This is a genomic window from Sporofaciens sp. JLR.KK001 (assembly GCF_036941055.1).
Taxonomy (GTDB): Bacteria; Bacillota; Clostridia; order Lachnospirales; family Lachnospiraceae; genus Sporofaciens.
Window position 1 is genome coordinate 56,390 of sequence record NZ_JAYMNO010000003.1, and the last position, 230,686, is coordinate 287,075.

Below are 230,686 nucleotides of genomic sequence, written 5' to 3' on the forward strand. Positions count from 1 at the left end.
TTCAGAAAAGTTTGGATTTTATATAAGTTTGGATTTCAGGAAAAATCTAAACTTTTGGATTTGCTTTATCCATTCTAAGGCGTTTTCAGCCTTTAGCTGTTCCGTTTGCCCTGTGCTTGATTCATACCCTCTATGAGCCTTTCAAAGCGTTCCTGCGCCTGTCTGTCTATATCAGAAAGATGGGCGTTGAGTTTGCCGCTCGTATTTTCCGCCCAGTTCCTCAAAAATCGTCTTTGCCATTACCTGTTACATCCACATTCTTTTTTATTTTGAATGTCCGCAAAATCCGTCCTACATCATCCGGCGCTGAAGGGGACTCATAACACCATTGAGGTCATCTATGATCTGTTCCTTAGTGGCTTTGAGGTTATGGGCAATGATTTTCTGTTTATACAATTCGTTATATTTCGCCTCATCCATAGATGCTCCGGTGAGAAGGTATTCTAAAATATTGTGTGCGCTCTTACCATTGATATCCGACACTGTGTCGGACAGTTTGATGTTAGCGCCTTCCAGGTAGAAAAGAAGCTGCGGGATGTGAAATATGAGATTGACCATGGAATCTATGCAAAGCCGCAGCGGTTAACGGTTGACTCATGGTATAGCACTTGGTTAAAGGAATACCGGGTGAATGTTGTCCGGGAAACAACTATAATTAGCAATGAGAAAAGCTATAAGCATATAAAGCAGGAGATAGGCAATATGAAGCTGCAGGCGGTGCGTCCGGAGCACCTTGGCCATTCTACGGTTGATTTGGCCATGGACATATATACTCATGTGACAGCCGAATTGGAAAGAGAGGAGATCAAGAAGATTGAAAGCCAGTTTTGATATAAGGACATTATTGGGTCAGAAGAGGGAAGCAGGAAGAGCAGAAGCCTGCTGCCTGATTTATGCAGAATGGTGTCAAACGTGATGTAAAATACTAGAATGTGATATATGAAAGCCTTGTAAATACTGGAAATATTGGCTATCTGAGAAAAATATATATTGTTCCATGAGAATAATGTATAATATATTTTAACAGAGTTATTATGCGAATAAAGGGAGGCGTTTGATTTGCAGAAACTGTTACTTCTTGAAGACGATATCAGTCTGATTGACGGTCTGACATATTCTCTGAAGAAAAACGGATTCGATGTAGATGTTGCCAGAACGATAAAGGAGGCAGAAAAACGGATTGCGAAGAGCAGCGATTTTGATATCCTTCTTTTTGATGTGACACTGCCGGATGGGAATGGATTTACCTTGTGTGAGAAGCTCAGGGAATCCGGAAACCAGGTTCCTATCATTTTCCTGACGGCATCCGATGAGGAAACAAGCGTAATCCGCGGTCTTGACTGCGGAGGTGATGATTATATTACAAAACCGTTCAGGCTTGGAGAATTGTGTTCCCGTATCCGCGCACTACTGCGGCGCAGTAATAGGAAGAATGAGGAAGGAAATATCCTGCGTTCGGGTGATCTGACGATAAATCTTGCAGAAGGGAAAGTATTCTTAGGAGATAAATTGGCAGAGTTTACAGGGGCAGAATACAGGCTTCTCTGTCTGTTGCTGCAAAACAGCGGGCGTGTTCTTACCCGCGGGATGATCCTGGACAAACTGTGGGACGGCGCAGGGAACTTTGTGGACAATAACACGCTGTCCGTATATATACGCCGCCTGCGAGAGAAACTGGAGAAGAACCCGTCTCGGCCGGAGCATCTGAAAACGGTCCGGGGATTTGGATACCAGTGGGAGGAGTGAGAAGTGTGAAATTTCTATATGAAAAGCAGACACGAAGGTTTTATCTGTTTCTTGTAGTGATTTGTTTGCTGCAGATCTGCGTTTTGGGAATCTGCGGCATTTTTCAGGCACAGGATATCAGAAGAATTCTTATAAAACGCGAGCTTGCGGCAGCTTCTTATCTGTTGGAACAGGAAGTTTCACCTGCGCTGGTGGCTTCTGCATGGAATCATGTGGAGGTAACGGAAGAAGGGAAACAACTGTTGGAAACCATCGGACATACAGAACATACGCAGAGTTATTTACTGCTGTTTGCAGAGCAAACGTCCGTTTGGAAGATTGCAGCGCTGCTTTTTGTAGGTCTGGTGTTTGCGATTATGGTGTTGGGCGGTACGGGATTTTTTTTGCGAAGAAGAGAGCAGATGTATGAGAGTATTGAAACGGTGATTGCAGAGTATGACCAGAACCGGTTTGAAAACCATCTGCCCGCAGGAGAAACAGGGGCAATTTTCCAGTTGTTTGGCAGTATTGAACAACTTGCTATGTCGCTGCAGGCAAAGAGTGAGATGGAACATAAAGCGAAGATGTTTTTAAGAGATATGATATCGAATATTTCACATCAGCTGAAAACGCCTCTTGCAGCTCTAAATATGTATATGGAGATCATAAAGGATGAGCCCGAGAATGAAGAAACGGTGAAGATTTTTTCTCAGAAATCCATGAAATCTCTGGAACGGATGGAGCAGTTAATACAGTCTCTTTTAAAAATGGCGCGTCTGGATACTGGGAATATAGTTTTTGAAAAACGGGAGTGTTTTGCGGCAGAAGTCGCAGGGCAGGCAGTGGACGATCTGCTGGAACGCGCGAAGCAGGAGGGAAAAGAGATTTTGATGGACGGCAGGCCAGAGGAGAGACTGCTCTGCGATCAGGAGTGGACGAAGGAGGCGGTTGGGAATCTTATAAAAAATGCGCTCGATCATACGGAAACAGGAGATGTTATCCGTGTATCGTGGAAAAGAACCCCTGCAGTTTTTCGCATGACAGTAGAAGATAACGGGTCAGGCATTGCGCAGGAAGACATCCATCATATTTTTAAACAGTTTTATCGGAGCCGGTCTTCCAGTGACCGGCAGGGGACAGGGCTTGGGCTTTCCCTGGCGAAATCAATTGTGGAAGGTCAGGGGGGAAATCTGTCTGTGGAGAGCAGGCCGGGAGAGGGGAGCGTCTTCTGGCTGACCTTTCTTACTAATCTGTAAGTTTCCATTCACCGGAATGTAAGGTCAAGATGCTATTCTTTTTTTGTACATCCAAAAAAGAATAGTTGAGAAAGGCAGGGGATTGTATGGAAATATTAAAAGTAGAGAATCTGTGTAAGGTTTATGGAAGCGGAGAGGCCCGTGTAGATGCGTTAAAGAATGTTTCTTTATCCATGCAGAGAGGAGAATTCGGAGCGGTCGTCGGAGCATCCGGTTCTGGGAAGAGCACGCTTCTGAATTGTATTGGCGGGTTGGATGAGGCAAACGCCGGGAGTGTATTTTTAAATGGCAGAAACATATTTGCGATGGGGGAAAATGAACGAACAGTCTTCCGCAGACAGAATATCGGGTTTATTTTTCAGTCCTTTCATCTGATTCCAGAGCTTGATGTAGAGCAGAACATTATCTTCCCGCTTCTGTTAGATTACAAGAAACCGAATCAGGAACAGGTGGATGAGATTTTAGAGGTACTGGGGCTTACGAACAGACGGAAGCATTTGCCGGGACAGCTTTCTGGCGGACAGCAGCAGCGGGTGGCCATAGGGCGTGCTTTGATTATGAGACCGGCGCTGGTTCTTGCCGATGAGCCGACCGGGAATCTGGATTCCCAGAGCAGCCAGGATGTAATGGATCTTTTGTGCAAAGCGTCAAGGCATTATCAGCAGACTGTTTTAATGATTACCCATAATATGAACCTGACGTCCCAGGCAGACCGGGTGTTCCAGGTTACGGACGGTGAGCTTATTGAGCTGGGAGGTGTGTCGGATTGAAGCATTATCTGGATTTGATACAAATATCGGCGAAACAGCATAAGAAACAGAACCGGATGACCAGGCTCTGCATCGTGCTGGCAGTATTTCTGGTCACGGTGATTTTTGGGATGGCGGATATGGAGATTCGTTCCCAGATGATACAGGCGGTTAAGAGCGATGGAAGCTGGCATGCAGGTTTTGTGATGGATGAAGAACAGGGAGCGCTTTTGAAAGCACGGCCGGAGGTGGAACATATCGCGCGGTATGGGGTGCTGAATTATTATCTGCGAGACGGTTATCGGATTGAGGGAATCGAGACGGCAGTCTGTGGGTTTGACAAAGAGCTTTTGGAAATGTTTCCGGCAGCGGAGCTTACAGAGGGAACATTTCCGGAAAATACCGAAGAGGCAGTACTGAATGAGAGTGCAAAGACTCGGCTGGGCGTGCAGGTGGGAGATACTGTCAGCATGGCAACTCCTCAGGGGGAGATGAAGCAGTATCATATTACCGGGATTACGAAAGATACGGCATTAGAGGCAGAGCATGACGCGTTTGGCATGTATCTGAATACGGACGGATTTTCTGCATTGCGGCCGGAAGAAACAAAATCGGCACAGGAAGTGCTTTATTATGTAGAGTTTCGGAAGTTTTGTAATATCCAGAAAGCAATCCGTGAGATCAGCGCGCAGTTTGGCATGGAAGAGGGACAGGTGCGTCAGAATGTAAAGGTTCTTATGCTAATGTTTCAGAGCCAGGATACCTATATCCTGCAGCTATATTTTGTGGCGGCAGTTTTGGCGGCGTTAGTCGTGATTGCAGGAATCTTTATGATTACAGCAAGTATGAACAGTAATATCGCACGGCGGACAGAATTCTTTGGTATGATGAGATGCCTTGGGGCAACCGGAAAGCAAGTGATCCGTTTTGTGCGAAGAGAAGCGCTTGGCTGGTGCAGGACGGCCATTCCAGCGGGCATTATTGCGGGGATCTGTATGGTATGGGTTCTTTGTGGAATGCTGCGTTGTCTAAGTCCGGGGCTTTTTGAAGGATTGCCGGTGTTCGGAGTCAGTTATATAGCGGTCGCAGCCGGAATGATCGTGGGATTCGTTACTGTATTTCTGGCTGCAAGGTCTCCGGCTAAGCGTGCTGCGAAAGTGTCTCCGTTAACAGCAGTTTCCGGAAATGCAGGAACCGTGCAGGCAGTAAAAAGGACGGCAAATACACGGATTTTTAAAGTGGATATGGCGTTGGGGGTTCATCATGCTTCTGGAAGTAAGAAGAATTTCCTTTTGGTAACAAGTTCTTTTGCATTCAGTATTATCCTGTTCCTTGCATTTGGCACAGCTATTGATTTTATGCATCATGCGCTTACGCCGCTTCGTGCGTCCGCTCCTGATCTTTATATTTATAAGGAAGATTATACTAATCAGATTCCGTCAGAGCTTGATGAAGTAATCAGAAAATACCCGGGCGTGAAGCGTGCATTTGGCAGGGGTTATGCAGAGTTTACGGTTCCAGGAGAAGGGAGCACGCTTATCGTGATTTCTTATGATGACCAGCAATTTCAGTGGGCAAAGGATTCTCTGATTGAGGGAAATCTTCAGGATGCGATAGATGGAAAAGGCATGCTTTCCGTACATCGGGAAGGGAATACATTTGCAGCAGGCAGCAATGTCACGGTATCGGCAGGCGGCAGGGAGCAGGAAGCTTCCATCGTCGGTACCCTTGGAGATGTTCCGTACAGTTATGGAGTGGACGGTAATACAGACAGTATGACAGGGATGGCAGTCTGTTCGGAAGAATTGTTCCGGAAACTGACAGGAGAAGACGGGTATGCGGTTCTTGATGTACAGCTTAATCGGGATGCAACGGATTCACAGGTGCAGGAGATCCGCAAGGTAATGGAACAGGAATGTAGCAGTAGTGTTGCATTTTCTGACAAACGGATCGGAAACAAAGAAACGAAAGGGGCGAGCTATTCGATGTCCGTATTTCTCTATGGTTTTTTGGCAGTGATTGCTCTGATTGGTTTCTTTAATATCATCAATAACATTGCCATGAGCGTGTCGGCGCGGATGAGGGAGTATGGCGCGATGCGGGCGATTGGAATGACTGTGCGGCAGTTAAACAGGATGGTATTGGGTGAGACAATGACCTATACGGTCTTTGGTGTTCTTTTAGGATGTGTGATCGGGCTGCCGCTTAATAAGGTTTTGTTTCAAAACCTTGTGACTTCCAGATGGGGAGATGAATGGAGCGTTCCGGGATGGGAGCTTTTGGTGATTGTGTTCATTATGCTTGGCTCCGTATGTCTGGCGGTTATGGGGCCGGCGAAGCAGATCAAGAAAATGACGGTGGTGGATACAATAAGCAGGGAGTAAAAAGACGGTAAGGCCTTGGATATCGGAGGCACAGTTGGGGGCAAAAAACAATATCCGCTAAAAAGTATAATTCCGACATTATGCCGTGAGAACATTTTAGCGGATATTTTATATACGGAATTGCCTTGGAAAAATTGTAGGCACCAAAAACCCCGCTGCCGGAGCCGTTCCGATGAAGTCGCTTACTGCAGTTGCCAGCTCTTTTCGGCGGGGGCCGGTTACATTGTAACTGATTTCCATGGTACTGGCTTCGGAAAAGGTGGCAAAAATGATCGCCGCCGCAGTTGGAGCCGATCTGTTCAAGATTGAGCAAAAGGTTCCGTATGCCGCCGATTACAATACTTGTATTGAGCAGGCAAAAAATGACTTGAGGGCAAAGGCGAGGCCAGAGCTGGTATCCGTGCCGGAAAGTCTGGATAGCTATGATGAAATTTATTTGGGCTACCCTAAATTGTAGCCCCGTTTTGAGTGTGTATTATGTGTATCGTGTCCCCATAAGGGCAGGAAAAGGAACAGTATACACAGATAGCTGTAAAAAGTGTGTATAGCGTTAGCAGATAAATAACATAAAGTGAGGATAGCAATAGATGTATCTGGCAGGAAGTAGCTGGACCCATCTTTTTTTATTGTAAATTTATGGATAGACAAAGATAATTATGTTAAAATGCGATAATAAAATACATATAAGTGAGAATAAATCGAATTTACATGTTGAAAAAATGATAAAATGTGATACAATAGTTAGTAAAGAAAAATGTGAGGTGCAAGCATGCTTATACAATTTAATTTTAAAAATTTTAAATCATTTCGAGATGAAGCAATTTTGGATTTATCTGCGGCAAAGATGACAGAATTTTCTGACAGGGTGGTTTCGGAAGGAAATGAAAAAATTTTGCCTATGGCGGCTATATATGGTGCAAATGCCAGTGGGAAGTCTAATATATATAATGCGTTTGAATATATGGCAGATTATGTGATTGAATCTTTCAAATATGGGGATGAAGAAGAAAAATTTGAGGAATATCGGCCAACTCCATTTTTGTTTGATAGTATTTCAGGTAATGCTGAGTCTAGTTTTGAAATATATTTTACAATTTCAGGGGATAAGACAGAAAAAACATATAATTATGGCTTTTGTGTTGACAGACATGGAGTTACAGAGGAATGGCTGAATTCGAAGGCTAAGACAGCGCGTAAGTTTAAGTCTGTTTTTTATCGTTCTATTGAAGAAAATACACTGGACTTGTCAGGTCTTCCAAAGAGCAGTAGGGAGAATATTCAGGTGGCATTGGAGAAGCAGGTTTTAATTGTTTCTCTTGGAGCAAAATTGAAAGTGAATAAGTGTAAAGACATTCGGGACTGGTTTCTGGCAAATGAGTTCGCAGATTTTGGGGATCCATTTACCAATTTCTTTTTGTCACGTCGTTTGCCGAAAGGCTTTGTAGACGATGATAGTGTGCAAAAGAAAGTGATAGAGTATTTTGCCTCTTTTGATGAGCACATTAAAGATTTTGAGATAGAAAGGGTTCCGCATGACACTGAAACGAAAGAAGAAACATATAAAATCAGTGCATTGCACAAAAAAATAGATTCTGATGAATTTGCAGCTATTCCTTTGGGCATGGAATCGGCGGGGACATTGAAAATGTTTGCATTGTATCCAGAATTACAGGATGTTTTGGAAAAGGGAAGCGTATTTTTCATTGATGAATTAAATGCTCGTCTGCATCCGTTACTGGTTCGGAACTTTTTGCTTACTTTCCTGAATCCAGAAATCAATACGAATCATGCACAGTTGATTTTTACAACACATGATACATGGCAGCTGTCTAATCAGCTTCTTCGGAGGGATGAGGTGTGGTTTACGGAAAAAGATGGACAGGGGATTTCTAAATTGTATTCTCTGGCGGACTTTGTAGATGAATCTGGTGCCAGGATTCGAAAAGATGAAAGCTACGAAAAAAATTATCTGATTGGAAAGTATGGTGCGATTCCAACATTAAAGAGTATTGATATCTTTAAGGAGGGATGATCATAATATGGCAAGAAAAGACAGGACTGGTAACCGAAAGACCAGAGAACAGCGACAGCCATTAAAGATTCCGGAATTGGGTTATTATTTGGTGGTTACAGATACAGAGGCAACAGAAAGATGCTATTTTCAGGGACTGCATAAAGAGCTTCCGAAAGACATACAGAATAAATTAGTAATCAAGGTAGTGGAAACTAAGACAAGGGTAATGATTGATAAATGTCTGGAAATGACAGCATATGATGCGCAATATCGTATGCCTTGGATTGTGTTTGACAGGGATGAGGTAAAAGATTTTGATGAAATCATAAAGGAAGCGGAGGCATTGGGCATAAATTTGGGCTGGTCAAATCCATGTTTTGAAATATGGATGTACTCCTATTATGGAGCAATGCCAGCTATTATGGAATCTTGGGTATGCTGTGATGAGTTTGAAAAGATTTTTCAAAGAAAAACAGGACAAAAATATTCAAAATCAGATGCGGGATTGTAAGAAAAGATTTCCCGGACAGGAGATGAAGAAAAAGCTCTACAAATAGCAAGGCAGAAGTATGGGCAGTGTGTTCGAGAAGGAAAAACGATACCATCTAAGATGTGTCAATGTACGACGGTTTACCAGTTAGTGGAGGAAATAAAGAAAAAGGTAAATTTAGCCGATAAATATTTACTATAGGCAGAATCATGGAGGAATTTATGTGGAGAGATAGTGAAACAGAAATTGATTATTTAGATTATGGGTATATTGTTGATATTATGATTGATACCATAAATGATGAAAAGTTGCTTCCATCTTGTATAGGTTTGTATGGTGACTGGGGAAGTGGCAAATCGAGTTTGATGCATATGTGTATGAAAAAGCTTAAAGAGCAAAAAGATGATACAGTCTGTTTATTATTTAATGGCTGGTTGTATGAGAGCTATGACGATGCAAAGACGGCAATTTTATCATCAATATTAGATGGAATAAAAGAAAACCGAAAATTGGAAGGAACAGCGCTTGAGATAATACGGGCACTCTATCAAAGTGTTGATAAATTTAAACTAATTAAAGGAGGAATAAAATTTGGAATTGATTTGGCACTAACAGGTGGAATCGGTTCAATTGCTAATTTGACAATGAAGTCTGTAATAAAAAAATCAAAAAAAGTTTTAGGGGAATTAGATGAAGAAGCAGTAATTAAAGATATAAAGGAGAAGTTAGATTATAAGGAACTGCGGGAAGATATAAAAGAGTTCAGAGAGAAATTTGCAAAGTTGATAGAAGCGGCAGGAATTGAGAAACTTGTTATTTATGTGGATGAATTGGATCGATGCAGTCCAAATACTATTTTAGATACATTAGAAGCAATGAGGCTGTTTTTATTTAATGGAAAAGTAGCTTTTGTAATTGGCGCTGATGAAAGACATGTGTCCTATGCAATCAAAAATAAATTTAAAGACATAGAGGGCATTAATATGGATATTGGAAAAGAATATCAGGAAAAAATTATCCAATATCCGATTCGAATACCAAGTATGAATAAAGATGAAACAGAATTTTATATATTGTGTCTTTTAGCAGAAAATGAATTAGAAGAACAGAAGTTTAATGGTTTGTTATCATATTTGCAAGAAAAAACAGAGGATATCATAAGAGAAAAAATTGTAGACTTTAAAGAGAAAATAAAGGAATTTGTTTCAAAGGATTTTGGTGGAGCCGCACCGGAAACCTTATTAATCGGAGATCCCAAACACGCTGGAAGGGGAACAGAGGGCTGTGTAGGGGCGGATTGAATATCGGCAATGGCGATGGGACGCTTCTGGTAATCAATGAAGAAAACAAGCTGAACGGCATGGAGGGCAACCGGCGTATCGATGGGATGTGGTATGCGGCCCTTTTTTGTTGCCGGAGATACCGGGGACGAGATCTGCTCGTTAAGCGATGAGCAGCTTGCCGGATATGTCAAGCAGTTTGCACAGCTGGATGAGGACATCACCCCGGAAGAAATAGAATCCTATGCCGGGATGTCTATTGCAAAATCCGAGATTTTACGTTGGGGTTTTTTCACGCCTGAGTGAAGATGATTTAAGTACTGACTTATTGAAAGAAGATTAAGTGGCTTGAACGGACAATATTGCTCCATCGTGGATTTGAAATATTAAAGAAAAATGGAAAGAAAAGTATAGTAATTTCACCGGATCGGTGGTAGGATGTAGATAATATTTTTGATTGGAGGACGAGCAATGGCTGGAAGACGTAAAAAACAAAATAATCGTAAGTAGGAAATAATCCGTATCTGTTCATAAATCTACGCATTTGGTAAAATATTCCTTAAAGATGAATAGAGATTCATCCGTACTTTGACAAAAAAATCCACCTAACAGTTTCTGCTAAGTGGATGTCCCCTCTGGTCGTTTGGTACGACAGTTTTCCGGTATTGTTTCTGACCAGGGCAATAGTGGAAGAATGTCTTCTTTTGTCGGAAATGGAGCCAAATCTTTCATCTTTTCCAATATGTAGGTCAGATAATTATAGGGCTTGAGTCCGTTCAGGATCGCCGTTTCTGTTATGCTGTATACGGTTGCGCTGGCCTCTGCTCCTTTGATACTCTTAGAAAACAGCCAGTTGCGGCGTCCTACCGCAAAGTTCTTAATGGCTCTCTCAGCGGCCGTATTGTCGATACTCAAATGTCCGTCATCCAAGTATCTTCTTAAGTATTGTTCCTGGTTTATCGTGTACAATACCGCTTCTCCTATTTTCGATGATCTGTCTACTGCATCCTCCAGGGAATGCAGCCACTCAAAGAAGGCATCTAAAAGCGGTTTTGACTGCTTCTGACGCTCGGTATATTTTTCCTCCGGCGATTTGCCTCGGAGCATTTCTTCTATCTTATAGAGCATGCCGATCCGCTCCATTGCCTGATATGCAGTTGTTTCTTTCAGCTGCTCTTTGGTGAAATCCTTTTTCAATGTTGTAAGGGCTTCATCAAAACGCCGCCTTGCATGGGCCATACACCCTGTCACGGTGATCTTCTCCGGGAGACTATGGTACGCCTGGTATCCATCACAGGTAAGATAACCCTCAAATGTATCTCCCAGAAACTCCACCGGGTGGTAGCCGCCCCGGGTTCTCTCATACTGGAAGAGTACCATTCTCGGAGATCCACTATTCTCATCCGTAAGATACACCCACATCCAGTTCTGTGTCGTACCTTTCTGCCCCGGTTCGTCTATGACCTGGATCCGTGTCTCGTCGCTATGGACATACCTACTGCAAAGGAATTCCTCCTTCATCAGGTCATAGACCGGCTGGAGATACCGCCCGGCACACAGGATGATCCAGTTTGCCATCGTTTTGGTTGACAGATTCAGATCATACCGCGCGAATTCCCGCTCCTGGCGTGCAAGCGGCATCCCATTTACATATTTGGCATTCATGATACCTGCAACCAGGGATGGTGTGGCGACACTCCCTTTCATAAGTGCCTGGGCCTTCTCTGGCCGCTGCATTTTTCCGCATTTTGGACAGCTGTAAATATATGTGATCTCTTCTACGACTTCGAAACGGGCCGGTATAAATTTCAGATATTTTACTTTCTCTGTCGTCACTACTTTGTATTTCGTCCCGCATTCCGGGCAGAACCGTTCTTGCCCTTCCAGCTTATGTTCGATCACCTCTGTCGTCTCAAAAGAAGAAAGATCTTCTTCCTTTTTTCCAGCAGGTTTTTTGCGTTTGTAAGATTTCGGATGGATCTCTTCCATTTCCGGTTCCGCTGCATTCGGATCCGCTTCCTGCTCTGCTTCATTGAACAGATCCATCTGCGTATATCCATCCGCGTACTTTTCACTGGAGGCACCAAACTGTTTCCGCTGGGCAAGCGCCAGCCTGTCAGAAAGCAGCGCATTCATGAACTCCAGCTCCTTCATTTTTTCCGTCAGGAGCTGGATCTTAGTTTCCTGCTTTTGCTGATGCGCCTGCATGGTTGTAAGCAGTGTGATTATATTTTCTTTACTCATTTCCTGTAATTGTTTCTTAGAAAAAAGTGGTTCCATAGTCCGGTGCTCCTGATTGTTTTAAGCTAAGAAAAGAATACCATAAAACCGTGCTGTTTTCGAGGGGAAATGCGTTAGAAAAACAGAGGAAAAATTGCTGAAAATCCTAAGATTTTCAGCTTTTTGCGAATTGACAGACTCCGTTTTTGGCTAGATGACAATCTTGGGATGGTGCTCCTTGAAAGCGCCCTTGGGATCCAGGGATAATCCGTCACACAGCCAGTGTATTTCTTTTAACGTAACTTTTTTCAACTCATCTGGTGTATCCGGCCAGTGAAAGGAATGATGGTCCAGCCGCTTCATTAAGATCCAAAATCCTGACCCGTCCCATTGGAGGATTTTGATTGATGTGCGTCTGCGATTACAGAAGGCAAACATACAACGGGAATACGGATCCAGATGGAATTTTAGTTTTATAATAGCCGCCAATCCCTGGTAGCTCTTTCGTAAGTCCGTGACACCACATGCAAGATACACAGTTGTTCCGCCGGCCAGATCAAGCATAAGCACTCAGTGTATGGATCAAAGAAGCCATAAGTCCGACAGGACACCCGGCACCAATTTCAATCCGGATGCTTCCGGGAAGATAGATCGTTACAGGCACACCGCCGACTGAAAGATCAGATGAGATTTCCTGTTGGGAAGGAAGTTTTGCAAAAATAGGTTCATCTGGCTGTTCTTTTGTTTGCTTCCGGATCCAATAGCCAAAAGTTGATTGTGGAATTTGATGCTCCTGACACCATTCTTTCTGGGATAAACCACTTTCATGAAAGTCCTGGATACGTTTTGTCCAGAATTCTGTCTTTGTAAGTTCATTTTTATCCATAGGCAATACCTCCATAATTTGAAGTGATTGTATCAGAAATACACATGAATTGACAGATACGGATTATTTCCTACTTACAAATAATCTTACATTGGAAGAGCAGCTGGAAGCTGTGGAAAAGGATATCGCAGAATGTAAAGAACATATGAAAGTATTGAAAGAAAAGAAGAAGGAATTAAACAGCCAAATTGAAGAGGCTCAAAAAGAAAGATTGTACAAGGCAGTAGCTGAGTCAGGAAGAAGTATTGAGGAAATCCTTGAAATGCTTTCAAAGGAAGATTCAGAATAGATGATAAGCCATTATAGGAATAGGTATCCTATAGTGGCTTTTTTTAAATTTGACAAAATATTGGCAGACAATAGTGAACGTGGATTATAGTGAGTCTGTATTGGAAGGCAGATGAAGATGTTAATTAGGGTAGTAGTTGATTACCATGAAAGCCGCCATTATATTTTTCTGATTGATGTAAGTATGACCGATGGAGGAGTCGAATACAAGAGAATCTCCTTCTTCCAGTGTATAATCCCCTGTTTCCGTATGAAGAATCAGCGCCCCGCGAATCACATAAACATATTCTTGGGCTTTTTTGGAATGTCCAATAGAGGCATTGGAGGATTGGGCGTCTAATTCTACATAAAAAAGTTCAAAATTCCGGACGGGAGTACTTTTGAAATAGCAGTATACCCGGTAATGCTCGGATTCCCCTTTCTGTGCAGTAGTTTCTGACCTGCGTATAACAGTCGCCTCTTTTTCGATACCGTCCATTAGTCGGGTGTATGGCACATTCAATCCATTGGCAATCTTCCAGATGGTGTTGATGGTAGGATTGCTGCCGCCTTTTTCTATATCTGACAGCATCGCTTTGCTGATACCTGATATTTTTGATAGCTGTCCCAGTGTCAGGTTCCGTTCTGTTCTTAAATTTCTCAGATTAATTGCTATAACTTTTCCCAGTTCCATAAAATTTCCTTTCTGCTTGACAGATATATCGAACAGTTGTAAAATATAAAAAACAAAATCGTTCAAAATATCAGACGAATGTACAGTATGATATTCCACATTATAAAAAATATCGAAAAGGAAGTCAACAAAAGGGAGAAAAATTTGATGAAAACAAAAGCATTTAAGGCGGCATTGCCTTATACACTGCCGATTTGTGTGGGTTTTTTATTTCTTGGGATGTCCTATGGGTTTTTGATGAGGAGTAAAGGCTTCTCATTTGTTTATCCAATGCTTATGAGCATGTTTATATTTGCTGGTTCTATGGAATTTATCACAGCAGAACTCTTGCTGTCTGCTTTTCATCCGCTGCATGCTTTTTTTCTGGCATTGATGGTGAATGCCAGACATCTGTTTTATGGGATATCAATGTTGGAAAAATATAAAAATACGGGATGGAAGAAACCATATCTGATTTTTGGCATGTGTGATGAATCTTTTACTGTCAATTGTACGGTAACGCCTCCTGCGGATGTTGATAAAGGCTGGTTTATGCTTTTTGTAACACTGTTGAACCAGATTTACTGGGTCTCTGGAGCGACGCTTGGGGCTCTTTTGGGGTATGTCATTCATTTTGATACAACGGGGATTGAGTTTGTCATGACAGCTTTATTTGTAGTGATGTTTATAAATCAGTGGGAGGAGGCAAAAGACCACCGGCCGGCTTTGACAGGTCTTGGATGTTCTCTGCTTTGTCTGCTGATATTTGGGAGCGGGAATTTTATTTTGCCGGCGATGGCTTTGATTATACTGTGTTTTTCTGCTGATAAGAAGAGAAAAGATAAGGGGGCGGTATTATGACAGCCGTACAGGAGATTGTTACAATAATTGTAGTGGTGGCTGGCACTATGCTTACAAGGTTTCTTCCGTTTATTATATTTCCGGAAGGGAAGAAGCCGCCGGCATACATATCTTATTTGGGAACGGTACTTCCATATGCGGTGATTGGGCTTTTGGTGGTTTACTGCCTAAAGGATGCTTTTGCCGGAAAGTATTTTGTGATACCGGAGATGATTGCAGTTTCCTCTATTGTTGTGCTTCATAAATGGCGAAAGAACACGTTGCTCAGCATCGGGGGAGGAACGGTTTTGTACATGTTTTTGGTACAGGTTTGTTTTCGTTAGCATTTCCTTACGGGAATGTCATGCCGCCGTATGATGGGTACCGCGGCCATTTATACAATTTTTTAATTTGCCGCTGAACCAGCGGTGGGAAACATTACATTATTATACTAGGAGGTTTTACAATGGAAAGAAAGTTACCAAGGGAAGAAGCGTGGGGGCTGCTGACGGGATATACAAAGACATTGGCGCTCCAAAGGCATGCATTGGCTGTGGAAGCAGTGATGAGGCATTTTGCACGTTTAAATGGCGAAGATGAGGACGTATGGGGTGTGGCCGGGTTGCTGCATGATTTGGATTATGAGAAATATCCAGAGGAACATTGCAAAAAGGCAGAAGAAATCATGCAGGCGCGGGGAATTGATGAAGCCTATATCCGTGCTATGAAATGTCATGGCTATGGACTTTGTACGGATACGAAACCGGAAAGCCGGATGGAGAAAGTATTGTTTACAGTGGATGAACTGACGGGTCTGATTAATGCGGTATGTCTGATGCGCCCATCCAAAAGTGTATTGGATCTGGAAGTAAAGTCTGTAAAGAAGAAATTTAAGGATAAGTCTTTTGCGTTCGGCGTCAATCGAGATGTTGTCCGCAGTGGCTGTGAGATGCTGGGGATGGAACTGGATGAAGTGATTCGGGAAACTATAGAAGGCATGAAGGAGAAGGCTGCGGAAATAGGACTGAAGGGGAATCTGTAGTTTGGCTTAAGACCCCGGGTATAAAAATATAGTTATGTGTATTTAGCGTATAGTTTTTGTGGAAATCCAGCGGGCTATGCGCTATTTTGTTAGACCTAGAGTCTGTTTATCAATTACGGAGTTTTTAGAGTTCCGAAAAATGGTATATTGATTTGATATTGCTCCTTGCCAAGTAGACAGGTAAATTCGCTGCGTGTTGATTATGAAAAGATTTTAAGGAATCTGTGGTAGGGAATGCTAAAGTAGAAGATAGTGCGGAGTAATCAAATTTATAGTATCACTTGAATTTGACATATAATATATGTTATAGTATGAATATATACTTATAACATATTGTGAATCCGCTTCCGCGGATCAGTCAACAAGGGAGGGCAGGCCAAATGAACAGCATACACGCTTCCGACCAGTTTCTGCAAGTAATCTGGCCAGATTTTACCGCACATTTCCGTAATGAAGTCAGTATTGCGTCATATGAAGTAGATGTGGCCGAATTTATGCGGTTCTGCGAGAGTGATTTTTTACAGCTGGACTATGAAAAAGCAGAAGCCTATTTTGAATATCTGCAGAAGAAACTGGAGACAGGAAAGATGCAGCCAAGCACAATGGCAAAGAAAATCCGGGAATTGCATTCCCTGGCTGAATATATCTGTGATGAGCGTGGGAAATACAAGGTCCCGGCATCATTTCGGGACTACTTCCTTCCTTATTTAAAAAGGATTGCAAAGATAGATAAATACGCAAAGACGATCCCGGTAGAACATATTGATAAGATATTTACCGAAGCGCAGGATGACCTCCAGGCATATTGTATTTTTGCCCTGCTTCAGAGGGTAGGGCTTTCATCGACAGAGATTGTAGGATTGAAGCTGTGTGATATTGTTGCATATGACAATGGTGTGTATGCGGAACTGCCAAGCCGGAAGGACCCCTGTTTTATACCGGAGGATGTGTTTGTGATTTTAGGGCAGTATATTGCCCAGAGGCAAGAACATGAATATCTGTTCTATAACAGCCGCGGGAATAAGCTGAATACCATGTATATCAGCAGGCTCATGAAGAAATATACAGAACTTGCCGGCGTACCGAATTACAGTGCAGAAGCGCTGAGAAATACTTGTGCGGTCACAATGTTTGCATATGAAGCAAGCCCGGAGCAGGTAGCCAGGCAGATGGGGGTCACACAGATTCAGATCAAACGTTATAAGAATCTGTCTTACCGGGACAACCTTGTCCGTGCAGCGAATGAGTTAGTGAAAGTAAGGGTGGAGCCTCCGAAGTAGGGAAAGGCTGCGGATACATTTCACCCTAACAGTAAGGTTTTGTATTTTATGCTTGTAAAATGTCAAATAAGAGAAAAGGGCGGTTGGAATTAGTGTGGATTAACATTATAAAGTTTTTGACATTCTGCTTCGTATGCAATATAATGAACGCATAAAGATTCTTTTCATACTCTGATTCTTAGGAAGAGGAGAAGGCGTGAAATCCCTGGTAACAGGTTTTTATCTATCATCAGGGGGAAGCGTGGGAAGAATTTTGCATCTGGTACTATGCCAGATGTTTTTTTATGCAAAAATATTAATAGAAGGAGGAAGTTGTTATGCGTACAACAAAGAGAAGAAAATGGCAGATCGAGTGAAGAAGAAGGAGGATACAGATGTCCAGGAATTTCTAAGGTTTCATGGGATGTCAGCGGGAAATGATGATTATAACTATCATATGTCGCTGGGATTCTATTATGCCTATTCCGCGGACGCATTCCGTTATGCGGAATTGATCGAGGACGGTGAAATATTCGATGAATACGAGGTAAGCGCAGTGGTAAAAAATCTGCATGTTTCGTATCAGGCATTAAAATATTTCCAAAACAAACTGAATATAGGGAATTATGAATTTGACACAGCAGAGACAGTTACTTTGGAAGAGGCAAGACTGGAGAACGGCAGGATTATCGGGAATAAGGATCATGCGGTAAAAACCGCCCGGGGCTGGCTGGCCAGATTCAAAAAGAGACAGGCAGCAAATACAGGAAAAAGTTCTGATGGAATGAAGGAAAAAAGCATTTCTCAGGACTTTTTCTTATATGAAGTCGCAGTTTTTATCCTATACCTGGCAGGAGAAGAGATTGATTATGGCTTTATAGGAGAGGGCGGATAAGATGTTTATAATGGACAATGAACTGAAACTGAATGAATGGCAGTTTGCCCAGAGAAAGTATCTTCCTTTTGAAGAAAAGCTTATCCTCTCCAGGAGACGAATTGAGGACTGGTATGATTTCCACGAGGGTGACGTCTATGTATCTTTTTCAGGCGGGATGGATTCAACGGTACTTGTTGATCTTGTCAGAAAAACGGTCGGGGATGTTCCGTTGGTATTTGTGAATACTGGGCTTGAGTATCCGGAAATCGTCAGATTTGTTTCTTTATATGATAATGTGACTGTTCTGAGGCCAAAGATGTCATTCAAGGAAGTGCTGGAAGTGCATGGATACCCGCTGGTCAGTAAAGAGACGGCAGCAAAGATTAGAAAGCTGCGGCATGGCAACCTAAGCGCCCGTTATCGAAATTATCTTCTGAACGGAGACGAAAGAGGAAGTTTTGGAAAGCTGGCCGAAAAGTGGAAATTCCTTGTAAATGCGCCTTTTGATATCAGCGAACTGTGCTGTGACATTACGAAAAAGCAGCCAATTTATGCATATAACAAGGAGACAGGCAGGGTTCCCTATATTGGGATCACACAGGATGAAGGGTACAGAAGGCAGAGGGAATATAACCGTACAGGCTGCAATGTATATGATGCAAAGCACCCAAAATCCCAGCCCCTAGGTTTTTGGACCCGTCAGGATATCCTACGGTATATTGCCGTAAATAATCTCAACATTTGCAGTATCTATGGGACAATAGAGTGCCGCAATGGCGTGTTCCAAAATACAGGGGTTTACAGATCCGGCTGTGTCTACTGCTGCATGGGGGTACAGCTGGAACCTCATCCGAACCGCTTTGAGAGGATGAAGTCTGATGACTATAGACTTTACAACTATTGTATGCGCCCGCTGTATGAAAATGGGCTTGGGTTTGATTATGTGCTGAATTACTGTGGATTTGCACATTGAAAGGAAGGAATATGATAAAAGTAAATGAATTGATAGCGCTGATTGATAAACTGGAGGAAGTAGAACCGAGAGATAACGATGATTTTAAACAGGTAATGGGAATTGTTTCAGGGAATAAAGCATGTCTAAAAAAGGCTTCTCTGGAAGATATTGTTTATCCAATGTTAACAACTTAGTAGTGGCATGATATCACAATAGGATTAAGCTATTAAACCAATAATAGCAGATGATAGAAATGATTAAAATACACTGAAAAAAGGGCAGACTTTCCCCTTGGTTGCTATCAGCTGTTTTTTTAGATATGGCGTTTGTATTGTAGAATATAAAGAAACTGGCACCACCACCTTTCTTAAATGGTATTAGTGTGTAGTCTTGTTATTGTAATGATGTTTGACTTTTCTTGGAGTTGTACGTAGATTTGATTCCCCGCTGCCCTTTTTGTCACACACCCGGTGAGATACGGCAAAATCAAATATACAGCGGATGATGCCATACTTTTCTGTGTCTGTATCAGCATCCATATATTCTCCTATATGACGGCTCAGGTATCCGACAAGCTCATTCATGTTTGTCATATATTTGTTCTGATTCCCTTTCTGGTTTATGGTGCTGTCAACAATGCCGTCCGTCTCCCGCTTTATGGCAAGAGCCAGGTTTGCAAGCAATACCGATATCCAGAATTCCTGGAGAACGGAGTTCTCGGAATAGCCCCGGAAATTAGTGAGCCCGATCTTTTCTTTGACAAGCTTATAATTCTCCTCCACCGGCCATCTAAGGAAGTAACACTGGCGGAACAGTTCTTTGGCAAGGTCAAAATCATTTGTGATCAGCGTTTCCACCGTCCCACTTGGGAGGTAAAATTTAAGGATGCGTACTTTCCTGCCATCAAGGAAAAAGATATAGTCACTGATTCCATTTCGATCCGCCGGTACAGGGAGTGCATCAATATCCGTGTTAAATTTAGTCCTTAACCGGAAGAGATATCCGGCATGTAAGGTGTCTTCGATAAAAGAAAATAAATTTTTTGAAGCATATCCCCTATCGAAGACAAATATGGTGTATAATAGATTCGTCCGTGCTTTGCTTTTTATATTTTGCATATGCCTTATGGCAAGGGTACGTTCACCGACGCTCATGGGTTCGAGCTGTGCATCAAGGATGCGGTGATTCAGTACATCAAAAGCAACACTGGCAATGGCAGTGGGAGAGTTTTGGCCTCTCCCTATGCTGCCGTATTTATCAAGAAGAGTCTTACGGTTAGGAAGAGGTATTTTAGAGCCGTCAACAGCAATGATCTGCCGTCCCCATACACCCATGAAACGTGAATGGAAATCCAGGGAATCCCTGCTGCAAAGGAAGTCAAGTACACGTTCGAAGCATTCTTTGAAAATAGAGTGATCAATGCCGGAACGGGCCTTGCTGAAAGCCTGTTGGGAACATTTCACAGTATCAGAGATTGGAATTCCTGATATATGCCGCAATTCGGTAAAGAATTCATCCAGTGATGAAGAAATAGTTTTCTTGGAATTTCTTAATAACAGTTTGATCAATGTCCAATAGGGAAGTTTCCCGCAATTGCGTGTAAAAGCCCCTTTTCTGTTTCTGGCCCGTTCAAGGACATGTGGATCAAGTAATGTGTTACAGATAATATCGACTAAGATTTGAATTAAATTCATACGATGCAGCCCCCTTAAAAAAGTAATATAAACAAGGGCTGCGCCGCATTTTTTGGAGCTTATGTCAATAGTAAATATGCTGATTTTTATGGGCGAATTTTGTGCAATATTTTAATCGTATTAGTGGTTATAAATAAAGAAAGGCACAGGGAATCCCGTGCCAATTAAAAGAAACACTATATGTTGTAGTTGCTTGAGTTAGGTTGTTAACATTGATTGTTTATCTGCTAAATCATCTGGGGACTATCTTAAATAATGAACTGCAGGAAGATTATCCGGTGATTAAACTGGAATCCATGCCAGGATGCAGTACAGCAATGAGAAGGGCTATTTAATATGAGGTACTGAGTATGAAGACGGTTATAACATTGGATGATGAAAAATTTGGCGGTAATTATTATCATGCTGCACATGTAGAAGTAATCCGGGGAGACAAAACGCGCAGTGCAAAGTATGTGGATGTTGACAGACTGCTGGAAGCAATGAAAAATGCCAGGAATGTGGATGTGTTCTACAGAATTGGCAGGCTGCCTCAGAATTATTATGATGGGACGATCCGGAGGGAATCCGATATGACAATAAGCGGGCATATGCTGCTGACAGTTTCAAAGCAGAGAATCTCATTACAGTTTGAGGAGACGAAGTACATAATCCCGTTTCCTGCACTTCTGTTCTGTTTTCATATTATACACGGGCGGGTTTGTTCAACGGAGGTATATGCATTGACGGGTACACAGTGGAATGAGAAGTCTGTTTTATATAATTTTCCGTATGGAAATGTAAATGTGCAGTCACATCAAGTGTGCTGGGGGAGCAACAGTCTGCCGGAGATTACGGAATTAAGGAAATTGGATGTGGTATGCTCTCTGTTTTATGACAGTCCCTGCAACAATGATTATTTTACTGCGGAGCGCTCGGTGAAATGGAAGACAGACAATCTGCGCAATGTGCTGGAGAAATTAAAAGAAAAAGAGGAATTCCCGGAAAAGCTGCTTGTAATGAGCGACAGGGGAAATATTGGCACCCTGATTAAGGGTATTATAAAGAAGGAGGACAGGAATGGATCTATTTGATATTTTTGGAATTACAGAAGAAGAACTGAAGGATGAAAAGAAGGCATCTGCAAAGCCTAAAAAGAAAAAAAAGAAAAGAAGGAAAAGAAGCAGGGAACAAATTACAAGCTGCCGGTTTCATTTTGTGCAGGGCATCTGCGTCATGTATTTTATGATGAGGCCGCGGGCACGTGGAGTGAAGATACGCTCAAGAAAAACATCCGCAGCACATTCAGGGAACTGGCTAGTATCTTCTTCAAAATTTCTGTTATGAATGTAGAAGAAAAAGAAGAAGGAATAGAAACCTATATCCGGCCGGAGATTATGTACAAGGAATTTACGAATGAAGATAAGCTGGAATTCCCATTGGAAGTAGCAGCCGGTACGGAGTCTTTATGGCTGGACACAAAGATGTCATTGGATGAGATAAGGGCATTGTGGGTAGAAGCACATCCTGAATATGACGGCTGCAGATTCCAGTATGATGAAAAACAAAAGCTGCTGATTCCATTTATGGAGAGAAATGCTCCAGGCGGGAAAAAGTATACCTTCCCTGTTACGGTTGGATATCTTGGGATACAGGAAACATATGGGGAGGAGGATTTCGGCGTTTCAGAGGTGACAGAGGCAGAGCTTCAACAGAAGTTTGCCAGTCATTATCCGGAGTTTTCTGAGTGTGGATTTGCCTATATTGAGGAGCAGAATCATCTGTTTCCAGTTATGAAATCGGGGCAGGAAGAGAAGGATAAATCGGTTGCAATTCCAGTGGAAGTAAGGGCGAGCGGATTCTCCCTTACGATTAATCCGGAGGATATTCAGGGGAAACGTTCCGCGACCCTGGAGGAGATCCGAGAGGTACTCGAAGGTGTTTATCCCGAATATACGAAGGACAGGACGGATATGCAGTACGATCAGAGACATTTTGTTGTGCCGGTATTGATCAGTTCAAGGAAAGGGCTTGAAATCCGGCCGCTGAACCCAGGATGGAAGCATGAGATCATAGAAGATGAGTATCAGGACAAATGGCGTGTGGAAACCACGCCATTTGGCGTTTTCAGATGTAACAGCTCAAAAAAGGATCAGGCAGCCTTTCAGCTGTCTGCCCACAAAATTCCGAGACGGATATTGGAGGATGTAATCAGGATTTTTAAGAAAACACCGGCGCTTGAGCATGCGCTGCAGATTTTCTATGATAATTCCAAAGACTCCTACATTCTCTTTGAACCAGAGCAGTGTGTAACCAGAGGTTCCGTAAAATTCAAAAGAGATCTGCAGATGGAGCAGAAATATATTCTGGTTATGGATATCCATAGCCACGGAATGTATTCAGCCTTTTTTTCGAGCGTAGATAATGAAGACGAGAAAGGCATACGGTTGTATATGGTGTTTGGAAATCTGGACAGGCATACGCCTGGATATGCGCTTCGAGTAGGTGTTGCAGGCATATTCGGTGAAGTGGCATTAGAGGATATTTTTGAAGGAAGGTCAGAGGCATGAAATATAATATTATTATTGTTGGCTGCGGGGGAACCGGAGGTAATTTTATCAAAGAACTTGGCAGATTTTTATATAGAGCCTCCAATAAAAATAGCTGCAGCATACTGTTAATAGACGGCGATCTGGTGGAGGAACATAATGTCTCCAGACAGCCGTTCCTCCCGGAGGATGTCGGGCGGAAGAAGGCGGCTGTTATGGCGGAGATTTTACAGGAGGCATTTCAGGTAACCTGCAGTTATTATCCGGAATATCTGAAACATGTATATGAACTGGAGAAATTTGAAAAGGAAGACTATGTAACGATCCTGATTGGGTGTGTGGATAATCATGCGTGCAGAAAAGTACTGCATGCATATTTCCGGAAGAGCATTTCCTGTTTCTATCTGGATTCTGCGAATGAATATTCAGTTGGAGAAGTCGTTGTAGGTGTGCGCATTGCAGGAAGCGAGATATCCCCTGACCGGGTACATTATTTTCCGGAAATCCTGCAGGACGATTCCCTGCCAAGAAGCGAGGAGAGCTGTCAGCGGGTGAATATGAGGCAGCCTCAGCATTTGGTTACGAATCTGTTGGCAGCAAATCTGCTTTTGAAATGTGTGGTTGAGATTCTGTCTGAACAGGAGTGGAACGGCGGGATTTATTATTTTGATGCATTTAAAGGTTATTCGGTTTTCAGGGAGAAGCCATGATGAATATTAACGCAGTTATGACAGGTAACTTAACGCCATTTGATTTTGATGTTGAAGAAGAAATACAGAAGCTGTTAGAAGATAAGGACTGTAATATTTTAATTCCAATAAAGCTATTTTGTGTGTTTTTTGAAAAATTGGCCCATGGAGATATAGAACTGCATTTTCAATCTGTTAATCTGCTGAATATCAAAGTTGACTATGCAGCAAAGAACTCCTGCCGCAGCAGCCTGGTAAATGTTATGGAAGGAATCGGCGGGGAGTTATGGGAAGCTTTTATCAACTGGTCATCCTTTCAAAAGGAATTTATTGATTTGTCAGTTGCAGAAACGGTCATGGATGTAGATTATGAGGATTTGCTATCCTGGGATGATACGGTACGGGCTGATTACATCAGCAAATATCAGAAGCAATTATTTACCAAAATCCAGACAGGGCTGTTTGGGGAAATTCCTGGACCGGTCCTGGATTGCCTTGATTTTCCATATGGGAGGGCCGCAATATATCTGTACAGTGAAAAAATCATAAAGTATCTGGAGTTTGCGGCAGATAACAAGGATATCATACATAATCAGTTTGCCAGGGAACATGAGCGTATCAGACGGGCGCTTCGTATTGTGGAACAGCCTGTTGCACGAGAGTGGGTCAAAAGCCATGTGAAAAAGGGCAGATATTATATCATTGGGTTTTACATAGGCGAAGATATAGAACATGGAATTACATTTAGGAACCTTAATTGGAATTTCTTTGTTGCACTGTATGTACTGGAAAAACTATTGGAAATAGCTGATAGTTTTTTCCATTTTTATGAAGAAAGGTAGATAGTATTAGTATGACATTTCAGGAGATTATGAGAATTGACAGGGATTCTTTTTGGGGAGGTTGGATAGAAGCTTTGGGGTATGATATGATGGCATTTACAGAAGACGTTCATACGGCGTTATGTATTTTGCTTTTATACCGTTATTGGGAAAAATTTGATGAGAGATATCACACAAGTCTGGCCTGTTCGAGTCTGTCCAATTTGATTTTATCAAGAACAGAAAAGGAGTGGGTGTTTCAGGAAGAGTGTTTGGACCTCTATGTAGAATATGAGTATTTTTGCAGCGACCTGTTTTCAAATGCGGCGTTTATTGCTGGGTTTGATGTATTTTCAATAATGATTTCGGAAGATATTTTTCCTGTGGAGATATGGATGGAAGAGAAAAAAGCAAGGAAGAGAGCGTTGTTGGATCTTTTGCATACAAGGGGATTCCCGGATTCATGGTTACCACTTTTCTGGAAAAATTTATCCAAGATAGAAAGGTCGTATGGTTCTATGGAAGATGGAGAGATTATTATTATGCAGAACAGGTCGATTGGCGCATATAAAAAATTTCGCAGAGAACATAAAGAGATGGTTCATAATTACTTTGCAGAAGAGGAACAGGCAATAGAGGATGTGCTGGATGACTTGATGTATCCTCTGACTTATACGAATGTACATGATAACGGATACCTGGGAGATAATTACTATATTTATTTTGATACGGGATGTGATGGATATAATCACCTTTCATTTTCAATGCTGAGTATGCAGTGGGTGATATCCTGTGTAGTATTAGGAAAACTGCTTCGGGATTTTAGAGACAAGGTATACCAGCTCATGGACATTCAGCTGGAGTTTGGGCTTATATCATGAAGGCTGATAATTTAATGACTCTGCTCAAATGTCCAAAGAAATATGAATTGGAACAGACCGTGTTTCATTACGAGACTCAGAAAGAGGCATCCTTTCGGAAAGCTCTGGATATAGCCGCCATCCAGCTCGCCGGGAAGGCGGGGTGGGAGGATGCGGCCGGAAAGATAGAGTCTGTCCTTCGGGAAGAATACGCGGAGCAATGGTTTGAATTAAGCTGGCAGAAGAAACTGGCCGTCAGGGATGATCTGTTTCGGATAAGACGCTTATACTGCTGGCTGTCAGGGCGTACGGCGGGGAAAGCACAGGCGCTGAAGCCATTGGAGGTAAATTTTGAGGCTTCCTATGCCGGACATGAAATCCATAATCTGCAGATTCAGGCGGATTTAGTCATAGAGAAGCCGGATGGAAAAATTCAGGGAATTATCTTATACCGGAGATTCTCCCGCCCATATTCTTATTATGCGAAAAAGGCAGATAATCACGTTTTTTTCTCTGCCGAATTACTTTGCCTTATGGGTGGAATAAAGATTTGTTATCCTGAAAAACAGGTGGAGGTTATGATGGTTCGGGCGGAATCTGCAAGTGACAGGGCAGGGTACTTTTCAATGTTTGAGGAAAAGAAAGGCGACAATATCCTGCGCTTTACAGAGGAGGAACTCTGGAAATCCGGCGTGGAGAGCGTTGAGGAAAGGCTTGGAGAAATTATGAGCCATGTACATACGGAGAGTTGCAGGAACTGCATTTTTACAGAAATCTGCAGCCCGCCGGTACAGATACATTTCAAAAGAGAAGCCACGGATAAAATGAAAGTGAGGGAACCGCTGAGCTATACTGAGAAACAGGAAAGAGCAGTCCGGCATCGTGACGGGGCGCTGCGGGTGTGCGCCGGTCCGGGAGCCGGGAAAACAGAGGTTCTGACCGGCCGTATCTGCCGGCTGATGAAAAATGGAGTCAGTCCTAAAAGAATCCTGGCAGTTACATTTACAAAAAGGGCTGGGAGAGAGATTATGGAACGGATAGAGTCAAAGGAAAAGCCGGATGTTATGACGCTTCATGCTTTGGGATACCGAATTGTTCGCCAGCATGAGCACCTGATCGGGAAAAAGAAACTTGTAAACAAGGTTGACTGCATGCAGATGATGCTTTATATACTGAATCGAATGCCGGTCATCCAGGGAGCCAGTTATGAGAGGATATGTACCGCAGGCGGACTCCTGGAGTGCCTGCTGAAAGATTTCTCTTTTATCAACCAGTATGGGGCAGAAAAACTGCAAAAACAGTATCCTCAGAAGGATGTGGCCGGTATTCTGCAGATAAAGGAGCAGTATGAGCAGAAGTTTCGTGCAATGGGTTATATTCTGTATGAGGATCAGGTGCGCCTGGCTGTGGAAATACTGGAGGCATATCCGGGCGTGCAAAAGAAAATGCAGAAGGCATATGATTATATTATGGTGGATGAGGCCCAGGATTTGGATGAGATGCAGGCACGCCTGATTCGGCTTGTGACGGACCCGCTCTGTAATAATATTGCGTTATATGGGGACGCGGATCAGTCCATTTACGGCTTTCGGGGCGGAAGCAATCAGTTCATGTTAAGATTTTCAGAAATCTATCCGGATGCGGCGGATATCAGGCTTAATGATAATTTCCGTTCTGCAAAGGGGATTATGACGGCGGCGAATACACTCATAAGCCATAATATAGAACGGGTAGCGTTTCAAATGAATGCACACGTAAAGACGGAGTTTTTGCCTGTCTTAATCCATAATTTCAGGGCAAACCGGATAGGTGCATTTATCCAGGATGTGCTTCACATGGGATACCGGCAGGAAGATATCGCGGTGATTGCAAGGTCGAATAAAGAGCTGGAATGCATGTGCAGTATGCTAGGGCAATATAATGAAGCGCATCCGGATGAAACAATGCTTGGGTTCAATAAACCGAAATATTATCTTTGTAATGATTCTACATTTCAAGCAATTTTAGATCTGCTGACAATCTATCTTGGTGACTTTTCCGATGATATGGTTTGGTTCCGGCTATTGAATATGCTGGGTGAAATACCTGAAAAAGGAGAATCGAAACGGACACTTTACGAGGATTACCTGGCGAGGGGGATGATTTATCCCCTTGCCGGAGAGGAGGAGACGAGATATCTGAGTGTCACAGCTTCTGACAGCCGTATTTTACAGGCTTTTTCAAAAATATACCGGGCCGCGAAATGCTTTGTCCTGCCAGCCCGGCAGGCAATACTGCGTGCCATGGAATTATTTTGTGATGAGCAGATCGATTATAAGGAGGTGCTGGAGATACTGGATGAAAAGTTTCGGGAACGGAATATAAGAAATGCAGGTCAGATGTGGACATACCTTTCTTCGGTCAAACGTTTTCGGGATGATACCAGGCTGTTTTACGAGACCGGGCAGGAAGGGAGGATTCAATTACTGACAGCCCATGACTCTAAAGGAAAGGAATTCCCGGTGGTGCTGGTCTATGGAGTAGATGATTTTGAAAAAAACGAGCCCCAGGAAGAACGTAGACTGCTTTATGTGGCTATGACGAGGGCAAAGGAACGGCTGTATTTAACGGAGATATGTAAAGGAAAGAGTATGTTTATCAAGGAATTTGAAGAAAAGCTGAAGATTATGGGAGGAACGCAATATGCCTAAATGGTTGGTGTATGGGGAAGAACCATACTTGATTGATAAGTTTCGCAAAAAAATTATAGATGAAGTGGAAACACCGGAGTTTAACCTTATGGAAACGAGTGAATTTACGGAAGCAGAGCAGAACTTCTTATGTCAGCATGCGTTATTCGGGGATAAGAAGGTGCTGATTTACCGCGCGAATAGTTTGAAAGAGAGCGGGGAATTCGTAAAATATGTATCTGAAAAAGGGAAAACTACGGACACCTATATTTTTGTCCAGGAAGTTGACAGGCGGAGCAAAGTGTACAAGATGTTCAAAAAAGAAGAAGTCCAGGTTTTCAAAAAGCTGTCCCGGGATGTTCTGGAGAAGACGGTCATGCAGTTTGTGAAAAAGGCCGGATGTGAGATTACTACAGAGGCATATCAGCGGTATCTGCAGTTGATTAATTATGATTCAGAGGAAACAAATCTGTATGATGTGCTTCATTCATTGAAACGGCTGTGTGCTGTGAAGGAGATTACGAAGGAAACCGTGGAGTATACGGTGCTGGACCGGGAACAGGAGAATATTTTCCTGCTGATACAGCTTATTATGCAAGGAAAATACAGTGATGTGTTCCGGCAGGCGGAATTAATCCTGCAGAATCAGCCCAATAATGTGATTGGTGTGCTGTCGCTGCTTTTGCGAAGCTACCGGCTGGCATATAAAATGGAGGTGTGCCATTGTTCGTTGAGTGCATTAGGGGTTAACGGGCGCACGTTCGTTCCAAGGATGTCTGCTGACAGGTGCAGTGAGGCGATGGATGTTCTGGATGATATGGTGAACCTGATAAAACGGGGCACCTATCGGCCGGATATCGCATTGAAGGTTGCACTGGCGAAGCTGTGCTGTCTGCAGAACGAACATGAAGGAAATAACCAGGGTGAGCTGCTTAAGAAAGGAAAAATATAATACATAGAGAATTCGCAGGAATTTTATTGTAAACATGAGTGTTTTTTTGTATAATTGAGATGTAGCAGGAGTAAATAATATTGTATTATTGCTACAGATTTTAAGGAACTGAGGTGATAGGATGCAGGACGAGACAAAGCAGGTACAGGAAATTATGGCAAAGCGCACCGCAAAAAACAGCGTGTTCCTGAACCTCTTTCAAGATAAAAGTTATCTGTTAAAGTTGTATAAAACACTCCATCCAGAGGATACCGCAGCTACGGAAGATTCATTAACTGACGTAACCATAGAAAATGTGCTGACAGACAATTTATACAATGACTTAGGCTTTATTGTGGGCAATAAGCTGATGATACTGGTAGAGGCTCAGTCCACATGGACAATGAATATTTTAGTAAGAGTTTTGCTATATCTGGCGCAAAGCTATCACGAATATTTCCAACGTACCAGCCAAAACTACTATAAAAGCAAAAAAGTAAAAATGCCGAAGCCGGAGCTTTATGTGATATTTACGGGCAATAAAGGACGAAAGCCTGATAGAATATCTTTATCAAAAGAATTTTTTGAAGGCGCAGATATTGACATTGAAGTAAAAGCAAAGGTTATCTATGAAAGCAATGAGGACGATATCATTAATCAGTATATTATTTTCTGTAAAGTCTTTAATGAGCAGACAAAAATGCACGGTATGACAAGGAAGGCAGTTACGGAAACAATCTGTATATGCAAGGACAGGAATGTTTTAAGGGATTATCTGCTTAAAAAGGAAAAGGAGGTTGTGACGATTATGATGAGTTTGTTTGATGAAGAACAGATTATGAGATCATTTATTAAAAGCGAAAAGTATGACTTAGCCAAAGAGAAGGCTATACTGATGTTGAGAGATGGTAAAATTACAATAGATGAGGTGAGTTTATACTTTCCAGAATTGCTTGAAAGTGATATAAAAGAACTTGAAGAAGAGATTGTTCAGTTGGTATAAAAAGTTTCTTAAAATATCAACATAAAGACGCATGGAGCAGAGACTGTAAACCATGCGTCTTTTTGATATTCACCATGTAGGAATAAGATATCAGGAGAAAAGGGATGCAGTATGTTGTATGTTATAGCGGCGGGCATAGTTCGGCTCTTGCAGCGGTAGAAACAGTAAGACGGTTTGGAAATGAAAACGTTATTCTTCTAAATCATGATATTAGCTCGAAGGTCGAGTCAATAAAAATCAAAAAGTTTAAGAACCAGGTAGCGGAGTATCTTCAATTGCCGATAACCTACGCAAATTGCGAAGGGTTTGAGCAGAAGACTCCGCTTTCTTTATGTCTGGAGCATGGGAGAGTAAAGTTCCGTTCAGGCCATGAAATTTGTACATATTTTTTAAAAACACAGCCATTTTACCAGTGGCTGGAAGAAAATTATCCGGTTTATGACGGCCAGATGTCCGAAGAGATTGTGCTTATCTATGGTTTTGATGAAAATGAGATACACCGTGTTGCAAGAAGGCGCAGGCATTTGGAAAGCATGGGATATGATACCCTCTATCCTTTAGTGGAGTGGCCGAGAACGATCAATAATATAGAAGAAATAGGTATTTCCAGGCCAAGGGTGTACTTTGAATCAAAGCATGCAAACTGTATTGGATGTCTGAAAGCCGGGAAACAGCATTGGTACAAGGTATACTGCTACCATCGGGATATTTTTGAAGAAGCAAAGATGGTGGAAGAACAGATTTGTTTCAGCGTGCTTAAATGTGGATATTTAAAGGATTTGGAAGCAGAATTTGAAAAAATGAGACAGGCAAGGGTTCCGGCTACGGAAAATATGGATTCTTACTGGTTCTGGAAATATGCCAGGCAGTAAACCATACAGGAGATGAATGTCGGCAATCCTTGTCGGAAAGTGAGAAGAAGGTTTATGGATGATATAGGAAGATGTGTATGCGGCATGGATGGTCAGAAGTATATCCTTGGACCATGTATATTAAGCGGAAGGCTGTTAATCCATGCGGATAAAAAGACCCGCTTATTTGTAGAAGGGAGCAGCTTTAGTGACGGGGTAATAAGCTGGAGATTTGGAAGAGAATATCCCGAAAAATGCCAGCATTTTCTTACAGGTTCGGCGTTACTGACAGTATTAACTTAACATAACCACAAAGGTTGTACCGCCTCCCGGTGTATCTTCCACCCGGATTTTCCCTTTGTGCATATGGACGATTTCTTGTGCGATACAAAGCCCAAGACCGAAATGCTTCTTGTCTTTGTGCGCCTTGTCACAGCGATAAAAACGCTCAAATATTGACTCTTTCTCTGAATCAGGAATACCGATCCCATTATCTGCGACACGAATGGTAATCCTGCCGGAAGTTTCTGAAAGGGAAAGGCAGACCCGGCCATTTTCCGGAGTATAGCTTAAGGCGTTATCCAGCAGGATAGACAGCACCTGTTCGATACGCTCCCTGTCACAGGAATAAGGGGTGGACAATGTATCCGGCAGGATGAAATCAAGAGAAATATTTTTTTTCAGTGCCAGAGGCTCAAACTTTTCATAGGCCGACAGTACCAGGGTATCCAGTTCTACGTTTGTTTTATTTATGGGGAAATGTGTACTGTCTGAACTGGATAATGTCAGCATGTCATCGATCAGCCGTCCCATTCGTTTCCCTTCCTGCATAATCATTTCAGAGAAATGTTCTGCCTCATCAGCAGAGGCTTTACTCATGGAGGAAAGGCAGGAGAGCATAAGTGCCAGAGGTGAACGCAGCTCATGTGAGGCTGCTGCTATAAATTCTGTCTGCTTCTGGCGGTTTATGATTAAGGGGCGGATCATGTGCCATGTGTAGAACCAGAAAAATATCCCAAGTAAGATAATCCCCAAAACATCCGCACCGGCAAATAAAACCCGGCTTACGTTTATGGAATGGGATAATTCCGTTAAAGGCTGCAGAACAGCGGTATTCAGTATATGGCTGTTTTTCGGGATCAGTGCGATACAGGCATAGTATTTCTTTCCGCCTGTATGCAGTTCAAAAGAAGCATTGGAAGAAAGTTTTGTGTCTGAGGTGATGGACTCTTCCGTAAGTCCGTATTCGTCCCGGGCTGCCTTTCTTGCCAAAGCAAATATTCTGGGATCCAGCCGTTGAGGTGACAGGTCTTCGAATATCAGTTTTGTCCCGTTATCCTGAATGTCCATCTCGAACTTTGTATCTGCTTTTAGCTGTGAGAACCATTCAAGAGAAAGCACAGACTGGCTCTCGATCTGGTGGATCAGCATAGCAGCTTTCAATTCAAAATTAGAAAAATAGCTTTCCCTGGCCTCTGCTTCAGAAAAAGAGATGCAGATTAAGGACGTCAGAAGCAGGATCAGGCCGCTTATAAAGGTGCAGAAGAGGGTCAGCCGGATATGAAGCCGTTTAAACATAAGGCACCTCCAGACGATATCCGATACCCCGCACCGTTTTAAGCTGCAGGGTGCTTCTCACTCCTTTCAGCCGGCGACGCAGGAGATAAATATAGTTATCCAGATTCCCATCCTCCACGGAAGCGTCCGGTCCCCATACTCTGGAAAGAAGGGAGGCGCGGGGAATCGTCATGCCGGGGTTGCGAAGAAATATTTCCAGTAAATTTCCCTCTCTTGCCGAAAGAGAGCAGGAATTTTTATTACAGTATAAAACCTTCTGCTTCACATCAAAAGAAATATCCCCCAATTTTAAAGGTTTGTCACCCTCCCACCTGGCAGGGCGCCGTAAAATGCTGTGTATTCTGGCAAGGAGCTCCTCGAAATCAAAGGGTTTTACAAGGTAATCGTCCGCTCCGCATTCAAGGCCGGTGACTTTGTCTTGCAATGCTCCCATGGCAGTTATAAAAATAATGGGTGTATAGATGTCCTTTTCCCGTGTGATTTTTAAGACGGAGATTCCGTCCAATACGGGAATCATCCGGTCCAGCAGGATCAGGTCATGCGCCTGCTGCTCAATAAAGTGTAGGCCATCCACACCGTCATGGCAGATATCTGTCTCAAAATGTTCCCGTTCCAACTGGAAGCGCAGGGTCTCTGCCAGTGATTTGTCGTCTTCTATAATTAAAATTCGCATGAAGTAGCCCTGCCTTTCGTTTTGTATTCTGTCAATGCAGCCTGGATATTACTGATTATATCACAGAAACCTCTAAGAAACCTCTAAAAAAGCTTTTTCAGTTTAGAGATAGGTTAGAGATTAGTAAGGTATAATATTGTCCGGATATTGTGACAGTACCAAGGAGGAAAATATGGGAACAGATTTACACAGCAGAAGGCAGAGAAATCATGGACGTAAATTAAAGAAAGTGTTGTTTATTGGTTTTTTAGCAGGACTGGTATGCGGATTACTGCTTGGAGCTTTGACTTTTATCATCGGAAATGCATGGAAGGAAAAAAGAAATGAAGCCGGAAATGCTGCGAAAAAAAATAAAGAAGTTTCCAGACAGGCTTCATTTCATGGAAATGCGGCGACAGTCGGCTTAAATACGGATACTTATCCGTCTAAAAAGGATGACTGGAGACTGGCGCTGGTCAATGAATCCCATCCTTTGGATGAAGGATGGAAACCGGAACTTGCGGAAGTCGTGAAAGACCGTTATGTGGATGCCCGGATTCTGGATGCGGCGGCAAAAATGCTGGAAGATGCGGCTGGTGCGGGAATGAGCCTGTATGTCTGTTCTGCATATCGGGATTATGAGAAGCAAAGGGAGATTTTCGACAGCAGCATGGCAGACCGGCTTTCTCAGGGGTATGGACCGCTGGACGCATATGAAGAAACAAAAAAATCCGTGGCGTTTCCGGGAACGAGTGAGCATGCCACCGGGCTTGCGCTGGACATTACATCCGCACAGTATGTGGAACTGAATGAGAAGCAGGCAGATACAGAGGAAGCGAAGTGGCTTGCCGCTAACAGCTGGAAATATGGGTTTGTACTGCGGTATCCTCCTGAAAAGGCAGATGTAACAGGGATAATCTATGAACCCTGGCATTATCGTTATGTGGGGCAGGAGGCAGCAAAAGAAATGACAGAAAAAAATATCACACTGGAAGAATATAATGGCAGACTTAAGGGAGATAAAAACGAATTGGAGTAAAGAGAAAGGAAAAGACAAGGTGCGAATCGGAGCCTTGTATTTTCCTTTCAGGAAAGCAGCTTTTGAAATGCCAAAATTGTTTTATATCCATTCTGCGGCGTACTTTCCATTTTCATTGTTCCGCCGTGCGCCTCCACAAGCTGCCTTACCAGCAATAGCCCAAGCCCATGCCGCAGGTCCAGTCGTTCGTCGGTACTCTTCATATAGTGCGGTTTTTCTTCCAGTTCCCGCAGCTTTTCGGCGGACAGGCCTACGCCATTGTCGGCAACGGTGAGAAAAATAGCCGTGTCAGAGCAGGCAAGCCGCAAGCTGATGGTACAACCCTGCGGGTTGTGACGGATACTGTTCTGTACCAGATTGCCAACTGCCCGTGAGATCAGCCGCGCGTCACATTCTATGACCGCAGTTTCAGCATCTTTGGAAATTTCCGTTTCTAACGAATATTTTTCAGGGATACCGGCATTGAGCAATTCCACCGCATATGAGCGCAGCAGTCTGGAGGGGCGTACCGGAGCCTTTGTGAGCGGCTGCATATCGTATTCCAACTGTGATACCAGATTCAAGTCCTGTACCAGGTCTTTGATTTTTGCGCTCTGTGCCCGGATAATCTCTGCCTCCTGCTGAATATTTCCGCTGGCTGCATGGTCGCGGGCAATCCGCTCAGCATAACCCATAATCATAGAAAGCGGGGTGCGTATATCATGGGAGACACCGCTGATCCAGTTGGCGCGGGCCTGGTTCTGCCTGCTTAATACCTGGGATGCCTGATTCACACTGTCAGCAATTTCCGACAACTCGCCGTGAATAGACAGGCTGACGGGCCTGCCGGCAGACAGTGTTTTAATCGAGGTCATGATCGGTTCCGTGTTTTTGGAAATCTTACGTTTGGAAAAATAGTAGACCAGGAACAAAAGCAATATGTCTGCCGCCAGGATGCCCGTTACGAAAAGTGGAAAAATCCTGACTGCCCGCATGGGAAGATAGTTTCCCGTCAGTTTCATAAAGCTGTCTTTCGGGTAGCCCAGTACCAGCAGGCCCTCTTCCATACTCCGCACAAAAACGGGATACTCCTTAAGATAGCCTTTTGAGAATACGGCGATATCCTGGGCTCTGTACTGTGTTGGTACTTCCTCCGGCAAAGACACCGACCAGTCACAGCTCCCGCCCTCATCCAGATACATGGCCCAGATTTGGTTACGGTTCAGTTCCTGCACCGTTTCTTCTGATATGCCGGAAACAGACAGATCAGCGGCCACTCTCTCCAGCATATTTGCAGGGGACGCCGCGCCGTATTCCTGGAATACGATCCCCCCAAATGTCAGAGAAAACGCCAGGATGTTGACAAGTAAAAGGATCAGAACAAAGGCAAAAAAGGAAAGGAGATACTTTGATATATATTTTCCAAATGCTTTCATCGGTTATTTCCTCGCCAGCAGCTTATAGCCCAGCCCCTTAACCGTCAGCAGGGAAACCGGCTTTGACGGGTCTGCCTCGATCTTCCCCCGGATGCGGCGCACATGGGCGTTCAGGCTGTTTTCATAGCCAAAAGGATTGTCGCCCCACAGGGCTTCGCAGAGCGTGTCCACAGTCACAATGCGTCCCTCATTCTTCGCAAGGGTTTCCAGCAGCTTATGCTCCATCGCCGTCAAAGGAAGTACCTCACTGCCATTGTCTACTTCGGCCCGGCTGAAATCCACCGTACAGCTATGAAGCTTCAAAATTGGCTCGTCCTCCTTGTAACAACGGCGCAAAACCGCGTAGATCCGCAGTAAAAATTCCTGGGGAAGAAAGGGCTTCGCGATATAATCATCGGCTCCAAGGCCAAGGCCTGCCAGCTTGTCTGCTGCCTCGTCACGGGCTGTCAGAAAAATGATGGGAATGTCCGTCCATGTGCGTATCTGTCTCATCAGGGAAAACCCGTCACCGTCCGGGAGCATCACATCCAGAATCGCAAGATCAGGCTTTTCCGCTTTGGCGGCGGCAATTCCCTCTTTCATATTGGGGGCAGTAACAAGATACTGAAAGCCCTCATCTGTTAGTATAGCTGTTATCATTTTCAAAAGCTCCGGTTCGTCATCAACCAGCAGGAGCTTCTTACTGTGTAAAAATGTATTGTCCATCGCGGCACCTCCCCGACAAGCTGTACAACCTACATAAATTGTGTTTTTGTCAGCTTGATTATAGCATAGCCTGTCTGCCTTGTGAACGGCTCTTTGAAAAAGTAAGGTAAAAGTAAGGACGTGGGAGCGTAGATGTCAGATTGATGTTGTACCATAGAAATATCGAAAGGAGATGTTTGTATGGACTACATTATTACAACAGAACAGTTGACGAAAAAATACAAAAACTTTACTTCCGTCAACAATGTTTCGCTTCACATTCAAAAAGGCAGTATTTATGGTTTCTTAGGTCCCAACGGCGCTGGCAAATCTACGACTATGAAAATGCTGTTGGGACTGACCGCTCCCACAAAGGGCAGCTTTACCATTGACGGAAAGCACTTTCCCGATGACCGGATTGCCATTCTCAAAGAGATTGGCTCATTCATTGAATCACCTTCTTTTTATGCAAATCTGACCGGCCGGGAAAATCTTGATATCATCCGCAGAATTTTGGGGCTGCCGAAAGATGCCGTTGAGGATGCATTGGATTTGGTTGGCCTGACCGAATTTGGCGGACGGCTGGCAAAGAAATATTCGCTGGGTATGAAACAGCGTCTGGGGCTTGCCGGAGCACTGTTGGGGAGGCCACCGATCCTGATTCTGGACGAACCGACGAACGGCCTCGACCCCTCCGGCATCCATGAAATCCGAAATCTGGTAAAGTCTCTGCCTGACCTGTATGACTGTACGGTTCTGATTTCGTCTCACATGCTGTCAGAAATTGAGCTGATGGCAGATGACATCGGTATCCTCAATCATGGACGGCTGCTGTTTGAGGGCAGTTTAGACGATCTGCGTCAGAGAGCTTTGCATTCTGGATTTGCAGCGGATAATCTGGAAGATATGTTTCTCTCTATGGTGGAAAAGGATAACTCCGTCAGAAAGCAGAGGGCAGACTTATGAATGCACTTGGGATCGAACTTCGGAAAGAGAAAAGAACCGGCGTCATCTCCGTATTGCTGGCCGCAGGCATTTTAGGAGCTGCATACGCATTTGTCAACTTTATTGTGCGGAAAGATACGCTTTTGAACCTGCCGCTGGCTCCTATGGATGTTCTGCTGACACAGCTTTATGGCATGATTGTGGTTCTGAATATGTTTGGGATCGTAGTCGCTTCCTGCATGGCTTACAACATGGAGTTTAAGGGAAACGCGGTCAAAAAAATGTATATGCTGCCTATGAGCGTTCCGGGGATGTACCTTTGCAAATTTCTGATCCTGACCTTTATGCTTTTGGCAGCGATAATTCTGCAAAATCTTGCGCTTGCCCAAATCGGGATGACAGACCTGCCGCAGGGTTCATTTGAAATGATGACGGTGATTCGTTTTGCGGCATATTCGTTTATTACCGCTATGCCGGTACTGGCCTTTATGCTGCTGATTTCCTCACGGTTTGAAAACATGTGGGTTCCCCTCGGCGTTGGTGTTGCGGGATTTTTAAGTGGTATGGCGCTGGCAAATTCGGATATGGATATTCTGATGGCACACCCTTTTGTTGTGATGCTGAAACCGGCGGTTGCAATGAGCGCACAGCCGGATGGGACCGTTATCATTGCTTCTCTGATTGAAACACTTTTGTTTCTTGCCATCGGCCTATGGATGGCAAAAAATCTTCGTTATGAATAGGAGGGATGACTGAAATGAGTTTTTTGGAATTACTCAAAATCGAGTTTATGAAAGTGAAACGATCCAAAATCGTGCCCCTGATCTTTATTGCCCCGCTGTTGGTGGTCGCTTCCGGGATCGCGAATCTGAGCAGTTATTTCACGCCGGAATATACAAATGCGTGGCCTGCGATGTTTATTCAAAGCGCTTTGGTTTACGCTTACTATCTGCTTCCGTTCAGCATGATCGTGGTCTGTGTGATGATTGCGGGACGGGAAACGGGAAACAATGGCATCCTGAAAATGCTGGCCTTACCGGTCAGCCGGCATATGCTTTCTATCGCCAAATTCTGTGTGCTGGTGTTTTACCTGTTCATGGAAATGGTTGTATTCCTTGTAGTATTCGTAACAGCAGGGCTGTACGCCACGCACACGATGGGGATTACGGAAACATTGCCCGTTCTTTATTTACTGAAATGGTGTGTTGGTTTATTCCTTACCATGCTGCCCTGTGTAGCGATGATGTGGGCGATTACCGTATTGTTTGAAAAACCGCTTCTTTCCGTGGGAATGAACCTGCTCCTTGTAATTCCCGGCGTTCTGGCAGCGAATACGCCGCTTTGGATTGCATACCCGTATTGTTACAGCGGTTATCTGGTGTCCTGCTCACTTCATGACTTTACAGCAGAATCCTCCGGTACTGCGTTTTCGTATTTTCCGTTCCTGCCCTGTGCGATATTGATGTTTAGCCTGGTATTCGCCCTGGCAGTCACACGATTTGGTAAAAAAGAAATGAGGTAAAAACTATGAAAAATAAGACTTCTGTCGGTGGTCTGTGTACGAAACAAAGAAAGCCGCAGTACCGTAAATATCATTTCTATGGTGGTTAGTGTCCTGTGGATTCTGATGATGGCGGGGATTGTTGTTCTTGCCCTGTTTATCAATTTTGTTCAGTAAGAGAGGTATCAGAAATTATTTTTGCATAAGTACGAAAGGCGGCAGAGGAATCTTGCCGCCTAAAAATTTCCCAAAAATATCTTGCTTGTTACGTCGCGTAATGATTTATAATACGTTTCAGGAGGTAAAGGACTATGTCAAAATACAGGGCAATTCCAGACGGATATATGACAGTTGGTGAAGTTGCGAAGAAAGTATGAACAACTGTCCGAACTTTGCAATATTACGACAAAGAGGGATTACTCTCTCCATCAGCAGAAAGTGAGGGCGGGCGCAGGCTTTATACGGATAAAGATTTAGTTATACTTCATCAGATTTTGTCCTTGAAATCATTAGGATTTTCTTTGAATGATATAAAGCAACGCTTAATTCCTTTAGAAACACCGACTGATGTAGCAACTGCCCTTACCGAACAGGCAGATAGCATACGAGAGAAAATAGAACAGCTAACAGCTTCTTTGACAGCAATCGAACAGTTAAAGACAGAAGTGTTACAAATGCGGACAGTCAATTTTAAGAAATATGCAGATATTATTGTCAATCTGCAAATAAAAAATGACTCTTACTATCTTATTAAGCGTTTCGATGACGATATGCTTGACCATATACGTAATCAATTCGACAGAGAAAGTGGTTTAGATTTTATGGACAGATTTAATCGTTTGAGCGATGAAATTGTACAATTGCAAAAGGAAAATGTACTCCCCGAAAGTGAAAAGTGTCAGCAGATTGTAAAAGAATATTGGGGCCTGATTATGGAATTTACAAATGGCGATATGAGTATGCTGCCGAAATTGATGGAAATAGGAAATATTGATACTGCTGCAAATGCCTGGGAAGAAAGACAAAAAATTGTAAACGACTATTTAGAGCCAGCTTTGCAAGTTTACTTTTCAAAACTCGGAGTAAATCCGTTTGAGGAGGTGGAATGATGAACCGTGCAATACAAGTTAGTGAGTTAAGGAAAAGCTATGGCAGCCATATTGTTCTTAAGGGACTTAATTTTCAAATCGAAAAAGGAGAAGTATTTTCTCTGCTTGGCGTAAATGGAGCAGGAAAAACGACATCTCTGGAATGTATCGAGGGTTTGAAGAAATACGACAGCGGTACAATTATCGTAAATGGGAAAATGGGTATCCAGCTGCAATCATCATCTTTGCCCGTTCACATCAAACCTATGGAGGCTATAAAGCTGTTTGCAAAATGGAATAGGACAGAGATTGACTACTCTATGCTTCATACTCTTGGTATCAAAGAAATTGAGAAAAAGCAGTATGCCAGGCTGTCCACAGGGCAAAAAAGGCGTCTGCATCTTGCCCTTGCGCTTATCAGCAATCCAGATATTATTTTCCTCGATGAGCCGCGGGGCTAGATGCCCTGGGCAGACTTTCACTTCATGAGCAAATCCGAAAGCTCAAATCACAAGGAAAAACAATTGTTTTGGCAAGCCATGATATGGCGGAGGTAGAAGCCTTATGTGACCGTATTGCCATTTTAAATCACGGAAATATTGTTTTTTGCGGCACAGCTTCGGAACTTACAGACAAGGTTGGGAAAAAATATTTTATCCATATCAAAACACAGCAAGGGGAGAGGACTTTTGAAACGGACAATATAGAAGATAGTTTGATTGCTCTGCTTGGTGAGTTGAAAGAAAAGGGAACCCATGTGATAGATATTAAAGTTGACCGTGGCACACTGGAACAGCATTTTATGGAAATGACAAGGAGGGGATCAGAATGAGTGGGTTTTTATACGGCGTTGCGTTACAGTGGAAATTGGATATACGAAGCAAATCCTTGTTAGTCACCTGCTATGTCATTCCGCTTATATTTTTTCTTCTTATGGGCGGTATTTTCACTTCTGTTATGCCCGATATGAGATGTACGCTCATCCAATCTATGGTTGTAATGAGTGTTTCAATGGGGGCGTTTATTGGATTGCCACCATCGCTGATTGAAACATATGGAAGCGATATAAACAAAGTTTATAAAGCAAACGGAGTGCCTGTCTAATCACCAACCCCCACTTCAAGTGGGGGTTTGAAAAACGCCCCCAAGGGCTCTGTTACTGCTCGCCTAAAAGGCGGGTGTCGCAAGCGTATATTACTTGCTGCCGCTAAAAAGCGGCTCCTTCACTTTCTTCTTTCCGGGATTCTTCTGACTGTTCCCGGATGTATTTCTTTATGGCATCCTCTGTTACATTTCCTACTGTTGCCACATAATACCCTCTTGCCCAAAATGCCTTATTCCACTTACTTTGTTGTTCCGGATGCCTGTCATATATCATCAGCGTACTCTTCCCCTTCAGGTATCCCATAAAATTTGAAATGCTTATCTTGGGCGGAATGCTCACGCACATATGCACATGATCGGCACACACTGCGCCTTCTATAATTTCTACTCCTTTGTATTTGCATAAGGTACTTAATATCTCCCGTACATCGTATTTCAACTGACCGAATAATTTCTTTTTTCGATATTTTGGTATGAATACAATATGATACTGGCATTTCCATCTCGTGTGTGATAAACTTTTACTGTCCATTTGGACCGCCTCCTATTCTTGAGATTGGCTTGCGACACCTTTCTCATTTTAACATAGGAGGCTTTTTTATAATATCCTCTTCGTCACAACCTACTCTATTCTCCCCAGCATAGCTGGGGGATTAGCGATTTCATTTAGGTCTTGTTACAATGTTTCTTTCCGCATTTATACATTTGATGATTTCCTGTGCTGTGATAGTGCTGCTGGCTCCCGTGCTATTTGAAGCAGTTTTACCAGCACAACTTCCGATTTTCTTTTTTGCACTTGCCATATACATTATTGTGTCATTAAGCATTGGAAGTATTTTAGGATTGATTATAAAAAAAGATGCCTGCCTTTTTTGCTTCATGTCTGTATACGGGCAGGAATAAGAAACGGATGGATATTATTTGAAATTGTTGTCAGTGTGGGGCGTGGAGAGCACCCGAAGCTTTTTCTGCTTTACAATGTAATGACAATGTTGTATAATAGCTGTAGGAGGGATGATTATGGCAAACACATCATTACTGCAGGTGCGGACTTCTGCAGAGGATAAGGAAAAGGCATCCGCAATACTGGAAAAGCTGGGGACGAACCTGTCAGCAGTTGTAAATATGCTCATCAAGCAGATAATTATCACGGAAGGGATTCCGTTTGAGGTAAAGATGGGCCGTCCTGTGTATTCGGCAGAAGAGGCGGTAGACGAAGTGAGGGCGACAATGGCGTTTGAAAACATGGATCTGACAAAAGAGGATGTCCGGATGCTGTATGCTTATAAGAATGGTGATGTTTCGGGTGATGACCTGCGCCGGGAAATTCTGGGAGGTGCAAAGTAGCGTATGCCGGATGAGTTATACTGCTACCTTGATATTGCAAAGGGGAATATGTTCTGCAATGCCATGTTTCTTTTCGGGCAGGCGGAGGAGATTTTTGGGAAGCTGAAAGCGGAGAATTATCTGCATGGGCTGGAAGAGGATGGCTTTGCCATCCGGTTGGCATATTATTTTTCAGAAATCAATGCCCTGCATCCGTTCCGGGAAGGCAACGGCCGGAGCCAGAGGGAATTCATCCGTTGCCTGGCGCTGCATAATGGATATGTGATAAATTTCGTGAATGCGGACAAGGATGAAATGCTGGAGGCGAGCAGGGAGTCTTTCCTCTGTGAGTATGGAGCAATGGAGAGACTGTTCAGAAAATGCCTCAAAAAACAAGTAATAACATGAAATATCAGTGAAATGTATAGACCGCCGCTAGGTTTTGCGGTTCATGCCTAATCTTGGGCAAGAACCTTCATTGCCATATGCGGCGGTCTCGTATGTGTATATCAAGTTCCGTTATTACTGGGAAGTGGTACGGCAATCATTTTTCTTGGCAGGCTTCCCTTTGAAGCGAGGTAATACGATTTACCAGTTACAAGGAGAAAGGGATTGATCTATTTCAGAAACCGATTCTAAGATAAAATCCAATATGAAGCAGATTTTCATCACGTATGGCAAATACTTCCCCCTGCATTTTTTCTACGCGGAGTTTTACGATGGACAATCCCAGGCCGGTAGACTGGTTGCGTTCTTGGCGTTCCACATAAAACCGTTGGAATACTTTGTAAGGATCCAGCCTTGAATCTTCGGCAATTGGATTTTGGACACAGATGCAGATGAAGTCTCCTGGTGCATGGATATGTGGGAGACGCACAGGCATATCTGTATCTTTTGTGATGGAAACCACCACTTCTCCAACAGAATACTGCAGACAGTTTTTCAGGAGATTCTGCATCACCCGCTTAAGCAGTTCTTCCTCCGCCAGGCCTTTGTAGATGGCACCGGGGCTTAAGCGCATTGTGAGACCCTTTTCCTCGAACATGGGTATAAAATCTGTCATAATGTTAGCAATCAGGTTGGTTACATTTAATATTTTCAGCTGCGGCTCCTGCTCCTGATTCATCAAATAGGAGTATTCAAAAAACTGCCTGATCCGCTGCTCTAATTCGTCCGTATGCCGGAAACAGACGGACAGATATTTTTTACCCGTATCATCAGTCTCACAGCGCTCCAATAGCTGCAGATATCCTCTCAGGACGGTCAGAGGAGTCCGAAGATCGTGGGAAATATTGGTAATCAAATCTTTATATTCGTTTTCATTCCTTTTTTGAAGCTGTCGGAACTCCTCGTCCTGTCTGAATATCTGATTTAAAGCTGCAGTCATTGCCTTCAGGTCGTTATCCTGCATTTCCAGTGCAAGCGGCTTTTTGACCGGGTCGCTGATTCGAGATTCCAGCTGACGCCTGAGGCTTCGCAGCTGCAATTTCAAACCTGCAAAATAAATGATAATTTTGTTCTTTCGCTTACACATGATTAACTCCTAAAATAAAATAAGCATCCGCTTATACATCTTCAATGACCTAACGATGTGTAACGAATGCTTTCGCTTATCTACCCGGTGGCAGATTACCATTTATTTAACTTTGGAAAGTACAGCACAGCAAAACAAAGAAATCAATATTTTCATAAAGTATTGGAGTTGAAGGAGACATATGGTTTTTTAACTGAAGAATCCATCGGGCCCTTAGGGGAGAATTTATTTGAGAAAATCGCTTATTTCCTGCAAAAATTACAAATAAAACTTGACTAAAAAAGGAACAATGATACAATGGAAACAAAGCCTAAGGAGGAAACTTTATGTTATTGCAGTTTTCTGTGACAAACCACAGGTCAATAAAAGATACAGCAACTATTAGTATGAAGGCATCTAAGGACAGTTCTATGAAGAATAGTCTCATTTCGCCAGATAAAAAAAAGGAATTAGTTCCGGTTATGGCATTATATGGGGCTAATGCAGCGGGTAAGAGCAATGTTCTCCACGCACTTCTTTTGATGAAAGAGATGATCTGTGGCAATTATGCAAAATTGCTGAAAGGAGAAAACCTGCCGCAAGAGCCGTTTGCGTTTATGGACACAAGCCTGGAACCGACCAGTTTTGAGATTATCTATTTTTATAAGGGGATTAAATATGCATACGGTTATTCCTTCAACCAATCTGGTATTTTGACGGAATATCTTTATCACTGGCCAAAGGGTCGGGAGGCACTCGTATTTTCCAGAGAAAAAGATACTTTTGAATTCCGTGAGAATATTCAAGAGCAAATGACACTGGCAAGCAGGACGGCGGAAAATCGCCTGTATTTGGTCAGTTCCAATGAATGGAATTGTGCCCAGACTGAAAAAGCGTATCAATGGTTTTTTGAAAAACTAAAGGGAATTACTGGCAGCGCAGAAGCTTTGGATATTACTTTATCGGCAATTCAAAAAGGCGGAAGAAAGAAGCAGCTTATCCTAAGGGAGATGCTGTATGCAGATCTTGGGATTAAAGATGTACGGGTAATTGGTTCTAAAGAAAATTCAGAGATTGAGGCTGTACACAGATTGGTTAGCGAGGAGGGAATAGAGACAGAATATTCTCTACGCATGGGGCAGGAGTCCATAGGAACGCAGAAGTTTTTTTCGCGGATTGGGATGTGGATGGAAGCTTTACAAAATGGTTCTGTGCTGGTGGTAGATGAGATTGAGTCTAGTATGCATCCATTACTTACCCGGCATCTGATTGAAATGGTTCAGGATGCAGCAGTAAACACTAGCCATGCGCAACTGATTTTTACCACACATGATACGGGATTCCTGGATCTTACTCTTTTAAGGCGTGATCAGATTTGGTTTGTAGAAAAAGACGAAAAGTCAATGGAGACGGATGTTTACGCCCTGACAGATTTTTCCCCAAGGAAGGGTGAAAACATTTCCAAAGGGTATCTGCAGGGACGATACGGAGCGATTCCATTTATCGGAGGTGAGGTTCCATGGGAAGAATAAAGGAAATAAGCCGCAAATCTGCTTATCGGAGAAAACGCAATCCTGTAGTATACCTGATTTGTGAAGGGACAGAAACAGAGATTCGATATTTTAAGCGATTCAGAAGCCGTGGATTCCATATCGATATTATACCGATTCCATCACAATACAAAGCTGCAGACCGCCTTGTCCAAAAGGTTAGGTCAACGATAGGGACAAATCCATACTATCCGGATGAGGGAGATATGATTTGGTGCGTGTTTGACCGTGACGAGAACTCCGACGGGTCATTGCAGAAAGCAAAGCAGACAGCGATGAGAGAAGGATATCGACTTGCATATTCCAATCCGTCATTTGAGTTGTGGTTTCTTCTTCATTTTGTAAACCAAAAAGCAGAAATTGCAGATTGTCAATCGGTGATAAGAATGTTGAAGCAGACAGGACGTCTGGAGCGCTACGAAAAAAGTCAGGATGTATATGATCAGTTGAAACCTTTACAGGAAAGCGCTATTCGATATGCAAAAGAGCGTGTCCGCACTTTGAAAGAGGAAAAATTGGAGATTATTTGCAGGCAAAGTAATCCGGTGACAACAGTAGCAGATTTGGTGGAGTATTTAAATAGTAGGAGATGACAGTATAAAAGAGTACTTACCAAAAAAGCCACGGCGCAGGGGGATAATCTGATAAATCCGGTATTAATTATAAATTATATCAGCAAAATGAAGCGATGGGAAATATGGGTAATTCTCCATCGCTTCTTGTGTATAAGTAAGCATGAATTTGTAAAGATATTTCATTGATTTTGGCAGACAGTGAAAAGGTACAATTATACGCCAATATCCGGTTCATCGCTGTTTTGTATTTGCTGTATAACATTTATTTTCACAGCAAATTCCTAAACTACAGAGGAATCCTCCGTATAATTATTTTCAAGCAAGAGCCAGATGGTGTGAGAATAGCTGGTAATGGCAGTCTCGTAGTTTCTCAGTGCAGTCATGAGATTGGCGAGGGTACAGTACGAATAAATGAGCTGATGCGCATTTTCCGGAAGCATTTTCTGATATATGTCAAATGCTTCTTTTAAAGGTTCCATTGTCTTGTCTCCGTTTCCTTCCAATAAATAAGTATGAAAGCTTTGCGGCATAAGAAGATGTCAAAAGGGCATAAAATCCCCCTCCCCGCGAAAAGAGCAGGAAAGCAGTTGACAATGCGGCAGGGGCATGATAGATTATAGGTAATGAAAAGCTTCTGTGCTTTTGCGGCGATAGAGAGGAGCTACCCGTCCCGACTTTGCGGGCAATAGAAATACAAAGGTCGTCTCTGCCTATGGAATTATCATAGGACTGCTCCCAGAATTGCAATTCAAAAAAGAAATGTAATGCCTGAGTCTAACCGCTCAGGCAGTTTCTTTTTACGGAAGGATGAAAAAATGCGGACACTTTTGCAAATTTTTCGGGATACGAAAGAGGTGCTGTGTGAGTATGACTATTATATCCACACACAGAAGCGTATCCTCCACCTTACAAATTCAGAGATTAAGATACCGCATTTAATGGGAATGCAGTATCTTGGAAAGCCAAATCAGTTCACTGGAGACTTCGGCGCCTATGCGATAAAAAAGCAGCGTGTCACAATAGAATCGTTGGAAAAGCTGGTGCGGAAATACTATAAGACGGAGGAAAAACAGCGCAGGATGCTTGAAATGATCCATAGGAAATTGGATAACCTTGCGGAATTAGGGGAGATGTTTTCGTCTTATAGTTACGATCAGCCGTCCATCGGCATATGGAGAATATGAGCCATATCAATTTATTGACACAGAGAAGGAATTTGAGAAAGCAGTAAAAAAATTATAATCAAAAGATATTGTGACAGTATACCATATTATTGCGTGAAATGCAGATTTTACGCAATAATATGGGTGAAAGAGAATAGAGGATTATTTTATGAGTGAATATACGGATACTGTACGAACACAGAATATACTGGCTTTGAGGGCGTTGCTGAAGCAAATGCCTCCTTTTTGTACGGATTATTTTAGGGGAATTGCTTCGTCAACATCTCCAAGGACACAGACTGGGTATTGCCGGGATATCTATACCTTTTTACAATTTGTTGTTATGAGAAATCCCATATACAGAGATTCCGAAATTAAGGATATTCCCCTTAAAGTCCTTGAGGAAATGACGCCGGCGGATATCGACGAATATCTGGAACATCTTAACTACTATATATTTGAAGGAACTGAATATAGAAACGGTGAATCTGCAAAAGCACGGAAACTGTCTGCCCTTAGTAATATGTACAGCTTCTTTAATAAACGGCAGATTGTTTCAAATAATCCCTTAAATGCCATTGAACGGCCCAAAGTTCATGATAAAGTAATCATTACACTGGATCAGGAACAGATATTTGATTTAATGGATGCAGTCGAAAGCCCGACTAATATGACAGACCGCCAGAAAAAGTTTCATAATCTTACCATGGCTCGTGACCGTGCTATTTTAACATCATTTTTGGGGACCGGAATGCGAGTATCAGAATTGGCCGGATTGGATGTTACAGATGTAGATTTTAATAATCAGACGTTCCGTGTGATCCGGAAAGGCGGAAATGAAGCATACATATACTTTGGAGATGATGTCCGGGACGCCCTCTGCTACTATTTGGGTATTCAGGAAGAACCAGAAAATACGAACGAAGAGATAAAACAACTATCCCCCAGGGATGCCCTATTGAAAGGCAATGATGAAGAGAAAGCATTATTTCTCTCGCTTAGAGGGAATCGTATGGCGGTCCGCAGTATCGAGGTTATGGTAAAAAAATACTGTACAATGATAAATACAAATAAGAAAATTACCCCTCATAAGCTTCGGAGTACATATGGAACAGCTTTATATAAAGAAACTGGAGATATTTATCTGGTAGCGGATGTTCTTGGGCATAAAGATGTAAATACTACCAAAAAGCATTATGCCGAGATGACCAATGATAATCGGAAACGTGCGGCAAATATTGTCCCTTTGAAAAAAACACATGAGAAAAGCACATAAAAAGAGGGTGGAATTTTAAAGATTACCATGTTATGATACATATAATATAAAGTATTAACACTATAAATGCAAATCATAATTCAGAAAGGATGTGGTTTAATGACCGTACAGCAACAGGTATGTGCACGCATTATTAACATGTCAGATGAAGGCGCTGCTTTTATTGAGCAAGTAATAAATAATATGAATCCTGTTTTTTTTATAGGAAAAAATAATTTAAAATCTACTACAGAGGCGATAGATGTATCAAAAAGAATCGGCGTTGGAAAGGGAATTATTGAAGAGCCAACTGATTTTGATAAATGGGACGAGGAAATTGCTGATTTATTTGAGGATATAAAAAAATGAATTATCTAGCAGACACACATATTTTAATTTGGGCAATAACAGATAGTCCTAAATTATCCAAAAAAGCAAGAGAAATATTGTTATCGGAAAATAATAATATTTATTATAGTTTTTCCAATGTATGGGAAATAGCAATTAAACATTCTCTTCACAAATCAAATATAACCTTTTCTTCTCAACGTTTTGAAGAAATGTGTAAATTAGCGGGATATTCATTTCTTGAAACAAAATGTAATCATGCGTTGGTTAATTTTTCATCAACGGCATTTTTAAATATAATTTTTACCTTTTCTTCTGCAAAAAACAGTTTGGTAAAATCATGTTCGATATCGAAGTCTGTCTGCGCTTTTATGGATATATCTTGGGCAATAACAAACTCGTCTTCTGTTAAGCGTTCCTTCATTTCAGATAAAAAAGGCAGATTGGATGCACCCTCATTATGCAAAATAAAGTTATCTTCCTGAACCGGTGCCTTATCCTCTGCTGATTCCACTGTCTGGATTTCCGGCTTTGCAGATTCTGCTGCAAACGCCGTCATACTTGAATGAAGTATTGTTGTGCAGCAGATTAAGAATGCCAGGGTTCCTGACATAATTCTTTGTTTTCTAATCATCGTTTTCCTCCTGATATAATAATGAAAAGGCAGGGAATATCCCTGCTCGGCTAGCCCTGCGGCTAAATAAATTTTTAAGTGCGGGAAATCTGCCTTTTTGTTTCTCTCCTCCTTTCTCCTGCAAGCCCCAAAAAAGCCAAAGGCAGACTGCTTCTTGATACCTGTTTCCAGGAATTGTACAAAAAGCCTTCCGCACTTTGGCTCGCTAAAAAAATATATCCTTATTATATAGAAAGAAACATGCTCTTTCAAATCCACAAAACGCCATATACTGCCAAATACATATTACAGCTGTCCTTCGAGGAAAACATATCTGATATTAAGACAACTTATCTGTTCCCCTGCCTTTCTCTTTTATTCTGTTGCCCATTCCATGTTTTGCGACATCTTCTCCTTATTCTTTCATTGAGCATTCCGGAGGGCTCTGTTAAGCTATGGGTATACGATATTGGATTTCAAAAGGACTTCCGACAAAATAATACAATAAGGAGAGAAATACAGATGAAAAAAGGATTATATGTCCCGGCATGCCACAAATATATCAGGAAAAGAGATGGTACTCCCGACCAGCAGCGCATATTCAACGTTGCAAAGTCTGCATTTAAAGCAAAATATCCTAATTAGAAATTAGAAGATAGGGAACTGATCAGTTTCTTAAAGGCGAACCATGTGATTCCGGAAGAAACGAAAGGGGAAGACTTGAATACGGAGCATCCGGAACTTTGTTTTACGATTATCTCCCAATATAAATGTAATTCAACCTGTCAATTATGTGCCTATTCTCCGCTCTTTAAAAACCAGTGGGAAATGCAGGAATCCATATTAATTGGTTATGCCCTGAGAAGCTGGAATAATTTACAGGCTCTCTTAGAATCCGGTCTTACCTGCCGCCACTTCCGGGCAATGATTCCCGTATCGGAAAAATCATCCGTCTCAGTAATACCTTTAAATCGGCTGGCTTTTGAATATATGGAAAAGGTGCCAAAATCACAATCGGATATGTTGTCCATCTCCGAAAATATCATCCATACCTTGAAACAGAATAATAAAAATAAGCTCTCTGCAGATGATTTTAAAATTGCAAAAAAATACCTTGATAATCTCTTCCTAAGTAATTATCATGCTTTGCCGCCGGAAAAGATTGAAAACATTTTGAAAAAATGCTTTCAGCTGCATTTCCGACCGGCTCCTGAGCCTTCAACACAACAGGAAAAACAGGAAGAAATTATGGAAGAAAGCCCTCTGCGCCTGGAGGGCCTGCTAGCAGGGAAATCTCTGACAACAGCGGGAAACAGAAATCCTCTGCAAGAAACTGCCAGTAAGAAAAAAATAACAGATGATAAGCGTGAAAAGGCAGTTCACACCTGCTATACGAAAGATATTTCATCTGTACTGATAAAACCAATTTCCGCTGCAGCTATGGAACGCCCTCCCCATATATGGCAGATAACCTATAAAGAGCTTCAAGATTTTCCGGCAGTAAACCTGGATACAGCAGACAAATGGCAGATGAGATTGTTTCTTGAAAAACTGCTAATGACGCCCTTGCTCCCTATGGAAACCTTGATAGATAATAAGGGTTCGTCATGGGTGCTTCTCTATGTTCAAGGCAAATTTTTTTATTATTCCAGCAGCAATCTGACCATATTAGATACCATACTGCCCTATATTGAAAAAAGTGCTTTCCGCAAAATCATTTGTTACGAGCCTTATCAATTGTATGAATACTTTTAAAAATGTGTGGCAGTGCCTTGATTAATGTAAGGTGGCAGTGAGAAAAAATAGCGGGGAAGAGCAAATAATGTTATATGTATACTTCATACTATAACATAAATGTAATACAAAAATCAGGATAACTGACCGTTTTGAGACATCTGGACAGCTCCTGATTTTTATATTTCTCCTACTATTTTAATTCATCGTAGACAAAACCGGCAATCAGTCCTTTTCTAATCGCTGAATCCTCTCTGCTCATACATATTTTATATGCCTCTTGATTGTCCATCCTATCTCTTTTCCATTCAAAATGACCCATTTCATACACAAAATACTCATCCTGACTCGTAGTAACCAGGAGCCTGCCACCATTTTTCAGCAGCATATAGAGATTCTGCATGATGAATTCCCGGTATGGATGGTAACACTGCTCATCAAAATATCTCAGTGAATATACCACTTCTATTTTGTCAGCATTCTCATCCCTGCAAAGCTTTAGAGCTGTTCCCTTTTTGGGCAAATCCTCAATAGACTCCGACATCCTCCTGAGAATATATAAGTGTTCCTTCGTCTCCTGATCCAAAATCTTATTATAGTTCGCTACTTCCCGAACAGTCTCAACCTCTTTCATAACGCGGATAATCCAAAAATCCTTTAAATCTTCTCCAGCCCAGTTCCATACATAAGGCTCTATTGTTTTCCAAAAGTCCATAATATCAAAGTAATGCTCATTGGGTTGTGCTGCCTTTTCATCTTTAAAAAAGAACTGAAGACATTCCTCTTCCTCTGTCTCCTTCCTCAGTACGCTTGAAAAAAAAGCATCAACAGATTCAATCGCATTTCTTACGCTGTTAAAATCCGTTTCTCCACCTAATTTACCAGTAAATCTTCCCGTCAAATCCATATTAATGTCTCCTGTACCTTTCATATCTGCGCCACAAATTGGTTGAAATTATATCAGATACCAATATACGATTCCAGCAGTTCCTGCTAATTACCATTATTTACCATATAAAAAGCAAAATTTTCTTTCCATCTATTTCTTTCCGGATATTTCTTTCGGCAAGTTGCAAAAAACACCTCAGACACAGGTAAATACGGCAATCCCCGCTATTTAGCTTAATTAAACATATCTATATTTTTACATCACGATTTCCTATCATTCCGCCAACTGCAAACATATATCTGTCTTTTTATATGGTATACCTTTATATGAATACTTTCAATAAAAAATATAAAATATCTCTTATTTTCGGAACCTCATGGATAGATTTTATTGTTTTACTGCTTAAATAGCCCTTGTAAAATTATTACTGCTTATTTGCCTGTCATCTGCAAATTAAATTCCATGAATAAAATGTATTCTGTGATAGAACTATAACTCATAGAATGATTAACTTTATAATTTTATTATAATATAGTTTTACAAAGGTTACAATGTACAGAAATACTTATATCAAAGGAGTACCCCCATCCATGGAGCTTAATTTTAAAGCCATAGGTAAGAGAATCAAAATAGCAAGACTTAAAACCGATCTGACTCAGGAAATTATGGCAGAAAAGATAGGAGTTACACCTCAGCATGTCAGCAATATTGAAACCGGTAATTCCAGCGTCAGCCTGACAACGCTTATTGCTATAGCAAATCTTCTAAAAGTGTCGGTCGATGAGTTGATATGTGATACGGTATTGAAAACTAAATATGTATTTAGCAAAGAAGCAAATGAAATCTTTAGAGATTGTAATGAATATGAGATACGCGTTTTGGTAGAAATACTGAAAGCGGCGAAATATTCCATGCGTGATGTGAAAATGTTTGAGGCCAGAATAAAAAATAATGAATAAAATCGAAACAAAGCCGACAGTAGGGAACTCCCTGCCTGTCGGCTTTGCTTATACCTCATCTTCCCAAATTTATTTTTCCTTTTCAGGCAGCAACGGTTTCACCCAGATTTCCATATACGCCATATCTTCTGCATCCCGGAAATACTTTTCTACCGAAAATGGTTCTGTAGTGAGGTTGTGCCGAGGCAGCCATGTGCTGAATAGATATTTGTTTGCCTGGTCAAGCTTCACCGTTACCAAGTCTTCAAAATTCTCCGCCTCGATTCTGCTGACAATATATTTGCCCGGCAGAAGTTCCTGCTTTACGAATCCCTCCGGCAGCTGCTCCGGCATTTTCTGGATCATTCCGCCCGCAAAATAATTGAACACCCCTTGTGCGAAATTTCCCATATGGGACATCCCTATTTCCACCCTGCCGTTGAGATTCGCTGCAAGCAGTTCTTTTTTCGCATGATACTGTTTCCAAAGCTGTCCTGGCACATCTATGCCGGTGCTTTCACCGACGGGTATTTGTCTGGAAATTTCAACTTCTGCTTCAAAGCCAAGATAAATTTCCGGTTTTTCCAACGTCTTTCTTTGGATCTCCAGGACGATACCGCCCACCACCAGCGGAACCCCTTCGTCCACCAGTACATAATTCATAGAAATTTCCGGCTTTTCAAAAGTATTAAGCATCGGTAAGGTCTTCCTGTATTCCTCCGGCGTAATCCCATATGTCTCCTTGAAAGCCCTAGTAAAATTTGCATGGCTTGAAAAGCCGTAGTCCAAAGCAATATCCAGAATCCTTCGGTCCGTATCCTTTAACCCCTCAACCACTTTTGCCAAACGGCGGAGTTTCGCATACTCCTGGACCGGTTTTCTGACCAGACGTTTAAACAGACGCTGATAATAAAATTGGGACAAGCCAACCATATCGGCAAGCTCCTCTGTAGAGATTTCTCCTGATAAATGTTCCTCGATATAATTCAATGACTGGTCTATAGTTTCCCATGCGTGCATTGCGGCACCTCCTTTATTTGATGCTCAAATCATACCACACTGTTTTTTATCAGGCTTTTCACCCTATGCCCTTTTTCATCACAGCTCCCACATACAATATTGCATGATGTCAGATATCAGTCCTGTTCTGCTCAAAGTTCCCGCAAATCTATGCGGTTATTCTTTCGATACATCAGACATGTTATCCCCAGAAGCAGCACACACAGAACAGCCCGATATCCCCCGGAATATCCTTCCGGAACCAGACAGGCGCCCGCGCCGCCAAGGATTGCAAGGACAGCCCCGCCCATGCCGCCAAGTACGGCTGAAGCGCTCTGTTTGACCACGCTTACCTCATTCTCCCAATCCAGAACCGGGAAATGCAGATTAACGGTAATCCCGTATACACAGGCAAACAGCAGGATCACCGCCGGAATCACCATCATCCAGAAGCTATCCTGTAATCCCGGCTTTAATGCAAGGAGCAGGAAAACCTCCGACACAAGGTAAAAAGGCAGAATCAGGATCAGATTCATCAAAAGCTTTGCGTCCAGGACTGTCCGTGCCGGCAGCGGCAGGCTTTTGGCAAGCCACCACTCCTTCCCTTCCATGGAAACAGATGTGGCTGCAGTTGTCATCATACAAAAAGTGCCTGCCTGAATATTCTAATGCTTGAGAGCCACCAATTTAAAGCTTCGGAGCCACTTGTAATTTAATGTTTGAGGGTCATCTAAGAATACTAGATATAGTATGTGCTATTTTATACCGCTTATTATATTGTTCCAGAATTGCTTTAGAACTGCAAGGGTAAATGCACTGCATTGCAGCCCTTGCAGTTCTAAAGCAATTCTGGTGTAGGGTAATCAAGCGGTTAAGGATAACCTTACTATGCCCGTGGTGTTACTACATATTGTGGTGGCTCTCAAGCATTAAAATATACAAAATCGGTGGCTCCGAAACTTTAAAACAGTGGCTCTCAAGCATTAGAATAATCATTTACGGTAATCGGGGGCATTACTACCTTCGGACGGCTTTTTGACGCATTCACAGATCCGTTGATCGCATCGCTTTCAGACCGCTGTACCTCTGAAAATGGCCGGCGAATCCCATTTTTGAAATGGGCGGCCCTGCCTCTTTCTCTGTCTACCATACTGATATTCTGGTCCCCGGTCAACAGGAACAGTTGGGCCAATGCCATTTTCCTGTTCGTAATGGTACTGGTATATTATCTGTCAATTACAGCTTACTGTACACCGTATAATGCCCTGATTCCGGAGTTGGGGCACAACCAGCAGGAACGCTTAAATATTTCCACTGTAATTTCTTTTACTTTTATTGCAGGAACCGCAGTCGCCTATCTGGCGCCGGTCATCTGGGGAACTCTGATCCCGGTATTTGGCCGTGTAGGTGCTATCCGCACAACATTCACAATTATGGCTGTCATCGCATTTTTCTGTATGCAGATACCGGTCTGGTCCATACGCGAAAAAGAATATGTCAATACCGTCCCTTCACAGGATACTGCGTTTTCTTCTCTTGTTTCCACATTCCGCAACGGAGAATTCCGGAAATTCGTAGGTTCAGACATCCTGTACTGGATTGCCATTACCATGTTCCAGACAGGCCTTCCGTTTTTCGTCACCAGCCTGCTGAAGCTTCCGGAAACAATGACCACGCTCTATTTTGTAGGCATGACGGCATTGTCACTGATATTTTATATCCCAATCAATAAGCTGGCGCCGAAGCTTGGCAAGAAAAAACTGATAGTTGTGGCATTTGTAATCTTTTCGTTATCCTATCTTTATACCGGATTCCTTGGAAGGATCTCGTTTATTTCCGCCAATGCGCAGGGCCTGCTCCTTATGATTGCGGCTTCGTTGCCCATGGCGGTCTTTGGAATCCTTCCGCAGGCAGTAGTCGCCGACATTGCCCAGAGCGATGCGAAGCGCAGCGGCAGCAACCGGGAAGGCATGTTCTATGCCGCAAGGACTTTTGCCTTTAAGCTGGGCCAGAGCCTCTCTATGCTCCTGTTTACAGCGGTTTCTACAATTGGGAATGCATCGGGGACTGGATACCGTATTGCAGCATTTTCAGCCGCATGCTTCTGCTTTTTAGGTGGAATTGTATTCCTGTTTTATGATGAAAACAAAATCAACCAGGATATACGGTAACTGTGCAAATGGTTACAAAGGAGATTCATAAAATGGATAAAAGAACAATTCATAATCTGATCATACCGGCAGAAAAATATGCGGAAAGGATGGAGTCGATGGTTCTGCCCTATCTTGCAGAGAGGAAAACTGAAAATTACTGTGAGCGGGAAAAGGGAAAAAAGATTTTTTACCTGCGCTGCCTTGCAGACCATCCGCAGGGGATTGTCATCCTGTCCCACGGCTATACGGAGACAACCGATAAGCATCTGGAAAATATCTATTACTTTCTCCGCGGCGGGTATCATGTCTTCATGCCGGAACACTGCGGACACGGCCGCAGCTACAGATTATGCAGTAATACTGAAGATTTTTCTCTGGTACATATTGATGACTATAAAAGATATGTAGAGGACCTGCTCTTCGTAAGCCGCATTGCGGCACAGGAATTTCCCGGCCTTCCCATATGCCTGTACGGCCACTCTATGGGCGGCGGAATCGCCGCATGTGCAGCCGCGCAGGATCCCCGGCTCTATTCCAGGCTTATCCTCTCTTCACCAATGATACGCCCAAACACTGCTCCGACCCCCTGGCCATTGGCATGCCTCGTTGCAAAGGTGTTCTGTATGGCCGGCAGGGAAGAACGCTATCTGCCGGGAAACCACCCTTATGATGGAACGGAGCAATATGCCGACAGTGCGTCCGCTTCTCAATGCAGATTCCTGTATTATCAGGAAAAACGCAGCAAGGAGCCGTTATTTCAGATGAACGCAGCCTCCTATGGGTGGCTTTGGCAGGCGCACCGGTTAAACCGTAATCTTCAAAAGAAAGCATGGCATCGGATTTCCTGCCCCACAAGGATTTTTCAGGCAGAAAACGAGACCTATGTTTCTAAAAAGGAACAGGAACGGTTTGTGAAAAAATTATGCAGAAGGAAACGTATAGATGCAAAGCTTATCCGGGTAAAGGGGAGTAAGCACGAAATCTTCAATTCCGATCCTAAAACCTTAGAAGCGTATTGGGATAAAATTTTATCATATTTCAAAGCATAACAAGCCGCCCCCATTTATGCGGAAGTTTTAGAACGGACAGTAAACCACCTACTGTCCGCTCCCCCAATATGCATCCAGCGCGTTCCTGTCTTTACTGACTACATACCCGCTGCCGCCGATTTCTTTTACATTCTCCACCATACTCACGATCAGCAGTGAATCCTCCGCGTCCTTTTCTGCGGTAAATACGGCGAACCAGCCGATCTCTGTCCCTTCGGTGTCCTCCACAGATGCCTTGATCTCTGCTGTCCCGGTTTTTCCGGCCAGCACGATGTCCTCACGATGTGCCGCATAGCCGGTTCCTTCCGGGTTGTTCACCACCTTTTTCATGCCTTCCAGAACCTGCGCTGCAGTTTCCACCGAAAAAATCTGCGGAAGCCAGATTTCAGCACCGGTATTGCTGCCCGCGTCCATGTCAGCTTCATCTTCATATACCAGCCGCGGCTTCAATGCATTTCCCCCATTACAGAACGCTGTATACAAGCCGGCCATATGCAGTGGGTTGACCAGGATCTGCCCCTGGCCATAGCCGCTGTCCGCAAGCTGAATCTCCGATTCGATATGCTCCGTATTGGAATACTGTGATGGGGGCATCACGATCTCGAAGGGAATCTGCTCCCCAAACCCCATGATGTTCAGCTCTCGTTCCAATACATCTGCACCAATCCCCAGCGCCGCTTTTGCAAAGTAAATATTATCCGAATAGATCAGAGCATTTTCCATGGTCACAGGCTCATACGCATGAAGCGTCGTTATATAATAGTCTCCCCAGGTAGCGTCCTTCTGCCAGCTCAGCCCCTCATTTCCAAAGTCCTCCTGCCAATCGACCGCACCTGTTTTCAAACCGATGGACGCAATGACCGGCTTTAACGTAGACCCGGGACACCAGATCTGCCGGAAACGGTTCAGCAACGGTTTTCGTTCATCCTCATTGAGGGCATTCCACCGGGCATCAGACAGACCCAGGATAAATTCATTGCTGTCAAAGGAGGGTGTACTGACCAGTGCCAGTACCTCTCCCGAGCAGGGATCCATCGCAACGGAGCAGCCTGGATCTTCCTGGAACTGCTGATACAAAGCTTCCTGGAGCTGCGTGTCGATGGTCAGCCGGACGTCCTGCCCGTTTTTCACCGGGAGATTGGCCAGTACAGATTTTTTGCTGCCATCCTCCCTTTCTATATAAATGCTGCATCCGTCCTGCCCCTTCAATTCCTTTTCAAACAGTGCTTCCAGGCCGCTTTTGCCGATCACGCTGTTTTCGTTGTAACCCTCCCCCGCATGCTCCTCCAGATCCTCGGCGGTCACATTTCTTACATAGCCGGTCAGATGCCCGGCTGCAGCACCGAATGGATATGTCCGCACCTCCACGTCGCTGATCATGACACCCGGGATGGCAAGCAGTACATCTTGCCGTGCTTTCTCCGCAAGCACATCTTCCTTCGGATCCAGCGCCATCAGATCAAGCTCACTGACCTTCGGAACCGTTTTGAGCGGAACGAAGGAATCCTCCGTCACCCAGGCTGCGTCCAGACAGTTCCGGATTGTTTCCGGATCCATGTCCAACAGCCTGGATAACTGATGTAAGGCATTTTCCCGATCCTCCAGCCTTCCAGGTACGAGTCCCACTGATGAGGCGGTTCCAGGCCCGGCAAGCATCCGTTCATTCCGATCCAATATTTTCCCCCGCTCTGCCGGGCTTGATTCGATACGCACCTTGTCTTCGGAAGCCAGTTCCGGGAAGATCAGGCCGTCATGCCAAATGATTTTATATCCATCCTCCGTATCTGTAAATTGCATTTCGTTTTCAAACCGGAGATTACCGGCAAGGGTGTCAAAGGACATCTGGTAAGCTACGCTATCCTGTTCCCTGCTATTATTTCTGTCATTTTCCAGAACCTCGACCCGGACATTTTCAATCTCTATTCCCTCATAAATGGCAGAATTCCGTTTTATAAAAGCTTCCTTGTCCGTATATGCGGAATGGGCCGGATCCGTCATCCGGTACATTTCCTCATAATTATGCTGCCCAATCTGTTCCATATATCTGACAAGAAGCTCTTCCGGCGTCTCCCGGCCGCTGCCCCTCATGAAATAAACAATCCCGCAGACTGCTGCAAATGCTGCGGTTACAGACAGGACAGCCGCAACGATGTGGATACGCTTTTTATTCCTTTTGTAAGGCTGCCTCCTTTTCCTTTCCATATCTGCCTCCATCCTCCTGAAAATATTCCACCTGTACGGTTGGATGTTCCATTGCGTCTGTAGATACAATACCTTTTATTTCATATATCTTACACCTGTAGTATTTATGTGTCAAGAAAATCAGAACTCATTATTTGTTCAACCAACGCCAACAACGCTTTTGATGTAGTCCGGGGAATCCGGCGTGATTTTCAGTTTCTTCCGCAGATTGCTTACATGGTTATTGACTGTCTTACAAAAGTAACTTCTTTCCTTTTGAATAGAGCGAATTCCAATCCATCCCTATTTTCCTCCTTAGCTTTTATTTTTCAGCGACAGGGGCTTAACCCAAATTTCCATGTAGGCCATATCCTCCGCATCTCTGTAATACTTCTCTGCAGAGAAGGGCTCTGTGGCCAGACTGTGGTGCTGCAACCATGTACCAAAAAGGTACTTGCTGGCCTGATCCAAAGCTACCGTCACCAAATTCTCAAAATTTTCTGCTTCGACTCTGCAAACGATGTATTCTCCTGCCGAGAGTTCTCTCTTAACAAAACCATCTTGCAGCCGGTCCGGAATATTTTGGACAAGGCCGCCTGCAAAATAAGTGAAAAGGTTTTGTGCAGTACCTTCCGCATGGGACATTCCCATTTCAACAGTAGTATTTAGATTGGCTGCGATTGAAATTCTGTTTCTTCAAAACAGAAGATAGCTACTCTCGCCAGCGCTTCTGTCATAAGTCGGTTGCCTTGATAGGCAGTAGAAAGGCGAAATGCTACTTTTGCCATGCGGCCATTTTCAATGAGATACACCCACATATCCCCGATGACTTAGGCTTATTCTGCGCATAATCCTGTAATTTCATAAGCCACCTCTTAAAATTTGAATACCTGTCCCCAATCAAAATAGCCGGACTCTTCTGTACTTTTCGGCCATTCGCTGCACCATACGGGAACACCAGGCGTTTCAACTCGGTCAAAACTCGGAGTGTAGGGCTTGATGTCAAGCACGGGCGTATTGTCATTTGCGTCAATGAATGTAACACGAATCATGCCGTTACTGAAATCAATGTTAATAATTTCGGACGCTGTTAATGCAATAGGATTCGGACGCGCAGGAGATCGTGTTGCAAATACACCCATGACTTCGGGCGCACCTTTATAGGGCTGTTCTGTCTGTAATTCATTCCGGTCTGCGTCGTTGTCGCAATCGCTGAACCACCAAAGGACATTGATGTGGCTGAAGCCCTCTAAGGCTTGCAGTCCGGGAATGTACTCCGGCTCTAACTGAATAAATGTTCCATTTTCATCATTTTTTACTTTGCCAATAGCTTTTAATTGATAGGTCATATTTTTCCTCCTTGCTTTTGTTGGTAAAACCAGTATAAGACCTCACATCATGTGAGATGCAATAGGGAAAAATAAAAAACGCCCTACATTTTTAGCAGGACATTTCAAAGTCTATACAATCATGCGTGTTCCAGCGGAATCTGAAGCTCAATCAAATATTTTTCAGAGTTATTCTCATTCCACGGACCTCTATGCACGATTTGGCGCATCGGGTTAGACATTTTGTATTCGCTGTTTGTCTGCAACCATTCGGCAAAGGTAAGGTAGGCACCTTTTATATTTGCAAAATCGCCATAAACCATTGTGCAAGCCATATACGGGACTGGTTCTGTCATGTGGAAACAAAACGGCTCTTTTGTCTTTCCCATTTTCTTTACCGGGGCGCATAGCTCAATATCAACATCTGTCTCTCGAAATTCTGTATCGTAATAAATGGAAAATGTATTGCCCGTTATTTCTATTTTTTGCGCACCTGTAAAAGTAGAAAGTTCTTTCCATAAGTCGCCCTCGGAATAGTAGTTTGGTACAATTTTCCGCAAGGATAGCACCTGATACGCGGGGATCGACTTAACGAAGATGTTATAGTGCAGTTCTCCTTTACCACCCTGTATTTCACTTTTTGCAAGTTCGATCTTCCGCAGTTTTTCTCGTTCGGTCTGTATTGCATTTTCTATCTCTATGCGCTTTTTGTCAAGTTGTGCAAGAAGTGATTGCTCGTCCATCGTCAGGGCAAGCGCAATTTCCGAAACATTTAGTCCACTATCCCGCAAATACAGAATCTTATTTAGACGCGGTATTTGCTTTACTGAATACAGTCGGTGTCCCGTCCACTTGTCAACCTCTGCCGGTGTCAGAAGTCCTACCTCGTCATAGTAGCGAAGCATACGAATAGATACCTGCACCAGCTTTGAAAATTCACCTATTCTAAACATTTTATCACCACCTATCTATCATTATATCCATAGTTTTTGATACTTCAAACAGAAATTCGCATTAAGTAATATAGATTTATTTTGGCTAACTGATAGTGATGTGGCGCTTTTTCAAATACATTATCTCTTTTTCTTGTGTAGCTTTAAATCAATATTTTTCGTTGCCGCTGCATCCTGTAGTAATCCAGCAACAAAAGCGCTTTTTTCTTTGAGCGTCAGTGTTTCCATATCAGGTTGACGGTCGATTTCTTTAAGTACCGTTTGCAGTTCTTGCAACTCCAGCAGGTTGACGGCTACGCAAAAGAGTGTCTTTTTACGGCCATCATTATATTGGGATAGGAAAATCCCCAGAATGTTGGCCTTTTCCGCCTGCTCTGCATTATAAGCGTCTATTCCAAGGCGTTTGGCCTTTTCCATATCGGATTTTCGATTTCGATGTGTTATAAAGGAATCAAAATCGTCAATATGATCGTATTTTTCGCAAGGGTATTCGCTGCATTGGAAACAGTATTGGACACTGTCGTGCTCCATGCTGCACCTTGCGATTTTACAAGACTGGTTCCCCTCACCGCCACCGCAGCCAGGACAATATTGATTCAAAAACATGGGGCAAAGCCCACAATTCAAACCGCAGAGGGAAAATAATTTGTTTTGCCGGTTAAATCCTTTCATGGAGCCTCCTTAAGCAGCCTACCTGCAAACGGTTAGGATAAGCTTTAATAATACTTGACCTAACACAGTAGGAAATTTGAAAATTAAAACTCATATCTTGTACCATGCGAGAGCAACAGGCCATCTGTCAATTCCACACGCAGAATGATGGTGTTTTCATCGTTAAAATCAGTATGACCGTTATCAATCCATTCAGCAAAGACTTTTTTCAGCTTTTCAGCAATTACACAATTCTCTTTTTTCCCGAAATAACCCAGACAGACGCCGTTCCCGTGTGCTGTAAACCACTCGCCGGCGATTGCAACAACAGGGTTATCTTTTATATGCTTCATTTTATTTGAGAGTGCATGGGTAATGACATAAAATGCTCCATTTTCGTAATAGGCATTGACGTATCGCACATAAGGCGTTGCATTTTCCGTTGTTGCTAATGATATAATCGTATCTTTCCCGAAACGCTCAATCATGACCTGTTCTGCTTCTTGACTAAATTCTTTCATTGAATTATTCTCCCTTCAAATTACATTTTCCATATCTATTCAAAGTCCTGACAAACTGGAATGATAGACTTTACTTGCTCAAGAACATTATCAGTGCCTTTGATACCCAGCATAGGAATATTCAAGTTTTCCGCATTTATTCTATTGCTAAGTTCGCTCATAAAAATACCTTTACCGCTTATCTCTTTGTTAAAATCTGATGTGGTTTCAACACCGCAGTTCGGCGAGCGATTTGCACCAATAATCCCGATTATCTCATTGAACCATTAGCATTTTGTAAGATTCCGCTTTTTGCATTTCCTTACAAATACGGGTATTTTCAATAACGACAGGAACATCTGCCCCATCATTGTTTTCTCTATTAAACCCTAACCCGGATAAACCGGAAAAGTTTTTTGCATTTCCTCCAAATTTCAAGTACAATAAAGAAAACTATTGGAGGATGTGTTCATGTTACTTACGGATAAATATGCTGACAAAATGAATGGTATCATCACTTGCTATGACCGTATGATCATCCAGGGCTATATCCCCGGATGGAGTTATGCGGAAGGTATGACCAGCTATTTAAAAGCCAACAACATCCGTATTTTTGATTTTTCTAGTTTCTCCCAGCCTCTTACGGAACAGGTTCGTGCCAATGCCCAGCGTATTGCAGATGAAAACGGCATCCAGATTGAGTTCATCCGGAAACTCCGGGCGTTCCGAAAAGATGACCGCATCCAGGAGATCATTCAGAAAACCGGTAAGTCTGAGGGGCTGATTCATATCTTTTCTGCCATGGAACAATGCAATACTTATAAGCCATGGCATGATAAAACAACCGGAAAAACATTCCTTAAGTTTGACCAAAGCAAATGTCTCCATTATTATTTTTATTTTATAGATAAAGAACTCGGCTTGTGTTATCTCCGGGTCCCCACCTGGGCTCCCTTCCGACTACAGTTCTACATGAACGGTCATAATCTTCTGGCCCATAAGCTGCAAAAGAAAGGGATCACTTACCGTATGCATGATAACGCCTTCCTTGAAATCTCAGATGTCGAAACTGCCCAGAAACTATCTGACAGAATCAACCCGGAAGGTCTCCATAAAATCCTGGATGTATTTGCAAAACGCTACTGTCCCATTGCGGAATCGCTCGGTCTCGGCTACACTTGGACAGTCCAACAGATTGAGTGCGCAACCGATATCATGTTCAAACAGGCCTGTGACCTGGAGCCCCTTTATGATGAGATCATCCGGACGGCAATCTTTACGGTAAAGCCGGATAACATCGCTGCATTCCTGGGACAGCGCATTACCTATAACTGTAAGAAAGAAGTCGGTACAAACTATAACCAGCGTATTCTCGGTACGAGAATCAAACACCATATGGGTGATGTATCAATTAAAATGTATGATAAATTTGGCTGTGTCTTACGGATAGAAAGTACTTGCAATGACATCGGGACTTTTCGTGTAAAACGGAAAGTGGAACACAGGGACGGCAGTTCCACAGAACAAAAAGCGCCTTTGAAAAAAAGTATTTATAGCCTGTATCAGTTATTCACAATCATGAAAGCCGCCAACTACCGGTATCTGGAATTCGTATCATCCTTTGATGACCACAGCGGCGGAAAGAAGAATCTTACAAAAGCAACAGAGGCTGTTAAGGAGAAAGGCCGTTCCTACCGTGGGCTGAACTTCTTTTCCCCAAAAGATCTGTTGGTACTGGAAGTGATCAGCCGGGGCGAATACATGACTTTTGGAATGCAGGGAAAGGATATCCGCCGCCATCTGGAGGATATCAGTCCGTCTGCCATGTCGAGAATTTTTAAGCGGCTCCGTCTCCATGGGATTATTGAACGGGTTCAAGGAACTTATAAGTATTTTACAACAGCTTACGGCAAAGAGGTCATTGCGGCAGGATTAACCGTTAGAAACCTTGTGCTTATACCAGCATTGGCATAAGTGTTTTTCTTATGCAGAAATTTTGCCATTTTGCGTCAAAAAATATTTATAAGTGGCCTAAACAGCAAAGTTCAGGACATGGCACAATGCGCTATAAAAATAACTTTTTTGCTTCGACCGTCCTCAAACATAAATTTTCCTTTTTTTAAGCCCGAATTTGTTTTTGTTGTGTTACTCTCTGATAAACTGGAAGTTAGCAAATAATTTCCTGACGCTCGCCCTGAATCAATACAATTTGACCATCAGACAATTCTATCGAATCGCTGTTAGATATTTTCCCGCAAGGATTTCCTGTTTCAGCGTGTGGTATCAGCGGATTTATTAAATAGCCTAATCCATCAGCAAAATTTCCTGCGGCAATCATACTTCCTGCACTAATCCCCAAATATACCAAACCATTCTCTATTGCTTGTTTTAAAGGTTTTGAAAACCCTGTTCTGTTTACTTCGCCTAGAAGTACTGAGGCATTTCCACCGCAAAAAACAATCGTGTCATACTGAGAAAGTTCTTCAACATTCATTAAACGAATCTGTGTGGGTATATCATCAACATAGCTTGAATACGTCCTTTTATATCTGTCGGAGAGCAGAAGTGCTAAATCATATATAAAGATATTACTTATAGGTATCCCCATACTCATAAGTCGCTCCAAGCATACGATAATGCCCTCTCTTGCGCCATCATTTCCGATTGCAGCAGATGGAACAAAAATCACTTTTGTATTTTGGGGTTCTTTGCCGATACATTTCCAAAATAACTTAGTAGTCTTTTCATTCAAACCACTTGAACTTAAAAAAAGTGTTCTCATTGACCTTCCCTTTATCTCTTTGTAATAATTTTTAATAGTGCTACTTATTGATTATTTCTCTATTGAAACAAATGGTGGAAAACTATCAGAACTCCTCTGTGCGTCATCCACTGTAAGCTTCAGATACCGCCTGCATGTTACGTCCAGCTGATCAGCGCCAATCTCTTCAATCAGTACGCCGTCCCGTAAGATACCATACCTTGTCGCAATCTTTGACAGTTCCCCTAAAATATGGCTTGAAATCAATACCGTCACATGTTCCTCCCGATTCAGTTTTAATAACAAATCCCGGATTTCCCTGATACCAGATGGATCTAATCCGTTTATTGGCTCGTCCAAAATCAAGAAATTGGGCCTTCTTATCAGGGCAATGGCTAATCCAAGACGCTGTCTCATCCCCATGGAAAAATTCTTTACCTTTTTCTTCCCGGCCGATTCCAGCCCTACAAGCTCCAGCATACGATCTGCGACTGCCTTATCTGCAATGCCCAGATTCCTCCGGATGATTTCCAAATTATCCTTTGCGCTTATGCCGGGATAACCGCCCGGTTCTTCAATCAGGCTTCCGATATACGCTCTCTGCTGCTCTAAATCTGTTTTGCCGAAGAGCTCCATCTGTCCGCTATCCGGTGAGGCAAGCCCCAGCACCATACGCATGAAAGTAGTTTTTCCTGCGCCGTTCTTCCCAATCAGCCCGTATATGTCTCCCCGGCGCACTGTTACGCTCACCTGATTTACGGCTATGCATTTCCCATAGGTCTTTGTCAGTCTTTCTGTCTTTAGTATATCGCTCATATTGGCCTCCAGCTTTTCTTATCTTCATTCCAGGCTCTGCAAGATGTATTATCTTATCATTTATATGCACCTATTACAATGAACTGGGCCAGTTTTGCAGATTAAGGGGCGGTTTTTGTACTCAAAAAGCAGCCACCCAGGCATAGAGCAGCCGCTTCTTCCTCTAATCATCTTTCTTATTCCTACGGTCAACATAAGTAAGAATTACAAAGATACATGAAATAATTGATACAACCTCCAAAATACTCATACACAAGCCTCTCCTTTCTCTACCGTTCTGTTTCCAACAATGGTATAATGTCTGTACAGCTATAACCTTTGCTTACGCATATACTGTAATATATTTGAGAAGTTGGATTCCAGTCAGATTATGGTTGGATTTCTAAACCTGACGAAAGGAGAAAATCTCATGGCAGATATCATCACCACTTCCGCTTTCCTTCGTACCTTATTAATGAAATGCATTGGCACTGTTATGATTGAATGGGAACAATGGGATTTCCCCCAGCCCTCCTTTGACAGAGGCTATTTTAATGACCGGCTCAAGCGCCCAGTTCCGGTAAATACCCTCACACGCCAGAGGCTGAAACGCCTTTTTGAAAATGTTTTTTCTCCCGATAACCGTAAAGGAAAATTTCAGGAGCCACAGGCAGTTGAAGCGGCAAATGCCTTTATTTCCCTTGCAGAAAAATATTTTCATATCAATCTATCCGTCTGGGAAAATAATTATACAACAGACAATAGTACCAGCCGCTCCCATCTGCTTTCCTGTCTTGATGTGGTTCTGGGAACGATAGAAGGGACCGAGTTACTGCCGTCAGAAAAGATTGCTGATTCCCTAAATAACTATATGACAGAAATCCATTCTGCCGAAAATATGCCTGCTCCCACATATCCAAAACTGCTGACCCCTGCCCCCTGCCAGCAGGCTTCCAACTTTTTTGGCCGCCAAAATACAACCTCTTTCCTGATGGAGCAGTTACTTTCCGGACATTCCTGTTACTTGCATGGGATAGGCGGTATTGGTAAAACCGAAATTGCAAAATCAGTTCTGAAACAGATTCTAAGTATGACCTCTTCCAGTTATGGTTTTACCCACATTGTATGGGTGAATTACACAGATGGAGATTTCGCCCTTTCCCTCGTGCGCGCCCTGAATCTGGATGGGACAATCAATAACATGGAACAGGCATTCCAGAAGGCCGTTTCCATCATAAACCAATACCATGAAAATCTGTTGCTTATTATAGATAACGTAGAAAATGCTGATGATGAGCACCTGCTTGGACTCTGCGGATACCTTAACTGCCGTTTTCTGATTACGAGCCGCTGCGAGGGATTCCCGTCTTTTACCAAAATACCTGTCCCGGCGCTCTCTGAGAACGATTGCATGACTTTATTCTATTCCTATTACTTTGGCCAAAAAGACGATATCATGCTTAAGAAAATTATACAGCTTGCAGACCGCCATACCGTTACCATTGAGCTTCTTGCAAAAATTGCAGATTCGGAGGAAGTTCTCTTATATGAATTCTACGATTCTCTGGTTCAATGCGGCTTCCACATCAGTGCCGAAGAGGTGACTACGGCTCATGAAAAGATGCATTCCGAAGGCCGGATAATCGAACAGTTGAAAAAACTCTTTGCCGTGTATGGCTGCAGCCCTGAATGTCGCCCAGCAAACTAAAGTTCCTATCTCCCGCACAAAAACATCGAATTAAAATCTCATCTTCTTAATACTGTCTATCAGAGCGCGCTGTAGGAAACGGCGCATTTTCCTCTTGACCATTCCTGCCTGTTCCGATATAGTTTTTTTGGAACAAAAAAAAGAGAAAGAACACCAACCTCCTACAGTTTGTTCTTTCTCTCACACCAGCGTGCCTGCCATATACGGGATCATGTCCCACTCGTGAGGCTTTGGCACTACCGACATATACTATGATAAGAGAAAACTCCCTATTTTGCAAGCTGATCCATATAAAAACTTCATCAAAAGCACTATTTGAGTCTTTCATGGTTGGATTCCGTCCCCATCTGCAGACCTGTCCCTTCTGTGGGGCAGCAGGCAGCTGCAAGATCCATGCCTATTATGACCGTTCCCTGGTGGATTTCATAGATGGCGCCCCTGTCCGACACAGCCTCTGCATCCTTCGCCTCATCTGCACCTGCGGCCATACCCATGCCATCCTCCCGGATTTCATCATCCCCTATTCCGGCTACGGCCTGTTCTTCATCCTCCGTGTCCTGGCAGAGTATTTCCTGCACCTCTCTACTATAGAGGGCCTCTGCAGGCGTTTCTCCATCACCCTTTCCCAACTGCACCGTTTTCTGGAACTCTTCCTGGTGCAGAAGGAAGAATGGCTCGGGGCACTTTCCTCTATGGAAGTCTCTTCCCTCTCCTTCCTGAAGACACTGTTCTCCCAGCCCTCCTATTCTGATTTTGCTTCCGCCTTTGTCCGCCGTTTTGCAAAATCCTTCCTCCAGTCCCATAAAAATCCGGCGTCTTACTGCCAACAAGTGTTCGGTCCCTGAACTGCTTTTCCACGACCACACGACCAGGCATGGTCTCCCTGAGGAAACTCCTTTATAATGGCAGAAAACCATTTAAGGAGGATATTTTTATGGACAACAAACAAAAGAACCTTTCGGACGCTGCCGCCATGGCACAGTTCCGGCTTGCCCTCATCGCACCGGTCATCCATGGCCTTTATCCTGATGCGTCCAGAAATGCCTATTACCAACGCATCACCGAGAACCCGCTCACCCTGCCTGATGGTTCCGCCTTCCGCTACAGCCCCAAGACTATCAGCAAGTGGGTGTCTCTCTACCAGAACGGCGGCATCGATGCACTTATGCCCCGGGAACGCTCCGACAAGGGCGGCACACGGGTCCTGACGGATACAGCCATCGAGGAGATCTACCGGCTTAAGGAAGCTTTCCCAAGGCTTAACTCCACGCAGATCCACCGCCACCTTGTGGAAGAGGCGTTCATCCCTGCCTCTGTCAGCGTGTGTGCTGTCCAGCGTTTTGTAAAGAAACATGACCTGAAATCGGCACGTAACCCGAACATGCGGGACAGGAAGGCTTTTGAAGAGGACGCCTTTGGGAAAATGTGGCAGGCTGATACCTGTTACCTTCCATATATCACAGAAGACGGCCTGCGCAGGCGGGTCTACTGCATCATGATCATCGATGACCATTCCCGGTTCCTGGTGGGCGGCGGGCTCTTCTATAACGACTCAGCTTATAACTTCCAGAAAGTGCTTAAGGATGCTGTGGCTGCACATGGAATCCCTTCTAAGCTCTATGTCGATAACGGTTCCAGCTACTCGAACGGGCAGCTTTCCCTCATCTGCGGCTCCATCGGAACGGTCCTTTTACATACAAAAATCCGGGATGGCGCATCCAAGGCTAAGATAGAACGCCAGTTCCGGACACTCAAGGAAACCTGGCTCTATACCCTGGATCTGGATTCCTTAAGCTCCCTGGCACAGTTCAATGGACTCCTTAAGGATTACATGCGCTCCTATAATACTTCCCTCCATTCCGGCATCGGCACTACACCCCTTTCCCGTTACCAGCAGACCCGCGCTTCCATACGGACACCTGCGTCCAGGGAATGGCTGGAGGAATGTTTCCTGAACCGCATTACAAGGAAAGTGAATAAGGATTCTACCGTCTCCATCGACAAGGTATCCTATGACGTCCCTATGCAGTTTATCTCATCAAAAGTGGAGATCCGCTTCCTCCCGGATGACATGTCCTCCGCCTTCATCCTTTACGAAGGGGTGCATTATCCCATCCGCCCTACGGATAAGAATGAGAACTGCAGGACGAAGCGCAACAATACACCTGGCATCGACTACTCAAAGTTAGGGGGTGGCTGTTGATGTTCCGTTCTTACTATGGATTGTCTTTCAATCCTTTTGACAAACAGATGGCCCGGGAAAAAGACCGTTTCCTTTCCAGGGACATCTCTGAGATGCTCTCCCGGCTGGATTACCTCAAGGATACCAGGGGCATTGGTCTGTTCACGGCACGCCCGGGCATGGGGAAGTCTTTTGGACTCCGCTGTTTTGCAAAGGGGCTCAACCCGAACCTTTACCATATGGAGTACATCTGTCTTTCCACCGTAAGCGTCATGGAGTTCTACCGCCAGCTCTGCTCTGTACTGGGAGTAGAGCCTAGAGGCGGCAAACCCGGGATGTTCCGGGCCATACAGGAGCAGATCCTCTACCTTTACCGGGAAAAGAAGCAGCCCCTTCTTCTGGCCGTTGACGAGGCCCAGTACCTCTCCACAGGCATCCTGGAGGACATTAAGATGCTCATGAACTACGGCTATGACTCCCTGAACTGCTTTACGCTCATCCTGTGCGGGGAACCGCACCTGAACAATACCCTGCGCAAGCCTGTCCACGAAGCCCTGCGCCAGAGGATCACCGTGCATTACAACTTTACCGGGCTCACAGATTCAGAAGTGGCGCAGTATGTACTCCACAAGATCTCCTGTGCGGGAGGCTCTGCCTCCATCATAGAGCAGGCCGCCCTTTCCGCTGTCCACAGCCATTCCCAGGGGAATCCGCGTCTGGTGGATAACCTGATGACAAATGCCCTTACCCTTGGCGCACAGATGGAGAAGAAAGCAATTGACACGGAAGTCATACTTGCCTCCGTCAGCAGCCAGAATCTTGGATAGGGGGTGTTGTTTTTGGAATACAGATGTTTTTTCAGGGATGGTTCCCGCATAGAAACCTGGACAGGGGAGATTATCCTGCTGCGATGGCGGCCTGGATGGTATGAAGCTGAGATGAATGGACGGGGGACATACTTCCACATCCTGGCCGGAGTGCATAAATACGGAAACTACCTGTGCATCCCGAACCATGATGTGGGATGTGAACTATCCGATTTTTCTGATATTTTCTGGAATGAGGGGCGGATCAGCAATCTAATGCGGAAGGTAGATGCCGTAACTGTTGCTGCCGGTTTGGCTTATCTGCCGACTCTGGCTGACAAACAATAAAAAATCCAAATACATCATGTGGCTATGGATCTCATAATGGGATTCATGGCCTTTCGATTTCGAAAGAAAAGCTATACCAACAGCGTGCTGCATTTTCGGCGGTATTATGCATTTGTAGACAGCACTGCGCAGTCAATGCGAAAAAGGTTGGAAAAATAATTTGCCGTTTATGTCTCCCTCAATTCGCCGTCCAACACCCTGAAGCACAGCATTTACTGATTCAGATTTCGACCATCCCCAATATCCAGTTCGGATTTGAAAAAGCGAAAAAGTGGTTTGACTTAAAAAACCGTACCCCGCTGAATCAGTTAGCCAAAAAAGGCTGGATAAAAAAAGAACCGCTTTATGACAATGGCCGGCAGCATTATCTCTATTACATGCACTCTGTTATAGCATCCGCAATCCGCGCCCAATTTACAGAGAAGCTTTATCAGGCATGTCAGAGCTTCATTTATGAAATTACATTGGAAATGAAGGAAATCCGCTCCCAGAATGACGCGGCTAAAAAGGAATTGATTCAGTTCAGCTGGTCACTGAATGATATTTTCCAGGGGCAGTTCCATTCAGAAAACGACTGCGGCTTTCTGTGGGCTTTGGCTGAAATCTATCGGGATATTGGTTATTATAAACGTGCCGTTCCCCTGCTGGATCTGCTTTTTAAGCTTTATACAGAGTTGTACGGAGATGACTGTATCCAGCTTGGTTCCGTCTTCAACAGCAAAGGGATGATTGCATATAACCTGTCCCATTTTGATGCAGCACTGGATTTTTATCAAAAAAGCCGTGATATTATAGATGAACATATTACCCCTGAAGCAGTTTCTTCCTTGGCAAAAATAGAACTTGCAAAACTTGACCTGAATATTGGAAAAACATAATCACCAACCCCCACTTCAAGTGGGGGTTTGAAAAACGCCCCCAAGGGCTCTGTTACTGCTCGCCTAAAAGGCGGGTGTCGCAAGCGTATATTACTTGCTGCCGCTAAAAAGCGGCTCCTTCACTTTCTTCTTTCCGGGATTCTTCTGACTGTTCCCGGATGTATTTCTTTATGGCATCCTCTGTTACATTTCCTACTGTTGCCACATAATACCCTCTTGCCCAAAATGCCTTATTCCACTTACTTTGTTGTTCCGGATGCCTGTCATATATCATCAGCGTACTCTTCCCCTTCAGGTATCCCATAAAATTTGAAATGCTTATCTTGGGCGGAATGCTCACGCACATATGCACATGATCGGCACACACTGCGCCTTCTATAATTTCTACTCCTTTGTATTTGCATAAGGTACTTAATATCTCCCGTACATCGTATTTCAACTGACCGAATAATTTCTTTTTTCGATATTTTGGTATGAATACAATATGATACTGGCATTTCCATCTCGTGTGTGATAAACTTTTACTGTCCATTTGGACCGCCTCCTATTCTTGAGATTGGCTTGCGACACCTTTCTCATTTTAACATAGGAGGCTTTTTTATAATATCCTCTTCGTCACAACCTACTCTATTCTCCCCAGCATAGCTGGGGGATTAGCGATTTCATTTAAAGACCGATTATCACAAGGCAGGTACGTTCTTTGACCGTGCCTATGACGTGCTGCTTTTGGAAGAAGGCAGGGAAAGCCAGCTTACACAAAACGCCCTTGCACATAAGGCAATGTTTTTAGAGGATACCGGCCACTTGCTGGAAGCAGAAAATATATATGAAGAAATATATAATCAGAGCAAAGCAGACACGGATGATTATGATACACTGTTGCTGCGCGCCTCCGTTGCTCATCATATCGGGAATATATACTCGGACTATTCCCCTGATAAAGCAATGCCTTTCCTGATGGAAGCGAAAGATATTTTATGGAATATCCTTTCCCCTACCCACCCGGATACCCTGGATGTCCTGAATTCTATCTGTTCTCTTGAACTTACGACAAAGGACAATTACCCGGAAGTCCTGTCTGACCTTCAGCATCTGCTGGAATTATTCATAAAGGCATACGGACCAGATGACCCGCAGGTAGGAACCATCCACAACAATATCGGACTCTGCTTTTATTACATGGGACAGCCTGCGGAGGCTGTCAGGAATTACAGAAAAGCCATACAGATCAACATATCTGTTTATGGCGAAGACCATCCCTCAACAGCATATATTTATAATAACATCGGCGCGGCATATTCAGAAACAGAACATCCTGAAAAGGCTATTCCGGAACATGAGCATGCCTTAAAAATCTATGAAACGGCATATCCTGACAAACTCAATCTGGATTTTGCCCTTACTCACGCAGATCTTGCAGGCGCTTATTTATTGGAGGGAAGCGGGGACAAGACAATGGAACATCTAAATGAAGCATTTGACATATATCAGAAAATGCTTCCGGAAAATGCGCACCAGCTCATTTATCCATACTGTACCCTCGCCAATCTCATGACCACACTGGGAAACTATGAGACTGCCATTACCAGCTATTCTCACACCATCTGGCTCCTGCTTGAAAATGGTTATACGGAGGATTCCCCTGCGGTTCAGGAATTTGCTGTCAAAATAAATGATTTACAGCAAATACAAAACAGCGAGGAACCCGATAGCAGTTTATAAGTTTTTATTATTTCTTATACCAAAACGGCGGCTTTTATTTTTATAAATTCAAGCTGCCTAATACCTGTACAGCACACAAGGGCGGCATATTCATTGATAACTGATATTTTCACTCCCCACTACAAGCTTAAATCCCTAATATGTTGTGCACAACCGTAAATATTTCAGCTTCCATTTGCTCACATTTTGTATAGTCGATAATATTACTTTTTTCCCATTCTGCAAAGGCTTCCAGTTTTCCTAATATCAAATCGGGAACGATAACTTTGTTACAACTTGGACATTTATAAGCAGGAACATTCATAGCCTTTTTCGTTATACCGTTGTTTTCATAATCAAAGGTTATAAAGAAATCAGACATACGCATTTTACAAGATTTGCATTTCATATAATCAACCTCTTTTCCTGTTACGATAAGCAATAATGGAAATCTTATATGAAAGAAATTGGATAATACAGCTTACTACTATACCAACCACAATCAAAATACTTCTATGAGTTTGTATAAACTCAACAATGCCGGATAACGCTGGAACGAAAGCTGGTATCGCCACCAAAGCCATCACTGCAACAAACGGAACCATAGACCAAACCTTTGCTTTTGTATAGCCCATTTTGAAATATATAGGCATTTGTATTCCCGTAATAGTAGAGAAAACTAAAAATGACGCACTAAATCCAAGCACAATTTCAGATAACTCTATTGTTCTGTCTTGAAAAGTTGCAAAGCCAAAATGCAAAATAATCACTGCGAGGAAGGATATGAAATAGTTTAGAAAGGAAAAAACATATCGTCCCAGCACTATGTCTTTCAAACTAACGGAAACCGAACCATATAGGCGGTCAAGGTTGTTCTTTTCTTGTATGGCAAAAATGTTAGATGACATAAGAGCCACAAACCATGCACCAGTAATACACAATATTGTAACAGATGACCCCATGAGGCCAAACATCATCACGACTAGCGCCAATGATAAATACATGACAAGTTGTGATTTCATTGTAAATAAATCCAGTTTTGTAATCCTCAAAAAACCTGTCATTTTCTCGCACCCCCTTTACTAATGCTGATAACAATATCGTCAATCGTTGCGGTATCAAGGACGCAATTCTTATATCCTGCCGCTTCTTTTGCGCTGATAAGCCCCTCAAAGCCTATATCGGTTTTACGCAAACCGATGATGCTTTTTTCAAGTTCGGCTGTTAAATCTCGCGGTCTGCCCTTAATAAACCGGTAACTGCTCAATAAATCCTCCATGCTGCCAGTAAAAATCAATTTCCCACTATTCACAAGTGTAATGTAGTCGGCAACGCGTTCTAAATCTGTTGTGATGTGAGTGGAAAACAAGATGCTTCTTTCGCCATCCTTTATATATTCTTGCAGGATTTCTAAAAACTCACTTCTGGTCACAGGGTCGAGGCCACTTGTCGGCTCGTCAAGTATCAGTAATTTTGCATTATGCGAGAAAGCGCAAGCAAGCATTAGCTTCATTTGCATACCTCTTGAAAACTCTCCCAGCTTTTTACTTTGCGGCAATTCAAAACGATTTACCATTTCGTTGAAAACATCATGTTTCCAACCTTCATAAAAAATAGATACTGCTTTTTCTGTGTCCTTTACCGTCCAGCTATCCACATAAAACATGCTATCAAACACAACACCAATATCCTGCTTGATGGCGTTTTCGCTTTTTACATTATCATTTCCGAAAACCAAAATCTCTCCAGCGTCCTTTTCCAGCATATTGAGAATAAGCTGTATCGTTGTTGTCTTTCCTGCTCCATTCGGGCCGACAAGCCCCATGATATACCCTTTGGGCAAGGAAAGGCTGATATTATCAAGCTTGAATCCAGAAAAGCTCTTGCTTACACCCATTAACTCCAAATAATTATCAATCATTTTCTACCTCCAACAAAAGCCGCAACAGGCTGATAATTTCATCATTAGTCATTGCAGCTCGCCCTGCTGATTGTATCGCTCTCGTGAGGTTTAGCTCCACATCACGGATAAGCTGTTCGCGTATTAAATCTGAGCCGCTTGACATAACAAAAAAACCTTTACCCTGTCGGCTTGTTATAAATCCTTCTTGTTCCAATTCGTTATATGCCCTTGTAGTCGTCAGCACACTTATTTTCAAATCTTTTGCCAACTGCCGAAGTGAGGGTAACATTTCATCTTCGATCAACTCGCCGGACAATATCTGCTCCTTTACCTGATCTTTAATTTGCGCATAAATCGGCAAGTCAGAACTGTTTGATATCACGATGTGCAATTCATCATCCCTTTACTATACTGTACTTTATATAACAAGTACAGTATAATCAGAAATAGCAGTTTTGTCAAGGGGATGTCTGAAAGTTCATGGTTGGCGAATAAGCAATTAGAAGTTATAATAGTCCCTTTTCGCACAAAAGCAAACAGAGCGAAAAGCCCATTTGAAAATAGGTTTCCCACTCTGTCTGTAATAAACGCCTCTTCATACGAATTATTGGATCAACGAGGAAATAACAGCTACAAACTCATCTTGTGTCAAGCCTTCCACTATGAATCGGAAACCGACATTATGAAGCAGGAACTCAGCAAAATAATATTCGTTATTCGTATCCTGTCCGATTGCCACCTCGACATTGTTGATTATGGATTTTTCGATATATTCATCCAGAAAAACACAGTCACTCGTGGGCAGAGAGCCCTTTTGAATTTCAATATTTATTCCTTTTGAGAACGTTTCGTTGGAATAATTCAATATATTAAAGTCAAAATAAATCTCTCCTGTACCGCCGTTCCGTTTGTAAACACCAAATTCTTCGTCCTCCCATTCCTTAAGGTCATCGGGAACGGTCGGAAAAATATTGATTCCATAATACTTGTTTATTTCCGCCTTGCTCATAACCACAAAATCATCCTCATGAACATCAAATTTGATTTCGTCGGACGGGCTCCAGTCGATCTGATGAACAATGATTTTGTTGTTGGCGGCCATATTGCCAGGGGATTCGCCCTTGCTTTCAACAGAGGTCTCTTTTACACCCAGATTTAATGCGCCTGCTTCGGTCTGTTCAGGCAGTGCGGTCAACATTCCGCTACGCCAAACCCCGAATCCCGTCAGCGCAACCAGGCAGGCACAACAAGTAGATGCTGCCATTCGGATAATCGTCTTCAACCCCCTTCTCCTCACTATTCGCTCACCACCAGATCTGCCAAATAATCCTCCTGTACCGCAGCTTTCCTGGCATGTACCCTTTTCAATGCTTCTTTTTCCTGTTCTTCCATCAGCTTTTCCATCCTTTCATGGCGTTTCTCCCACCATGATTTTTCATTGTCTGTGTTAAGCGGCGAATCATCTTTAACAGGTATCCCTTCCCCGTAGCACTGTTCCGGCGTTGCTCCGATGACCTGGTTCCCAATCATCTTAGAACCCATAAGACCGGTACTGGAATACATGTTCCTTACCATACCCAATACTGTTTTCTCCCACTCCGGATCATTTTTCATTCTCTCAAAACATTCTTCCGTAATTGTCAGTGTTCCTCCCACGCAGGTAGAGCGATACCATCCGCTGACGGGCATTTGCGACATTTCATTCATGAACCACTGTTTGTATTCGTCCATGGTCATTTCTTCTTTGGATTTCTTAGATACGCTGTTGTCATATGTAAAACCAGAATAATTCGGCGGTTGGGAGACTACCATATCCCCCGCCCATGAAGATGAACCGTTTTTTTGAGCCGCATTCTTTTTTTCCGAAGCCCCCAGCGCCTTCTGGGCAAAATTTTTCGTACCTGCCGCTTTCTTTCTGCTGCATGCGTAGTCATATGGGTTCATCCCTATGCTGCTTAAATTAGTAATACTCATACCTGTCTCCTTTCCTGTAACGTAACAGTTCAGCCTTCGGCAGAACTGTTACCCTGCAACACCAGTGTTACACTGAACTTGATTTACTCTATATTGTTGCCTTCGTCTCCCCTGAAACCCACCTATAATCATTTAATTCTTTAGCAGACTTAATATTATGCTCCCCATCAATTTGGATTACCTCATCGCAAAAACCACGCGCCAGCTCCAGATTATGAACCGAGAACAAAACCATAGCTCCCTCGTCACGCCGCTCTGCCAATATTCCCTTTAATGTCGAGATACTCTCCGGATCAAGCCCGTTAAACGGTTCGTCCAAAATAAAATTCCCTGCCCCGGACAACAGAGCGGCGGCCATGTATATTTTCTGCTTCATCCCCAAAGAATAGTTCGCAATATATGCATCCAGCGCCCCATCGAGCTTAAAAGCCCCCATCAATCCTCTTTGCAGAATCTCCGCTTTCTCCGGTTTCTGCCGGTACAGTTGGATTATAAATCTCAAATACTCCCTTCCGGTAAGATTCAGAAACATCTCCTTGCTGTCCGGGACATAGAAGAGACGGTATTTTGATTCAAATATGCTGCTCTCAATATGATCAATCAAAACCTGCCCTGAATCCATGCATTCTGGCTGTGTAATCGCCCGAAGCAGCGTTGTTTTCCCAATCCCGTTCATCCCCACAAGGGCATAGATACGGCCGCTTTCCATCTGGCAGGATACCCTGTCAAAAATCTTCCGGCTGCCGTAGCTTTTAGACAATTCATGAATCTGTATCATAAAAATCTCCTTTGCAGAATTTCCAGTAACCGTACTCCCCCGCCGCCACTCCGGCGCCTGCCAGACAGGCGAATGGAAGAAGCGGAATAGGAACCCATTTCCCGCCGACCAGAATGATTTCCACGACTGTTAAACTTGCTGCCGTAATCAATACAATCACTTTACTTATGTTCCCATGGAGCAGTTCGTTCGTACTGTTTACGATCCTGGGCATTTTCAAATCAATACAGACTCCCAGCCACACACATACATAATTCATCGAAGTGCCATAAAACAGGAGCAGGAAGGTGTTCATAACCGGCGGCCTTTCAAAACCGATCAGGATAAACCAAAATAAAAGTACGGTAATCTCTCCCCACAGAAATCCCTGTATTGTTTTCCATAAAAACAGCCTTCGCCCGGAAATAGGAAGAAACGCATAGCAGGATTTATTGTCATCACTGGAATAGGCCGTACTGGAGATGGTGTTGACCGAACAACAGGACATCAGCAGAAACAGTTCTTCAACACAGGTTCCTTTAAGGCCAAACTGGCTGAAATTGTGTAACAGGAGTCTGGACAGGATTACCACTGTTATAATGTTCTTGATATTGGAGAAGAAAATCAGCTCCTTGTTTCTGGTAACGCGTTTCCACTCCAGCAGAAAATACGGGTGTTTAATATGAGATACTGATGGTTGTTTCTCTGTTTCTCTATGGCGGAAGCTCTGTACATTCAGATATCCCCGCACATACCAATGCTTAGCGGCAAGCTTAAGAACCGCTATTAAGACGGTCATGCCTGTCAATGCTGCGCCCCAGATCCAAAGGATACTCCGTAATTCATATCCCTGCATGGCGGCTGGACTTTGTCCGGTAATGTATCGCTTCAGAACTCCGGCACTGTCAGATAAAAATCCAGGTTTATGAAAACATGAAAAAACTGTATTTCCCGCAAGCCAGGCAAGTATTAGAAAAGAACCGTATTGAAATACAACAAAAGCATATCCCACGATATCACTGGCACAAAATCTGCTGATCAGGATCGAGAACAGGATAACTGCAATATCTAAAGCGACTGTCAGGATACAGCAGAATAGCATTGCCAAAGCCGCCTCTTTCCGGTGATGTGCTTCAAAGAGGAAAAACGGGTAAAGGAATGTGGCACAGATACCCGATTGCAGCAGGAAAACCCTCATTCCCACGACACTTAGTATCGTCCGTACCTCCACTGGATAACAAAGAATCGTTTGAATCCGGCGGTTCATGCACAACTGGTCCGGAAGCTGATAGATTCCCAAAAATGCACAGAACCAGGCCGACAGCAGCGATACCAGCACATAGCTGTTATCTGCTGCCGAAGCCGGAAGATAATGGTTCAGTATGTACCAGACTAAATATCCTATATAAGCACCTATGAAACATAGCGAAGCAACGACCACCGGATTCGCCTTATTATAAAATAAAATTTTGCATAAGATACGTTTCATAGGACAGCCTTTCCGAATACAGCCTTCACATCATATTTATATAGGAAACCATCATAGCTGCCAGAAGGATCACAAAGATGGCGCTGTTCATCTTAGACAGGCGGTTCTGCCGGATAAACAGCAGGTTTACAATCAATGCAATCACCGGGAACAGCCATACTCCCAGAACACTGGGAACCGGATAATAGGTTGTACCCGAATGCAGGATGGAAATCTGCTCCGGCAGGAAAAACAGCATAATGCCGGATAATACAAACATCAGCAGAATGATACCAAAATTTACAGCAGCCAGTTTTGCATTGTTTTCCGTAAAGTTTTCACCAAGAATGCTTTTTAATAGTCTCCGAATCATAATATACCCCTTTCTGCATTGCCACTGGATTGATTTATCTTATCAAGTGTAATCGCCCTTTACAAGGAGTAGTCCCTTTTTTGCAGACTGAGGGGCGGTTTTTGCATATGCCCTAAAACAAAATTAGGAAAATTAATCCGAGCTATAATTGTTTCTATCTTGCAGGCATCTGAAATCCGTCAAGCGCTTTGTTCAGATAATCATTAAACGGCTTCATAATACGGAACAACCTCACCGTTTCCTCTATAAAAACCTCGGAATCATTCAGTGCCTCATCTGCCACCGGATACTTCAGATACCAGCTTTTAAACTTCAGGTATTCTGCCTGCGGATGCTCCTTATCATACCCGGCAGGAACATTTTTCAGCGCCGTACCCTGTACCGCAAAATATTTTAGGAACTCAGGAGAATGAATGATTTCTCCAAACTCGTCTCCATGTTCTGCAATATAATCCCGGATCATAACAGTCGCATCCCTGAACATATTCGTAGACAATCCGCCCCTTAGAAAAGACTGTCCGCCCGGCCTGATCATGAGGTAATATCCCACTGGAACAGGCCGCTTTCCCTGAACAGAAATATGCGCACGAAAGGATGGGTTAAACGGTGACCTATCATGGCCAAACCGGGGATACCGAACCAGCTTGAAAATACAGTCTTCCGCCTGATTATGCAGAATAGCACTGTCAAATTCCCCGATACGGAAAATGGGCGTCCGCACCAGTTCCTCAAACTGTGTGCAGGCCGCTTCACTTTCCACTTTATGTGCATGATATCATTCCCGGTTATTATTTTCACTTAAATCATCAAGATATTTTAAGACCAGTCCCATATCCATTGTCCGTATCTCCCCCCCTTATTTCTTTACAGCTCTTTAATCGAAAAGAACATATATCCCTCTCCAGTCTGCGGGCAGCCATCTTTCTTATTCCTACGATTTTGTTCCCCCTATAGTTCATTAATCGTATCCGTAATCGCCATATTTCGAATCCGTTTTGTAGGAGCGTATACTGCCACGGCCGCACAGGTCACCACAAACACAGCAATAACACACAGCATTGTCACCGGCGGATGCCATACCATTCCGAAATACCGTGTGATCAGCAGAGTATGCAGGAAATAGCTGAGTGGAAGTCCGATTCCGCAGCCAGCCACGAGACCGGATACGGCATAGGTAAATGCTTCCGCCGTTATCATCCTGGTAAGCTGATCGATGTCCATGCCCACTGCCCGCATGGCGCCATATTGTTTCGTCCTCGCCGCCACACTGATAGAAATGCTGTTAATGATATAGAACAAGGTAACCATTCCTATAATTGCCAGAAATCCATAGACGCCCACCTTTACAGTAAGATAAGTGGTATTACTTCCCTTATTGCTTTCTCTTCCATCTAAAAACATCACATCGCTATCGGCAAGCTTACTGATCTGCCGTACTGTCTCGTCATCCGCATCGCCGCCAAGCTGCACGCCGACCATTGTAAGTCCCTGCTCTCCGGTCAGTCTTTCAAAAGTTTCCTGAGAACAGATGACAAGCAGTTCACTTGGAAACAGGGCTCCCGTGACAGAACAGGTGATCGTAACCTCTTTTCCTTCAATCTGAACCGTATCTCCTACCTTCAGAGGATTATCTTTATTATAAACGGTCATAACCATATCGCTGTCTCCATAAATATCAGACAAATTTCCTTCCACCACCTCATCTTTTACGCTTTCAAATAAAAACTCATCGTAGGACTCCAGATTAATATGGTCGATTCCCTGCCGCGAAGAAACAGCCGGAACATTGTCCAGATAGGCGGTTCCGAAGGCGCTCTTAACACCGGGAATCCCCAGCGCCTTCTCTTTTACATCCTGTTCAAGTACCAGCGCATTGGCATAACCGTTCAGGGTAATATCCGGCTGCCAGGATTTCAGCGTCGGCATCAGCCCCTTTGCAAAATCCATACCAATCGAGAAACATAGAATCAGAATAATCGTAAGTGCAAAAGATGCCGTCATCAGAAACCAGTTCTTTTTAGAAGCGGTTGCATGATGAATACCCAGCGTCCTTTCTACTCTTCCAACTTCCCGTTTGATCGCACGCCGCCTCGCCGGGACGGTTTCTGAATTACCGGAAACCGCTGCAACAGGGGAAACCTTAGCCGCTCTCTTTGCAGGTGACTGCGCCGCTAACAAAACAGTAACAACACCGACCAATACGCCGCTCAGCAATCCGACAGGACTTATGGCAAATACCTGCATGGCGGCAAATTCTCCTCCGATACCATAGCGCAGGTACGCGCATATCCCCCAACTGACCAGTGTGCCTGAGATGACTCCCGCAGGTACAGCCGTCTTGCACCAGTTCAGGGCTTCCAGCCGCACAAACTGAATGATCTGCCGGCGGCTTGCTCCAACACAGCGCATCATGCCAAAGAATTTTGTCCGCTGAGATATATTACTATTCAGGCTTCCGGATATCATCAATACTCCTGCCAATAATACCATGACAAACAACACTGCTGCGATTCCATATATATTTTGTATAGATTTATTCTTGCTTTGCCCTGACAGTCCCATCGTAGCAGTATTGTCAGAAATATCCTCATCTGCCAGTCCATATTGCTCCCTGATCTCTGCGGCAGTATCGGAAGACGCCTTCTGAAACTGCACATAGCAGGATGGATGTTCTCCCACTGTATTTGCCTCCATGATTGCATGATACGCCTCTCTTGTCATGTACACGGCAGCCAGATACGTCTGCCCCCTATAATATTCTTTATCATCGGAGCCAAAGCCAGATACCGTAAAAACCGTATCCCCGGCAGGCGTATGCACCGTCACCTGGTCGCCGGCCTGTACGTCCAAAGCAAGCTTTGCATTGCTGCTTAACATCACTTCATTATCGTTCTGCGGAACACTTCCCTCTTCAAGCGCATTGACAAGCTGAGTGATATAGGTGTCGTCCACGCCGTACAAGACGGCTTTCTTTTCGCCGATATAATAGGGCTGATCCGCATCCACATTAAAGAAATCACACCAACCGATGGCCGCGACATCTGAACGCTGCGCGATTTTTTCTGCAGTCTCCTGTGAAATACCGTTGACCCGGATATGCCAGTTTCCGTGTTTCTCCTGCAGGGATTCGCTGTTTGTCCGGACAAACATATCAGCCACACTGAAAATAGCCGTAACAAGAAACACTGAGATGATAATACACAGAAGTGTCATACGATTCTGCCGCCTGTGTACACGTGCAGAGATCGGAATCAGGCTGAGATAACTTTTCATTCCCTGTCTCCTTTCCATTCCGGTCCGTGCATAACAGACGTCCCCCGGACGTCTTGCACCCTCCCAAAATCTGTCATTTCTCCGTCCGATACCTGTAAAATACGATCCGCTGTCTGTGCTATGCCCTTGCTGTGGGTGATCATGATGATCGTCTGTTCATATTTTTTTGAAGCTTCTTTTAAGAGTCCGATAACCTCCCTGCTGTTCTGCGTATCCAGGTTCCCGGTTGGTTCGTCCGCCAGGATGAGAGCGGGACGGGTAATCAGCGCCCGTCCGATTGCCACTCTCTGCTGCTGACCGCCTGAGAGCTGGCTCGGCAGGTGATGCCGGCGTTCCGTAAGATTCAATACTGCCAGCAACTCCTCCAGGTATCTCTGGTTTGGCTTCTGGTAGTCGAGCAGTACCGGAAAGATGATATTCTGTTCCACCGTCAGCTCCGGAATCAGATTAAAACTCTGGAAAATAAACCCGATATTCCTGCGCCGAAAGACGGTAAGGCTTTTCTCCTTCATCGCGAAGATATCCTTACTGCCGATATATATTTTGCCAAAGGAAGGCGTATCTAACGCGCCGACCATATTAAGAAGGGTACTCTTTCCGGAACCGGACTCCCCGACGACTGCCACAAATTCTCCTTTCGGCACCGAAAAACTAACTTTCTTCAGGGCATGTACAGCGGTATCGCCCTCTCCATAGACTTTAGAAATTGATTTTACTTCCAATAAATTCACAGATACAACACCTCTTTCTTCATATAAAAATTCGTACATCGAAAATGAATCCGGAAGTTCACTTTCCATGTACGAAAATCATAGCACGCAAATCCTACTGTAGTATTGCAATAATCCTACAATTTTGCAGGATTCTGCCTTGCGGTGTTGTCTGGTTCAATCTCGGCGGCTTTGGGATTGTTTTTGCCGATTTTCTTGGTGGGAAGATAAACGCTGTTCTTATCAAATACCTTTTGAGCTGTTCTTCACATCACCCCTACTCACCGGAAATAAACCCTGATGAAATGCTTAAACCACAGTTTAAAACAGAACATACACAGCGGAATAATTCCGCATACAAGGGAGCAAATTCGTAATAAAGCAGAAGATTTATACATAGATTACAGAAATGCGAAGATAAAGTATCCTGCTATTTTCGGCATCAAAAGCTAAAATACATTGAAAAGTACGGCTATTAAAAATGTCGATTTTTAATAGCCGTAGTAATATATCTGAAAATTCTTCCGATTTTGATTCAAGCAATCCATGTGTAGTGTCTTTCATAATAAACATCTGCTTGTACGGAGCGTTTATTTCGTCAAAATATTTCTGTGCAAGGCTAAAGTTCGTCTGATAATCCCTATCTCCGTTTATATTATAAAATCAATGTTAACAACTTAATCAAAGCAACCACAATATATAGTGTTTGTCATTCTAAAATTTATATCATCTTTTCATCGGCACAGGATTTTTCTGTGTCTTCTTTGTAGCTCCTCCTAATGAACAAGTGCAAAATATTGCACAAAAATTTTTTTGAATTTTCGGCACATTTATTCTTGACAAAATAACCAAGATTTGCGGCGCAGCCCCTGATTATAGTACATTTTGAAAGGAGCTGCTTCTTATGAAACTAACACAGATTCTTGCCGATATTATCTGCGATACTTTGCTTGACCCAAATGCCCTAGACAGGGCGCGCAGACAAAAAGGTGCTTTTACCCGTAACTGCCGAAAACTTCCTTACTGGACCTTAGTCAAACTTTTACTTAGCAATGTTAAAAAGACAATCTCCGCGTCCCTGGATAGTTTTTTCCATGAACTCAAACTGAAATCGGGAGCACCTTCTGTCAGCTGCTCACAGCAGGCTTTCAGCAAAGCGCGTTCTAAAATTAATCATTCCATTTTCAAAGAAGCTTTTGAGCGTACACTGGATTTCCTCTGCAGTCAGGATTCCTTTGCTTTCCATACACGGTTCTTGGGTGTCTGGGGACGGCAGATCATAGCTATTGACGGCTCTAAAATCCCACTGCCCAACCGGAAAGCCCTCCTTGATAAATACGGCAGCATAGGGAGAGGTGCCAGCTCTCCCACTGCCATTGCCAGTGTTGCTTTTGACGTTCTCAATGACCGCGTCCTTGATGCCCAGTTCGAACCAATCCATCTGGATGAGCGTACACTTGCCATGAGACATATGGACAATATCAAAAACAAAGCACGGGCAAGCTTATTATACACCATGTTCGTCTTCGACAGGGGATATGCTTCAAAAGAATTGATCGCTTATATCGAAGACACGATCCATGCCGGGTATCTCTTCCGGCTCAGATCTAAGTTTAACAATACAATCGATGCAATTCCCGCACCGACAGACCAGTATGGGACTACCGACCACATTCTCGTTTTGGATGACAGGAAAGTCCGCGTCCTAAAGTTCTATCTTCCAAGCGGGACACTGGAAACACTGATCACAAATGACTTTGGCCTAGTTAAAGATCTGTTCCGTCAGTGCTACTTTCTTAGATGGCCGGTGGAAGAAGATTACAAGCTGATCAAGGAAAAAATAGGACTTACGAACTTTCGTGGTTATTCCGAGAACTCGGTCCTTCAGGAATTCTGGATATCCATACTGCTCGCGAACCTCACCCTTGCAATCAAGAGGGAAACGGACGGAATCATCGACCATACCATTAACCAGAAAAACAATAAGCACAGATACATGACAAATATGAATGAACTCGTTGGATGCCTGAGCCGTCACCTGCCGGAATATATGGATTCTGAGACGCTTACCGAAAAATTCACCGTGATTCAGGGCATATTTCGCTTTGCCATATCACATCGGGTACGGGATAAAAAAGGTTGTGGGGAGTCAAATCCACGAGACATTCCCAGAAAGGTAAAGCATCATTACAATAACAAGGCAACACACTAACTATCATTTCTGAAAGGTGGTGATGTCCTACATTTCTATGATACATGACGTCAGAGAAATATTTTTAAAATTTGCTTACAGCACCAAGGGGGAAGTCTGCCCTTTTTTCTTTCATCAAATATACTATTTGTTATATTCCGGTTAATTTAATGCTGTATTTTCGCTACTGATACCATACCACTACTAAGTTGTTAACATTGATTATAAAATGGCACTTTATAGTCAGTTTTGCCAAGTAATGAAAATTTTTCAAATTCCTTTGAGCCTAAAAACTCCAAATACACGCTGTAATCCGAAGTGATGTTATTGTAAATATCTCCAAGTGAGTAATATGGATTAAATACAACTGCTGCAATTATGTTATAATCCGTCGGGATATTCAAGAACAAGGTTACATCCGAAATATGTTCCCCAAGAATGACCAAGCAAGGTTATCTTATCCTTACCAAGATAGCCTAATAGATATTTTTGGGTTTTTCTACAACGATTGATGAACCTTTTGATTTATCGCCATTCAGCCACTGCCATTGTTCTGACAGTTCTATTCTACCATCACTTAAAATCTGTGGTACACTGTGACATTTCCCAATTCTTATCTGGTCGCTCAAATTAATATGCTGATAATAAAAATCTATTTCTCCATTCAAAGCAACCGTTCCAACTATATTTCCTTTTTTTATTTCTCCGCCATAGTAATCCGCCCATAAAATATTCTCATTTTGATGATATAAAAAAAGCGTTTGATTATCCACTTCACCATTTTCAGTATTCATCTCTGGTATAAAACATTTTCCATCATAAAAAATATCTGTATTAGGAACTGCTATATGTTTCTCCATTACTTCATAAGCTAACCTTACATTTCCATTGATAAATAATTCTTCATGCTTTAAAGTTTGATATCCCCTATGCTCATAAAAACAGGCTGCCGCAAGCGAAGCATCTAAGTAAATACTGGTGTTATTAAGAGATATTTCTTTTTCAAGACATTGCATAATATAACTGCCATATCCTTTTTTCTGAAAATCGGAAAAAACAAACAGTCTTGATATATGATTTTCCTTGCAGCTTCCTGTTCCTACTAAACAATCACCCGATAACAAAACTCTAACAAAGCCATTTTCTATATCTGCAGCAATGCTTTCCTTTGAATGAAGCCCACGGAAAAATTCAACTACTCCTTGAGGATAATATAAAGGGTAAATAGCGTTAATCGTGTTCTGTACCAATTGATAAATTTGTTCAATGTTCTCTTTTTTTGCTATTTCGTATTTCATTAACACACCTCCATTAGCCAATTATGTCCTCTCCGCTTTTTCCAATGGAGCCAGTGTATACCTTCTCCATAACCTACCTTTCTGTAGAAATCATCACCGCCGCCAGTCATGTATTCTGCCCCTAATACTTTTAAACGTCTATAATGCTGTGTCAGCGCTGCCGCTGCCAATCCTCTTCTCCGATATTCCGGCACCGTACACAACGGTTCCATATAGGCAAGCTTATTCTCCGGAACCCACCACATTCCTGAAAAACACACGTAATCTTCATTTTCATCGGCAATAATGACATTATACTCATGGGTTGCGTGTGGCGGCGGCGCGACCGCAGAATTCACCACACCAGTATATGCTTTATGCGGATTCCAAGGTGTTTCGGAATCCGGAATATTCCAGTTTTTAAAAGGTCCAAGTTCCTCGGCGTTGAAACCATTCCATGTACATTTGGCAAGTTTCAGCAAATCACACTTAAACGGGTCAACAAAATGAAATCCCTCCGGGAGATCATAACTTAATCCCGATTTCCTGAAATCAAAGAGAAAGTCCGCATTTTCATATGATACCTTATATCCCTCCTTCTCTGCCGCCCGTATCAGCGCTTCCTGGCCTGAAAAAATCACTAATTCTCTTTCTCCGCCCAAATCCGGGAAGCTGTTCTGTGCATACTCAACCATTTCATCAGCTAGTCCTTCGTATCCAGGGCGTAAATTAAAAAAGACACTCGTGACAACAGCTTCCGTAAATACAAACCCCACTACTATATCTCCAGCCATCCAGAGCCTGTTCAAATGGAGATATTCTTTATCCATCCATTTAGATGTAAGCGCATACTCGAAAAAAGGAGCTGCCGCTCCATTAGCGAAATAAGGATCGTATATATCTGTCATAAAATTCCATACAAGATTAATATCGGTTAATATCTGAAATTGCTTTGTTTTTATATTCATATTCATCATCTCCACTAATTATATTTCATCCCTGCATAAATCATGAGCCCCAATCCACCGATAAAACAACCTCCAAATGCAATCCCCCCATCCAGTCTGTGTAATAAAATCAATAATTCCTGTAAGAATGATTCCTATTCCAATTGTGATCGCACCTTTTCCCATGAGTGCTGTATATGCTTTTTTATCCGCTTCTGCTACATTCTTATAATGGTAGTTATGTATGAGATTTATCTTCTCCCATTTCCAAATAAGCCAGCCGATTATAAAAAAACAATACCAATTACCGATAATACTATAAACTCTAACAACATTTTATACTCCTCCACCATCCAAACACCCCATATCTCTTAGCAGATCTTATTCATTCTCTGTCTTCATAATTTCCTCTGGAATCATAATTTCATACTCGCAGGTCAAATCTCCGTTCAGCACAGATCGTACCACTCTGCCCTCAAGCTCACTGTCAAGGAACGCCTTAATCCATGCCGCACTCTGTAAAGAATTCTCCTTACAGTTTTCTCATCTGCCATCGTTTCTAACCGGCTTATAAATGAATACATGTTGCGGCACTTGCAGTCAGCCTCGGTTTCCATATCCGGCAAGGCCATCTGCCAGCTTCAGCCAAAATGGTTCGCCCAGTTCCGAGCAAATCATCCTCTGCAGCCTTAACTGCCAGGTTTATTTTCGGCTGTTTCTCCTGATTCCCCGTCATCCCTTGCCAGTTCCTCCGAAAAGCCTACTCCAATATACTCTCCCACCGTACAAAGCATCCCATAGCTGTGCCGGATAGATTCCTCTGCCGTTTTTGCCTGAATAGTATGTAAGTATTCCTCACAGATCCGGAGCGGTATGTCCTTTTCTTTCTGCAGCTTCAGTAAATCCTGAACTGCATTTTCAGGCCGCGGTGAAAGTAGTCATGGTTGTAAATTGCTACGGCATCAGCTAACTGCATAATGATATGTCCGGCCAGTTTCCGGATCTCCGCAAGCGGATTCGGCTTACATATATCCTGATACAGCTTATAAGCAGCTTCGGCTCTTTTTCGTGCAGCGGCCTGCGAGACCTGCCTGTCTGCCAGATTGTGTTTCATTTTGGCCTGCAGCCGCTGAAACCGCTTTAGTTCTTCTGCTGAAGAAGAATAAATGATCTTCACATCTCCGACAAGCGGAATCAGACATTCTTCCAGCTCCGCAATGTTCCCGGCACGTTCCCAGTCCATCAGGAAGATATCATACCCTACGCCCGCAAGGATAAAAGTCTTTGCCAGCTCATACCCCCGCTCCGTCCTGGGACTAAAATAACAGTCTATATCTGATTTAGGATTTGCAGTTCCATTTATGAATGACCCATACAGCAATACCAGACTGATATCCTCTGCATATTCACGTTTTACTTTTTCTTCAATCCAAACCACTAATTTCTCGTTTATTGCCTTACTCACGTATTAATCTCCTTTCGGCCAGGATGACTTCATATGCAGCATTGTTCGTTGTTTCCATCAATGGCGTAAAACCATTTTTCAGCCAGAAATGTTCCGACTGCGGGTTTCCCTTTATCCAGACCAGCCGAACCGACTCATATCCCAGGGAGCAAAGATGTCTGCACAGATAATCAATAATCTCCGTTCCTATTCCCTGATTCTGCACCGAAGTATCTGTCATGAAAAATCCGATATATGCGATTCTCTTTTCCGGATAACCATCAATCAGATCCATGATCGCAATCAGCTTCCCATCCTGATAGAACCCGATATAATATTTATCCTCAATCACTTTGCCAGGTGGCAATATCCTCATATCCTCCTGAATGGCCTGCCGCGTAACAAAAGGCGGGCAATATTCATAGAACAGAACATTCTGGCTTTGCAGATTATATATTTCATCTATGTTCTTGTTGGTAAGTGTATGAACTTTATATTTATCTGAAAATAATTCTATCTGCATGATTGCCACCTCAGTTTTTCATTCTATCACTTACATTTGCCCAAAACAACAGGCCTTTCCATTTTTGCAGAATGAGAGGCAATTTTTGCAAACCTTTTCATCCATTCATATACTTGGAGCATTACCAAAATTTCCTGCTTTGAAAAACCTAAGGAAGAAAGATTTGTATATAACTGATTATGAAACACAGAAATTTCCTTAATACGCTCTCTTTCAATGTAAGAACAATTATCATTTATCCAAAAACCTAACGTACCTTTACAAACTACCAAACCTTCCTGCTTCAATGTTTCAAGTGACCGCCGAACCGTAGCCGGATTACATCCCTCTTGTTCTGCCAGAGTACGGATGGCCGGCAGAAATGCTCCTGGCTTATAATAACCTCGTAATATACGGAATTTCAACTTTCTGGCAAGCTTTTGGTATGGATATCTTCCACTCATTTATTGCCCTTTCCGCCATGGCGCAAAAACTGAAAATAAACTGAGTAAGGTATCACCGTTCCCAGAAGAAGAAACCATTTATTCACGAACAAATCTGCTTCTCCCTGCGCATTGAAATGGATTGGAATACTGTCTGGAAGAAAGCAGCATACATTATCCCAATCAAATCTGGGGAAACAGCAGTTTATATAAGTTCCTTGTACCGCGGTAAATACCGAATAACATGCCGGTACAGCCAAAATATTGCCGGAACCGCAGTTGCCTATCTGACGCCGGTAATCTGGGGAGCTTTCATCCCGGTATTGAGTCGTGTAGGCGCAATACGCGCGACGTTCACGGTTATGACTGTCGTCGCATTTTTCTGTATGCAGGTGCCGGTCTGGTCAATCAGGAACGGGTTACCGCATTGCAGCGTTTTCGGCGGCCTGCTTCTGCTTTTTAGGCGGAATTCTCTTACTGCATACCAGCAGAAGGATATGCGGAAATAATGGAGTCGTCCGTTCTGCCTTATCTTGCAGAGAGGAAAACGGAAAGATACTGTGAGCGGGAACAAGGAAAAAAGATCTTCTATCTGCGCTGCCTTGCAGACCAGCCTCAGGGCATTGTCATCCTGTCCCACGGCTATACGGAAACAGCCGACAAGCATCTGGAAAATATCTATTATTTTCTTCACGGGGGATACCATGTCTTCATGCCGGAACACTGCGGACACGGCCGCAGCTACAGGCTGTGCAGTGATACTGGGGATCTCTCTCTGGTACATATTGATGATTATCAAAGATATGTAGATGACCTGCTGTTTGTAAGCCGCCTTGCGGCACAGGAATTCCCGGAGCTTCCCATATGCCTGTATGGCCATTCTATGGGCGGCGGGATTGCGGCCTGTGCAGCGGCACAAGAGCCCCGGATCTATTCGAGGCTGATCCTCTCTTCCCCAATGATACGCCCAAACAGCGCCCCCCTTCCCTGGCCGCTGGCATATCTCGTTGCAAAGACTTTCTGCATAGCAGGCGAGGAAGAACACTATCTGCCGGGAAACCATCCCTATGATGGAATGGAACAATATGCCGACAGTGCGTCTGCTTCCGAATGTCGATTCCTATATTATCAGGATAAACGCTGCAAAGAGCCCTTATTCCAGATGAACGCCGCCTCCTATGGATGGTTTTGGCAGACATATCGGTTAAACCATGCTCTCCAAAAGAAAGCGTGGCGCCAGATTTCCTGTCCTACCCAGATTTTCCAGGCAGAATACGAAACATATGTTTCCAAAAGGGAACAGGAACGATTTGTGAAGAAATTATGCAGGAGGAAAAATATAGACGCAAAGCTTATCCGGGTAAAAGGGAGTAAACACGAAATCTTCAATTCCGATAATAAAATATTAGAATCCTATTGGCAAAAAATCTTATCATAGAACAAAGCATAACAAGCCGCCCCGTTTTTGCAGAATGAGGGGCGGTTTTTGCATGGCATTTCTAATTTCTCTTTGATAAAATAACTGTAAATAGAATCTGCAGCAAAAGAGCACTCTCGGAAACTCAATAGAGAATAAGCAGGAAAGGGTTGATTTTCAGAAATGAGAGGGATAAGGGATGGATGATTATGGGGCTTGAGCAGTCCAGAGAGCATAAAGAATAAAAATGTGCATGACTTTAAAACCTGTCGGAAAACAGGCCTGAAAGAATCCAGAAGCAGGAAACTTGGTTTATGCCGCTGCCTGCACCTGCTGTTTATAGCGGGCATCCAGATGGATGCAGATTCCAATCATGGTCGTCATGAAAGAATAATGCTCCTTTGTGTGTATGAACATACGGTGCAGTCCGTAATCATTGAGGATGCGGTTGTTGATACGTTCCGTGGCGGTGCGTTGATTATAAATCTTCTTATAAGCATCTGTGCCGCGGGGGACGTCGGTGTAAAGCCGGATATCCCATTCGGGCCGGGTCTTGACGACTCTCCCATATTTGGAATCGGTGCAGGAGTTTTTACATTTGGAACAGTGATCTTTCCCATAGGGGCAGCGCCACATGAGGTAACCGCTGGATTTGTCATAACCGTTAGGCTTCATGCGCAGTTTTTCCTGACATAAGGGCGTTCCATCTTTGTCAATGGTGATGGTATCAGGAATTGTTTTTGGCCGGCCGCATTTGTCGTTCAGGTCGATGAAGGCCCGTATTCCCCTGTTTTTAAGGATCCGGTAGGTGGGGTAATTGTCCATTGCAGAATCCAGGCACATATTCGAGGTGGAAACAGCCGGCATATGTTTTTCTAGTTCATGGAAAGCGACAAGGAAATTGACCGAATCATGACGCTTTGCACTGGTAAAACGCAGAAGCAGGGGGAGATCTGTCCTGAGTTCACTGTTATAGCAGGATAATTGGAACAAAGTGTAGCCGAAGTAATATTTTTCCAGGTCGCTGTCCCAGCCCCAGGAAGCATCGGGGTCGGGGAAATGCCGCAGGTTTTCCGGTGCGCCAACCCTGTGGTGCCCGCGTGGGCAGGCATGGGTATGCACGGCGGTGCCGTCTCCGGAAACCGTAAGGTGTTCCCTTGGTATGAGACCGGATTCCATGGAAGGCAGGACAGCCACGTGATAGAAGAAGTGCTGCAGCCGCCCTTCAAAGTTAAAAGGGATATCCATCCCGCTCATGAGCCGTTTTTCGATAGATTCTGTGATTTTGGGCTTTGCCTCCTGTGCTTTCTGTTTTTTACCTTTGGGCTTATCCGGCTTTTTGGTGTTCCAGGAAGCCGGAAGCAGTTTGTCCCGCGTATATAAGTCCGTTGTCGGTGCAGTCCAGAGCCTGTCCATGAAGTCAAAATAAGAACCGAGGGGCGGCAGGGAATCCGTAGTGCAGCCGATGAGAGCGGCAAGGAGGCGGTCATGTTTGAGCCTGTCGACCCAAAGGGTAAGGGATAGCTTGGCCAAACCTTCTGAAAATAGAAGAAAGAAAAGGATAAAAGACCTTAAGATTTGCGGCTGGTTCTTAGCGGGCCTGCCAGTGTTGGAGTAAAAGGGCAGAAGGAACTCCATGGCCTTATCGGTATCGAAAAGGCGGAGTTTCTGCCATGGTTTCCAAAGCTCCGTATGGAGCCGGACTCTTTCAGAGGAATCGAAATGGACTTTGGATTCGTTGAGAAAGTACTTGTAATCTTGCATGGACTGCCAGTACTTGATCATAAAGTGCACCTCCTAGTAGTTTAGTTTAATGCTGTGCGTGTGGCACAGACGCTTCTTAACTACAAGGGGCGCGTTTGGTGACTGGCGTATATGGTCACCAAACGCGCCGCACATTTTGACTTATATGTCAATACTTTTTTGAAAATTTAACAAAAATGTTTTCCGGGATATGGAGGAAAGCAAAAAAGAAGAACATGAAAAAAGAGCGGAAATTCGGGCTTAAAGAGTTTCCGAGACCGCTCCAAAATCATATTGGAGGAATACGAATATGGCAATTATTACACCGAATTTCAATTTTGATGGGAAATGTGAAGAAGCAGTATATCTTTACCAAAAAGCATTCGACGCAGAAATCAACTGCCTGCTTCGGTACAGCGATGCAAAATGGGAAGATTTTCATAGAGAACTGTCAGAAGAACAGAAAGAATATATCTATCATGCGGAACTCCTTATCGGAAATCAACGGATCATGATGGCGGATAATCTGGATATCCCTTTTAAACCAAGCACTGCCCTTTCACTGACTATCACACTGGAAACAAAAGAGGATGTTATGCGGGTCTTTGAGATTATGCAGGACGGAAGCGAGATCATGTATCCGGTACACAGCACCACATACAGTTCCTGCAGTGTCAGTTTTATAGATAAATTCGGCTTTCGATGGGTCATTATGACAGAACAGACAGAGCGCTGATTCCGCTTCTATACGCTTATTTGCTTCCGTTTTATACATCATTCTTATAGATTTTTTAATTTATTGTCCGATTGCAAAGAAAAAGCAATTATCTCTTTTTCTTACGGAGCTTTAAGTCGATATTTTTCGTTGACGCTGTATCCTGCAATAGTCCAGCAACAAAAGCACTTTTTTCTTTGAGCGTCAGTGTTTCCATATCAGATTGACGCTCAATTTCACTGAGTAGTGTTTGCAACTCTTGCAGTTCCAAAAGGTTGACGGCTGCACAAAAGAGCGTCTTTTTTCGGCCATCATGAAAACCGGACAGAAGAATGTCCAGTATTTTAGCCTTTTCCGTCTGCTCCACATTATAAGCTTCTATCCCGAATCGTATTTGAGAGCGCGTGTGTAATGATATAAAAGGCGCCATTTTCATAATAGGCATTTACATATCGTACATAGGGCATATCATTTTCCGTTGTTGCCAATGCTATAATAGTATCTCTTCCAAAACGTTCAATCATTATCTGCTCCGCTTCTTTACATAAATTATCCATTAAATTATTTTCCTCTCTAAATCATGGTTGTAAATTATACAAAGTCAGCTATCACTATCTCGTTTCCATCAATATCGTTTAAGCGAACTTCATAAAACTGGATTTGTTATTTTCGGTTCGTTTTTCTTTTAATAGCCAGCAATTTCATATAGTCATCAAATTCAGTTGTATCAGTCGGTTCAAACATTACCCATTTTCCATCATGATAGGTTTGGGCTTCATCATATTTCCTACAAACAGCATTAGAAAGAGTATCCCTTATAGCTTCAAATTTTACTCTTTCATCTTTCCCAAAAATAATCATGAAACCAACGCAATTTCTTTTTGCGTATTATACTCGTAAGTCCATTTCTTACCGCCAGTATTCCATAACTGTTCCATATCGTATTTTTCATCAATAGCCGAACATAATGCTTGCCATATATGATACAAGGATTGTCCAAGTAATTCAGTCATAATTGATTGAGATGGTTTATTTTCAAGCATAATATCACCTCCGCAAATTCTTATTTATTTTCTGTTGCATTACTCTCTGGCCTGAAACTGTCAGTGAATCACCCCATAACGTAATCTAGATAGTTCATTTTGATGTTTCAATTTCATGAGCCCATTTTATCTCTAAACCACCAAAAGCACCCTGCAAATATATTTATTAGCGCTATCGTCAAAGTAATTGTCAAAGTCATACAAACTGTAACAGGGAACCACACATATATAACTTTATAAGGATAATGAAAAATAAAGGGAACGATAAGCATTGCAACAATAGAAGCCGTACCGACAGTAACACGCACTATACAGGCTCTCGGAGACTTTCTATCCCATAATAACATCGTAAAATAAATCAACAGCAAAGCCATCACTATACTCAAGAAGTCAACTAATCCATTTGTGTCCGTCTGAAGTCCGATTCTTATAGTATCTCCTAAGAGTAGTCTATAGATTCCGTCTCCGATATTCGTTGCAGATGAACCGGCAAGATTTGATAATACAAAAACACCCTGCCTCTTTTCCCTGCTAATGATTACCTGTGAAGAAAAATTAGGATTGTTTCCACCATGACAAATATAACCTTCATATATATTCCAACCTGCGTAGTAATTCCCTTTTTCGGAAACATCATAGTTAAGCACATCCTTTACTAATCCCAACTCATCCTGTGACTCAATCGACCAATTCTTCATCCATTTCATCAAATCTGATGTGTTTGAGACCAAATATCCCGCAGCAGTATTTCCATAATAAGTCGGGGAATCATATACAAACGGAGAAAAAAATCCCGTCTTATGGCCCCTAACCATCTTATCTGCATCCTCGTCATTTGTCCTAAAGAAGGAATCCTGCATATCTAATGGGGTAAGTATTTCGGACGAAATAAAGTCTTCGTACTTTTCGCCGCTCACCTCTTCAATGATCAGCGCAAGAATATCGTAATTTATGGTAGCATACTCATGATAAGTTCCAGGCTCAGAATCCAGTTTAATCTCCTGAATATTTTGTATCGTTCTTATCAATAAACTTTCGTCAGTATCTTCTCCTTCCGGAATGGTTGAAATCGTCCAGCTCGGCACTCCACTTGTATGGCATAAGAGATCTTCTATCGAAACGTCATAGGCAGTCTTTTTGTATGTGGGTTTGAACCATGGAAGATAATCGGAAACACTGTCCGTTATCTTTAACTTTCCTTCCTGCTCAAGTTTTAAAACTCCCAGAGCCGTAAATGCTTTTGTAGTAGACCCCAGTTCAAATCTGCTGTTCTCATCAATGGATTCACCATAATTTATATAATACTCATTATCTCCATCTATTATAGCTAGAGAAAGTCCCGGGACATTATAGATTTCGCAAATCTTACATACATATTTATCAATGTTTCCTTTTGTGTACTCACCATTATCATAATACATCGAAACGTAAACAATCGAAATAATGATTGCACACGCAAGAAATACCTTACGCATGATTTTATTAGCCATGATACATTCTTCCTTAGCCCGTTTTTTTTAATTTATTATCGTTAAGAAAATAAGAATTTGTCAAATCAGTAAACTCCGATTTCTCTTTATGTTACTTCCCGATAAATGAGAATCGTTGCATAGTTTCTGGAGCAGAAACTATTTCAAATAGTGCATTAAAATCATCAAGAGTGTATTCTCTTAAAATAAGTCTTTCTGTTTCAATTACCATTTTGTTCCTCTGCAAATTTATTAACTCACTATATATTAGCTGCTTAAAAGTTTTGTTAAATCCTGAACGGAAGCATCCATTTTCACAGAGACTTCTTCCATGGTCATGCCAGCAGCAAGGAAACGTTTTATCACCATTTTCATATCTTCGCCAACCTCTATGATATGACCGTCCAAATCGTAAAACCGGATCACCCGCTGGCCCCAGCTATGCTCGATCACTTCTCCCAGATATTCAATATACGGATATTCTTTCAGCTTGTTCAGGAACCCATCAAAATCCTCTTCCTCAAAGACGATTTCTGCATTATTGGATTTTTTTAATACCTTTTCTTTTGGCACATTCACGAGCCATTCAAAATCCTGCTGTAATGCCAGACCGCAGGTAAAAGCAATGTTTCTTCCGTAATCTTGAAATACCTCCAATCCGAACAAATCCTCATAGAATTTTCTCGCGGCGTTAATGTCAGCCACCGATATAAGCATACATATGTGCTTCATATAAATACTCCTTCCAAACTGTAGTTTCCATTTTTTTCAAATTAGGACTTTAATTAATATAAATCCAACCCGATTGAAAGCCTATTATACCATACCGCAGCCTACGGCTGCAATCAAACCAAAAAGCAAAAAGAATCATCCTATTCGTAGATGCACGTGCTATAATGCACATATACGGTATCTTGTACCAAATCCATCGGGAACTAAATTCCCCTGCAAGCATTCATACGAAAGGATGATCCTATGAACACTATATTAGAACAATTCCAGAAAAAAATCAATGGTACTTTTGCGTTTTTTGACCGCATGATTATAAAAGGTTACCTTTTCCCCTTCTTTTCCGTATCGGGTAGAATGTATTTTTTGTCACAGATGAACCTCCTTCTCAAAGACTTTTCTGCCTATGCAAACCAAATGACCAATGACCTTGTCTCTTATGTTGAGAAAATGGCCGCCAAAGAAGGCCGGCCTTTGGTCTACCTCTCTTCCTCACAAATATCAAAAGAGGAAAACGCTCGAAAAATCCTTCTCGAAAATCCTGTTGAGCAAGGACTGATCTGTATCTTATCTGTTGTGGAAGGATGCCAGACGCTCCAACCAGTAAAGAACTCCTCCGGGCTCCTGGAACTGCGCAGCGTTACCCGCAAATGTAAATACTATTACTTCTATTACCTCGATAAAGAGTTTGGATTCATGCATGTAAAACTCCAAACATGGTTCCCATTTCTGATCCAGGTGTACATCAACGGCAGGGAGATGATGAAGCATGTGTTTGATAAAAACGGGATCACCTACCGTATGTATGATAATTCTTTTTCAGAAATCAGTGACATTCCAAAAGCACAGGAACTGGCAGATCAATTTGACTCAAAAAAACTCTGCCGCCAGCTCGATTTCTTTGCGCATAAAGTAAACCCTTATCTTGATATGCTGGAAACCATCTTCCATCAGGGTTACCACTGGTCTGTTGACCAATGCGAGTTCGCAACCGATGTGATGTTTGAGAGCCGTGAAGCTCTGGAGGATCTTTATCCCTCCCTGGTTGGGCACGCATTCTATGACTTCAAATGCACAGATGTATTTTCCTTTCTGGGACGTAAACTAAATGCAAAGTTTCTGGGAGAAGCAGTCTCCGATTACCGAAAACGCCCAGTAGGCTGGAGGATTAAATTCAAGCTGAAGTCCAACAGTATCAAGATGTATGATAAATTTAACTGCCTGCGGATAGAAATGACGATCAATGACCCAAAGGAATTTAAGGTTTATAAGGAGGTCCATCATAAGGACGGAACGGCTTCCAGGCAGTGGGTTCCCATGGGGAAATCCATTGCTAACCTCTATCGGTACGCAGAGATTTCAAAAACCGCAAACAAACGGTTTTTAGAATCCATGTGCCATGTGATTCCTCAAAAAAGCGTGGAAGAGGAAATCAATCATGTCTGCCAGAAAAAGAAAGTAAAGGGAAAAACTTACAGTGGATATAATGTATGGTCCCCTGAAACCTTCCATCTTTTCGAAACGATTTGTGATGGCCGCTATCTGATCCGTGGATTTACCAACCGCGATATCCGACAAAGTCTCTATAAAAAAGGGGCTGAATCTGCAAAAAGTCGTGGGAAAATGAGCCGGGAGTTTTCAAAACTCAGGGGCCATGGATTGATCCGGAAAATCCCACACTCCAGAAGATATCTGGTCAGCGATAAAGGGAGGCGGGTTATGGGAGCCCTGATTGAAACCAAACGGAAAATCTATCCGGAACTAGCAGCACAATAAACATCCAGCCTGTTAATACTTTTTCTCAAGTCTGCCAAATCGTCAGGCTCAATGTTTATGCCCAAAATCAAAATACATCGTTCTATTTTTATGTTTTGAGAAAGCAATAACATAGAACAGCTTGTAACTCCAATTTTTCAGATCTGTATTTGTCCAAGATTTGTTTTTGTCCATGTTTAACCCTATCGGTATTTCTACAGTTTTTTCAGAATTAGTACGCAAAATCGATTCCCCCAAATTATTATTGTATGCTCGATAACATAGAAATCAAGTTTGAAATGCGTTCTGTACAGTCTGCTTCATGCGTCCCTTGTTTTCTCCAGTCATCGGAAAGCGGAAAATATACCTTATCGTTCACTGATTTCCCCATATCCCACTTACCATTTTCTTTTTTCAGCCCGTTTAACCAGTCCACAACAAAATGTAGCTTATATGCCGCATGTCTGTATTTTGCCAAAAGTTCAATAGCCGCAAGATAACGGCTAGCCTGCCTGCTTTCAAAAACCCGGGGGAAAGATGAGATTTTCTCACTATATATGTAGTAAATCCCGTCTTCTTTATTCAAAACATAGTCCATCAATGCCTCTTCGATTCTTCTGTCCAGACGATTTCCCAACAGAGATATTGGATAAAAGCACGTAAAATCTACAAATCTTCCACCCCTCGGCTTCACTCCGAAAATATCATGGTAGGCGGAAATGTACTCTTTATGGTGATACGCATTCCCCTGGAAAGCTGAGGTAATCACTGCTGCCCATTGATCGGCAACTTTATTTGCCGCCGGAAATTCATCGGAAAACCTTCTGATCCATGTTGCAAGCATAAGGGAAACGAAAATGTCCCAGTCCAAAAGCTTTTCCCGGCGATCTGGAATATCTGCTCGTCCCACAAGACAGCTATTCATATAGGAAACTGCTTTTTGGATGCATACGTCTTCTATTGTATAGCCTAAACGTTCCAGCCGCCTGAGTGCCTGTTCTGTTGTGATCGGCCTCCCGGAAGAAACTGAAAGCGTATGGAAGGATCCCCACTTTCCGTCTTCCTCCTGCATGGCAATAATCTGCTTTGCCCATTTCGTATCTTTATGCATGGAAGAAAGACTTCTTCGTTTCCATGTTAGCAGACTGTCGCTGCATAATAACCGACCAGAGTTTCCCTCCCCACAGTTTTTTATATTCATCATACGTCTGCCTCCATACTCATACTGTCTTTATCCGATATCGGTTTTCCGAAAATGTGCAGCACCTATTGCCAGAGGCAACAGTGTCCAGATAACCGACATCAAAATTCCACGAACCAAAAATCTCAATGGAAATGCTTCTGTGGGGCAATCTGCCATAAGATTCAGTATCCAATATCTGCTGATTGATATTTTTAACCGCAGCGCAGATAGCAGTAAATCCATTCCCTGTACCAGCAACGGGGAAAATATGAGCACTGCCATCGTAATCCCAATCCCGGCTGCCATATTTCGGCTCCACTCGCAGACAGCAATGACTATATTGCTGATAGCGGATCCAAACAGCAGCTGGAGGCCGAAATAGATAAGCAGATCCCGAAAAAATAATCCGCCTTTGTCCGGCATTCCGATCAGGATTAATCCGATTGTCAAAATCACAAGGAAAATGATTACAAGCCCTCCGCCTGCAAACTGCGCCGCCATGCCGGAAAATCTCCTCATACCGAGGTTTCCTTATTTTTCCGTACATGGAACGGCAGCAAATGCATTATTTAATTTTATCAGCTATATACTCTTTTCACAAGGAACTGTTCCATTTTTGCAAACTGAGGGACAGTTTTTGCATACATTCTAAAATGTGCGGCAGATAATGCTATTACTATTTCTTTTGTTACTTGGCATTTTTATGCTGCTTCCAGTACGAAAACTTTTGATATTTGTTTATAATTGTCAGAAGAAAAAAAAAATAAAATTTTTAATTTACGTATTGACTCTCTCGTGACGTAACGGTTTACGATTAAACCGAAAGGAGGAAATAATGAAAACCGTAAAAGATGTGTCAAAAATAACCGGAGTAAGTATAAGGACGTTAAGATATTATGATGAAATCGGTCTGCTAAATCCAACGGAATTAACGGAGGCCGGTTATCGGCTCTATGACAACAAAGCATTAGAAAAGTTGCAGGAAATTATGTTCTTTAGAGAATTAGATATTCCATTGATTGATATAAAAAAAATCATGGAAAACCCTAATTATGACAAGGAACAGGCTTTACTAACTCAAAAAAATTTACTGGAACAGAAACGTAATCGGTTGAATGGAATCATTGAATTAATAACAGATGTGATGAAAGGAGTTAATACTATGAGTTTTGAAGCATTTACTAACGAAGATGTACAGAAAATCGTAAACCATACTTTGGAATCTATGTCGAAAGAGCATATTGATGAACAAGTGAAAAATTGGGGGAGCATAGAAAAATACAAAGAGCATTTATCATCAGGTTTTACAAACGAACAGGCTGTTGCGGACTTGCTGAAATGGTATGGCAGCAAAGAAAAAGCAATAGAAGCCATTATGCAGTCAACCGGGAATATCGAAGAAATAAAACAGGAACAAGAAGAAAATGCCAAAATCTATAAACAATTTATGGCTGCAAAAGAGTCTAACGATATGGATATGGCACATTCTGCTGTTGAAATGCTTGCAGAAAATTATAAGAAGATGTTTGCACTTGATAATGCAAGAAATATCTTGCTTGATTTGGCCAAAGAATATTTACAGAGCACAAAACTTGCAGAAGCAACTGATAGCCAGTTTGGTGCAGGCTGTTCTGCATATGTTGCTCATGCCATTCAGCATTATTACGGGGCATAACAAATTAGCTATTACAGGCGGCGAGATAAGGAGGTTTTTCCTGCCGCCTGTTCTATTTGGCGAATAAGATGTCCGATTGCCTATTCTTTAACTATTTAGACTTTTGTTTCTTTAAAAGTACGCCGCAAACGATTACTGCCACACAAAATACAAGGATCAAATACCATATATTTTCAAGTTGAAATCCATGATCCAACATCAGTCGGTATCCCCAGGAAGCAGGGAAAAGGTGTCCTATGGTTTTAAGAAAATCCGGCAGCATATGAGTGGGGAACATAATCCCGGAAAGCATGATAGAGGGTAAAAATACAAGCTGCGCTATCATCGTCAGTTTCGCCTGATTTTTTACAATCAGCCCTAATATGCTTCCAATACTCAGCGATACAATAATATATATGGCAAGAGCAAGAAAAAACTCCGGAAAATGTACCGGTAAAGCTGCTTCAAACAGTATCGGGGCAAGCAGCAGTATAATGATACAGGTAATCATCAAATGGACAAAGGCTGAAAGAAACATTGTGATAAGGCCTAGGTATAAAGGCACCCCATTTGCTTGATAAACCTTTTTGATATTACTTCCATAAGTTTCAACCAGCGACGGCGGCAATCCGATAAACGCCCCCATTGATACGCCCATCACAATCATGGATTGTATCAATGTGCTTCTCATTTCAGGCATAACAGAGGTAAAGATACCTCCCATGAGAAGAAAGAAAATAAGCGGAACGATATAGCAGGTAACTAACAAAGATTTGCTTCTTATATCCAATTTCCACTGTAACGCCACGCCATATAAAAAACCACTCATTCTTCTGCCCTCCTTGCAATTTCAATAAAATGCTGTTCCAGCGTGCCTCTGTCAACTTTAATATCTAATACTCCGATTCCCTTGTGCTTTAACTCTCCGAGCTGCGAAAGCAAGGTATCTTCTATATTGTCCGTTTCAAACGTATTATTTCCCTGCTGTGTTTTGATATGGACAATATATTTTTTTCCGACTTTCTCGGTCAGTTCCAAAGCTGTACCGCAAAACACAATATTTCCATCATTCAGAATCGCAATACGGTCGCTTAAGGCTTCTACCTCTGCCATATCATGGCTTGCCAAAACAATGGTTTTTCCTTGTGACTTGAGTTTTCGGATCTGATCATGCAGTGACAGCCTGCCTTCCACATCAAGCCCTGCAGTCGGCTCGTCAAGAAAAATAATATCTGGATTGCCGGAAAGAGCAAGCGCGAGATGCAGCCGCCTTTTTTGCCCTGTTGACAGCTGAATATATTGCTTCCTTTCAATTTCTTTTATGCCGAGAGTATCAAGCATAGAGAAATCAATCTTTGCCTTATTCCATTTCGCAAATAGTTTTACGGCTTCCATCGGCTTGATGTAGGACGGCAGCGACGAGGATTGTAACTGGATACCCATTTTCCCGTTTACAGTAACCATACCGTTGTCATATTTTCTCAAACCTTCGATACATTCGAGAGTCGTTGTTTTTCCTGCACCATTTACGCCAAGCAAGGCAAAAATCTCCCCTGTCTCAATCTGAAGATCAAGTCCTCGAAGAACAATATGGCTGCCATAGCTTTTCTCTAATCCATAGACTTGTATCGCATTCTTCATTTCTCCACCTCCCCCAACGGATTATCCCCAAGTCTTGAAAAATAAACTTGCAAAGCCGGCTCTAAATAATCGTTTACTATCTTTTGCTTTTCTTCCCATTCATTTGCTGCATGATCTATATTTCCGATTTCCACCAGTTTCGGGATCATGCTCACATCCCCGCCTGTGAACTCCAGAATCAAATTCCAATAAGCTTCTGTAATTTGCTGACATTTTTCGCTTTCTGGAGGTACGTTATCTTTCTGCAGCCGTAGGATCTCATCACTCAAACGGTTAAATCTATCCATAAAATCCAAGCCGCTTTCTTTGTCAAATCGATTGCGTATATGGTCAAGTGTGTCATCATCAAACCGCTTAATAAGATAATAAAATTCGTTTTTCATCTGCAGATTGACAATAATATCCGCATATTTTTTGAAGTTTACCTCCTGCATTTGAAGCACTTCTTTCTTAAACTGTTCTATCGCGGTTAAAGAAGCTGTTAAACGTTCTATTTCTTTTCGTATATCATCTGCCTGTTCCGTAAGGGCATTTGCAATATCATCCGGCGTATCTAAAGAAGTCAGGCGTTTTTTTATATCGTCTAAAGAAAACCCTAAAAATTTCAGAGATATAATCTGATGGAGCGTAATCAAATCCTTATCCGTATAAAGTCTTCGCCCGCCTTTACTTTCTGCTGATGGAGAGAACAGCCCCTCTTTATCATAATATTGCAGAGTACGGACGGTAACGCCCATTTTCTTTGCCACTTCTCCAACTGTCATATAGCCTTGCGGTATCGCTTTGTGTTTTATCATGGTCTTTTTGCCTCCTGATACATATTATAAGAACCGTTTCGCGAACCCTATAATTAAATATTATAAGTCATTACGTGACGTCACAAGCAATACCTTTTTGAAAATTTTAGACGGCAAAATCTGTCTCTGCCACCTACTCTTATTTATGCGGAAAATAATTCCCCTCACCCTTCAATATACTTTTGGATCATTGCCAAAATTTCCTGCTTTGAAAAACCTAAGGAAGAAAGATTTGTATATAACTGATTATGAAACGCAGCAATTTCCTTAGTACGCTCTCTTTCAATGTAAGAATAATTATCATTTATCAATATACGGTATTTCAATTTCTTGGCAAGCTTTTGGTATGGATATTTTCCGCTCATTTATCCCCCTTTCCGCCATGGCGCAAACACTGAAAATAAGCTGAGTAAGGTATCACCGTTCCCAGAAGAAGAAACCATTTATTCACAAACAAATCTGCTTCTCCCTGCGCATTGAAATGGATTGGAATACTGTCTGGACAAAAGCAGCATACAATCGCCACTACTGCCAGCATAACCAAAAACACGATCACATCCTTCAAGATACTTTTTTTCATAGCAACATCCTCCTCGTACATTAAATAATTTTTTTACCACATGCTTTAAAATAGAGAATAACCGACAGAACTATAAGAATAGCCGCCATCCCCCACAACACTCCCACATTCGGAAGCCCTAAAAACCAATGAAGTAATACTGGTACAGTAATACATATCATTCCAATTACGCCAGATAAAATAACAGATATGCTTTGCTTTACCACTACCATCTCATTATCCCAATCAAATCTGGGAAAACAGCAGTTTATATAAGTTCCTTGTACCGCAGTAAATACCGAATAACATGCCGGTACAGCCAAAAGTGTGAATGACCAAATGGCATTAAACTGGAACCGTATCAAAAACACAGCGACAGACAACATATAGCCAATAGCATGAACCGTCAGGGTAAGGGCAATTTTGCTTTTTATAAATGTCTTGTTTGATAGTGGTATGCTTTGTAATACCCATAAATTCCTGCCCTCCAAAGAGATTGCAGAAGCTGCCGGACAACTGATTGAAAGCATCGCTGCGATTATTAAAGGGGCATACTGCCCTAAAAATAAATCCACATCTTCAATCCCTGCATACGTCCCCAGTATTTCAGGAGATACCACGCAAAGAGCCAAACTGGTCACACAAAGAAGGACAACTCCCAGACCTGTATTCAACACCCAAAGGTAGGAACTAAAATAACGTCCCATCTCTTTTAGATACACAGCCGTAAATACAGAATGTTTCTTGAGGTTGGCTTTCCTTCCTGGGGAGGCTGCATGGTATTGCAAAACATAAGAATTCAGCCTCGCATAACGGCACTCTACAATTTTTACAAATATACAGAAAACCAAAGCCGATAAGCTCCAGAACCCAACATTCCCAGCCAATGAAAAGTAATTCGTATATCGAAACCATGCCGATAAGGGATACAGCCTGCTGACTTGTTCCATGAGGATGACTCCTAAACTGCCGCCAGAAGCACCCGTCTGCATACTGTAGATCCCAATCCCCAGCAAACCTCCTAAAACTGCAAATGAAAAAACAAGAGAAACTATGTTTTTCCTTCGGAATTTAGAAGATACAACCGTAACCAGGACTCCAAGCAAAGAGGCAATGCACATCGGTACAAAAGGCACAAAAACGGCAGATGCCAAGTACATGAAAAAGAATAGCAAATGCGCCGACGCGTAAATCTGCCATATAATCCCTGCCGGGAGCATGAAGAGAATCCCTAACAAGAAATTCAGCAGATAAAGAAACCCAAATTTACTGCTGATAATTTCCTTTGCCTGAACCGGCAGGGAAGAAAGCATCTCATAATCCCTGCAGCCAAAAAGTATGCCGTTTGAACGCAGCACAGTAAATACAAGGATAATAAAGTTGGAAACGGACACCATGTAAGCCGGAATTAGCTGCGCCTGCCCCATCTTTGCAAGCGCAAGCGCTGTCATTATATTATAGCCACTCAACAAGGCCAATAATGTAAATATCCCAACTGCTGTGATAAAGGCAAAATTGCTCCTTTTCTTTTCGGAATGAAATAGCTCGTTTAATGAGAAATAATTATATATCTGTGTTTTTAACAGAAGCGTTGTTTTATTCATGACCCTGCACCTCCATAAAAACAGATTCCAGAGAATGGTTCCCCCTGACTGTTTCTATATTCCCAGATGTTATCAGCTCTCCTCGTTTAATGATGGCAATTTTATTGCAAAGTTTTTCTGCAACATCTAAAACATGCGTAGAAAAGAAAATTGCTCCTCCATTCTGTACAAGCTCTTGCATGGTCTGTTTCAGATGCCATGCCCCTTTGGGATCGAGTCCGACAAAAGGTTCATCTAAAATCAGTAGCTTGGGCTTATGAACCAAGGCAGCAATAATGGCCGTCCGTTGTTTCATCCCATGGGAATAAGATGCAATTACATTTCCCAGGCTGGAACTCATCTCAAAAAGTTCACTATACTTCTCAATCTGCTGCTTTCGTTCAGATAGTTCCACATCATAAATATCCGCAATAAAGTTAATGTACTGATATCCCGTCAAATGTTCATATAAATCCGGGTTATCTGGAATATAAGCCAGTACTTTTTTACACTGCAGCGGATCTGTGCGAATGGATTTACCATTGATGTAGATTTCCCCCTGGTCAAATTCATGGATACCGACCACAGCTTTTATCGTAGAGGTTTTCCCAGCTCCATTTGCACCGATAAATCCATAGATATCCCCCTCCTGTATCGATAGGGATAGATCATCAACAGCCTTTTTTCCGTTTGGATAAGTCTTTATAAGGTGTTCAATTTTCAACATTGATATGTCCTCCTTCACTGACATTTCGTCAGTTAGTATTTCAAAAATAACCGATAGCATAATCCATCGGATGTAAACTGACATTTTGTCAGTTGTTATGTAAAAAAATAGAATGAGATTGTCATTCTGCAAACTCTCATTCTGATTTATGAAAAAAGCGGTATTTGGGGATTTAATGCTCTTTCCAACAATTTTTTATATGTCTCTAAATAGCTCTCTAATTGCCCTTTGTCCCGGCCGGCAAGCTTAACGTCATTGGATACGAAAATATATCCTGTCATTAAAAATGAGGCTGTTTCCTTCGGAGAATCCACATGAAATATATTCTCCTTATTTCCCTGCTCAAGAATATATGCAAAATATTCTATCACACAGCTACATAATCTGTGGTAAAACCGATCCAGCATGTAGCGGTTTTCCTCCAGGTTTACTGCTTCCTGAAGGACTGAATTTTCGACCGTAATATCTTTATCTGAGATAGTAGTCATTGTAACAAAAGACCGAATTTTTTCAAGCGCACTCTTACTTTCGTCATATGTGAGATGCTCCAACTGCCGCAGCAACGGTTCGGAATATCTATTGATGATGCAGTATAAAATATCCTCCTTGTTCTTAAAGTGATAATAGAGAAGCCCACGGGATATTTTTACCTCATCAATGATGTCCTGTGTTGTTGTATTCAAATATCCCTTTGCGGTAAACAACCTGATTGCTGCATCCATGATTTCAGCCCTGCGAACCTCTGGCTCTTTCACATCACGCATAATATGGTACCTCCTTATGCATTAGAATAGCACACAACTGACAAATTGTCAATTAACAATGCATACCATTTTACTTACCGCGGCAGCCTTGTCCGCTATGATTGATTCCAGGCGGTGAAAAACGAAAAACTCTCCAAAATAGATACGCTGAAAAAACAATACTGGAATCAACAGCTAAAAAATGGCACTTGACTTTTATTATAATATCACTTATTATAAGTATACTTATAACAAGGAGGAGAAAATATGTTTACCTATGAAAAATCTGTTACAGGCAAAGCTGACATTGAAAAGGTCTGGGAACTCTATTCCGATGTAACCCAGTGGAATTTGTGGGACGAAAGCGTTAAATCTGTCCAACTCTCCGGCCCCTTTTGTGCCGGTACTTACGGTGTTATGGAAATGACTCACGGACCGAACTTGCCTATCGTGCTGACCGAGTGCTCGGATAAGAAAAGTTTCACAACAAAATCCGAACTTGGCCCTATTACAGTCACATTTGGACATCTCTTGAAAGAGGACACAAATGGAGTTACGATTACACATACCGTTACCATTGAGGGCGGAGAAGAAAACCAAATGAAAGGTATGGGGGAAGGCATCGCGGCAGGAATACCTGGTTGTCTACGCAAGCTCTTTTCCGCATAATATGTTATTATGAAGTTTGCAGAATGTAAAAACCACAAAGAAAGTATAGGACTACTCTTTTGGCAGTCATCTATGCTTTGGCAAAGGAAAATTAAGCAGATATTACAGCCATACAATCTAACACATACACAGTTTGTAATTTTAGCTGTAATAGAAGAACTTTCTGAACAGGAAGTATGTATTACACAAAAAAAGATTTCTGATTTTTCTATGATTGATGTTATGACTGTATCTTCTACCGTTAGACTGCTTGAGAAAAAAGGGCTGATCTATCGTTTACCGCATAAGACAGATACAAGGGCAAATTCCATTTCCAATACTGAGGAAGGAAAAAACTGTTTGAAACAAGCGGTTATAGATGTTGAAGGGATTGATAAAGCCTTTTTCTTTAGTACTAATAAGGAAAATGCGCAGTTTCAAAATATGTTGTCACAGTTATTGTGTAAAAATTCGGAATGAGAGACTGTAAAATAAACTGTGTATTGTCGTAAATTGGTATGTAAAATCTTGTTTTTTCGACATTTCTAAAATCAATTCCCAGTGCCGATTTTTTTACAATTACCGTTATTTTTCGACGCTATTTTCGATTTCTTTATATGAATAGTATTGCCATTTTCTGGTGATACTATTCATTTTATTTTATTTTTCTTTTATTTCCCATCCCTTAGCAATGTTTCATAGGCATCCAGCCGGACGTTATCCAGATAGACTTTTTTGATTTCATTTTCCGTATAAAAATCATACAGCATCTCCATCAGTATGCTTAAATATTCTTCAGACATTTCCTGTCCTTCGTATTCCATGATCCGGTAGGCTACACAGGCATACGCCCTGGAAGATTGATGTGTCATTGTATTATTTCCTTTACTTTACTGCTGGTTTTCAGGTTCATTCTCTATTCTGCTTATAAACTATTACCCCCAATAGGTGGGGGCTTTATGGTATTCCCTTCTTTTCCTATCATTTGATTTCAAAGGGAATAGGTTCTCCTCCATATTCATCAATATATTTCTGTGATTCTTCCCAAAAGCCTTTCTGTCCTATGAATTCCTCCAGGTGGAATAGTTCCCTTTCCAGTTCCCGTACCCTCTCTTTTAGTGCTTCAACAGTGTATTCTTTTTGCTCGTTTTCTTCCTCCGTCCATCCATAGTAATCCAATACGTATTTTCTTGCTTCTTCATTCCCCATGCCGGCTGTCGCTTTACGCAATGCTTCTTCCTCTCTGTATATGTCAAGAAAGTCAATCGGACTGTTCCCATCGCCAACAGCGCAGCATGTATTCTCATGTACACTATATCCTGCTTCTATCCATTTATGGAGCTCCCTGCGTTCTTCTTCGGTCATAGGCGTTATTTTTTCATATTCCTTTAATTCTTGTTTCAGAAATCGTTTTCGTTCCTTACTGATCCGCATTCTATACACCTCTCTGATTGCCTTATCCCTCACTTTAGTTATTGCCGCCTGTATGGTTCTTATGCATGAAATGCCTATGCATAAGAACCATACAGGCGGCATTGAGGCAGTCAAGGGATAAAGGGCAGCACTGCTGTCATTTACAGCCGGATACGTTTCTGTTTCTACGCTTTAGGCAATCCTGGCCCTGTCGCCGAATTCAATCACAAACTGTCCATAGGTCTCTCCCCAGTCACGGTACGGCATGGACCATTTCTTAATAATGTCCCTGGTAGACAAATAAATTGTTTTTCTTAATGCCTCGTCATTTGGAAAGAGTGCTTTGCTCTTTGTAACTTTGCGCAGCTGCCGGTTAAAACCTTCTACGGTGTTGGTGGTATAGATTAATTTGCGGATCTGATGGCCATAGCAGAAATAGGTGGAGAGGTGCTCCCACTTATCAAGCCAGTTATCCAGGACGACGGCATACTTTTTCCAGCTATCCATCATACTCTCCAGATTCCGCATCGCGATTTCTTCACTCTCCGCCCCATATACGCGCTTTAAATCTCTCATAAATGCTTTCTGGTCTTTATAAGCAATATATTTTAGCGTATTGCGGATCTGGTGGATGATACATAATTGGATCCTTGTTTCCGGAAATACCGTATGGATCGCATCCGGGAAACCTTTTAAACCATCCACACATGCAATCAAAATATCAGAAACGCCTCTGTTTTTCAATTCATTGCATACTTTTAACCAGAATTTGGCACCCTCATTTTCCCCAATCCATATCCCAAGGATATCTTTATAACCGTCTCCATTGATTCCCAATGCCACATAAGCTGCTTTTGTTATGATCCGCCCATCTTCACGTACCTTAAAATGTACTGCGTCCAGAAATACGACAGGATAAAAAGAATCCAGTGTCCTGCAGTACCATTCTTTTGCTTCTTCCATTACTTTATCCGTGATATTGGAAATGGAACCGGCCGAGAGTTCTATCCCATAAAGGGATTGTACATGTTCCGAGATATCCCGTACAGACATCCCTTTTGCATACATAGAAATGATTTGGGATTCCAGCCCTTCTTCAACGACTGTACGGTTCTTTATGATCTCCGGCTCAAACCCTGGTTCCCGTGTCCGCGGCACGTCAATTCCAATCTTTCCATAAGCTGTTTTGATTGTTTTAGAGCTGCTTCCATTTTTAGATACCCTGTTTCCATTCTCCTTTGCATCCGCAATATACTCATTTACTTCCTTACGGAGTATCTGCTCCACGGCATCCTTTATTACTTTCTGTATCAACCCATTCGGACCTGTAATATCTTCCATCGTGTTGCATTTTGCTATTTCTGCCTGATAGTCAATTTTCTGTGACATAGTTGTTTCCTCCTAAAATTTTTCTACCAATTTTTTCCAACTAATCACAGTATTGTCGAATTCATTATCCATTATACAAAAATGGATGTGTCGAATAATCTGTGATGATTTACACAGATTATTTTACACACCCCGGAATGAACGTGTATCAGCTACCAGAGTTGATTTTACCAAAATGCTAGAAGCCCATAAAGGAACCCTTGCCTTAACTCGCTTGAAATATACTATCTGAATTAGATCCGAATATATTTCTTCCGGGTCATCGAAAATGGCTTGGAGGACTTTCTGAATGGTCATTAGAATCAAGCTTTAGAGCATGTGGATCATGTTCATCGCACCATCCGGCTGTACGGCAAGTGTACCGACATATCCTCCGGCATAAGACCAAGTCTGCTTAGGAGGTTTTGGATATTACCTAAAACGGAAGCGTTATCTGCGTAACCTTATATGGTCTTTTATACTGGCTTATAATATCCTCCATGCGGTATACAATCTGTCTTTTCTGACATTCTTCCGAGAAATATTCCCACAGTTTTCTCGCCTGTGGGCTGGTGCATTCATAGTATTCCCCATACCTTTTTCGGTAGGCTGCCACCAGACCCTCTCCTGGAAACTGTTCGTTAAGTTTCTGAAAATACCATGCCCTCTAATTGCCCCGCAAAGTCATGCCAAATGCAGGATAGATAAATTTAACCCCTGTATCCTCTGCCTTCCGGATAATCTCACCGATATTTTCCCGGTTGTCCTCAATAAAAGGCAGAACCGGCATGAGCAAAATGCCTGTATAAAGCCCTGCTCTGGCAAGCTTTTCTATCATTTCAAAGCGCTCCGTCGGGCGTGAAACGTTCGGTTCTATCTTCTCTGCCAAATCATCCTTTGCTGTTGTGATTGTAATCTTCAAAAGCACCGGAGAATGTTCTGCGATACTCTGCAGAATATCAATATCCCGGGAAAGCAGCGAACTTTTTGTCGCAATCGCCGCGCCAAACCCAAACGCATCACACAATTCCAACGCATGCCTTGAAAGTTCAAGTTCCCGTTCAAAGGGATTATATGGGTCGCTCATGGCTCCGGTTCCTACCACCCCGCTTCTTGTTTTTCTGCGCAAATCATCCCTGATGATCCGCAGCGCATTCTCCTTAACGCGCACCTTGTCAAAATCATCTACTCCATAGCACTCCGAACGGCTGTCGCAATAAATACAGCCGTGACAGCAGCCCTTGTAAATATTCATATTGTAATCAATCCCAAACCATTTTGCAGGAGCCTTCGTTTTCGTTACGATTGTCTTTGCAGGGATATATTCCATCTGTTTCCTCCAAGTTCCAGTCCTAGTTACATTGTTTTAAAAACTGCAATATCCTTTGCTATTAAAGTGTATTTCTTTACAAAATCTGTTTTTGCATCCGTATAGCTATCACGGTTATGCTCGTATTGCTTCCATAACCCAAGTTTTAACTTTTCATATTCTTTGGCTGTATCAGGGTATTGATTCAAATAATCACGGAAATACAGTTCATCGTTATCGCCTTCCCTGCACAAATGCAGATGAAAAACCTTCTCCGCAAAGCCCTTTTCCGTATATCCTTTATTAAACGATAAGCGCCGGCTGTTTTCTGACATGCATAAATACCCTGCAGAAGTAAGATATTCTTTAAAAGACTGCAGATCGCTGTCCTTAGTAACTTCTGCCAGAATATCAATGATTGGCTTCGCCCAAATCCCTTCTATCGCCGTGCTGCCGATGTGGCTGATGCGGACGACCTGGTCTGCCGGCAGGACTTCTTTTAGTTTCGCCTCTTCTTCTATGTACCACTCTTTCCAATATGCCTTAGGCTCTGACAGAATAATCGGAAATAACCGCCATAATTCTCCAAGGCTCATCTCAGAGAATTTTTGCCCCATCTTCTTTGATTCTCCCTTATTTCTACCCATTTTCAGCATTCCTCTCTTGCTGATATCTGTTTCGATTTCCCATTTGTATATCATCATTGCAAAAAACTGTCCATTTTTACTGACTGAAAGGCAGTCTTATCATACCGGAGCAGGCGATATACCATTTCAATATGCAATTGTCAGTTCGGCTGCCTGATCTAATCTCGCCTCACGATCATATCACCCCAAGTAATCCAGGTTATAATTCTATCTTGTGGGCATCCGGAATCCATCAAGTGCTTTGTTCAGATAATCATTAAACGGTTTCATAACATGGAACATTTTTCAGCGATGTACCCTGTACCTCAAAATATTTCTGAAACTCAGGAAAATGAATAATTTCTCCAAACTCGTCTCCATGTTCTGCAATATAATCCCGAATCATAGTAGTAGCATCCTTAAACATATTCGTAGACAATCCCCCTCTTAGGAAAGACTGTCCGCCTGATTTGATCATCAGATAATATCCCACTGGGACAGGCTGCTTTCCCTTAGATGAAATATGTGCACGAAAAGATGGATTAAGCGGGGATCTGTCATTTTCCATTCTATATGCACGATACCATTCCCAATTATTATTCTCGCTTAAATCAGCCAGATACTTTAAAATCTGTCTCATATCCATTATCCGTATCTCCCAGCTCTTATCTCTTTACAGCTTTTTAATCGGAAAAAACATATACCTCTTTCCAGTCTGCGGACAAGTAAAATCATGAACTGCCCCTGTCAGTTGAAGACCATTATCTCCCAGATATTTTATCACCTCTGAAAAAGTGTCCTCATTTTCACGTTCCGCATAAATATATTCATAGCCGGGAACCACCCACTTTGTCCATCCGTTAGGAGCTTCTGCATCATCATTACATTCTACTCCGGCAAGATAAAGCCCCTTGCAAAAGTCCTCCCACGGATGAAAAGACCGGGAAAAATCAGACATTGCTCCCCATATGCCAGCGATATTGCCATTTTCGTCTTTCTTTGCCAAATGCTGAACTTCTCCAAAATGAGAATTTGCATCATCCCAAAGCTTTTGGATAAATCCTTCTCCATCTGATGTTGAACCCTCTTTTCCTATCACAACAAAAGAGGCTTTTTTGCATTTATCAATCTTCATATTTCTTATCCCTCTTGATTTCATTTATCGATTCTTTACGATACTATAATTTCATAATGTATTCTTTGCCCCGCATATTCGGAGAATGTTTCCTCACTCTTTTTTACAAACTGAAATCCCACACTTTCATAAGTGTGCTGAGCGGGAACGCAAATCTCATTTGTCCAAACAACTATCTTTTTTGCTCCCTGCGCAATCATACGCTGAACCGCTTCCTGCATTTGTCGTTTCCCATAGCCGTTTCCCTTGTATTCCGTCAAAATGCAGTTGTGCCCGACTTCTGCTGATTCAGGCAGGTTTGTCGGATTCCATGAAACAAATCCAACGGGCTTTCCTTCCAGAACTGTCATAAACCCGCTAACCTCGGCAATATGGGGATTATCATAAAAAAAATCATCAAAGTCCTGCCATTGGTTATGCCAATTAAGCTCGAATTTCGGCTCAAAAGAATAACTGTCTTTCAACAAGACGGCAAGCGTTCCCCGAGGAAATTCTGTTATTTTCTTAAATTCAATATCCACTTTCTCTCTACCTCACCAATAAATCAGGGGCATTTTTAATAAACGCAATTAACTCTTCCAAATCAGTAAAACCATCATAATCTCCATATATCCCCTCTCTATGATAGACAACTCCGTTTTTTTCATTTCTTTCAAGGCAATCAAGCAAAGTTTCCAGACCATATCTTTTAGCAAATATCGTAAATCCATATGGCTTGAGCTTTGCTAAAAGTCCCTTTTTACAATCAATTTCACATAAAAAACAATTTGATATCCCTTTTTTGATGGAACAAGTACGATTTTCACACCATTCTTTATCAGGACATTCACCAGAGTTACAGCCATTGCAGCCGACATTCTCAGAGCATAAACAGCAAGCAAGTCCACATCTTGCAATCCCAAGTTCTCTTTTCACCCAAACGCCACCTCCATATTGCAATTTCCAATCTTCATATTCTTTCATCTGATTTCACAATTCATAATTGAGCATTAAACCTTGCCAAAACAATGATATCTCCTGACGATAAATTTTAATTATATTTCATCCCTGCATAAACCATAAGTCCAAATCCACTTACAAAACAAACCCCAAATGCAGTCCAACCCCATCCAGTTTGCGTAATAAAATCAATAATTCCTGTAAGAATGATTCCTATTCCAATTATGATTGCACCTTTTCCCATAAGCGCAGTATACTCTTTTTTATCTGCCTCCGCCACATTTTTATAATGGTAGTCATGTATGAGATTTATCTTCTCCCTTTTCCAAATGGACCAGCCGACAATCAAAAATATAATACCAATTATCAACAAAACGATCAGTTCCAGCAGCATTCCATACCCCTCCATGATTTGTTATTATTCATTTTTTCTTGTGTCTATAACATTCTCCATTCCGCGCGGTGCTATGTACTGGGTCATAATATCCTCTGGAATCGTAATTTCATACTCACAGGTCAAATCTTTGTTCAGCACAGAACGTACCACTCTGCCCTCAAGTTCCCGGCCAAGGAATGCCTCCGTAAAATTCATCACATGACCAAGGCTGCAGTAACACAAAATCGGAGATACTGGCATATCGGACAAAATAGATTCCTTCGCAAACGGGCAATGACACGCATGGTAACGCCGCATCGTATCATCAGGGGCATCGAGATATTCCCGCATATTATATGGAAATGCCATGCAGTGCAGTTTATTTCCATGCCTGACCGGAGCAAGCATAGATGGGTTTTTCTGAATGAATTCCAACACCTCATCCGTGATCTCCTGCCCATAGAAATCTTTATGCTCCCGGTTTAATTCAATAAAACGTTCTGTCTCTGTTTCCAAATGCTTTTGAAGAAACTTATCTAAATCACCGATTTCAAGAAACTCTTCCCTTGCCCACGCAGACTGAGACGGATGTATTCCATGCCGCACTCTGTAAAGAATTTTCCGTACAGTTTTTTCGTCTGCCATCGCTTCCAACCGGCATATAAATGTATACATATTGCAGCACTTGCAGCCAGCCTCGGTTTCCATATCCGGCAAAACAAGACCATCTGTCAGCTCCAGCCAAAACGGTTCGCCCAGCTCCGAGCAGATTTCCTTCTTAAAAGTCCTGATGCCAAACTGCTCATCATAGCTGATTTTCGTATCACCCATCTCTCATTCCTCCATTAGTTCTATCGTTCGTTCAAAAGAAATACATTCCGCATACCGTTTATTCCACATGAATTCATTATAGTATTTATAGGTCTGATCCGCCGACATATATTGATTATCAAATGTGCTGTTGGTATTTGCCGGAACTATCATTTTGAAACCATGCTCAAAACCCGCTTTTATAGTAGCATCTATGCAATATTCTGTTTGCAGCCCAGCAATAATAACAGTATTTTCTTCTTTTTGTCTTAAATATTCCAATAATCCTGTACCTCTAAAAGCACTGTTTACGTTCTTGTCAAAGATAACTTCACTCCCGACAGGTTGGAATCCATCATATATTTCAAACTCCTCCGTACCTTTTAATAATCCATTCTCCTTGCCATCATCATGCCTGACAAAAATGACTTCAACACCACGGCTGCGAGCCTTATTTATCAGTTGTCTGACACGTGATTCAAATAGATTAAATTGATATAGTTCATTGTTTGTAATCAATTTTTGTGTATCGACAATTAACAGCACCATTCTAACACCCCATAAAATAGAATCCATTGTTCAAAAGCTTGCAAGATTAGACAGTGTATCGCCAGTAATCCGATATACCGTCCAATCATCCATAGGCTCTGCCCCCAGCGAATGATAGAAATCAATACCAGGCTTGTTCCAATCAAGACACCACCACTCCAATCGCCCGCACCCACGCTCAACCGCGATAGCCGCCAGCTTTTTCAGAATCGCCTTTCCATAACCTTTCCCACGATATTCAGGTTTTACAAACAGATCTTCAAGATAGATACCCGCCCTTCCGAGAAACGTAGAGAAGTTATGAAAGAAAAGTGCAAAACCAATCTCCTCGTCATCCACGACAACAAAAATGACCTCTGCTTTCTGTTTATCAAAAATCCATTCTTCCAGCGTTTTTTCATCTGCAACAACTTCATTTATCATTTTTTCATAGGCTGCAAGGTCTTTTATAAATTGTAGAATTAAAGAAATATCATCCCTTTTTGCATATCTAAATGTAAATTTTTCGCTCATTAACGTATTTTCCCTTCGTAAACTATATTTTTCTCCCTGCTTTTAGCCGTTTCACATTGCAAACAGATGCACTAATAATAAATTATCCTTGATAAACAATTCTTCTTGGTTCTCTGCCATAAGGATGTGCTTTGCACGTTCCACCAAACCATTGATATTCGATATCTTCCGCAGTGTTTCCATTTTCCAGGTCAATAGCCGCCAGAAGTAAATGATCGAATAACTCTGCTTTCTCAGGGCAGCGGCTGTGACCCGTTAATATCGTGTCAAATTCATTCCGAAGATGTTGAATCCGCTGCATGCTCTGGATCTGCGTCTTTATTGGAAGAGATTCTGGCAGCTGCATCCAAATCTGTTCAATTACACCGTCTCCTGTGAACAGGATTCGGTCCGCCCGGTCTAATAAAACAATTTCACCCGCGGTATGCCCTGGCAAGTAATATGCCTGCAGTTTTACTCCGCCCAAATCGAATACCTGTCCATCATCAATTGGCAAAAATTCTGGATACTTAAGACCAAACTGCTGCTTGGCCGCCTCAATCTCAGGAATAGACAGAGCTTCTTTTGCTACAGGCAAATCCGCAAAATTGATATACGCCTCATCAAAACTCCAGTTTCCGCCGATATGGTCACAATGCCCATGTGTATTCACACAAATAAGCGGTAAATTTGTCAGCTTTCGAGCCTCCGCTTCTACATTTACCAGCCCTATCATCGTATCAATCACTGCAGCATATTTATTTCCAGCCACGACGTATCCTGTTGCTTCATTATTATCATTCATAAGCCAGATATGGTCGCATATCTGCATTATAGATGGTTGCCTAAACTGTATTTCCATTTTACATGTCCCCATTTCTTTTCATTTCCTTTAACTCCTAATAGCCTCTTTTAAATCTGCAATATATTTTGCCTGTTGCTTTTTTAGGTAGCCCTTTACAAACAGGTTCATAATGGGATTTTTTACCTGGACTTCTTCTGTAAAAGTAATCTGTGTCCCACCGTCCCGTTTCTCGAACAGGCCGATCCAGTTTCCGCACATGTTCTTATTCTCCATAGCAAATCGATATATTCGATAAGGCTCTTTCTCTGTGATACGGAAACGGGTCACAAATCCTTCCTTTGTATATTCATCAAAGCACGTTTCATTAATCACTTCAATTCTAGACAAATCGCTACGCCATCTATAATTTTTATTATCCGTAACAATATCCCAGACCGTCTTGCAGTCACAAGGAAATTCCGCTACGACTATGGACCGTTTCATCAAATCCCCTCCCTCTTTCAAAATCCATCTGCACAAGTTTCTTCCCATCAGGAAGCAGATGCTTCAATGTCTTGATTTTGTTGTATCCTGTTTTGTTCATCAAAATCTCCAATGGCCGTTCCTCTATCTGAGCATATACTTTCTCCAACCCATCAAAGGTATGGAGATAAGGTGAATCAGAAACCCAGTTATTGTTCATATTAATTTGAATGATACAAGAAACATAATTTGGATTTACATGCAAAATCGCTTCCTGAAAGCATTCGTATCCAATATACTCTATCAGCAGATTTGCAATAAGCAAATCTGCTTCTGGCAGCTTGTCTGCGTCTCTCGTCAAATCAAAACATAGACATTTTAAAATCCCTGCTAAATCGGGGTATCTGCGGGCGGCCTCTCTTAAATAGGAAGAATTTATATCTATTCCATATACTCTTCTATATTTATTTTTTCGTATATGCTCAAGACCGTTTCCTCCGGCAATGCCTAATATCATCACACTGGAAACTGAATAAGCCCCAAGCTGGCCTTTCATCATTTTATTCATCGCCTGCAGCTGCATAACAGTATCTAACTGCATATGATTTTCATAATCATCTAATAAAATTTCTTCCCAAGGGTTAAGCATATTGTACACTCCTGATCCAAAGACTAAAACTTATATTTCTACCGGTAGCCATAAACAATATACATCCCATCCTCCGCTTCATATGGAATCGAATATTTCTTCATCCCTTTGATAAACTCCCCTTCCAAATCATGCCAGATTTCTTCATCCTCAATCAGCCTTCCCCGGTACTTTCTCTCGCAAAATTTCGGCTTAACTTTTACCCATTCTAATGATTTAAAGTCATGACCATTAAAACATTCACTGCAATAGCAAGTGTCAAATAAGTCATCATTTCTTCCGTCCACATCAAAAAGTGTACGATAAGCATAGGGAATTTTTAGAGGCATCTCTTCTGTCATCACCTGAAGGAACTCGATCCACTTCGTAGTATTCATGTAACTTGTCAATTGCCGTTTTTCAATAATTTCTGCAAGCTTTTCACTCGCTGTCCGCTTATGGCCAAAATCACCCTGATTGATCTCCCCTACAAAATGCTGCACTGCCTGATAAAACCGTTCGTCAAATCTGCCCACGCGATAAAGGCTGGAAACACGCTCCCCGTTTCGCTCTGCAAAATACCAGCCCCAATCTGAATGGTACGTCTGCAATACAAAATGTACATTTCCCCGCCAGCGTACATCAAGTACACGTCCCTTAGACAATGCCTCTTCTGAAACCTCCTTAACGGCCCCATCCAGAAAATCTATCCGCCTTATCATTTGATCCGCCAATTCTTTCAATTCTTCTTTATACATGCCACACCTCTTTACACAATTTTCAAAGCTGATACTCCCGCAGGAAATCACTCCAAAATCGCTGTTCCTATCTGCATCTCCAAACGCCAGTCAGGTGCAGCCCCATCGTCTCCCCAATATTCATCCACAGAACAGATTTTATCGTCTCTTATCCGCAGAAAGGAAACCACATGAAAAGAAAGGCTTTTATCTTGATTATACACATGTACGACAACTATGCTCACATCCCCCGCCTGCTCTACCCGCTGGATTTCGCCTTCCCAGTCACCGGGATATTCACAGTTCGCCTTTATGTACTCCTTAACATTGAAATGTTCGTTGGTACAGTGCCAGTTAATATAGGCGTCATCCCAAAAATATTTTTCGATTTTGCGTGTATCCTGTTTCAGCACAGCATCCCAGAATCCTTGTATATCCACCGTCAACACTCCTCCATTAGATCATTTCATAATAACAATACCTGTAATTACCATGCCCAGGCGCTCCTTTGGAATTCCTCAAAAGTACTGTATCTCTTTATAACTCCTCCGCTGCCGACTATAAACCGAACCAAATGGTCTTCTGCTGCCTTAACTGCCAGATTCATTTTCTGCAGATCATCCCACTCATAAAAACTCAAAATATCATACTTTTCAGAGCCATACTCCCTGTGCGCATCGTCTAATTCCCTTTGCAGACATACGGCAGACAAATATGCAAGTATGTAATTATTCGTTTCACAGCAGACATAGATTTTATTAAATGTGGAACTGATTTCTTCATATAATCCAGCCAAAAGTGCAGAATCCTTTACCTCCGTTGTTTCCCCGGATTCTGCATGATCCTTTGACAAATCCTCTGAAAAACTCACTCCTATATACTCTCCCACCGTACAAAGCATCCCATAGCTGTGCCGGATAGATTCCTCCGCTGTTTTGCCTGTACCGTATGTAAATATTCCTCACAGATCCGGATCGGTATGTCCTTTTCTTTCTGCAGCTTCAGCAAATCCTGGAACTGCATTTTCAGGCCGCAGTGAAAGTAGTCATTGTTGTAAATCGCCGCGGCATCTGCTAATTGCATAATGATATGTCCAGCCAGTTTCCGAATTTCCACAAGCGGATTCGGCTTACACATATCCTGATATAATTTATAAGCGGATTCGGCCCTCTTTCGTGCGGCCGTCTGCGATTTCTGCTTATCAGCCAGATTATCTTTCATTTGAACCTGCAGCCCTCGGAATCTCCCTAAATCCTCTTCCGAAGAAGAATAAAGAACTTTTACATCTCCGACAAGCGGAAGAAGACCCTCCTCCAAATTTGCAATATTTCGGACACGTTCCCAGTCCATCGGAAAGATGTCATATCCTACGCCCGCAATCATAAAAGTTCCTGCCAGCCGATACCCCCGTTCTGTCCGGGGAATAAAATAACAATCTATATCCGATCTGGAGTTTGCTGTTCCATTTACAAATGAACCATACAGCAATGCCAGACTGATATCATCTGCATATTCACTTTTTACTTTTTCTTCAATCCAAGTCACCAATTTTTCATTGACTGCTATACTCACGTAATAATCTCCTCAATACTTTTCAATCCATTTTCTCGTATATCATCCAACTCTTCCGCTGACAAACATCCCGACTCATGTAGGCGCAGGTATTCTTTTGAAACATCCGAATCAAACATCAGGACATCATCTGAATTAATCGTAACGTCAACCCCGTTCCTATAGAGCAATGAGATCGGATGCTCTTTGAGCTTTTCCACTCTGCCCAGTAATATATTGCTTGTAGGTGTAATATTAAGACGGATGTGATTATCCGTTAAAAACCTCATAATCCCTTTATCATAAGCCGCCGCAATACCATGCTGTACTTCATCCAACTCTAACAATTCCACTGCTTTTTGGATGTCTTGTGCACTTCCCCATTCTCCAACATGCGCTTTTAACCGAAGGCCTTCTTTCTTAGCCCGGCGATAAACGGGTATAAACGTTTCAATAGGCTGCGCCATCTCATCTCCATACAAATCAATCGAATAGAAAGCACTGTTCCCCCAAAAATGCGAAAGACAGTCCTCCAGATAGCCAATGGAACAATGCCTGGAAAGCCCGATTTGCAGCCGTAGTTCCATGTCAGGAGCGATCTTCGCTTTCGCTTTATAAAAAGCATTGATAAGCTCATGGATGTCATTTCTAAAAAACTCTCCAAGCCCCCAGACATCCTCTCCAATCTCTAAAACCGTCACACCATCGTTTTTTGCCTGCTGAAAAGTCGCTTCAATCAGAAACTTTCTCATATCCGAAGAATCAAATCTCGAACCGATATACTTATCACTCCATCCATTCATTTCCTGCATGGATGAAAGCGGCCTCTCAAGCGGCATAATCTCTATATTTTTATATCGTTTTATATACTCGCGGCTTCCTCCAAGCACAAAATGATTATGTAAGTCCGCCTTTGCACAGACTCTTATATCTTCTAAACTATGCCGTTTCAGCCCTTCTATAAATTGACTCATTGTTTTTTAATCTCCATTTTACAGGATTCTTTCAGCTAAGATGACTTCCTCTGCAACGTTGCTCGTCGTTTCCATCAATGGTGTAAAACCATTTTTCAGCCAAAAGTGTTCCGACTGCGGGTTCCCCTTGACCCATGCCAGCCGAACCGACTCATATCCCAGACCAGAAAGATATCTGCACAAATAATCAATAATCTCCGTTCCTATTCCACGACCCTGTACCGAAATATCCGTCATAAAAAAACCGATATATACAATCAGCTTTTCGGGATAACCATCGTTTAAGTCCATAACTGCAATCAACTTTCCATCCTGACAGAACCCGATATAATATTTATCTTCGATTACCTTGCCAGGCGGCAATATTCTCATATCCTCCTGGATCGTCTGCCGTGTAACAAAGGGAGGGCAATATTCATAATATAAGATATTCTTGCTAAGCAGATCATATATTTCATCTACGTTCTTGTTGGTAAGTATATGAGCCTTATATTTATCTGATAATAATTCTACCTGCATGATTGCCACCTTAATGTTTTATTTTATCATTTACATCTGCCCAAAACAACAGTCCTTTCCGTTTTTGCAAAATGAGGGGCAATTTTTGCATATTTCATCCTATGACACCTTAATAGCCGCTGCCGCATTTTCCGGATTAGCTTTAAAATCTTCTGCTATCGATTAGAAAAGCATCCGCCATTGCTGACAGATGCCATACATAAACTCATTATTTTGTTATCCGTTTCGCATATATCTTGTGTTCCTTGCCGCCCCATGCACTTAATCCTGCTGTCTTTAACTATTGCCCCAAGCACCACCTCAACGGTCGTCTGACTGACATCTGCAAGTCATTGGCATCAAAACACTGCCATATTTTGCATTCATAGCCTCATCCCTTTCCACATCACATTCTATTGATTCGGAAAATAATTTTCTGGATGCTTCTAACCTTGCAAATGCTGCTAATTTATCACCTTCACCTTTACTTTTCGTTTTCATACCAACTGGCTCCTTGGCTTTTTTTATTTTAGATGGACAAATGCTGTTTGGCTTTGCTGACACCTTTGATATAATAGACCAGCAGTTTCCAACACCCACGCCCAATATGATACAGAATTACTCCCATGACAATACTAATAATAAAGACGGCTACCGGATTTTCAATCCCGGAAATGCCGATATAGTTAGCACAGGGAATACCTAAATTCAGTAATGCATCAATCAATTTGACAAAGCCCATAATAGGAGTGGCTATTGCACAAATGATGAACACCGGGCTGCAAATTGCAAGAACCGGTATTACAATCAAACCGGAAAGACTTGCGAGACTATAATAGGCACAAATCGCAAGGACTCTATTCCAACTAAAAGAATCGTTTTTTGCAATCAAATCCCCCAGATACGCTTTTGCCAATTCTTTGGGATTGCCCAGCCGTCCAGTGATTTGTTCTGCGGTTTTTCCATCGCTTTGTAATTCAAGGATTTCACTCTTGATTTCCTTCACAATATCAACTCGCTCGGATATCGGCAAGGGTTTCAGATACTTTTCAACCTTATCAAGATAGTCATTCAAATTTTTTTCCATAGTCTTATTCTCCTTTAATTTCATTGATTGCATTTAACAAATTATTCCATTCTTTAGACATAGCAGAAATATATTCAAGTCCTTTGTCTGTAATGGAATAATATTTTCTCGGCGGCAAACCCTCGGCACTTTCTTGCCATGAGGACGAAACATATTCTTCTTTCATTAATCGTCTGAGTAGCGGATAAATTGTATTCTCTTTTGCAGCTAAAATAGGATATTTTTCTAATGTGCTGATAATTTCATATCCATAGGATGGTCGCTGCCTTATCATTAACAGAATACAAAAATCAAGTGTCCCACGTTTGATTTGGGATTTCCAATCATCAATATTCATATACTGTACCTCCTTGCTATATATCGTACCACACAGTATATCTAATGTCAATGGTATATCTGAAAAAAATTAAAAGATTAAGATTACTCATGTTATAAATGATGCGCGGGATTTCGCCGACGTAGGCACTGTGGTAAAATCCAAAAGTTCGGATTTGTGGGAATGTGGGTAACTGGCTGTCTTATGGGGTTGTGGGAAACGCCGTTTGCAGGACGTGGGAAAGCCGTACTTTGGCTTTTCCATGTGCTGTGAATGGCGTTTTCCATAGCTCCATAGCCTGTTATCCACATTTCCATGCCGCAAATCTTTTCCACATTGTAACAGTTCAGCCTTGCGACTGGCAAAAGAGAGAAATTGAAAAAGTTTTTTCTTCTGATTATCCACATGGAAACACGTAATTTCACGAATTTCATTGCTTTGTGATTAGTATGTGGATAACTTTTGAACAACATGTCTGTTCAGAATTCCATTTTTCATAGTTTTTGTGACCGGTATTCCACAGAACCTCTGGAATACACAAAAATAATCCACCGTCATTTTGACGAACCTATTCTAAAGAGGATTTTTCTTTTCTATCCGTTTCTGATAAACTATGGTTATCAGAAATGAACGGAAGGAGATGCCCCATGGGAAGAAAAAGCAACTATGAAAATGGAATGTACCAGCAACTCATGGAAATCATGGGGCGTCTGGATACGGTTGAAAAAGAACACAAACAGGAAGTTGGGGAATTGAAAGCGGAAATCGCAGATTTAAAAGAAGAGAACCGGCTCTTACATCAAGAAAACCGACTGCTTAAAGACGATAATGCACGTCTGAAAAGTATTATCAATCATGACAGCTCCAATACTTCCCTTCCACCATCTACCGATCAAAAAGGCGGAAAACCTGCAAATACCTATAATGGAAGAAAGAAAACAAAACGTAAAGCAGGCGGACAAAAAGGGCATAAAGGAACAACGCTTACAAAAGCAGAGATAGAAGTAAAAATTGCTTCCGGCAAATGCAGACATGAAGTAAAAATGATTGGTAATGCAGCCGGACAGAAATATGTCACAAAATATGTGGTTGATCTAGCTGTGGAACCGATGATTACAGAAATCCGTATCTATGCAGATAAAGAAGGGGTTATACACATTCCAAAAGAATACCGCAGTGATGTTACCTATGGAGCAAATGTAAAAGCACTGGCTGTATCCCTGTATAGCGAAGGGGTTATGTCAAACGACAGGATCGCTTCTTTTTTAAATGCAGCCGGTAACGGAGAACTCGAATTATCAGAAGGGAGCGTCTATGGATTTTGCAAAAAACTGGCGTCGGTTTCTCAAACAAGCATTACAAATTTGGAAAACGGACTGTTGAACCATAAGGTTGTTGCAACCGATGCCACAGTGGTAACAGTAAATGGGAAACAGAATTATATCCGGAATTTCAGCATAAAAAACAGCGTGGTATACCATGCCATGGACAGCAAATCCATAGAAGCACTGAAGGGACTGTATTTTTTGAAACACTATACAGGGATTCTTCTGCATGACCATGAAACCGCTTTGTACCACTTTGGCACGGAGCACGCAGAATGCAATGTCCACATCATGCGTTATCTCCGAAAAAATACGGAGGAAACAGGGAATGCATGGTCCGGGGAGATGAGTGGGCTCCTGTGTGAAATGAATCGGGAACGGAAAGAATTACTAGGGCAGGGGTTCCCATCATTTCCGCCTGCAATCCTAAGGGAATATGAAGAAAAATATTTTTCCCTGATACGAAAAGGAGAGGCAGAAAATAAAACGACCACACATAAATATGCGAAAAAAGAGGAAAAGACATTACTTAACCGTATGGATAAATACAGTCATAACCATCTTTTATTCTTGCATGATTTTTCCGTGCCCTTTGATGACAATATTTCGGAACGAGATTTACGGAAAGCAAAAAATCGCCAGAAAATGGCTGGAGGTTTTCGCAAGGAAAGCGGCAGTGAAATGTACTGTTCTATTATGACAGTCATAGAAACCCTTAAGAAAAGGAAAATGGGGATTATAGAAAATATAAAAATGTTATTTATGGGCACACCGGCTATATTTTAGCCGGTGTAATACCCGTTAGGTCAATCGCATGGCTGAACTGTTACTCCACATTGTCAAATGGTGAATTTAATAATTGACAAATATCGACTTTACCGCTATAATAAAACGATTTGGTACTAGAATGCCAAATGGAGGCATGGGCGGAAAGGATAAAGACCAATGATCAGAATTGTTGATGAAGCAGAGTGTAAAAGATATCGTTCCGACTGCTCAATTACACTGAAAAAAGTATGCACCGAACTCAAAAGAAAGGGAATAACCGCCCAATTTACTCTCGTTGGCAGCGGTGCAAGAAACATGGTCACAAGAAACGGAAATGGCCCGTTTGATCTTGACTATAATCTCGAAATTTTCAAAGCGCCAAACGAATATTGGAATAACCTGCGCCATATGAAAAATACTGTTCGTATTTTGCTCGATGATGCAGCGGGGCTGCAATGTTTTTCTGAATCGAAAGACTCAACTTCTTGTCTAACAGCACTATTACACTTCAAAGATGAACCAACAATTGAGTTCAGCTTCGATGTTGCAATTGTTACCAGAAATTCTGATGGAACACTATGTCGGCTGATGCATAACAAAAATGCTTGGGGATATGGGAGTAATCAATATGTTTGGAATGAAGTCCCTCATTCCCGCAATGTAACTATTAAAGCAAAACAAATTAAAGCAGCGGGATTATGGCTTGATGTGAGAAACCAATATGTCAATTTGAAAGAAATGTATCTATCTCGTTGGTGGGACATAGATCATCCGTCATTTGTTGTTTATATTGAAGCTGTAAATAATGTCTACAATCAATATTTTGTATGAGTGTAAAAAGAACAATGAAGAGCACTTCAAAACTTATGTAAAGCTTCAAGCCGATGTAAGATAAAATTTTTTAAAAGAAGATATGGATGTTCAGCTTTCCTTTTTATAGGTATTATTTCAAAAGTACTTTTATCTAACTACAATTTTATTAAAAAGACTTAGACGATTACTAAAAGTGAGGATACATTATGATTAATATTGCAAACAAAGAATGGAAACATTTGACAGTAGAAGATATTGTAAACACAATTAACACTGAAGATGAATCTTTTTATTTCGAGTTCAAAAGTGATCAAGTAAACACAAAAAAGATGTTAGAAGAAATATCTGCCTTAGCTAACACATACGGTGGCTATATTTTTTTAGGTGTATCGGATGACAAAAAAATATACGGATGTACAAAATGGACTGAACAAAGAATTCATACATTGATTCATGATGCCTTGTCTCCAGCACCAAATTTTGATGTCAAAAAATTTATAACAGATGATGAAAGAACAATTTTCGTAATAAAAGTTGAAGAAGGGCCTACTCCACCATATATAACAAATAGCGGAAAAATATATGAACGCCTGTCTTCTGGTTCCTTCCTAGTCAATGATTCAACTAGACTAAGTCAAATGTATTATAAAAGAGAACATGAACTTAGTCGAATAGAAAAAAAATTGGCAATATCACCAATAAATTCTTTTCCTAATTTATTTGGTTATCTGGATATTGGTTTTAGCTTAAGAACTACAAATAACGATAGTGTATGGGAGCAATTTATTAATGCAGATTTAAAACAGCTTTCACATAGTTTAGAAGATCCAAATAATAAACATAGTATATCACGGGTAGGTCACTCCATCGTTTTTAGTGTAGGAGAAGTAACAAATCCCAATAATATAGTTGAAGCTAATCTTCATAATTTTATGGAAATCATAGGAGATGGAAGTGTAAAACTAAGGATTCTACTTACTAATAACGCTGGAAAAAGCAAAGTAAATATTGCATGTATTATTTCAATACTCTCAATTTTCAGAAAAATTTATAGCCAAATATTTGAAACTGATTTTTCAGAAATTTTCATAGGCGCTTATAAATACGAAAATCTGACTGTATTAAATCAGTTTACACCATTTATAGAATTTGATGGAGAAAGCAGTAATTTAAATAATGAATGGGCGAATTACTATCATCAACATATAATGAACTATGGAAATAATTTGATAATTACGAGTGATCGTATTCCTAAATATGGTTTTAATTTTTTGGACAAGAAATATTTTAATAGCATCGAAAAAAATATCACAAGTGAAAACATTATTGAAGAGCTTTTTAGTAGTTCTTTTACATTTTTAGGGTATATATTTCCTTTAAATGACTAATTATCTGTATTATTCAAAAACATCTTTTCCGTTGATAAAGGGAAAGATGTTTTCAAATGCGCCAAATAAGTTATTTTCTATAAGTAATCAAATTATGTCATGTATCGGTATTTTGTGTATATTATTCATTTCTTTATGACCGGAATCTCCATTTCCTTCTGTTCTATGACATTTGACAAATAGCAGAATGTACCGTCCTCATATGACTGTATGACAACTTGATTTGTAAACGCATAATCCGAATCATAATCCGGCCATACGCCATCCACAAAGAGAGTTAATGTACCGTCTTCATTCTCTGTGTAGTCCACCACTTCACCGAACGGCGCATATGGCCTGACTGAAAACAAATCACATTCGTAAGTGTCGCTATCCGCATCATAACCGCAGCAATGGTGAAGCTGTTCTATAGTTATAGGAAAATATATTGTCATAATCTCTTCAAATATCTCTGCGTCAACTCTTCCTCCATGCACTTTCAGATATTCTCCCGTATGCATATGATAAATATCCCCAAACATAGTATCCATTATTATATCTTCCACATTGCTGCCGTTCCAGTCAACAGTCAGCAGATTATAATCTATATAGCTTAAGCCGGATATATACTTCTCTGTCAGCGCCCTGCAGTCCTCAGCTAATGGTTTTATCCTGTAGTGCTCCCGCAAATTTCCATGTGATATCTTTATTTTATTGGTATAGATAAAGTACCCTTTTTCTGTCAGCCTGATTTCTTCCAAATCCCATACGGATGTATGGGACAGTATGGGCACGCCTCCTTCCTGCCATGTAATTTCCACATAGTAAACCTGCAGCTTCCCTGCACGGTACAGAAAAGTGCGGCATCCAAACCGGCCGTCCCCATAGATATCACATATTGTAACCTGGGCCTCCTCTCCATCTGAATATCTGGAATAAAACATTTCTACCTCTTCATAATTTTCCATATTGATGCCTTTTGACACTGAAACATATCCAAGCCCGCCCATCCGGCTGACTGTCTCCCGCCTTTGTTCTTTTGTCCTCTGCCCCAGTTGATAAAAAGTCGTATCCAGCACCTTGATGTCCTTATATAAATCTGCACATCCTTCGGCGGCTGATATTGCGGCTTCCTGAAGCTGTTCCTGTTCTTCGCTTTCCAGGATGCTCACCGCCTCTTCTATTTCTTTCCCATAAGAGCTGCCATCCACATTTTCCCTGCTTTCTTCTGCCTGCTGCTCCTGCGGCTCCCCTGAAAATTCCTTTTCAGGGGAGATTGCCTTATCACAACCGAAATAAAGTAATAAGACAACAAAGCTACCTGCGGCAACAAAAAAGATACTTTCAAATAAACTCCTTTGGCATTCTATTTTTCTCTGTTTACTATACTTCATAACGTTCCTTACCTTTTCTGGTCGTATAATCTATATATAGTATTACATTTGTAAGATTTTAAGTCAAGAATAACTTATATTATCTACAATCTTACAGCCCCGTCTTATTTTCTCACCGTTTCCCCACTACCGGAATATCTAATTCCTGTTTTTGGATGGAATTGGATAAATAACGAAAGGCCCCATTCTCTAACGGTCTTACCACAATCTGATTTGTAAAGGCATAATCCGAACCATAATCCGGCCATACACCGTCCACAAACAGTGTAAGCGTTCCATCCACATTTTCTTTATAGTCCACCACTTCGGGAAACGGCGGCAAAGGCTGCGAGATACTCATTTCATATTTATATGTATCCGTGGCTGCATCGTAATTGCAGTACTCCCTTAATTGCTCTGCTGTTACCGGGAAATAAGTCATCATAATAGATTCATAAAGCTCTGCCGGGATCCCCTCACCGTCTGGTACAAATACCTCCCCTGTATGGATCCGATAAACATCCTCAAACATGCATGGCCTTAAAATTTCTTCCACATTTCCGCTGTCCCAATCCGTTATCATCACCATATAACTCACATAACTAAGTCCAGAAACATATTTTTGGGTAAGCTCCCGGCAGGTTTCCGGTAGAGGCTTAACCCTGTAGTACTCCTTCAAATTGCCATGTGCAACGATTACTGCATTTGTATAAATCAAATATCCCTTTTCCGTCAACCGGATTTCTGCAATATCGTTGGTTCTGGCAGCCTGTATAACCGGTATACCATTGTCTTGCCATCCAATCCCGATATAGTAGGTCTGCAGTATTCCCTGCCGGTAGACAAAGGTTCTGGAAGAAAATGTCCCGTCTATAAAAGGTTCGTAAATTGTAACCAGTGCCTCCTGCCCTATGCGGTATTGGGAATAAAAATTTTCTACATCTTCATAGTTACGCATATTCATATCATCCGAAACACTTACCATTCCATTGTTGCCCAACACATTGACAATATCTCTTCTCTGCTGTTCTGTCAATTCAATAACCGAAGCATAACCGCTGTCCTTGCTGCTATTTACTGACTCTTCGGCAGAATAATAACCTGCACACATTTCTGCCGCCGATACTGCTTCATTCTGTATTTTTTTCTGTTCTTCCATTGACAGGACACACTCCGGTTCCGTATACGCATACGGCTCCCCATCAGCCGCCCCCGGTTGTTCCTGGGATTCAATCCTGGCAAACGGCACTTTTACTCCCCTGCTGCCGGCCGGATACACTGCTGCTTTCATCTCCCCAACCACGTGCCCAACGGCTGCCAAGGATAGCGCTGATAAAAAACATACGCTGCATTTCTGTAAAGTACGTTTCATATACTCTATCGTTCTCCCTTCCTGATAATATGCTTTACAATTCTTCTGTCAGGTAGAACATATGAAAATAAATGCCTGGCTATAACAAATCATTCCCTTTTTGCTGAATAAAGGGCGGTTTTTGCAGATTTTATATTATTCAGTCTACCAGTCATCACTTCAAACTCAATATGTTATTGTTGGCATTTCCAAATTGCCATCGGATGTTCCTTAATTCTTTCCACAATTTCTTCTTTCGTATCATTTGGTGTGTAATCCATATCAATATCCACAGACAAACGTGATATATTGAACACCGCCAGATTGATAGCTGTTCCACCTTTTAAAAGCAGATGGTTTCTTAGATATTCTTCTTCATTCAGATAATTCAATACATCCTTCAAGTGCAAGACCTTTTCAAAGGTATCTCTCACAAATCCATGCTGCTGTGCAATACGTCCAATCTCTGTTTTATTATACATCGGCATCCATCATTACCCCATTCTTCATATTTTGCAAATCATCCGGAACAACCAGTTTCCAAGTAGCTTGAACAGCTTCGCACCCTGCTTTCTGTAAAAAAGGATAAATGAGTTTGTAACTTTCGTCAGGAACTGTTCCTAACGAAATCTTGCGCTCCGGCTTGTCCGGGTTAAGGAAACAAAAAGGAGACAATACCTATGGCTGATTTTATGATTCGTTTTCTTATATGTAACCTATTCATCTGTGCCCTGGTTGGAATCCTTCTGGCCGCCAGGCATTTATTGAGAAATATCCTGTCAGGCCGGATGCAGTATCACCTGTGGTTTCTGCTGCTCGGCCTGCTTACCGTTCCTCCTGCCGTTTCGCCTGACAGGTTTTCCAATGCTTCTTGCCCGGCTTTTGGCATTTTGTAACCCCGCCCTGCCCGATACCGGAAACATTGTAAATCAAGGAGATGTGACGACTCCTGCAGGAGATTCGGGCTGGCTGAATGATTTTACTCTCTCCATAAGCAATCAGACGCCATCCATTGCCGGAACCATTTTACTGGGAATCTGGCTTGCCGGTATCCTTGTCATGGTTGTGCGGACCGCCAGATCGTCCCTCCGCCTGCAGAACATCAGACAATCTGCCCTTCCTCTCCAAAATCCGGCAATCTGCAGACTATACCGCCATTGCCTGAAAGAACTCCATATCAGAAAGGAGATTCCCATATACAGTACCACATTTTTGCAGTCGCCGGTTATCATAGGGTTCCTAAGGCCGCGTATCTATCTTCCCATCCACATCATCTCCGATTACAGTAAGATAGATACCGACAAACTCTGCCAAGCATCCTGCGGTTCAAGTCCATCCGGAATGAACGGGCTTCACCAGATCCGCTACATGCTGCTGCACGAGCTGCAGCATTACAGGCACAAAGACGCGCTTGCAGGCTATCTGATGACCCTCACGGGAATCCTCTACTGGTTCAATCCCATGGTCTGGATTGCACTTAAGGAAATGCGAAATGACAGGGAAATCGCCTGCGACACGTCCGTACTGAATATGCTTGAACCAGATTCCTACGAGGATTACGGAATGACGCTGATCCATTTTGCCGAAAAGCTGTCCCGCCCTGCTTTTCCCTTTTCCGCTGGATTAAGCGGAAACATGTCACAGATGAAGCGGCGTATCCTCAATATCGCCGCCTACGAGACGCCCACCGCAAAGAAACGGCTTACAGGCATGACGGCATTCCTGATGGTAACAGTTCTCCTCACAAGCCTGGCTCCCCTGCTGTCTGCAAATGCAGCAAAGGATGATTATTATGGATGGGATACATCTCATAAAAATATCAACGTCATAGATCTGTCTTCCTGCTTTCAGGGATACGAAGGAAGCTTCGTCCTATACAACATGGCACAGGATACGTGGAATATCTATGATATGGACCGTGCCGCCTTGCGGGTCTCTCCTGACTCTACCTATAAAATCTATGACGCCCTGTTCGGGCTGGAGGCCGGTGCCACTACACCGGAAGCTTCCGCCATGGAATGGAACCATGAACTCTATTCGTTCCAAGAATGGAACGCTGACCAGACTTTGCAGTCCGCCATGAGCGCTTCCGTGAACTGGTACTTTCAGGAAATAGATAAACAGCTTGGACTCTCTGGCATTGACCGCTATCTCCGGGAAATCAGATACGGCAATGAGAATTCCAAAGGCGGCCTCTCCCCCTACTGGATGGAATCTTCTTTAAAGATTTCCCCCATCGAACAGGTGGAGCTTTTGCGAAAGCTTTATGAAAACAACCTCGGCTTTGGCATCCAAAATGTTAATGCAGTAAAGGACTCTATCCTCCTGTCCTCTTCCGAAGCCGGAAACCTCTATGGAAAAACCGGCACCGGTTGTATCGACGGCAAGGATGTAAACGGATGGTTTGTAGGATATGTGGAAGCCCCTGACAATACGTGGTTCTTTGCAGCAAATATCGCCGCGAACGGCGGTGCCTCCGGCAGCAGCGCGGCAGAAATAACGCGGCACATTCTTTCTAAGATAAATATATGGCAATAAGGAGCTTCTGGATAGAAAGTCAAATGTCCATACAACAAATATGCCCACTTGGCTCGTTGCCTGCAGGAACAAAGGGGCTGCCTTTCTCAGGAGCCCCTTTTCCCTTGATACTATTGTTTCACTTCATAGCAGCGGCTGACTCCTGTACGGTTTCTCTATCTTTCCGAGACACTGACAGCTTCAGCCGCAACACTTCCGCCTCTTACAATCTCAATTCTGTTCACAAACTTTCTTTTCAGCAATGCAATCAAATCATCATTCCTGTTTTCTGTCTGGGTACATTCCAAAAGGACGGTAGCGCCGTCATAGTCAATCATTGCAGCCCCGAATACTTTTGAAATCCGGAAAAGTTCCGTTATGTCCGCATCTGAACAATGCTTCACCTTAACAAATAAAATTTCTTTCATGTGGATAGGTATATCTGTATAATCTACCACTTTGATCACCTCAACACTTCTGCTAAGCTGCTTTTTTATCTGCTCAAAAGTCCGGTCATCACTTGTCAGGCTGATTGTCATCCGTGATATGCTGCCGTCCTCAGTAACTCCGGCGGTCAGACTGTCCAGATTATAAGATTTTCCAGAAAACAAACCCGAAATACGGGCGAGTACACCTATTTCATTTTCAACAAACAGACAAATCCATCTCTTTTTCATTCCCTGTTTTCCTCTCTTTCTAAAATCATGTCATTCAGGGCGTTTCCCGGCGGAACAATCGGCAGGACATTGGCTTCTCTGTCTATGATAAACTCAATCACCGTAGGCATTTTTGTATTCTGCTTTGCACTGTCTAAAGCTGTTTTTATATCTTCTGCCTTTGTGACGCGGATTCCTTTTGCACCATAGCTTTCTGCCAGTGCAATGAAATCTGGCGTATATTTCGGACAATCATGACCAGGCTGGCTGCAGCCAATCTCACAGCTTCTCCGATAACGCATACATGTACTCGAATACCGCCTTTCATAAAACATTTCCTGCCATTGCCGCACATTCCCCAAGTATCCGTTATTCAGTATGCAGATAATGATCGGCAGTTCATAAACAACCGCAGTCGCCATTTCCTGGATATTCATCTGCATACCGCCATCGCCGGATATGACAATAACATCCTTATGCGGATTGCCAAGTTTTGCCCCGATTGCCGCAGGAAAACCATAACCCATTGTCCCCAGGCCGCCCGATGTCAGCATTTGTTTATTCTCACCGATATCAAGAAATTGTGTTGCCCATAATTGATTCTGGCCTACATCCGTAACGACAACGGCATCTTTAAACCCTTCATTTATGGATTGAATGATCATCTGCGGCGTCAGACCGGACGCACCCATATCAATCGGATATTCCTTTTTACAACGGCTGATTTCATCCGTCCACTCTGAGATATGAAGGGGCTTTGCCTTCTCAAGCAAAGCACATATGGCCTTTTTCGCATCAGCTACAATCGGAACATCCACATCAATATTGCGGGAAATAGATGTCGCATCCACGTCAATGTGAATAATCTTTGCATTTCCCGCAAATTCCTCTATTTTCCCCGTAATGCGGTCATTAAACCGGGTTCCAATGGAAAAAAGAACGTCACAATTACTGATCGCTGCATTGGCGGCATAACTCCCATGGATCCCTATGTTGCCGACATAGGAACTGTTTGTTGTGGGAATTGCGCCTTTTCCCATGATTGTCGTAATAACAGGCACACCTGTCAGCTCTGCAAGCTGTGTCATCTCCTTCTCTGCATGGGCAATATGAACTCCGCCGCCAATCAGGAACACAGGCTTCTCCGCATGGTTTAAGATGTCCAGCGCCTTATTTAACTGTCCCATATGTACAGAGGTATTTGGCTTGTAGCCTCTGACCGCAATTTCCTCCGGATAGAAATCACTGCCATAAGCCCGCTGGACATCCTTTGGCAGATCAACAACCACTACCCCCGGTTTTCCGGTCTTTGCAATATAAAAAGCCTTTTTGATTGTTTCCGCCAAATCTTCCCTGTTTCGTACCGTTACGGCATATTTACAGATACTTCTTGTAATACCTACAATGTCTACCTCCTGAAAGGCGTCATTCCCAATAAGGTTTGTCGCCACCTGGCCCGTAAAACATACTAACGGAACGCTGTCATAATTTGCCGTAGCAATCCCTGTGACAAGATTCGTAGCCCCTGGCCCGCTTGTTACAAGACAGACACCAACTTTACCCGTAGAACGTGCATAACCGTCTGCCGCATGGATCAGCCCCTGCTCATGGCGAGGCAGGATCACATCTATTTCTTTTTCCCCATACAGTGCATTAAACAGATCTATCGCCTGTCCCCCCGGATAAGCAAACAATGTGTCAACTGCTTCTTCTTTTAGCGCCCTTACAAATAAATCCGCACCTGTTATCTGTTTCATAGCATCCTCCATTCTTCAATGCGTGTGCTTGCATGCATTATATTTCTTTTTTTGGCACTGCCCTCTGACAGCGCCAAATCTTACGGATCGATTCCTTTTACAAACATCTGCACGCTTTCATTAATGTACCTGTCTTTTTCAATCTCTGTAAGCTCTTTTCCGAACGATGCATTCAGAAATGTATAGCCGAATGTTGCCGAAAATACAGTCAATGCCAGAGCCTCAAAATCTTTCTCCGGTATTTTGCCCATCGCGCACATTTTATTCAGATAATCGGTAAATGTCCTCAGAAAAGCCTGGGGAACCTTCATAATAAGCTCTTTGGTTTCCTCATAGAGCTGCGGCGCCCTCAGACCGATTGACAGATTCACGAAATCCGGCGTCATCCTGTCAATATATGCCCCCATGAACATTTTTAGGTCTGCCTCCAGATCCCACTCTACATTTTCAAAAATCTCCGGTGTCACATTCGCCCGCCAGCCAGCCTGGTTTGCCCCTTGTAAAACAATATCCTTCTTGCTCTCAAATTTGCGGAACAAGGTACACTCATTTACGCCGGCTACCCTTGCAATTTCTTTCGTGGTTGTTGCGACATATCCCTTGTCACGGACTAACGCCATCGCCGCATCAATGATCTTCTGGCTTGTCTCATCCACATTCTATTCCCCCTCTCTGCAGTTTTATCATTAATAATATCCTTTCATGCAAGTACATGCTTTCATCATAGCAGAATAAATATCTAAAGTCAATATCCTATAAATATCCAAACCTTTTATCTGCCCCCAACCCGATACCAGTATTCTGGGATTTCCCTGATCCCGTCACCAAGAATCCGATTGCCCAGACCGTTCCATCTTCATTTTCTTTGATATCCGTAACCTCCGGAAGCGATGTCCCAAAGAAATTCGGATCATAATTTCCACATCCCAGCCGTTCCCACGTGTATCTCCGGCTTTCTTCATCAAATACGGCATATTCCCGTATCTGTTCTGCTGTCACTGGCAGATACTCCATGAGCAGACTCTCAAACTCATCCTGCGGTATCCCATCCTGATCATCTGCGGACAAAAAGGTCTTCTGGTATTTCATCTTATACAGATATTCATACAGTCCATTATAATCCAATTTCTCCATATGTCCTGCGTCCCAATCAGAACACAGCAGATTATTTCCCTTATACCCGATATCCCGGACGCACTTTTCAGACAGCTCTTTTTGCTCCTCAGTCATTGGTCTTATCCGGAGCAGACAGCTTCCATCCACGATCTCCGTTACTTCCGGCGGTTCGGGAACGCACATTTCATAGCAGAACCAGCCCTTGTCTGTGTAACTCCAGTCCTTTATCCTGGTATAAGAAATATACTCCACCCTTGGATAGTTGTCTTCCCGCCACGCTGCCCTTGCACTTAGGACATACATATCATTCCCGTCAAACGTATATTTTCTTCTTCCTATCCCTCCATCAGACTGTATCTCATAAACTACCGCAAATCCACTGTTTCCTTTTATGCATTCTTCCAAGAAGCCATCCATTTTCTCATAATTTTCCATATTGGAATACAACAGAGTTGAATGGACCGCTTCCCCTGTTTCCCCGGCTTTCTCCTGCATCATCTGAATGGTCTCATCAGAGAATCCGTCTGATAAAGTGTACACATCAGAAACCGCCTCCGCCATCCTGATACAATCCTCCTCTGCCTCTTCCCTTTCCTTATCATCGACCGGAAGATTGTAGCCTTTTTCCCATTGTTTTGCATCTTCTTTCCTTTTCTGTGTTTCTTTTTCTAAAGAAGATTCCTTCCTGTCCGGAGTCTTTGCGCAAGCACACAAAATAGCAGCAAGCACAAACACAATAACCAAAATACATTTCTTCTGCAACGGCATATTATCTTCCTTTCACTCTATTACCGGAATTTCCAGCTCCTTCTGCTCTATCACGTTAGAAAGATATCGAAATGTCCCGTCTTCAAACGGCTGTACAACAATCATATTAGTAAACGCATAATCCGAATTATAATCCGGCCATACACCATCGACAAACAGCGTTATCGTTCCATCACCGTTTTCCGTATAATCAACCACTTCTCCAAAAGGCGGGTATGGCCTTGCATATATCATTTCATAGGGGTAACTGCCGCTGCCTGCATCATAGCCGCATACCTTTCGTACCTGTTCTACAGATACCGGAAAACATGCGGTCATGACCTGTTCATACACTTCTGCAGGGACAGTCCTGTCCTTCGTTCTGAAAATCTCACCTGTGTAAATGCGATAAATATCTTCAAACATACGAGGCATCAGAATATCCTCCACATTGCTGCTGTCCCAGTTCGTCACAAGCATATTATAATTAACATAGCTTAGGCCGGATAAATACTTTTTGGTTAATTCCCTGCACTTATCTGATATGGGACTTGTTCTAAAGCACTGGCGCAGGCTTGAATGTGGAATCAGGATTTCATAAGAATAGATAAAATATCCTTTTTCCGTTAATTTTATTTCTGCTATGCTGTTTTCCAAAGTACTCCTTATCTCAGGTATACCTCCCTGCTGCCAGCCTATCCCTACATAATAGGTCTGCAGTTCATCCTTCCTGTACAGGAAAGTAAATGCACCGATCAGGCCGTCCGGATTCACCTGGAAGATTGTGAACATGGACTCTTTTTGATTCAGATAATCGGAATAAAATGCGTGGAGCCTTTCCGGATTTACCATATTGCAGTCCTCCGTAATGCTTACAACCCCCGCCTGTCCAAGAAGTGAGACCACTTCCTTACACTGCTCGCCTGTAAACTCTGCAATATTCGATGAAAAAGCAGGACCGTCAGCAACCTCTATATTCTGATAGATACCTTTTACCTGCTCTGCTGCCGTCAAAGCCGTCTCCTGAATCTGCTTCTTTTCTTCCTCTGTAAAAAGACAGACCATTCTCTCCAGGGTAACTGGTGTCTGGGAACCAGAAGATTCTGCAGTGATATCGCCGATATCTATTTCGTCCCCGTCTATCTCGTCAGCATTTATTCCTTCCATATGATTAACAGGAGCTTCTGCCTTTTGCGCCCTGATTTCCTCTATGTTTTCCTCTCCTGCATTATCCTGCTTTGGTCCTTTTAAAACTATGACACAGGCGATAACAATAACCAGCAATTCTATGATGAAAACGCCCTTTTTTTGAATCAGCCATTTCACATTTTCGATCATTCCATGCCTCCATACATCTCTTCCCACTGTTCCGGAGTCAGACGCGGCTTATGCCAGGTTCCCTCCTGGTTCTCCTCTGACGGTATGATTCGGTTCGATACATACTGCACCCCTCCGCCTTCCAAAGGGCGGACCACCACCTCGTGGGCATATACTTTGGAGATGCCAGCATAGGGAAATACCACATTTACTGTCAGCGTTATGGTCCCGTCGCTGTTTTCCGTATACTGAACTACTTCCGGATATGGATACTCCGGATATTCCACTTCATAAAAGCCTCTCGGCTTATATTCATACGTCCCATCCTCCGGATAAAAAACCGTTTTTGACTGCAATGTACCGCTGTCTATGTTGATATATCTTTGAATGACGTTCTCAAATTCATCCTCCGGTATCCTGTATACCGCGCCGACCCCTAAGTTATCGTCCATACCATATGGGATCTGCCCGCCGTTTACCCTGGGGTAAAACAGGTCATACAGATCATAGAAATCCAACGTCCCAAAATCATTCTCATTCCAATCCACCAGAAACAGGTTATTCCTCTCATAACCGGCAGGAAGGATATACTGCCGGTTCAGCTCCCTGCATGTTTCGTCTAAAGGCAGCACCCGAAACGCAGCATACTCGCTGGCTTCACTCATAGTGAGCACATATAACTGTTCGGAAAAATAACTGCCGGAAAACATCAGATATCCGTCCTCCGTGTATTCCCACCGGTCCGCATGAAAACCGGCTGTAGACACCTTTTCCATGTCCTGATCCTTATACTTGTAATAACTGGTGGTTGCTTCTACCTGTCCGTCTTTTGTCTTCAGGTCATATTTCACAATCCCGTCCAAGACTCCCTCCAGGTCATTGATTTTAAGAATGGTCAGCTTTCCTTCCTCTTTCGCGTCTACTTTCCCGCAGAAGCTGATGACCTGCTCCGGTTCTGCCATGTCAATCTGGTTCCTTCCGTCAACGGCCGCATAACCATGATTGCCAAATTGGTTTACAATACTGCGGAACATTTCCAAATCCTCCATACGTCCTGCTTCCTCAGCATCTCTAAAAAGCTCATATCCAATCTCGATCACTGGGTCTGCTTTCTCCTGGGCCTCCTTCCCGGACTTTGCCACCCCGTTCCCCTGTTCATCATCTCCAGATTCCGTCTGGGATGTATCAGCACATCCGGATATACTCAAAAGCACGATAAGAAGAAGAACGAACCAGTTTCTTCCCATCTTCTGCTTGTACCTGTCTTTTCCTTCAAACCTCATATCTGCCTCCATTCATCTGTTCTAAATCCCGCTTATCTATAGGCTTCAAAAGAAATACTATATATGTAGGATTTAAAGCTAAAAAATTTATTAAACTATTGTCTCAAAATCAATATTACATATGTAGGATTTTAAAGTCAAGAGAAAAATGTAAATGTTTCCTTTTCCTTCAAGATATAGAAACACCGTTAGCGACAGGTTTTGCATGGATAAATTTCAGAATATTGTCATTGAACGGCTGTATATCCTGATATAAAAAACCGATTTCACGAGGCGGAACAGGATTGGACAAGGTGATTTCCATCAAGCGTTAATCGCCCTGCGGTGTTGGTCTGAATGTTGTCGCTCATGCTCCTCCTTTTTGGCGCAAAAAAGGCGCATGGTTTACAATTTACTGTTCCATGCGCCTTTACGCTGTTTTATTGATATTAAGTTGTTGATTATGCCAGTTGCATAACCGCCCTTTCGATTTCTTCTACATCATCTGATGTCAATTCGGGGAAAAATGCAGAAACTTCTTCCACTTTAATACGTCCTCTTTCTATCATTGTTAACACGTTTCTTTTTGTTGTTTCTCTTTCCATATCTTTTGCATAAGTCCTCATAATCTGCTCATCATCAAATAAACTCATCATAATCGTCACTACCTCCAATTCTTTGCTGCTTAGATACTGTTTTAAGATGTTCCTGTCCTTGCAAATACGGATTGTTTCTGTAACTGCCTGCTTTGTCATTCCATGCTCTTTTATTTGTTCGTTAAAAACTTTACAAAAAACAATGTACTCGTTGATTATATTGTCCTTATCGCTCTCATATATGACTTTGGCTTTTATCTCAATATCAATATCCGCACCGTTAAAAAATTCTTTGGACAACGATATTGTGTCGGGTTTTCTGCCCTTGTTGCCTGTGTATATCACATATAATTCGGGCTTTGGCATTTTTACTTTCTTGCTCTTATATAGGCTCTGACTGGTTCGCTCAAAATATTCATGGTAACTCTGTGCTAAATACAGAAGTATTCTGATTAAAATATTTACCGTCCAACTGGCTTGTGCCTCTAAAAGCAAAAGCAATCTGTTGTTACCTACCATTATACCCAAATCATTATAGAGATTATCTGTCAGAACATTGTCTATCGTTACAATATCCAATGTGTCCTCTGTTGCATCTGTATCCTCTGGGTGTAATGTTTTATACAGTTTCAGCAAATTCTTTTTATCTTGAAAAAGGTCTAAAAACACACTGTTTTTTGCGGTACGCTTTGCCTTAACTTCCTGCGTCTGTTTTGTATCGTCTGACACCTTACCACCTCGATTTCTAAAAATCTGTGACACAAGATACGATATATCCTGTTCCTGCCATACTTCAATTATACAAAGAAAAGCCTGTCTTTACAATAAAATTCGCATTAAATTTCTTCCTCCCTCCGTTTCGTTTTGTTTCGTTGCCTGTTATGCTGTCGGCTCTCGTTCTGAAGCTCCCTCTCAAGGTTCTTTTTGTTGTAGCTGATTACCTCGTCATACGCTAATTCTATTACGGTCTTGGTCTGCTCCTTGCCGATACTATCATATTCAGACTGCAAAGACTGTATCTCGGCTTTCCGCTTTGATTTTAGAGATAGGGAAATACTTCACAATGATATCGCCCATGATGTACTTGTGGTGGTTCTCGGCTTTGCGTTTCTTTTCGTTCTGCTTTTTCTTTTCGTTGGCTACACGCTGTTTTGCCAGCTCCAGTCCTGCAATGCTTTTTCTAAGTTCCTGCGCTACTTTGTTTGTTAATATTTGATTGTTGAATTAGTCAAATTGAAACTGAATAATATATATCATACCGCAGCCTACGGCTGCAATCAAACCAAAAAGCAAAAAGAATCATCCTATTCGTAGATGCACGTGCTATAATGCACATATACGGTATCTTGTACCAAATCCATCGGGAACTAAATTCCCCTGCAAGCATTCATACGAAAGGATGATCCTATGAACACTATATTAGAACAATTCCAGAAAAAAATCAATGGTACTTTTGCGTTTTTTGACCGCATGATTATAAAAGGTTACCTTTTCCCCTTCTTTTCCGTATCGGGTAGAATGTATTTTTTGTCACAGATGAACCTCCTTCTCAAAGACTTTTCTGCCTATGCAAACCAAATGACCAATGACCTTGTCTCTTATGTTGAGAAAATGGCCGCCAAAGAAGGCCGGCCTTTGGTCTACCTCTCTTCCTCACAAATATCAAAAGAGGAAAACGCTCGAAAAATCCTTCTCGAAAATCCTGTTGAGCAAGGACTGATCTGTATCTTATCTGTTGTGGAAGGATGCCAGACGCTCCAACCAGTAAAGAACTCCTCCGGGCTCCTGGAACTGCGCAGCGTTACCCGCAAATGTAAATACTATTACTTCTATTACCTCGATAAAGAGTTTGGATTCATGCATGTAAAACTCCAAACATGGTTCCCATTTCTGATCCAGGTGTACATCAACGGCAGGGAGATGATGAAGCATGTGTTTGATAAAAACGGGATCACCTACCGTATGTATGATAATTCTTTTTCAGAAATCAGTGACATTCCAAAAGCACAGGAACTGGCAGATCAATTTGACTCAAAAAAACTCTGCCGCCAGCTCGATTTCTTTGCGCATAAAGTAAACCCTTATCTTGATATGCTGGAAACCATCTTCCATCAGGGTTACCACTGGTCTGTTGACCAATGCGAGTTCGCAACCGATGTGATGTTTGAGAGCCGTGAAGCTCTGGAGGATCTTTATCCCTCCCTGGTTGGGCACGCATTCTATGACTTCAAATGCACAGATGTATTTTCCTTTCTGGGACGTAAACTAAATGCAAAGTTTCTGGGAGAAGCAGTCTCCGATTACCGAAAACGCCCAGTAGGCTGGAGGATTAAATTCAAGCTGAAGTCCAACAGTATCAAGATGTATGATAAATTTAACTGCCTGCGGATAGAAATGACGATCAATGACCCAAAGGAATTTAAGGTTTATAAGGAGGTCCATCATAAGGACGGAACGGCTTCCAGGCAGTGGGTTCCCATGGGGAAATCCATTGCTAACCTCTATCGGTACGCAGAGATTTCAAAAACCGCAAACAAACGGTTTTTAGATTCCATGTGCCATGTGATTCCTCAAAAAAGCGTGGAAGAGGAAATCAATCATGTCTGCCAGAAAAAGAAAGTAAAGGGAAAAACTTACAGTGGATATAATGTATGGTCCCCTGAAACCTTCCATCTTTTCGAAACGATTTGTGATGGCCGCTATCTGATCCGTGGATTTACCAACCGCGATATCCGACAAAGTCTCTATAAAAAAGGGGCTGAATCTGCAAAAAGTCGTGGGAAAATGAGCCGGGAGTTTTCAAAACTCAGGGGCCATGGATTGATCCGGAAAATCCCACACTCCAGAAGATATCTGGTCAGCGATAAAGGGAGGCGGGTTATGGGAGCCCTGATTGAAACCAAACGGAAAATCTATCCGGAACTAGCAGCACAATAAACATCCAGCCTGTTAATACTTTTTCTCAAGTCTGCCAAATCGTCAGGCTCAATGTTTATGCCCAAAATCAAAATACATCGTTCTATTTTTATGTTTTGAGAAAGCAATAACATAGAATATTTTAAAAATAATTTAGAAACTCTTTTTCTTTCTCGATTTTTTCGGGCTCTTCTTCAAGTTCTTGAACCTGCGTCTCAGCAGCTCCTGAAAGAGCTTCAAGCATTTTGCGTATCTCATTTTGTGCTATGGGATTTGAACCCAAAGACAGACTTACTATTAGCGCAAGAAATAATTTATATAACTTTTTTTTCATTCATATTTCTCCTAATCAATCTTTGTTTCACTCTCATAATAAGTATGCGGTTTATAAACGCCGCTTATTTACATACAAAAAGGAAGCCATTATTTAATTCTAAAAATGGCTCATAATCACTATCATACTTGTAATGATTTTGAAAAGGAGTTGATTCAAATGTCCAGACGTATCTTCTGATTAATTAATGTCCAACTATTGGGCAATAATATAAATAAGGTTAAAAAGATAAAAAGAAAAACTATGAGTAAAAAAGGAAACAAGCTGAATCCTTTTGGTATAGCAGCAATAATGGATATTGGGCATATACTCTTCGTTATAATTTCAGTATGAGAATCTTTATTATTCAAAAATAAAGGCTTAAAATATGTCGTATTATCACTATCTTGATTGGCAGCAACACTTTCCGAAATTGTCCACGTTTCAATTACGGTTGTATTATCTAATGATTCATAAAGATTATAATTACCGCCCAGAAGCACATTCATAGTCAAGCACATAGTAAAAAGCAGCATAACGAAAAAAGCTATAATATGAGATAAACGATTTTTACTATTATTTATTTTCATTACAACTCCTTTCTTAGCTACCACTATGTCTAATGTGGTCAACTTAAACTTCTTTGCTTTTAATTCATAATCTTGAGGTGTCGAAAATTTTGATTTGTCACTGTCAATAATACTGGATATTATAGCACATACCCAACTATATCACAATGATTTATTTTGACTTTTCAACCACTTTTCAGCCACCCCAAATATGCAACTAATCAATTACGCCTTCACGTTCAGCCATCTGTTCTACAAGCCGAGAAAATATTTCTTGTGCTTGTTTGTTGATGCCAGCAAGATAACTGTTCAATTTACCACTCATAGGTAGTGTAGCGTAAAATGCTCTCTTATGTTCCCGAATATAGTGTTTGTGTCGCTGTCCCAATAAGCCAATAGGTCTATTTTCTTTTCGGTTGGTAATACAAGACATGGGATATAGCAATCCCTGGAACGCATATACTCATATCTCCCACACAGATTCCAGAAATAAAGATAACGCAACACCATTATTTGACTGGGGCAGATATGAAAAAAGGGATGGAAAAAATTAGCGGAGAATTTACAGCTTTATCTCAATACACTATCTTAACACTCATTAAGATTTTTCCAGTCAGGAATTGGTCTGCGAACGATTAGGTTCGTCAGACCAATTCCTGTAAGATACTTTATAGATATTTCTTTCATGAAAAACAATTAATTATCCAGAATTTTCCCATCCGTAGAAATGGTTACAACTCTCCATGGTATAAATCTGCCACTCCTTTTAAGAGCCTCTTTTACCGCATATTCAATTCCGCCGCAGCATGGAACCTCCATCCTTACAACCGTCACACTCTTGATATCATTTCCTGCAATCATATCCGTCAGTTTGTCCGTGTAATCCCCTTCATCAAGCTTGGGGCACCCAATCAGCGTAATATGGTTCCTGATAAACTCGCTATGGAAATTCCCATAGGCATATGCCGTACAGTCCGCGGCAATCAGCAGATTGGCATTCCCAAAATAAGGCGCCTTTACAGGTGCGAGTTTTATCTGTACAGGCCATTGCTTTAGCTGGCTGCTGACCGGGACAGCGGTAACAGAAACAACCGAATCCGCTGCATTTCTTGTAATCGTCCTTGCGTTTGATCCGGGACAGCCAGCCTTTTTTGCAGCGAGTACGGCCGCCTCATCATAGGCAGGCACCGCATCCGTTACATTTCTCTTTATCAATTTTAATAATTTTTCTGATCATATGAACTCCTCCTAGCTTTTCTGTAGCTATCATAATACAATAAACAAAACAATTCGGTTGTATTTACAACAGAAAGAGGATTTTATATGGAAAAATATGTGCCTGTGCTCAAAGAGACACAGCTGTTCGCTGGTGTAAGGGCAGACGAAGTCAATACAATACTCGGATGTTTCCAAGCAAAATCCCGTATTTATAAAAAAGAGGAATATATTTTCAGGCAGGGGGAACACCTGACCCATATTACGGTTTTGGTAAAAGGGAAGCTGCACATCCAGCGGGATGACTATTGGGGAAACCGGAGCATTGTCAACGTCATCCATGTCGGTGAAATGTTCGGAGAAGCCTATGTCTCCCCCGGAAGCGGACCGATTCTGAATGATGTTATTGCTGTGGACAACAGCACCGTCATATTCTTTGATGTACGGAAAATGCTGAACGTCTGCTCATCAGCCTGCCGTTTCCATTCAATCGTACTGCAGAATCTTTTTTTTGCAATATCTGATAAGAACAGGAAACTCGTACAGAAGCTTGGACATATATCAAAGCGTACCACGCGGGAAAAATTGATTTCTTATCTGTCCGAAGAGGCAAAAAAGCAGAACAGTAGTTCCATTACCATTCCCTTCAATCGACAGCAGCTTGCGGATTTTCTTTCCGTAGACCGCAGTGCTATGTCCAATGAGCTGTGCAGGATGCGGAATGAAGGGCTTCTGACCTTTGAGAAAAATCAATTTACTCTGCTGTAGATTCATATTTGTAAAACTGAAAAGAAATACAAAAAGGCAGGACACCTTCCTTTTTACGGGAACATATCCTGCCTCATGTTTCATATTTCCTTTTTTGATTTTATCATTTAACCTTTTAATCGGTTTTCAATATCTGATGCACTATATAATACATCTGTTACAATCACTTTATCTCCCTGGATTATAAAAAAGACAGAATAATTGTCTATCAACAATCTTCTCATCTCTTTGCTTCGTTCCGGTTCTGATTCCATAATACAGATTCTCTCAGCCATAGTATCCAATGTCAAAATAGCGTCTGCAATCCGGTTATACTGATCCATTGCATTTTCCGGTGCCTGAAGGACATAAGCAATGTGATTGTATAATTAATCCATATCAGCCAATGCTTCATTTGTAATCTCAACCGTATATTGTTTCATATCAATGAGTCTCCCTAAATTTTGCGAACGCTTCCGCTGCATTTTGCACTCTACCTGTTGCTATATCATTGTAACCTTTTTCCAATTTTTGATGGATTTCTTCCGTTGTCATGGCATCTGCATGAATCGGTACTGGTGCTTTTGGTAAAGAAACAGAAAAAGGAATTCCACCTGTAAGAGAAATTTGATTCAAATATATATCAATTGCTGTTGACATGGGAACACCTAACTGAGACAATACTCTTTCTGCCCGTTCTTTAACAGTTGGATTTACTCTTAAGTTCAATGTTGCTGTTTTTTCCATAATTACACCTCCTAGTTTTTTATATTGTAACGCTTTTGTCGTTACAATTCAAGCGCTAATTTCTTCCATAATATCAGACATACACTACCTGAAAGTCGAGCAATAGACACTAAAAATTTTCCACTTGTATGGTTGAACTGTTGTTCGAGAAACGGAAGTCGGGGATACCCTTCCTACGCACTGGAATAATTTTTAACCATACAGGCGGAAAATTTCCTATAACTCCACTCCAAGCCTATTTAAAAATAACTGGTCTCTTGCTATCGCTTCTGTCGTCCATATCTGTTTTGCATATGGCGTGGTTACATCTATCTTCTCCACAGCATCAAACCAATCAAATATTTCCTGGATAGAATTATTCTCTAACCATGTTTTTAACTGCTTTTCTTTATCCAGATTCACTTTCAAATCATGGTCATGTTCGCCGTTCGGTACCCCCAGAGTATTTTTCATCCGGGTAATCTCACCCGAAAAATGTTCATAGTAACATAGCGCGACAAATTGGACTAATTTCTTACCATCTACTGTCAGGTCATCCCATACACGGTGTTTCCTGCCTCCAACCCGCTGCTTATATTCTTCAAAAAAATCTTCAATCCATTCCCTCTTGCGAAACTTCCTTAACGACTCGAACGGATCTTTTTCCTTGTTTGCTACAAGTACAAATACTCCGTTGTACTTTTTTGCCTCTCTTACCGCTTTCGTTTTGAATGTAATTACGGGCTTTCCATTCCGCTTTTCTTTGATATCCAAAAACTGGTCGATCATTCTCCGAGCTGCAGGTTTAAAGTCTCTTTCTCCCTCCAGATAAGCATTCCTAAGTTTATTGAGCGTTTCATCAAATGCCCTGTTCTTCTTTATGCGGTTGACATCATTGAAATAAATATGCAGATATACCCTACGGTTGAATAATTCTGTATCTCCGGCCTCCAGCCCTTTCTTTTTGCTGGCATACTTCCTTGTCCTGGTAAATTCATGCATGATACAGGTGCTGACACCATACGTCCCGGCTTCATCCGGGCACATGTTCCCCGTATCCTCCAGCTTCCTGAGAACTTTGTCAATTTCAGGCCGTATCCATTTCACATCGTACTGTGCACGAGTGATAAAATCAAAGGATGATTGTAACAATAGTGACAGGTTATCTTCGGAATAAAACCCACAATCGGAAATCACCTCGGATTGTTCAAGCCCCAATGCTTTTAACTGCTTTGTGGCATTCTCCACTGCAATCACATCCGGTATATTTCCCGGGACTGACATGTAACACACTGGCTGCCTGGTAGATATGGAGTAAAACGTAAAGAGTTTATCCGTTTCCAACCCGTCCCTATCCTTATTATATCCTTGCCTGGCCCTGCCATGGTTCAATCCATAGGTCGAAACCGTAGAAGAATCATACGCCAGAACCCGTGCGTTTTCCAAACGGGCGGCCCTGTTAAAGAAAATGCTCTGCGAGATCGTCTCATCTGCCCCGACACGTTCAAACAAGTCATGAGCCGTGTCTTCAGAAATGGGATAACCATAGGGTTCCATAATATGTGTCAACTGCCACTTTTCAATGTGCGAAGTAGCCTCGCCGTCACTCTGCAGATAATATCTCGCCAAGGCAATAATCTTTTTGGCTACCGCCGTGTCACAGCTTTTATACACATCGTCATCTATTCCGCTGGCTGCACCGATATGGCCGATGATTGCTGATGCGCCAATCCGAATACGTGCGGCTGTGACGCCGACTTCGCTCATTGTACTTTCTGCCGCACATTTTTTCCGGGATCCATTGGATGCCTTGGCCCGCGTGGGTACGATCTCATCGGATCCATTCACTTTCTTCCCCAACAGTTTTTGTTCTTTTGAGACATAATATCCTTTTTCTTTATTGTAGATGCTAACCCGCCTATAGACATATACGGTTCCATTCCCCTGATCCTTTTCGATCAGATCCACACGTTCTTTTCCAGAAGCTATACGGCCCATATTTCCCTCCAAATACTTAGTATCTATCTTTCTCTTATATTATAACAGATACTAAGTATTTTTTCAAAGGAAAAGGGCCGTATTTTCAAGGTTTTTATCGCTTTTTTAATTCGGTAGAATCAGTATTTAGTGACTATTATTCGACTTTCAGGACACTAGCGAAAAAAAACCCAATATCCTGAAAAGTCACACTATATAATGTCAGAAAGCTTCCATAAATCATAGAAACGATAGCTTCACATGTCAAATGCAAGTTGACTTCACGTCTATTATCTAAAAAGCTGCTGCAACGCTTATAATGATGCCTATTACAATGGCATGTCTCTTCCAGGTCAGCCGAAGATATCCTGCAAATTCACGGAGCAATGCATTCAGTGTAAAATACCATTTCGTCTTTGCACCAAACCCTACGCATTTTATTCCCTGCTGCTTCGCCAGAATTAAAGCCCTAAAGACATGATAAGCAGTTGTAACAATAACAATTTTCGCATTCTCGTTGTCTATCAACTCCTTTGAAAACATCAGGTTTTCCTCCGTTGATACCGATTTTTGCTCCATTATGATCTTTTCAGCATCCACTCCCTGATCGACAGCATATGCCGCCATAGCGGCGCTTTCCGAAATGTCTTCGCCTGGCCCCTGCCCTCCGGACATAATCAGTACCGCATTCTGGTTGCAGCGCAAAAGCTCTATTCCTCTATGAATCCGGGCCGCAAGCAGCGGCGTAACCTTAGTCCCAATAATCCCGGAGCCCAGTACAATAATATAGTCCGCATTCCTCTTTTTTCTCAGATGAATAAGATTAAGAACCGCAGATAGTGAATACATCGCCATCAGTGACAATACATATACAGCAGAAAAACTAATCGTTACATAAAGTATTGTACTGAATCTGCCCTTTTCCAGACTCCCAATCACTGGCCAGACTGCAAGATATCCAAACAGCAGGATTGAAAATAGCATAGATAATAAATTAGAAGGCTTCATTCCCTCATGCCGGATAATTTTTATTCCTTCTATAAAAAACGTAACAATCAAAACTGCCGGAAATGCGATTACGCTGACTACTGCCAAAATAAACAGAAAAACAAGAAGTCCGACGACTGCATCATGTGACGCAAGCCATTCTGAGTACTGGGAAAGTATAAAAAACAAAAAAACTGCCAGACTTGTCATCATCCAGAAAAATGAAACGCCGATCCATAATGTTCTGGGATCGTGCAGCATAATTCTCGCAAATATGCAAAATGGTATTAAAAAAAGAATAAATGAAATCTGCAACATATCTGTATTGCCCCTTTAAAATACGACATTTTAGAAAGCCCTTCCGCTAAGGGATTCTCTCCATAATTTTATCATACTCAAATGGCGGTGTAAAATACATTCTAATACACAATCAGACACTTGCTATTATTCGAGTATCCATATACAATTATATTTGTCACCAATTTCCGTCAGGAAATTGATGACCTGCTTGCGCTTCAGCGCAATTCCTATTGTATACTGATACAGTTTAAAGAAAGACAGGTACAAATACTTTGCAGCGAGAACCGCATACCGGATATTTCAAGACCTGGGTATATGCGGCTGATGCAAAAAGACGCAAAAAAGCTGATTGATGGAAGGGAGTTACGCCATGAATAATGTATTGATTATAGATGATGATAAAGAACTTTGCGCTCTTATGAAAAAATGCGTAGAGCAGGAAAATTTATCAGCCATAGTTGCATATAGCGGCATTCAGGGGCTGCGTCTGGCCGATGAAAACAAAGATAGCTGTTCCCTTATTATTCTGGATGTAATGATGCCCGATTTAAACGGATTTCAAGTGTTGCAGCAAATACGGCGGACAAGCAATGTTCCCGTCCTTATGCTCACTGCCAAAAGCGACGAGGAAGATAAAGTGTCCGGCTTGCGAATGGGGGCAGACGATTATCTGACAAAACCATTTAGCATTAACGAGCTTATGGCGCGTGTCAATTCCCTGATCCGACGATACACTACCTTAAATCCCTCTACGGCAGATACAGATTATATATCGCTGAAAGATATGGTAATTGACAAATTAAACCGTACAGTTTCGGTCAAAGATATTCCTGTTTCGCTTACAGGGAAGGAATTTGATTTACTGCTCTTTCTTGCTTCCAACAAAGGACGGGTATTTACCAAAAAGCAAATTTATTCACAGGTATGGGAGGAAGAATATGCTTTTGACGATAGCAATATTATGTCTTTTATCAGCAAATTAAGGAAAAAGATTGAGCCGGACCCCGACCACCCCTTTTACATTTTAACTGTCCGGGGTGTCGGCTATCGTTTTAACAAGTAGGAGGCATAACATGGACATCACTGTTTATCTTTTCATTGTGTCAGCCCTCATGCTGCTTATCATTGTGTATCTCATTTCTGCCTTACGGCGCGTGCGAACACAGCTTGCGCTGATAAAAGACGCCTTAGAGGACATAGAGGGCGGGAACTTGAACCGACGTATTTTAGCAGGCGAAAACGACATGACAAAGAAAATCTGCTATGGTATTAACGAAATAGCCGTAAACAGTCAGGCGCAGCTTATACGGCAAAGACAATCTGAACAGGCATATAAACGGCTGATGACAAGCCTTTCGCATGATGTAAAAACCCCGCTTGCCTCCCTTGTGGGTTATCTGGAAGCGGTAGAAAACAAAATAGTCATTGGGGAGGAAAAAGACGAATATATCCATGTCACACATGAAAAGGCACAATATCTGAAATCCTTTGTGGAAAATCTGTTTGAGTGGGTAAAACTGGATTCTGGGGAGCAGATTTTTCATTTTGAAAAATTTGATTTGAATGAACTATCCCGCAACATTATAGCAGACTGGATTCCTGTCTTGGAAAACAGTTCTTTTGAATATGAATTTGTCATACCCGAAACAGAGTATTTTATCCGTATAGATGTAAATGCATATACCCGCGTCCTTAATAACCTTTTGCAAAACATGATTGTTCACAGTGAGGGTGACAAAATGGAATTGCATATTTTCGAGGATATGCGGCAAGCTAAAATTATAATATCGGATAATGGAAAAGGAATAACTCCCGACAATCTCCCACATATCTTTGAAAGAATGTACCAGTGCGACCAGTCGCGGTCCGCGAAAGGAAACGGATTAGGTCTGGCGATTACAAAGGAACTTATCAGCGTTCATAAAGGAACCATCACCGCCGAAAGCAATTCCGGCCATGGGACCAAATTTACCATATTGCTTCCGAAAGCCCTGTAAAAAGTGCAGGGCTTTTCTTAATAAAACAAGAAAAAAGCAAGGTATCGGCAAGGTTATGGCAAGGTTAGTGATTTATAATAGGGAGTGCAAAAGGAGGAAACATCTATGAATGATTTCGTAATTGAAACAAAGCAGCTGACAAAAATATATGGAGAACAAACGGCTGTCAGCAAAGTAAATCTCCATGTAAAAAAAGGACGGATTTATGGTCTGTTAGGGCGTAACGGAGCCGGAAAAACAACAATTATGAAAATGATTTTAGGACTGGCTTCTATTACTTCCGGCAAAGTGGATGTATTCGGTAAAAATGTCAAAGGACGGGAAAAACGTGTATATCCCCGTATTGGTGCAATTATCGAAACGCCGGGTTTCTATCCAAACCTAACCGGAACAGAAAATCTGGAAATCTTTGCAAAGCTACGCGGCACAGCCGCCCCTCATGCAGTAAAAAACGCTCTGGAAATAGTTGGATTGCCCTATAAGGATAAAAAGCTATTCAGCAAATATTCCCTTGGCATGAAACAGCGACTTGGGATTGCAAACGCTATCCTGCATGACCCGGAATTGTTGATTTTAGACGAGCCGACAAACGGGCTTGACCCTATCGGCATTGCAGAAGTAAGGGATTTTATCAAAGAGTTAAGTGCGGCACAGGGTAAAACGATTCTTATATCCAGCCATATTCTTTCTGAAATCTCACTGTTGGCCGACGATATTGGAATTATTGATAATGGCGTTCTTTTGGAAGAAAGCAGCATGCGGGAACTGGAAAAGAAAAACCGTAAATATATCCTGCTGCAAGTGTCCGATATTCCAAAGACGATATTGATTTTAGAACGTCAATTCCATTTGACCGATTATTCTGTTCAAGACGACCATACGTTACGGCTTTATGACGCTTCCCTTGATATGGGCGAAGTCAACAAGGTACTTTTCATGCAGGATATTACCGTTATGAGTTCTCTGGTCTGCAACGATACATTGGAGGACTATTTCAAAAAAATTACAGGAGGGGAAGGCATTGCTTAAATTGATTGAAACCGAACTGCTGAAACTTCGCCGAAGAAAACTTTTATTGATTATGCTGCTCGCAGCACTTATTATGCCCTTTTTCGCAATGCTGCTGTTTCGCTACAAAGGAGAAACAGGAATAAACCCATTAGAGTTTTATCGGTGGTCTGCATTTGGTTATACGCTTTTTATTATTCTACCAGTCGTGTTGGGGATATTTTGTGTAATGCTTATCTATGAAGAAAAGCGGCATGATGTAGCAAAGCAGCTTTGGATCGTACCGATAAGCAGAATGAGCTATTTTTTCAGTAAGTTTTTTGTGGTTTTATTCTATTCAGTCGTTTTTATGATGATTACTGCAATAGCTTCTGCGGCGTTTGGTGTGCTTCCCGGATATATCGGATTTGACGGGAATCATATTTTGTACTTGTTTGAAAGATGTTTAGAAATAGGAGTGATTACAGCCTTTGCACTATTACCTGTTCTGTCAATCGCAACAATGACAAAGGGATATATTCTCCCTTCCTGTATCACATTGATATATGCCCTCTTAGGATTTTTCTTAATGAACACGAACATATATCTACACCCGATTTGTTCAACTGCGGCTATCATCATGCGAGACAGCGATATTCCAGGGCTTGCTTTTTCACAGACGATAAATGTTCCATTTGCATTGCTCTGTATTGCTGCTTGGGATATTATCTTTATCCTGCTTGCTAATATTGCTTTGAAAAAGAAGTGAGGTGTGTTCCATGATGAAATTACTTTGGGCGGAACGTCAAAAGCTTCGTCGCTCAAGTATCGTCTTACTTACCATATTTGCAACCGTATTAGTCGCTATTGTTGTTTTTATCGGCGGGAACAGTATGGATTTAGAAGGACAGTATATTGATAATGCGGGGTGGTACATGACAATGGTTCAGCCTTGGGCTACTTTGCTTGTTATTCCTGCTGTTATCGCTCTGTTGGGAAGTTATATGGTTTGCCGGGAGGAACAGGACGACACAATGAAAACGCTAAGGCTGATTCCTGTCAATGAAGTAAAATTGACTATCGTAAAGCTGGTGATTACTCTTGCTTTCAGTATATTTGTCTATGTGTTGCTTTTTATTATAACTTTTTTGACGGAAGCATATTTACATTTTTCCGAATTGTCGGCAGGAATGGTTTTCGATTTTTTGAAAACATACTTTTTAGAGGGAATAGGCGTATTTTTAGCTGTTTCTCCTATCATTGCATTAGTAACATATACAAAGAAAAGCTATTGGTTAGCACTAATCTTAACAGAAATGTACTCTTTTGCAGGAATGTTTATGAGTATGTCCGGCACTTTAAGAGCGTTCTATCCTATTACGGCGGTATTGGGTGTTGCAGGTTACTATGAAACTACTACCGAGAAATTAATTGCAAGTATTATAATTCTATTGTTATGCGGTTGTCTTTCGATTTTGTTATTGGTAGGGTTAAATCACAAAGAAAAGGAAAAGATATGCCATACTTGTTCGTGAAGAGTTCAGTTGCCTAATAAATTCACATGAACAGGGACACGAACAACTGGATTCTGGAAAACTGAATACAGGAGGTCACAAATGAAAGAACTGCCAGAAAGAATCCATGACGATACCAACGGTCTTGATTACGTTGAATTCTCGGAAATGTTCATTGACGGTTTTAAGCTGGGGGCAAAGATGATGGCGGAGGTTTTCAGGAACGAGTAAAAGGACGGGGACAGGAAAAGGCAGACGCTTTGAGGGGAGCGGCTGCCTTTTTTGGAGGGTTGCTGACAAGTTGGAAATCAAATTCTGTTAAATAATCCATATTTTCTACGCTATTTAAAAAATCCCGATTTTAAACTCCATGCAGCTTCCCAGCAAGCTGGAAATTACAGATATTTTACATATACTCTTGAATCTTCTCCATGCATATCTTTCATCATTCTAAAAAACTCATACCCATATTTCTCATATAACCCATTATGATTTGTTGAAATATAAATGCTATTAATTCCATCTGCTTTTGCCAATGTTTCAGCGTAACTTAACAGCTTTCCAACATAACGGTGTCCTCTATAATGCGGAAAGGTATATACCCACCCAATCCATGGTGTTAATTCTGTTGGCTGAATATCGTCCTTATCAGCAAATGTGCAAAAAGAAATCAAATCTCCTCCCTCTGTCAACATAAGTACCTTTGTATTTTCACCGACATATTCCTTTAACTTTTGATTTTTTAACAGTTCATATAAAAACTGACCTGCCCCCCAATCACTTTCTTTAATCTTTGAAAGCCAATATTCTTTGTTATTTGTACTGAAATATTCGATTATGTTCACAAAGTTATCCTCCTAACTCCGAATTATTATTGCGTTCAGTTTAGCACATTTATGTTAAATCAAACAGAAAGTCCTCATAATCACTTACATAATATCGGATATTCGTTCTTCCCCTTTGAATGATCGTATGTCCCTCTGCTTCCAGTTTTGATTTTTGGGTCTTAACACCGGTAAATCATAATACAATACCTGCCCATATGCAATGAGACAGTTTTAAAAAATACGTCTTTCTACTTAGCAAATAAATCCGAATAGTATTTATCACTCTACCGTTTCAATCGAATCCACAATACTCATATTCGCAATCCGCCTCAATGGTATGCACGTTGCAATCAGGCAGGCAAGCACAGACATTACGGCCGCCTCCGCCAGGGAAACTACAGGAATCGAGACCAGCTGGATGGTATCTGTACGGGCAGCTTCCACAAAAATCGTGCAGATATACCCAGTCACACCCCCAATCACAGCAGCAATGATTCCATAATACGCCCCTTCCCACAGGAATGTCTGATATAATGCCCCATGGCTCATGCCGATTGCCCTCTGCATCCCAATCTCCGTCACCCTGGTATGGATATTCGTATACACCGTATTTACGATATTCAAAAGGCCAATCAGACCTACGAACAAAATCAGCCCCCATGCCAGCAGCCGGATCTGCTCATAGCTCTCCGCAAGCTGCCGATCCGTATCTTCATAAGAGAGATAAGTCGTGCCCGGAATTTCCCGGCATAGTTCTTCCACCGCCCGGTCAAACAAGTTCCTGTCCGCCGTCTCCTTCAGCACCGGAAGCATTTCCTGATACTCGCTCTTTCCCGTCAGTTCCGAATAAATCCGGTCAGATACAATCACCTGCACGCCATTTGTAAATCCCTGATTCCCGATTCCCGCGTATCCATCCGTTCCGTCAAATGCAGCCATGACCAAAAGCTCCCATCCCTTTATGGAAACTGTATCGCCTGCGGCAAACTCTGAATGTTCCAGCTCCTCCCCCTCATAAACTACCGGAAACGGATTCTTTATCACACAGCCCTCTCCTGCCATCAGACGCTGAAACTCTTCTTCTGAAAGCTTCCCTTCCGTATAAGCGTCCATATACATTTCATTGAACCCTACAACCTGCAAGGTCTCCCCCGGCTTCAATTCAAATCCCGGAGACATCCCGGCAACCAGTTCTTCCGTATCATAAAGAGAAAACTGGATTGCCGCAACAGATTCAACAGCATCATTTTGAGATAACTCATCTAAATCTTTTTCTGTAAAGCCGGCCGTCTCATTGATAATCGAATAATCCCCAAGACGCATTTCTTCCATAAGACTGGCAGCATTTAAAAGCGAAGTAAAGCTCTGCAGGGCAATAAACACCGAAATACTCATCACAAGAGACAGGATTGTAATGGCCGTCCGTCCGGGGCTCCGCCTCAGATTCAGCCGGGCATAATAAGCCGCAAAATTCTTAATCCTTTTTGTCCTGCGGTTTCTGCGCCGGATCTTCGTATTCCCGCCTGACATGGCTACAGTCGGCGCCACCTTCCCCGCATACCGGACCGCCGGTACTGCCGCGGCAAATGCAAAGAACACGGTGAGAAATGCACTGGCGGCAAGAAACAGTGGCTTCCCTGCGCTGTTTTCCCGGATCAGCTCCTTTAATCCCGCAGTATCATTTACCATAAAGAGCTCCGGGGACACAAAGCTCGTTGCCATCGAAAAGATACTTTCTGCTGAAAAATAACCTGCCAGCATCCCAACCGGGATTCCGGCTGCACACAAAAGCAATATCTGCAGGAAAACTATCACCCAGAGCTGATCTTTCCCGCCTCCGATGGCGCGTAGCACGCCGTATTCTTTCATGCGCTTTGACACGGAAATTTTCAGCACATTGTAAATCACAAGCCCTGATGCCAGAAGCACAAGGCCGCCTACCATGATACCCGCAATCCTAAGGAAGGAAACGTCCATTCCATCCTCCCCGCCTCCTTCCGGATTCTCATAGGGGATGCCCACTGCCGAAAGATAGACGATATTGTAGGTCACATCCAGTTCAGGAATCTGCAGGTTCTCTGCCACATCCTCCACCGTACTCTGCATAGTCTTCTTATCCGCGGTACAGAAATCCGCCACATAATATATCTGCTCCGACGGGAACAGCCGGGAAGCCGTCCCCTCCCCCACAATACCAGGGAGCATGCCATAAGTATAGGCTACATAGTTGCTCTTCGTGATTCCTGTAAGGGTAAATTCCTCCGTATAATCCACTGCAGGCAGAATCCCATGCCGCCACGATTTAGAAGCCGTCAGGGAAATCCGATCTCCAGATTTTCCCTGAAAGCCAAGAAACCTTAACACATCCTCTGACAGTGCAATCTCCATTGGATGTTCCGGAAGCCGTCCTTCCAGAAGCTCTGTAAAAGCCGGATACATCTCATAACTATGGTTCAGATATTCTACAAGGCTAAGCTTTAGCTGGCTGTTCAACTGGATTGTCCCAAGGTCAATGGCCGCTCCGACATAGGAAAAACGGGAATCGGATTTCACTTCTGCAAGCTGCTCTTCTGAAAGCTGCACGAAAGAGCCATACTTTTTCCCTGCAAGGGCGGCTGCCTGCTGCTCCTTCATCGCATTCAGAATCCCAAGCGACTGGCCGATTACGGTTGTTATGACTGTAGAGAGAACCACCGCAATCAGTATTAATATGGAAGTAACCTTCTGTACACACAGCTCCCTCCATGCCAAAGTTCTGTAGGACTTCATACTTCCACCCCGCTTCCTGTCTCTGAAAGGATTCCATCCACGATTACAAACTGCCTGTCAGCCATCTTCGCAATCCGGCTGTCATGGGTAATGACCACTAGCGTTTTGTCCAGCTCCCTTCTGATATTGCAAAGAAGCTCCATCACCTCGCCGCCGCTTTTGCTGTCAAGATTTCCCGTCGGCTCGTCCGCAAAAATAATGTCCGGCTGTGCCGCTAAGGCACGGGCAATGGCCACACGCTGCTGCTGCCCTCCGGAAAGCTCATGGGGCAGATGATTCAGCCGCTTCTGGATTCCCAGAAGTTCTGTAAGCTTCCTAAGGTAAGCTTCATCCGGCTGCTTTTTATCCAATAGAAGCGGCATGATGATATTTTCCCTAGCCGTCAGAACCGGAAGGAGGTTAAACTGCTGGAAGATAAATCCGATACGCCTGCGCCGGAAAGCGGAAAGCTCCTTATCATGGAAACTGTAAATATCCCTGCCGCCATAGGAAAGCAGCCCTGATGTGGGACGGTCCAGACCGGACAGCAGGTGAAGCAGCGTACTCTTCCCGCTGCCCGAAGGGCCTGTAATAGAAAGGAAATCCCCCTGCCCGATTTTAAGGTCTGCCTTGTCGAGCGCCACTACGCGGCTCTCCCCGCTGCCATAGATTTTCGATAGTTCTCTTGCCTCAATAATCATAAAAACACTCTCCTTATATATTTTGTAAAACAGCTGAATGTCGGTAATGGAATATAAACCATTAGATATCCATATAAGAAGAGTGTAACTCATAAATCTCAAGAAACGTTCAAGATTATAAAATTGTCAAATAATTCTAAACGAAGCGGCTGCCGCTGCTCCCCCGCCTGCCGGATTTTCTAATTTAAGCGTCCCTCCATGTTTCAGGCAAAGGACATGGGTGCTATATAATCCCATTCCAAAATGTTCCGCGTCCTCGTTCATTTTTCCGAAAGGTTTCGGACCCTCCCGAAGCATTTGCAGAGGGAATCCGATGCCGTCATCCATGACCGTCAAAACGACTCTGCCATCCTTCTCCTTTAGCAGTACAGACAGCTTTTTCACTGCAAACCGCGCCCCATTACTGATCAGATTCTCGGCAGCATTCAGGAAAATCCCGTAATCCAGCCGGGTACTTCCTCTGGGCTCCACCGTAACCGTAGATTCTAATGCCGGAGCAAGAAACTTTACCGTATCCGCCAGTTCTGTCTCAAGCATGGAATAGGTACATTCTACGGCCCGGACCGGAAGCTGTTCCATTCTCTGGATACTGCTCATCGCCTCAACATAATTCTCGATACGCAGCGTATAACTCGCAAGCCTGTCAAAGGTTCTCTGGTCGCCTTTTCCCTGCTGTATCAGCTTAACCGTTCCCTTTAAAACAGCAACCGGATTGCGCAGGTCGTGGGAAAATGCGGCATTCAGCCTCTTTCTGTCTTCCGCCTGCTCCCACAATTCCTGGTTCGCCTGAAGGAGTTCTGCCCGCATAATCTCAAATCCTCTGCAGATCTGCCCCAGTTCATCCTCTGAAATGTCCGGAATGGAAAAATCCAGATCCCGGTTCAGGATACGCTCCGTCCCCATCTTCAGAACCGAAATCGGCGCTTTCAGCTTGATACGGTAAAACAGAAGCCCAGCAGCCCCGATTCCGCCGGCAGGCAGCAAGATACATGCAAAAAGCTGAAAGCCGTCTATCATACGCAAGATTCTCTGCTGCTCCTTTGTCGGCTGCTGAAGCAGTACATTCGTTCCATCCGCCCTGAATTCAATTCCCCCGGACGGGTAATTGTCCTGGACTTTCTCACAGCACACGAAAAGCAGTAAAAGGAGACACAACGAAATAACGACACAGCCGGATGACAGCACAAAAAACGCTCTCTTTAGACCCATTTTTTTCAGGCGTTCCATTTATATCCGCACCCCCAGACTGTCTCAATATAGCTGTGAAGCGTATGCTCGGCCAGTTTTGCCCTGAGCTTGCGGATATGCTCCATCACAGTGCCGCTGTTTCCTTCCCCGTCAATCCCCCAGATCATGTCATAGATCCGTTCCCGGTCAAATACCTGTCCCATATTCTTAGAGAGCAGTTCCAGGATGTCAAACTCTCTTTTCGTCAGCAAAACCGGATTTCCGTTTACCGACACACTTCGGGTCCCATAATCAACCGCCAGTTCGCCGAAAAAACGAACTGCCCTGCCGGCCGCCCGGTTATCCAGCGTGCGCTGCTCCCTGCGCAAATGCGCCGCCACCCGCGCGCCAAGCTCATCCAGTTCAAAGGGCTTTACAATATAGTCATCCGCCCCTGCCTGAAAGCCGGTAATCTTATCCGGAGATTCCACCCTTGCAGTCAGAAACAGAATGGGGCAGGTGACAAATCCGCGGATTTTCCGGCAGACCTCCAGGCCGTCCATCTTTGGCATATTGATATCAAGAAGAATCAAATCCGGCTTCACAGACAGTTTTTTTATCGCTTCCTCGCCGCTGTCAGCGGTATACACTTCATACTCCGGCTCAAAATACTCTCTTATCATGTCGGTGATTCCCGGTTCATCGTCCACAATCAGTATCTTATATCGCATCTGATTTCCTCCAAATGTTTGATAGATCTCTATTTTAGCACGAAAATATCAAGAAACTTTCAGAGAGTAGGAAAATTTATATAAAATGCCGAGCCGGCCCCTAATCCGCTGTCAGCTGCAATACTGCCCCCATGCGCTTCAATAATAGATTTTGCAAGAGGCAGGCCAAGACCAATTCCCTGTGTATCCTTGGAATACCGACTTCTGTAAAACCTCTTAAAAATATAATACAGATCCTCCGGATGGATTCCAGTCCCATTATCCTTTATGGCAATCTGCAGTGAAGACGCTGACATCTTCCACTCAATCCGGATAAGACCTCCCTTTTCCGTACGATCCAAAGCATTTTTTACAATATTCATCACTGCCTCTATCAGCCAGTTACGGTCACAGACAAAATCTATAGACTCATCTCCTGAAAGGATAATCTCTTTTTCTTCCTGTCCGGCACGAAAACGGAAACTCTTTTTGATACGTTCCATCATCTCAGATATATTTTCCGTATATTATCTTCCTCTGGATTTTCTCTTATAATTCTACATGTATCGTTACATACCCGTTCATTTACTGTACCATCTATATACTTCCTTTACAATAAACCACCCGTCTTTTGCAAAATGAAAGGCCATTTTTGCATATTGTCCAATGAACTCCACAAATTTCACGAAATTCCTGTTATATTTTCCGGGAAAAATTACCGGACAAACAAAGGCAGGAAGAACATGGAGAATACTACGGGCATATTGGGGGATGAACCAACGTGAAATGCTGTTGAATTTGGGGCAAATAAATGATATGATAAAGACACAAAAAGGAAGGAAACAAGATATGGCAAATATATATGACGGGGCATTCCGGACAATATTAAATGACTGCCGGAAGCTGATTATACCCGTAATCAATGAAATTTTCGACGAAACATATACGGGAGACGAAGAAATCCGTTTTTTCCCCAATGAACATTTTTTAGACCAGCAGGACGAAGCGGACAAAGAGCGGATTACGGACACAAATTTTACGGTTTTCGGGAAGATACCAAAGAAATACCATGTTGAGTGCGAAAGCAGCCTGCCGGACAGAAGAATCACCATAAGGCTTTTTGAGTATGATGCGCAGATAGCGCTTGATGAGGGCGAGGTTACGGAGGAAACGCTGACAGTGACATTCCCCAATACTGCGGTTCTGTATCTTCGGACTTACCAAAAAACACCGGACAAAATGAAATATGTAATTGTTACACCGGGAGGAACGGTTCGGTATGACATACCGATTATGAAAGTACAGAAATATTCGCTTGATGATATTTTTGATAAACGTCTGCTGATGTTAATTCCGTTCTATATTTTTTCACATGAGAACAGCTTTCCGGAGTATAATAGTAATGATCAGAAATTGGAAAAACTGAAAGCAGAGTATCAGGTTATCTTGGAAAGGCTTGACAGGCTGGAACAGCAGGAAGTAATCGGGGCATTTGATAAACGGACAATTATAGAACTTTCCAGTGATGTGATTAAAGAGATTGCACAGAAATATGAGAATGTGCAGAAAGGCGTAGGTGATATAATGAGCGGAGCATTGATTGAAACAAATGCAAGAAGATTAAAAAATGAAGCTGAAAATGAAACAAAAAAGAGAACAGCGCTTAAATTGCTGAAAAGAGGAAAACAGACGGTTGAAGAAATAGCGGAGGATACAGGTCTTAGTGTTTCAGAAGTAGAGCATCTTGCAGGACTTCAAACAGTGTAAAGACATTCTTTTCTCCTTCCGTAAAATACCTTTCGACAGCCAGTTCCTTCCCAAAGACGGCGGCCGGCTGTCCCTTCATCTAATAGCAGGATACTTTCTGGCCGTGCCCGGTATCCTCGGACAACACCTTGAAATCCCTGCATGCTTTCCAGACTGTCCCTTCTGAAAAAATTTCATTGGCCGAAATGGAAGAGAAAAAACTGGCCCTGAGTGCTATCTCAAATGATTTTTCAGGATAGGTTTTAGCTGTATCCAGCCTCTCCCCTTTTTCTTCCTGCGAACCCGCAGGTGCAAAAGGAAATCCATACAGACCAGCAGTATCAATACCCCTGCAAGAACCTCCGCCAGAATAACCCTCCGCCAAAGGCCAAACATCTTCTGCCAGACAAAAAACTCCTGATGAACGGCAAGACTTTGTATCTGCTCTGCCTTATCCTTAAAAAGCCTGCTGAAAAATTCAAAATCCGACCAGTAGGTAGGCAGGTAATCGCTTCCCGGATTCGCCGCATTTACTCCCGCTATCATTATCACAAGCGCTGCCGCCAGACAGCACGGCAGGATACACCGTCTGCCGATCTCCGACGCTTTAGCACCCATCTGTTCCCCCGCTTTTTCATTCTCCATCTCTTTTGGCTTCTTACGGGTTTTCCTCGAAGCCGCAATTCCAATCACAATCAGGGAAACTGCCAGAATCATAAAATACAGCAGACTATCCAGAACATAATACAGCTGGCCGTCTATCTGCTGGCCGTCAGTGCTTCCAAATAGCGCTTCAATGATACTGACCGCCTGATTTACAGACTGGTCCTCCTCTTTTTTGCGTACCGTAATCCCGTCAAATACTTCTCCTTCCTCTGCCGGAATCACACAGATAGGAGCACTCCCTTTCAGCACTCCGGCAATCTGCCAGTTCTTTTCATCCATTCTGACTTCCAACCCCAGCACACTATCCGAGCCAAACAACTGCCGGACCGTATCCTGGTCAAGCAGACAGACATTCTTTTCTCCTTCCTTAAAATACCTTCCGTCAGCCAGCTCCTTCCCAAAGACGGCGGCCGGCTGCCCCTTCATCTGATAGCAGGATACTTTCTGGTCGTGCCCGGTATCCTCGGACAACACCTTGAAATCCCCGCATGCTTTCCAGACTGCCCCTTCTGAAAAAATCTCACTGTTTTCACTTTTTTTCCATTGCTCAAAAGCCGTTTCTGTCACTGCCCCTGCCGGATAAGATAAGGACATCATGTCTGCCTGTTCCTTTAACCGCAAAAGCCCGTTTATGATCCAGATATTTACCATGACAAATACCAGCATCAGCACCAGGATTCTGATTTTCTGCCATCTTATTTTCATTCTCTCACCTATGCCTGTTTCCATACAAAATGCATTGATCCCATTCTTATCACTTTCATAGATAATTATCATCCGCATATCCGTTTTTACTCTTTCAGCCTTACCCGGTCTCCTTCTACCACATACTTTTCAGATGATACAATCACCTGATCCGTGTTCGTAAGCGTGGAAGTGATTGCCGCACTTTTCGCATCTTTCTCTAACACAGTAACCGGAACGCGCTTTGCAGTCTGCAGCGTGCCAAGCATACGGTCTTCCTCGGAAAGAACCAGACAGTACGCTTCATTTGCATCTTCCCGCAGTGCGCTAAGCGGTATAATCTGGTCATACTCTTTTTCTGATGAGGTCTCAATACTCCAGGTAAACTGTTCCCCGCCTCCCACATTTGTATTCTCCGGAAGCGGCGCTCGCCAGAATGTCTGCATAGAAGAAGCGCCTTGGCCTGCCGCATCGTCCCCGCTGCCTCCCTCTGCTATTTCTCCCGTCTCCATTCCTATGGATTCAATCTTTACGGTTTTTTTCTTCCCTGCTGCAAGCTGGACTCCCACTTCGGCGCCGACCTTTAATTTTTCTTTATCTTCTGCCTTGACCATGCCCTTTAGCTGGAAACCGCCGCTCCCAGTCACAAAGATTTCCGAGCCTGTAGTCACCGCGCCGGCCTGCACACCAACCTGCAATACGGTACAATCTAAAACTGCGCAGATCTTACCGTCTGCCGCCTGATAGGACAAAAGCCGTTCCAGCTCCTTTCTGGCCTGTTCAACCTGCACCTGCGCTGCTTCGGCTCCCAAAAGCGCCGCCTGGGCTGCATTTGCTGCATTCGTATTCTGGGCCGCATCCTCCTGTCTTGCCAGTTCATAAGCATTCTGTGCCTGGTTTACGGCCTGCTGGGCTGTCTGTACTTCTGCATTCGCTTCCTGAAGTGCTGCTTCCAGCTCCTGCTTCTTCGCAGCAACGTCGTCCTCTTCCCCATCCGGTACAGGCGAATTAATAAACTGGTTGTAGGCTGCCTCCGCCTCCGCCGCTTTCTGCTGGGCCGTCTGAAGCCCAAGCTGCGCCTCGGAAAGCGTCTGTCCTGCCCCTGTCGTTGCCGGAACCCTCGCCGGTTCCCTGGCAGACACCTGCTGCTGTGATACCTGCAATTCTAACTGGTTCAGTTCAGCCTGTTTCTTATCAATTGACTGCTGCAGATACTCCTTACGGAATTGAACCAGACGCTCCCCCGCTTTTACCGTGCTTCCCGGATCTGCCACCCATTCCACCTGCTGTTCAGGCCATAAAAATAACTGGTCCTGCTGTACCGTCACCACAGTACCGTTCCCATCGTAAGAATAAGACAGCTTTCCCCGTCCCACCTTCTCTACTCCCACCTGAGCTACCAGCATAGAGGCTGCCGCTCTGGAAATAACCCCGCCGGCCGCCATAATGATCAGAAATCCGGCAATAATCCGAATCATCCATTTTTGATTTATCTTTTTTTTCCTGTCCACTTCGTCAATCCTTCCATAATTAGTGTCTTGTCTCGTTGACAGACAAGCGAACCCATACATATCCCTGTAAAAAGTGGTTAAGCCTTCACCCCGGATGCCACAATCCCCTGTTCCAGGCTGTCCTGGCCATAGAAGAACAAAAGCAGCGCCGGAAGCAGTGTTATGATGGATGCCGCAAAAGCTGCCGCAATCTCCGTATTTACCATCTGCGGCAGATAAAGCGACAGGGGCCACAGCGCCTCTGTCTTAAGGTATGTCATTGGCTGTTCGATTGTATTCCAGTATTCCAGAAATCCCAGTATCAGGATAGAGAAAATACCTGGCATCCCCAGCGGTATGCCCATAGATACAAATATCCTTAAGTCCCCGGCGCCGTCAATCTTTGCCGCCTCCAGCAGTTCCTTCGGAATACCTGCAAAGGTCTTCTGCAGGATAAATACCGGCAGTGTGGAGAAAATACCCGGCAGGATCACCGCCGCACGGGTGTCCATTAAGTCCATCGTATTCAGGACCAGATACCCAGATACCATTGTTACCTGAAACGGCAGGATCATCAGAAGCATATAAAGAAACCACAGCACCTTTTTCCCCGGAAAACGGAACTGGGCAAATGCCCATGCCGCAGGCACCGCTGCAAGGAGCTGCCCTGCCAGCACCAGGATGGTCTGTATCATGGAATTCCAGAAAGCGGTAAAATACTCCGGCGAATCCAGCAAAAGGCGGACATACGCGCGCAATGTCGGGTACATGGGGAAAACACGCAGTTTTGCACTTTCCCCATAATCTGCAAGCACCGCGCCGCATGTTTCCAGAAGTTCCTGTCTTCCCATCAGAGAATTTGCAGTAAGCATAAAGAGCGGAAATACCATAACCGCAAGGACAATCAGAAGGAACACCCTAAGAGCCCACTGCACCAGCACTTTATATCCTCCGCTCTTCGATTTTCTTTGTATGATTTTTCCACCATTCTTCCGCACCCAGTATCCCTCCTGTCAGAATGACTAACATCACAGCCGCCGCCGTCATCTTCTGAATATCCAGATTCACAAACCAGTTGTTGAAAAGATGCTGCAGCATATAAATACTCTCATGGGGATAGTCTCCCGCCAGCAGATACGCCTCCCGGAATACCCGGAATGCGTTTACAAACGAAAGGAGCCCCGTTACAAATGTTGTTTCTTTTAACTGCGGCAGGGTAATATACCAGAAACAGGCCCATTCTCCCGCCCCCTGTACCCTTGCCGCCTCATACTGCTCCTCTGGAATCGCGCCAAGCCCCGCGAGCCAGAGTATCATGTCATAGCCAAGATTCTTCCATATATAACAGGCAACCAGTATCCAGAACGCCGAGTCAGACGCAAGCCAGTCACGTCCAGTAATCCCGAATATTCCTACAAGCTGCCCAAGCCATCCCTTTTCATCAAATACCATCTGAAAGAAAACCACTACAGATGCCGCCGGAATCGCCATCGGAAGAAGGAACCCTGTCTTCATCCATCTCTGGAACTTTGTCACATGGCCTACTAAAACCGCTGTGCCAAGCGACAGGACCAGAAGCAGGGGAAGGCAGACCGCCATGAATCTCGCCGTATTCCCTGATGCCAAGCGAAACGCCTCATTCTCCACCACCATCCGGTAGTTTTCCATGCCCACAAATCCGCTGCCTACTGCCTGCTGAAAAGACCTTTTGACAACATCCATAAATGGAATGAGCACGAAGCCCCCCGTCCCCAGGAGGCTTGGGAGCAGGAACAGGTATCCGTTCCTGACATCCCTTCCTTGTCTTTCCGATCTCTTTTTATTCCGCAAGGTACGTATCCACTTTCTGTGCGATGTTTTTTGCTGCCGTTTTTGCATCAACATTTCCTCCCAGACATTCATCTGCCTCTGTCTGATAAATATTCCAGATGACACAGTCCTGTGTAGCCGGCTTCTCTAATGTGCGGCAAATGGCAATCAGGCCATCGACCTCCTCTTCTGTCGGGTAGCTTACATCCAGCACAATCTCTTCCTCACCTTCAAACTTCCAGCTTGACATGGTCACAAGCCCTGTTGCATATTCACTTGCCAGCTCCTCCTTGAGGATTCCCATTCCGGATTCCAATACCGACAATCCGTCTCCTACTGGCTTGCCCTGTACTTCCGGCGAAAACAGATACTTCACAAATTCCTCTGCGATGTCCTTCTGCTTTGTGTCTTTATTAATTCCTATGATACCTTTCGGTATATAAAGCCCATCCAGTGTATCCGGTGAAAGACTCATCTGACGCATAAGCGTATACGGGGTCATCATATCCGTCACGCTTGCAATCTTACTGGTGGCGACGCTGTCCGGATGGTTGATAATGGCTGCGCTTCCTCCGTTGCTGAACATATCCTGCTGGAAAATCTTTGCCGCCGTTCCCATATCCATCTGGGCCGACCCGTCCTCGTCGAATATCTCCGCCCGCGCATTTGCCGCAATCTTAACTTCTATCTCCAGCAGATCTGCCAGCTTCTCCTGGTCAACCTTGCCGTCCTTATTAATAACCTCATCCTGATACATCTGAAATAAGAAATCACGGATATAATCCCTCTGCGCAATTCCAAATATGCTTGCCTGGGGATGCTCTTCCAAGTAGGATTTCAGGCTGTCAAGGGATGACAGCGCTGCCTTTGTATTTTCATCTCCGTATATAACCGGCATGCTGAATTTCACCGGCATTCCGTATATCTTTCCGTCCTTCTGCGCTGTGCTTTTCAATATGGATTCCAGGTACGTCTCCTGCGCTGTCAGCTCATCTGCCAGGTCTGTCAGGTCAGCCAGGATTCCTTTCTCAATATACGACTCTGCCGAGAGGCCGTCTAACAGAAGTACATCCGCCCCGTTTCCTCCAAGCAGCTCTGTGTTCAGGGTACGGATATCGTCCATGGTAATCCCTTCCTCTTTCCCCGAAGTCAGGAATTCTACTTTAACATCCGGATGTGCCTTCTGGAATCCGAGAAGCGCATCCTCTACCGTCGCATTTTCCGAAAGGCCGAATACCCTCAGCGTATTCTCGGGAACCGCCATTGCCTCGGCGTCATACACATAATGCATAAGGCTCCACGTTGACGCTTTTGGCTGGCTGTAGAGGACATAGAAATCATCCTCCTGCCCTTTTATGAATCCCGCTATACGGTTCAAAGAAGATCCCATTGACGCCATCGTGCCATCCAAGATTACTTCTCCAACCTCATTGCCCAATACCATCCGCATGATACCTTCTCCGGAAATGATGTACCAGTTTTCTTCATTACCGCACATCATGATCCCTTCCTGCTGGTCAATCTTCATCGTGCCCTTCTCTGCTGCCCCGGAATCATAGACCGTAACCACGCCATCCTCCGTATTTGCTGCCATATCCCCGTTTTCCGCCGCAAAAAGCATCCTCTGCTCACTGGAACTGCCTTCTACACTGTTAAGCTCCTGCATGACCTCCATCGAAGATGCGTCGATCACTACCACTTTTGACTGGTACATGTCACTCAGCCAGTAGTTCCCTGCCCCGTCAACCTGAAGATTGGTCACCGCAGGGTATCCGTTATCGCCCTGCTGGCTAAGATAAGGAATGGACTGCTCAGCACCTGTCTGTCCGTCCTCACTTTTTGCAATATGCGTAAGCATCTCTTCGTCCGTACTTCTTGCAATCTGTGCCCCCTCTTTTGTTTCCTGTATCTCCTGCAGGCGGAGGTTCTGCCCTCCGTAAAGCTGGCCAATCCAGTCCAGCGGGGTCTGTTCCCAGTTCCCTTCCTTATATTCATAACGGAATACCTTCGTATCTTCTGCCTCTGAAAATAGAACCGGGTTTCCATCCTTTGACTTTGCCATGTTCAGGATCTTCTCCCCCTCCTGTATCGGCAGTTCCATATCATTCTCCACATAACGGCCCTTCACAGAAGTATTCTCTTTATTCTGTTCTTCCGTTTTTCCCTTGCCGCAGCCGGATAATAAACCTGCTGCCAATACGGCAGATAACAAAAATGCCGCCGTACGCTTTACGTATCTTCCATGCCTTCCCATTTTCATTCACATAATCTCCCTTCATACATACATAATGCGCAGTTTATGAACAGCTGCACGCCAGCTTGCTGAAAGCAGGCAGGTCATAAATGCTATCTACCACTATACACATTTTTCCTCAAAAAGACTTCCAAGAACAAAACTACTTTTCCGCCCTTTGTTAAGGTTTTTTTGAGGTTTCCATCATCTCACAGCATTTTACATTCACCACCGCCCCTGACTCTGGTTCCTCCACATCTGCCTCGATTTCTCCCCTGTAACCAAGAGGATGCTAAAAAGGGCCCTGCCGGAAAATGATTTGTTTCCCGGCGAGCCCTTTTTATTACCATCTCATATTATGTACATCCAGTCCATCCTGCCAATATAAAACAGCTCATCTGCTCAATTACCAAAATCCATAATCATTACGGAAGAAGCATGTATGGTATCGCCATCCCTCGTACCTGATACTTCTGTCTGCCTACCGCTTGCCAAATCACTGCTGCTGCCCGGTGTATCTGTATGCGTTGCCCCCATATCCGTAGATGAGCGCACCGTGAAGGTGGTCTGTTCTGTAAATACAATCTCCAACTGTTTCGCTTCCTCCGGGTCAAGCACCGCAACCTGCCCCGCATCTCCCTGGTCGTCTGTCTGAATCTCCTTTCCCGTAAAAGAGCCTTCTAAAACTTCTCCTATTTCTACTGACAGTCCGTTTATCGGTGTGCCTGTGCTTTCCGTCTCCCCGGCTATCTCTGGATTGTCGCTGTCCGGCGTCTGCCCTGCCTGTGTATCTTCCGTCTTCTTTTCCGGTTTTGAAGCTCCCTGTGTATCTGTATCCTTCGTACTGTCTTCTTTTCCGCTTCCGCATGCTACAAGCAACAACGCCAAAAAGGCTGCAACTGCCATGACGCATAATCTTCGGTTTCTGTTCTTTCCTTCATTTGCCATCTCTAAAATCCTGCCTTTCTAAAATATTTGTCATATATATCCTACCAATCCATTCTCTAAAAAAACTCTAAAGCTGCTAAAATTTTTGTGAAATTAAAATCCAATCTTTTATCCTCGCCCCATCCCCTCCCACCAAACATGAAAAGATTTATAAAATACAAAAACGGCCCTTCATTTTGCAAAAGAGAACGAGGTTATTGTCCGCAGTCTGCCCTGATGATAGAATCGCATTGTGATTTATATGATTCAACGTAAGGAGTATGAAAGATGCGTATTTTAATTGTAGAAGACGACAGAGAATTATGCAGCGCCTTAAAATTACAGCTTTCTGCCAAAAAACATACTGTTGACTGCTGCCACGCCGGAAGTGAGGCGATCTATCTTGCCATGTCCGGCGCTTACGACCTAATTCTTTTGGACCGCATGCTGCCGGAGCTCGACGGACTGGCCATCCTGAAAGCCATCCGCCAGAATCACATCAGCATACCCATCATCCTGACAACTGCACTGAGTTCTGTAGACGACCGGATTGCCGGCCTGGACTGCGGGGCAGACGACTATCTGGTAAAACCCTACGCCATAGAGGAGCTCCTTGCGCGTATCCGCGCCCTCTCCAGAAGGCCCCTTGCATTTTCAGACCAGACCTGTCTATCCTTTCTGGATATCCAGTTCGATATGGAGGCCAGGATTCTGACCTGCAACGAAAAAGAGCAACGCCTTTCCAAACAAAAGGCTCTCCTCATGGAATTCTTCTTACGCAATCCGGGAAAGACCCTGACAAGGGAACAGATCTTCCTGCGTGTCTGGGGTTCGGAAAGCGCCGTAGAAGACGGCAATCTTGATACATATATTTATTTCCTCAGAAAACACCTGCGCTCTTTAGGGAGCTGCGCAAATATTGCCACAGTACATGGCATGGGATACCGATTGGAGGACGGCAATGTTTCCTAAACTACAGAGAAAATTAGTTTTTCTTTATACCTTAAGTACCGGGCTGATCATAACTTTTATCCTGTCCATAACATTTCTTTTCTACTTTACCTCACAGGAAAACCGCCAGGAATCACTGTTCCAAAAACATCTTTTTACTCTGATGTTCCAGCTTCAGGGTAATTCCCACTTTACGGATCTGTTTCTGGCACAGATGGAGGAGAAAAACCAGCTCATCATTCATATAGAAGAAAACAACTCGCCCCTTTTCTTTCCTGGTTCATACAGACCGGATACGAGACGGGAGATTCTTCTTTCATATGCAGAAAAAGCCGCGGACAAGGAAGGCATTTTCACAGATTCCTACCCTATCTCCTCAAACATGTTGCAGACCTCCATATTTCAAATCCATGGAGACAGCCGGGATGTCTATCTTGGGAATATCCTTGTCCTCCAGACCCCTGCCGGATATAAGAAGCTCACCCTGCTGCAGGACATCTCTGACAGCAGGAAGAAATCCCTGAAAACCGGATGTTTCTATTTATTTATCGACCTGTTTGGAATCCTGCTCCTCTTTCTGAGCGGCCGCTGGTTCGTCCGCCGTTCCCTGCGCCCTCTGGAAGAAACATACCAAAAGCAGCAGGATTTTGTAGCCGCAGCCTCCCATGAGCTTCGTTCTCCGATTGCAGTCATCCAAATGACCGCAGATGCAGTCTCTTCCCATTCAGCAGAGGATACCCGTCTGCTTTCTGTTATTAAAAACGAATGCCGCAGGGGAAGCGCCCTGATTAAAAATCTTCTGCTCCTTGCTTCTGCCGAACAGAGGGAATGGGCTGTAAGAAAACGGAAATTTGAAATAGACGATCTCCTCCTAAGCCTTTTGGAGCTTTACGAACCGCTCTGCCTGTCCAAAAACGGAACCCTGCAGTTACGCCTGCCGGAGGAGCCGCTTCCGCCAGTATCAGCAGACCCCGAACTATGCCGACAGATTTTGACCATCCTGCTCGATAACGCCATCGCATATTCTCTGACGCGGCCTTCAAGAAAAATCCTTCTTAGGGCTGAACACTGCCATCCCCATACACTGGTTTTCGTCGTGGACCATGGCCCCGGAATCCCTGACGAGGAAAAAGAATTTATCTTCGACCGCTTTTATAAAAGTGATAAATCCCGAAATAAAAAAGACCATTTCGGACTTGGCCTGTCCATTGCCATTACCCTTGCAAAAATCCAGGGATTAAAGCTTGGCGTGCAGGATACAGACGGTGGCGGAAGTACTTTCTATTTGCAGATATAATCAAAAATGACAGGAGGATCAAACACATGCCATACTACAAAAAACCTACATTCTGGATAATAACCGCAGCCGCCATAATATGCCTTACCGTATTTATACTCTTTTCCAGAAACTTAAAGGAAGACAGCAGTAATCCTGCAGCTTCAGCGGATGACAAAAAGCATTCGGCTTCTTTTTCGGCTGCCATTATAGAAGCCGACGAGCATTCCTTACTGGTCGAACCTGTAGAGGGCTCTGCTGAATTATCATCCTCTGACCGCATTTCAATTCCTATAGAATATATGCCAAAATCCCCCACTCCAAAGGTTGGGGATATCATCAGCATCCAGTATAACGGTGAAATTATGGAATCCTATCCCGCACAACTAGGGGAAATATATGACATCCGGTTTATAGAGACAGACAGCGGCAAGCTCCATTATCACAACAATTAGCGCCCTATTTGCTCATGTTCCAGGCCATCTCCCAGAAAGCCAGCTCGTAGCGGGAACAGGCCACAAAAATATCTTCCAGATGCCGCACTTGCTGTTCGGTATAGTGCAGGGTCAGCCGGTCTGTCATTTCCAGCAGCAGGACGTTCGCTTCGCCGTAATGGGGATCAGCGTAGCCTCTGACCCAATCGCCGTAGAATGGATGATCCTGTGCCAACGGATTGTTCTCTACAATCTTTTTGGCAATCACCTCATAGCTGTAGGCACAGGACAGGATAGCGGCCAGAATCTCCGCCTCCCCCTCTTCATAAGCCACCCGGAGCATATAGGACGTATAGGAAAGATTGTCCAGCGACCGGGGCGTTGCCTCCAGTTCCTCCCGTGAAACTGAGAACTTACCCATATAGCCCCGATGGATATCCATCTCTCCCTCGGTCAGCAGGGTCACATACCTGGAGAAAAGCTGAATGGTTTCGGGGCTTTTTGCCTTGGCAATGCCCAGGGCGAACACCTTGGCATACTCCTCCAGATAAAGGTAATCCTGAATGATGTAATACTTAAACTTCGCCTGCTCCAAAGTACCGTCCTGGATACCCTTCACAAAGGGATTCTCATTGTAAGCCGCCCAAATGTCTTTTGTTGCGGATAAAAGCCGTTCTGTTGTCTTTATGGTTGTTTTCATGACTCTGCCTCCTTTGCGTATTCACCGGTCAGATTGAAATTGTGCTGCATGGGTCCTCGGCCCTTCCCCAGGTTCAGCATGGCATTAAGCGCGCCGGAGATGTATTCTTTGGACCGCCGGATGGATGTGGGCAGGTCAAATCCCTTGGCCAGATTTGCCGCTATGGCGCTGGACAACGTACAGCCGGTTCCATGGGTATTGGAATTATCAATGTGAGTTCCGTAGAACCATGTCCCCGCGCCATCCGCATAGAGGTAGTCATTGGCGTCGTTGATGTTGTGCCCGCCCTTGAGCAGGACCGCGCATCCATAGGCGCCGCTGATCTGTCTGGCCGCGGCTTCAATATCCTCCTGGCTTTGAATGGCCATGCCAGACAGGATCTCTGCCTCCGGGATATTGGGCGTAGCCACAGCCGCCAGGGGGAGCAGGCAGGTTTTCAGTGTATCCACCGCCACTTCGGAAATCAGCCGGTCGCCGCTGGTAGCCACCATTACCGGGTCCACCACAACGTTCCCCGCCTGATAGAAGCGCAGCCGCTTGGCAATCTTCTCAATCAGTCCGCAGGAGGCCACCATACCGATCTTCACCGCATCGGGCGGGATGTCCTCAAATACCGCGTCAATCTGCTGTCCGAGAAAATCGGGCGTCATCTCTACAATTTCTCTTACACCGGTGGTATTCTGCGCTACCAGCGCCGTAATGGCGCTCATGGCGAAAACACCGTTCATGGTCATCGTTTTCAGATCGGCCTGAATCCCGGCGCCTCCGCTAGGGTCTGTCCCAGCGATTGATAATACTGTTCTCATTGCTATCTCTCCTTTGCATTATTTTTATTAAGCGACGGAAAGTGGTGCCCCCGATCCGCCGCTTGAAGCTTTCGGATGTCAGGAAGTAAATTCCTTAAACCGGAAGGAGCTTCTGAAGTTTATCCAGCTGCGCCAAGTCTTTCAGGTATACATCGGACAGAACGCGGATTTCTTCCTGATTCTTTTCATGGCTGTCACAGACCGCCGCCACAGGGAACCCGGCTTCTTTCGCCGCTTTGATGGCATAGAGCGCGTCATCAAACACAACCGTCTCTGACTTTTCTGTTCCCAGGAAGCGAAGCGCCGCCTCAAAGATATCCGGCTCATCCTTGCCGTGTCCCACTTCATTGCAGGTGAAAATCTCGCCAAAATAAGACAGCGCTTTGCACCGCTTCAGAGCGGCCTCCACCAGATACCGGTCAGTGGCAGTGGCGATACACAGCTTGACGCCGCTTGCCCTAAACCGCTTAAGCAGCTCCTCCACCCCCGGTTTCAGCGGAACCTCAAAACAGTAATACCGCTCCAACATGGCGTTGACCCCATCCATGATCTCATCAATACCAAGCTTCACGCCATACTCGGTCTGATAGTAGCGGGCCGCCTGGCGCAGGCTCATATTCTTAAACACCTCGTTCAGATTCTCTTTCGGCTCATATCCGATAGAGCGCAGATAAGTCTCTCCGATGGTGTCCCAGATAAACATGGAGTCCAACAGCGTGCCGTCCGCATCAAAAATCGCGCCGCGAATCCTCATGCCCTCACCATCCCCTCTGCCAACAGGCGAAGCTTTCGGCAGGTATCCTCAATATCCTCCGCCGAAAAAATGGCTGATACCAGGGCCACACCGTCCACACCGCTGCCGGACAGCTTAAGAAGGTTGCCCCGGTTAATGCCTCCGATGGCCACAACGGGCACGTCAACCGCATCGCAGATGGCGCGTAAGGTCTCATTCGTCATCTGATCCACATCTGTCTTCGTGCTTGTGGGGAACACCGCCCCCAGACCCAGATAGTCCGCACCGTTCCGAACAGCCCGTCGTGCTTCTTCCACCGTATGGACAGAGACACCCAGGAGCATAGCGTCCCCCACCCGGCGGCGAACCTCGCCCGCCGCCATGTCCTCCTGGCCCACATGGATACCGTCCGCCTGGCAGGCGATGGCGACGTCCACATTGTCATTCACAATGAACGGCACGCCATACCGGTGGCACAGGGCACAGATATCTTTGGCCTCCTGAAGAAACGCCGTCTCATCCATCTCTTTCTCCCGCAGCTGCACACAAGTCACACCGCCCTTCAATGCCGCCTCCACCTGCTCATAGAGCGTCTGTTCCCCTGACCAGGCCCGGTCAGTAACGGCATAGAGCAGCATATAGCGTTTATCGCACTTCATAATTTGCTCCTTTCTCCAACCTTGCAGGAGTCAGGCGGTACATGGCGTCGATGATATAGTTCCGATAGGAAGCGTTGCCGTCCAGTTCGGTCATACGCCTGTGGGCAATCTCCCCGCACAGACCCATGGCGCACACGGCTGCGGCTGCCGCCTCAAGGGGATGCTCCGGGTTGGCGGTGACAAAGGCCGCCGTCAGGATGGAAAGCTGGCAGCCGGTCCCGGTAATAGAAGACATCTCCGGATGGCCGTTGCGGATACAGAATGCCCGCTCTTTGTCCGCCACGATATCAATGGCTCCGGTGACAGCAATAACCGCCCCGGTGCGCCGGGCCAGTTCCCTGGCAAAGGATACCGCCCCGTCCAGATTGTCTTCTGTCACCCTGTCCGCCACGTCGGCATCCACCCCTTTGGTGGTGCCGCTGCCGTAAGCCAGCGTCTTCATCTCCGAGATGTTGCCCCGGATTACCGTAAGCTTTAGCTCCTCAAGCAGCCGAAGTGCCGTATCCGTCCGCAGCGCGGAGGCCCCAGCTCCCACCGGATCCAGCACCACAGGATGCCTCAGCTCGTTGGCACGCTTCCCGGCAGCAAGCATAACCGGGATGGTGCGCTGATTCAGTGTGCCGATGTTGATAGCCAGCCCTTTGCAGATGCCGGTGATTTCCACGGCATCCTCCGGGTCATCTGCCATAATGGGTGAGCCGCCGCAGGCCAGCAGCATATTGGCACAGTCGTTGACGGTGACATAGTTGGTGATACAATGAACCAGGGGTGACTTCCCCCGTACATTTTCAAAAATCTGTTCAAACATAGTATGATACTCCTTTGTAAAATGAGAAAAAACATCCCTGCATGGCGGCGCTTTCCCGGTTGATGGCAGGCCGATATCGTCTGCCAAGTACAACTTTGCATTAATCTTGAAGTAATAGTGCTCGATATTCGTGTCATCTGTGCGTCTCTTAACCGACGGCGTAGCGGGCTACGTCTAGGTTAAGAGACGTGCAGATGGCGCGGATAGCGAGTGCTTATTACTCAAGAATTAATGCAAAGCTGTACTAGCTGCAAAAACTCAACAAAAAACAGGAGACATCTGCATAGCATGCCCCCTGAAAAAGTACCGATCTCCACGACTTCCTCCGGCGGCATTATCCGCATCAGGTTCAAGGGTCGAAGGTCTACCTTCCTCTCAGCCTGTCACACAAGCTCCCCTGTTTATTTTGTTATAGGAATTATATCATTCCATTTATTGCTTTGCAAGTGACTGTCTTAAGAAAAATGAATTTTATGTGAAGCCTATCTGCCTATCTTAAGCGACAGCTTCATGAAATAGACAAGCCCTCCTTTTCTCTATAATCTCACAATGCAATATAAAACTTTCCTGTCTGGTAAGTAGGTAAGTCCCTTACGGGGCTTACCCCTCTCAGAACCGGACGTGCAGCTTTCCCGCATCCGGCTCCCTGCAAAGCTAATACATCTACAACTATCCGTATATACTTACATAGATACGTGGTCGGACGAGTGGGAATTGTCTCATCAATTCCTTATATCCTTCCTTTGTATAGCTTCTTCTCTGGCTTCTTCTATTCAGCCAGTAGAATAACCTGAACCATACTACATTATAGAATGAGTTCAGGCTTCTTGAATTGTCAGTAATTCCGTAGTAATGATAGTAACCAGTTAAGATTTCATTCAGCTTCTTTACTATCTGGTTTATACGTAGAAATCTCATATCTCTTATCGTAGCATTTATTTCCTTGCTTTTCTTTGCTAGTTTTTTCTTACTGGTCTTCCTCTTCACTCTGAACTTTCCCGTTCTTCCATGCGAACAGTAATGCGTGAATCCGAGGAATGTAAAGGTCTCCGGTTTCCCGTCTCCACGTTCTTTCCGGTTCCTTTCTGCAAATCGGCCGAATTCTATCAGCCTCGTCTTTTTCTCCTCCATTTCCAGTCCAAAGTGCATCATTCTGCGCTTTAAATATTCATAGAACATCTCTGCGTCTGTTTTGTATTGAAAGCAGACTACAAAATCATCCGCATATACCACCAGCCCTGCGTACCCTTTCATGATCGGCTGCATTTTCTCCTTGAACCACCACACCAGTACATAATGCATATATATGTTTGCGATTACTGGTGAGCAGACCGAACCCTGTCCGGCTCCTTCCTCTGTCTCTTCATATCTGTAATCTTCCATGATTCCGGCTTTTAACATCCGGCGTACCAGCCTGATGATATTTGGGTCTTTTATTCTTGATTCTATGAACTTTATTATCCATTCATGGTCCAAGTGGTCGAAAAATCCTTTTACATCCGCATCCAGTACCCAGTTTGTCTTTTCTTTTTCCAGCATTCCGTTCAGCTTTCTTAATGCCTTATGACAACTTCTCCCTGGTCGGAATCCCATCATTTCATCATAGAAATGCGGTTCGAACACTGCTTCCAGTACTCGTCTCAATGCTTCCTGCACCAGTTTGTCTTCATAGCAATAGATACTGAGCGGCCGTGTCTTTCCGTTTTCTTTCGGTATCTCCACTCTTTTTGCTGGCTTGGGCTTGTACGCTTTCTTCTTAAGCTTTTCCTCTAATTCTTCCAGATTTTCCTCCAGCCTTGCCCCGTATTCCTCTTTGGTTATCCCATCGGTTCCTACTGCTTTCTTTCCATCCATTTCCTTGTGGCACTCTTTTAATAATTCCTTATTTATCAAATGCCCTATGGACGTAAATACCATGTCTGGATGTTCGCCTGATAGTTGTGATATTCTCGCCAATTTCGTTTCCATAGCTCCTCCTGTCTCTGCGTACAGTCTATGTTTCCTCTTTGATATGACTTTGCATGGCTAGCCTGCGAGGACAGGCATTTCTCGACTTCCACTGTATGTTTTACCGTGTACTATTCGGCCATCCGACTTCTGCTGGCCATTTGCGGTTCTCCCTTCGACAGTTGTTCCGCATACCTGATGTACGCAACTCATCTGGAACCAGACAGACCTCCTCCAGTTGACTTGAAATCCTTGATTGCATGACCAACCTCAAAACTCCGGGGAAGCAACTGTATTCTCGCTCTTAGTGACTACAGTTGTGTTGCTTTCAGTGTATAGGAGCACCTCTGCCTTCCCACTTTCATTTTCATATCGAAGCTATGTGCAGTTATGCCCTGCAATCTCGCTGTCTACGCTTAGCAGACAGCATCTCTGCTGTCCACCCAAGACTCGCTTGGTGCGGTATAGCTTGTACCTTACACCGTAGGACTTTCACCCACCGAATTCCAAGCCCTTAGCTGGGCGCACCCTATAAAACAAAAAAACTTCACCAAAAAGCAAAGTTATTTCTGTTCCAAACTACATCCAGCATAAGCTGTCTGCCAAAATTAAAATATTGCATCTATCTAAAGTATAACATGCAAAGCCTCTGATCCGTATGGATTCCTCATACCATACCGGACTATTCTGTACCACTTTGACTCCATAAAGAAAAGGTTGGATACATTTTGCATAAATATATATTTTCTTCTCTTAAATTCTCTTTTCATCACCCGTTTATTTCCTGCTTATAAAATATTCTGCAGCTTATTCTATACATTGTGTAAATCCAGATCGCCGCAATCAAGGGAGACGCACATAAAATTGTAAAAATAAGCTGATCCGTGATTTTCACACCGAGCATCATTAATATTTCATACACCATAAAACATATTCCCAAAGGAACAGCAAATGAAATCAGTAAAAGCATACGCCCCTTTTCCGCACCATACTTAAAGACCAATGGAATAGACATACTTCCGAAAATAACCGAGACGATGAGTCCGACAAATCCAATAAAAAGCATTGTTACTATCCCTTCCATACTTAATGCCATCTTATGCATAGCCACTCCCCCTGCCACACCAAAAACGGTTCCTACGCAAATACCGGCAATACAGAAAATAATAAGAACAATAAATTTGGCCTTAACTATATCTTTTTTACATATTGGCATGACCAAAGCATATTTAAACCATTTACAATGATCATCAAACGTAAACGTTGTTACAATCATCATGCTGCATAACACTCCCGATGAAATAATATAGCTTTCCACCCCCGAAGCCATAATCAAACCAATAGCAAACACCAGTAAGATTAACAGCATCGACTTTGCATTATGACCAATATTATATAAATCTTTTATAATGAGACTCTTCATTTGGCTGCTCCCCCTTTACATACATCAAAAGCATATCTTCTATCGATATTGTATCTACCATAGCATTTTTATATTTTCTTTTTGCCTTTTCCTTATCCCCAACAAGTATGTTCCATCTGGTCCCATCCTTCCGGCACGCTAAGATATCTGCTTTATCAACTTTCTCAAACAAGCCTGACTCACATCGAATTACCCCGTAACCATTGTACAGGTCACTTTTCCTCTTAGAGAAGATAACCCTCCCACGATGAATGAATGTAATATAATCTGCCACTTTTTCCAGATCTGTAGTAATATGCGACGACATCAAGATGGAACGCCCCTCTTCTTTGACAAATCCTGCAAATATCTCAAGAATATCATCCCGCATAACCGGGTCAAGTCCGCTCGTTGCCTCATCCAGAATTAACAACTTCGGCCGATGCGACAATGCAGCAGCAATACTCAATTTCATTTTCATCCCTTTGGACAAGGTTTTAATTTCTTTTATCTGTGGAATACTGAAACGCTCCAGGAGATTCTGATATGTAGGGTTATCCCATTGCTTATATGCTGCAGCACAAATTTTTCCAACTTTTTCTGGTGTCAGTGTCTCGTAAAAATTAATCCCATCAAATACAACGCCTATATTTTCTTTGATCTGTATTGTCGAATCAAGTTCCTTCCCCCAGAATCTTACTGTTCCCTTATCTTTTTTTATAAGACCCAGAATGGCGTTGATTGTTGTGCTTTTTCCGGCTCCGTTTTCTCCTATTAATCCCATAATGGAACCTTTAGGAATTGAAAAGGAAACCTGATCCAGTTTAAAATCCCCATATTTCTTTGTCAAATCCTTAATCTGCAATATTTCATCCATGATCTGTCCTCCGTATCCAGAAACGACTGGACTTTTCCTTATCTTTCATATAATGATAGGAATCCATATCTGGCTTACATAATCCTTATCCTTTGGATTCCCTTCACCATACCATTCCACCGCCGGACATTCCCCATATTGGAATGAATGTCTGGGCAGCCATTCCCCTTTTAAATATTTCCATCCATTTTGTATTGCATGCGGTACCTCACCCCTGCACTCTATAATCGCCCAAGTATGTCCTGATAATTTATATTCAGAAACATTCCGTAATTCATGCCTTATGGATGGACGGACTTCACCCAGCGAAATGCCTCCTTTGAAATCACTTTCCAGCTGCTGTGACAATACAATCATAACTGAATGCTGCCATTCATTTTTATTATCAGAGACCCCTGCCGGCCAGATCTCTTCTTTTGTCTGAATATTCCAGGAATACTGCTGTTTTCGTATCTTCTCCATTTGGGGATAAATCTGCAACCTTGTTTCATGCTTCCTTGCCTCTCTCGGTGAAACGCCATGAAACCTGCGGAACGCCTTAGTAAAAGAGGTAGGTGATTCATATCCGTATCTATTGCTTACTTCTGCAATCCTAATGCAGCTGCCTTTTAAATCATATCCGGCAAATGTAAGCTTACGCAGCCGGATATATTCGGACAGGCTGATTCCGTTTATATAAGAGAATACCTTTTGGAAAAAAGCATAAGAACAACCGGCAATCTCTTCAATTTCCTTTTCATCTATAGCCCGCTCTCCATAATCCAGGCTACTCTCAATACAACTGATTATTCTCTGTAACTTTTCATCCCACTCCATATCATCTCTCTTTCTTTGCCTTACATCTCCCTTTGCTATGCCTGTGCCTTGCCGGCACTGGTTTTAAGCCCCAGAAACGCAATATAAGTTTATCAACCCTACCTTTCTCCTGCAACAAGGTTGTCCATTTTTGCAGAATGAGGTGCCATATTTGCAGTTAAAGGATCTCCTGCTATCAGGCATTCTATTTTTCTACTTTTAATCCTGTGTTGACAATAACAGTACTGCTGTAAATACATCTTTTTCTACTTTACAAGAGAGATAACCCCCATACTTTTCCGCCATCTTATTTACGCTGCCAATCCCCAGGCCATGCAGACCTTTTTCTTTTTTGGTTGACAGGAGCGTATCCCCCTGCACGGCAATCTCCCCTGAATATCCATTTATAATCCTGAATACACAAAACCCTTCGACATCCTGCATAAAAATACGTACCTTCACATATTTCTGTCCCCGACATTCTCCGGCGGCACGCAGCGCATTGTCTAGCAGATTTCCCAGTATTGCGACCAGATCAATATCGGAAACCATCTCTAATCTTACTCCCGGCTCCACATAAGCATCAAATTCAACCTGGTTCTTTTCCGCCCGTTCTTTTTTCTCGGATAATATCATGTTCAGTACATGATGGCTGCAGAATATTTCCGTCCCACTGTCCTCTATATGCCCGTTCATCTCCTCCACTGCCTTCATAATACTTTTACAGTCGCCCTGCCTTGCAAAATTATGAATCATAGACAGGTAATGGTTCATATTATGAACGAACTCATTATGGCTTCCCTGCACTTCGTCCATCTGCGTATAATATTTTAAATCTGCCTGCTGTTTTGTAATGAGAATCTGATTTTCCGCATTTTGGTACATTTCTTCCGAATATCTGTTAAATGCATAGAACACAAGGATATTCCCGGTCAGCAGAAGGCTGAAGCAAACGGTGATCAGTACCTTTACATAGACATTCGTACCAAAATCAAAACCCGAATAGAAAATTCCTGCCATGATACCAAAACCGGCCACCGGCAGGCACAGATATTCCAAAAAGATATGATTATCCATCTTCCTCTTTGATGTCCCGATAAACTGTTCTACCAGTACAAACATAATATAGGTTAAAAGTTTCAGGGACAGGATCTCCAGATGAACCCCTGACATCAGCATATTCTTCTCATTCGTCTGGTTGAAGATAATTGCAAACAGACACTCACTCGCGAATATAATGGAATATGCGACTACGTGGCACAAAACCCTGCTCCCCGTCTTTCCTTCAAATAAAACCATCACAAAGACAAAGCTTATGACTATGAACATGACAAGGTTCAGTTCTCGTTTCCCCACCAGATTCACCGCATACAGGCTGAACACCGCCCCTGCATTCGTAAGATAAAGCCTCTTAGGTTCCAGCGCCCAGGACTTCTTTTCAAAAAAACATTCAAAAAAGGTATAGACAAGATATATCTCCACGATACAGTACACCAGTAATATATATTTATCAATAAAGTTCATACTATTCATAGCATCACTCCATATATTTGCGGCTGACCCATTCTGCAAAATAACTCCGGAATTCCTTTAGCCTGGAGCGGGAAATCGTCAGAATCGTGCCATCCTTTAATTTCATCTCCCCGTCCGAGCACATCTTGACCACATACCTCAGATTGACAATATAACTGTTATGTGCGTATGCAAACCCAAAGGGGTGCAGAATCTCATACAGTTCCCCAAGCTTCTGCCTTGTGGTCAGCTTATGTTCAAAAGAATACTCTATCTGTTCCCTGCCCACATGAATCCTACTCCCATGTTTTGTATTCTCAATATATAATATATCATCCGGAACGAGGGCTACGCTGTTATGGTAATAATTCCCAACAATACAGGGAACATTCTGATTCTCCTTAATCTGCCTGACCACTGCACACATCTCTGAAATCATCCGTTCCTCAGAATAACTTTTAAGCAGATAACGAAACGGTGTCGCTTTAAACGACTCATCCGTGGGCATGTGTACACCTGAGCAGAATACAAGGATACTCCTGGGAAAGACCTCCCGAAACCTTGCCGCCGTTTCATGTCCGTCAAGCCCCTCCATCTGCATGTCCAGAATCAGCAGATCGCACCTCTTTCTGTTCCGGATTCCCTGCACAAGCTCTTCACCTGAATAATACTCGCTAAACAGAATCTCTCCCTTATCCATTCCGCTTTTTGCCATAACTCCTTTTATATAATCAACAAACGCTCGATCATCATCACAAATTATAATATTATACATAATTCCCCTATAATTCCTTACTGAACATCAGAGGGCTGTTCCCTTATCTATATACTTTCACTTCCAAGCTTCTCCAATAATTCCATATATTTATTCTGGTAGGAATCTACCTTCTCCTGCATTTTTTCTTTTAATTTTTCGATTTCCTGCGAATGCTGCTGTTTTAACTTAAGCTGTTCCCTTTCACCCGACAGGGCTGACTCTGCCAGTCTGCTTTCCATCTCGGCGACTGCCTTTTTGTGCGCTTCTTCCTGCTCCATGAGCGCACGCTTCTTCTCCAACTCTGCTTCCTTCTGCAGCCGTTCCAGATTTTCAATGCGTTTCTGAAGCTCTGTATTGGAGTCTGCAAGCTCCTCTTTCTCTGCCAGAATACTTTCTGTCTTCTGAACGGCCGATTCCATACTGGCAATTTTATTGCGCAAATCACTGCATGACTCGCTCAAATTCCGGTTTAAGGCATCTTTATCAGCCAGTTTGCTACGAAAATCTTCCTGCTGTTCCATAATCTTTGCATCCTGTGCATGGATTTTTTCAACGAGCTCCTCATTTTCTTTTTGCAGCGCAGAGATCCTCTTATAATTTTCATCCTTTAATTCTGCCATCGTCCGGTTCTTTATCTGCAGGTCTGAAATCGTCTCGTCTTTTGACCGGAGCAAAAGCTCATACTCCGCCCGGACAGTTTCTTTCATATTATGCTTTCCTTCCACCGCATCCATATACATCCGGTTTAAGATACTGCCATAATTCTCAAATTGCTCCAGATTCTCCCTGTCATCTACCAGTACCACCTTTGCCTTCTGGAGTGAATATGCCTCTATCATCCGGGCAAACGCCGCCTGCTGCCCTTCCCCGATCTCCTCTGTAATCTGCCGTATCCGCTCGGCGGTCTCTTCATCGATCCGATACGATTTGGGTTTTGTCTCAGCCATGTTACTTTCCTCCGTTATTTTCTCTTTCATCTGATTGTAACACGTGAATTCTATTAATACAACCTTGATAATAAGCTATTATAAATAAATGTAATACACTACATTGTAATACAATGTATTACAAATTATTTCTTTATAAAACTTGCCTGCCTCAACTTTTACTGTTATACTTAAGATACTTTTTCAGTTTATTTCCTTTCGGAAACATTCGTTTAGCAATTCCTGGAGACAGGTCTTTTGATTCTACACGAAACCATTATCAAACGAAAGGAGAAAACATGCAGATAAAGACATATTTTGAAAAAAGCCTGTGCGAAAGCGCCGAGCTTTTTTCTTTGCAAAAGTGATTATTCTAATGCTTGAGAGCCACTGTTTTAAAGTTTCGGAGCCACCGATTTTGTATATTTTAATGCTTGAGAGCCACCACAATATGTAGTAACACCACGGGCATAGTAAGGTTATCCTTAACCGCTTGATTACCCTACACCAGAATTGCTTTAGAACTGCAAGGGCTGCAATGCAGTGCATTTACCCTTGCAGTTCTAAAGCAATTCTGGAACAATATAATAAGCGGTATAAAATAGCACATACTATATCTAGTATTCTTAGATGACCCTCAAACATTAAATTACAAGTGGCTCCGAAGCTTTAAATTGGTGGCTCTCAAGCATTAGAATATTCACTTGCCACCTACCGGGCGGCCCGGGCCGCTATGAATGAATTGTTAGGCGGTGAAAAGCTCCCCAAAATGGACGCGCTGAAAAAACAGCGGCGGGAGCTGGCGGATAAGAAAAAGGCCCTCTATGCCGAGTATCGGCAAGCCCAGCGGGATATGCGGGAGGCCGTGGCGGTCAAGGCCAACATCGACCATCTGCTCGGCCTTACGAACGGGCGCACCGATAAGGAACAGACGCGATAGCGGCGGTGACGCAGCCAACCTCTTTGGGACATTTTGTCCCAAAGAGCCGGGTTTGGGGAGGCTCCCCAACAAGCATTTTTGCGGGCCTGCGGCCCAGCAAAAATTTCGGGTGTGGCCACACCCGAATTGCTTGCCGTTTCATGCGCTCCCCCATACATGGCGCGAAAAACGGAGGCCGCGCTTTTCCTTACGCTCCCTCCGTTTCTCTGGCTTTTCTGATACCCTCTGCGGCTCCCTCTATGATGATAAGCTCCTTTTCGTCCATTCCGTTCAACATCCGGTCAATGTGTTTCCGGCGCTCACTCTCGCCGCCCAGCTTGTCCGGGTAGAAAAATTCATCCACGGAAATATCAAAAAGGGTAACGAGCTTGTAAAAGGCGTTGAGGCTGGTGTGCTGGCCCCGGTTCTCAATATACATGATGGAGCGAGGGGTGAGGTCTACAAGCTGGGCCAGGTGCTCCTGCGTCCAGCCTTTGGCTTTTCGTCTGCGCTTGATTTCTTGGCCCAGGGCATGACAGTCCAGGCGTTTTTCATATTGGTACATTCTTACATCACCCCTATATTATTTTACATTTCGGGGTGGAATATGAGAACGAAATACAATTTTACTTTTTAGTAGTATTTAACTTCGTCATCCTTGATGAATGGTCTTAAAAGAGGTAGAATAAGCACCAGAGCGAAAAGACCGCAAGAATAATGAAAAGTATTTTTTTCATTCTGCTATAATGAAAGCTGAAAGGGGGGGAAACCATGAACGGCCATAAGGTTGAGAATATAGCGACAGTAATTTCCTACATTGAAGCGCATCTCAATGAAAAATTGGATTTAGACACTGTTGCAAATGCGGTTTGCTATTCCAAGTATCACTTGCACCGAATGTTTACAGATACGGTTGGTATCACACTCCACGACTATATACAACGCCGCCAACTGACTGAGGCGGCAAAACTGTTGGTATTTTCAGAAAAGCCGATTATTGAAATTGCGCTGATTGCTGGCTATGAAAGCCAACAGGCTTTTTCGTCTATCTTCAAGACGATGTATAAGCAAACGCCGCTGGAATATCGGCAAAACGAGGTCTTTTATCCTCTACAACTGGAGTTTACATTGAACAAAAATCCAACTGCGCCTGATACGATGATGCAGGAAATTTCTTATGCTACGCTGGCGGATATTCCCGACTGGATGAATTTTATCACCCTTGTCATTGACGGTTTTCCCTGCCTGGATGAAAACTCACATCTGGAACAGGTCAAGCAATATGTTCAGCGGCGACAGGCTTTGATTATGCGGGATGGCTCCACGATCATTGGGGCCGCCGCGTTTTCCTATCAGACCGGGAGCATCGACTTTCTGGCGGTACATCCGCAGTACCGGCATTATGGAGTGGCAAAGGCTTTTCTTGATTTTATGATGTGCAATTTATTTGTGGGCCGTGAAATCAGCATTACAACATTCCGCGAGGGGGACAAGGCCGATACAGGCCAGCGAGAGGAATATAAGCGGCTGGGCTTTGCCGAGTCGGAGCTTCTCACGGAGTTTGGCTACCCCACCCAGCGGCTCATTCTACCACCAAAACAGGAGAAAGGCGACAATGGATGATAACATTTTAGACCAAAAATGGAGCGCAGGGTCACTCCTGCGCTTCGCATTTCCAACCATCGTTATGATGATTTTTATGGGACTATACACCATCGTGGACACCATCTTCGTGGCGCAGTTTGTGAATACGGATGCGCTTTCCTCTATCAATATCGTTTGCCCCATTATCAATATCACGGTGGGGCTGGGGACAATGATTGCAACAGGGGGAAACGCGATTGTCTCCCGAAAAATGGGGGCGGGTGAAAATCAGGAGGCAAAGGAAGATTTCACTTTGCTCATACTCACAGGAGCAGTGATAGGATTTCTTATTCTTTTAGGCGGTACAATTTGGATTGACAAAATTGTTTATGCTCTTGGGGCCAGTGACCTGCTGTTTCCCTATTGCAAGGACTATCTCATGGTGCTGTTTCTGTTCATTCCGGCCAATATACTGCAAACACTGTTTTCAAATCTGTTTGTGACGGCAGGAAAACCGGGCCTCGGTTTTGGGCTATCTGTTCTGGCTGGCGTGGCGAATATCATTTTGGATTACATTTTCATTGTCCCCTGCGGCCTGGGCATCCGGGGCGCTGCTTTGGGGACAGGCTTCGGCTATCTGATCCCCACGGTTGCCGGGCTGGTCTATTTTGCGCGGAGCAAAGGAACGCTGTCTTTCACAAGGCCAAAATTGAAATGGGCCGTGATTGGGGAGAGCTGTTTCAATGGCTCCTCCGAAATGGTGAGCCAACTGGCAACAGCCGTCACGACATTCCTGTTCAATCGCACCATGATGAACCTGCTGGGAGAAAATGGCGTCGCGGCAATTACCATTATTATCTACTCTCAATTCCTGCTGAACACACTGTATATCGGCTACTCTATGGGAATAGCACCCATTATCGGGTTTAACTACGGAAATAGAAATGATGTCCAACAGAAACGCGTTTTCTCCATCAGTATGCGGTTTATCGGGTTGGCATCGGTGCTGATATTTTCGATTTCAATGTTCGGCGGCACCTACATTGTGCGGCTATTTGCGGATAATACATCGGAAGTCTACCAAATTGCGGCGAATGGCTTTACGATTTTTTCATACAGCTTTCTGTTCTGCGGCTTGAACAATTTTACCACCGCGATGTTCACAGCCTTATCAAACGGAAAAGTATCGGCGGTTCTTTCCTTTTTGCGGACGTTCGGATTGCTGGCCAGAGGCATCCTGTTACTGCCGCATATTTGGGGAATAACGGGAGTATGGCTGGCTGTTCCAGTCGCAGAGGGGATTATGTTCGTTGTATCTACAATCTGCCTGATACATTACAAGAAAAAATATTCTTATTAAAAGACAGTATCTGCCCCGAACGGGGAAAGAAAAAAACCGTTCGGGTAGGCAGATGATTTCTTGCGCGTATTTGCAAAACATTTTGCTTGCGGCGGTTTTGAAATAACAAATTTCAAGCCGCCGTTTTCTTTTGAAAAATAGAATACGGAGGGTGTATTAAAGTCACCCATTTTTAAGGACACGGCGGTATCCAGGAGGTATCGTTGTGTCCTTTTTTATCTGCACTCAACTTAATTTGTTAAAAAAAGTTTAGCCCCTCCACCGGGTTACTCTGGCCATCAACACGAAATTTGTAAGTACATAAAGAACTGCGTCATTTCATGCGCCCGCACAGTACAACGCTGTGCGGGCGTTGTCGTTTCTTGTCGGCTCCACTTTGGGACAAACAGTCCCAAGGTGCGGGGCGGCTCCCCCGGGTGTCGCTCCCCGCCGCCCTCCATATCGTTTCCCGGCAACCCAACCACAAAAACAATATGGAGGTACATATAATGACTATCATCAACTTGCGCGACTTTTACTACTGGTACACCCAGGATGAATATATTGAGGTTTCTGACGATATGGCCGAGGCGCTCCGAGCCAGCGTCCGCTATGAGGCGGCCTATACCGAGCGGGCCCGCTACAACAAGGCGTACTATTCCTTGGATGCGGATGACGGCATTGAGTATTCCGCCTGCCTGCACGAGCTCACCCCGGACGAGGTTCTGGAGCTCAAGGATCAGTTCTGCCGTCTTTGGAACGCGCTGAACAGCCTGCCGGAAACCCAGGGCCGCCGGGTGGACGCTCACTTTATCCTCGGTATGACTTACCGGGAGATTGCCCAGGCCGAGGGCGTGGATAAGAGCGCGGTGCGGCGCTCCGTTCTCAGCGGCATCGCACAGATGAAAAAATATTTGAGAAAAAATCCGTGATTGCCGTCTCCATTTGCTCCATTTTTCTGGTGGTATATGAGAGGAAGTTTTTTCTTCTCCACAACTGAATAGCGGGCGGCCCCGGGTGAACGCGGGGAGCCGGGCGGCGGGTGCGCTGTGACTTCTCCCACGGGAGGACGAGCGACCAACACCACCGCCGCGAGTGGGGAACCTGCCAGCCCCACGGCCACGATCCGCGAGGGACAAGCTGGCCGCTGGCCGCTTGGGGCCGCCGCACAAAACAAGGGAACGCCGGGCCGCTACTCGCTGTCTTTTGACGAGCCAAACATACGGGCCCGGCGCTCCCCATTTCAAACAAGTTCGAGACAAATTGTCCCAAGGTGAGGACAGGCTAAAGGGCGGCACTTTTCGGAGTGCTGCCTTTTCGCGTTTCCCCACCAACCAAAAACGCAAAAGGAGGTTTTGCCGTGAAACTGACCGCACAAGAGCTGGAACAAATGAAAAGCGTGAACATCGGCGCGGTGAGCGCGGATGCGCTGGCTGACGTGAGCGGTATGGCCTTTGACCGCACCCTCCCCCGGGAGGAGCGGCTGGCCCGGTTTGTGAAACGGGCCGTCAATCCCTACTGCTTCAGCGTGGGCGGCGTGGGCGTAAAAATCGAATTTGCCGAGGGCGGCCCCTCCCTGCAGGAGACGCTGACCGCCTTTCTTATCCGGCAAAAGAGCGGGCTGTAACTGCTGTTGCGGCCCGTTCCTACTTCGAGACAAACTGTCCCAAAGCATCGACATCCTTGTTGATTGCCCCGGGCAGAGTTATAATATAAGTGTAATGTGATAGGGAAGGAGGAACAATGGCACGAACAAAAAACAGAGGGTATCAGCAGACTTTGACCCCTACCTATACAGCCCGGCTCTGGAAAATGGGCGGCTACATCCGGCTTTCCCGAGAGGATTTACAGAAAATCAACCGGGGGCTCGACGATAGCAACAGCGTGAAAAACCAGCGCGACATTCTCAATGATTTTCACTTCAACCATGCGGAAGAATTTGAAAGCTATACCGAGTATGTGGATGACGGCCACACGGGAACCGATACGGAGCGCGAAAGTTTCCAGCGGCTCTTGGGGGATGTAATGAGCGGGAAAATCAACTGCGTTGTGGTGAAAGACCTTTCCCGTTTCGCCCGGAATTATAGCGATGCCGGAAGTCTGATTGATAACCTTTTTGTGCAAATGGGTGTCCGCTTTATCAGCTTGGCCGAGGGCGTGGATAGCTACCTAAACCCGGATAGCGTGAACAGTATCATCGTTCCGATAACAAACGTGATGAATGACCAGTATTGTTATCAGACCTCAAAGAAAATCCGGCAGGTTTTTGATTATAAGCGGCGCAACGGCCAGTACATAGGCTCTTTTGCTCCCTACGGCTACATAAAAGACCCCAAAGACAAGCACCAGCTAATCATTGACCCGGAGGCCGCTGAAATCGTCAAGAAGATTTACGAGCTGTGCCTGCAAGGAACCACCAAACACGCGATTGTACTTTATCTGAACGAACACGGCATACCCAGCCCCACGGCCTACCGGATAGAAAAGGGCCTGCCCTATTCCCCTGCCGTGGCCGACAATCCCATGTGGGGAAACAAGATTGTCAATGACATTCTGAAAAACCCCATTTATACCGGGGATTTGGTGCAGGGCCGCCGCCGGGTGAAAAGCTACAAGGTACACCAGATCGAGGCTGTGCCGGAGGAAGAATGGGTGCGCGTCCCCGATACCCACGAGGCCATCATCACCCACGAAACCTTTGACCGGGTGCAGGCCCTCCTGCTCCGCGATACCCGGACAACCCCAAAGGGCCGGGAGCTCCATTTGTTCAGCGGCTTTCTGAAATGTGCGGACTGTGGGAAATCCGTCACCCGGAGCCAGAGCGGGAAAAATGTATATTATGCCTGCTCCACCTACAAGAACCGCTCCCGGACGGCCTGCACCATGCACTCTATCAAGCACAACCGTTTAGAGGCCGCCGTTCTGTTCGCTATTCAGTATCAAGTAAGCACCGCCGTTTCTTATTCGGAAATAGTAACCCGTATCAATGCGGCCCCGCTGAAAAAAAGTCAATCCCACCGCCTTAACGACCAGATAGCCGCAAAGGAAAAGGAATTGACGAAAATCACCCGCTACAAGCAGTCACTGTATCAAGACTGGAAAGACGGGGAAATCACCCAGCAGGAATACCGGGAAATGAAAGCCGATTATGAACGGCAGGCCGCTGGGCTCTCGGATTTGCTGGCCCGGCTGACGGCTGAACGGAAAGAGCTCTCAAACGGCGTTGACCAGCAGCATCCCGCGCTGGTAGCTTTTGCAAAATATCAGAACATCGAAAAGCTGACCCGCGAAATTCTGATTGAGCTGGTAGACCATATCAAGGTTTACGAAAACGGCAATATCAGCGTTCACTTTAAGTTTGCGGACGAGTTCCGCAAGATTGCCGAGTACATTGAAATCAACACCGCCGAGGCGGGCTGACCCCCGCCAAAGCATAAAATCCTTTTGACAGTGTGTTTTCCTAATAAAACGCAATCTTAAGAAATGTAAGGAAATACCTTATGCAGAAAATATTCTGGAAATCAAAGGTGTGGGTGAGAACATTTTAGCCGGGATTGTGGCAGAAATGGGGGATATCAGCAGATTTGATGACGTAAAAGAAATCCAGAAGTTAAGTGGAATGGGTCTTGTGGCATGCAGCTCAGGTAAGCACAGGGGACAGACCAAAATCAGTCACAGAGGACGCAAACGGCTCCGGTACTGGCTGTTCCAGGCGGCAAAATCAGCGGTTTCACATGCAGAAGAATTTAAACAATTGCATGTGTACTACACAACACGGGCCAGGAATCCGCTAAAAAAGATGCAGTCACTGATTGTGATAGCCTGCAAGATACTAAGGGTGATCTACACAATCCTGAAGACGGGGGCAACATATGATCCGTAAAAAATGTTGAAGGATATCAAACGCCCGGAAGCTGCACCGGCCCAGATGGCGGCATAAGAAATAAAAATGAGCAATACACTCCAGAACTCTGTCGAGTCACTGATCATAAGCATTGGAGACTGGACAGGGTTCTGGAAGAGAAACCCGTAAACGATGGAGACTGAAAGGGACTGCATCAGCCAAAAACCAACAAGAGTCTGTAGTGGTATAGCGTCCACTGATTAAGTCAGTACCATGACAGGTGAATGCAGGTTAGTAACAATCAAACAGAAAAACAAGAGCTGTAGCCGGCATCGTTTTTTTCCGTGGGGCATGACCCCGTTTAGGAGCTTGGCCGGCACTCAGTGTATGGTAGATGGGACGAAGGAAGTTGGGACACGATCCCCTTAGACACGGAAGGTTCATCATCATAGTTGATCAGAGGGAAAATAGCCTTTATAAAGCGAACCAAAAGGGATGCTTTAAAAACTATACCCATTTATCAGCTGTTCGGTACATGATACAACGATATCCATCACTCCCGGCTCTGTTTTTGAGGTAAATAAAATCGTCAAAGCCTATAAAATCAATAAATTTAGGCTTGACAGAATAGGAAGGATATTATGGCAATAAAAAAACTAAAAAATTATAAAACCGACGCCTTTATGACCCACAGTCCATTTCATTTTCAAGAAGGATACCAAATACAGATTGAAAATAGGAACAAAAACTGCTCGCACACCGAAATCGACACCCTTGCATTAAAAGGGTTGTTAAACTCTGTTGACTTTGAAATCCTGAAGCTTCTCGGAACCTACTGCTATGTCAACACCCACAACCTGAACTATGCTTTAAACCACACTCTTCCGGAAAATTACCGAAAACAAGATTACAAAAGAAATTTGAAAAAGCTGTCATATGCCGGAATTCTCCTTAAGCATTCCATCTGTATGCAGACTGACGGCGAGGGCAGCGCCCGTCAGATTGTTTCCCCTTTACGGTTTTATTCCTTATCCCCCGGAGCGCGCAGTTATATTTCTTCCCTTATGGAAGTCCCATATATCTCCAACCAGACATTGCCTGCTTACCGGATCATTGAGTTGATGGCAGCCGCACAGCTTTTGATTCGTTTTCAGGCATCCTACCGCAATTCCGTAAAAAAGATCCTTTTTAATCTGCATAAACAGATTGGCTCTCATCTGCTCCTTCTGGATGCATACATCCGTTATTCCGCCAGCCAGGGGGACAGCTCCTCTCCTGCTGTCCATCTGTTTCTTTTATGCGGAAGGGATAACGGGGACAATTATGCTGATATAGTTCTTCGCAGCCGCCTGCTCTTTTGCTGGCTTGACCGGCGCAAAGAGGAATATCCTTGCCATATGATTTTGCTTCTGTTAGAGAGTATCTCTGATATTCCCCCAGTTTATCTTCAGGTTCGCAAGCCATATATGTCGGGTAAAACAGGCATTACAGATTCGTTGTATCCACTTTATTTTACTTTGGATACAAACGTACTGGTTCAACCGTTGTTTGATGCATTATACCAATGTGAAATCGAAGAAGACTCCGGAAGATGTAAAATCAGCAAGATTTCTTTGGGAATGACTGCTTCACTTTGCCATGGATAAAAGGGAAAACCTAACCGTTAGGGTTTCACAGCAAAATTATCGGATTTGTATTGTTCACTAAAAATTTGTCTTATTATTTTTGTTCCTTTACGCTTTATACTTTTCACATTAATATATGCCATGTTATTATGGTATAATTTTTAAAATTTATTTTTTGCTTTATGCCAGGATGGAACCGGGGCTTTTGTCCATCTTCCACCATTTCTGCATTATGCAGTCATATTACAGGTTGATATGATCTATTGTGACTGCATTTGCAGCCACAGGCTATAAAGCCATGGGAGGTATATATGGGTACATTTCGTAATGTCTCTAAGGCAGAACCTTGTCCAATTTGCGGCAAATCCGACTGGTGCAGCATTCTCATCCCGGACAACGCCGCTTATCCCGGACAGCTTCTTTACGTCTGCCGGAGAATCCACTCTCCCGAAGCACAGAGTCCAGTCAACGGCAAAACCTACTACTACATAAAGGAGCTTCCTGACAGTTCATGCCTTTATTCTGATATTGAGAAAAGAGGCCGGGTATCTGAAAAGTCTTTTGGTTACACCTATCGTCCCGCACAGGAAGCCCCTGCTCCGCCAGCCGACTATGGGACCATTCCTCTGCCTAACAACGATCTGGATTTAATTTATACAGATTTTATGAACCTGCTTTGCTTATCAAAGAAGCACTATGCAGGATTGCGATCCGAGAGATGGCCAAAGGATTTAATCAGAGATAGTTTTATACGTTCCCTGTCTTTTCCAAGAAAGTTTGACAGCGTCAAAGGGTTCTACAGTGACCATGTGGAACGGCACAGGATTTGCCAGCTTTTGCTGAAAAAACACAAAACTCTGAAGGGAGTTCCTGGTTTTTATCAGGAGGCTGATCTTCAATGGACTTTCACAGGACACCCCGGAATGCTGATACCTATCTATGATACTGACGGAATGTTGTACCGTATCCGGCTGCGCCTCGACCATCCAGGAAAAGATGAGAAAGGGAAGGAAAAGGATAAGTATAAAAACTTTTCTTCATTTTACCCTTCAAAAGATAGCAATAACATTCTTTCGAATGAATATCTTAATGGCTGCCGGGCCGGCAGCCATATCGGGTTCTATTTTCACCCTTCCACAGATGACCCTGGCGTATGCTATATTACAGAGGGTGAGAAAAAAGCAATCGTTGCAAACTATTTTCTGCGTTGCATTGTAATCTCGCTTCCCGGTGTAAATTCACATGCCAAATTAACCAAAACGGACAAATCCGGTAGATCCGTTCTTGATTTTTTGAAAACTCTGGGATGCAAGAGTGCGGTTGTTGCCTATGACGCCGATAAAAATGTTAATGAGCATGTCCATCGGCATGAAAAAAAATTAGTAGCACTTTTAAAAAATCATTCATTTCATACGTATATCGGCAGCTGGAATCCAGGTTTCGGAAAAGGATTAGATGACATTCTGGTACTTGGGGTAAAGCCTCAGGTATTTCCAGTTTAAAATAGAGGATGGTGTACCCATCCTCTCAGACCCTAACCGTTAGGTTTCCATTTTTAATGCATCAATCTTCTCATCAATGCTCTTTTTCAGCCCTTCCAGCGTTTCGATGACCACCGAGACTTCGTTGTCCTTGATTAAGGACTCCTCATCTAATACCTCATGGAGGCTCTTCGCACACTTCATGATTATTTTAGTCCCGTTTTTACGCCTGACGCGCACACCCGTTTTTTGCTCTGGCTTTTCATTTCTTCCAACAGCAGATTTCACATCGGATGAAAGCTGTTCTAATTTCAGATTACTAATCATTTCTAAAATTCGAACCTTTTTTACACTTTCAGCTCCTTCTTTTTCCGTCTGTTTCCGTATCATCTCTGCAAGGCTTCTTTGCTTCTCTTCATTCAATGTACTTGCACTGGAAAGTCCGGACCAGGAATAAATCTCCGAATCTGCCATTGTCTGCAACTCCGGTATCAGCTTCAAAAGCGCCCGGTACTTTTCAACGGATTTGATATCCAGTTCCATGTCAATAGCGACCAGTTCATTAATTGCCGTTATCTCCCCTTCTTTGAGCAACCCTTCCCTTTTCTTATGCTTAATCTCCATTTCATGGGCCTCAAAAAGTCCCTGAGCAAGTCTTGCCAGAATCATTGGCTTTTCCTTTCTGCCATGCAGATTGCCAAGAAACAGCCGCATCCTTCGCTCCCATTCCTCTTTTGGTGCTTCTGTAACCAGAACCGGATATTTATCAATACCGGCCAGCCGCCCTGCTTCTCTCCTGCGGTGCCCGGATTCTATCCTGTATTTCCCTTCATGCGGATATGCCAGAATGATCCCCTGGAAACCATAATCCTTCATGGATCGGGACAGCATTTCCACTTCAGATTCACCGTATATTTCAAGATTATAAGGATCATCTTCCAGCATGTTATCTTCCAGATACCTTATCTTCTCTTTTACTTCGTCTGGAAGTTCATTTACATTCGTTTCATCCGTTATCTCCTTCTGGAAATCTTCTGATTTACTTGCTGCTTTCTGCATCGTATTACGTTTTGTAAGCGCCTGGCTTGCCAAACTCCTCTTTGCCATTTATATTCCCCTTTCTTCCTGAATTCTCTCCTCCATCTCCTTCATCAGCATTTTATAATCCTTTGCAATCTCACTGCTTCCACAGCTGATGCAAAGCGGCCTTTTCTCCCACTCGCTAATCTGCATACTCGAATAATCATGGCGGATCGTTGTCCGAAACAGCCGCATGGAAGTCCTTGTTTCATCCTCCATGCTGTATTCATATAAGGCTTTCTGATCCCCTTTATATAATTGTGTACTTATATAAAACAACCCCAGTACCTGCAGTCTCTTATTCCCATATTCCTCCCGCGCTTCGCGGCACCTGTCAATGACGTCTTCATATCCATGCGTACTGGTGTTCTTGGCGAGATGCAGAGGAACAATTACATAATCGCAGGCTACCAGGTAGGTCATTGTCACCATATTATGTGCGGGCGGAAAATCTATAAATATATAATCATAATATCCATCCAACATATCAAGTTTGCGTTTCAGAAGATTCATGTCGGTTCCACTGTAATAATCCATATCTCCGCTTCCGAGAATAATATCCAGTTTTAAATTGATTTTCCTGAATTTGTTTCTCCATTTCCTGCGAGCGGAAAATTCACAGGTCCTGATATGATTATGAATATTCAGATCTTCCTCCAACAAATTATAAAGTGTATCAATCCCCTCTTTTACTCTTCCGTTCTCCAGAATATCTTCATTGTCTTCATAGAAGAACTGAGTCAGATTGATTTGGGAATCCCCGTCAATCAGCAGAACCCTTTTTCCCGCTAATGCAAATTCGGCTGCCAGGTTGATGATAGAACTGGTCTTTCCCACGCCCCCTTTTCTGTTATAATCCCCTATTACAATAGCCACGCCGCTTCCTCCTTTTGCACAACCTAACCGTTAGGTTTCATATTTTATTACTTTTCTTATTATTACACATATGAATTATAATTTCAACTTAAATTTTATCTTTAAGAACAAATTAATATTTTATAGATTTTAAAAATATATTTTTCAATTTAAATTATCTGGCTTTACCACAGAAGAAATAAAATCAGAAATTCCGACATTTTCCTCGAATTAATTTTCTGAGAGTTTAAACAGGTAAAAGCCAAAACCCTAACGGTTAGGTTTTGATAATTACTCTATTCACTTTATTGTCTGTATAATGGGGTTAAAACCTTCGCCTTAAGGCGAAACCTTTAGGTCAACCCTATATCTTCAAGTTTAGAAAAGGGAAAAAATAGAGATACTAAACTTGAGGTGAAGAATATGCAGCATTATAGAAAATCGTCACATTGTACGTATGACATTAAGTATCATTTGGTGTGGATTACAAAGTACAGGAAACCTGTGATTACAGGGAAGATAGCAATACGGACAAGAGAACTGATCCGAATCATCTGTCAAAGTAATGATGTGGAAATTTTGGCAGGGCATGTAGGAGCAGACCATATCCATATGCTGGTATCTGCTCCACCGCACTTGTCTGCAAGCAAATTGGTACAATATATCAAAGGGAATACATCCAGAAAGTTGCAAATGGAATATAAGGATTTGAATAAGCAATTCTGGGGACAGCATTTGTGGGCAAGAGGATATTTTGTGGCAAGTAGTGGAAATGTGACGGATGAAATCATCAGAGAGTATATCAAAAACCAGGATTTGCAGGAGAAAAACAAATCAGATAACTTCGAGATTGGATAAAATTAAAGTACAAAAGCATAAAGAAGAGCACGGACAACTTCAGGCTGCTTTAGCAGCAAATCGAACCTACCGGCTTTAGCCGGTAGTGGTTCAGTTATGTTTAATATTATTATTGTATACTGTATTTTGTATACATTGTATCTCTTTATATAATTTTATTTACCAGCCGTCTGTATTTCCGCATGCTTTTAAAGCTACTCTGAAGCAGTTACGGAATCATAAAACCTAACCGTTAGGGTCATTCTAAAAAAACATTTTGTTATCCCTGACCATAGGGCCATACCACATTTCGTATAAAACACAGAACCTAACCGTTAGGGTGACAGCAAAAAAATCCACCCCTTTGCGAAGCGAACTATAAATGGATCAAAAAGCTGAACCGTAACGAAATATTTTCTCAGACATACAGCTCTGACGCTTAAAAAAAAATTAATAAAAAAACCTCCCATTTTATGGGAAGATGCGCGATAATAGAAGTAACCAGACAACTATTTTTTCGTACCACCATAAAAGAGAGGAGGTTTTACTATGAAGCAAGAATAAAAATCAGAAGAAAAGAGGTTAGGGAACACCTGGAACAGTTGAACCTTGCATGTGAATTAGCCAAGCTAATCCGGCATTTTTTCCCAGATCTTTTACCCCTGTTAAAACAGATTCCAGATCCCAGAAACCAGAGCTATATTACCTATCCTGCTGTGTTACTTCTTATGACCCGTATCCTTTCTTCTCTATTTTACATCAGCAGTATGAGGAAAACAAGTGAAGAATTCAATTCCAGTGAAATGATCAAAAACATCTGGCATCTATCCGGGGAGGAACAGACCGTGGAGGAGCTTCCCTACTGGGAAACCATCAACCGGTATCTGGAAAAAGTAGATCCGGAAAAATTGCAGGACATCTTAAACCGCCTTTGCAGCAGGCTTCTTTGCAGCCGGGCTTTTGAAAATATGCGAATCAGGGGCAAGTACTGGCAGGTGATCATAGATGGAACGCAGCTTTGCAGCAGCCGGAGGGAACTGGATGGGAAAAGCCTGCACCGGACCCATAACAAGGGGACGGAAAAAGAGTATCAGGAGAACTATTATTATGTGCTGGAAGCAAAGCTGGTACTGCATCCGAAAATCCTGATCAGTATTCAGACGGAATTTGTGGATAATGAAGAGGGAAAAGAAATGGAGAAACAGGACTGTGAAAGGAAGGCCTGCTGGCGTTTAATGGAAAAGCTGAAAAAAGCGTTTCCAAGGTTGCCGATCTGCCTGTGCGGGGACAGTCTGTATGCCTGTGAAGGTTTCTTTGAGAGATGCAAAGGAAAAAACTGGCGGTATATCCTGCGGTATAAGGAGGGGAGCATCCCGAGCATTGGGGAAGAATACAGAGAACTGAAAGAAATGGAGAAGAATTACCAGGAGCGCGAAACACAGACTGGGAAGGAATGGTATGATTACGTGACAGATATAGATTATAAAGGACATCAGGTAAATCTGGCAGAGTATGGAGAAAGCGGGGAGCATATCTGCAAAAAGGGCAGGAAAAAGGGAAAAGCAGAAACGATCCGGAAAGAATTCTGGTTTCTCACAGATCTGCCAATCACCAGAAAAAATGTGGCAGGACTGGTGGAGCGCGGAAGGATGAGATGGAGAATCGAGAATGATGGGTTTAACGCGCAGAAAAGGCAGGGATACCATCTGGAACACCAGTACAGCAGGAATTATCAGGCACTGAAAACCATTATTATCTGATCCAGATTGGGCACATGATCAGCCAGATCATGGAGGCTTGGGAAAAAATATGGAAAAGGGTAAAGCAGAGTAGGGAGCAAAAGCACAGGAGGATACTGGAATCCATGAAAGAGACTCCATTGAGAGAATACAAGGAAGAGATCGCTAAAAAGATACAAATACGGTTGATATAGAGGACCATGTGGAAAGGTGGTGAAGGAGCAGATAACAACAAAAGTTAAAAAAGCAGAATACAGGGATTTTATGGCTTAAATAAGATTGCGTTGATAAAGCAAAATGAGAAAATAAAATCCAATGTACTCTGAGAGTGTAAGTATAAATTTAAGCGTCAGAGCTGTCAGACATACATATGAATTGACAATCTGACACATGATTGATATACTTAAAAAAACTTGTTTTTTGATCCCGGATGACCTTTGGTTTTCCGTTTCTTTCAATCCCTAGCGATAGGTGAAATAAGTTTTGATATACTATGTAGGCAGACATCCATTGATGTCTTTTTTATTTTAAAAGGAGGAAAACATGAACGAAACAACAAATCTATTTATTATGCTTGGACTTATCGAGGATAAACCAGATAAATCCAATGAAAGTCAAGAAGATAAGGATTGCATGAATTACTTGTCAGAAGGGGAAAGAATATTATCATTAGCAAGGGAGAAAAAAGAACGGGTCGTTTTTAAAACTCATAACCTAACGGTTAGGTTGTGCGATTTAAAATATCCCCGGCTTGATGTGGAAGAATATAAAGCCAAGCAGCAAATACAAAGTGCTATAGAAAGAGAAATCAAAAAAAATCTAAAAGAAATAAAAACGGAGGAATGTCTAAGTAGCAAAGGCATTCCTTTTTTATTGCACTTTGTTAATAAAAACTATGGCTGCAAAATCGAATCTGCATCCAACTTATTTGAAAAAGGATTGGCCAGGGATGTCAGCCGGTCGAACATTATTTTAACAAATCACGGCCATCGGCTCAACCACCAGCTCTGCTGGTGGCCTGGATAAGCCCCTCCGGGGCCTGTTGTGTTTCCGCCTAAAGGCGGTCTGACAAACCCTGTTCATTATGTTACTGGTGGCCGCTTAAAAGCGGCTCTGTTGTACTTACTTTGAGGGCTCTCCTTCCAGTCGATCCCTCTCATACTGCTCTTTGATATACTTTGTTATCGTTTCTTCATTTACATTACCGACTGTCTCGCAATAATACCCTCTTGCCCAGAAGTGACGGTTATACCGGTCTCTATACTCCGGATGTCTGTCGAAAAGCATAAGGCTACTCTTCCCCTTAATCCTACCCACTACCTTCGACACACTCTCCTTGGGCGGAATCGACACGTACATATGCACATGATCCGGCAGCGTTGCTGCCTTGATAATTGTGACTCCTTCCATCTTGCATACCTTGCTAATGGCTTCGCCTACCTCTTTTCTCAAATCCCCAAACATCACTTTCCTACGATATTTCGGGATAAATACTATGTGATACGTGCAATTATAGCGACTATGTGATAAACTTTGAGTGTCCATGAATATACCTCCGTTGTGTTTTGTGCGGTTTGCCAGACCTGCACCTATTATACAACGGGGGATATTCTGGTACTCTGTTTATCGCCACTTGCGTCTGCTAGTCTCCCCAGCTCTGCTGGGGGATTTAGAATGTTTCATTAAAATAAAAGACACAACATTTTATCTTCCATGCAGTCCTGGGAAACGTTTCTCTGATGGCAGCTATCATTACAAATCAAATCCTCGTCATTTCATCCATATTTACCATGCCGAAAACTTTTTTTATCCTTTGTTCGGAATAAACTGGCTTAACCAGCTGAAAATGGATTCTTTTGATGATCCGGATATCGAAAATACCATGAAGCACCTGATTCGTGACTTGGTATCGATATTGGAAAATTATAAATGGGATATGACTGATCTGCCAAAATGGTTTTCCAGCTATCTAATCGATTGTGGTTATCAGGAGGATACAATACATAACTGTTATATCAAAGCATCCGGTTCCGAAAGCAAACCGGCAACACTCTATAAGGATTATTTCAAAAGCCATTCCGAACTGTTTAACCTACTTTCTTTTGTATATGGGGATTCCTATCTGTCTTATGATATTTTACTAAATGTTTCCGGGAAATCTGCCATGATAGACCTGCCTTACTATTACAGAGAATACATATTCATGACATTAAGGCACTATATCGCAAACATACATGATCTTGCAGAGGAAGAAAAACATCGAAATGAACTAAAAAGGATAGTCGCACGTGCCTACCAAACCAAGAAAAATATTCCAAAGCATGTCGTACATAAAATGAAATCCTCAGAATTAAACACATATTTCGGCTTTATCGAATTTGACGAAGATGTAGACCCGAATCTGGTTGATTCCATAACGGAAGAATTCAAGAAATTAAACCAGAATATTTTCAATGGCTATATAAGCAAAAACGTTGCTCTGCGCTTTCGGAAACTTGGGAAACACCATGCAACTGGTCTGTATTATCCCTCCATTGATACTATGGTAGTTGATTTCAGGCATCCAACATCTTTTATCCATGAATATTTTCATATGCTTGATGATATGCTCGGCGACCTGTCCATGAAATATGAATTTGACCAGGTGGCACTGCAATACCAGCAGCTTCTGATATCTTCTGTGGAAAAAGAACGCGAGGAGGGAAAGGAAATTCTGCCAAAAAAGGGGAAATATAATCTTAACTATTTTCTAAGAAAGTGTGAGATTTTTGCACGATGTGGAGAAATACATTTATTCCGCAATCTTCACATTATCGGTTCCCTTCTAAAGCCCGAAGAAACCTCTTATTTCGCTTACCCGGATGATAAAATCCTAAACAGTATGATTGGGGAATATTATACAAACTTATTAGACAGAATGAAAAATATATCTTATAAAACGGGAGAAGATGTATATGAAAAAAATCTACATTTCGCATCTGTCTGAACATCTGGCAGAAGAACTGGAAGAAGAGTTTTATCTAAAAGAAATTGCCTTAAGCTATACAGAAGGAAATGGAATCCCATATCTGTTCCTGAAACTCCAGGATAAAACCGGCGTTATCTACGGACGGATATGGGAAAATAATATAGACGAGAGATACCTTCATTTTAAAGGCAAAGTCATCAAAATATGGGGCGAGGTGCTAAAAAACTACAAGAACCAGTTAGAGTTCACAATTCAAAAAATAAGCCCTGTAACCGAGTATTCACTCAGCAGCTTTATTGACGGTTTAAATGAGCTGGAAAAAGAACATTATTTAAACCTGCTAGATAAACAGAGCAGTTTAGTCACACATGCCCCCTTCCGGGAACTATTAAATCTGGTATTGAAAGGTCAAAAAAACAGGCTGGCTGAAACTCCTGCCGGCCTGACCTGTTCGGGCGCATATAACGGCGCCCTGCTCGTCCAGACCGTATCTGTCACAAGCATTGCAATCCAGATTATACGTTCACAAAAGATGTACGCATACCATCCGGACCTCAAGATTCCATATCAGGAAGACTTGCTAATCACTGGCTCCCTAAAGATATCCTAAGCATACAGATCATTGAATCATATATAAAAGAAATGAAACACCATATTTCGACAGAAGATAAAAATCTTCTTTATAATGTGATCCAAACAGCTTATAAAAAGGAAAGATGGAAGGCTATGAACCGGGAAGCATTAATATTGAACCTTGCATACACATCTTATTTGCAGATCAGTAGTATGGAATTTTATATGACAGAAAACCAACAGAAAAGTGGGGCAGTATACGTTTCAAAACTCAATAACTATTTATATTTGTCTAAAACGAACCTACAAGTAGGAGGAATTTTATGTTATACTCAACATACAGGCCGCAAACATTCAAAGAAGTAGTAGGGCAGGAAAATAATATCTTAACGCTGAAAGAACAGTGTAAAACAAAAAAATTTGATTCTGCCTATCTTTTTGCAGGCCACAGGGGAACAGGAAAGACGACCATTGCACGTATCCTTGCAAGAACAGTATGCTGTGAGGCCCCAAGTGAAAACGGTCCCTGCAATCAATGCAAAAACTGCAGGTCGATTCTGGAAGGAAAAACATTAGACTGTATTGAAATGGATGCGGCATCGCATAACTCTATTACAGACATAAAGGAACTTATTGTATCAGCCCAGTATATGCCTACCATATTGCCGAAAAAGATATATATCATAGATGAAGTACATAATCTTTCAGCAGCTGCATTTGACGCACTCCTGAAAACAATCGAGGAACCGCCGGAACATTGTCTGTTCATACTCTGTACGACAGAAATGCATAAAATTCCTGCAACTATACGTTCCAGATGTTCTATTTACCAGTTCCGGACTATATCAATTGATGTCATCTGCGGCAGACTGTCCTTCGTTTTAACTGAAATGGGAAAACAGTATGAGGATGATGCCATAAAGCTGATCGCAAAACAGGCTGACGGGTCTATGAGGGATGCCCTCAGTATCACAGAAAAGCTAATGATCTCCTGTGAAAAAGTAACAGTAGAGCATGTGATGAAATCCCTTTGCCTTATGGATAGCGAGGTTGCTTTGCAGATCATGCGTTCGCTTGTAAATGGTGACGGCAGGCAGGCAATCCTCTTGCTTCAGAGAATCTGCGAAGAAGGGAAAAATTTGGTGCAGCTGGTCGATCATATACTCCAATGCTGTACGGATGGGATCGTTCTTTCTGCATCATCTGGAACTGCAGCTTTATATAATACAAAAGAATATCAGGATGCACTGTATGAAATAATTAGTTCCTGCCAAATTGAAATATTATTCTGGTATGTGGAGCAATTCAGTATTCTTCGTGAAAAAATAAGGAACAGTCTGAATCCTTATATGGACGTCCTTGTATACCTGATAAAATGTTGCAACATAAAACTCCCTCAAAGTGACACAGCAGTGTTGCTTCAACGAATCAGTGTTTTGGAGGAAAAAATACTCAGTCATGAATGCGGTTCTGTGCATAAAGAAGATTCCGACAAAATTGAATTAAACGATAACATCGTCAATGATTCCGATGACAGTTTTCATACAGGCTCAGACATGGATGAAAATCCATTTACAGTTGACACAGAAACATTTGAAAATGAGCAGGCCGGCCTGGTTCCGGCACAGGATGTGAAGGAAGAGACCGATGACGGAATGGATGATTATATACTAAGCTTACTCGGAGGTCATCTTTAACTCTGCCAATCTTCCTGCTGTATGGTATGATTATAGCTATATATTTTCCCAGACAGGTTACTACTCATACTTCGCAACCTAAAACTGCTTATCATTACGATTTTATAAGCCTTGCAATAGTAAAAATAAAATAGCTTTATGCCGCATTGGGCATAGTAAAGCGTTCTCTCCACGGTGTGGGGAGATTGCCGATAAATGTACAGAGCAGTCCGTTGATCTGTTCATCCGAAGCTTTGAAATGCTGTTTCACACTCTGCAGCATGATGTCCAAAATGAGAATGATTGCACAGTCCATCATTTCATTTATGATATCCCGCTGTACCTCATAAAACAGTTCTTCCAGACTTCTGTTATCTGTATTTTGGAAACGCTCAATTGCCAGTATCATGTACCGTATTGCAACGATTACCATATGTGAAGTAATGGCATCATAGCTTGTACTGTGGCATTCCGTACGAAGTTTTAAATAGCTCTTTGACATTTTAAAATAGGTTTCAATTTTCCAGCGCATCGTGTACGCACGGAGGATTTTCTCTTCATCTAAGGTCATGTCAGTGCATACAAAGCATACCCAGTCCTTGCGGTTGCTGTGATTCCGTACGTAGACCAGTTTTGCCTTCATGGCATTCCCGGTACTGTCAGGAATGATAATATCTACAGACAGGAGGTATCTGGAACGCCCCCTGCGCTTTTTGTTCCTGCTGTAGATTTCTTTTACATTCAGTTTTTTCTCCTCGCCTGTTGCGGGATCTCTCCAGATATATTTCGTGCTGTTCTTTTTGATCATCGCTATGACATCTGTTCCTATCCCCTTGAGCGCAGCCAGCTGGGATGGACTGGAAAACCATGTGTCAAACAGGACATAATCGAATGGTATCCCTGCTTTGTGTGCCTGCTTTACCATATGTTGGACAACAAGGGTTCCCTTTGTTTTTGCCATTGCCCGGCGCTTTCCGCGTAGTGTACGGCAATCGATTCGGACATTGGGTCCAACCATTTGTTTCTCATCGCGCGTTGACAAAAGGGACTGTGCAAAAGGAATGAATGTCTCTCCATTTGTCCATCCACCAGTCATCATGCGGTATCCAAGACGGGTCTTATGATCATTATGGTCAAAAACCCTGGCACATAATTCGGTTCCCTTTCCGCCGGTCCGCGCATATAAAGAATCATCAAAAATCAGAGCATTGATATGTTTGTCTGTGGTCTGTGACTCTATATCTAAAATGACATTTTTTGCTGTTTCCAATTGCAGCCTTTCCCAGTTAGCTCCGGGAAGCTTATCAAAACGGTAAAATGTGTCTTGCTTATAATCCCGGAAGAATGTGTCCGTCTTAAACATCAGATACGCACTTGCAGGGGCAAAACACACGAGAAGTTTGTCGATAAGCAGATCCTTGGCACTCACAACTTTCTCAAGGACGGGTGATTGTTTCAGATCACCCAGCAGACGGGAAATCGGGTTATCAAAGTATGTCATCCCGCTGTTGACAAAAATGTCATCGACCATTTTTATGACACCACATTTCCTAAGAAGGGGACGACCAATGTACTTATCAAAAAAATTTTCAATACTATCTAAGAGTTGTTTGCTATTATCAAAGATTTCTGCTATGCTATTCATGGTATAAGCCTCCGTTTTTAAATGGTTTTCGGCTAATTCCATTATAACAAAAACAGAGTGCTTATACCTTTTTATTTTTGATTTTCTCTGTATTTTCAACTAACACAGCACAAATTCAGGTTGCGAAGTATGAGTTACTATAAATGGAAATATAAGAATGCGAAGAGAAAACATTTCTTATTTGCAACAATTCTGGAATGCTGTGAAAGAACGTCTGATTCCTATTCTTTTAAGACAAATCTGTATCCTGTATACGTGATTGCAGCAAAATATATAGATGTCTGTGGGTTGTTTTTTTGTAAAATCGAATATATACGTTAAGTAGTTCAGAATACCTCATCTATGATTATGGGGTATTCTGAAAATAAACTATAAATTAATGTAAAAACGTGTTATACTAAAATCGTTCTATGGATCTGATAAGATTATTCTGTGGATATATGTATGGGGAGGGGAGTAAAACCTTATATATATATTTATCATAATATAATTCATATATAGTTATATATATAATTGATAAATGCTGAATATGAAAAACCCCGTATTTACAAGGGAAAATGGAAATATAGACGGATGAGAAACTTCCAGTGTGGATGAAAGTATGCCTCTGTGGAAGATTTTTTTATAATGTAGATGAAAATTTTCGCAGAAGGATGATATTTTTCACTTGTGGATGAAAATTTTCCATTTTGTTCCCAAAACAATAGATATGGATGAATCGCAAAATAGTTTTTATATGGTAAGGTAAAGTTATCCTTTCAAAAATGGAATAGATTTATTGATTTTCCGGCTAAAAGAAGGGGAATCACTGGCTGGAAATAAAAAAGGGCACAACAAAAAGACCCATTATGCCGTCTGGAATAATGAAGATTCCTGCCGGTTATTCTTATCGTGGAGAATGGTCCGTATAAGGGCGCCTATGCTTGTGACTTTAAACTGTGAGTTATAATTTTCATAAACATAACCGATACAGTTTTTGACTGCATCAAATGTATATGTAGTGCAGAGAACCCCTAAGTCCTTATATTCCTTTGCGGATAAGTGGAAAGGAACAAATAAGGATTTATCCAGCTTTGTCAGAGTTTTGGTCAGAATTCCCTCCTGGGCCAAAAAGGATGCGTCAGCCTCGTCGGGCCGGATTTTTGTAAGGATACTCTGGTTTATGCAGTCCATTGCTTTATCGAGGCTGGAAATGTAATCTTTTATAAGGGAAGTATTCTGTGCAACATTCTTATCATAATTCCTGCGGCCATGGCAGAGGGGATTCATTTTTAAATGGATATGTTCTTCGTCACCGTCAAAAGCGACCGAAAAAAGCTCCGAAACAGAAGATAAAGCATGCCGTATGATTCCTGGCTTACAGTAGTTAGGAAGAAAACGGCGCAGGAAATCATAATCCTGCGTGACAGTCAGTTCTTTTTCCGGATTACGGTTCGTATCAATATCTAAAGCAGCGCGCAGAAAAATCCGGAGCTGGTTCAGGTCTGTAATCTGAATCAGCTTCTCCAGACATTCATAATTAAATGTGGCATATCCCCGGCCGCCTTTATCAGCAGGAAGAGAATATGTTTCATATTCAGTCAGGATGACCTGGATCCTTTTTTTAGAAAGTCCATCAGATGAACACATAATATATCCATATTCCTGCAATACAGAATTAGCATTTTTAACGGAACGGACGGTGCAATCAAGCATGCCGGCCAGCTCTCTGGGGGAAAGGCCGCGCACTAAGCCATGCTCATCAGGACTGGCAAAATGATAGATGAGCAGCAGCTTTAAGGCTATGGATTTTAACCTTTTGGCATTTCCAAAAATATTTTTCTCGTTCACGCTTTTACACGTTTCATGTACAACTGTTTTGTAAACGGCACAGGGGCAGTTCTTACAACGGTTCTTGGCTTCTTTCTGAACCTCCTCCGGCATAAACTCATAAAAATCAATGTTCTTGTAATTATCGCACGCAAAACAGCCAGACGCTGCATAATCCAGTTCCTGGCTTTCTGTATAGATGACTTCTTTATGGTTTTTCTGAATTCCGATTGCTTTGATAAAAGGAGCTTTACCGATCCGTGCATATTTTGATAATTCCAAGCTAATCACCTCATGTCAGAATATTGATTCAGGACAAACAATAAAAATATATGTCTGTACCACAAAAACACCCAATATTGACTGATTCGGCAATAATACTTGAAAATAGAGAAAGAATAGTCTATAATATTAATGCAGTATCAGCCATTGGTCAATAGCAGTATATATGATTGATCTCTGATTGATATTGTAGTAGTAGCTAAACCGCCAAGAAAAGCTACTGTAAGTATATTTTATATTCGATGTGAATAACTTTTTTGAAACCGCCAAATTTCACAAAGTTATTCACATTTTTTTATCAACATTCTAAATATACTACATATTTTGGGATTTGTAAAATCAAAAAGTCGCACCCGAAAAAGCGGACTAAATTGAAAAAACTATGTGTTTAAAGGGGATTTTAAATATATTTTTTCTGCGAATTTATGATACAAGAAAATGGGAAAATGCGGAAAAGCCTTGATTTTACGGGGTTTTTAAGGATTCGGGACTTTTTAGAAAAAAAGTGAAAAAAATTTTTTATAAAAATGAGCCATTTTTTATGGACTAAATTGGGAAATCATGACAGATTATAAAAAAGAAGCCGCAAAAAACGGACTAAATAGAAGATTTTAACAGGAATCATGGCTGAGTTCTCAAATTTTCCTCAAAGGATCTGTATTGGGGGAAAGATATATTTTTTGGGGGAAATCATACAATGAAAAAAGTGTACCCTTTAAAACGGACTAAATAAAAAAATCAGAAAAAATACACCCCAAATAACGGACTGAATAAATTTGAAAGAAAAAAGTACCCTTAAAAAGCGGACTAAATGAAAAAAAATAGAAAAAAATACCTAAAAAAGCGGACTAAATTCATCTTTTGTAGGTTGAATCGTGGGAAAGATAGCGACAAACTTAATGGATCTGCTATCTGAAACAAAAAGATAGCGACAAAATCAATTTTTTTGGTACAGAATGATAAAGATAGCGACAAAATTAAAATTTGTATTTAAATGGCGGCAGTTGTTGTGATATCCGGTGCAGATGGCGGCAGCCTTCCGTGAAAAAGAACACCTGAAAAAGCGGACTAAATGGGGGAACGAGAACGGAATGGATAGAAAAAATGAGCTTGAAAAAGTGGACTAAATAAAGGGGCAGGGATACAGATTCATGAAAAATGCACCCGGATTAGCGGACTAAATAGAAACCGGGAATGTGTACAGACTGAAAAAATATGCCGTAAAAAGCGGACTAAAAGTAAGTTTGGTATAAAGAGTAGCAGAAAAACATACCCTCAAAAACGGACTAAATGATGAATCGGAGCATATAGAGATAAAAAGTGCACCCAAAAAAGCGGACTAAATGATAAAATGAGGGGTATATCAGCAAAAGATAACGACAAAATCGAGATATGCGGTATAGGTGATGGAAGATGGAGACAAAGTTCCGGATTGAGATAGCGACAAAGTTTTAAGGGCAAGAAACCGCAGAAAGCTTAATCTGCTCCTGCGGTTTTTGTGATATCGACACATTCTACATCAATAATCTTTGAAGGATCATCAAGCGCTTTTGTATTAAACTCATAAGCAATCAGTTCTTTGGAGTCCAGTGGGAGGAACTGGATTGTAACAGCAGAGTTTTTATTGATAAACTCAAAATCTTTAATTACAATCTGCTCTGATTTCAAAATGGACATATGGTTTGTCAGCTCTTTGACCAGGGCAGCGTTTCCGATTTTCTGAAGCTTCATGTGAAGGCGGAAATAATTCAGCGGAAGGGTCTTGGTATAGGAGTTCTTGGCATATTCCGTAAGGCGCTCCTGCTGAAGGATCATCATGATACCCTTTGTCTGCGGAGAGTCAACACTTTTATAGGAGTCTGTTAAAATATTGATGTACTTTTTCTGGACATAGGTGCGGATCCACTGCTCAGAAGGGGTGTATTGAAAATAATTCTCCTGGAAGTTGATGTACAGGTAATTCAGCAATCCAAGGGATGTTGTTTCAATAAGTTCACCGGTCTCCCGGCTCCGCACAGTAATCGTATAATCATAGTTTTTCAGTTTTTCCAGCCGGTTTCCAATGTCTTCATAGTGCTTTTTCTTTGGGACCCGGATATTGAAAACCCTTCTTGTAAATTCCCTTAAATCAACCCGGATGTGCTGGGTTGAAAGCGTTTCTCCATTGATCAGATTAAAGAGCTGCGTCATAATCTCGCGGTCTTTCATATCCAGTTCCCGCTGTTTCAGGTTAATCTGGAACTCTTTCATAATCTTAGAGAGATTTTTTTCCGTGACTGTACTTGGAAGATCCACGTCCGGATTATATTTTACTGTAATATCGCCTTCTATCCCTTTGTCTTCGTCCTTATAGCTGTACTGGTTGAAAAAAGTAAGTTCATTTTCTAACAGTTGCGGCTCGAAATCCATTACCGTGCTTCGGAACGAGAATAGTGGATGCTCGTTGAATTCGGTGGGGTATTTTGTATTAAAGCCTTCAATCGATCCGCCAAAGGCATCCTTTATAATTAGAAGGGACTCGAAAGTGATGTCATTGATGAAAGCGTTGGCCAGGGTCTTGGTCGGCTTCTGTGCCGTAAAAGAAAAATCTGTAATAGGAGCGGTCGTATCGGAACGCCAGTTGTCAATTTCATTGTACTTGTCGAGCATGATCTCCTCAATGGTCCGGTCATCATCCTGTGAACGGTCCATATTATTGATTAATGACGTGGATTCCGCATATTTTCTCAATAACCGGGGATTTTTTGGCCTCATTTTCTCTGGAGGCCCCATTTCTTCCTTGATACTGTTGAACCAGTTCCTTTTATATACGCGCCGGTTCTCGCGGTAGGTACGAATCGACTGCTCAATATTTTCCTTGGAAAGTGCAATATATGTACAGACGGTGATAATATCCTCCAGTGATACGGACTTTCTGCGGGAATCTTTTTTGTCCTGGGAAGAAGGCTCCGTATCTGATGCCCTGGATAAAGGTTTTGTGGTTTTGATGTAGTTTTCATCTATATATAACTCTGGCTTTTTACCCCTGATATACTTCTCATAAGTGGCAATCAGGTTTTTGTGGATATTTGGCTGGATGAATAATGCTATCTTTTCATATTTCTCATATTGGTTGCTATCTATCATATCTGACATCTTATTCACCTCCGTAACAGCAAGCGTCTATTTTCTTATTATATTATAAAGGGAAAAAATATGCAAACTTTTCCGACAGCAGCCAGCTCTGACGCTTAAATTTATACTTACACTCTCAGAGTACATTGGATTTTATTTTCTCATTTTGCTTTATCAACGCAATCTTATTTAAGCCATAAAATCCCTGTATTCTGCTTTTTTAACTTTTGTTGTTATCTGCTCCTTCACCACCTTTCCACATGGTCCTCTATATCAACCGTATTTGTATCTTTTTAGCGATCTCTTCCTTGTATTCTCTCAATGGAGTCTCTTTCATGGATTCCAGTATCCTCCTGTGCTTTTGCTCCCTACTCTGCTTTACCTTTTTCCATATTTTTTCCCAAGCCTCCATGATCTGGCTGATCATGTGCCCAATCTGGATCAGATAATAATGGTTTTTCAGTGCCTGATAATTCCTGCTGTACTGGTGTTCCAGATGGTATCCCTGCCTTTTCTGCGCGTTAAACCCATCATTCTCGATTCTCCATCTCATCCTTCCGCGCTCCACCAGTCCTGCCACATTTTTTCTGGTGATTGGCAGATCTGTGAGAAACCAGAATTCTTTCCGGATCGTTTCTGCTTTTCCCTTTTTCCTGCCCTTTTTGCAGATATGCTCCCCGCTTTCTCCATACTCTGCCAGATTTACCTGATGTCCTTTATAATCTATATCTGTCACGTAATCATACCATTCCTTCCCAGTCTGTGTTTCGCGCTCCTGGTAATTCTTCTCCATTTCTTTCAGTTCTCTGTATTCTTCCCCAATGCTCGGGATGCTCCCCTCCTTATACCGCAGGATATACCGCCAGTTTTTTCCTTTGCATCTCTCAAAGAAACCTTCACAGGCATACAGACTGTCCCCGCACAGGCAGATCGGCAACCTTGGAAACGCTTTTTTCAGCTTTTCCATTAAACGCCAGCAGGCCTTCCTTTCACAGTCCTGTTTCTCCATTTCTTTTCCCTCTTCATTATCCACAAATTCCGTCTGAATACTGATCAGGATTTTCGGATGCAGTACCAGCTTTGCTTCCAGCACATAATAATAGTTCTCCTGATACTCTTTTTCCGTCCCCTTGTTATGGGTCCGGTGCAGGCTTTTCCCATCCAGTTCCCTCCGGCTGCTGCAAAGCTGCGTTCCATCTATGATCACCTGCCAGTACTTGCCCCTGATTCGCATATTTTCAAAAGCCCGGCTGCAAAGAAGCCTGCTGCAAAGGCGGTTTAAGATGTCCTGCAATTTTTCCGGATCTACTTTTTCCAGATACCGGTTGATGGTTTCCCAGTAGGGAAGCTCCTCCACGGTCTGTTCCTCCCCGGATAGATGCCAGATGTTTTTGATCATTTCACTGGAATTGAATTCTTCACTTGTTTTCCTCATACTGCTGATGTAAAATAGAGAAGAAAGGATACGGGTCATAAGAAGTAACACAGCAGGATAGGTAATATAGCTCTGGTTTCTGGGATCTGGAATCTGTTTTAACAGGGGTAAAAGATCTGGGAAAAAATGCCGGATTAGCTTGGCTAATTCACATGCAAGGTTCAACTGTTCCAGGTGTTCCCTAACCTCTTTTCTTCTGATTTTTATTCTTGCTTCATAGTAAAACCTCCTCTCTTTTATGGTGGTGCGAAAAAATAGTTGTTTGGTTACTTCTATTATCGCGCATCTTCCCATAAAATGGGAGGTTTTTTTATTAATTTTTTTTAAGCGTCAGAGCTGGACAGCAGCTATCAGTATGGAACAAATAAATCAGATGTGCCTGGTTGTAAGAAGAGAGAAGTTACTGTAAAATGGATAACAAAAGGGAGGTGGATATATGGAGAATCATATGTATCGGGGGAATATCGGACCGGGAAGCCGGGTAAAAATCATTTTAAAGAAGGATCAGAAATCAGGTAAGCTGACAGAGGGGTACGTGGACAGGATACTTACTAACCGGCCGGTTCATACCAGAGGTATCAAGGTCATGTTAAAGGATGGGCAGGTAGGCAGGGTACAGCAGATACTGGAGCCGTGAAAAACGATAACAAAGAGAATCTAAACAGAAAAAAGAATTGCGGTTTCAGGGAAAGAATGGTAAACTAGAACAAACCTGATTTGTTTTATTCCGAAATCTTTAGATTTGGAAAGATGGGGGAATTCCTGGAAACAGGTCTATGCATACAGAGTAAAAGGGCACCTTGCGGGGTGCTTTTTTGTTACCCGTTTTGCGGTCAGGAAATCATATAAAAGGAGGATATTTTTATGGAGCAACATGTAAAGAAACAGAATTCATTTTTTCAGACAAGAATGAATCAGGCAAAGCTTGGGGCGTATTATACAGACCCGGCACACTGCCAATGGATTGCCGGGCTTTTGGATTTCCCAGAAAATGAGGAAGTCTGCGGCCTGGAGCCCGCTATCGGTGACGGAAATGCGATTATTACGGTCATGGGGCGCCGAAACAACGGAAATATACATATTTTCGGGGTAGAGTTAAATGAGGCCACAGCAGATATAGCAATCAATCAATCATCCATTGATTGATGAATGTATCTACGGTAATTTTTTGACAGATGCGGTTATCACAAAAGGCGCATTTTCCTTCTGCTTTGCGAACCCGCCCTATGGGGAAGAAGACGGGGAGAGGCTGGAATGGAGATTTTTCAACAAAATCGTACCATGCCTGAGAGAACAGGGCATCTTTGTTTTTGTCATTCCTTATTATGTAATGGCCGAGCCTATGTTTTTAAAGGCATGGCACACGAATTTTATCACGGAATGCTGCTACCGTTTTCATGAACAGGAGTATAAAAAGTGGAAGCAGGTGGTCCTGATTGGAAGGAAAGCAGAAAAGCGGCCAATAGATGGGGAGCAGCTGGCAAAGATAAAAATGGATATCGACTCTCCGGAGAAAATCCCGCTTTTGCCGACAGGGTATGACGGGAAGAAAATAAGAGTGCTGCCATCTAAGAAAAAAGATATAGCAGAATTTAAAAACAAAGAATTCAATGCCGAGCGTGCAAAGAGATGTCTGGGAAAGAGTGCGCTTAATGATCTGGTGAAAGAGAAGATAACACAGCAGAAATTTATTGCGGATAACCTGAGCAGGCCCCCGATCATGCCAAATGCAGGACAGATGTATCTGATGGCAATATCCGGCGCCGGGCAGGGGCTTGTGGGTTCGGAAGCGTCCAGTGACCTGCATCTGCAGAGAGGAATGGTTACAAATGTAGAGGAAAGTGAGATGCGGATGGACGAGAATGGCAGAATGGTAGAGGCAGTTCAGCGATTTTCCAAGGTTGGCTTCCAGATTATTGAAAATAGTGGAATGATACGCAGATTGTAGGGAGAACAGGCAGGAGCCTGTTTTTTTTAACGAGGAGGAAAAGAATTTGCATGTAACAGCAGGGAATATAATTACCCATCTATATTATGCAGTAGCGGCGGACGGCAGACTGCTGATCTTGTCAAACTTTAATGAAGATTTTATGTCTGTGGCGGGTTTATGTGCCAATATCGGCTTAGGGACGGAATCTGTTGCAATCATAGAGAATGGGAAGTATATAGAGACATTTCCGCCGGCAGCGGAGGTGGATAACTATCAAGTAAAGATACAAAACGGACGCGAGTGTCTGTATCAGGGTGTGAGCCTGTCAAGACTTATCAGTAGAGAATACCTTTTTATTGAGAAAAAGAACTGGGAAGAGCAGTTGTATGCCTATCTGATGAACCAGTTTGAATTTCCAATCCTGCGCCGCTGGATCCCGTATGTGACAGAGGAAGCCATGGCAAAAAAGCTTTTACACATATCGGAGATGAAGGTGATCGGGGAAACAGGGCTGTTTGACGGGTATGAAATCTGGCATTCAGAAATGACAAATGAAGCGCTTCTTTCCATTCTGCAGGCGGGTCTGTCAGATAAAAAGATCCATATTTCAGAACAGGAGCAGCGGCCACTGGATTTCTCAGATATGGACGATTATTTTAACAAATACGGGCATACGCTGGTTGATAACCTGGAAAGACTGCTGAAGCCATTGACATCGATGAAGGATAAAGTGGAAGAGCTTACGTTTATCGGCAAGAGTTTATACCCACAGCAGGCGGCTGTCGTGAACGGCGCGGTTGAATGTCTGAAAAAAAAGAAATATGCATTTCTCATTGAAAGCATGGGAGCAGGCAAGACCCTTCAGGGGCTGGGGGTTGCTGAGGCTTTTTTTAACCAGGAGTATCTTAGGAAGCATTCTGAAAAGACCGTAAAGGAGGTTTATACGGACGGCAGGCTGATAAAGTTCAGGGTTATCATCATGTGTCCGGCGCATCTGGATATGCTGGTAAATGAATAGGTCACTGGACTGTAAATGAGGGATTTGTTTCTACGAAAAATGACAGGAAGGAAGATGAAAATGAGTAGATTTTTAAAATTACGGACAGGGAAAAAGTTAGAGGTTTGGCCGACATATTATGCATATAATAGGACATTGGCAATTTCATTGTTTGAGGAGGGCGAGCCATATGGGAATCTTACTCTTATTATCCCGAATTCGGGATAATAAGAGTTATACCGAAAAGTATCTTATCCCGATATTTGAAAAATCCCCTTAATATATAAGCCGAGTAGAAACAAAATTCGGGATAATATTTTCCTATATAAGTGGAGAGGATGCGCAGAAAATTCGGGATAATATTTTTTTAGTTCTTCCATGTGAAGGATATTTCCTCAATAATCTAATCAGCAGGCTACTGCCTGACTATTATAATGAGGAGGCCATGAACATGGTAAAGGTAACTGACATATCTGAGCTTATATCTCTGGTATGCAAAAAATTAATTGAATACGGTGTCCAACCACACACTGTCTGGTCAGATTACAGCTATAACTACCGTCCAATCCTTCATTTTTTTCAGGAACATGAATGCCCTCAATATGATGAGGCATTATTGGCGCAATACCGGCAGGAGCAACAAAACCGTTACGAGCGGGAAGAAATGGTACGGAAAAACTATTTGAACAAGACAAGGGCTGTTTCGAGGCTGCAAGAATTTTATAACCGTGGGGAACTGTCTCACGTTATAGCAGGCGGTCATGCCAAAAAACATATCAGCATTTCAAATGAAGAACTGCTTCGGGAATTTCTGAACTGGAGTATGCCGGCTAATCCGAAAACACTGCAAGATATGGAATGGGCTGTCAGACAATATCTTTTCTGGCTGGAATGTCAGGGAGTAGATAATACTCTGGATGTAAATGCGCACAGCTTTTCAGGGTTTATGACAATGGCGGCAGGTAAATACTCAGAAGGCAGCCTGCATGATCTTCAGCTTTTCCTGAAAAAGTTCCATCAGTTTCTGAATACGGAGAAGGGGTTGGAGATCCCTTATGAATTTGTCCTGTCACTGCCTGTTATACGGAAAAAGAGGGTGTTCCCTCCACTGACAAAGGATGAAATACAAAGGACCGTTGCCCAGATTGACCGTTCAACGGTTATGGGGAAACGGGATTATGCAATCATTCTTCTCGGTGCCAGGAACGGTCTCAGGGGATGTGATATCATCCATCTGAAGCTGACAGATATTGATTGGAGAGCCGGGGAAATCAGGCTCATTCAAAAGAAAACCGGAAATCCCCTTGTGCTGCCGCTTTTGCCTGATGTAGGGGAAGCTTTAAAAGAATATATTTTGAATGGCAGGCCCGATTCTTCATCTGAATTTATTTTTTTGAGGGCGATGCATCCATATCTGCCCTTCAACAAAACAGTGGCATTAACGCATCTCTGGTCAGGTTACCAGAAAAAAGCCGGTATCGAACGCTATGCCCATGACGGGAAAGGATTCCATGCACTGAGGCGTACACTTGGGAAGGAGCTTACCCTTGCAGAAGTTCCTGTTACAACAACTGCACAGATCCTTGGACATCGGAGTATGGATTCTTCAAAACAGTATATTTCCTTAGACAGCTATCATTTGAAAGAATGTGCCCTAGACTTTTCTGGCATTGAAGTCACATTGGAGGGATACGGCCATGAATCATGATTACGTCAGTTGTTTTGCCGAATACATCAAGGGGATGCTGGATGCCAGGGATGCACTTGGTTATGCACGGGAACCACATGCGGCAACCCTGCTTAGTTTTGACAAGTATTGTTCTATGCAGCATCCAGACTGCGTGGAGCTTACAGAACACCTAGTCATGCCATGGGTTCTTAAGGATGGTAACGATACAAAAGGAATAAAAGGCAGGGCATCTGCCATCCGCCTGTTGGCACAGTATATGAATATCAGCGGACAGGAGGCTTATGTATTGCCAGACCGTTATTTTGGGAATCCCAAGCCAAAAGAAACCTATATTTTTTCAGATAGCGAATTATCTTCCTTGTTTTCTGCGATTGATACATTGCCGGAAGACAAGAAGATTCCGTATACCCGGCAGATGCTTCCTGTGTTGTTCCGCCTAATCTACACCTGTGGGCTGCGTCCGCAGGAGGGAAGGGAATTGAAAAGAAGGAATATTAATTTTGGTGTTAGTCAATAACTGTGTTGGTAACTCTGTTTGGCGGTTTATGCAATCACTTGAACCTCTATATTTATGAATATTTTGGGTTTACCAACATCTATATATAGTGCTATAAATGTTACCAACACACTTGTTGACTAACACCTTAATTTTCAAACAGGTGAAATCCTCATTACCAATACAAAGAAGAAGAAAGAGAGATTTGTCGTCATGTCTGATGATATGCTTATGCTCTGCAGACGTTATGATAAGATGCGTCAGTTTTTCTATGAAGATAATCCGTATTTCTTCCCTGGATCTTCCGAGGGGCCTCTGGATGGCCAATGGTTAAACCGCCAGTTCCAGAAATGCTGGCAGACTATAAATCCAGGCGTTCCCAAAGAGCAGCTTCCATCCGTAAGGGTTTACAGCCTCCGTCATCAGTTTGCTACTGCCAATGTAAACCGCTGGCTGGACGAACAGAAAGATCTGGATGCCATGCTTCCGCGCTTAAGAGCCTATATGGGCCATTATACTTTGAAGGAGACTGCTTACTATGTACATCTCCTCCCTGAAAACTTATCTAAAAACAGGGGGATTGACTGGGAAGCCTTTTCCGAGATCATTCCGGAGGTGGAACCATGGCAAGAATGAATGGAAATCTGTTATACACACTGATTCATGACTTTCTGACAGACTATCTGCCGCAGAAGCGGAACTGCAGCCGTCATACAGTTAAAGCATACCGTACAGCATTAAACCAGCTGCTTGATTTCGCAAAAGATCAAAAACAGATCCGGTTGATAGATATCACATTTGACACACTAGATGGCGAAATGATTGCGGAGTATCTTGATTTTTTAGAAAATACCCAGAAATGCAGCATAAAAACACGAACCCATAAATTAAACTGCCTACGGTCTTTTTACAGCTATGCGGTAATGAGGGACACTTCCCTTGTAGTTTATCAGGCGGATTTATTTTCAATCCCTTTTAAAAAAGGTGTGAAAGTAGAAACGGTTGACTATCTGAGCGAGAATGCTGTTAAAGTTCTTCTGGAGCAACCGGATGTAAAAAGAAGAAAAGGTGTACGTGACCAGTTCCTTATGCTTTTAATGTATGATACAGCTGCCCGGATTCAGGAGGTCATAGATCTGAGGATTTGCGATATCCGTCTCGGAAACGCTCCACAGGTAAAGCTGCATGGAAAAGGAGATAAATACCGTTCCCTTCCACTTATGAAAAAAACAGTATTGCATTACCACAACTATATGCAGGCATTTCATCCAGGTGAGGCCAAACGATCTCCAAAAGCATTATTTTATACGATACGCAAAAGCATATATAGTCCAATATCTGATGATACGATCAGGGCATTTATGAATGGATATGCAAAAAAGGCACATATGATATGCCCGGAAGTTCCAGAAAAAATCCACCCGCATATTTGGAGGCATAGCCGTGCAATGCATCTGTATCAGCATGGGATGGATCTGACAACACTTTCTCAATGGCTTGGGCATGTAAATCTTTCCACAACCTTAATTTACGCACATGCTGACACAGAGATGAAGCGTAAAGCCATGGAAGAGGCAACGGGTGATTATTTTCCAAGAGTTTCTGCAGAAAAATCCCCGTATGATGTCAATGATGATGCTGTATTGAAACGTCTGTATGGATTGAAATAAAAAAATCTTATCCCGAATTTTTGAGAAGAGCACTGGCAACGGGTTGGAAAATCTTATCCCGAATTTTTATATGAGAAAGCCCAATTTATAAGGCTTTATTAAAGAATTCGGGATAAGATACTTTTCGGTATAACTTGTTGCCTGGATGATGCACCGGGAAGGAATTGCGCTTACATTGATGTAAATAATATGGGAATAGATATTGTGGACTGTTGGACGGCGAATTGAGGGAGACATAAACGGCAAATTATTTTTCCAACCTTTTTCGCATTGACTGCGCAGTGCTGTCTACAAATGCATAATACCGCCGAAAATGCAGCACGCTGTTGGTATAGCTTTTCTTTCGAAATCGAAAGGCCATGAATCCCATTATGAGATCCATAGCCACATGATGTATTTGGATTTTTTATTGTTTGTCAGCCAGAGTCGGCAGATAAGCCAAACCGGCAGCAACAGTTACGGCATCTACCTTCCGCATTAGATTGCTGATCCGCCCCTCATTCCAGAAAATATCAGAAAAATCGGATAGTTCACATCCCACATCATGGTTCGGGATGCACAGGTAGTTTCCGTATTTATGCACTCCGGCCAGGATGTGGAAGTATGTCCCCCGTCCATTCATCTCAGCTTCATACCATCCAGGCCGCCATCGCAGCAGGATAATCTCCCCTGTCCAGGTTTCTATGCGGGAACCATCCCTGAAAAAACATCTGTATTCCAAAAACAACACCCCCTATCCAAGATTCTGGCTGCTGACGGAGGCAAGTATGACTTCCGTGTCAATTGCTTTCTTCTCCATCTGTGCGCCAAGGGTAAGGGCATTTGTCATCAGGTTATCCACCAGACGCGGATTCCCCTGGGAATGGCTGTGGACAGCGGAAAGGGCGGCCTGCTCTATGATGGAGGCAGAGCCTCCCGCACAGGAGATCTTGTGGAGTACATACTGCGCCACTTCTGAATCTGTGAGCCCGGTAAAGTTGTAATGCACGGTGATCCTCTGGCGCAGGGCTTCGTGGACAGGCTTGCGCAGGGTATTGTTCAGGTGCGGTTCCCCGCACAGGATGAGCGTAAAGCAGTTCAGGGAGTCATAGCCGTAGTTCATGAGCATCTTAATGTCCTCCAGGATGCCTGTGGAGAGGTACTGGGCCTCGTCAACGGCCAGAAGAAGGGGCTGCTTCTTTTCCCGGTAAAGGTAGAGGATCTGCTCCTGTATGGCCCGGAACATCCCGGGTTTGCCGCCTCTAGGCTCTACTCCCAGTACAGAGCAGAGCTGGCGGTAGAACTCCATGACGCTTACGGTGGAAAGACAGATGTACTCCATATGGTAAAGGTTCGGGTTGAGCCCCTTTGCAAAACAGCGGAGTCCAAAAGACTTCCCCATGCCCGGGCGTGCCGTGAACAGACCAATGCCCCTGGTATCCTTGAGGTAATCCAGCCGGGAGAGCATCTCAGAGATGTCCCTGGAAAGGAAACGGTCTTTTTCCCGGGCCATCTGTTTGTCAAAAGGATTGAAAGACAATCCATAGTAAGAACGGAACATCAACAGCCACCCCCTAACTTTGAGTAGTCGATGCCAGGTGTATTGTTGCGCTTCGTCCTGCAGTTCTCATTCTTATCCGTAGGGCGGATGGGATAATGCACCCCTTCGTAAAGGATGAAGGCGGAGGACATGTCATCCGGGAGGAAGCGGATCTCCACTTTTGATGAGATAAACTGCATAGGGACGTCATAGGATACCTTGTCGATGGAGACGGTAGAATCCTTATTCACTTTCCTTGTAATGCGGTTCAGGAAACATTCCTCCAGCCATTCCCTGGACGCAGGTGTCCGTATGGAAGCGCGGGTCTGCTGGTAACGGGAAAGGGGTGTAGTGCCGATGCCGGAATGGAGGGAAGTATTATAGGAGCGCATGTAATCCTTAAGGAGTCCATTGAACTGTGCCAGGGAGCTTAAGGAATCCAGATCCAGGGTATAGAGCCAGGTTTCCTTGAGTGTCCGGAACTGGCGTTCTATCTTAGCCTTGGATGCGCCATCCCGGATTTTTGTATGTAAAAGGACCGTTCCGATGGAGCCGCAGATGAGGGAAAGCTGCCCGTTCGAGTAGCTGGAACCGTTATCGACATAGAGCTTAGAAGGGATTCCATGTGCAGCCACAGCATCCTTAAGCACTTTCTGGAAGTTATAAGCTGAGTCGTTATAGAAGAGCCCGCCGCCCACCAGGAACCGGGAATGGTCATCGATGATCATGATGCAGTAGACCCGCCTGCGCAGGCCGTCTTCTGTGATATATGGAAGGTAACAGGTATCAGCCTGCCACATTTTCCCAAAGGCGTCCTCTTCAAAAGCCTTCCTGTCCCGCATGTTCGGGTTACGTGCCGATTTCAGGTCATGTTTCTTTACAAAACGCTGGACAGCACACACGCTGACAGAGGCAGGGATGAACGCCTCTTCCACAAGGTGGCGGTGGATCTGCGTGGAGTTAAGCCTTGGGAAAGCTTCCTTAAGCCGGTAGATCTCCTCGATGGCTGTATCCGTCAGGACCCGTGTGCCGCCCTTGTCGGAGCGTTCCCGGGGCATAAGTGCATCGATGCCGCCGTTCTGGTAGAGAGACACCCACTTGCTGATAGTCTTGGGGCTGTAGCGGAAGGCGGAACCATCAGGCAGGGTGAGCGGGTTCTCGGTGATGCGTTGGTAATAGGCATTTCTGGACGCATCAGGATAAAGGCCATGGATGACCGGTGCGATGAGGGCAAGCCGGAACTGTGCCATGGCGGCAGCGTCCGAAAGGTTCTTTTGTTTGTTGTCCATAAAAATATCCTCCTTAAATGGTTTTCTGCCATTATAAAGGAGTTTCCTCAGGGAGACCATGCCTGGTCGTGTGGTCGTGGAAAAGCAGTTCAGGGACCGAACACTTGTTGGCAGTAAGACGCCGGATTTTTATGGGACTGGAGGAAGGATTTTGCAAAACGGCGGACAAAGGCGGAAGCAAAATCAGAATAGGAGGGCTGGGAGAACAGTGTCTTCAGGAAGGAGAGGGAAGAGACTTCCATAGAGGAAAGTGCCCCGAGCCATTCTTCCTTCTGCACCAGGAAGAGTTCCAGAAAACGGTGCAGTTGGGAAAGGGTGATGGAGAAACGCCTGCAGAGGCCCTCTATAGTAGAGAGGTGCAGGAAATACTCTGCCAGGACACGGAGGATGAAGAACAGGCCGTAGCCGGAATAGGGGATGATGAAATCCGGGAGGATGGCATGGGTATGGCCGCAGGTGCAGATGAGGCGAAGGATGCAGAGGCTGTGTCGGACAGGGGCGCCATCTATGAAATCCACCAGGGAACGGTCATAATAGGCATGGATCTTGCAGCTGCCTGCTGCCCCACAGAAGGGACAGGTCTGCAGATGGGGACGGAATCCAACCATGAAAGACTCAAATAGTGCTTTTGATGAAGTTTTTATATGGATCAGCTTGCAAAATAGGGAGTTTTCTCTTATCATAGTATATGTCGGTAGTGCCAAAGCCTCACGAGTGGGACATGATCCCGTATATGGCAGGCACGCTGGTGTGAGAGAAAGAACAAACTGTAGGAGGTTGGTGTTCTTTCTCTTTTTTTTGTTCCAAAAAAACTATATCGGAACAGGCAGGAATGGTCAAGAGGAAAATGCGCCGTTTCCTACAGCGCGCTCTGATAGACAGTATTAAGAAGATGAGATTTTAATTCGATGTTTTTGTGCGGGAGATAGGAACTTTAGTTTGCTGGGCGACAGTGGACGTGCTGGAGGAAGAAGGGTTCGGGAAAAGAACCGGAAAAAAGCGTCAGTCTGGTTATGTGGTGTATCCAGAGTTTTCGTTCAGGGAGGAAGTGTTAAGGGATTGCACAAATGAAAATTATGAGCAGTATCTCACGTGGCAGGAAGCCCTTGGGGAAGATGAAGAGTATCTTACTGTGAGCTACCGGAGCCTGCTATAAGGATTTTTGCTTTACCGTGAAAAAGGAAGAGGCACAAAAATACCGGGAGTATCAGGATGGCGCCCCTTATCTGATACAGAATGTTTTCCCGGATATGTCTTGCGAGGATAGGGGGCTTTTTGCGATAGGCCAGAATATGTGCGGTGCATGCTTTAAAAAGTTATTCTCTTTTGATCAGGAAGGGGATGATAAGGATTAAACAATATTTTTTGTTGTATTCTTGTAATGAATGGAAAGCGTTCAGTAGTATGAGATTAGTCGGGGTATCAATGGATCTGAATGTAATCTATATTATGGTTGGATCAAAAATAAAAACCGGCGATATGCTGTACCAAAGCGATAATAAAAAAGAGTCATGGGAAATCTTTCAGCGGGATTATAGGTTGGGAGAGGTAGAATTAGATCAGTTAAAATACGGTTTTGTAGATATATACGAAGAATATAGTGTATCGAGCCGGGAATTTTCTGAAGAGTTTTTCGAATCAGAGATTGTTCAGAAGACATTGATGGAATAGTAGTACACCCGCTAATCCGATACTGTTTATGCAGTATTCGGATTAGCGGGTTATTTTTTGCTTGTATTTATATTTATTGGTGTCCAACACCAAAATAACGGGAAACAGCTTTGCTTCGCATATTGTTGAAAGCAATCATGGCTTTTGCCTGACGGACAGCTTGCACGACCTCGTCAAAGCAGTCCGTAGGGATATTGATCATTAAGGCAGCCGGTTTTCCATTGTTGGTAATGACCACTTCTCCGTCTGCGGAAAGATTATCCCATAGGTTTTTGGTTTCGGTTCTTAAATCGCATACAGAATAGAAATTCATAAATAGCACCTCCTTGCACCCATAGAATAACACCAGATGGGTATGAAACGTATATGGAATTATGGTAGAACCTACAATTTCTGCGGACTGTTCAGCATGAATGGGCAGTCAATGGGCAAGGAAAGACCTTACCCTCTGGCTGCCGTTCAATGGAAAAATCCTTACTTAGTTTGGATTCTGATTATGAGTAGAGCTGTTTGCATAAGGGAACACCGGGGGCTGCAGTTTAAATTGGAAAGTCTCTCTGGCCACGATGCCGAGAGTGCTGTCGCTGTCGTATAGCTTCAGCAGGAACTCCGCCATCTGCCGGCTTGTGTGGTAAGTGCCAAACGCTTTGTCATAATCGTAGGCATCCACGTTGTTGGCCTTTTTCCCGAACTCCGTTTTTGTTGCCGCAGGAGCCAGAACTTTGGCCCGCATTTTTGCTCCTGTTTCAATCAGCTCCCAAGCTAGCCCTTCGGTAAACGTACTGACATAGAATTTTGTCGCACAATAGGTAACAGCAGTAGGGACAATCGTATATCCTCCCGCCGAAGATATATTGATAAGTTGTGTTCCGGGAACGTCCTTATAGTCACGAACGAACAGCGAAGACAAGATAGTGAGAGCCTCAACATTCAGCCGGAGCATGGTGTCAATCTTCCCCAAGTCCTGCTGTGCCACGCTGTCGTAATTTCCAAAGCCTGCGTTGTTGACCCAGGTTTCCAGTTGGAAGTCCTTTAAATCGGAATAAAACTGATATACATTCTCCCGCACAGACAGGTCAACAGTCCTGATTACGACATCCAGTGTGGGGTGCCGCTCTGTGACTTCACGCTTTAGGGCTTCAAGATTTTCTGTGCGGCGGGCGGCGACAATCAGATTCCTCCCCCGATTCGCAAAGGCTTTTGCGGTTTCCCTCCCGATCCCGGAACTGGCCCCGGTAACAACAGTGTATTTTTTTGTTGGCTTCATTTGCAATTCCTCCATTCATCAAGTATAATAAGAGCATACAATGTAGAGTAAACTCTACGTCAAGAGGATGGAGGGAGTTTTTTGGACTATTCCATTGGAGAATTTTCAAAGGCCACGGGGCTGGGGATACATACCCTGCGCTACTATGAGCATGAAAACCTGATTATCCCGTTACGGAACTCCAGCAACCGCCGCCGCTATTCGGAAAAAGATATTGCCTGGATTGCTTTTATTAAGCGTCTAAAAGCAACGGGGATGCCAATTAAGGAAATCAAAAAATATGCGGCGTTACGGGCCAAAGGGGATGTTACTCTTTCCGAACGTATGGAAATGCTGATGCAGCACCGCCAATCCCTGGATGAGCGGATCAGGCAACTGCAGGAACATGAGGCCATGTTGGACGAAAAAATCGCTTTTTACCGGCAGGAGATTGAGTGTCGCCGGGAGGGTGAGCCTTAAATCTGCAGCAGCCTTTCTATGTTACCGCCCAAAGCCAGTTCTGTGACAGAAAGGGATGGACTGACAAATTCAATAAGCTGTCTGCATAACTGCGGCTCCCCAAACGGCGCATCAGAACCCAACAGACATTTTTCCGGTACTTCCGTCAGGGCCGTTTTGACTGACAACGGTGTAAAAGCTGCGGACAAGTCCAAGTATGCCTGTCCATGCTCCTTTGCAAAGGCGATTACATCCATCCAGTTTGAGCCGCCCATGTGTCCGAAGATAACCGGCACAGCAGGGTGTTTCCGGCACAGTTCCATGAGGGCTTTTATGCCGTTTGGCGTAACCGGGTTAAAGGTATGTACCCAAATGGGAAGAGTTTGATAATCTTCCAAAGCCTTAAATATAGGTTCTAACTGCTCAATCTGCGTTTCAGAACCTGGGGTAAATTCGCCAATGCCTTTGAAAGAGTTCCCAATGATATGTTGGGATACCCACTCTGCTGTTGCCTGTTCGGAAATCCCCAGCGGAATCGGGCCAAAACCGTAGAACCGATCTGGCGCAGTCCGTATAGCCTGATTCAGCTCCAGAATGGTGTCTTTCATTTTTGATATTCGCGTTTCGGGAGAATAGCTGCCGGACAGGAGTTGGTACAGCACTTGCATTTCTGCGCCGATTGCATCCAAAGTCGCAGTTGCGGCCCTCTCAACATGAGGGGTCGTTGTAAACAAGATTGCTTTGTCCACTCCGGCATCATCCATTTTCTTAATCTGCATGGATGTGGGGAGCATAACGTGTTGGTGACTGTCTACAATCATGGTATCCATTCCTTTCTTTGCTCTTATATGACAAGATCAAGCATATCACAGGCAGGAAGGGTGAACAAGTACGCACTTTTTTGATATGTAGTGTCTTTTTTGATAGTGCATTATGGAGGAAAATTTATGGCAAAATCAATCGCTGTTACGGAACAATGCCCAATGGAGATCGGTCTCAATGTGTTAAGCGGGAAGTGGAAACTGAAAATTTTGTGGCAGATTTCCAAAGGAGCGGTGCGGTTCAACGAATTGCAGCGGTGTCTAGGCAAGATCACCACCAAGACCCTGACGCAGCAGCTTCGTGAACTGGAAGATCAGAAAATCATTCAGAGAACAGTCTACCCAGAAAACCCACCAAAAGTAGAATATGCTTTGACAGAACTTGGTGAGAGTATCTGTCCCGTTTTGAAGTCGCTGTGCGATTGGGGAACAAATTATCAAGTTGCTATTTCAAAAAATCTTTTTAGCGAATGAGACAAGACCTGGTATCGTTGCCCTCTACTCTTTGAACATCCATTGAACGATGGGGCTGATAACAGAAATAGGAAGCAGTTTAGAGAAAAACACCAGCAGTTTGTTATATAAACCAGCAGTTGTTGATCGCCTTCCTTTCATCAGACTTTTATAGCCGATGGACGCAACATCTTCTGGCTGCATTACAAAGAGCTTGAAAAGCAGTGTGTTCTCAATATTTGCCTTGCTTGCAAAAAGGGTCTTTGTTGCACCAGGGCACAAACAAGTAACAGTAACACCAGTTCCTTTAAGTTCTTGATAAAGCCCATTTGAAAAAGAGAGGACATAGGCTTTTGTGGCAGCATATACCGTATCGCATGGACAGGGCATATATGCTCCCGTAGAACCCACATTCAAGATTCGTCCATACCCACGCTCTATCATTCCGGGCAAAAACAGCTTTGTTAAAGCTGTCAAAACTTTAATATGTACTTGTATCATGTCAAGTTCTTCGGAGAGCCGCGTGT

240 protein-coding genes, 18 pseudogenes and 1 riboswitch (1 of these 259 only partly in view) are annotated in these 230,686 nt (G+C 43.1%); of the genes and pseudogenes, 110 read left to right on the forward strand and 148 right to left on the reverse strand.

All coding sequences use genetic code 11. The annotated features are described in order from the left end of the window. Positions 1–18: 18 nt before the first annotated feature. A pseudogene (locus tag VSQ62_RS30370) lies at positions 19–203 on the reverse strand (TnpV protein); the annotation flags it as partial. A gap of 250 nt (positions 204–453) precedes the next feature. Here VSQ62_RS30370 and VSQ62_RS30375 point away from each other — a divergent pair. From VSQ62_RS30375 to VSQ62_RS30420, 10 genes are all read left to right on the forward strand, one after another. Then, positions 454–831, forward strand: a complete 378-nt coding sequence (locus VSQ62_RS30375; RefSeq protein ID WP_334638584.1) for a tyrosine-type recombinase/integrase — start codon at positions 454–456, stop codon at positions 829–831. 228 nt (positions 832–1,059) lie between these two features. Next, positions 1,060–1,746 carry a response regulator transcription factor gene (locus tag VSQ62_RS30380; RefSeq protein ID WP_334638585.1) on the forward strand — a complete coding sequence of 229 codons (687 nt, stop codon included), beginning with the start codon at positions 1,060–1,062 and terminating at the stop codon, positions 1,744–1,746. Between the two features lie 5 nt (positions 1,747–1,751). Next, complete coding sequence (locus tag VSQ62_RS30385) at positions 1,752–2,981, forward strand: sensor histidine kinase (RefSeq protein WP_334638586.1); 1,230 nt, start codon at positions 1,752–1,754, stop codon at positions 2,979–2,981. A gap of 86 nt (positions 2,982–3,067) precedes the next feature. Next, positions 3,068–3,751, forward strand: coding sequence for an ABC transporter ATP-binding protein (locus tag VSQ62_RS30390; RefSeq protein WP_334638587.1), 684 nt, complete (start codon positions 3,068–3,070; stop codon positions 3,749–3,751). Then, entirely contained in the window at positions 3,748–6,114 is a 2,367-nt protein-coding gene (locus VSQ62_RS30395) for an ABC transporter permease (protein ID WP_334638588.1), read from the forward strand. Before VSQ62_RS30390 ends, VSQ62_RS30395 begins: the two co-directional genes overlap by 4 nt. Positions 6,115–6,352: 238 nt before the next feature. Then, positions 6,353–6,571: a flavodoxin gene (locus tag VSQ62_RS30400; protein WP_049948140.1), complete on the forward strand. Its 219-nt coding sequence runs from the start codon at positions 6,353–6,355 to the stop codon at positions 6,569–6,571. Positions 6,572–6,883: 312 nt separating this feature from the next. Then, entirely contained in the window at positions 6,884–8,146 is a 1,263-nt protein-coding gene (locus VSQ62_RS30405; RefSeq protein WP_016220485.1) for an AAA family ATPase, read from the forward strand. Between the two features lie 7 nt (positions 8,147–8,153). Beyond that, positions 8,154–8,639 carry an RloB family protein gene (locus VSQ62_RS30410; protein WP_334638589.1) on the forward strand — a complete coding sequence of 162 codons (486 nt, stop codon included), beginning with the start codon at positions 8,154–8,156 and terminating at the stop codon, positions 8,637–8,639. A gap of 200 nt (positions 8,640–8,839) precedes the next feature. Then, entirely contained in the window at positions 8,840–9,919 is a 1,080-nt protein-coding gene (locus tag VSQ62_RS30415) for a KAP family P-loop NTPase fold protein (RefSeq protein WP_334638590.1), read from the forward strand. Between the two features lie 93 nt (positions 9,920–10,012). Continuing rightward, complete coding sequence (locus VSQ62_RS30420) at positions 10,013–10,204, forward strand: hypothetical protein (RefSeq protein ID WP_159757535.1); 192 nt, start codon at positions 10,013–10,015, stop codon at positions 10,202–10,204. A gap of 312 nt (positions 10,205–10,516) precedes the next feature. Here VSQ62_RS30420 and tnpC read toward each other — a convergent pair whose 3' ends face one another. From tnpC to tnpA (VSQ62_RS30435), 3 genes are all read right to left on the reverse strand, one after another. Further along, positions 10,517–12,178 carry an IS66 family transposase gene (tnpC, locus tag VSQ62_RS30425; protein ID WP_334638591.1) on the reverse strand — a complete coding sequence of 554 codons (1,662 nt, stop codon included), beginning with the start codon at positions 12,176–12,178 and terminating at the stop codon, positions 10,517–10,519. Positions 12,179–12,328: 150 nt separating this feature from the next. After that, positions 12,329–12,655, reverse strand: coding sequence for an IS66 family insertion sequence element accessory protein TnpB (gene tnpB / locus VSQ62_RS30430; protein WP_334633104.1), 327 nt, complete (start codon positions 12,653–12,655; stop codon positions 12,329–12,331). Between the two features lie 19 nt (positions 12,656–12,674). Further along, positions 12,675–13,004, reverse strand: a complete 330-nt coding sequence (tnpA, locus tag VSQ62_RS30435; protein WP_334638592.1) for an IS66 family insertion sequence element accessory protein TnpA — start codon at positions 13,002–13,004, stop codon at positions 12,675–12,677. Between the two features lie 49 nt (positions 13,005–13,053). Between tnpA (VSQ62_RS30435) and VSQ62_RS30440 the strand changes: the two genes are divergently transcribed. Then, positions 13,054–13,293, forward strand: coding sequence for a flagellar export protein FliJ (locus VSQ62_RS30440; RefSeq protein ID WP_334638593.1), 240 nt, complete (start codon positions 13,054–13,056; stop codon positions 13,291–13,293). Between the two features lie 120 nt (positions 13,294–13,413). Here the strand turns inward: VSQ62_RS30440 and VSQ62_RS30445 are convergent, their stop codons facing one another. Next, positions 13,414–13,965, reverse strand: a complete 552-nt coding sequence (locus tag VSQ62_RS30445) for a helix-turn-helix domain-containing protein (protein WP_159757541.1) — start codon at positions 13,963–13,965, stop codon at positions 13,414–13,416. A 147-nt stretch (positions 13,966–14,112) separates the two neighbouring features. Here VSQ62_RS30445 and VSQ62_RS30450 point away from each other — a divergent pair, with 147 nt between their 5' ends. The 7 genes from VSQ62_RS30450 (at position 14,113) to VSQ62_RS30480 (ending at position 19,111) form a co-directional block, all read left to right on the forward strand. Beyond that, positions 14,113–14,805, forward strand: coding sequence for an AzlC family ABC transporter permease (locus tag VSQ62_RS30450; protein WP_159757544.1), 693 nt, complete (start codon positions 14,113–14,115; stop codon positions 14,803–14,805). Continuing rightward, positions 14,802–15,128 carry a branched-chain amino acid transporter permease gene (locus VSQ62_RS30455; protein WP_159757547.1) on the forward strand — a complete coding sequence of 109 codons (327 nt, stop codon included), beginning with the start codon at positions 14,802–14,804 and terminating at the stop codon, positions 15,126–15,128. Before VSQ62_RS30450 ends, VSQ62_RS30455 begins: the two co-directional genes overlap by 4 nt. Positions 15,129–15,250: 122 nt before the next feature. Next, on the forward strand, positions 15,251–15,826 hold the full coding sequence (locus VSQ62_RS30460) for an HDIG domain-containing metalloprotein (RefSeq protein WP_016220488.1): 576 nt from the start codon (positions 15,251–15,253) through the stop codon (positions 15,824–15,826). A 380-nt stretch (positions 15,827–16,206) separates the two neighbouring features. After that, complete coding sequence (locus VSQ62_RS30465) at positions 16,207–17,106, forward strand: tyrosine-type recombinase/integrase (protein ID WP_334638594.1); 900 nt, start codon at positions 16,207–16,209, stop codon at positions 17,104–17,106. A gap of 340 nt (positions 17,107–17,446) precedes the next feature. Beyond that, positions 17,447–17,980, forward strand: a complete 534-nt coding sequence (locus tag VSQ62_RS30470) for a hypothetical protein (RefSeq protein ID WP_334638595.1) — start codon at positions 17,447–17,449, stop codon at positions 17,978–17,980. A gap of 1 nt (position 17,981) precedes the next feature. Then, positions 17,982–18,935 (forward strand): phosphoadenosine phosphosulfate reductase family protein, encoded by a 954-nt coding sequence (locus VSQ62_RS30475; protein ID WP_160282123.1) that lies wholly within the window; start codon positions 17,982–17,984, stop codon positions 18,933–18,935. Positions 18,936–18,946: 11 nt separating this feature from the next. Beyond that, positions 18,947–19,111, forward strand: a complete 165-nt coding sequence (locus tag VSQ62_RS30480; RefSeq protein ID WP_334638596.1) for a hypothetical protein — start codon at positions 18,947–18,949, stop codon at positions 19,109–19,111. Positions 19,112–19,294: 183 nt separating this feature from the next. Here the strand turns inward: VSQ62_RS30480 and VSQ62_RS30485 are convergent, their stop codons facing one another. Beyond that, positions 19,295–20,611 carry an IS4 family transposase gene (locus VSQ62_RS30485; RefSeq protein ID WP_288091876.1) on the reverse strand — a complete coding sequence of 439 codons (1,317 nt, stop codon included), beginning with the start codon at positions 20,609–20,611 and terminating at the stop codon, positions 19,295–19,297. Between the two features lie 350 nt (positions 20,612–20,961). On the opposite strand from VSQ62_RS30485, the gene VSQ62_RS30490 reads away from it, so the two are divergent. The 11 genes from VSQ62_RS30490 to VSQ62_RS30540 all read left to right on the forward strand — a co-directional run bounded on the left by VSQ62_RS30490 (position 20,962) and on the right by VSQ62_RS30540 (position 31,266). Then, positions 20,962–21,684: a hypothetical protein gene (locus tag VSQ62_RS30490; RefSeq protein WP_334638597.1), complete on the forward strand. Its 723-nt coding sequence runs from the start codon at positions 20,962–20,964 to the stop codon at positions 21,682–21,684. Beyond that, entirely contained in the window at positions 21,671–21,937 is a 267-nt protein-coding gene (locus VSQ62_RS30495; RefSeq protein ID WP_334638598.1) for a hypothetical protein, read from the forward strand. The genes VSQ62_RS30490 and VSQ62_RS30495 overlap by 14 nt, the downstream gene beginning before the upstream one ends. Further along, positions 21,934–23,160 (forward strand): hypothetical protein, encoded by a 1,227-nt coding sequence (locus VSQ62_RS30500; protein WP_334638599.1) that lies wholly within the window; start codon positions 21,934–21,936, stop codon positions 23,158–23,160. Before VSQ62_RS30495 ends, VSQ62_RS30500 begins: the two co-directional genes overlap by 4 nt. Next, a complete protein-coding gene (locus VSQ62_RS30505; RefSeq protein ID WP_302168338.1) occupies positions 23,157–23,849 on the forward strand; it encodes a ThiF family adenylyltransferase in 693 nt (230 codons plus the stop codon). Before VSQ62_RS30500 ends, VSQ62_RS30505 begins: the two co-directional genes overlap by 4 nt. Next, the gene (locus VSQ62_RS30510) at positions 23,846–24,670 is read left to right on the forward strand and encodes a hypothetical protein (RefSeq protein WP_334638600.1); all 825 of its coding nucleotides are present in this window, start codon (positions 23,846–23,848) and stop codon (positions 24,668–24,670) included. The genes VSQ62_RS30505 and VSQ62_RS30510 overlap by 4 nt, the downstream gene beginning before the upstream one ends. A 374-nt stretch (positions 24,671–25,044) precedes the next feature. After that, positions 25,045–25,530, forward strand: a complete 486-nt coding sequence (locus VSQ62_RS30515) for a hypothetical protein (RefSeq protein WP_334638601.1) — start codon at positions 25,045–25,047, stop codon at positions 25,528–25,530. Next, positions 25,527–28,199 carry an ATP-dependent helicase gene (locus tag VSQ62_RS30520; RefSeq protein ID WP_334638602.1) on the forward strand — a complete coding sequence of 891 codons (2,673 nt, stop codon included), beginning with the start codon at positions 25,527–25,529 and terminating at the stop codon, positions 28,197–28,199. Before VSQ62_RS30515 ends, VSQ62_RS30520 begins: the two co-directional genes overlap by 4 nt. Then, a complete protein-coding gene (gene holA / locus VSQ62_RS30525; RefSeq protein ID WP_159757577.1) occupies positions 28,192–29,130 on the forward strand; it encodes a DNA polymerase III subunit delta in 939 nt (312 codons plus the stop codon). The genes VSQ62_RS30520 and holA overlap by 8 nt, the downstream gene beginning before the upstream one ends. A gap of 154 nt (positions 29,131–29,284) precedes the next feature. Continuing rightward, positions 29,285–30,112: a hypothetical protein gene (locus VSQ62_RS30530; protein ID WP_334638603.1), complete on the forward strand. Its 828-nt coding sequence runs from the start codon at positions 29,285–29,287 to the stop codon at positions 30,110–30,112. Between the two features lie 104 nt (positions 30,113–30,216). Next, positions 30,217–30,984: a hypothetical protein gene (locus VSQ62_RS30535; protein ID WP_334638604.1), complete on the forward strand. Its 768-nt coding sequence runs from the start codon at positions 30,217–30,219 to the stop codon at positions 30,982–30,984. Positions 30,985–31,038: 54 nt separating this feature from the next. Next, positions 31,039–31,266 carry a hypothetical protein gene (locus tag VSQ62_RS30540; RefSeq protein WP_334638605.1) on the forward strand — a complete coding sequence of 76 codons (228 nt, stop codon included), beginning with the start codon at positions 31,039–31,041 and terminating at the stop codon, positions 31,264–31,266. Here the strand turns inward: VSQ62_RS30540 and VSQ62_RS30545 are convergent. Continuing rightward, positions 31,258–32,541, reverse strand: a complete 1,284-nt coding sequence (locus VSQ62_RS30545; protein ID WP_334638606.1) for a sensor histidine kinase — start codon at positions 32,539–32,541, stop codon at positions 31,258–31,260. The two genes, VSQ62_RS30540 and VSQ62_RS30545, sit on opposite strands and share 9 nt — an antisense overlap. Then, complete coding sequence (locus tag VSQ62_RS30550; RefSeq protein ID WP_300842354.1) at positions 32,534–33,214, reverse strand: response regulator transcription factor; 681 nt, start codon at positions 33,212–33,214, stop codon at positions 32,534–32,536. The genes VSQ62_RS30545 and VSQ62_RS30550 overlap by 8 nt, the downstream gene beginning before the upstream one ends. A 172-nt stretch (positions 33,215–33,386) precedes the next feature. Between VSQ62_RS30550 and VSQ62_RS30555 the strand changes: the two genes are divergently transcribed. Then, the gene (locus VSQ62_RS30555) at positions 33,387–34,232 is read left to right on the forward strand and encodes a M15 family metallopeptidase (protein ID WP_334638607.1); all 846 of its coding nucleotides are present in this window, start codon (positions 33,387–33,389) and stop codon (positions 34,230–34,232) included. A gap of 47 nt (positions 34,233–34,279) precedes the next feature. Here the strand turns inward: VSQ62_RS30555 and VSQ62_RS30560 are convergent, their stop codons facing one another. Next, on the reverse strand, positions 34,280–35,647 hold the full coding sequence (locus VSQ62_RS30560) for a sensor histidine kinase (RefSeq protein ID WP_334638608.1): 1,368 nt from the start codon (positions 35,645–35,647) through the stop codon (positions 34,280–34,282). 3 nt (positions 35,648–35,650) lie between these two features. Beyond that, a complete protein-coding gene (locus VSQ62_RS30565) occupies positions 35,651–36,352 on the reverse strand; it encodes a response regulator transcription factor (protein ID WP_016220503.1) in 702 nt (233 codons plus the stop codon). Between the two features lie 180 nt (positions 36,353–36,532). On the opposite strand from VSQ62_RS30565, the gene VSQ62_RS30570 reads away from it, so the two are divergent. The 6 genes and pseudogenes from VSQ62_RS30570 to VSQ62_RS30595 form a co-directional block, all read left to right on the forward strand. Beyond that, the gene (locus VSQ62_RS30570) at positions 36,533–37,297 is read left to right on the forward strand and encodes an ABC transporter ATP-binding protein (RefSeq protein ID WP_016220504.1); all 765 of its coding nucleotides are present in this window, start codon (positions 36,533–36,535) and stop codon (positions 37,295–37,297) included. After that, on the forward strand, positions 37,294–38,019 hold the full coding sequence (locus VSQ62_RS30575) for an ABC transporter permease (RefSeq protein WP_286082821.1): 726 nt from the start codon (positions 37,294–37,296) through the stop codon (positions 38,017–38,019). The genes VSQ62_RS30570 and VSQ62_RS30575 overlap by 4 nt, the downstream gene beginning before the upstream one ends. 14 nt (positions 38,020–38,033) lie before the next feature. Continuing rightward, the gene (locus VSQ62_RS30580; RefSeq protein ID WP_286082820.1) at positions 38,034–38,798 is read left to right on the forward strand and encodes an ABC transporter permease; all 765 of its coding nucleotides are present in this window, start codon (positions 38,034–38,036) and stop codon (positions 38,796–38,798) included. Positions 38,799–39,088: 290 nt separating this feature from the next. Next, positions 39,089–39,886: pseudogene (locus VSQ62_RS30585) on the forward strand (MerR family transcriptional regulator). Beyond that, positions 39,886–40,697 (forward strand): annotated as a pseudogene (locus tag VSQ62_RS30590) (ABC transporter ATP-binding protein). The pseudogenes VSQ62_RS30585 and VSQ62_RS30590 overlap by 1 nt, the downstream one beginning before the upstream one ends. Beyond that, positions 40,694–40,966: pseudogene (locus tag VSQ62_RS30595) on the forward strand (ABC transporter permease); the annotation flags it as partial. The pseudogenes VSQ62_RS30590 and VSQ62_RS30595, both read left to right, overlap by 4 nt. A gap of 106 nt (positions 40,967–41,072) precedes the next feature. Here VSQ62_RS30595 and tnpA (VSQ62_RS30600) read toward each other — a convergent pair. After that, positions 41,073–41,501, reverse strand: a complete 429-nt coding sequence (gene tnpA, locus VSQ62_RS30600) for an IS200/IS605 family transposase (RefSeq protein WP_286145363.1) — start codon at positions 41,499–41,501, stop codon at positions 41,073–41,075. 488 nt (positions 41,502–41,989) lie between these two features. Between tnpA (VSQ62_RS30600) and VSQ62_RS30605 the strand changes: the two genes are divergently transcribed. Together VSQ62_RS30605 and VSQ62_RS30610 are read left to right on the forward strand one after the other, a co-directional pair. Further along, positions 41,990–42,316 carry a type II toxin-antitoxin system RelB/DinJ family antitoxin gene (locus tag VSQ62_RS30605; protein WP_016220549.1) on the forward strand — a complete coding sequence of 109 codons (327 nt, stop codon included), beginning with the start codon at positions 41,990–41,992 and terminating at the stop codon, positions 42,314–42,316. Between the two features lie 3 nt (positions 42,317–42,319). After that, a complete protein-coding gene (locus VSQ62_RS30610; protein WP_016220550.1) occupies positions 42,320–42,703 on the forward strand; it encodes a Fic/DOC family protein in 384 nt (127 codons plus the stop codon). Positions 42,704–42,917: 214 nt separating this feature from the next. On the opposite strand, the gene VSQ62_RS30615 is transcribed toward VSQ62_RS30610, so the two are convergent. Beyond that, positions 42,918–43,829 carry a sensor histidine kinase gene (locus tag VSQ62_RS30615; RefSeq protein WP_334638609.1) on the reverse strand — a complete coding sequence of 304 codons (912 nt, stop codon included), beginning with the start codon at positions 43,827–43,829 and terminating at the stop codon, positions 42,918–42,920. 326 nt (positions 43,830–44,155) lie between these two features. Between VSQ62_RS30615 and VSQ62_RS30620 the strand changes: the two genes are divergently transcribed. Together VSQ62_RS30620 and VSQ62_RS30625 are read left to right on the forward strand one after the other, a co-directional pair. Continuing rightward, positions 44,156–45,340 carry an AAA family ATPase gene (locus VSQ62_RS30620; protein WP_016220552.1) on the forward strand — a complete coding sequence of 395 codons (1,185 nt, stop codon included), beginning with the start codon at positions 44,156–44,158 and terminating at the stop codon, positions 45,338–45,340. After that, a complete protein-coding gene (locus VSQ62_RS30625; RefSeq protein WP_334638610.1) occupies positions 45,328–45,951 on the forward strand; it encodes an RloB family protein in 624 nt (207 codons plus the stop codon). The genes VSQ62_RS30620 and VSQ62_RS30625 overlap by 13 nt, the downstream gene beginning before the upstream one ends. Before the next feature lie 263 nt (positions 45,952–46,214). Here the strand turns inward: VSQ62_RS30625 and VSQ62_RS30630 are convergent, their stop codons facing one another. After that, on the reverse strand, positions 46,215–46,412 hold the full coding sequence (locus tag VSQ62_RS30630; protein WP_016220554.1) for a hypothetical protein: 198 nt from the start codon (positions 46,410–46,412) through the stop codon (positions 46,215–46,217). 336 nt (positions 46,413–46,748) lie between these two features. Between VSQ62_RS30630 and VSQ62_RS30635 the strand changes: the two genes are divergently transcribed. From VSQ62_RS30635 to VSQ62_RS30650, 4 genes are all read left to right on the forward strand, one after another. Beyond that, complete coding sequence (locus tag VSQ62_RS30635) at positions 46,749–47,117, forward strand: PBECR4 domain-containing protein (RefSeq protein ID WP_334638611.1); 369 nt, start codon at positions 46,749–46,751, stop codon at positions 47,115–47,117. Further along, positions 47,086–47,175 carry a DUF6718 family protein gene (locus VSQ62_RS30640; RefSeq protein ID WP_334638734.1) on the forward strand — a complete coding sequence of 30 codons (90 nt, stop codon included), beginning with the start codon at positions 47,086–47,088 and terminating at the stop codon, positions 47,173–47,175. Before VSQ62_RS30635 ends, VSQ62_RS30640 begins: the two co-directional genes overlap by 32 nt. A 90-nt stretch (positions 47,176–47,265) precedes the next feature. Beyond that, a complete protein-coding gene (locus tag VSQ62_RS30645) occupies positions 47,266–48,372 on the forward strand; it encodes a tyrosine-type recombinase/integrase (protein ID WP_334638612.1) in 1,107 nt (368 codons plus the stop codon). A gap of 99 nt (positions 48,373–48,471) precedes the next feature. Beyond that, the gene (locus VSQ62_RS30650) at positions 48,472–48,720 is read left to right on the forward strand and encodes a hypothetical protein (protein ID WP_160282614.1); all 249 of its coding nucleotides are present in this window, start codon (positions 48,472–48,474) and stop codon (positions 48,718–48,720) included. 235 nt (positions 48,721–48,955) lie between these two features. Here the strand turns inward: VSQ62_RS30650 and VSQ62_RS30655 are convergent, their stop codons facing one another. Then, positions 48,956–49,591 carry a hypothetical protein gene (locus VSQ62_RS30655; RefSeq protein ID WP_334638613.1) on the reverse strand — a complete coding sequence of 212 codons (636 nt, stop codon included), beginning with the start codon at positions 49,589–49,591 and terminating at the stop codon, positions 48,956–48,958. Between the two features lie 243 nt (positions 49,592–49,834). Here VSQ62_RS30655 and VSQ62_RS30660 point away from each other — a divergent pair, with 243 nt between their 5' ends. Beyond that, positions 49,835–49,957 carry a hypothetical protein gene (locus VSQ62_RS30660; RefSeq protein ID WP_334638614.1) on the forward strand — a complete coding sequence of 41 codons (123 nt, stop codon included), beginning with the start codon at positions 49,835–49,837 and terminating at the stop codon, positions 49,955–49,957. Positions 49,958–50,002: 45 nt separating this feature from the next. After that, complete coding sequence (locus VSQ62_RS30665; protein ID WP_334638615.1) at positions 50,003–51,067, forward strand: hypothetical protein; 1,065 nt, start codon at positions 50,003–50,005, stop codon at positions 51,065–51,067. Positions 51,068–51,239: 172 nt separating this feature from the next. Here the strand turns inward: VSQ62_RS30665 and VSQ62_RS30670 are convergent, their stop codons facing one another. Continuing rightward, positions 51,240–51,953 (reverse strand): hypothetical protein, encoded by a 714-nt coding sequence (locus VSQ62_RS30670; RefSeq protein ID WP_334638616.1) that lies wholly within the window; start codon positions 51,951–51,953, stop codon positions 51,240–51,242. 572 nt (positions 51,954–52,525) lie between these two features. Here VSQ62_RS30670 and VSQ62_RS30675 point away from each other — a divergent pair. Next, positions 52,526–52,894, forward strand: coding sequence for a helix-turn-helix domain-containing protein (locus VSQ62_RS30675; RefSeq protein ID WP_125126797.1), 369 nt, complete (start codon positions 52,526–52,528; stop codon positions 52,892–52,894). Between the two features lie 69 nt (positions 52,895–52,963). On the opposite strand, the gene VSQ62_RS30680 is transcribed toward VSQ62_RS30675, so the two are convergent. Beyond that, positions 52,964–53,893 (reverse strand): AraC family transcriptional regulator, encoded by a 930-nt coding sequence (locus tag VSQ62_RS30680; RefSeq protein ID WP_016220564.1) that lies wholly within the window; start codon positions 53,891–53,893, stop codon positions 52,964–52,966. Positions 53,894–54,024: 131 nt separating this feature from the next. Further along, complete coding sequence (locus tag VSQ62_RS30685) at positions 54,025–54,513, reverse strand: hypothetical protein (protein WP_334638617.1); 489 nt, start codon at positions 54,511–54,513, stop codon at positions 54,025–54,027. Positions 54,514–54,867: 354 nt separating this feature from the next. On the opposite strand from VSQ62_RS30685, the pseudogene VSQ62_RS30690 reads away from it, so the two are divergent. Together VSQ62_RS30690 and VSQ62_RS30695 are read left to right on the forward strand one after the other, a co-directional pair. Beyond that, a pseudogene (locus VSQ62_RS30690) lies at positions 54,868–56,043 on the forward strand (MFS transporter); the annotation flags it as partial. 32 nt (positions 56,044–56,075) lie between these two features. Next, positions 56,076–57,074 carry an alpha/beta fold hydrolase gene (locus VSQ62_RS30695; protein WP_305182905.1) on the forward strand — a complete coding sequence of 333 codons (999 nt, stop codon included), beginning with the start codon at positions 56,076–56,078 and terminating at the stop codon, positions 57,072–57,074. A gap of 48 nt (positions 57,075–57,122) precedes the next feature. Here VSQ62_RS30695 and VSQ62_RS30700 read toward each other — a convergent pair whose 3' ends face one another. From VSQ62_RS30700 to VSQ62_RS30730, 7 genes and pseudogenes are all read right to left on the reverse strand, one after another. Next, entirely contained in the window at positions 57,123–59,276 is a 2,154-nt protein-coding gene (locus VSQ62_RS30700) for a penicillin-binding transpeptidase domain-containing protein (protein WP_334638618.1), read from the reverse strand. A 138-nt stretch (positions 59,277–59,414) separates the two neighbouring features. Further along, positions 59,415–59,552, reverse strand: coding sequence for a winged helix-turn-helix domain-containing protein (locus VSQ62_RS30705; protein WP_331496446.1), 138 nt, complete (start codon positions 59,550–59,552; stop codon positions 59,415–59,417). 18 nt (positions 59,553–59,570) lie between these two features. Beyond that, positions 59,571–59,945, reverse strand: a pseudogene (locus tag VSQ62_RS30710) (GyrI-like domain-containing protein); the annotation flags it as partial. Between the two features lie 185 nt (positions 59,946–60,130). Beyond that, on the reverse strand, positions 60,131–60,604 hold the full coding sequence (gene tsaA, locus VSQ62_RS30715; protein WP_016220572.1) for a tRNA (N6-threonylcarbamoyladenosine(37)-N6)-methyltransferase TrmO: 474 nt from the start codon (positions 60,602–60,604) through the stop codon (positions 60,131–60,133). 119 nt (positions 60,605–60,723) lie between these two features. Next, positions 60,724–61,536, reverse strand: coding sequence for a MerR family transcriptional regulator (locus VSQ62_RS30720; protein WP_334638619.1), 813 nt, complete (start codon positions 61,534–61,536; stop codon positions 60,724–60,726). A 120-nt stretch (positions 61,537–61,656) separates the two neighbouring features. Then, on the reverse strand, positions 61,657–62,208 hold the full coding sequence (locus VSQ62_RS30725) for a DUF3795 domain-containing protein (RefSeq protein ID WP_016220574.1): 552 nt from the start codon (positions 62,206–62,208) through the stop codon (positions 61,657–61,659). 83 nt (positions 62,209–62,291) lie between these two features. Then, positions 62,292–62,708: a pyridoxamine 5'-phosphate oxidase family protein gene (locus tag VSQ62_RS30730; protein WP_334638620.1), complete on the reverse strand. Its 417-nt coding sequence runs from the start codon at positions 62,706–62,708 to the stop codon at positions 62,292–62,294. Between the two features lie 450 nt (positions 62,709–63,158). Between VSQ62_RS30730 and VSQ62_RS30735 the strand changes: the two genes are divergently transcribed. Then, positions 63,159–64,661 carry a MarR family transcriptional regulator gene (locus tag VSQ62_RS30735; protein ID WP_334636781.1) on the forward strand — a complete coding sequence of 501 codons (1,503 nt, stop codon included), beginning with the start codon at positions 63,159–63,161 and terminating at the stop codon, positions 64,659–64,661. Between the two features lie 193 nt (positions 64,662–64,854). Here the strand turns inward: VSQ62_RS30735 and VSQ62_RS30740 are convergent, their stop codons facing one another. Together VSQ62_RS30740 and VSQ62_RS30745 are read right to left on the reverse strand one after the other, a co-directional pair. After that, positions 64,855–65,469 (reverse strand): Type 1 glutamine amidotransferase-like domain-containing protein, encoded by a 615-nt coding sequence (locus VSQ62_RS30740; protein WP_334638621.1) that lies wholly within the window; start codon positions 65,467–65,469, stop codon positions 64,855–64,857. Between the two features lie 51 nt (positions 65,470–65,520). Beyond that, entirely contained in the window at positions 65,521–66,264 is a 744-nt protein-coding gene (locus VSQ62_RS30745; protein ID WP_334638622.1) for an ATP-binding cassette domain-containing protein, read from the reverse strand. A gap of 409 nt (positions 66,265–66,673) precedes the next feature. On the opposite strand from VSQ62_RS30745, the gene VSQ62_RS30750 reads away from it, so the two are divergent. The 6 genes from VSQ62_RS30750 (at position 66,674) to VSQ62_RS30775 (ending at position 72,165) form a co-directional block, all read left to right on the forward strand. Beyond that, positions 66,674–67,951 carry an NB-ARC domain-containing protein gene (locus VSQ62_RS30750; protein ID WP_334638623.1) on the forward strand — a complete coding sequence of 426 codons (1,278 nt, stop codon included), beginning with the start codon at positions 66,674–66,676 and terminating at the stop codon, positions 67,949–67,951. Between the two features lie 326 nt (positions 67,952–68,277). After that, positions 68,278–68,796 carry a DUF6431 domain-containing protein gene (locus VSQ62_RS32570; RefSeq protein ID WP_350339938.1) on the forward strand — a complete coding sequence of 173 codons (519 nt, stop codon included), beginning with the start codon at positions 68,278–68,280 and terminating at the stop codon, positions 68,794–68,796. Between the two features lie 89 nt (positions 68,797–68,885). Then, a complete protein-coding gene (locus tag VSQ62_RS30760) occupies positions 68,886–70,154 on the forward strand; it encodes a DDE-type integrase/transposase/recombinase (protein ID WP_120397163.1) in 1,269 nt (422 codons plus the stop codon). Then, positions 70,154–70,960: an ExeA family protein gene (locus VSQ62_RS30765; protein ID WP_120397164.1), complete on the forward strand. Its 807-nt coding sequence runs from the start codon at positions 70,154–70,156 to the stop codon at positions 70,958–70,960. Before VSQ62_RS30760 ends, VSQ62_RS30765 begins: the two co-directional genes overlap by 1 nt. Positions 70,961–70,972: 12 nt before the next feature. Next, positions 70,973–71,287, forward strand: coding sequence for a DUF6618 family protein (locus tag VSQ62_RS30770; protein ID WP_016217795.1), 315 nt, complete (start codon positions 70,973–70,975; stop codon positions 71,285–71,287). A gap of 377 nt (positions 71,288–71,664) precedes the next feature. After that, positions 71,665–72,165 (forward strand): tetratricopeptide repeat protein, encoded by a 501-nt coding sequence (locus VSQ62_RS30775; RefSeq protein ID WP_334638624.1) that lies wholly within the window; start codon positions 71,665–71,667, stop codon positions 72,163–72,165. A gap of 103 nt (positions 72,166–72,268) precedes the next feature. Here VSQ62_RS30775 and tnpA (VSQ62_RS30780) read toward each other — a convergent pair whose 3' ends face one another. Further along, entirely contained in the window at positions 72,269–72,697 is a 429-nt protein-coding gene (tnpA, locus tag VSQ62_RS30780) for an IS200/IS605 family transposase (RefSeq protein ID WP_286145363.1), read from the reverse strand. Between the two features lie 194 nt (positions 72,698–72,891). Here tnpA (VSQ62_RS30780) and VSQ62_RS30785 point away from each other — a divergent pair, with 194 nt between their 5' ends. Beyond that, positions 72,892–73,887 (forward strand): tetratricopeptide repeat protein, encoded by a 996-nt coding sequence (locus tag VSQ62_RS30785; RefSeq protein WP_334638625.1) that lies wholly within the window; start codon positions 72,892–72,894, stop codon positions 73,885–73,887. 127 nt (positions 73,888–74,014) lie between these two features. Here the strand turns inward: VSQ62_RS30785 and VSQ62_RS30790 are convergent, their stop codons facing one another. From VSQ62_RS30790 to VSQ62_RS30845, 12 genes are all read right to left on the reverse strand, one after another. Then, on the reverse strand, positions 74,015–74,275 hold the full coding sequence (locus VSQ62_RS30790) for a hypothetical protein (RefSeq protein ID WP_160284469.1): 261 nt from the start codon (positions 74,273–74,275) through the stop codon (positions 74,015–74,017). 4 nt (positions 74,276–74,279) lie between these two features. Then, entirely contained in the window at positions 74,280–74,930 is a 651-nt protein-coding gene (locus VSQ62_RS30795) for an ABC-2 transporter permease (RefSeq protein ID WP_334638626.1), read from the reverse strand. Next, positions 74,927–75,787, reverse strand: coding sequence for an ABC transporter ATP-binding protein (locus VSQ62_RS30800; RefSeq protein WP_334638627.1), 861 nt, complete (start codon positions 75,785–75,787; stop codon positions 74,927–74,929). The genes VSQ62_RS30795 and VSQ62_RS30800 overlap by 4 nt, the downstream gene beginning before the upstream one ends. Continuing rightward, complete coding sequence (locus VSQ62_RS30805) at positions 75,780–76,151, reverse strand: GntR family transcriptional regulator (RefSeq protein WP_497854193.1); 372 nt, start codon at positions 76,149–76,151, stop codon at positions 75,780–75,782. The genes VSQ62_RS30800 and VSQ62_RS30805 overlap by 8 nt, the downstream gene beginning before the upstream one ends. A gap of 222 nt (positions 76,152–76,373) precedes the next feature. Next, on the reverse strand, positions 76,374–77,051 hold the full coding sequence (locus VSQ62_RS30810) for a hypothetical protein (RefSeq protein WP_334638628.1): 678 nt from the start codon (positions 77,049–77,051) through the stop codon (positions 76,374–76,376). A 14-nt stretch (positions 77,052–77,065) separates the two neighbouring features. Beyond that, positions 77,066–77,743 carry a hypothetical protein gene (locus VSQ62_RS30815; protein ID WP_334638629.1) on the reverse strand — a complete coding sequence of 226 codons (678 nt, stop codon included), beginning with the start codon at positions 77,741–77,743 and terminating at the stop codon, positions 77,066–77,068. Between the two features lie 88 nt (positions 77,744–77,831). Further along, positions 77,832–78,521, reverse strand: coding sequence for an ATP-binding cassette domain-containing protein (locus VSQ62_RS30820; RefSeq protein WP_334638630.1), 690 nt, complete (start codon positions 78,519–78,521; stop codon positions 77,832–77,834). Then, a complete protein-coding gene (locus tag VSQ62_RS30825) occupies positions 78,505–79,989 on the reverse strand; it encodes a hypothetical protein (RefSeq protein WP_334638631.1) in 1,485 nt (494 codons plus the stop codon). Before VSQ62_RS30825 ends, VSQ62_RS30820 begins: the two co-directional genes overlap by 17 nt. 25 nt (positions 79,990–80,014) lie before the next feature. Then, entirely contained in the window at positions 80,015–80,341 is a 327-nt protein-coding gene (locus tag VSQ62_RS30830; protein WP_160284463.1) for a hypothetical protein, read from the reverse strand. 154 nt (positions 80,342–80,495) lie between these two features. Continuing rightward, positions 80,496–81,101, reverse strand: a complete 606-nt coding sequence (locus VSQ62_RS30835; RefSeq protein ID WP_502957885.1) for a DUF2461 domain-containing protein — start codon at positions 81,099–81,101, stop codon at positions 80,496–80,498. A gap of 188 nt (positions 81,102–81,289) precedes the next feature. Beyond that, entirely contained in the window at positions 81,290–83,614 is a 2,325-nt protein-coding gene (locus VSQ62_RS30840) for an ABC transporter permease (RefSeq protein ID WP_334638632.1), read from the reverse strand. Next, the gene (locus VSQ62_RS30845; RefSeq protein WP_334638633.1) at positions 83,611–84,345 is read right to left on the reverse strand and encodes an ABC transporter ATP-binding protein; all 735 of its coding nucleotides are present in this window, start codon (positions 84,343–84,345) and stop codon (positions 83,611–83,613) included. Before VSQ62_RS30845 ends, VSQ62_RS30840 begins: the two co-directional genes overlap by 4 nt. A gap of 883 nt (positions 84,346–85,228) precedes the next feature. Between VSQ62_RS30845 and VSQ62_RS30850 the strand changes: the two genes are divergently transcribed. After that, positions 85,229–86,536 carry an IS4 family transposase gene (locus VSQ62_RS30850; RefSeq protein WP_334638634.1) on the forward strand — a complete coding sequence of 436 codons (1,308 nt, stop codon included), beginning with the start codon at positions 85,229–85,231 and terminating at the stop codon, positions 86,534–86,536. Between the two features lie 360 nt (positions 86,537–86,896). On the opposite strand, the gene VSQ62_RS32575 is transcribed toward VSQ62_RS30850, so the two are convergent. The 8 genes from VSQ62_RS32575 to VSQ62_RS30885 form a co-directional block, all read right to left on the reverse strand. Next, positions 86,897–86,965, reverse strand: a complete 69-nt coding sequence (locus VSQ62_RS32575; protein ID WP_350339939.1) for a hypothetical protein — start codon at positions 86,963–86,965, stop codon at positions 86,897–86,899. Between the two features lie 26 nt (positions 86,966–86,991). Further along, entirely contained in the window at positions 86,992–87,813 is an 822-nt protein-coding gene (locus VSQ62_RS30855; protein WP_160284460.1) for a GNAT family N-acetyltransferase, read from the reverse strand. Next, positions 87,813–88,760: a GNAT family N-acetyltransferase gene (locus tag VSQ62_RS30860; protein ID WP_334638635.1), complete on the reverse strand. Its 948-nt coding sequence runs from the start codon at positions 88,758–88,760 to the stop codon at positions 87,813–87,815. The genes VSQ62_RS30855 and VSQ62_RS30860 overlap by 1 nt, the downstream gene beginning before the upstream one ends. A gap of 18 nt (positions 88,761–88,778) precedes the next feature. Further along, positions 88,779–89,054 carry a DUF3784 domain-containing protein gene (locus tag VSQ62_RS30865; protein ID WP_334638735.1) on the reverse strand — a complete coding sequence of 92 codons (276 nt, stop codon included), beginning with the start codon at positions 89,052–89,054 and terminating at the stop codon, positions 88,779–88,781. Positions 89,055–89,634: 580 nt separating this feature from the next. Then, complete coding sequence (locus tag VSQ62_RS30870) at positions 89,635–90,204, reverse strand: nucleotidyltransferase domain-containing protein (protein ID WP_160284459.1); 570 nt, start codon at positions 90,202–90,204, stop codon at positions 89,635–89,637. After that, positions 90,197–90,706, reverse strand: a complete 510-nt coding sequence (locus VSQ62_RS30875; RefSeq protein WP_160284458.1) for a GNAT family N-acetyltransferase — start codon at positions 90,704–90,706, stop codon at positions 90,197–90,199. The genes VSQ62_RS30870 and VSQ62_RS30875 overlap by 8 nt, the downstream gene beginning before the upstream one ends. Before the next feature lie 26 nt (positions 90,707–90,732). Then, positions 90,733–91,149 (reverse strand): GntR family transcriptional regulator, encoded by a 417-nt coding sequence (locus VSQ62_RS30880; protein WP_334638636.1) that lies wholly within the window; start codon positions 91,147–91,149, stop codon positions 90,733–90,735. Next, positions 91,146–91,388: a DUF1648 domain-containing protein gene (locus VSQ62_RS30885; RefSeq protein ID WP_334638637.1), complete on the reverse strand. Its 243-nt coding sequence runs from the start codon at positions 91,386–91,388 to the stop codon at positions 91,146–91,148. The genes VSQ62_RS30880 and VSQ62_RS30885 overlap by 4 nt, the downstream gene beginning before the upstream one ends. A gap of 3 nt (positions 91,389–91,391) precedes the next feature. Here VSQ62_RS30885 and VSQ62_RS30890 point away from each other — a divergent pair. Both VSQ62_RS30890 and VSQ62_RS30895 read left to right on the forward strand, forming a co-directional pair. Then, positions 91,392–91,541, forward strand: a pseudogene (locus tag VSQ62_RS30890) (MFS transporter); the annotation flags it as partial. Positions 91,542–91,636: 95 nt separating this feature from the next. Continuing rightward, entirely contained in the window at positions 91,637–92,566 is a 930-nt protein-coding gene (locus tag VSQ62_RS30895; RefSeq protein ID WP_334638638.1) for an alpha/beta fold hydrolase, read from the forward strand. A gap of 291 nt (positions 92,567–92,857) precedes the next feature. Here the strand turns inward: VSQ62_RS30895 and VSQ62_RS30900 are convergent, their stop codons facing one another. Beyond that, positions 92,858–94,330: a transposase gene (locus VSQ62_RS30900; RefSeq protein ID WP_334637164.1), complete on the reverse strand. Its 1,473-nt coding sequence runs from the start codon at positions 94,328–94,330 to the stop codon at positions 92,858–92,860. Positions 94,331–94,598: 268 nt separating this feature from the next. Here VSQ62_RS30900 and VSQ62_RS30905 point away from each other — a divergent pair, with 268 nt between their 5' ends. After that, complete coding sequence (locus VSQ62_RS30905; protein ID WP_334638639.1) at positions 94,599–95,024, forward strand: VOC family protein; 426 nt, start codon at positions 94,599–94,601, stop codon at positions 95,022–95,024. An 88-nt stretch (positions 95,025–95,112) separates the two neighbouring features. On the opposite strand, the gene VSQ62_RS30910 is transcribed toward VSQ62_RS30905, so the two are convergent. From VSQ62_RS30910 to VSQ62_RS30930, 6 genes and pseudogenes are all read right to left on the reverse strand, one after another. Further along, entirely contained in the window at positions 95,113–95,370 is a 258-nt protein-coding gene (locus VSQ62_RS30910) for a hypothetical protein (protein ID WP_334638640.1), read from the reverse strand. A gap of 16 nt (positions 95,371–95,386) precedes the next feature. Beyond that, positions 95,387–95,560 (reverse strand): annotated as a pseudogene (locus tag VSQ62_RS30915) (pyridoxamine 5'-phosphate oxidase family protein); the annotation flags it as partial. 106 nt (positions 95,561–95,666) lie between these two features. Then, positions 95,667–96,046, reverse strand: a pseudogene (locus VSQ62_RS30920) (DUF3788 domain-containing protein). Between the two features lie 113 nt (positions 96,047–96,159). Next, the gene (locus tag VSQ62_RS30925; protein ID WP_334638641.1) at positions 96,160–97,536 is read right to left on the reverse strand and encodes a serine hydrolase domain-containing protein; all 1,377 of its coding nucleotides are present in this window, start codon (positions 97,534–97,536) and stop codon (positions 96,160–96,162) included. A 91-nt stretch (positions 97,537–97,627) separates the two neighbouring features. Further along, a complete protein-coding gene (locus VSQ62_RS32760) occupies positions 97,628–97,747 on the reverse strand; it encodes a GNAT family N-acetyltransferase (protein WP_502957886.1) in 120 nt (39 codons plus the stop codon). Positions 97,748–97,782: 35 nt separating this feature from the next. Beyond that, complete coding sequence (locus tag VSQ62_RS30930) at positions 97,783–98,247, reverse strand: VOC family protein (RefSeq protein WP_334638642.1); 465 nt, start codon at positions 98,245–98,247, stop codon at positions 97,783–97,785. A 243-nt stretch (positions 98,248–98,490) separates the two neighbouring features. On the opposite strand from VSQ62_RS30930, the gene VSQ62_RS30935 reads away from it, so the two are divergent. Beyond that, positions 98,491–100,020 (forward strand): hypothetical protein, encoded by a 1,530-nt coding sequence (locus tag VSQ62_RS30935; RefSeq protein ID WP_334633472.1) that lies wholly within the window; start codon positions 98,491–98,493, stop codon positions 100,018–100,020. Between the two features lie 241 nt (positions 100,021–100,261). Here VSQ62_RS30935 and VSQ62_RS30940 read toward each other — a convergent pair whose 3' ends face one another. Continuing rightward, complete coding sequence (locus VSQ62_RS30940; RefSeq protein WP_334638643.1) at positions 100,262–101,203, reverse strand: hypothetical protein; 942 nt, start codon at positions 101,201–101,203, stop codon at positions 100,262–100,264. A 27-nt stretch (positions 101,204–101,230) separates the two neighbouring features. Beyond that, positions 101,231–101,701 carry a hypothetical protein gene (locus tag VSQ62_RS30945; protein WP_334638644.1) on the reverse strand — a complete coding sequence of 157 codons (471 nt, stop codon included), beginning with the start codon at positions 101,699–101,701 and terminating at the stop codon, positions 101,231–101,233. Between the two features lie 316 nt (positions 101,702–102,017). Here VSQ62_RS30945 and VSQ62_RS30950 point away from each other — a divergent pair, with 316 nt between their 5' ends. Continuing rightward, the gene (locus VSQ62_RS30950) at positions 102,018–102,857 is read left to right on the forward strand and encodes a MerR family transcriptional regulator (RefSeq protein WP_016220625.1); all 840 of its coding nucleotides are present in this window, start codon (positions 102,018–102,020) and stop codon (positions 102,855–102,857) included. A 91-nt stretch (positions 102,858–102,948) separates the two neighbouring features. Here VSQ62_RS30950 and VSQ62_RS30955 read toward each other — a convergent pair whose 3' ends face one another. From VSQ62_RS30955 to VSQ62_RS30990, 8 genes are all read right to left on the reverse strand, one after another. Beyond that, the gene (locus tag VSQ62_RS30955; RefSeq protein ID WP_016220626.1) at positions 102,949–103,665 is read right to left on the reverse strand and encodes an ABC transporter permease; all 717 of its coding nucleotides are present in this window, start codon (positions 103,663–103,665) and stop codon (positions 102,949–102,951) included. Beyond that, positions 103,662–104,477, reverse strand: a complete 816-nt coding sequence (locus VSQ62_RS30960; protein WP_334638645.1) for an ABC transporter ATP-binding protein — start codon at positions 104,475–104,477, stop codon at positions 103,662–103,664. The genes VSQ62_RS30955 and VSQ62_RS30960 overlap by 4 nt, the downstream gene beginning before the upstream one ends. Then, positions 104,474–105,274: a MerR family transcriptional regulator gene (locus VSQ62_RS30965; protein WP_334638646.1), complete on the reverse strand. Its 801-nt coding sequence runs from the start codon at positions 105,272–105,274 to the stop codon at positions 104,474–104,476. The genes VSQ62_RS30960 and VSQ62_RS30965 overlap by 4 nt, the downstream gene beginning before the upstream one ends. Before the next feature lie 164 nt (positions 105,275–105,438). Then, positions 105,439–105,639, reverse strand: a complete 201-nt coding sequence (locus tag VSQ62_RS30970) for a hypothetical protein (protein WP_334638647.1) — start codon at positions 105,637–105,639, stop codon at positions 105,439–105,441. After that, a complete protein-coding gene (locus VSQ62_RS30975; RefSeq protein WP_334638648.1) occupies positions 105,636–105,854 on the reverse strand; it encodes a DUF1648 domain-containing protein in 219 nt (72 codons plus the stop codon). The genes VSQ62_RS30970 and VSQ62_RS30975 overlap by 4 nt, the downstream gene beginning before the upstream one ends. A gap of 20 nt (positions 105,855–105,874) precedes the next feature. Continuing rightward, positions 105,875–107,437 carry an ABC transporter permease gene (locus VSQ62_RS30980; protein ID WP_334638649.1) on the reverse strand — a complete coding sequence of 521 codons (1,563 nt, stop codon included), beginning with the start codon at positions 107,435–107,437 and terminating at the stop codon, positions 105,875–105,877. Next, positions 107,430–108,143 (reverse strand): ABC transporter ATP-binding protein, encoded by a 714-nt coding sequence (locus VSQ62_RS30985; RefSeq protein ID WP_016220630.1) that lies wholly within the window; start codon positions 108,141–108,143, stop codon positions 107,430–107,432. The genes VSQ62_RS30980 and VSQ62_RS30985 overlap by 8 nt, the downstream gene beginning before the upstream one ends. A gap of 146 nt (positions 108,144–108,289) precedes the next feature. After that, complete coding sequence (locus VSQ62_RS30990; RefSeq protein ID WP_016220631.1) at positions 108,290–108,907, reverse strand: TetR/AcrR family transcriptional regulator; 618 nt, start codon at positions 108,905–108,907, stop codon at positions 108,290–108,292. A gap of 246 nt (positions 108,908–109,153) precedes the next feature. On the opposite strand from VSQ62_RS30990, the gene VSQ62_RS30995 reads away from it, so the two are divergent. Then, positions 109,154–109,555, forward strand: a complete 402-nt coding sequence (locus VSQ62_RS30995) for an SRPBCC family protein (protein ID WP_016220632.1) — start codon at positions 109,154–109,156, stop codon at positions 109,553–109,555. 9 nt (positions 109,556–109,564) lie between these two features. Continuing rightward, the gene (locus tag VSQ62_RS31000) at positions 109,565–110,014 is read left to right on the forward strand and encodes a MarR family winged helix-turn-helix transcriptional regulator (RefSeq protein ID WP_022745031.1); all 450 of its coding nucleotides are present in this window, start codon (positions 109,565–109,567) and stop codon (positions 110,012–110,014) included. 191 nt (positions 110,015–110,205) lie between these two features. Here VSQ62_RS31000 and VSQ62_RS31005 read toward each other — a convergent pair whose 3' ends face one another. The 25 genes and pseudogenes from VSQ62_RS31005 to VSQ62_RS31125 form a co-directional block, all read right to left on the reverse strand. Further along, positions 110,206–110,406: a hypothetical protein gene (locus VSQ62_RS31005; RefSeq protein ID WP_334634633.1), complete on the reverse strand. Its 201-nt coding sequence runs from the start codon at positions 110,404–110,406 to the stop codon at positions 110,206–110,208. 109 nt (positions 110,407–110,515) lie between these two features. Then, positions 110,516–110,968 (reverse strand): PLC family EF-hand domain-containing protein, encoded by a 453-nt coding sequence (locus VSQ62_RS31010; protein WP_334634634.1) that lies wholly within the window; start codon positions 110,966–110,968, stop codon positions 110,516–110,518. A 171-nt stretch (positions 110,969–111,139) separates the two neighbouring features. Continuing rightward, a complete protein-coding gene (locus tag VSQ62_RS31015; RefSeq protein WP_334634635.1) occupies positions 111,140–112,336 on the reverse strand; it encodes an IS256 family transposase in 1,197 nt (398 codons plus the stop codon). Positions 112,337–112,751: 415 nt separating this feature from the next. Then, positions 112,752–113,645, reverse strand: a pseudogene (locus VSQ62_RS31020) (SPL family radical SAM protein). A 26-nt stretch (positions 113,646–113,671) separates the two neighbouring features. Beyond that, entirely contained in the window at positions 113,672–114,271 is a 600-nt protein-coding gene (locus tag VSQ62_RS31025; RefSeq protein ID WP_334638650.1) for a GrpB family protein, read from the reverse strand. A 256-nt stretch (positions 114,272–114,527) separates the two neighbouring features. Continuing rightward, a complete protein-coding gene (locus tag VSQ62_RS31030; protein WP_322101308.1) occupies positions 114,528–114,896 on the reverse strand; it encodes a DUF2461 family protein in 369 nt (122 codons plus the stop codon). A 27-nt stretch (positions 114,897–114,923) separates the two neighbouring features. Beyond that, the gene (locus tag VSQ62_RS31035; RefSeq protein WP_334638651.1) at positions 114,924–115,385 is read right to left on the reverse strand and encodes a GyrI-like domain-containing protein; all 462 of its coding nucleotides are present in this window, start codon (positions 115,383–115,385) and stop codon (positions 114,924–114,926) included. A gap of 35 nt (positions 115,386–115,420) precedes the next feature. Then, positions 115,421–115,906: a GNAT family N-acetyltransferase gene (locus VSQ62_RS31040; protein ID WP_334638652.1), complete on the reverse strand. Its 486-nt coding sequence runs from the start codon at positions 115,904–115,906 to the stop codon at positions 115,421–115,423. Positions 115,907–115,913: 7 nt separating this feature from the next. Continuing rightward, entirely contained in the window at positions 115,914–116,300 is a 387-nt protein-coding gene (locus VSQ62_RS31045; RefSeq protein WP_016220638.1) for a hypothetical protein, read from the reverse strand. A 115-nt stretch (positions 116,301–116,415) separates the two neighbouring features. After that, the gene (locus tag VSQ62_RS31050; RefSeq protein WP_334638653.1) at positions 116,416–116,718 is read right to left on the reverse strand and encodes a DUF3784 domain-containing protein; all 303 of its coding nucleotides are present in this window, start codon (positions 116,716–116,718) and stop codon (positions 116,416–116,418) included. A 24-nt stretch (positions 116,719–116,742) separates the two neighbouring features. Continuing rightward, complete coding sequence (locus VSQ62_RS31055; protein ID WP_334638654.1) at positions 116,743–117,531, reverse strand: hypothetical protein; 789 nt, start codon at positions 117,529–117,531, stop codon at positions 116,743–116,745. A 3-nt stretch (positions 117,532–117,534) separates the two neighbouring features. Continuing rightward, positions 117,535–118,086 (reverse strand): cysteine hydrolase family protein, encoded by a 552-nt coding sequence (locus VSQ62_RS31060; RefSeq protein ID WP_334638655.1) that lies wholly within the window; start codon positions 118,084–118,086, stop codon positions 117,535–117,537. Positions 118,087–118,089: 3 nt separating this feature from the next. Then, positions 118,090–118,572 carry a GNAT family N-acetyltransferase gene (locus tag VSQ62_RS31065; protein WP_334638656.1) on the reverse strand — a complete coding sequence of 161 codons (483 nt, stop codon included), beginning with the start codon at positions 118,570–118,572 and terminating at the stop codon, positions 118,090–118,092. Positions 118,573–118,654: 82 nt separating this feature from the next. Continuing rightward, positions 118,655–119,413, reverse strand: a complete 759-nt coding sequence (locus VSQ62_RS31070; protein WP_334638657.1) for an MBL fold metallo-hydrolase — start codon at positions 119,411–119,413, stop codon at positions 118,655–118,657. Between the two features lie 30 nt (positions 119,414–119,443). Continuing rightward, positions 119,444–119,839 (reverse strand): SRPBCC family protein, encoded by a 396-nt coding sequence (locus VSQ62_RS31075; RefSeq protein WP_334638658.1) that lies wholly within the window; start codon positions 119,837–119,839, stop codon positions 119,444–119,446. After that, positions 119,802–120,467: a class I SAM-dependent methyltransferase gene (locus tag VSQ62_RS31080; protein WP_159757732.1), complete on the reverse strand. Its 666-nt coding sequence runs from the start codon at positions 120,465–120,467 to the stop codon at positions 119,802–119,804. Before VSQ62_RS31080 ends, VSQ62_RS31075 begins: the two co-directional genes overlap by 38 nt. A 38-nt stretch (positions 120,468–120,505) precedes the next feature. Then, a complete protein-coding gene (locus VSQ62_RS31085) occupies positions 120,506–121,204 on the reverse strand; it encodes a DUF6678 family protein (protein ID WP_159757735.1) in 699 nt (232 codons plus the stop codon). A gap of 47 nt (positions 121,205–121,251) precedes the next feature. Next, positions 121,252–121,623, reverse strand: coding sequence for a nuclear transport factor 2 family protein (locus VSQ62_RS31090; protein WP_159757738.1), 372 nt, complete (start codon positions 121,621–121,623; stop codon positions 121,252–121,254). Between the two features lie 47 nt (positions 121,624–121,670). Next, entirely contained in the window at positions 121,671–122,054 is a 384-nt protein-coding gene (locus VSQ62_RS31095; protein WP_334638659.1) for a hypothetical protein, read from the reverse strand. A gap of 2 nt (positions 122,055–122,056) precedes the next feature. Further along, a complete protein-coding gene (locus tag VSQ62_RS31100) occupies positions 122,057–122,755 on the reverse strand; it encodes a nucleotidyltransferase domain-containing protein (protein ID WP_334638660.1) in 699 nt (232 codons plus the stop codon). Then, complete coding sequence (locus VSQ62_RS31105; protein WP_334638661.1) at positions 122,752–123,708, reverse strand: amidohydrolase family protein; 957 nt, start codon at positions 123,706–123,708, stop codon at positions 122,752–122,754. The genes VSQ62_RS31100 and VSQ62_RS31105 overlap by 4 nt, the downstream gene beginning before the upstream one ends. A gap of 18 nt (positions 123,709–123,726) precedes the next feature. Then, complete coding sequence (locus VSQ62_RS31110; protein ID WP_159757747.1) at positions 123,727–124,227, reverse strand: GNAT family N-acetyltransferase; 501 nt, start codon at positions 124,225–124,227, stop codon at positions 123,727–123,729. A 300-nt stretch (positions 124,228–124,527) separates the two neighbouring features. Beyond that, positions 124,528–124,707, reverse strand: a complete 180-nt coding sequence (locus VSQ62_RS31115; RefSeq protein ID WP_160283751.1) for a hypothetical protein — start codon at positions 124,705–124,707, stop codon at positions 124,528–124,530. A 28-nt stretch (positions 124,708–124,735) separates the two neighbouring features. Next, the gene (locus VSQ62_RS31120; RefSeq protein WP_334638662.1) at positions 124,736–125,293 is read right to left on the reverse strand and encodes a DUF1700 domain-containing protein; all 558 of its coding nucleotides are present in this window, start codon (positions 125,291–125,293) and stop codon (positions 124,736–124,738) included. Positions 125,294–125,297: 4 nt separating this feature from the next. After that, complete coding sequence (locus VSQ62_RS31125) at positions 125,298–125,630, reverse strand: PadR family transcriptional regulator (protein WP_334638663.1); 333 nt, start codon at positions 125,628–125,630, stop codon at positions 125,298–125,300. Between the two features lie 626 nt (positions 125,631–126,256). Here VSQ62_RS31125 and VSQ62_RS31130 point away from each other — a divergent pair. The 3 genes from VSQ62_RS31130 to VSQ62_RS31140 all read left to right on the forward strand — a co-directional run bounded on the left by VSQ62_RS31130 (position 126,257) and on the right by VSQ62_RS31140 (position 129,903). Further along, positions 126,257–127,720, forward strand: coding sequence for an IS66 family transposase (locus VSQ62_RS31130; RefSeq protein ID WP_334638664.1), 1,464 nt, complete (start codon positions 126,257–126,259; stop codon positions 127,718–127,720). Positions 127,721–127,879: 159 nt separating this feature from the next. Continuing rightward, positions 127,880–128,533, forward strand: a complete 654-nt coding sequence (locus VSQ62_RS31135; protein WP_334638665.1) for a hypothetical protein — start codon at positions 127,880–127,882, stop codon at positions 128,531–128,533. Positions 128,534–128,721: 188 nt separating this feature from the next. After that, the gene (locus VSQ62_RS31140; protein WP_334638666.1) at positions 128,722–129,903 is read left to right on the forward strand and encodes an AlbA family DNA-binding domain-containing protein; all 1,182 of its coding nucleotides are present in this window, start codon (positions 128,722–128,724) and stop codon (positions 129,901–129,903) included. A gap of 125 nt (positions 129,904–130,028) precedes the next feature. Here VSQ62_RS31140 and VSQ62_RS31145 read toward each other — a convergent pair whose 3' ends face one another. From VSQ62_RS31145 to VSQ62_RS31155, 3 genes are all read right to left on the reverse strand, one after another. Next, on the reverse strand, positions 130,029–131,276 hold the full coding sequence (locus VSQ62_RS31145; protein ID WP_334638667.1) for a DUF6070 family protein: 1,248 nt from the start codon (positions 131,274–131,276) through the stop codon (positions 130,029–130,031). A gap of 112 nt (positions 131,277–131,388) precedes the next feature. After that, positions 131,389–132,627 (reverse strand): DUF6070 family protein, encoded by a 1,239-nt coding sequence (locus tag VSQ62_RS31150; protein WP_334638668.1) that lies wholly within the window; start codon positions 132,625–132,627, stop codon positions 131,389–131,391. Between the two features lie 173 nt (positions 132,628–132,800). Further along, the gene (locus VSQ62_RS31155; RefSeq protein ID WP_334638669.1) at positions 132,801–133,088 is read right to left on the reverse strand and encodes a nucleotidyl transferase AbiEii/AbiGii toxin family protein; all 288 of its coding nucleotides are present in this window, start codon (positions 133,086–133,088) and stop codon (positions 132,801–132,803) included. Between the two features lie 198 nt (positions 133,089–133,286). On the opposite strand from VSQ62_RS31155, the pseudogene VSQ62_RS31160 reads away from it, so the two are divergent. Then, positions 133,287–135,144: pseudogene (locus VSQ62_RS31160) on the forward strand (BlaR1 family beta-lactam sensor/signal transducer). Positions 135,145–135,299: 155 nt separating this feature from the next. On the opposite strand, the gene ilvN reads toward VSQ62_RS31160, so the two are convergent. The 8 genes from ilvN to VSQ62_RS31200 form a co-directional block, all read right to left on the reverse strand. Beyond that, positions 135,300–135,800, reverse strand: coding sequence for an acetolactate synthase small subunit (gene ilvN, locus VSQ62_RS31165; RefSeq protein WP_334638670.1), 501 nt, complete (start codon positions 135,798–135,800; stop codon positions 135,300–135,302). Further along, the gene (gene ilvB / locus VSQ62_RS31170; protein ID WP_334638671.1) at positions 135,797–137,536 is read right to left on the reverse strand and encodes a biosynthetic-type acetolactate synthase large subunit; all 1,740 of its coding nucleotides are present in this window, start codon (positions 137,534–137,536) and stop codon (positions 135,797–135,799) included. Before ilvB ends, ilvN begins: the two co-directional genes overlap by 4 nt. 80 nt (positions 137,537–137,616) lie before the next feature. After that, positions 137,617–138,192 (reverse strand): TetR/AcrR family transcriptional regulator, encoded by a 576-nt coding sequence (locus VSQ62_RS31175; RefSeq protein WP_016220659.1) that lies wholly within the window; start codon positions 138,190–138,192, stop codon positions 137,617–137,619. A 97-nt stretch (positions 138,193–138,289) separates the two neighbouring features. After that, positions 138,290–139,420, reverse strand: a complete 1,131-nt coding sequence (locus VSQ62_RS31180; protein WP_334638672.1) for a DUF6070 family protein — start codon at positions 139,418–139,420, stop codon at positions 138,290–138,292. A 12-nt stretch (positions 139,421–139,432) separates the two neighbouring features. After that, positions 139,433–140,737, reverse strand: a complete 1,305-nt coding sequence (locus tag VSQ62_RS31185; RefSeq protein WP_334638673.1) for a DUF6070 family protein — start codon at positions 140,735–140,737, stop codon at positions 139,433–139,435. Then, positions 140,734–141,999 (reverse strand): DUF6070 family protein, encoded by a 1,266-nt coding sequence (locus VSQ62_RS31190; RefSeq protein ID WP_334638674.1) that lies wholly within the window; start codon positions 141,997–141,999, stop codon positions 140,734–140,736. The genes VSQ62_RS31185 and VSQ62_RS31190 overlap by 4 nt, the downstream gene beginning before the upstream one ends. 440 nt (positions 142,000–142,439) lie before the next feature. Then, positions 142,440–143,303: a hypothetical protein gene (locus VSQ62_RS31195; RefSeq protein ID WP_334638675.1), complete on the reverse strand. Its 864-nt coding sequence runs from the start codon at positions 143,301–143,303 to the stop codon at positions 142,440–142,442. 107 nt (positions 143,304–143,410) lie between these two features. Next, entirely contained in the window at positions 143,411–143,584 is a 174-nt protein-coding gene (locus VSQ62_RS31200; RefSeq protein WP_334638676.1) for a hypothetical protein, read from the reverse strand. A 397-nt stretch (positions 143,585–143,981) separates the two neighbouring features. Here VSQ62_RS31200 and VSQ62_RS31205 point away from each other — a divergent pair, with 397 nt between their 5' ends. Continuing rightward, positions 143,982–145,511 carry a hypothetical protein gene (locus tag VSQ62_RS31205; protein WP_334638677.1) on the forward strand — a complete coding sequence of 510 codons (1,530 nt, stop codon included), beginning with the start codon at positions 143,982–143,984 and terminating at the stop codon, positions 145,509–145,511. A gap of 121 nt (positions 145,512–145,632) precedes the next feature. On the opposite strand, the gene VSQ62_RS31210 is transcribed toward VSQ62_RS31205, so the two are convergent. The 3 genes from VSQ62_RS31210 to VSQ62_RS31220 form a co-directional block, all read right to left on the reverse strand. Beyond that, complete coding sequence (locus tag VSQ62_RS31210; protein ID WP_334638678.1) at positions 145,633–145,824, reverse strand: hypothetical protein; 192 nt, start codon at positions 145,822–145,824, stop codon at positions 145,633–145,635. A gap of 155 nt (positions 145,825–145,979) precedes the next feature. Next, positions 145,980–146,435, reverse strand: coding sequence for a hypothetical protein (locus VSQ62_RS31215; protein ID WP_334638679.1), 456 nt, complete (start codon positions 146,433–146,435; stop codon positions 145,980–145,982). Between the two features lie 154 nt (positions 146,436–146,589). Further along, entirely contained in the window at positions 146,590–146,805 is a 216-nt protein-coding gene (locus VSQ62_RS31220; RefSeq protein ID WP_334638680.1) for a TnpV protein, read from the reverse strand. A 13-nt stretch (positions 146,806–146,818) separates the two neighbouring features. Here VSQ62_RS31220 and VSQ62_RS31225 point away from each other — a divergent pair. Then, positions 146,819–146,920: pseudogene (locus VSQ62_RS31225) on the forward strand (chloramphenicol acetyltransferase); the annotation flags it as partial. 148 nt (positions 146,921–147,068) lie between these two features. Here the strand turns inward: VSQ62_RS31225 and VSQ62_RS31230 are convergent. Then, positions 147,069–147,609: pseudogene (locus VSQ62_RS31230) on the reverse strand (ferredoxin). 86 nt (positions 147,610–147,695) lie between these two features. Here VSQ62_RS31230 and VSQ62_RS31235 point away from each other — a divergent pair. Further along, on the forward strand, positions 147,696–148,355 hold the full coding sequence (locus VSQ62_RS31235; RefSeq protein ID WP_334638681.1) for a Crp/Fnr family transcriptional regulator: 660 nt from the start codon (positions 147,696–147,698) through the stop codon (positions 148,353–148,355). A gap of 107 nt (positions 148,356–148,462) precedes the next feature. On the opposite strand, the pseudogene VSQ62_RS31240 reads toward VSQ62_RS31235, so the two are convergent. The 4 genes and pseudogenes from VSQ62_RS31240 to VSQ62_RS31255 form a co-directional block, all read right to left on the reverse strand. Further along, positions 148,463–148,777 (reverse strand): annotated as a pseudogene (locus tag VSQ62_RS31240) (type II toxin-antitoxin system RelE/ParE family toxin). Position 148,778: 1 nt separating this feature from the next. Continuing rightward, complete coding sequence (locus VSQ62_RS31245) at positions 148,779–149,081, reverse strand: type II toxin-antitoxin system RelB/DinJ family antitoxin (protein WP_334638682.1); 303 nt, start codon at positions 149,079–149,081, stop codon at positions 148,779–148,781. Between the two features lie 216 nt (positions 149,082–149,297). Beyond that, positions 149,298–151,058, reverse strand: coding sequence for an IS1634 family transposase (locus VSQ62_RS31250; protein WP_293741083.1), 1,761 nt, complete (start codon positions 151,056–151,058; stop codon positions 149,298–149,300). A 273-nt stretch (positions 151,059–151,331) separates the two neighbouring features. Further along, a complete protein-coding gene (locus VSQ62_RS31255; RefSeq protein ID WP_334638683.1) occupies positions 151,332–152,213 on the reverse strand; it encodes a YdcF family protein in 882 nt (293 codons plus the stop codon). A 481-nt stretch (positions 152,214–152,694) separates the two neighbouring features. Between VSQ62_RS31255 and VSQ62_RS31260 the strand changes: the two genes are divergently transcribed. The 6 genes from VSQ62_RS31260 (at position 152,695) to VSQ62_RS31285 (ending at position 157,053) form a co-directional block, all read left to right on the forward strand. Further along, positions 152,695–153,387, forward strand: a complete 693-nt coding sequence (locus VSQ62_RS31260; RefSeq protein WP_334638684.1) for a response regulator transcription factor — start codon at positions 152,695–152,697, stop codon at positions 153,385–153,387. 10 nt (positions 153,388–153,397) lie between these two features. Then, complete coding sequence (locus VSQ62_RS31265; protein WP_016220670.1) at positions 153,398–154,321, forward strand: sensor histidine kinase; 924 nt, start codon at positions 153,398–153,400, stop codon at positions 154,319–154,321. A 105-nt stretch (positions 154,322–154,426) separates the two neighbouring features. Then, complete coding sequence (locus tag VSQ62_RS31270; protein ID WP_334638685.1) at positions 154,427–155,350, forward strand: ABC transporter ATP-binding protein; 924 nt, start codon at positions 154,427–154,429, stop codon at positions 155,348–155,350. Next, entirely contained in the window at positions 155,343–156,077 is a 735-nt protein-coding gene (locus VSQ62_RS31275) for an ABC transporter permease (RefSeq protein ID WP_016220672.1), read from the forward strand. The genes VSQ62_RS31270 and VSQ62_RS31275 overlap by 8 nt, the downstream gene beginning before the upstream one ends. A gap of 10 nt (positions 156,078–156,087) precedes the next feature. Next, positions 156,088–156,843: an ABC transporter permease gene (locus VSQ62_RS31280; RefSeq protein ID WP_016220673.1), complete on the forward strand. Its 756-nt coding sequence runs from the start codon at positions 156,088–156,090 to the stop codon at positions 156,841–156,843. An 81-nt stretch (positions 156,844–156,924) separates the two neighbouring features. Further along, on the forward strand, positions 156,925–157,053 hold the full coding sequence (locus VSQ62_RS31285; RefSeq protein WP_016220674.1) for a DUF6809 family protein: 129 nt from the start codon (positions 156,925–156,927) through the stop codon (positions 157,051–157,053). Between the two features lie 164 nt (positions 157,054–157,217). Here VSQ62_RS31285 and VSQ62_RS31290 read toward each other — a convergent pair whose 3' ends face one another. The 6 genes and pseudogenes from VSQ62_RS31290 to VSQ62_RS31320 all read right to left on the reverse strand — a co-directional run. Next, entirely contained in the window at positions 157,218–157,667 is a 450-nt protein-coding gene (locus VSQ62_RS31290) for a GNAT family N-acetyltransferase (protein ID WP_016220675.1), read from the reverse strand. A 261-nt stretch (positions 157,668–157,928) separates the two neighbouring features. Then, complete coding sequence (locus VSQ62_RS31300; RefSeq protein WP_334638686.1) at positions 157,929–160,418, reverse strand: FtsX-like permease family protein; 2,490 nt, start codon at positions 160,416–160,418, stop codon at positions 157,929–157,931. Beyond that, positions 160,415–161,098, reverse strand: a complete 684-nt coding sequence (locus VSQ62_RS31305; RefSeq protein WP_016220678.1) for an ABC transporter ATP-binding protein — start codon at positions 161,096–161,098, stop codon at positions 160,415–160,417. The genes VSQ62_RS31300 and VSQ62_RS31305 overlap by 4 nt, the downstream gene beginning before the upstream one ends. Before the next feature lie 126 nt (positions 161,099–161,224). Continuing rightward, positions 161,225–162,325 (reverse strand): ATP-binding protein, encoded by a 1,101-nt coding sequence (locus VSQ62_RS31310; RefSeq protein ID WP_334638687.1) that lies wholly within the window; start codon positions 162,323–162,325, stop codon positions 161,225–161,227. Continuing rightward, positions 162,313–162,996, reverse strand: a complete 684-nt coding sequence (locus VSQ62_RS31315; protein WP_016220681.1) for a response regulator transcription factor — start codon at positions 162,994–162,996, stop codon at positions 162,313–162,315. The genes VSQ62_RS31310 and VSQ62_RS31315 overlap by 13 nt, the downstream gene beginning before the upstream one ends. Before the next feature lie 59 nt (positions 162,997–163,055). After that, positions 163,056–163,496 (reverse strand): annotated as a pseudogene (locus VSQ62_RS31320) (sensor histidine kinase); the annotation flags it as partial. A 328-nt stretch (positions 163,497–163,824) separates the two neighbouring features. On the opposite strand from VSQ62_RS31320, the gene VSQ62_RS31325 reads away from it, so the two are divergent. Next, the gene (locus VSQ62_RS31325; protein ID WP_334638688.1) at positions 163,825–164,742 is read left to right on the forward strand and encodes a hypothetical protein; all 918 of its coding nucleotides are present in this window, start codon (positions 163,825–163,827) and stop codon (positions 164,740–164,742) included. Positions 164,743–164,955: 213 nt separating this feature from the next. Here the strand turns inward: VSQ62_RS31325 and VSQ62_RS31330 are convergent, their stop codons facing one another. From VSQ62_RS31330 to VSQ62_RS31355, 6 genes are all read right to left on the reverse strand, one after another. Next, complete coding sequence (locus VSQ62_RS31330; RefSeq protein ID WP_334638689.1) at positions 164,956–166,170, reverse strand: ABC transporter permease; 1,215 nt, start codon at positions 166,168–166,170, stop codon at positions 164,956–164,958. An 8-nt stretch (positions 166,171–166,178) separates the two neighbouring features. Beyond that, positions 166,179–167,582 (reverse strand): efflux RND transporter periplasmic adaptor subunit, encoded by a 1,404-nt coding sequence (locus VSQ62_RS31335; protein ID WP_016220687.1) that lies wholly within the window; start codon positions 167,580–167,582, stop codon positions 166,179–166,181. A 77-nt stretch (positions 167,583–167,659) separates the two neighbouring features. After that, a complete protein-coding gene (locus tag VSQ62_RS31340; protein WP_081643959.1) occupies positions 167,660–168,451 on the reverse strand; it encodes a carbohydrate ABC transporter permease in 792 nt (263 codons plus the stop codon). A 52-nt stretch (positions 168,452–168,503) separates the two neighbouring features. Further along, positions 168,504–169,439: a carbohydrate ABC transporter permease gene (locus tag VSQ62_RS31345; RefSeq protein WP_286082698.1), complete on the reverse strand. Its 936-nt coding sequence runs from the start codon at positions 169,437–169,439 to the stop codon at positions 168,504–168,506. Further along, positions 169,381–171,630: an ABC transporter substrate-binding protein gene (locus tag VSQ62_RS31350; RefSeq protein WP_286082699.1), complete on the reverse strand. Its 2,250-nt coding sequence runs from the start codon at positions 171,628–171,630 to the stop codon at positions 169,381–169,383. The genes VSQ62_RS31345 and VSQ62_RS31350 overlap by 59 nt, the downstream gene beginning before the upstream one ends. A 375-nt stretch (positions 171,631–172,005) precedes the next feature. Next, positions 172,006–172,551 (reverse strand): hypothetical protein, encoded by a 546-nt coding sequence (locus VSQ62_RS31355; protein ID WP_300825761.1) that lies wholly within the window; start codon positions 172,549–172,551, stop codon positions 172,006–172,008. Between the two features lie 267 nt (positions 172,552–172,818). On the opposite strand from VSQ62_RS31355, the gene VSQ62_RS31360 reads away from it, so the two are divergent. From VSQ62_RS31360 to VSQ62_RS31370, 3 genes are read left to right on the forward strand one after another with little or no spacing between them, the layout of a single operon-like run. Beyond that, positions 172,819–173,502 carry a response regulator transcription factor gene (locus VSQ62_RS31360; RefSeq protein WP_016220692.1) on the forward strand — a complete coding sequence of 228 codons (684 nt, stop codon included), beginning with the start codon at positions 172,819–172,821 and terminating at the stop codon, positions 173,500–173,502. Then, a complete protein-coding gene (locus tag VSQ62_RS31365) occupies positions 173,492–174,778 on the forward strand; it encodes a sensor histidine kinase (protein WP_159757860.1) in 1,287 nt (428 codons plus the stop codon). The genes VSQ62_RS31360 and VSQ62_RS31365 overlap by 11 nt, the downstream gene beginning before the upstream one ends. Before the next feature lie 26 nt (positions 174,779–174,804). Further along, a complete protein-coding gene (locus tag VSQ62_RS31370; RefSeq protein WP_334638691.1) occupies positions 174,805–175,212 on the forward strand; it encodes a hypothetical protein in 408 nt (135 codons plus the stop codon). Positions 175,213–175,216: 4 nt separating this feature from the next. Here VSQ62_RS31370 and tenA read toward each other — a convergent pair whose 3' ends face one another. The 12 genes from tenA to VSQ62_RS31430 all read right to left on the reverse strand — a co-directional run bounded on the left by tenA (position 175,217) and on the right by VSQ62_RS31430 (position 187,134). Beyond that, positions 175,217–175,891, reverse strand: coding sequence for a thiaminase II (gene tenA, locus VSQ62_RS31375; protein WP_334638692.1), 675 nt, complete (start codon positions 175,889–175,891; stop codon positions 175,217–175,219). Continuing rightward, positions 175,888–176,697 (reverse strand): bifunctional hydroxymethylpyrimidine kinase/phosphomethylpyrimidine kinase, encoded by an 810-nt coding sequence (gene thiD, locus VSQ62_RS31380; RefSeq protein ID WP_300915554.1) that lies wholly within the window; start codon positions 176,695–176,697, stop codon positions 175,888–175,890. Before thiD ends, tenA begins: the two co-directional genes overlap by 4 nt. A gap of 94 nt (positions 176,698–176,791) precedes the next feature. Then, positions 176,792–177,451 (reverse strand): HAD family hydrolase, encoded by a 660-nt coding sequence (locus VSQ62_RS31385; RefSeq protein WP_334638693.1) that lies wholly within the window; start codon positions 177,449–177,451, stop codon positions 176,792–176,794. Next, positions 177,448–178,089 carry a thiamine phosphate synthase gene (gene thiE, locus VSQ62_RS31390; RefSeq protein WP_334638694.1) on the reverse strand — a complete coding sequence of 214 codons (642 nt, stop codon included), beginning with the start codon at positions 178,087–178,089 and terminating at the stop codon, positions 177,448–177,450. The genes VSQ62_RS31385 and thiE overlap by 4 nt, the downstream gene beginning before the upstream one ends. After that, a complete protein-coding gene (gene thiM / locus VSQ62_RS31395) occupies positions 178,076–178,897 on the reverse strand; it encodes a hydroxyethylthiazole kinase (protein ID WP_159757872.1) in 822 nt (273 codons plus the stop codon). The genes thiE and thiM overlap by 14 nt, the downstream gene beginning before the upstream one ends. Before the next feature lie 303 nt (positions 178,898–179,200). Then, positions 179,201–179,306, reverse strand: a riboswitch (TPP riboswitch). 260 nt (positions 179,307–179,566) lie between these two features. Further along, positions 179,567–180,865 carry a group II intron reverse transcriptase/maturase gene (ltrA, locus tag VSQ62_RS31400; RefSeq protein WP_004070134.1) on the reverse strand — a complete coding sequence of 433 codons (1,299 nt, stop codon included), beginning with the start codon at positions 180,863–180,865 and terminating at the stop codon, positions 179,567–179,569. A 748-nt stretch (positions 180,866–181,613) separates the two neighbouring features. Next, positions 181,614–182,267 carry an ABC-2 transporter permease gene (locus VSQ62_RS31405; RefSeq protein WP_334638695.1) on the reverse strand — a complete coding sequence of 218 codons (654 nt, stop codon included), beginning with the start codon at positions 182,265–182,267 and terminating at the stop codon, positions 181,614–181,616. Then, positions 182,236–183,123, reverse strand: a complete 888-nt coding sequence (locus VSQ62_RS31410) for an ABC transporter ATP-binding protein (RefSeq protein WP_334638696.1) — start codon at positions 183,121–183,123, stop codon at positions 182,236–182,238. The genes VSQ62_RS31405 and VSQ62_RS31410 overlap by 32 nt, the downstream gene beginning before the upstream one ends. A gap of 45 nt (positions 183,124–183,168) precedes the next feature. Then, positions 183,169–183,939: an AraC family transcriptional regulator gene (locus VSQ62_RS31415; protein ID WP_016220702.1), complete on the reverse strand. Its 771-nt coding sequence runs from the start codon at positions 183,937–183,939 to the stop codon at positions 183,169–183,171. 198 nt (positions 183,940–184,137) lie between these two features. Then, on the reverse strand, positions 184,138–185,451 hold the full coding sequence (locus VSQ62_RS31420) for a sensor histidine kinase (RefSeq protein ID WP_334638697.1): 1,314 nt from the start codon (positions 185,449–185,451) through the stop codon (positions 184,138–184,140). Between the two features lie 4 nt (positions 185,452–185,455). Next, the gene (locus tag VSQ62_RS31425; RefSeq protein WP_016220704.1) at positions 185,456–186,205 is read right to left on the reverse strand and encodes a LytR/AlgR family response regulator transcription factor; all 750 of its coding nucleotides are present in this window, start codon (positions 186,203–186,205) and stop codon (positions 185,456–185,458) included. Between the two features lie 47 nt (positions 186,206–186,252). Then, entirely contained in the window at positions 186,253–187,134 is an 882-nt protein-coding gene (locus tag VSQ62_RS31430; RefSeq protein ID WP_334638698.1) for a coiled-coil domain-containing protein, read from the reverse strand. A gap of 673 nt (positions 187,135–187,807) precedes the next feature. On the opposite strand from VSQ62_RS31430, the pseudogene VSQ62_RS31435 reads away from it, so the two are divergent. Beyond that, positions 187,808–188,053, forward strand: a pseudogene (locus VSQ62_RS31435) (relaxase/mobilization nuclease domain-containing protein); the annotation flags it as partial. A 187-nt stretch (positions 188,054–188,240) separates the two neighbouring features. Here the strand turns inward: VSQ62_RS31435 and VSQ62_RS31440 are convergent. Continuing rightward, positions 188,241–188,597: a helix-turn-helix domain-containing protein gene (locus VSQ62_RS31440; RefSeq protein WP_066535542.1), complete on the reverse strand. Its 357-nt coding sequence runs from the start codon at positions 188,595–188,597 to the stop codon at positions 188,241–188,243. Positions 188,598–188,803: 206 nt separating this feature from the next. Between VSQ62_RS31440 and VSQ62_RS31445 the strand changes: the two genes are divergently transcribed. The 8 genes and pseudogenes from VSQ62_RS31445 to VSQ62_RS31480 all read left to right on the forward strand — a co-directional run bounded on the left by VSQ62_RS31445 (position 188,804) and on the right by VSQ62_RS31480 (position 197,926). Further along, positions 188,804–189,655 (forward strand): GNAT family N-acetyltransferase, encoded by an 852-nt coding sequence (locus tag VSQ62_RS31445; protein ID WP_334638699.1) that lies wholly within the window; start codon positions 188,804–188,806, stop codon positions 189,653–189,655. Further along, positions 189,648–190,976 carry an MATE family efflux transporter gene (locus VSQ62_RS31450; protein ID WP_334638700.1) on the forward strand — a complete coding sequence of 443 codons (1,329 nt, stop codon included), beginning with the start codon at positions 189,648–189,650 and terminating at the stop codon, positions 190,974–190,976. Before VSQ62_RS31445 ends, VSQ62_RS31450 begins: the two co-directional genes overlap by 8 nt. A gap of 488 nt (positions 190,977–191,464) precedes the next feature. Then, positions 191,465–191,887, forward strand: a complete 423-nt coding sequence (locus VSQ62_RS31455; protein ID WP_334638701.1) for a sigma factor-like helix-turn-helix DNA-binding protein — start codon at positions 191,465–191,467, stop codon at positions 191,885–191,887. Positions 191,888–192,315: 428 nt separating this feature from the next. Then, positions 192,316–192,582 carry a DUF6870 family protein gene (locus VSQ62_RS31460; RefSeq protein WP_044919915.1) on the forward strand — a complete coding sequence of 89 codons (267 nt, stop codon included), beginning with the start codon at positions 192,316–192,318 and terminating at the stop codon, positions 192,580–192,582. Positions 192,583–192,698: 116 nt separating this feature from the next. Further along, entirely contained in the window at positions 192,699–194,375 is a 1,677-nt protein-coding gene (locus VSQ62_RS31465; RefSeq protein ID WP_334638702.1) for a recombinase family protein, read from the forward strand. A 58-nt stretch (positions 194,376–194,433) separates the two neighbouring features. Beyond that, a pseudogene (locus VSQ62_RS31470) lies at positions 194,434–194,838 on the forward strand (transposase); the annotation flags it as partial. Between the two features lie 602 nt (positions 194,839–195,440). Beyond that, a complete protein-coding gene (locus VSQ62_RS31475; protein WP_334638703.1) occupies positions 195,441–196,445 on the forward strand; it encodes a hypothetical protein in 1,005 nt (334 codons plus the stop codon). 815 nt (positions 196,446–197,260) lie between these two features. Then, positions 197,261–197,926 (forward strand): DUF3854 domain-containing protein, encoded by a 666-nt coding sequence (locus VSQ62_RS31480; RefSeq protein WP_334638704.1) that lies wholly within the window; start codon positions 197,261–197,263, stop codon positions 197,924–197,926. A 39-nt stretch (positions 197,927–197,965) separates the two neighbouring features. On the opposite strand, the gene VSQ62_RS31485 is transcribed toward VSQ62_RS31480, so the two are convergent. Next, positions 197,966–199,012 (reverse strand): ParB/RepB/Spo0J family partition protein, encoded by a 1,047-nt coding sequence (locus VSQ62_RS31485; protein WP_334638705.1) that lies wholly within the window; start codon positions 199,010–199,012, stop codon positions 197,966–197,968. Continuing rightward, positions 199,013–199,861: a ParA family protein gene (locus VSQ62_RS31490; protein ID WP_016220713.1), complete on the reverse strand. Its 849-nt coding sequence runs from the start codon at positions 199,859–199,861 to the stop codon at positions 199,013–199,015. Positions 199,862–200,263: 402 nt separating this feature from the next. Here VSQ62_RS31490 and tnpA (VSQ62_RS31495) point away from each other — a divergent pair, with 402 nt between their 5' ends. From tnpA (VSQ62_RS31495) to VSQ62_RS31505, 3 genes are all read left to right on the forward strand, one after another. Continuing rightward, the gene (gene tnpA, locus VSQ62_RS31495) at positions 200,264–200,698 is read left to right on the forward strand and encodes an IS200/IS605 family transposase (RefSeq protein WP_334632532.1); all 435 of its coding nucleotides are present in this window, start codon (positions 200,264–200,266) and stop codon (positions 200,696–200,698) included. A gap of 452 nt (positions 200,699–201,150) precedes the next feature. Further along, positions 201,151–202,437: a transposase gene (locus VSQ62_RS31500; RefSeq protein WP_334638706.1), complete on the forward strand. Its 1,287-nt coding sequence runs from the start codon at positions 201,151–201,153 to the stop codon at positions 202,435–202,437. A 522-nt stretch (positions 202,438–202,959) separates the two neighbouring features. Beyond that, the gene (locus tag VSQ62_RS31505) at positions 202,960–203,442 is read left to right on the forward strand and encodes a hypothetical protein (protein ID WP_334638707.1); all 483 of its coding nucleotides are present in this window, start codon (positions 202,960–202,962) and stop codon (positions 203,440–203,442) included. Positions 203,443–203,538: 96 nt separating this feature from the next. Here VSQ62_RS31505 and tnpA (VSQ62_RS31510) read toward each other — a convergent pair whose 3' ends face one another. Continuing rightward, positions 203,539–203,967, reverse strand: coding sequence for an IS200/IS605 family transposase (tnpA, locus tag VSQ62_RS31510; protein ID WP_196813919.1), 429 nt, complete (start codon positions 203,965–203,967; stop codon positions 203,539–203,541). A gap of 295 nt (positions 203,968–204,262) precedes the next feature. Between tnpA (VSQ62_RS31510) and VSQ62_RS31515 the strand changes: the two genes are divergently transcribed. The 3 genes from VSQ62_RS31515 (at position 204,263) to dnaX (ending at position 207,654) form a co-directional block, all read left to right on the forward strand. Next, entirely contained in the window at positions 204,263–205,402 is a 1,140-nt protein-coding gene (locus VSQ62_RS31515) for a hypothetical protein (protein ID WP_334638708.1), read from the forward strand. Continuing rightward, positions 205,371–205,994 carry a hypothetical protein gene (locus VSQ62_RS31520; protein WP_334638709.1) on the forward strand — a complete coding sequence of 208 codons (624 nt, stop codon included), beginning with the start codon at positions 205,371–205,373 and terminating at the stop codon, positions 205,992–205,994. The genes VSQ62_RS31515 and VSQ62_RS31520 overlap by 32 nt, the downstream gene beginning before the upstream one ends. 286 nt (positions 205,995–206,280) lie before the next feature. Beyond that, on the forward strand, positions 206,281–207,654 hold the full coding sequence (gene dnaX / locus VSQ62_RS31525; RefSeq protein ID WP_160282085.1) for a DNA polymerase III subunit gamma/tau: 1,374 nt from the start codon (positions 206,281–206,283) through the stop codon (positions 207,652–207,654). A gap of 136 nt (positions 207,655–207,790) precedes the next feature. Here the strand turns inward: dnaX and VSQ62_RS31530 are convergent, their stop codons facing one another. From VSQ62_RS31530 to VSQ62_RS31545, 4 genes are all read right to left on the reverse strand, one after another. After that, on the reverse strand, positions 207,791–209,278 hold the full coding sequence (locus VSQ62_RS31530; RefSeq protein WP_334638710.1) for an IS4 family transposase: 1,488 nt from the start codon (positions 209,276–209,278) through the stop codon (positions 207,791–207,793). Positions 209,279–210,124: 846 nt separating this feature from the next. After that, positions 210,125–211,369, reverse strand: coding sequence for a hypothetical protein (locus tag VSQ62_RS31535; protein WP_334638711.1), 1,245 nt, complete (start codon positions 211,367–211,369; stop codon positions 210,125–210,127). Between the two features lie 1,476 nt (positions 211,370–212,845). Continuing rightward, on the reverse strand, positions 212,846–214,504 hold the full coding sequence (locus tag VSQ62_RS31540; protein WP_016220719.1) for a hypothetical protein: 1,659 nt from the start codon (positions 214,502–214,504) through the stop codon (positions 212,846–212,848). A 247-nt stretch (positions 214,505–214,751) separates the two neighbouring features. Beyond that, positions 214,752–216,212, reverse strand: coding sequence for a transposase (locus VSQ62_RS31545; RefSeq protein ID WP_334633611.1), 1,461 nt, complete (start codon positions 216,210–216,212; stop codon positions 214,752–214,754). Positions 216,213–216,354: 142 nt separating this feature from the next. Between VSQ62_RS31545 and VSQ62_RS31550 the strand changes: the two genes are divergently transcribed. From VSQ62_RS31550 to VSQ62_RS31585, 8 genes and pseudogenes are all read left to right on the forward strand, one after another. Beyond that, positions 216,355–216,555 (forward strand): YwbE family protein, encoded by a 201-nt coding sequence (locus VSQ62_RS31550; protein ID WP_016222315.1) that lies wholly within the window; start codon positions 216,355–216,357, stop codon positions 216,553–216,555. Between the two features lie 227 nt (positions 216,556–216,782). After that, positions 216,783–217,064, forward strand: coding sequence for a DUF6094 domain-containing protein (locus VSQ62_RS31555; RefSeq protein WP_286082839.1), 282 nt, complete (start codon positions 216,783–216,785; stop codon positions 217,062–217,064). Then, positions 217,057–217,866: a DUF6094 domain-containing protein gene (locus VSQ62_RS31560; protein WP_286082840.1), complete on the forward strand. Its 810-nt coding sequence runs from the start codon at positions 217,057–217,059 to the stop codon at positions 217,864–217,866. Before VSQ62_RS31555 ends, VSQ62_RS31560 begins: the two co-directional genes overlap by 8 nt. A gap of 46 nt (positions 217,867–217,912) precedes the next feature. Then, entirely contained in the window at positions 217,913–218,866 is a 954-nt protein-coding gene (locus VSQ62_RS31565; protein ID WP_286082841.1) for a hypothetical protein, read from the forward strand. Positions 218,867–219,296: 430 nt separating this feature from the next. Beyond that, positions 219,297–220,553 (forward strand): site-specific integrase, encoded by a 1,257-nt coding sequence (locus VSQ62_RS31570; protein ID WP_286082842.1) that lies wholly within the window; start codon positions 219,297–219,299, stop codon positions 220,551–220,553. Further along, a complete protein-coding gene (locus VSQ62_RS31575; RefSeq protein WP_334638712.1) occupies positions 220,543–221,052 on the forward strand; it encodes a hypothetical protein in 510 nt (169 codons plus the stop codon). Before VSQ62_RS31570 ends, VSQ62_RS31575 begins: the two co-directional genes overlap by 11 nt. 138 nt (positions 221,053–221,190) lie before the next feature. Next, positions 221,191–221,667: pseudogene (locus tag VSQ62_RS31580) on the forward strand (tyrosine-type recombinase/integrase); the annotation flags it as partial. Next, positions 221,664–222,701 carry a tyrosine-type recombinase/integrase gene (locus VSQ62_RS31585; protein ID WP_334638737.1) on the forward strand — a complete coding sequence of 346 codons (1,038 nt, stop codon included), beginning with the start codon at positions 221,664–221,666 and terminating at the stop codon, positions 222,699–222,701. The pseudogene VSQ62_RS31580 and the gene VSQ62_RS31585, both read left to right, overlap by 4 nt. 406 nt (positions 222,702–223,107) lie before the next feature. Here the strand turns inward: VSQ62_RS31585 and VSQ62_RS31590 are convergent, their stop codons facing one another. The 4 genes from VSQ62_RS31590 to VSQ62_RS32580 form a co-directional block, all read right to left on the reverse strand. Beyond that, entirely contained in the window at positions 223,108–223,422 is a 315-nt protein-coding gene (locus VSQ62_RS31590; RefSeq protein WP_016217795.1) for a DUF6618 family protein, read from the reverse strand. 12 nt (positions 223,423–223,434) lie between these two features. Beyond that, positions 223,435–224,241 carry an ExeA family protein gene (locus VSQ62_RS31595; protein ID WP_120397164.1) on the reverse strand — a complete coding sequence of 269 codons (807 nt, stop codon included), beginning with the start codon at positions 224,239–224,241 and terminating at the stop codon, positions 223,435–223,437. Further along, a complete protein-coding gene (locus VSQ62_RS31600; RefSeq protein ID WP_120397163.1) occupies positions 224,241–225,509 on the reverse strand; it encodes a DDE-type integrase/transposase/recombinase in 1,269 nt (422 codons plus the stop codon). The genes VSQ62_RS31595 and VSQ62_RS31600 overlap by 1 nt, the downstream gene beginning before the upstream one ends. A gap of 89 nt (positions 225,510–225,598) precedes the next feature. Further along, positions 225,599–226,192: a DUF6431 domain-containing protein gene (locus VSQ62_RS32580; RefSeq protein WP_350339916.1), complete on the reverse strand. Its 594-nt coding sequence runs from the start codon at positions 226,190–226,192 to the stop codon at positions 225,599–225,601. 275 nt (positions 226,193–226,467) lie between these two features. Here VSQ62_RS32580 and VSQ62_RS31610 point away from each other — a divergent pair, with 275 nt between their 5' ends. The 3 genes from VSQ62_RS31610 to VSQ62_RS31620 are packed head-to-tail and all read left to right on the forward strand — an operon-like array spanning position 226,468 to position 227,180. Further along, entirely contained in the window at positions 226,468–226,665 is a 198-nt protein-coding gene (locus VSQ62_RS31610) for a DUF4313 domain-containing protein (RefSeq protein ID WP_334638713.1), read from the forward strand. 16 nt (positions 226,666–226,681) lie between these two features. Beyond that, the gene (locus tag VSQ62_RS31615; RefSeq protein ID WP_334638714.1) at positions 226,682–226,864 is read left to right on the forward strand and encodes a hypothetical protein; all 183 of its coding nucleotides are present in this window, start codon (positions 226,682–226,684) and stop codon (positions 226,862–226,864) included. Positions 226,865–226,913: 49 nt separating this feature from the next. Next, positions 226,914–227,180 carry a hypothetical protein gene (locus VSQ62_RS31620; RefSeq protein WP_155962289.1) on the forward strand — a complete coding sequence of 89 codons (267 nt, stop codon included), beginning with the start codon at positions 226,914–226,916 and terminating at the stop codon, positions 227,178–227,180. A gap of 73 nt (positions 227,181–227,253) precedes the next feature. Here VSQ62_RS31620 and VSQ62_RS31625 read toward each other — a convergent pair whose 3' ends face one another. Next, on the reverse strand, positions 227,254–227,493 hold the full coding sequence (locus VSQ62_RS31625; protein WP_016222310.1) for a hypothetical protein: 240 nt from the start codon (positions 227,491–227,493) through the stop codon (positions 227,254–227,256). Positions 227,494–227,658: 165 nt separating this feature from the next. Further along, positions 227,659–228,447: an SDR family NAD(P)-dependent oxidoreductase gene (locus VSQ62_RS31630; RefSeq protein WP_016222309.1), complete on the reverse strand. Its 789-nt coding sequence runs from the start codon at positions 228,445–228,447 to the stop codon at positions 227,659–227,661. Positions 228,448–228,528: 81 nt separating this feature from the next. Here VSQ62_RS31630 and VSQ62_RS31635 point away from each other — a divergent pair, with 81 nt between their 5' ends. Further along, positions 228,529–228,906 carry a MerR family transcriptional regulator gene (locus tag VSQ62_RS31635; RefSeq protein ID WP_016220987.1) on the forward strand — a complete coding sequence of 126 codons (378 nt, stop codon included), beginning with the start codon at positions 228,529–228,531 and terminating at the stop codon, positions 228,904–228,906. Here the strand turns inward: VSQ62_RS31635 and VSQ62_RS31640 are convergent. Further along, on the reverse strand, positions 228,903–229,706 hold the full coding sequence (locus VSQ62_RS31640) for an amidohydrolase family protein (RefSeq protein WP_334638715.1): 804 nt from the start codon (positions 229,704–229,706) through the stop codon (positions 228,903–228,905). The genes VSQ62_RS31635 and VSQ62_RS31640 overlap by 4 nt on opposite strands. Positions 229,707–229,832: 126 nt before the next feature. Between VSQ62_RS31640 and VSQ62_RS31645 the strand changes: the two genes are divergently transcribed. After that, positions 229,833–230,180 (forward strand): winged helix-turn-helix transcriptional regulator, encoded by a 348-nt coding sequence (locus tag VSQ62_RS31645; RefSeq protein ID WP_334638716.1) that lies wholly within the window; start codon positions 229,833–229,835, stop codon positions 230,178–230,180. Between the two features lie 24 nt (positions 230,181–230,204). On the opposite strand, the gene VSQ62_RS31650 is transcribed toward VSQ62_RS31645, so the two are convergent. Next, positions 230,205–230,686, reverse strand: partial view of an SDR family NAD(P)-dependent oxidoreductase gene (locus VSQ62_RS31650; RefSeq protein WP_334638717.1) — the 3' portion only. 289 nt of this gene lie beyond the right edge of the window; 482 of the gene's 771 nt are visible here — the last part of the coding sequence; its start codon lies off the right edge, out of view — the gene reads right to left on this strand; the stop codon is at positions 230,205–230,207.

Bases quoted from the DNA above. Each gene is read 5' to 3' on its own strand.
- VSQ62_RS30390 (WP_334638587.1), top strand. From the start codon at position 3,068: ATGGAAATATTAAAAGTAGAGAATCTGTGTAAGGTTTATGGAAGCGGA.
- VSQ62_RS30400 (WP_049948140.1), top strand. From the start codon at position 6,353: ATGGTACTGGCTTCGGAAAAGGTGGCAAAAATGATCGCCGCCGCAGTT.
- VSQ62_RS30405 (WP_016220485.1), top strand. From the start codon at position 6,884: ATGCTTATACAATTTAATTTTAAAAATTTTAAATCATTTCGAGATGAA.
- VSQ62_RS30410 (WP_334638589.1), top strand. From the start codon at position 8,154: ATGGCAAGAAAAGACAGGACTGGTAACCGAAAGACCAGAGAACAGCGA.
- VSQ62_RS30415 (WP_334638590.1), top strand. From the start codon at position 8,840: ATGTGGAGAGATAGTGAAACAGAAATTGATTATTTAGATTATGGGTAT.
- VSQ62_RS30420 (WP_159757535.1), top strand. From the start codon at position 10,013: ATGCGGCCCTTTTTTGTTGCCGGAGATACCGGGGACGAGATCTGCTCG.
- tnpC (WP_334638591.1), bottom strand. From the start codon at position 12,178: ATGGAACCACTTTTTTCTAAGAAACAATTACAGGAAATGAGTAAAGAA.
- tnpA (WP_334638592.1), bottom strand. From the start codon at position 13,004: ATGGATAAAAATGAACTTACAAAGACAGAATTCTGGACAAAACGTATC.
- VSQ62_RS30445 (WP_159757541.1), bottom strand. From the start codon at position 13,965: ATGGAACTGGGAAAAGTTATAGCAATTAATCTGAGAAATTTAAGAACA.
- VSQ62_RS30450 (WP_159757544.1), top strand. From the start codon at position 14,113: ATGAAAACAAAAGCATTTAAGGCGGCATTGCCTTATACACTGCCGATT.
- VSQ62_RS30455 (WP_159757547.1), top strand. From the start codon at position 14,802: ATGACAGCCGTACAGGAGATTGTTACAATAATTGTAGTGGTGGCTGGC.
- VSQ62_RS30460 (WP_016220488.1), top strand. From the start codon at position 15,251: ATGGAAAGAAAGTTACCAAGGGAAGAAGCGTGGGGGCTGCTGACGGGA.
- VSQ62_RS30465 (WP_334638594.1), top strand. From the start codon at position 16,207: ATGAACAGCATACACGCTTCCGACCAGTTTCTGCAAGTAATCTGGCCA.
- VSQ62_RS30470 (WP_334638595.1), top strand. From the start codon at position 17,447: ATGGCAGATCGAGTGAAGAAGAAGGAGGATACAGATGTCCAGGAATTT.
- VSQ62_RS30475 (WP_160282123.1), top strand. From the start codon at position 17,982: ATGTTTATAATGGACAATGAACTGAAACTGAATGAATGGCAGTTTGCC.
- VSQ62_RS30480 (WP_334638596.1), top strand. From the start codon at position 18,947: ATGATAAAAGTAAATGAATTGATAGCGCTGATTGATAAACTGGAGGAA.
- VSQ62_RS30485 (WP_288091876.1), bottom strand. From the start codon at position 20,611: ATGAATTTAATTCAAATCTTAGTCGATATTATCTGTAACACATTACTT.
- VSQ62_RS30490 (WP_334638597.1), top strand. From the start codon at position 20,962: ATGAAGACGGTTATAACATTGGATGATGAAAAATTTGGCGGTAATTAT.
- VSQ62_RS30495 (WP_334638598.1), top strand. From the start codon at position 21,671: ATGGATCTATTTGATATTTTTGGAATTACAGAAGAAGAACTGAAGGAT.
- VSQ62_RS30500 (WP_334638599.1), top strand. From the start codon at position 21,934: ATGAATGTAGAAGAAAAAGAAGAAGGAATAGAAACCTATATCCGGCCG.
- VSQ62_RS30505 (WP_302168338.1), top strand. From the start codon at position 23,157: ATGAAATATAATATTATTATTGTTGGCTGCGGGGGAACCGGAGGTAAT.
- VSQ62_RS30510 (WP_334638600.1), top strand. From the start codon at position 23,846: ATGATGAATATTAACGCAGTTATGACAGGTAACTTAACGCCATTTGAT.
- VSQ62_RS30515 (WP_334638601.1), top strand. From the start codon at position 25,045: ATGGAAGAGAAAAAAGCAAGGAAGAGAGCGTTGTTGGATCTTTTGCAT.
- VSQ62_RS30520 (WP_334638602.1), top strand. From the start codon at position 25,527: ATGAAGGCTGATAATTTAATGACTCTGCTCAAATGTCCAAAGAAATAT.
- holA (WP_159757577.1), top strand. From the start codon at position 28,192: ATGCCTAAATGGTTGGTGTATGGGGAAGAACCATACTTGATTGATAAG.
- VSQ62_RS30530 (WP_334638603.1), top strand. From the start codon at position 29,285: ATGGCAAAGCGCACCGCAAAAAACAGCGTGTTCCTGAACCTCTTTCAA.
- VSQ62_RS30535 (WP_334638604.1), top strand. From the start codon at position 30,217: ATGCAGTATGTTGTATGTTATAGCGGCGGGCATAGTTCGGCTCTTGCA.
- VSQ62_RS30540 (WP_334638605.1), top strand. From the start codon at position 31,039: ATGGATGATATAGGAAGATGTGTATGCGGCATGGATGGTCAGAAGTAT.
- VSQ62_RS30545 (WP_334638606.1), bottom strand. From the start codon at position 32,541: ATGTTTAAACGGCTTCATATCCGGCTGACCCTCTTCTGCACCTTTATA.
- VSQ62_RS30550 (WP_300842354.1), bottom strand. From the start codon at position 33,214: ATGCGAATTTTAATTATAGAAGACGACAAATCACTGGCAGAGACCCTG.
- VSQ62_RS30555 (WP_334638607.1), top strand. From the start codon at position 33,387: ATGGGAACAGATTTACACAGCAGAAGGCAGAGAAATCATGGACGTAAA.
- VSQ62_RS30560 (WP_334638608.1), bottom strand. From the start codon at position 35,647: ATGAAAGCATTTGGAAAATATATATCAAAGTATCTCCTTTCCTTTTTT.
- VSQ62_RS30565 (WP_016220503.1), bottom strand. From the start codon at position 36,352: ATGGACAATACATTTTTACACAGTAAGAAGCTCCTGCTGGTTGATGAC.
- VSQ62_RS30570 (WP_016220504.1), top strand. From the start codon at position 36,533: ATGGACTACATTATTACAACAGAACAGTTGACGAAAAAATACAAAAAC.
- VSQ62_RS30575 (WP_286082821.1), top strand. From the start codon at position 37,294: ATGAATGCACTTGGGATCGAACTTCGGAAAGAGAAAAGAACCGGCGTC.
- VSQ62_RS30580 (WP_286082820.1), top strand. From the start codon at position 38,034: ATGAGTTTTTTGGAATTACTCAAAATCGAGTTTATGAAAGTGAAACGA.
- tnpA (WP_286145363.1), bottom strand. From the start codon at position 41,501: ATGGACAGTAAAAGTTTATCACACACGAGATGGAAATGCCAGTATCAT.
- VSQ62_RS30605 (WP_016220549.1), top strand. From the start codon at position 41,990: ATGGCAAACACATCATTACTGCAGGTGCGGACTTCTGCAGAGGATAAG.
- VSQ62_RS30610 (WP_016220550.1), top strand. From the start codon at position 42,320: ATGCCGGATGAGTTATACTGCTACCTTGATATTGCAAAGGGGAATATG.
- VSQ62_RS30615 (WP_334638609.1), bottom strand. From the start codon at position 43,829: ATGTGTAAGCGAAAGAACAAAATTATCATTTATTTTGCAGGTTTGAAA.
- VSQ62_RS30620 (WP_016220552.1), top strand. From the start codon at position 44,156: ATGTTATTGCAGTTTTCTGTGACAAACCACAGGTCAATAAAAGATACA.
- VSQ62_RS30625 (WP_334638610.1), top strand. From the start codon at position 45,328: ATGGGAAGAATAAAGGAAATAAGCCGCAAATCTGCTTATCGGAGAAAA.
- VSQ62_RS30630 (WP_016220554.1), bottom strand. From the start codon at position 46,412: ATGGAACCTTTAAAAGAAGCATTTGACATATATCAGAAAATGCTTCCG.
- VSQ62_RS30635 (WP_334638611.1), top strand. From the start codon at position 46,749: ATGCGGACACTTTTGCAAATTTTTCGGGATACGAAAGAGGTGCTGTGT.
- VSQ62_RS30645 (WP_334638612.1), top strand. From the start codon at position 47,266: ATGAGTGAATATACGGATACTGTACGAACACAGAATATACTGGCTTTG.
- VSQ62_RS30650 (WP_160282614.1), top strand. From the start codon at position 48,472: ATGACCGTACAGCAACAGGTATGTGCACGCATTATTAACATGTCAGAT.
- VSQ62_RS30660 (WP_334638614.1), top strand. From the start codon at position 49,835: ATGAAAAAAGGATTATATGTCCCGGCATGCCACAAATATATCAGGAAA.
- VSQ62_RS30670 (WP_334638616.1), bottom strand. From the start codon at position 51,953: ATGGATTTGACGGGAAGATTTACTGGTAAATTAGGTGGAGAAACGGAT.
- VSQ62_RS30675 (WP_125126797.1), top strand. From the start codon at position 52,526: ATGGAGCTTAATTTTAAAGCCATAGGTAAGAGAATCAAAATAGCAAGA.
- VSQ62_RS30680 (WP_016220564.1), bottom strand. From the start codon at position 53,893: ATGCACGCATGGGAAACTATAGACCAGTCATTGAATTATATCGAGGAA.
- VSQ62_RS30685 (WP_334638617.1), bottom strand. From the start codon at position 54,513: ATGATGACAACTGCAGCCACATCTGTTTCCATGGAAGGGAAGGAGTGG.
- VSQ62_RS30695 (WP_305182905.1), top strand. From the start codon at position 56,076: ATGGATAAAAGAACAATTCATAATCTGATCATACCGGCAGAAAAATAT.
- VSQ62_RS30700 (WP_334638618.1), bottom strand. From the start codon at position 59,276: ATGGAAAGGAAAAGGAGGCAGCCTTACAAAAGGAATAAAAAGCGTATC.
- tsaA (WP_016220572.1), bottom strand. From the start codon at position 60,604: ATGACCTATCAATTAAAAGCTATTGGCAAAGTAAAAAATGATGAAAAT.
- VSQ62_RS30720 (WP_334638619.1), bottom strand. From the start codon at position 61,536: ATGTTTAGAATAGGTGAATTTTCAAAGCTGGTGCAGGTATCTATTCGT.
- VSQ62_RS30725 (WP_016220574.1), bottom strand. From the start codon at position 62,208: ATGAAAGGATTTAACCGGCAAAACAAATTATTTTCCCTCTGCGGTTTG.
- VSQ62_RS30730 (WP_334638620.1), bottom strand. From the start codon at position 62,708: ATGAAAGAATTTAGTCAAGAAGCAGAACAGGTCATGATTGAGCGTTTC.
- VSQ62_RS30735 (WP_334636781.1), top strand. From the start codon at position 63,159: ATGTTACTTACGGATAAATATGCTGACAAAATGAATGGTATCATCACT.
- VSQ62_RS30740 (WP_334638621.1), bottom strand. From the start codon at position 65,469: ATGAGAACACTTTTTTTAAGTTCAAGTGGTTTGAATGAAAAGACTACT.
- VSQ62_RS30745 (WP_334638622.1), bottom strand. From the start codon at position 66,264: ATGAGCGATATACTAAAGACAGAAAGACTGACAAAGACCTATGGGAAA.
- VSQ62_RS30750 (WP_334638623.1), top strand. From the start codon at position 66,674: ATGGCAGATATCATCACCACTTCCGCTTTCCTTCGTACCTTATTAATG.
- VSQ62_RS32570 (WP_350339938.1), top strand. From the start codon at position 68,278: ATGGTTGGATTCCGTCCCCATCTGCAGACCTGTCCCTTCTGTGGGGCA.
- VSQ62_RS30760 (WP_120397163.1), top strand. From the start codon at position 68,886: ATGGACAACAAACAAAAGAACCTTTCGGACGCTGCCGCCATGGCACAG.
- VSQ62_RS30765 (WP_120397164.1), top strand. From the start codon at position 70,154: ATGTTCCGTTCTTACTATGGATTGTCTTTCAATCCTTTTGACAAACAG.
- VSQ62_RS30775 (WP_334638624.1), top strand. From the start codon at position 71,665: ATGCACTCTGTTATAGCATCCGCAATCCGCGCCCAATTTACAGAGAAG.
- tnpA (WP_286145363.1), bottom strand. From the start codon at position 72,697: ATGGACAGTAAAAGTTTATCACACACGAGATGGAAATGCCAGTATCAT.
- VSQ62_RS30790 (WP_160284469.1), bottom strand. From the start codon at position 74,275: ATGAAATGCAAATCTTGTAAAATGCGTATGTCTGATTTCTTTATAACC.
- VSQ62_RS30795 (WP_334638626.1), bottom strand. From the start codon at position 74,930: ATGACAGGTTTTTTGAGGATTACAAAACTGGATTTATTTACAATGAAA.
- VSQ62_RS30800 (WP_334638627.1), bottom strand. From the start codon at position 75,787: ATGATTGATAATTATTTGGAGTTAATGGGTGTAAGCAAGAGCTTTTCT.
- VSQ62_RS30815 (WP_334638629.1), bottom strand. From the start codon at position 77,743: ATGAGTATTACTAATTTAAGCAGCATAGGGATGAACCCATATGACTAC.
- VSQ62_RS30820 (WP_334638630.1), bottom strand. From the start codon at position 78,521: ATGATACAGATTCATGAATTGTCTAAAAGCTACGGCAGCCGGAAGATT.
- VSQ62_RS30825 (WP_334638631.1), bottom strand. From the start codon at position 79,989: ATGAAACGTATCTTATGCAAAATTTTATTTTATAATAAGGCGAATCCG.
- VSQ62_RS30830 (WP_160284463.1), bottom strand. From the start codon at position 80,341: ATGATTCGGAGACTATTAAAAAGCATTCTTGGTGAAAACTTTACGGAA.
- VSQ62_RS30840 (WP_334638632.1), bottom strand. From the start codon at position 83,614: ATGAAAAGTTATCTCAGCCTGATTCCGATCTCTGCACGTGTACACAGG.
- VSQ62_RS30850 (WP_334638634.1), top strand. From the start codon at position 85,229: ATGAAACTAACACAGATTCTTGCCGATATTATCTGCGATACTTTGCTT.
- VSQ62_RS30855 (WP_160284460.1), bottom strand. From the start codon at position 87,813: ATGAAATACGAAATAGCAAAAAAAGAGAACATTGAACAAATTTATCAA.
- VSQ62_RS30860 (WP_334638635.1), bottom strand. From the start codon at position 88,760: ATGAATATAAAAACAAAGCAATTTCAGATATTAACCGATATTAATCTT.
- VSQ62_RS30875 (WP_160284458.1), bottom strand. From the start codon at position 90,706: ATGCAGATAGAATTATTTTCAGATAAATATAAAGTTCATACACTTACC.
- VSQ62_RS30880 (WP_334638636.1), bottom strand. From the start codon at position 91,149: ATGAGTGGAAGATATCCATACCAAAAGCTTGCCAGAAAGTTGAAATTC.
- VSQ62_RS30895 (WP_334638638.1), top strand. From the start codon at position 91,637: ATGGAGTCGTCCGTTCTGCCTTATCTTGCAGAGAGGAAAACGGAAAGA.
- VSQ62_RS30900 (WP_334637164.1), bottom strand. From the start codon at position 94,330: ATGATCAAGTACTGGCAGTCCATGCAAGATTACAAGTACTTTCTCAAC.
- VSQ62_RS30905 (WP_334638639.1), top strand. From the start codon at position 94,599: ATGGCAATTATTACACCGAATTTCAATTTTGATGGGAAATGTGAAGAA.
- VSQ62_RS30925 (WP_334638641.1), bottom strand. From the start codon at position 97,536: ATGGCTAATAAAATCATGCGTAAGGTATTTCTTGCGTGTGCAATCATT.
- VSQ62_RS32760 (WP_502957886.1), bottom strand. From the start codon at position 97,747: ATGGTAATTGAAACAGAAAGACTTATTTTAAGAGAATACACTCTTGAT.
- VSQ62_RS30930 (WP_334638642.1), bottom strand. From the start codon at position 98,247: ATGAAGCACATATGTATGCTTATATCGGTGGCTGACATTAACGCCGCG.
- VSQ62_RS30935 (WP_334633472.1), top strand. From the start codon at position 98,491: ATGAACACTATATTAGAACAATTCCAGAAAAAAATCAATGGTACTTTT.
- VSQ62_RS30940 (WP_334638643.1), bottom strand. From the start codon at position 101,203: ATGATGAATATAAAAAACTGTGGGGAGGGAAACTCTGGTCGGTTATTA.
- VSQ62_RS30945 (WP_334638644.1), bottom strand. From the start codon at position 101,701: ATGAGGAGATTTTCCGGCATGGCGGCGCAGTTTGCAGGCGGAGGGCTT.
- VSQ62_RS30950 (WP_016220625.1), top strand. From the start codon at position 102,018: ATGAAAACCGTAAAAGATGTGTCAAAAATAACCGGAGTAAGTATAAGG.
- VSQ62_RS30955 (WP_016220626.1), bottom strand. From the start codon at position 103,665: ATGAGTGGTTTTTTATATGGCGTGGCGTTACAGTGGAAATTGGATATA.
- VSQ62_RS30960 (WP_334638645.1), bottom strand. From the start codon at position 104,477: ATGAAGAATGCGATACAAGTCTATGGATTAGAGAAAAGCTATGGCAGC.
- VSQ62_RS30965 (WP_334638646.1), bottom strand. From the start codon at position 105,274: ATGATAAAACACAAAGCGATACCGCAAGGCTATATGACAGTTGGAGAA.
- VSQ62_RS30970 (WP_334638647.1), bottom strand. From the start codon at position 105,639: ATGAGCGGAAAATATCCATACCAAAAGCTTGCCAAGAAATTGAAATAC.
- VSQ62_RS30975 (WP_334638648.1), bottom strand. From the start codon at position 105,854: ATGAAAAAAAGTATCTTGAAGGATGTGATCGTGTTTTTGGTTATGCTG.
- VSQ62_RS30980 (WP_334638649.1), bottom strand. From the start codon at position 107,437: ATGAATAAAACAACGCTTCTGTTAAAAACACAGATATATAATTATTTC.
- VSQ62_RS30985 (WP_016220630.1), bottom strand. From the start codon at position 108,143: ATGTTGAAAATTGAACACCTTATAAAGACTTATCCAAACGGAAAAAAG.
- VSQ62_RS30990 (WP_016220631.1), bottom strand. From the start codon at position 108,907: ATGCGTGATGTGAAAGAGCCAGAGGTTCGCAGGGCTGAAATCATGGAT.
- VSQ62_RS30995 (WP_016220632.1), top strand. From the start codon at position 109,154: ATGTTTACCTATGAAAAATCTGTTACAGGCAAAGCTGACATTGAAAAG.
- VSQ62_RS31000 (WP_022745031.1), top strand. From the start codon at position 109,565: ATGAAGTTTGCAGAATGTAAAAACCACAAAGAAAGTATAGGACTACTC.
- VSQ62_RS31005 (WP_334634633.1), bottom strand. From the start codon at position 110,406: ATGACACATCAATCTTCCAGGGCGTATGCCTGTGTAGCCTACCGGATC.
- VSQ62_RS31010 (WP_334634634.1), bottom strand. From the start codon at position 110,968: ATGCGGATCAGTAAGGAACGAAAACGATTTCTGAAACAAGAATTAAAG.
- VSQ62_RS31015 (WP_334634635.1), bottom strand. From the start codon at position 112,336: ATGTCACAGAAAATTGACTATCAGGCAGAAATAGCAAAATGCAACACG.
- VSQ62_RS31025 (WP_334638650.1), bottom strand. From the start codon at position 114,271: ATGGGTAGAAATAAGGGAGAATCAAAGAAGATGGGGCAAAAATTCTCT.
- VSQ62_RS31030 (WP_322101308.1), bottom strand. From the start codon at position 114,896: ATGGATATGAGACAGATTTTAAAGTATCTGGCTGATTTAAGCGAGAAT.
- VSQ62_RS31035 (WP_334638651.1), bottom strand. From the start codon at position 115,385: ATGAAGATTGATAAATGCAAAAAAGCCTCTTTTGTTGTGATAGGAAAA.
- VSQ62_RS31050 (WP_334638653.1), bottom strand. From the start codon at position 116,718: ATGCTGCTGGAACTGATCGTTTTGTTGATAATTGGTATTATATTTTTG.
- VSQ62_RS31055 (WP_334638654.1), bottom strand. From the start codon at position 117,531: ATGGGTGATACGAAAATCAGCTATGATGAGCAGTTTGGCATCAGGACT.
- VSQ62_RS31060 (WP_334638655.1), bottom strand. From the start codon at position 118,086: ATGGATTCTATTTTATGGGGTGTTAGAATGGTGCTGTTAATTGTCGAT.
- VSQ62_RS31065 (WP_334638656.1), bottom strand. From the start codon at position 118,572: ATGAGCGAAAAATTTACATTTAGATATGCAAAAAGGGATGATATTTCT.
- VSQ62_RS31070 (WP_334638657.1), bottom strand. From the start codon at position 119,413: ATGGAAATACAGTTTAGGCAACCATCTATAATGCAGATATGCGACCAT.
- VSQ62_RS31075 (WP_334638658.1), bottom strand. From the start codon at position 119,839: ATGAAACGGTCCATAGTCGTAGCGGAATTTCCTTGTGACTGCAAGACG.
- VSQ62_RS31080 (WP_159757732.1), bottom strand. From the start codon at position 120,467: ATGCTTAACCCTTGGGAAGAAATTTTATTAGATGATTATGAAAATCAT.
- VSQ62_RS31085 (WP_159757735.1), bottom strand. From the start codon at position 121,204: ATGTATAAAGAAGAATTGAAAGAATTGGCGGATCAAATGATAAGGCGG.
- VSQ62_RS31105 (WP_334638661.1), bottom strand. From the start codon at position 123,708: ATGAGTCAATTTATAGAAGGGCTGAAACGGCATAGTTTAGAAGATATA.
- VSQ62_RS31110 (WP_159757747.1), bottom strand. From the start codon at position 124,227: ATGCAGGTAGAATTATTATCAGATAAATATAAGGCTCATATACTTACC.
- VSQ62_RS31115 (WP_160283751.1), bottom strand. From the start codon at position 124,707: ATGAAAACGAAAAGTAAAGGTGAAGGTGATAAATTAGCAGCATTTGCA.
- VSQ62_RS31120 (WP_334638662.1), bottom strand. From the start codon at position 125,293: ATGGAAAAAAATTTGAATGACTATCTTGATAAGGTTGAAAAGTATCTG.
- VSQ62_RS31125 (WP_334638663.1), bottom strand. From the start codon at position 125,630: ATGAATATTGATGATTGGAAATCCCAAATCAAACGTGGGACACTTGAT.
- VSQ62_RS31130 (WP_334638664.1), top strand. From the start codon at position 126,257: ATGGGAAGAAAAAGCAACTATGAAAATGGAATGTACCAGCAACTCATG.
- VSQ62_RS31135 (WP_334638665.1), top strand. From the start codon at position 127,880: ATGATCAGAATTGTTGATGAAGCAGAGTGTAAAAGATATCGTTCCGAC.
- VSQ62_RS31140 (WP_334638666.1), top strand. From the start codon at position 128,722: ATGATTAATATTGCAAACAAAGAATGGAAACATTTGACAGTAGAAGAT.
- VSQ62_RS31145 (WP_334638667.1), bottom strand. From the start codon at position 131,276: ATGAAGTATAGTAAACAGAGAAAAATAGAATGCCAAAGGAGTTTATTT.
- VSQ62_RS31150 (WP_334638668.1), bottom strand. From the start codon at position 132,627: ATGAAACGTACTTTACAGAAATGCAGCGTATGTTTTTTATCAGCGCTA.
- VSQ62_RS31155 (WP_334638669.1), bottom strand. From the start codon at position 133,088: ATGTATAATAAAACAGAGATTGGACGTATTGCACAGCAGCATGGATTT.
- ilvN (WP_334638670.1), bottom strand. From the start codon at position 135,800: ATGAAAAAGAGATGGATTTGTCTGTTTGTTGAAAATGAAATAGGTGTA.
- ilvB (WP_334638671.1), bottom strand. From the start codon at position 137,536: ATGAAACAGATAACAGGTGCGGATTTATTTGTAAGGGCGCTAAAAGAA.
- VSQ62_RS31180 (WP_334638672.1), bottom strand. From the start codon at position 139,420: ATGCCGTTGCAGAAGAAATGTATTTTGGTTATTGTGTTTGTGCTTGCT.
- VSQ62_RS31185 (WP_334638673.1), bottom strand. From the start codon at position 140,737: ATGATCGAAAATGTGAAATGGCTGATTCAAAAAAAGGGCGTTTTCATC.
- VSQ62_RS31190 (WP_334638674.1), bottom strand. From the start codon at position 141,999: ATGAGGTTTGAAGGAAAAGACAGGTACAAGCAGAAGATGGGAAGAAAC.
- VSQ62_RS31205 (WP_334638677.1), top strand. From the start codon at position 143,982: ATGAACACTATATTAGAACAATTCCAGAAAAAAATCAATGGTACTTTT.
- VSQ62_RS31210 (WP_334638678.1), bottom strand. From the start codon at position 145,824: ATGAAAAAAAAGTTATATAAATTATTTCTTGCGCTAATAGTAAGTCTG.
- VSQ62_RS31220 (WP_334638680.1), bottom strand. From the start codon at position 146,805: ATGTCTTGTATTACCAACCGAAAAGAAAATAGACCTATTGGCTTATTG.
- VSQ62_RS31235 (WP_334638681.1), top strand. From the start codon at position 147,696: ATGGAAAAATATGTGCCTGTGCTCAAAGAGACACAGCTGTTCGCTGGT.
- VSQ62_RS31245 (WP_334638682.1), bottom strand. From the start codon at position 149,081: ATGGAAAAAACAGCAACATTGAACTTAAGAGTAAATCCAACTGTTAAA.
- VSQ62_RS31250 (WP_293741083.1), bottom strand. From the start codon at position 151,058: ATGGGCCGTATAGCTTCTGGAAAAGAACGTGTGGATCTGATCGAAAAG.
- VSQ62_RS31260 (WP_334638684.1), top strand. From the start codon at position 152,695: ATGAATAATGTATTGATTATAGATGATGATAAAGAACTTTGCGCTCTT.
- VSQ62_RS31265 (WP_016220670.1), top strand. From the start codon at position 153,398: ATGGACATCACTGTTTATCTTTTCATTGTGTCAGCCCTCATGCTGCTT.
- VSQ62_RS31270 (WP_334638685.1), top strand. From the start codon at position 154,427: ATGAATGATTTCGTAATTGAAACAAAGCAGCTGACAAAAATATATGGA.
- VSQ62_RS31280 (WP_016220673.1), top strand. From the start codon at position 156,088: ATGATGAAATTACTTTGGGCGGAACGTCAAAAGCTTCGTCGCTCAAGT.
- VSQ62_RS31285 (WP_016220674.1), top strand. From the start codon at position 156,925: ATGAAAGAACTGCCAGAAAGAATCCATGACGATACCAACGGTCTTGAT.
- VSQ62_RS31300 (WP_334638686.1), bottom strand. From the start codon at position 160,418: ATGAAGTCCTACAGAACTTTGGCATGGAGGGAGCTGTGTGTACAGAAG.
- VSQ62_RS31305 (WP_016220678.1), bottom strand. From the start codon at position 161,098: ATGATTATTGAGGCAAGAGAACTATCGAAAATCTATGGCAGCGGGGAG.
- VSQ62_RS31310 (WP_334638687.1), bottom strand. From the start codon at position 162,325: ATGGAACGCCTGAAAAAAATGGGTCTAAAGAGAGCGTTTTTTGTGCTG.
- VSQ62_RS31315 (WP_016220681.1), bottom strand. From the start codon at position 162,996: ATGCGATATAAGATACTGATTGTGGACGATGAACCGGGAATCACCGAC.
- VSQ62_RS31325 (WP_334638688.1), top strand. From the start codon at position 163,825: ATGGCAAATATATATGACGGGGCATTCCGGACAATATTAAATGACTGC.
- VSQ62_RS31330 (WP_334638689.1), bottom strand. From the start codon at position 166,170: ATGCGGATGATAATTATCTATGAAAGTGATAAGAATGGGATCAATGCA.
- VSQ62_RS31340 (WP_081643959.1), bottom strand. From the start codon at position 168,451: ATGGTATTTCCGCTCTTTATGCTTACTGCAAATTCTCTGATGGGAAGA.
- VSQ62_RS31345 (WP_286082698.1), bottom strand. From the start codon at position 169,439: ATGCAAAAACGGCAGCAAAAAACATCGCACAGAAAGTGGATACGTACC.
- VSQ62_RS31350 (WP_286082699.1), bottom strand. From the start codon at position 171,630: ATGAAAATGGGAAGGCATGGAAGATACGTAAAGCGTACGGCGGCATTT.
- VSQ62_RS31355 (WP_300825761.1), bottom strand. From the start codon at position 172,551: ATGGCAAATGAAGGAAAGAACAGAAACCGAAGATTATGCGTCATGGCA.
- VSQ62_RS31360 (WP_016220692.1), top strand. From the start codon at position 172,819: ATGCGTATTTTAATTGTAGAAGACGACAGAGAATTATGCAGCGCCTTA.
- VSQ62_RS31365 (WP_159757860.1), top strand. From the start codon at position 173,492: ATGTTTCCTAAACTACAGAGAAAATTAGTTTTTCTTTATACCTTAAGT.
- VSQ62_RS31370 (WP_334638691.1), top strand. From the start codon at position 174,805: ATGCCATACTACAAAAAACCTACATTCTGGATAATAACCGCAGCCGCC.
- tenA (WP_334638692.1), bottom strand. From the start codon at position 175,891: ATGAAAACAACCATAAAGACAACAGAACGGCTTTTATCCGCAACAAAA.
- thiD (WP_300915554.1), bottom strand. From the start codon at position 176,697: ATGAGAACAGTATTATCAATCGCTGGGACAGACCCTAGCGGAGGCGCC.
- VSQ62_RS31385 (WP_334638693.1), bottom strand. From the start codon at position 177,451: ATGAGGATTCGCGGCGCGATTTTTGATGCGGACGGCACGCTGTTGGAC.
- thiE (WP_334638694.1), bottom strand. From the start codon at position 178,089: ATGAAGTGCGATAAACGCTATATGCTGCTCTATGCCGTTACTGACCGG.
- thiM (WP_159757872.1), bottom strand. From the start codon at position 178,897: ATGTTTGAACAGATTTTTGAAAATGTACGGGGGAAGTCACCCCTGGTT.
- ltrA (WP_004070134.1), bottom strand. From the start codon at position 180,865: ATGGAAACGAAATTGGCGAGAATATCACAACTATCAGGCGAACATCCA.
- VSQ62_RS31405 (WP_334638695.1), bottom strand. From the start codon at position 182,267: ATGAAGAGTCTCATTATAAAAGATTTATATAATATTGGTCATAATGCA.
- VSQ62_RS31410 (WP_334638696.1), bottom strand. From the start codon at position 183,123: ATGGATGAAATATTGCAGATTAAGGATTTGACAAAGAAATATGGGGAT.
- VSQ62_RS31415 (WP_016220702.1), bottom strand. From the start codon at position 183,939: ATGGAGTGGGATGAAAAGTTACAGAGAATAATCAGTTGTATTGAGAGT.
- VSQ62_RS31420 (WP_334638697.1), bottom strand. From the start codon at position 185,451: ATGAATAGTATGAACTTTATTGATAAATATATATTACTGGTGTACTGT.
- VSQ62_RS31425 (WP_016220704.1), bottom strand. From the start codon at position 186,205: ATGTATAATATTATAATTTGTGATGATGATCGAGCGTTTGTTGATTAT.
- VSQ62_RS31430 (WP_334638698.1), bottom strand. From the start codon at position 187,134: ATGGCTGAGACAAAACCCAAATCGTATCGGATCGATGAAGAGACCGCC.
- VSQ62_RS31440 (WP_066535542.1), bottom strand. From the start codon at position 188,597: ATGTACCAATATGAAAAACGCCTGGACTGTCATGCCCTGGGCCAAGAA.
- VSQ62_RS31445 (WP_334638699.1), top strand. From the start codon at position 188,804: ATGAACGGCCATAAGGTTGAGAATATAGCGACAGTAATTTCCTACATT.
- VSQ62_RS31450 (WP_334638700.1), top strand. From the start codon at position 189,648: ATGGATGATAACATTTTAGACCAAAAATGGAGCGCAGGGTCACTCCTG.
- VSQ62_RS31455 (WP_334638701.1), top strand. From the start codon at position 191,465: ATGACTATCATCAACTTGCGCGACTTTTACTACTGGTACACCCAGGAT.
- VSQ62_RS31465 (WP_334638702.1), top strand. From the start codon at position 192,699: ATGGCACGAACAAAAAACAGAGGGTATCAGCAGACTTTGACCCCTACC.
- VSQ62_RS31475 (WP_334638703.1), top strand. From the start codon at position 195,441: ATGGCAATAAAAAAACTAAAAAATTATAAAACCGACGCCTTTATGACC.
- VSQ62_RS31485 (WP_334638705.1), bottom strand. From the start codon at position 199,012: ATGGCAAAGAGGAGTTTGGCAAGCCAGGCGCTTACAAAACGTAATACG.
- tnpA (WP_334632532.1), top strand. From the start codon at position 200,264: ATGCAGCATTATAGAAAATCGTCACATTGTACGTATGACATTAAGTAT.
- VSQ62_RS31500 (WP_334638706.1), top strand. From the start codon at position 201,151: ATGGGAAGATGCGCGATAATAGAAGTAACCAGACAACTATTTTTTCGT.
- VSQ62_RS31505 (WP_334638707.1), top strand. From the start codon at position 202,960: ATGAACGAAACAACAAATCTATTTATTATGCTTGGACTTATCGAGGAT.
- VSQ62_RS31515 (WP_334638708.1), top strand. From the start codon at position 204,263: ATGGATTCTTTTGATGATCCGGATATCGAAAATACCATGAAGCACCTG.
- VSQ62_RS31520 (WP_334638709.1), top strand. From the start codon at position 205,371: ATGAAAAAAATCTACATTTCGCATCTGTCTGAACATCTGGCAGAAGAA.
- dnaX (WP_160282085.1), top strand. From the start codon at position 206,281: ATGTTATACTCAACATACAGGCCGCAAACATTCAAAGAAGTAGTAGGG.
- VSQ62_RS31530 (WP_334638710.1), bottom strand. From the start codon at position 209,278: ATGAATAGCATAGCAGAAATCTTTGATAATAGCAAACAACTCTTAGAT.
- VSQ62_RS31540 (WP_016220719.1), bottom strand. From the start codon at position 214,504: ATGTCAGATATGATAGATAGCAACCAATATGAGAAATATGAAAAGATA.
- VSQ62_RS31545 (WP_334633611.1), bottom strand. From the start codon at position 216,212: ATGGGAAGATGCGCGATAATAGAAGTAACCAAACAACTATTTTTTCGC.
- VSQ62_RS31550 (WP_016222315.1), top strand. From the start codon at position 216,355: ATGGAGAATCATATGTATCGGGGGAATATCGGACCGGGAAGCCGGGTA.
- VSQ62_RS31555 (WP_286082839.1), top strand. From the start codon at position 216,783: ATGGAGCAACATGTAAAGAAACAGAATTCATTTTTTCAGACAAGAATG.
- VSQ62_RS31570 (WP_286082842.1), top strand. From the start codon at position 219,297: ATGGTAAAGGTAACTGACATATCTGAGCTTATATCTCTGGTATGCAAA.
- VSQ62_RS31575 (WP_334638712.1), top strand. From the start codon at position 220,543: ATGAATCATGATTACGTCAGTTGTTTTGCCGAATACATCAAGGGGATG.
- VSQ62_RS31585 (WP_334638737.1), top strand. From the start codon at position 221,664: ATGAATGGAAATCTGTTATACACACTGATTCATGACTTTCTGACAGAC.
- VSQ62_RS31595 (WP_120397164.1), bottom strand. From the start codon at position 224,241: ATGTTCCGTTCTTACTATGGATTGTCTTTCAATCCTTTTGACAAACAG.
- VSQ62_RS31600 (WP_120397163.1), bottom strand. From the start codon at position 225,509: ATGGACAACAAACAAAAGAACCTTTCGGACGCTGCCGCCATGGCACAG.
- VSQ62_RS32580 (WP_350339916.1), bottom strand. From the start codon at position 226,192: ATGATAAGAGAAAACTCCCTATTTTGCAAGCTGATCCATATAAAAACT.
- VSQ62_RS31620 (WP_155962289.1), top strand. From the start codon at position 226,914: ATGAGATTAGTCGGGGTATCAATGGATCTGAATGTAATCTATATTATG.
- VSQ62_RS31625 (WP_016222310.1), bottom strand. From the start codon at position 227,493: ATGAATTTCTATTCTGTATGCGATTTAAGAACCGAAACCAAAAACCTA.
- VSQ62_RS31630 (WP_016222309.1), bottom strand. From the start codon at position 228,447: ATGAAGCCAACAAAAAAATACACTGTTGTTACCGGGGCCAGTTCCGGG.
- VSQ62_RS31640 (WP_334638715.1), bottom strand. From the start codon at position 229,706: ATGATTGTAGACAGTCACCAACACGTTATGCTCCCCACATCCATGCAG.
- VSQ62_RS31645 (WP_334638716.1), top strand. From the start codon at position 229,833: ATGGCAAAATCAATCGCTGTTACGGAACAATGCCCAATGGAGATCGGT.